Annotated in this window: 204 protein-coding genes, 3 tRNA genes and 6 pseudogenes (1 of these 213 only partly in view); 109 read left to right on the forward strand and 104 right to left on the reverse strand. The window is 59.4% G+C overall.

The genetic code is table 11. The features are described 5' to 3' along the window. A partial coding sequence (locus F7R06_RS10245; protein WP_151149668.1) for a retention module-containing protein occupies window positions 1-3046 on the reverse strand: 3046 nt, incomplete at its 3' end. Window positions 3047-3403: 357 nt separating this feature from the next. Between F7R06_RS10245 and F7R06_RS10250 the strand changes: the two genes are divergently transcribed. The 7 genes from F7R06_RS10250 to F7R06_RS10280 all read left to right on the forward strand — a co-directional run bounded on the left by F7R06_RS10250 (window position 3404) and on the right by F7R06_RS10280 (window position 12241). After that, entirely contained in the window at window positions 3404-4756 is a 1353-nt protein-coding gene (locus tag F7R06_RS10250; protein WP_090327679.1) for a TolC family outer membrane protein, read from the forward strand. Window positions 4757-4798: 42 nt separating this feature from the next. Further along, complete coding sequence (locus tag F7R06_RS10255) at window positions 4799-6955, forward strand: type I secretion system permease/ATPase (RefSeq protein WP_090327684.1); 2157 nt, start codon at window positions 4799-4801, stop codon at window positions 6953-6955. After that, window positions 6945-8309, forward strand: coding sequence for an HlyD family type I secretion periplasmic adaptor subunit (locus F7R06_RS10260; protein WP_090327686.1), 1365 nt, complete (start codon window positions 6945-6947; stop codon window positions 8307-8309). Before F7R06_RS10255 ends, F7R06_RS10260 begins: the two co-directional genes overlap by 11 nt. A 246-nt stretch (window positions 8310-8555) precedes the next feature. Beyond that, the gene (locus F7R06_RS10265; RefSeq protein WP_090327689.1) at window positions 8556-9443 is read left to right on the forward strand and encodes a TauD/TfdA dioxygenase family protein; all 888 of its coding nucleotides are present in this window, start codon (window positions 8556-8558) and stop codon (window positions 9441-9443) included. A gap of 18 nt (window positions 9444-9461) precedes the next feature. Beyond that, window positions 9462-10487: an ABC transporter substrate-binding protein gene (locus tag F7R06_RS10270; RefSeq protein ID WP_090327691.1), complete on the forward strand. Its 1026-nt coding sequence runs from the start codon at window positions 9462-9464 to the stop codon at window positions 10485-10487. A 5-nt stretch (window positions 10488-10492) separates the two neighbouring features. Continuing rightward, window positions 10493-11353: an ABC transporter ATP-binding protein gene (locus tag F7R06_RS10275; protein WP_090327694.1), complete on the forward strand. Its 861-nt coding sequence runs from the start codon at window positions 10493-10495 to the stop codon at window positions 11351-11353. Between the two features lie 21 nt (window positions 11354-11374). After that, the gene (locus tag F7R06_RS10280; protein ID WP_090327696.1) at window positions 11375-12241 is read left to right on the forward strand and encodes an ABC transporter permease; all 867 of its coding nucleotides are present in this window, start codon (window positions 11375-11377) and stop codon (window positions 12239-12241) included. Between the two features lie 24 nt (window positions 12242-12265). Here the strand turns inward: F7R06_RS10280 and F7R06_RS10285 are convergent, their stop codons facing one another. Then, a complete protein-coding gene (locus tag F7R06_RS10285) occupies window positions 12266-13258 on the reverse strand; it encodes an RHS repeat-associated core domain-containing protein (protein ID WP_090327699.1) in 993 nt (330 codons plus the stop codon). 372 nt (window positions 13259-13630) lie between these two features. Between F7R06_RS10285 and F7R06_RS10290 the strand changes: the two genes are divergently transcribed. Next, complete coding sequence (locus F7R06_RS10290; protein WP_090327702.1) at window positions 13631-15127, forward strand: glycosyltransferase family 39 protein; 1497 nt, start codon at window positions 13631-13633, stop codon at window positions 15125-15127. A gap of 6 nt (window positions 15128-15133) precedes the next feature. Here the strand turns inward: F7R06_RS10290 and F7R06_RS10295 are convergent, their stop codons facing one another. Both F7R06_RS10295 and F7R06_RS10300 read right to left on the reverse strand, forming a co-directional pair. Then, the gene (locus F7R06_RS10295; RefSeq protein WP_090327704.1) at window positions 15134-15892 is read right to left on the reverse strand and encodes a slipin family protein; all 759 of its coding nucleotides are present in this window, start codon (window positions 15890-15892) and stop codon (window positions 15134-15136) included. A 2-nt stretch (window positions 15893-15894) separates the two neighbouring features. Next, complete coding sequence (locus F7R06_RS10300) at window positions 15895-16428, reverse strand: NfeD family protein (protein ID WP_090327707.1); 534 nt, start codon at window positions 16426-16428, stop codon at window positions 15895-15897. 196 nt (window positions 16429-16624) lie between these two features. Here F7R06_RS10300 and F7R06_RS10305 point away from each other — a divergent pair, with 196 nt between their 5' ends. From F7R06_RS10305 to F7R06_RS31410, 15 genes and pseudogenes are all read left to right on the forward strand, one after another. Further along, entirely contained in the window at window positions 16625-17086 is a 462-nt protein-coding gene (locus F7R06_RS10305) for an aminoacyl-tRNA deacylase (RefSeq protein ID WP_090327709.1), read from the forward strand. A 163-nt stretch (window positions 17087-17249) separates the two neighbouring features. Continuing rightward, window positions 17250-17495: a DUF2789 domain-containing protein gene (locus F7R06_RS10310; protein ID WP_090327712.1), complete on the forward strand. Its 246-nt coding sequence runs from the start codon at window positions 17250-17252 to the stop codon at window positions 17493-17495. A gap of 82 nt (window positions 17496-17577) precedes the next feature. Then, on the forward strand, window positions 17578-17823 hold the full coding sequence (locus F7R06_RS10315) for a type II toxin-antitoxin system Phd/YefM family antitoxin (protein ID WP_090327715.1): 246 nt from the start codon (window positions 17578-17580) through the stop codon (window positions 17821-17823). Beyond that, window positions 17813-18094 carry a type II toxin-antitoxin system RelE family toxin gene (locus tag F7R06_RS10320; protein WP_090327718.1) on the forward strand — a complete coding sequence of 94 codons (282 nt, stop codon included), beginning with the start codon at window positions 17813-17815 and terminating at the stop codon, window positions 18092-18094. Before F7R06_RS10315 ends, F7R06_RS10320 begins: the two co-directional genes overlap by 11 nt. A 115-nt stretch (window positions 18095-18209) precedes the next feature. Next, window positions 18210-18638, forward strand: coding sequence for a MarR family winged helix-turn-helix transcriptional regulator (locus F7R06_RS10325; protein WP_090327720.1), 429 nt, complete (start codon window positions 18210-18212; stop codon window positions 18636-18638). Next, entirely contained in the window at window positions 18635-20707 is a 2073-nt protein-coding gene (locus F7R06_RS10330) for an FUSC family protein (RefSeq protein WP_090327723.1), read from the forward strand. The genes F7R06_RS10325 and F7R06_RS10330 overlap by 4 nt, the downstream gene beginning before the upstream one ends. Then, window positions 20704-20913: a DUF1656 domain-containing protein gene (locus F7R06_RS10335; protein ID WP_047536034.1), complete on the forward strand. Its 210-nt coding sequence runs from the start codon at window positions 20704-20706 to the stop codon at window positions 20911-20913. Before F7R06_RS10330 ends, F7R06_RS10335 begins: the two co-directional genes overlap by 4 nt. Beyond that, the gene (locus F7R06_RS10340; protein ID WP_090327727.1) at window positions 20910-21797 is read left to right on the forward strand and encodes an efflux RND transporter periplasmic adaptor subunit; all 888 of its coding nucleotides are present in this window, start codon (window positions 20910-20912) and stop codon (window positions 21795-21797) included. Before F7R06_RS10335 ends, F7R06_RS10340 begins: the two co-directional genes overlap by 4 nt. Next, window positions 21794-23242, forward strand: coding sequence for an efflux transporter outer membrane subunit (locus F7R06_RS10345; protein WP_090327730.1), 1449 nt, complete (start codon window positions 21794-21796; stop codon window positions 23240-23242). The genes F7R06_RS10340 and F7R06_RS10345 overlap by 4 nt, the downstream gene beginning before the upstream one ends. A gap of 92 nt (window positions 23243-23334) precedes the next feature. Then, window positions 23335-23970 carry an NADH:ubiquinone oxidoreductase subunit N gene (locus tag F7R06_RS10350; protein WP_090327733.1) on the forward strand — a complete coding sequence of 212 codons (636 nt, stop codon included), beginning with the start codon at window positions 23335-23337 and terminating at the stop codon, window positions 23968-23970. A gap of 295 nt (window positions 23971-24265) precedes the next feature. Next, window positions 24266-25771, forward strand: a complete 1506-nt coding sequence (locus F7R06_RS10355; RefSeq protein WP_090327735.1) for a YdgA family protein — start codon at window positions 24266-24268, stop codon at window positions 25769-25771. A gap of 259 nt (window positions 25772-26030) precedes the next feature. Then, window positions 26031-26603, forward strand: a complete 573-nt coding sequence (locus F7R06_RS10360) for a YbhB/YbcL family Raf kinase inhibitor-like protein (protein WP_090327738.1) — start codon at window positions 26031-26033, stop codon at window positions 26601-26603. Between the two features lie 56 nt (window positions 26604-26659). Then, window positions 26660-26929 carry a hypothetical protein gene (locus tag F7R06_RS30735; protein ID WP_245706758.1) on the forward strand — a complete coding sequence of 90 codons (270 nt, stop codon included), beginning with the start codon at window positions 26660-26662 and terminating at the stop codon, window positions 26927-26929. A 425-nt stretch (window positions 26930-27354) separates the two neighbouring features. Next, window positions 27355-28233, forward strand: a pseudogene (locus F7R06_RS31405) (HAMP domain-containing protein); the annotation flags it as partial. Window positions 28234-28326: 93 nt separating this feature from the next. After that, window positions 28327-29091, forward strand: coding sequence for a methyl-accepting chemotaxis protein (locus tag F7R06_RS31410; protein WP_425415243.1), 765 nt, complete (start codon window positions 28327-28329; stop codon window positions 29089-29091). 64 nt (window positions 29092-29155) lie between these two features. Here F7R06_RS31410 and F7R06_RS10375 read toward each other — a convergent pair. Continuing rightward, window positions 29156-29232, reverse strand: a tRNA-Arg gene (locus F7R06_RS10375). A 350-nt stretch (window positions 29233-29582) separates the two neighbouring features. On the opposite strand from F7R06_RS10375, the gene gabD reads away from it, so the two are divergent. The 3 genes from gabD (at window position 29583) to F7R06_RS10395 (ending at window position 33840) form a co-directional block, all read left to right on the forward strand. Then, window positions 29583-31025 carry an NADP-dependent succinate-semialdehyde dehydrogenase gene (gabD, locus tag F7R06_RS10385; protein WP_090327747.1) on the forward strand — a complete coding sequence of 481 codons (1443 nt, stop codon included), beginning with the start codon at window positions 29583-29585 and terminating at the stop codon, window positions 31023-31025. 183 nt (window positions 31026-31208) lie between these two features. Next, window positions 31209-32489, forward strand: coding sequence for a 4-aminobutyrate--2-oxoglutarate transaminase (gabT, locus tag F7R06_RS10390; protein ID WP_090327750.1), 1281 nt, complete (start codon window positions 31209-31211; stop codon window positions 32487-32489). Between the two features lie 136 nt (window positions 32490-32625). Then, complete coding sequence (locus F7R06_RS10395; protein WP_090327751.1) at window positions 32626-33840, forward strand: response regulator; 1215 nt, start codon at window positions 32626-32628, stop codon at window positions 33838-33840. Between the two features lie 33 nt (window positions 33841-33873). Here F7R06_RS10395 and F7R06_RS10400 read toward each other — a convergent pair whose 3' ends face one another. Further along, the gene (locus F7R06_RS10400) at window positions 33874-34863 is read right to left on the reverse strand and encodes a GGDEF domain-containing protein (RefSeq protein WP_090327753.1); all 990 of its coding nucleotides are present in this window, start codon (window positions 34861-34863) and stop codon (window positions 33874-33876) included. A gap of 235 nt (window positions 34864-35098) precedes the next feature. Continuing rightward, complete coding sequence (desA, locus tag F7R06_RS10405; protein WP_090327755.1) at window positions 35099-36283, reverse strand: delta-9 fatty acid desaturase DesA; 1185 nt, start codon at window positions 36281-36283, stop codon at window positions 35099-35101. A gap of 147 nt (window positions 36284-36430) precedes the next feature. Between desA and dibA the strand changes: the two genes are divergently transcribed. The 6 genes from dibA to F7R06_RS10435 all read left to right on the forward strand — a co-directional run bounded on the left by dibA (window position 36431) and on the right by F7R06_RS10435 (window position 42904). After that, on the forward strand, window positions 36431-38350 hold the full coding sequence (gene dibA / locus F7R06_RS10410) for a phosphodiesterase DibA (protein ID WP_090327758.1): 1920 nt from the start codon (window positions 36431-36433) through the stop codon (window positions 38348-38350). A 280-nt stretch (window positions 38351-38630) separates the two neighbouring features. Beyond that, window positions 38631-38813 carry a sulfur starvation response protein OscA gene (gene oscA, locus F7R06_RS10415; RefSeq protein ID WP_007975618.1) on the forward strand — a complete coding sequence of 61 codons (183 nt, stop codon included), beginning with the start codon at window positions 38631-38633 and terminating at the stop codon, window positions 38811-38813. Window positions 38814-38958: 145 nt separating this feature from the next. Then, window positions 38959-39972, forward strand: a complete 1014-nt coding sequence (locus F7R06_RS10420) for a sulfate ABC transporter substrate-binding protein (protein ID WP_090327762.1) — start codon at window positions 38959-38961, stop codon at window positions 39970-39972. A gap of 235 nt (window positions 39973-40207) precedes the next feature. After that, window positions 40208-41026: a sulfate ABC transporter permease subunit CysT gene (gene cysT, locus F7R06_RS10425; RefSeq protein WP_090327765.1), complete on the forward strand. Its 819-nt coding sequence runs from the start codon at window positions 40208-40210 to the stop codon at window positions 41024-41026. Between the two features lie 12 nt (window positions 41027-41038). After that, a complete protein-coding gene (cysW, locus tag F7R06_RS10430; RefSeq protein ID WP_090327768.1) occupies window positions 41039-41911 on the forward strand; it encodes a sulfate ABC transporter permease subunit CysW in 873 nt (290 codons plus the stop codon). Between the two features lie 3 nt (window positions 41912-41914). Continuing rightward, the gene (locus tag F7R06_RS10435) at window positions 41915-42904 is read left to right on the forward strand and encodes a sulfate/molybdate ABC transporter ATP-binding protein (RefSeq protein WP_090327770.1); all 990 of its coding nucleotides are present in this window, start codon (window positions 41915-41917) and stop codon (window positions 42902-42904) included. Between the two features lie 106 nt (window positions 42905-43010). On the opposite strand, the gene F7R06_RS10440 is transcribed toward F7R06_RS10435, so the two are convergent. After that, window positions 43011-43529 (reverse strand): Mpo1 family 2-hydroxy fatty acid dioxygenase, encoded by a 519-nt coding sequence (locus tag F7R06_RS10440; protein ID WP_090327773.1) that lies wholly within the window; start codon window positions 43527-43529, stop codon window positions 43011-43013. A gap of 84 nt (window positions 43530-43613) precedes the next feature. Between F7R06_RS10440 and F7R06_RS10445 the strand changes: the two genes are divergently transcribed. After that, window positions 43614-44300, forward strand: a complete 687-nt coding sequence (locus F7R06_RS10445; RefSeq protein WP_090327776.1) for a Crp/Fnr family transcriptional regulator — start codon at window positions 43614-43616, stop codon at window positions 44298-44300. A gap of 59 nt (window positions 44301-44359) precedes the next feature. Further along, window positions 44360-44725 carry a response regulator gene (locus F7R06_RS10450; protein ID WP_090327778.1) on the forward strand — a complete coding sequence of 122 codons (366 nt, stop codon included), beginning with the start codon at window positions 44360-44362 and terminating at the stop codon, window positions 44723-44725. Between the two features lie 148 nt (window positions 44726-44873). Here F7R06_RS10450 and F7R06_RS10455 read toward each other — a convergent pair whose 3' ends face one another. Further along, window positions 44874-45878: an AraC family transcriptional regulator gene (locus F7R06_RS10455; RefSeq protein WP_090327781.1), complete on the reverse strand. Its 1005-nt coding sequence runs from the start codon at window positions 45876-45878 to the stop codon at window positions 44874-44876. A 100-nt stretch (window positions 45879-45978) separates the two neighbouring features. Here F7R06_RS10455 and F7R06_RS10460 point away from each other — a divergent pair, with 100 nt between their 5' ends. The 3 genes from F7R06_RS10460 (at window position 45979) to F7R06_RS10470 (ending at window position 49093) form a co-directional block, all read left to right on the forward strand. After that, window positions 45979-47052 carry a fatty acid desaturase gene (locus F7R06_RS10460; RefSeq protein ID WP_090327784.1) on the forward strand — a complete coding sequence of 358 codons (1074 nt, stop codon included), beginning with the start codon at window positions 45979-45981 and terminating at the stop codon, window positions 47050-47052. A 468-nt stretch (window positions 47053-47520) separates the two neighbouring features. Continuing rightward, a complete protein-coding gene (locus F7R06_RS10465) occupies window positions 47521-48102 on the forward strand; it encodes an alpha/beta hydrolase (protein WP_047536146.1) in 582 nt (193 codons plus the stop codon). A gap of 67 nt (window positions 48103-48169) precedes the next feature. Then, on the forward strand, window positions 48170-49093 hold the full coding sequence (locus tag F7R06_RS10470; RefSeq protein ID WP_090327787.1) for a sigma 54-interacting transcriptional regulator: 924 nt from the start codon (window positions 48170-48172) through the stop codon (window positions 49091-49093). Here the strand turns inward: F7R06_RS10470 and F7R06_RS31060 are convergent. Beyond that, a pseudogene (locus tag F7R06_RS31060) lies at window positions 49089-49166 on the reverse strand (outer membrane lipoprotein carrier protein LolA); the annotation flags it as partial. The gene F7R06_RS10470 and the pseudogene F7R06_RS31060 overlap by 5 nt on opposite strands. A 199-nt stretch (window positions 49167-49365) precedes the next feature. Here F7R06_RS31060 and F7R06_RS10475 point away from each other — a divergent pair. The 5 genes from F7R06_RS10475 (at window position 49366) to F7R06_RS10495 (ending at window position 57152) form a co-directional block, all read left to right on the forward strand. Then, on the forward strand, window positions 49366-50148 hold the full coding sequence (locus F7R06_RS10475; protein WP_090327789.1) for a MetQ/NlpA family ABC transporter substrate-binding protein: 783 nt from the start codon (window positions 49366-49368) through the stop codon (window positions 50146-50148). A gap of 523 nt (window positions 50149-50671) precedes the next feature. After that, window positions 50672-51814 (forward strand): RHS repeat-associated core domain-containing protein, encoded by a 1143-nt coding sequence (locus F7R06_RS10480; protein WP_090327794.1) that lies wholly within the window; start codon window positions 50672-50674, stop codon window positions 51812-51814. A 120-nt stretch (window positions 51815-51934) separates the two neighbouring features. After that, window positions 51935-53038 (forward strand): efflux RND transporter periplasmic adaptor subunit, encoded by a 1104-nt coding sequence (locus F7R06_RS10485; protein WP_090327797.1) that lies wholly within the window; start codon window positions 51935-51937, stop codon window positions 53036-53038. Continuing rightward, a complete protein-coding gene (locus F7R06_RS10490) occupies window positions 53035-54102 on the forward strand; it encodes an efflux RND transporter periplasmic adaptor subunit (protein WP_090327800.1) in 1068 nt (355 codons plus the stop codon). The genes F7R06_RS10485 and F7R06_RS10490 overlap by 4 nt, the downstream gene beginning before the upstream one ends. After that, on the forward strand, window positions 54099-57152 hold the full coding sequence (locus F7R06_RS10495) for an efflux RND transporter permease subunit (RefSeq protein WP_090327802.1): 3054 nt from the start codon (window positions 54099-54101) through the stop codon (window positions 57150-57152). Before F7R06_RS10490 ends, F7R06_RS10495 begins: the two co-directional genes overlap by 4 nt. Window positions 57153-57265: 113 nt before the next feature. Here F7R06_RS10495 and F7R06_RS10500 read toward each other — a convergent pair whose 3' ends face one another. The 13 genes and pseudogenes from F7R06_RS10500 to F7R06_RS10560 form a co-directional block, all read right to left on the reverse strand. After that, the gene (locus F7R06_RS10500) at window positions 57266-57895 is read right to left on the reverse strand and encodes a class I SAM-dependent methyltransferase (protein ID WP_090327805.1); all 630 of its coding nucleotides are present in this window, start codon (window positions 57893-57895) and stop codon (window positions 57266-57268) included. A 145-nt stretch (window positions 57896-58040) separates the two neighbouring features. Then, entirely contained in the window at window positions 58041-58397 is a 357-nt protein-coding gene (locus tag F7R06_RS10505) for a DUF6124 family protein (RefSeq protein WP_090327807.1), read from the reverse strand. Window positions 58398-58861: 464 nt separating this feature from the next. Beyond that, complete coding sequence (locus F7R06_RS10510) at window positions 58862-59506, reverse strand: methionine ABC transporter permease (protein ID WP_090327810.1); 645 nt, start codon at window positions 59504-59506, stop codon at window positions 58862-58864. After that, complete coding sequence (locus F7R06_RS10515; RefSeq protein WP_090327812.1) at window positions 59496-60617, reverse strand: methionine ABC transporter ATP-binding protein; 1122 nt, start codon at window positions 60615-60617, stop codon at window positions 59496-59498. Before F7R06_RS10515 ends, F7R06_RS10510 begins: the two co-directional genes overlap by 11 nt. A gap of 2 nt (window positions 60618-60619) precedes the next feature. Beyond that, the gene (locus tag F7R06_RS10520) at window positions 60620-61429 is read right to left on the reverse strand and encodes a MetQ/NlpA family ABC transporter substrate-binding protein (protein WP_090327815.1); all 810 of its coding nucleotides are present in this window, start codon (window positions 61427-61429) and stop codon (window positions 60620-60622) included. A gap of 128 nt (window positions 61430-61557) precedes the next feature. Further along, complete coding sequence (locus tag F7R06_RS10525; protein ID WP_090327817.1) at window positions 61558-62910, reverse strand: LLM class flavin-dependent oxidoreductase; 1353 nt, start codon at window positions 62908-62910, stop codon at window positions 61558-61560. Continuing rightward, window positions 62910-64103, reverse strand: coding sequence for an SfnB family sulfur acquisition oxidoreductase (locus F7R06_RS10530; protein WP_090327820.1), 1194 nt, complete (start codon window positions 64101-64103; stop codon window positions 62910-62912). The genes F7R06_RS10525 and F7R06_RS10530 overlap by 1 nt, the downstream gene beginning before the upstream one ends. A gap of 38 nt (window positions 64104-64141) precedes the next feature. Further along, window positions 64142-65383 (reverse strand): SfnB family sulfur acquisition oxidoreductase, encoded by a 1242-nt coding sequence (locus F7R06_RS10535; RefSeq protein ID WP_090327823.1) that lies wholly within the window; start codon window positions 65381-65383, stop codon window positions 64142-64144. Between the two features lie 368 nt (window positions 65384-65751). Further along, window positions 65752-66516, reverse strand: a pseudogene (locus F7R06_RS10540) (hypothetical protein). Window positions 66517-66983: 467 nt separating this feature from the next. Continuing rightward, entirely contained in the window at window positions 66984-67739 is a 756-nt protein-coding gene (tcyN, locus tag F7R06_RS10545; RefSeq protein ID WP_090327826.1) for an L-cystine ABC transporter ATP-binding protein TcyN, read from the reverse strand. A gap of 4 nt (window positions 67740-67743) precedes the next feature. Further along, on the reverse strand, window positions 67744-68409 hold the full coding sequence (tcyL, locus tag F7R06_RS10550) for a cystine ABC transporter permease (RefSeq protein WP_090327828.1): 666 nt from the start codon (window positions 68407-68409) through the stop codon (window positions 67744-67746). After that, the gene (gene tcyJ / locus F7R06_RS10555) at window positions 68409-69203 is read right to left on the reverse strand and encodes a cystine ABC transporter substrate-binding protein (protein ID WP_090327831.1); all 795 of its coding nucleotides are present in this window, start codon (window positions 69201-69203) and stop codon (window positions 68409-68411) included. The genes tcyL and tcyJ overlap by 1 nt, the downstream gene beginning before the upstream one ends. 247 nt (window positions 69204-69450) lie before the next feature. Beyond that, window positions 69451-70458 carry a D-cysteine desulfhydrase gene (locus F7R06_RS10560; RefSeq protein ID WP_090327834.1) on the reverse strand — a complete coding sequence of 336 codons (1008 nt, stop codon included), beginning with the start codon at window positions 70456-70458 and terminating at the stop codon, window positions 69451-69453. 197 nt (window positions 70459-70655) lie between these two features. Between F7R06_RS10560 and epsC the strand changes: the two genes are divergently transcribed. Both epsC and betT read left to right on the forward strand, forming a co-directional pair. Then, window positions 70656-71582, forward strand: coding sequence for a serine O-acetyltransferase EpsC (epsC, locus tag F7R06_RS10565; RefSeq protein ID WP_090327837.1), 927 nt, complete (start codon window positions 70656-70658; stop codon window positions 71580-71582). A 403-nt stretch (window positions 71583-71985) separates the two neighbouring features. Beyond that, the gene (gene betT / locus F7R06_RS10570) at window positions 71986-73941 is read left to right on the forward strand and encodes a choline transporter BetT (RefSeq protein ID WP_162842405.1); all 1956 of its coding nucleotides are present in this window, start codon (window positions 71986-71988) and stop codon (window positions 73939-73941) included. Window positions 73942-73949: 8 nt separating this feature from the next. On the opposite strand, the gene F7R06_RS10575 is transcribed toward betT, so the two are convergent. Further along, window positions 73950-74210, reverse strand: a complete 261-nt coding sequence (locus tag F7R06_RS10575) for a hypothetical protein (protein ID WP_090327842.1) — start codon at window positions 74208-74210, stop codon at window positions 73950-73952. Window positions 74211-74646: 436 nt separating this feature from the next. On the opposite strand from F7R06_RS10575, the gene mgrA reads away from it, so the two are divergent. After that, window positions 74647-75684, forward strand: coding sequence for an L-glyceraldehyde 3-phosphate reductase (gene mgrA, locus F7R06_RS10580; RefSeq protein ID WP_090327844.1), 1038 nt, complete (start codon window positions 74647-74649; stop codon window positions 75682-75684). Window positions 75685-75843: 159 nt separating this feature from the next. On the opposite strand, the gene tauD is transcribed toward mgrA, so the two are convergent. From tauD to F7R06_RS10615, 7 genes are all read right to left on the reverse strand, one after another. Then, window positions 75844-76686 carry a taurine dioxygenase gene (gene tauD / locus F7R06_RS10585; RefSeq protein WP_090327846.1) on the reverse strand — a complete coding sequence of 281 codons (843 nt, stop codon included), beginning with the start codon at window positions 76684-76686 and terminating at the stop codon, window positions 75844-75846. Between the two features lie 72 nt (window positions 76687-76758). Further along, a complete protein-coding gene (gene tauC / locus F7R06_RS10590) occupies window positions 76759-77592 on the reverse strand; it encodes a taurine ABC transporter permease TauC (protein ID WP_090327849.1) in 834 nt (277 codons plus the stop codon). Then, window positions 77589-78383, reverse strand: coding sequence for a taurine ABC transporter ATP-binding subunit (tauB, locus tag F7R06_RS10595; RefSeq protein ID WP_090327851.1), 795 nt, complete (start codon window positions 78381-78383; stop codon window positions 77589-77591). The genes tauC and tauB overlap by 4 nt, the downstream gene beginning before the upstream one ends. Before the next feature lie 16 nt (window positions 78384-78399). Continuing rightward, window positions 78400-79377 (reverse strand): taurine ABC transporter substrate-binding protein, encoded by a 978-nt coding sequence (gene tauA / locus F7R06_RS10600; protein WP_090327854.1) that lies wholly within the window; start codon window positions 79375-79377, stop codon window positions 78400-78402. A gap of 242 nt (window positions 79378-79619) precedes the next feature. Further along, window positions 79620-81203: a glutamate--cysteine ligase gene (gene gshA, locus F7R06_RS10605; protein WP_090327856.1), complete on the reverse strand. Its 1584-nt coding sequence runs from the start codon at window positions 81201-81203 to the stop codon at window positions 79620-79622. A 207-nt stretch (window positions 81204-81410) separates the two neighbouring features. After that, on the reverse strand, window positions 81411-81794 hold the full coding sequence (locus F7R06_RS10610) for a PaaI family thioesterase (protein WP_090327859.1): 384 nt from the start codon (window positions 81792-81794) through the stop codon (window positions 81411-81413). Further along, the gene (locus F7R06_RS10615) at window positions 81794-84118 is read right to left on the reverse strand and encodes a Tex family protein (protein WP_090327862.1); all 2325 of its coding nucleotides are present in this window, start codon (window positions 84116-84118) and stop codon (window positions 81794-81796) included. The genes F7R06_RS10610 and F7R06_RS10615 overlap by 1 nt, the downstream gene beginning before the upstream one ends. 361 nt (window positions 84119-84479) lie before the next feature. On the opposite strand from F7R06_RS10615, the gene ompR reads away from it, so the two are divergent. Together ompR and F7R06_RS10625 are read left to right on the forward strand one after the other, a co-directional pair. Then, a complete protein-coding gene (ompR, locus tag F7R06_RS10620) occupies window positions 84480-85220 on the forward strand; it encodes an osmolarity response regulator transcription factor OmpR (RefSeq protein ID WP_020795794.1) in 741 nt (246 codons plus the stop codon). Window positions 85221-85335: 115 nt separating this feature from the next. Continuing rightward, on the forward strand, window positions 85336-86649 hold the full coding sequence (locus F7R06_RS10625) for an ATP-binding protein (RefSeq protein ID WP_090327864.1): 1314 nt from the start codon (window positions 85336-85338) through the stop codon (window positions 86647-86649). Window positions 86650-86771: 122 nt separating this feature from the next. On the opposite strand, the gene rimK is transcribed toward F7R06_RS10625, so the two are convergent. Continuing rightward, on the reverse strand, window positions 86772-87677 hold the full coding sequence (gene rimK, locus F7R06_RS10630) for a 30S ribosomal protein S6--L-glutamate ligase (protein WP_090327866.1): 906 nt from the start codon (window positions 87675-87677) through the stop codon (window positions 86772-86774). Further along, window positions 87674-88153 (reverse strand): retropepsin-like aspartic endopeptidase RimB, encoded by a 480-nt coding sequence (gene rimB, locus F7R06_RS10635; RefSeq protein WP_047536237.1) that lies wholly within the window; start codon window positions 88151-88153, stop codon window positions 87674-87676. The genes rimK and rimB overlap by 4 nt, the downstream gene beginning before the upstream one ends. 215 nt (window positions 88154-88368) lie before the next feature. Between rimB and F7R06_RS10640 the strand changes: the two genes are divergently transcribed. The 3 genes from F7R06_RS10640 to F7R06_RS10655 all read left to right on the forward strand — a co-directional run bounded on the left by F7R06_RS10640 (window position 88369) and on the right by F7R06_RS10655 (window position 91613). Then, the gene (locus F7R06_RS10640) at window positions 88369-88773 is read left to right on the forward strand and encodes an RNA-binding S4 domain-containing protein (RefSeq protein ID WP_090327868.1); all 405 of its coding nucleotides are present in this window, start codon (window positions 88369-88371) and stop codon (window positions 88771-88773) included. 216 nt (window positions 88774-88989) lie between these two features. Beyond that, window positions 88990-89892 (forward strand): Hsp33 family molecular chaperone HslO, encoded by a 903-nt coding sequence (gene hslO, locus F7R06_RS10645; RefSeq protein ID WP_090327871.1) that lies wholly within the window; start codon window positions 88990-88992, stop codon window positions 89890-89892. 179 nt (window positions 89893-90071) lie between these two features. Then, on the forward strand, window positions 90072-91613 hold the full coding sequence (locus F7R06_RS10655; protein WP_090327873.1) for a phosphoenolpyruvate carboxykinase: 1542 nt from the start codon (window positions 90072-90074) through the stop codon (window positions 91611-91613). A gap of 129 nt (window positions 91614-91742) precedes the next feature. Here the strand turns inward: F7R06_RS10655 and F7R06_RS10660 are convergent, their stop codons facing one another. The 4 genes from F7R06_RS10660 to F7R06_RS10675 all read right to left on the reverse strand — a co-directional run bounded on the left by F7R06_RS10660 (window position 91743) and on the right by F7R06_RS10675 (window position 93544). Beyond that, window positions 91743-92108 (reverse strand): DUF1493 family protein, encoded by a 366-nt coding sequence (locus tag F7R06_RS10660; RefSeq protein WP_090327876.1) that lies wholly within the window; start codon window positions 92106-92108, stop codon window positions 91743-91745. Window positions 92109-92115: 7 nt separating this feature from the next. Next, a complete protein-coding gene (locus F7R06_RS10665; RefSeq protein ID WP_090327879.1) occupies window positions 92116-92403 on the reverse strand; it encodes a helix-turn-helix domain-containing protein in 288 nt (95 codons plus the stop codon). Window positions 92404-92555: 152 nt separating this feature from the next. Next, window positions 92556-92855 carry a hypothetical protein gene (locus tag F7R06_RS10670; protein WP_090327881.1) on the reverse strand — a complete coding sequence of 100 codons (300 nt, stop codon included), beginning with the start codon at window positions 92853-92855 and terminating at the stop codon, window positions 92556-92558. A 329-nt stretch (window positions 92856-93184) separates the two neighbouring features. Next, window positions 93185-93544, reverse strand: a complete 360-nt coding sequence (locus F7R06_RS10675) for a hypothetical protein (RefSeq protein ID WP_090327884.1) — start codon at window positions 93542-93544, stop codon at window positions 93185-93187. Between the two features lie 545 nt (window positions 93545-94089). Between F7R06_RS10675 and F7R06_RS10680 the strand changes: the two genes are divergently transcribed. Both F7R06_RS10680 and F7R06_RS10685 read left to right on the forward strand, forming a co-directional pair. After that, window positions 94090-96048 carry a RecQ family ATP-dependent DNA helicase gene (locus F7R06_RS10680; RefSeq protein ID WP_090327887.1) on the forward strand — a complete coding sequence of 653 codons (1959 nt, stop codon included), beginning with the start codon at window positions 94090-94092 and terminating at the stop codon, window positions 96046-96048. A gap of 48 nt (window positions 96049-96096) precedes the next feature. Next, window positions 96097-96516, forward strand: a complete 420-nt coding sequence (locus tag F7R06_RS10685; protein ID WP_090327889.1) for an acyl-CoA thioesterase — start codon at window positions 96097-96099, stop codon at window positions 96514-96516. Window positions 96517-96586: 70 nt separating this feature from the next. Here F7R06_RS10685 and F7R06_RS10690 read toward each other — a convergent pair whose 3' ends face one another. The 4 genes from F7R06_RS10690 to F7R06_RS10705 all read right to left on the reverse strand — a co-directional run bounded on the left by F7R06_RS10690 (window position 96587) and on the right by F7R06_RS10705 (window position 101577). Next, complete coding sequence (locus F7R06_RS10690; protein ID WP_090327892.1) at window positions 96587-97078, reverse strand: glycine zipper domain-containing protein; 492 nt, start codon at window positions 97076-97078, stop codon at window positions 96587-96589. Window positions 97079-97412: 334 nt separating this feature from the next. Next, window positions 97413-99761: an FdhF/YdeP family oxidoreductase gene (locus F7R06_RS10695; protein WP_090327896.1), complete on the reverse strand. Its 2349-nt coding sequence runs from the start codon at window positions 99759-99761 to the stop codon at window positions 97413-97415. Continuing rightward, window positions 99758-100597 carry a formate dehydrogenase accessory sulfurtransferase FdhD gene (gene fdhD, locus F7R06_RS10700; protein ID WP_090327899.1) on the reverse strand — a complete coding sequence of 280 codons (840 nt, stop codon included), beginning with the start codon at window positions 100595-100597 and terminating at the stop codon, window positions 99758-99760. The genes F7R06_RS10695 and fdhD overlap by 4 nt, the downstream gene beginning before the upstream one ends. A 92-nt stretch (window positions 100598-100689) precedes the next feature. Beyond that, window positions 100690-101577: a LysR family transcriptional regulator gene (locus F7R06_RS10705; protein WP_090327903.1), complete on the reverse strand. Its 888-nt coding sequence runs from the start codon at window positions 101575-101577 to the stop codon at window positions 100690-100692. Window positions 101578-101725: 148 nt separating this feature from the next. Between F7R06_RS10705 and lysM the strand changes: the two genes are divergently transcribed. Beyond that, window positions 101726-102175: a peptidoglycan-binding protein LysM gene (gene lysM / locus F7R06_RS10710; protein WP_090327905.1), complete on the forward strand. Its 450-nt coding sequence runs from the start codon at window positions 101726-101728 to the stop codon at window positions 102173-102175. 157 nt (window positions 102176-102332) lie between these two features. Here the strand turns inward: lysM and yrfG are convergent, their stop codons facing one another. Beyond that, window positions 102333-102995, reverse strand: coding sequence for a GMP/IMP nucleotidase (gene yrfG, locus F7R06_RS10715; RefSeq protein WP_090327909.1), 663 nt, complete (start codon window positions 102993-102995; stop codon window positions 102333-102335). A gap of 88 nt (window positions 102996-103083) precedes the next feature. Between yrfG and nudE the strand changes: the two genes are divergently transcribed. Together nudE and cysQ are read left to right on the forward strand one after the other, a co-directional pair. Further along, a complete protein-coding gene (gene nudE, locus F7R06_RS10720) occupies window positions 103084-103650 on the forward strand; it encodes an ADP compounds hydrolase NudE (protein ID WP_090327911.1) in 567 nt (188 codons plus the stop codon). Then, entirely contained in the window at window positions 103647-104474 is an 828-nt protein-coding gene (gene cysQ / locus F7R06_RS10725; protein WP_090327915.1) for a 3'(2'),5'-bisphosphate nucleotidase CysQ, read from the forward strand. Before nudE ends, cysQ begins: the two co-directional genes overlap by 4 nt. Window positions 104475-104558: 84 nt before the next feature. Here the strand turns inward: cysQ and F7R06_RS10730 are convergent, their stop codons facing one another. From F7R06_RS10730 to rfbC, 4 genes are all read right to left on the reverse strand, one after another. Continuing rightward, complete coding sequence (locus F7R06_RS10730) at window positions 104559-105014, reverse strand: YiiD C-terminal domain-containing protein (protein WP_090327918.1); 456 nt, start codon at window positions 105012-105014, stop codon at window positions 104559-104561. 39 nt (window positions 105015-105053) lie between these two features. Beyond that, window positions 105054-106448, reverse strand: a complete 1395-nt coding sequence (locus F7R06_RS10735; protein WP_090327921.1) for a sigma-54-dependent transcriptional regulator — start codon at window positions 106446-106448, stop codon at window positions 105054-105056. Further along, window positions 106445-108253, reverse strand: coding sequence for a sensor histidine kinase (locus tag F7R06_RS10740; protein ID WP_090327924.1), 1809 nt, complete (start codon window positions 108251-108253; stop codon window positions 106445-106447). The genes F7R06_RS10735 and F7R06_RS10740 overlap by 4 nt, the downstream gene beginning before the upstream one ends. Before the next feature lie 106 nt (window positions 108254-108359). Beyond that, window positions 108360-108905 (reverse strand): dTDP-4-dehydrorhamnose 3,5-epimerase, encoded by a 546-nt coding sequence (rfbC, locus tag F7R06_RS10745; RefSeq protein ID WP_090327927.1) that lies wholly within the window; start codon window positions 108903-108905, stop codon window positions 108360-108362. Between the two features lie 189 nt (window positions 108906-109094). Here rfbC and F7R06_RS10750 point away from each other — a divergent pair, with 189 nt between their 5' ends. The 9 genes from F7R06_RS10750 to F7R06_RS10790 all read left to right on the forward strand — a co-directional run bounded on the left by F7R06_RS10750 (window position 109095) and on the right by F7R06_RS10790 (window position 119007). Continuing rightward, a complete protein-coding gene (locus F7R06_RS10750) occupies window positions 109095-112007 on the forward strand; it encodes an aminotransferase (protein WP_090327930.1) in 2913 nt (970 codons plus the stop codon). A 262-nt stretch (window positions 112008-112269) separates the two neighbouring features. Continuing rightward, window positions 112270-113148 carry an N-carbamoylputrescine amidase gene (aguB, locus tag F7R06_RS10755; RefSeq protein WP_090327934.1) on the forward strand — a complete coding sequence of 293 codons (879 nt, stop codon included), beginning with the start codon at window positions 112270-112272 and terminating at the stop codon, window positions 113146-113148. 5 nt (window positions 113149-113153) lie between these two features. Next, complete coding sequence (gene aguA / locus F7R06_RS10760; RefSeq protein WP_090327937.1) at window positions 113154-114260, forward strand: agmatine deiminase; 1107 nt, start codon at window positions 113154-113156, stop codon at window positions 114258-114260. Between the two features lie 247 nt (window positions 114261-114507). Beyond that, window positions 114508-114720 carry a hypothetical protein gene (locus tag F7R06_RS10765; protein WP_090327941.1) on the forward strand — a complete coding sequence of 71 codons (213 nt, stop codon included), beginning with the start codon at window positions 114508-114510 and terminating at the stop codon, window positions 114718-114720. Window positions 114721-114961: 241 nt separating this feature from the next. Next, on the forward strand, window positions 114962-115633 hold the full coding sequence (locus F7R06_RS10770) for a DsbA family protein (RefSeq protein ID WP_090327945.1): 672 nt from the start codon (window positions 114962-114964) through the stop codon (window positions 115631-115633). A gap of 256 nt (window positions 115634-115889) precedes the next feature. After that, entirely contained in the window at window positions 115890-117176 is a 1287-nt protein-coding gene (locus F7R06_RS10775) for an OprD family porin (RefSeq protein ID WP_090327948.1), read from the forward strand. A 205-nt stretch (window positions 117177-117381) separates the two neighbouring features. After that, entirely contained in the window at window positions 117382-117600 is a 219-nt protein-coding gene (locus tag F7R06_RS10780; protein ID WP_056852134.1) for a tautomerase family protein, read from the forward strand. Continuing rightward, a complete protein-coding gene (locus F7R06_RS10785) occupies window positions 117597-118253 on the forward strand; it encodes a DsbA family oxidoreductase (protein WP_090327950.1) in 657 nt (218 codons plus the stop codon). The genes F7R06_RS10780 and F7R06_RS10785 overlap by 4 nt, the downstream gene beginning before the upstream one ends. Window positions 118254-118296: 43 nt before the next feature. Next, complete coding sequence (locus F7R06_RS10790) at window positions 118297-119007, forward strand: SDR family NAD(P)-dependent oxidoreductase (RefSeq protein ID WP_090327953.1); 711 nt, start codon at window positions 118297-118299, stop codon at window positions 119005-119007. Between the two features lie 72 nt (window positions 119008-119079). Here the strand turns inward: F7R06_RS10790 and F7R06_RS10795 are convergent, their stop codons facing one another. The 8 genes from F7R06_RS10795 to F7R06_RS10830 form a co-directional block, all read right to left on the reverse strand. Further along, entirely contained in the window at window positions 119080-120069 is a 990-nt protein-coding gene (locus tag F7R06_RS10795) for an Abi family protein (RefSeq protein ID WP_090327955.1), read from the reverse strand. A 332-nt stretch (window positions 120070-120401) separates the two neighbouring features. Further along, window positions 120402-120477 (reverse strand) — tRNA-Thr (locus F7R06_RS10800). A gap of 130 nt (window positions 120478-120607) precedes the next feature. Beyond that, window positions 120608-121849, reverse strand: coding sequence for a cytidine/deoxycytidylate deaminase family protein (locus F7R06_RS10805; RefSeq protein ID WP_090327958.1), 1242 nt, complete (start codon window positions 121847-121849; stop codon window positions 120608-120610). Window positions 121850-122148: 299 nt separating this feature from the next. Then, window positions 122149-123378 (reverse strand): methyltransferase, encoded by a 1230-nt coding sequence (locus tag F7R06_RS10810; RefSeq protein WP_090327960.1) that lies wholly within the window; start codon window positions 123376-123378, stop codon window positions 122149-122151. Beyond that, complete coding sequence (locus F7R06_RS10815; protein WP_090327964.1) at window positions 123359-124048, reverse strand: ABC transporter permease; 690 nt, start codon at window positions 124046-124048, stop codon at window positions 123359-123361. The genes F7R06_RS10810 and F7R06_RS10815 overlap by 20 nt, the downstream gene beginning before the upstream one ends. Continuing rightward, the gene (locus tag F7R06_RS10820) at window positions 124045-124740 is read right to left on the reverse strand and encodes an ABC transporter permease (protein ID WP_047536288.1); all 696 of its coding nucleotides are present in this window, start codon (window positions 124738-124740) and stop codon (window positions 124045-124047) included. Before F7R06_RS10820 ends, F7R06_RS10815 begins: the two co-directional genes overlap by 4 nt. A 78-nt stretch (window positions 124741-124818) precedes the next feature. Next, window positions 124819-125565, reverse strand: coding sequence for an ABC transporter substrate-binding protein (locus tag F7R06_RS10825; RefSeq protein ID WP_090327967.1), 747 nt, complete (start codon window positions 125563-125565; stop codon window positions 124819-124821). A 13-nt stretch (window positions 125566-125578) separates the two neighbouring features. After that, window positions 125579-126352: an ABC transporter ATP-binding protein gene (locus tag F7R06_RS10830; RefSeq protein ID WP_007972784.1), complete on the reverse strand. Its 774-nt coding sequence runs from the start codon at window positions 126350-126352 to the stop codon at window positions 125579-125581. 565 nt (window positions 126353-126917) lie between these two features. Between F7R06_RS10830 and gabP the strand changes: the two genes are divergently transcribed. After that, entirely contained in the window at window positions 126918-128309 is a 1392-nt protein-coding gene (gene gabP, locus F7R06_RS10835; protein WP_090327969.1) for a GABA permease, read from the forward strand. A gap of 87 nt (window positions 128310-128396) precedes the next feature. Here gabP and F7R06_RS10840 read toward each other — a convergent pair whose 3' ends face one another. The 3 genes from F7R06_RS10840 to F7R06_RS10850 are packed head-to-tail and all read right to left on the reverse strand — an operon-like array spanning window position 128397 to window position 130272. Beyond that, window positions 128397-128849 (reverse strand): hypothetical protein, encoded by a 453-nt coding sequence (locus tag F7R06_RS10840; protein WP_090327972.1) that lies wholly within the window; start codon window positions 128847-128849, stop codon window positions 128397-128399. A 6-nt stretch (window positions 128850-128855) separates the two neighbouring features. Next, a complete protein-coding gene (locus F7R06_RS10845) occupies window positions 128856-129272 on the reverse strand; it encodes a hypothetical protein (protein WP_090327975.1) in 417 nt (138 codons plus the stop codon). Between the two features lie 37 nt (window positions 129273-129309). Continuing rightward, the gene (locus tag F7R06_RS10850; RefSeq protein WP_090327977.1) at window positions 129310-130272 is read right to left on the reverse strand and encodes an alpha/beta hydrolase family protein; all 963 of its coding nucleotides are present in this window, start codon (window positions 130270-130272) and stop codon (window positions 129310-129312) included. A 241-nt stretch (window positions 130273-130513) separates the two neighbouring features. On the opposite strand from F7R06_RS10850, the gene F7R06_RS10855 reads away from it, so the two are divergent. Next, the gene (locus F7R06_RS10855) at window positions 130514-130963 is read left to right on the forward strand and encodes a hypothetical protein (RefSeq protein ID WP_090327980.1); all 450 of its coding nucleotides are present in this window, start codon (window positions 130514-130516) and stop codon (window positions 130961-130963) included. A 107-nt stretch (window positions 130964-131070) separates the two neighbouring features. Here the strand turns inward: F7R06_RS10855 and F7R06_RS10860 are convergent. The 5 genes and pseudogenes from F7R06_RS10860 to F7R06_RS10880 all read right to left on the reverse strand — a co-directional run bounded on the left by F7R06_RS10860 (window position 131071) and on the right by F7R06_RS10880 (window position 135974). After that, window positions 131071-131822, reverse strand: a pseudogene (locus F7R06_RS10860) (TSUP family transporter). A 249-nt stretch (window positions 131823-132071) separates the two neighbouring features. Further along, window positions 132072-132509 (reverse strand): hypothetical protein, encoded by a 438-nt coding sequence (locus F7R06_RS10865; RefSeq protein ID WP_090327981.1) that lies wholly within the window; start codon window positions 132507-132509, stop codon window positions 132072-132074. Window positions 132510-133015: 506 nt separating this feature from the next. Further along, complete coding sequence (locus tag F7R06_RS10870) at window positions 133016-134014, reverse strand: hypothetical protein (RefSeq protein ID WP_090327984.1); 999 nt, start codon at window positions 134012-134014, stop codon at window positions 133016-133018. Between the two features lie 219 nt (window positions 134015-134233). Next, window positions 134234-135115, reverse strand: a complete 882-nt coding sequence (locus F7R06_RS10875; protein ID WP_245706759.1) for an HNH endonuclease — start codon at window positions 135113-135115, stop codon at window positions 134234-134236. A 253-nt stretch (window positions 135116-135368) separates the two neighbouring features. Next, complete coding sequence (locus tag F7R06_RS10880) at window positions 135369-135974, reverse strand: PH domain-containing protein (RefSeq protein ID WP_139204844.1); 606 nt, start codon at window positions 135972-135974, stop codon at window positions 135369-135371. A 1031-nt stretch (window positions 135975-137005) separates the two neighbouring features. On the opposite strand from F7R06_RS10880, the gene F7R06_RS10885 reads away from it, so the two are divergent. Beyond that, a complete protein-coding gene (locus F7R06_RS10885) occupies window positions 137006-138115 on the forward strand; it encodes a tyrosine-type recombinase/integrase (RefSeq protein ID WP_090327993.1) in 1110 nt (369 codons plus the stop codon). After that, window positions 138112-140313, forward strand: coding sequence for a DUF927 domain-containing protein (locus tag F7R06_RS10890; protein WP_090327996.1), 2202 nt, complete (start codon window positions 138112-138114; stop codon window positions 140311-140313). The genes F7R06_RS10885 and F7R06_RS10890 overlap by 4 nt, the downstream gene beginning before the upstream one ends. A 106-nt stretch (window positions 140314-140419) precedes the next feature. Here F7R06_RS10890 and F7R06_RS10895 read toward each other — a convergent pair whose 3' ends face one another. The 14 genes from F7R06_RS10895 to F7R06_RS10960 form a co-directional block, all read right to left on the reverse strand. Continuing rightward, a complete protein-coding gene (locus tag F7R06_RS10895; protein ID WP_090327999.1) occupies window positions 140420-141574 on the reverse strand; it encodes a tyrosine-type recombinase/integrase in 1155 nt (384 codons plus the stop codon). 250 nt (window positions 141575-141824) lie between these two features. After that, window positions 141825-142193 carry a hypothetical protein gene (locus F7R06_RS10900; protein ID WP_090328001.1) on the reverse strand — a complete coding sequence of 123 codons (369 nt, stop codon included), beginning with the start codon at window positions 142191-142193 and terminating at the stop codon, window positions 141825-141827. Then, window positions 142171-142725, reverse strand: a complete 555-nt coding sequence (locus F7R06_RS10905; RefSeq protein WP_090328004.1) for a hypothetical protein — start codon at window positions 142723-142725, stop codon at window positions 142171-142173. The genes F7R06_RS10900 and F7R06_RS10905 overlap by 23 nt, the downstream gene beginning before the upstream one ends. Before the next feature lie 683 nt (window positions 142726-143408). Next, complete coding sequence (locus F7R06_RS10910) at window positions 143409-143753, reverse strand: hypothetical protein (RefSeq protein WP_425415239.1); 345 nt, start codon at window positions 143751-143753, stop codon at window positions 143409-143411. Between the two features lie 131 nt (window positions 143754-143884). Continuing rightward, entirely contained in the window at window positions 143885-144625 is a 741-nt protein-coding gene (locus F7R06_RS10915; protein ID WP_090328009.1) for a tetratricopeptide repeat protein, read from the reverse strand. A 131-nt stretch (window positions 144626-144756) separates the two neighbouring features. Continuing rightward, entirely contained in the window at window positions 144757-145581 is an 825-nt protein-coding gene (locus F7R06_RS10920) for a hypothetical protein (RefSeq protein ID WP_139204845.1), read from the reverse strand. A gap of 235 nt (window positions 145582-145816) precedes the next feature. Next, window positions 145817-147877, reverse strand: a complete 2061-nt coding sequence (locus F7R06_RS10925; protein ID WP_090328015.1) for an AAA family ATPase — start codon at window positions 147875-147877, stop codon at window positions 145817-145819. Beyond that, window positions 147874-148404 (reverse strand): hypothetical protein, encoded by a 531-nt coding sequence (locus tag F7R06_RS10930; RefSeq protein WP_090328017.1) that lies wholly within the window; start codon window positions 148402-148404, stop codon window positions 147874-147876. The genes F7R06_RS10925 and F7R06_RS10930 overlap by 4 nt, the downstream gene beginning before the upstream one ends. Further along, window positions 148404-149723, reverse strand: coding sequence for an SIR2 family protein (locus F7R06_RS10935; protein ID WP_212613238.1), 1320 nt, complete (start codon window positions 149721-149723; stop codon window positions 148404-148406). The genes F7R06_RS10930 and F7R06_RS10935 overlap by 1 nt, the downstream gene beginning before the upstream one ends. Before the next feature lie 417 nt (window positions 149724-150140). Then, a tRNA-Phe gene (locus tag F7R06_RS10940) sits at window positions 150141-150216 on the reverse strand. Window positions 150217-150319: 103 nt separating this feature from the next. Continuing rightward, a complete protein-coding gene (locus F7R06_RS10945; RefSeq protein WP_003220737.1) occupies window positions 150320-150592 on the reverse strand; it encodes an oxidative damage protection protein in 273 nt (90 codons plus the stop codon). Continuing rightward, window positions 150589-151656 carry an A/G-specific adenine glycosylase gene (gene mutY / locus F7R06_RS10950; protein WP_090328021.1) on the reverse strand — a complete coding sequence of 356 codons (1068 nt, stop codon included), beginning with the start codon at window positions 151654-151656 and terminating at the stop codon, window positions 150589-150591. The genes F7R06_RS10945 and mutY overlap by 4 nt, the downstream gene beginning before the upstream one ends. Beyond that, window positions 151653-153878 carry an AsmA family protein gene (locus F7R06_RS10955; protein WP_090328024.1) on the reverse strand — a complete coding sequence of 742 codons (2226 nt, stop codon included), beginning with the start codon at window positions 153876-153878 and terminating at the stop codon, window positions 151653-151655. Before F7R06_RS10955 ends, mutY begins: the two co-directional genes overlap by 4 nt. A gap of 84 nt (window positions 153879-153962) precedes the next feature. Beyond that, window positions 153963-154361, reverse strand: coding sequence for an acetyl-CoA sensor PanZ family protein (locus F7R06_RS10960; RefSeq protein ID WP_090328027.1), 399 nt, complete (start codon window positions 154359-154361; stop codon window positions 153963-153965). 277 nt (window positions 154362-154638) lie between these two features. Between F7R06_RS10960 and F7R06_RS10965 the strand changes: the two genes are divergently transcribed. The 7 genes from F7R06_RS10965 to F7R06_RS10995 all read left to right on the forward strand — a co-directional run bounded on the left by F7R06_RS10965 (window position 154639) and on the right by F7R06_RS10995 (window position 160473). Beyond that, entirely contained in the window at window positions 154639-156303 is a 1665-nt protein-coding gene (locus F7R06_RS10965) for an OFA family MFS transporter (protein ID WP_090328029.1), read from the forward strand. A gap of 282 nt (window positions 156304-156585) precedes the next feature. Beyond that, window positions 156586-157179 carry an imidazoleglycerol-phosphate dehydratase HisB gene (gene hisB / locus F7R06_RS10970; protein WP_047536319.1) on the forward strand — a complete coding sequence of 198 codons (594 nt, stop codon included), beginning with the start codon at window positions 156586-156588 and terminating at the stop codon, window positions 157177-157179. Further along, the gene (gene hisH / locus F7R06_RS10975) at window positions 157179-157817 is read left to right on the forward strand and encodes an imidazole glycerol phosphate synthase subunit HisH (protein WP_090328031.1); all 639 of its coding nucleotides are present in this window, start codon (window positions 157179-157181) and stop codon (window positions 157815-157817) included. Before hisB ends, hisH begins: the two co-directional genes overlap by 1 nt. Next, window positions 157818-158078 (forward strand): DUF2164 domain-containing protein, encoded by a 261-nt coding sequence (locus F7R06_RS10980; protein WP_090328034.1) that lies wholly within the window; start codon window positions 157818-157820, stop codon window positions 158076-158078. Between the two features lie 42 nt (window positions 158079-158120). After that, on the forward strand, window positions 158121-158858 hold the full coding sequence (gene hisA, locus F7R06_RS10985; protein ID WP_090328037.1) for a 1-(5-phosphoribosyl)-5-[(5-phosphoribosylamino)methylideneamino]imidazole-4-carboxamide isomerase: 738 nt from the start codon (window positions 158121-158123) through the stop codon (window positions 158856-158858). A gap of 9 nt (window positions 158859-158867) precedes the next feature. Further along, on the forward strand, window positions 158868-159638 hold the full coding sequence (gene hisF / locus F7R06_RS10990) for an imidazole glycerol phosphate synthase subunit HisF (protein ID WP_007897430.1): 771 nt from the start codon (window positions 158868-158870) through the stop codon (window positions 159636-159638). Window positions 159639-159717: 79 nt separating this feature from the next. Then, window positions 159718-160473: a substrate-binding periplasmic protein gene (locus F7R06_RS10995; protein WP_090328039.1), complete on the forward strand. Its 756-nt coding sequence runs from the start codon at window positions 159718-159720 to the stop codon at window positions 160471-160473. Window positions 160474-160583: 110 nt separating this feature from the next. Here F7R06_RS10995 and F7R06_RS11000 read toward each other — a convergent pair whose 3' ends face one another. The 4 genes from F7R06_RS11000 to gpmI all read right to left on the reverse strand — a co-directional run bounded on the left by F7R06_RS11000 (window position 160584) and on the right by gpmI (window position 165794). Beyond that, on the reverse strand, window positions 160584-161360 hold the full coding sequence (locus tag F7R06_RS11000; protein WP_090328041.1) for a divergent polysaccharide deacetylase family protein: 777 nt from the start codon (window positions 161358-161360) through the stop codon (window positions 160584-160586). A 1-nt stretch (window position 161361) separates the two neighbouring features. Further along, entirely contained in the window at window positions 161362-162681 is a 1320-nt protein-coding gene (locus F7R06_RS11005) for a S41 family peptidase (protein WP_090328043.1), read from the reverse strand. 34 nt (window positions 162682-162715) lie between these two features. Next, complete coding sequence (locus F7R06_RS11010) at window positions 162716-164011, reverse strand: murein hydrolase activator EnvC family protein (RefSeq protein ID WP_090328046.1); 1296 nt, start codon at window positions 164009-164011, stop codon at window positions 162716-162718. A 253-nt stretch (window positions 164012-164264) separates the two neighbouring features. Beyond that, complete coding sequence (gpmI, locus tag F7R06_RS11015; protein WP_090328048.1) at window positions 164265-165794, reverse strand: 2,3-bisphosphoglycerate-independent phosphoglycerate mutase; 1530 nt, start codon at window positions 165792-165794, stop codon at window positions 164265-164267. Between the two features lie 153 nt (window positions 165795-165947). On the opposite strand from gpmI, the gene F7R06_RS11020 reads away from it, so the two are divergent. The 3 genes from F7R06_RS11020 to secB are packed head-to-tail and all read left to right on the forward strand — an operon-like array spanning window position 165948 to window position 167159. After that, on the forward strand, window positions 165948-166361 hold the full coding sequence (locus tag F7R06_RS11020; protein ID WP_090328051.1) for a rhodanese-like domain-containing protein: 414 nt from the start codon (window positions 165948-165950) through the stop codon (window positions 166359-166361). Between the two features lies 1 nt (window position 166362). Beyond that, window positions 166363-166617 (forward strand): glutaredoxin 3, encoded by a 255-nt coding sequence (grxC, locus tag F7R06_RS11025; protein ID WP_008149430.1) that lies wholly within the window; start codon window positions 166363-166365, stop codon window positions 166615-166617. Window positions 166618-166673: 56 nt separating this feature from the next. Next, on the forward strand, window positions 166674-167159 hold the full coding sequence (gene secB / locus F7R06_RS11030) for a protein-export chaperone SecB (RefSeq protein ID WP_090328053.1): 486 nt from the start codon (window positions 166674-166676) through the stop codon (window positions 167157-167159). Between the two features lie 108 nt (window positions 167160-167267). Here secB and F7R06_RS11035 read toward each other — a convergent pair whose 3' ends face one another. Continuing rightward, window positions 167268-167723, reverse strand: coding sequence for a tRNA (cytidine(34)-2'-O)-methyltransferase (locus tag F7R06_RS11035; protein WP_090328056.1), 456 nt, complete (start codon window positions 167721-167723; stop codon window positions 167268-167270). On the opposite strand from F7R06_RS11035, the gene F7R06_RS11040 reads away from it, so the two are divergent. Further along, window positions 167722-168162 carry a hypothetical protein gene (locus F7R06_RS11040; RefSeq protein WP_090328058.1) on the forward strand — a complete coding sequence of 147 codons (441 nt, stop codon included), beginning with the start codon at window positions 167722-167724 and terminating at the stop codon, window positions 168160-168162. The two genes, F7R06_RS11035 and F7R06_RS11040, sit on opposite strands and share 2 nt — an antisense overlap. A gap of 521 nt (window positions 168163-168683) precedes the next feature. Here the strand turns inward: F7R06_RS11040 and ntrC are convergent. The 5 genes from ntrC to glnA all read right to left on the reverse strand — a co-directional run bounded on the left by ntrC (window position 168684) and on the right by glnA (window position 174066). Then, on the reverse strand, window positions 168684-170120 hold the full coding sequence (gene ntrC / locus F7R06_RS11045; protein ID WP_090328062.1) for a nitrogen regulation protein NR(I): 1437 nt from the start codon (window positions 170118-170120) through the stop codon (window positions 168684-168686). Further along, window positions 170117-171202 (reverse strand): nitrogen regulation protein NR(II), encoded by a 1086-nt coding sequence (gene glnL / locus F7R06_RS11050; RefSeq protein WP_090328065.1) that lies wholly within the window; start codon window positions 171200-171202, stop codon window positions 170117-170119. The genes ntrC and glnL overlap by 4 nt, the downstream gene beginning before the upstream one ends. 316 nt (window positions 171203-171518) lie before the next feature. Then, on the reverse strand, window positions 171519-172034 hold the full coding sequence (locus F7R06_RS11055) for a DUF4124 domain-containing protein (RefSeq protein ID WP_090328067.1): 516 nt from the start codon (window positions 172032-172034) through the stop codon (window positions 171519-171521). Window positions 172035-172059: 25 nt separating this feature from the next. Continuing rightward, entirely contained in the window at window positions 172060-172479 is a 420-nt protein-coding gene (locus tag F7R06_RS11060) for a cupin domain-containing protein (RefSeq protein WP_090328070.1), read from the reverse strand. 180 nt (window positions 172480-172659) lie between these two features. After that, a complete protein-coding gene (gene glnA, locus F7R06_RS11065; protein ID WP_056852215.1) occupies window positions 172660-174066 on the reverse strand; it encodes a type I glutamate--ammonia ligase in 1407 nt (468 codons plus the stop codon). A gap of 328 nt (window positions 174067-174394) precedes the next feature. Here glnA and thiI point away from each other — a divergent pair, with 328 nt between their 5' ends. Together thiI and typA are read left to right on the forward strand one after the other, a co-directional pair. Continuing rightward, window positions 174395-175849: a tRNA uracil 4-sulfurtransferase ThiI gene (thiI, locus tag F7R06_RS11075; protein ID WP_090328072.1), complete on the forward strand. Its 1455-nt coding sequence runs from the start codon at window positions 174395-174397 to the stop codon at window positions 175847-175849. A gap of 139 nt (window positions 175850-175988) precedes the next feature. Then, window positions 175989-177809, forward strand: coding sequence for a translational GTPase TypA (gene typA / locus F7R06_RS11080; RefSeq protein WP_040063516.1), 1821 nt, complete (start codon window positions 175989-175991; stop codon window positions 177807-177809). 157 nt (window positions 177810-177966) lie between these two features. On the opposite strand, the gene F7R06_RS11085 is transcribed toward typA, so the two are convergent. Continuing rightward, complete coding sequence (locus F7R06_RS11085; RefSeq protein ID WP_090328075.1) at window positions 177967-178404, reverse strand: YkgJ family cysteine cluster protein; 438 nt, start codon at window positions 178402-178404, stop codon at window positions 177967-177969. A 256-nt stretch (window positions 178405-178660) separates the two neighbouring features. Here F7R06_RS11085 and F7R06_RS11090 point away from each other — a divergent pair, with 256 nt between their 5' ends. The 5 genes from F7R06_RS11090 (at window position 178661) to F7R06_RS11110 (ending at window position 187750) form a co-directional block, all read left to right on the forward strand. Continuing rightward, on the forward strand, window positions 178661-181111 hold the full coding sequence (locus tag F7R06_RS11090; protein WP_090328079.1) for a glycogen/starch/alpha-glucan phosphorylase: 2451 nt from the start codon (window positions 178661-178663) through the stop codon (window positions 181109-181111). A gap of 161 nt (window positions 181112-181272) precedes the next feature. Next, the gene (locus tag F7R06_RS11095; RefSeq protein WP_090328082.1) at window positions 181273-184494 is read left to right on the forward strand and encodes a DUF2339 domain-containing protein; all 3222 of its coding nucleotides are present in this window, start codon (window positions 181273-181275) and stop codon (window positions 184492-184494) included. Beyond that, the gene (locus F7R06_RS11100; protein ID WP_090328084.1) at window positions 184491-185861 is read left to right on the forward strand and encodes a DUF3999 domain-containing protein; all 1371 of its coding nucleotides are present in this window, start codon (window positions 184491-184493) and stop codon (window positions 185859-185861) included. The genes F7R06_RS11095 and F7R06_RS11100 overlap by 4 nt, the downstream gene beginning before the upstream one ends. Before the next feature lie 272 nt (window positions 185862-186133). Beyond that, entirely contained in the window at window positions 186134-187144 is a 1011-nt protein-coding gene (locus tag F7R06_RS11105; RefSeq protein ID WP_090328087.1) for a class 1 fructose-bisphosphatase, read from the forward strand. Window positions 187145-187147: 3 nt separating this feature from the next. Then, complete coding sequence (locus tag F7R06_RS11110) at window positions 187148-187750, forward strand: DUF924 family protein (RefSeq protein ID WP_090328090.1); 603 nt, start codon at window positions 187148-187150, stop codon at window positions 187748-187750. A gap of 132 nt (window positions 187751-187882) precedes the next feature. On the opposite strand, the gene F7R06_RS31415 is transcribed toward F7R06_RS11110, so the two are convergent. Further along, window positions 187883-188647 (reverse strand): methyl-accepting chemotaxis protein, encoded by a 765-nt coding sequence (locus F7R06_RS31415; protein ID WP_390959813.1) that lies wholly within the window; start codon window positions 188645-188647, stop codon window positions 187883-187885. Window positions 188648-188740: 93 nt separating this feature from the next. After that, window positions 188741-189775, reverse strand: a pseudogene (locus tag F7R06_RS31420) (HAMP domain-containing protein); the annotation flags it as partial. A gap of 280 nt (window positions 189776-190055) precedes the next feature. On the opposite strand from F7R06_RS31420, the gene F7R06_RS11120 reads away from it, so the two are divergent. Together F7R06_RS11120 and F7R06_RS11125 are read left to right on the forward strand one after the other, a co-directional pair. Continuing rightward, window positions 190056-190310, forward strand: coding sequence for a hypothetical protein (locus tag F7R06_RS11120; protein WP_090328096.1), 255 nt, complete (start codon window positions 190056-190058; stop codon window positions 190308-190310). Between the two features lie 31 nt (window positions 190311-190341). Beyond that, the gene (locus F7R06_RS11125; RefSeq protein ID WP_090328098.1) at window positions 190342-190911 is read left to right on the forward strand and encodes a lipocalin family protein; all 570 of its coding nucleotides are present in this window, start codon (window positions 190342-190344) and stop codon (window positions 190909-190911) included. Window positions 190912-190962: 51 nt separating this feature from the next. Here the strand turns inward: F7R06_RS11125 and F7R06_RS11130 are convergent, their stop codons facing one another. Further along, window positions 190963-192327, reverse strand: coding sequence for a formimidoylglutamate deiminase (locus F7R06_RS11130; protein ID WP_090328100.1), 1365 nt, complete (start codon window positions 192325-192327; stop codon window positions 190963-190965). Window positions 192328-192473: 146 nt separating this feature from the next. Here F7R06_RS11130 and hutC point away from each other — a divergent pair, with 146 nt between their 5' ends. Next, complete coding sequence (hutC, locus tag F7R06_RS11135) at window positions 192474-193184, forward strand: histidine utilization transcriptional repressor HutC (protein ID WP_162493950.1); 711 nt, start codon at window positions 192474-192476, stop codon at window positions 193182-193184. Next, window positions 193181-193753 carry a HutD/Ves family protein gene (locus F7R06_RS11140; protein WP_090328106.1) on the forward strand — a complete coding sequence of 191 codons (573 nt, stop codon included), beginning with the start codon at window positions 193181-193183 and terminating at the stop codon, window positions 193751-193753. The genes hutC and F7R06_RS11140 overlap by 4 nt, the downstream gene beginning before the upstream one ends. A gap of 6 nt (window positions 193754-193759) precedes the next feature. On the opposite strand, the gene F7R06_RS11145 is transcribed toward F7R06_RS11140, so the two are convergent. Beyond that, on the reverse strand, window positions 193760-195397 hold the full coding sequence (locus F7R06_RS11145; RefSeq protein WP_090328108.1) for a methyl-accepting chemotaxis protein: 1638 nt from the start codon (window positions 195395-195397) through the stop codon (window positions 193760-193762). A 449-nt stretch (window positions 195398-195846) separates the two neighbouring features. On the opposite strand from F7R06_RS11145, the gene hutU reads away from it, so the two are divergent. The 16 genes from hutU (at window position 195847) to mdoH (ending at window position 217276) form a co-directional block, all read left to right on the forward strand. Continuing rightward, window positions 195847-197535 carry a urocanate hydratase gene (gene hutU, locus F7R06_RS11150; protein ID WP_090328110.1) on the forward strand — a complete coding sequence of 563 codons (1689 nt, stop codon included), beginning with the start codon at window positions 195847-195849 and terminating at the stop codon, window positions 197533-197535. A gap of 101 nt (window positions 197536-197636) precedes the next feature. Continuing rightward, window positions 197637-199109 carry a purine-cytosine permease family protein gene (locus F7R06_RS11155; protein WP_090328113.1) on the forward strand — a complete coding sequence of 491 codons (1473 nt, stop codon included), beginning with the start codon at window positions 197637-197639 and terminating at the stop codon, window positions 199107-199109. A 69-nt stretch (window positions 199110-199178) separates the two neighbouring features. After that, on the forward strand, window positions 199179-200147 hold the full coding sequence (locus tag F7R06_RS11160; RefSeq protein ID WP_090328116.1) for an ABC transporter substrate-binding protein: 969 nt from the start codon (window positions 199179-199181) through the stop codon (window positions 200145-200147). Between the two features lie 70 nt (window positions 200148-200217). Next, entirely contained in the window at window positions 200218-201069 is an 852-nt protein-coding gene (locus tag F7R06_RS11165) for an ABC transporter permease (RefSeq protein ID WP_090328119.1), read from the forward strand. Continuing rightward, a complete protein-coding gene (locus F7R06_RS11170; protein WP_090328122.1) occupies window positions 201066-201896 on the forward strand; it encodes a quaternary amine ABC transporter ATP-binding protein in 831 nt (276 codons plus the stop codon). Before F7R06_RS11165 ends, F7R06_RS11170 begins: the two co-directional genes overlap by 4 nt. A 152-nt stretch (window positions 201897-202048) precedes the next feature. Then, on the forward strand, window positions 202049-203572 hold the full coding sequence (gene hutH, locus F7R06_RS11175; protein ID WP_090328125.1) for a histidine ammonia-lyase: 1524 nt from the start codon (window positions 202049-202051) through the stop codon (window positions 203570-203572). Between the two features lie 116 nt (window positions 203573-203688). Then, a complete protein-coding gene (hutH, locus tag F7R06_RS11180) occupies window positions 203689-205221 on the forward strand; it encodes a histidine ammonia-lyase (RefSeq protein WP_090328127.1) in 1533 nt (510 codons plus the stop codon). 110 nt (window positions 205222-205331) lie between these two features. Further along, the gene (locus tag F7R06_RS11185; RefSeq protein ID WP_090328130.1) at window positions 205332-206738 is read left to right on the forward strand and encodes an amino acid permease; all 1407 of its coding nucleotides are present in this window, start codon (window positions 205332-205334) and stop codon (window positions 206736-206738) included. A gap of 17 nt (window positions 206739-206755) precedes the next feature. Then, complete coding sequence (hutI, locus tag F7R06_RS11190; RefSeq protein ID WP_090328133.1) at window positions 206756-207961, forward strand: imidazolonepropionase; 1206 nt, start codon at window positions 206756-206758, stop codon at window positions 207959-207961. Window positions 207962-207971: 10 nt separating this feature from the next. Further along, window positions 207972-208775: an N-formylglutamate deformylase gene (gene hutG / locus F7R06_RS11195; RefSeq protein ID WP_090328136.1), complete on the forward strand. Its 804-nt coding sequence runs from the start codon at window positions 207972-207974 to the stop codon at window positions 208773-208775. 269 nt (window positions 208776-209044) lie between these two features. Further along, a complete protein-coding gene (locus tag F7R06_RS11205; RefSeq protein WP_090328139.1) occupies window positions 209045-210001 on the forward strand; it encodes a choline ABC transporter substrate-binding protein in 957 nt (318 codons plus the stop codon). Window positions 210002-210149: 148 nt separating this feature from the next. Further along, on the forward strand, window positions 210150-211067 hold the full coding sequence (locus F7R06_RS11215) for an alpha/beta hydrolase (RefSeq protein WP_090328147.1): 918 nt from the start codon (window positions 210150-210152) through the stop codon (window positions 211065-211067). Between the two features lie 104 nt (window positions 211068-211171). Beyond that, window positions 211172-212143: a prolyl aminopeptidase gene (gene pip / locus F7R06_RS11220; protein WP_090328150.1), complete on the forward strand. Its 972-nt coding sequence runs from the start codon at window positions 211172-211174 to the stop codon at window positions 212141-212143. After that, window positions 212140-212577 (forward strand): D-aminoacyl-tRNA deacylase, encoded by a 438-nt coding sequence (dtd, locus tag F7R06_RS11225; protein WP_034148582.1) that lies wholly within the window; start codon window positions 212140-212142, stop codon window positions 212575-212577. Before pip ends, dtd begins: the two co-directional genes overlap by 4 nt. Before the next feature lie 321 nt (window positions 212578-212898). Continuing rightward, the gene (locus F7R06_RS11230) at window positions 212899-214713 is read left to right on the forward strand and encodes a glucan biosynthesis protein G (protein ID WP_090328152.1); all 1815 of its coding nucleotides are present in this window, start codon (window positions 212899-212901) and stop codon (window positions 214711-214713) included. Next, window positions 214706-217276 carry a glucans biosynthesis glucosyltransferase MdoH gene (gene mdoH / locus F7R06_RS11235; protein WP_090328155.1) on the forward strand — a complete coding sequence of 857 codons (2571 nt, stop codon included), beginning with the start codon at window positions 214706-214708 and terminating at the stop codon, window positions 217274-217276. The genes F7R06_RS11230 and mdoH overlap by 8 nt, the downstream gene beginning before the upstream one ends. A gap of 249 nt (window positions 217277-217525) precedes the next feature. Here the strand turns inward: mdoH and F7R06_RS31425 are convergent, their stop codons facing one another. The 11 genes and pseudogenes from F7R06_RS31425 to ubiE form a co-directional block, all read right to left on the reverse strand. Next, a complete protein-coding gene (locus F7R06_RS31425) occupies window positions 217526-218398 on the reverse strand; it encodes a methyl-accepting chemotaxis protein (protein ID WP_425415244.1) in 873 nt (290 codons plus the stop codon). Further along, window positions 218381-219466 (reverse strand): annotated as a pseudogene (locus F7R06_RS31430) (methyl-accepting chemotaxis protein); the annotation flags it as partial. The gene F7R06_RS31425 and the pseudogene F7R06_RS31430, both read right to left, overlap by 18 nt. A gap of 112 nt (window positions 219467-219578) precedes the next feature. Next, the gene (locus F7R06_RS11245) at window positions 219579-220286 is read right to left on the reverse strand and encodes a 16S rRNA (uracil(1498)-N(3))-methyltransferase (protein ID WP_090328160.1); all 708 of its coding nucleotides are present in this window, start codon (window positions 220284-220286) and stop codon (window positions 219579-219581) included. Next, entirely contained in the window at window positions 220283-221077 is a 795-nt protein-coding gene (gene tatC, locus F7R06_RS11250) for a twin-arginine translocase subunit TatC (RefSeq protein WP_090328162.1), read from the reverse strand. The genes F7R06_RS11245 and tatC overlap by 4 nt, the downstream gene beginning before the upstream one ends. Continuing rightward, window positions 221074-221529: a Sec-independent protein translocase protein TatB gene (gene tatB, locus F7R06_RS11255; protein ID WP_090328165.1), complete on the reverse strand. Its 456-nt coding sequence runs from the start codon at window positions 221527-221529 to the stop codon at window positions 221074-221076. The genes tatC and tatB overlap by 4 nt, the downstream gene beginning before the upstream one ends. A 10-nt stretch (window positions 221530-221539) precedes the next feature. Continuing rightward, window positions 221540-221812, reverse strand: a complete 273-nt coding sequence (locus F7R06_RS11260) for a twin-arginine translocase TatA/TatE family subunit (protein ID WP_090328167.1) — start codon at window positions 221810-221812, stop codon at window positions 221540-221542. A gap of 25 nt (window positions 221813-221837) precedes the next feature. Next, the gene (locus tag F7R06_RS11265) at window positions 221838-222170 is read right to left on the reverse strand and encodes a phosphoribosyl-ATP diphosphatase (protein ID WP_090328169.1); all 333 of its coding nucleotides are present in this window, start codon (window positions 222168-222170) and stop codon (window positions 221838-221840) included. Continuing rightward, window positions 222163-222564 (reverse strand): phosphoribosyl-AMP cyclohydrolase, encoded by a 402-nt coding sequence (gene hisI / locus F7R06_RS11270; RefSeq protein WP_090328172.1) that lies wholly within the window; start codon window positions 222562-222564, stop codon window positions 222163-222165. The genes F7R06_RS11265 and hisI overlap by 8 nt, the downstream gene beginning before the upstream one ends. 81 nt (window positions 222565-222645) lie before the next feature. Beyond that, window positions 222646-224250 carry a ubiquinone biosynthesis regulatory protein kinase UbiB gene (gene ubiB, locus F7R06_RS11275; RefSeq protein ID WP_090328174.1) on the reverse strand — a complete coding sequence of 535 codons (1605 nt, stop codon included), beginning with the start codon at window positions 224248-224250 and terminating at the stop codon, window positions 222646-222648. Next, the gene (locus tag F7R06_RS11280; RefSeq protein ID WP_090328177.1) at window positions 224247-224870 is read right to left on the reverse strand and encodes a ubiquinone biosynthesis accessory factor UbiJ; all 624 of its coding nucleotides are present in this window, start codon (window positions 224868-224870) and stop codon (window positions 224247-224249) included. The genes ubiB and F7R06_RS11280 overlap by 4 nt, the downstream gene beginning before the upstream one ends. After that, entirely contained in the window at window positions 224870-225640 is a 771-nt protein-coding gene (gene ubiE / locus F7R06_RS11285) for a bifunctional demethylmenaquinone methyltransferase/2-methoxy-6-polyprenyl-1,4-benzoquinol methylase UbiE (protein ID WP_007989286.1), read from the reverse strand. The genes F7R06_RS11280 and ubiE overlap by 1 nt, the downstream gene beginning before the upstream one ends. Window positions 225641-225795: 155 nt before the next feature. Here ubiE and F7R06_RS11290 point away from each other — a divergent pair, with 155 nt between their 5' ends. The 3 genes from F7R06_RS11290 to F7R06_RS11300 all read left to right on the forward strand — a co-directional run bounded on the left by F7R06_RS11290 (window position 225796) and on the right by F7R06_RS11300 (window position 227598). Then, window positions 225796-226071: a polyhydroxyalkanoic acid system family protein gene (locus F7R06_RS11290; RefSeq protein WP_090328181.1), complete on the forward strand. Its 276-nt coding sequence runs from the start codon at window positions 225796-225798 to the stop codon at window positions 226069-226071. Window positions 226072-226301: 230 nt separating this feature from the next. Beyond that, window positions 226302-226724 carry a phasin family protein gene (locus tag F7R06_RS11295; RefSeq protein ID WP_090328183.1) on the forward strand — a complete coding sequence of 141 codons (423 nt, stop codon included), beginning with the start codon at window positions 226302-226304 and terminating at the stop codon, window positions 226722-226724. A gap of 10 nt (window positions 226725-226734) precedes the next feature. Continuing rightward, the gene (locus F7R06_RS11300) at window positions 226735-227598 is read left to right on the forward strand and encodes a phasin family protein (protein ID WP_090328186.1); all 864 of its coding nucleotides are present in this window, start codon (window positions 226735-226737) and stop codon (window positions 227596-227598) included. Between the two features lie 190 nt (window positions 227599-227788). Here the strand turns inward: F7R06_RS11300 and F7R06_RS11305 are convergent, their stop codons facing one another. Together F7R06_RS11305 and phaC are read right to left on the reverse strand one after the other, a co-directional pair. Then, window positions 227789-228409, reverse strand: coding sequence for a TetR/AcrR family transcriptional regulator (locus F7R06_RS11305; protein WP_090328189.1), 621 nt, complete (start codon window positions 228407-228409; stop codon window positions 227789-227791). Window positions 228410-228468: 59 nt separating this feature from the next. Next, window positions 228469-228966, reverse strand: the 3' portion of a protein-coding gene (phaC, locus tag F7R06_RS11310) for a class II poly(R)-hydroxyalkanoic acid synthase (protein WP_090328193.1). It continues 1185 nt past the right edge of the window; only the last 498 of its 1683 coding nucleotides appear in the window; the start codon falls outside the window, past its right edge — the gene reads right to left on this strand; its stop codon occupies window positions 228469-228471.

The following is a 228966-nucleotide window of genomic DNA, read 5'->3' on the forward strand; positions in this document are numbered from 1 at the left end:
AGCTGTCATCAACCGGCGTCACGCTGATGTTCAGGGTCGAAGTGACGTCCGCACCGGAACCGTCGGTGACGGTGTAGGTCACGGTCGGCACGCTGCCGTTGTAATTGGCGTCCGGGGTGAAGGTGTAAGCGCCGTTGGCGCCGATCACCAGGGTGCCGACGTTGGCGATGGTCGCTGTGCTGCCGGCCTGGTACTGGGTGCCGTCCACTGTGAAATTAACCACGCTGACGGGACCGTCAACGCTGTTGGTACCAGTGAGAACGCTACCGGTGACGGCCGACTCTTCAGCCGTGCTCACGTTTTCACTGAGATCGGTGAAGCTGTCATCAACCGGCGTCACGCTGATGTTCAGGGTCGAAGTGACGTCCGCACCGGAACCGTCGGTGACGGTGTAGGTCACGGTCGGCACGCTGCCGTTGTAATTGGCGTCCGGGGTGAAGGTGTAGGCGCCGTTGGCGCCGATCACCAGGGTGCCGACGTTGGCGATGGTGGCCGTGCTGCCGGCCTGGTACTGGGTGCCGTCCACTGTGAAATTAACCACGCTGACCGGGCCGTCGACGCTCGAAGTGCCGGTGAGGACGCTGCCGCTGACGGCGGAGTCTTCGGCCGTGGTTACGCTTTCGCTGAGGTCGGTGAAGCTGTCATCCACTGGGGTGACGCTGATGTTCAGGGTCGAAGTGACGTCCGCACCGGAACCGTCGGTGACGGTGTAGGTCACGGTCGGCACGCTGCCGTTGTAATTGGCGTCCGGGGTGAAGGTGTAGGCGCCGTTGGCGCCGATCACCAGGGTGCCGACGTTGGCGATGGTGGCCGTGCTGCCGGCCTGGTACTGGGTGCCGTCCACTGTGAAATTAACCACGCTGACCGGGCCGTCGACGCTCGAAGTGCCGGTGAGGACGCTGCCGCTGACGGCGGAGTCTTCGGCCGTGGTTACGCTTTCGCTGAGGTCGGTGAAGCTGTCATCAACCGGGGTCACGCTGATGTTCAGGGTCGAGGTGACGTCGGAGCCGGAACCGTCGGTGACGGTGTAGGTGACGGTCGGCACGCTGCCGTTGTAATTGGCGTCCGGGGTGAAGGTGTAGGCGCCGTTGGCGCCGATCACCAGGGTGCCGACGTTGGCGATGGTGGCGGTCTGGCCCGCAGTGAAAGTGCCATTGACGCCGTCGATGCTGAAGCTGAGCACGCTGACGGGACCGTCAACGCTCGACGTACCCGTCAACACGCTGCCGCTGATGGCTGAGTCTTCGGCCGTGGTTACGCTTTCGCTGAGGTCGGTGAAGCTGTCGTCCACCGGGGTCACGCTGATGTTCAGGGTCGAGGTGACGTCGGAGCCGGAACCGTCAGTGACGGTGTAGGTCACGGTCGGCACGCTGCCGTTGTAATTGGCGTCCGGGGTGAAGGTGTAGGCACCGTTGGCGCCGATCACCAGGGTGCCGACGTTGGCGATGGTGGCCGTGCTGCCAGCCTGGTATTGGGTGCCGTCCACTGTGAAATTAACCACGCTGACCGGGCCGTCAACGCTGCTGGTGCCGGTGAGAACGCTGCCGCTGATGGCGGTGTCTTCGGTTGTGCTTACGCTTTCGCTGAGGTCGGTGAAGCTGTCATCAACCGGGGTGACGCTGATATTCAACGTCGAAGTAACGTCTGCGCCGGAACCGTCGGTGACGGTGTAGGTGACGGTCGGCACTGCACCGTTGTAATTGGCGTCCGGAGTGAAGGTGTAAGCGCCGTTGGCACCGATCACCAGGGTGCCGACATTGGCGATGGTCGCTGTGCTGCCGGCCTGGTACTGGGTGCCGTCCACTGTGAAATTAACCACGCTGACGGGACCGTCAACGCTGTTGGTACCAGTGAGAACGCTACCGGTGACGGCCGACTCTTCAGCCGTGCTCACGTTTTCACTGAGATCGGTGAAGCTGTCATCAACCGGCGTCACGCTGATGTTCAGCGTCGAAGTTGTGCCGTCAGCGACGGTGTAGCTCACCGTCGGCACCGTGCCGTTGTAGTTCTCGGCCGGAGTAAAGGTGTAAGCCCCATTCGCCGCAATCACCAAGGTACCGACATTGGCGATGGTCGCGGTCTGACCCGCAGTGAAGGTGCCATTGACGCCGTCAATGGTGAAAGTGACCACGCTCAGCGGGTTGTCGATGTCGCTGTCATTGCTCAGTACGTTGCCGGTCGCAGGGGTGTCTTCGGCAATGGTTTGGGTGTCGGCAGTCAAGATGCTCGGATCATCGACCGCCGTCACGGTGAGGTCCAGGGTGCTGCTGGAGCCGGTGTTGGTGGTGTACGTAATTTGTGGCACAGCACCGTTGTAGTTGGCGTCCGGCGTGAAGGTGTAGTTGCCATTGGCACCAATGGTCAGCGAACCGACGCCGACGATCGTCGCAGTCTGGCCTGCGCTGAAGCTGCCGGCCACGCCGGTAATGGTGAAGCCGGTGATACTGAGCGGTGTGTTGGCATCGGTGTCGTTGTTCAGGAGATTGCCCGTGGCAATGCTGTCTTCAGCCAGAGTGCCAGTATCCGCGGTCAGTACGCTCGGAGCGTTGAGGGGCGTGACGTTCTGGTTGCCGGTATTGAGCGTAACGGGGGCCGCAGCGGCATCAGGACCGTTGGTTGGGAAACCGATGGTCGGGTCGACGCGCCCAGCCGTTGCATCGAGCATCACGAAGCTGTGACCACCACCGGCGGCACCACCTGAACCTGCGGCAGCCGGGCCGGCAGCAGTGGCTTCAAGGTCTTTGGTCGGGTCGGCGCCAGCGGCGATGGCTTGCTGCAGCTCTTCAACGGACGGCGCAGCCTGTGCGGTGGCGGCTGCAAGGTCAGTGCTGGAGTCCGGGGCATCAGCGTTCCACTGGGTGTCCCGGCCCAGATCGACGGTGCGGCCATCGGCCAGTTCCAGCGACACGGCACCGGAAAGGCCAGTGTCGATCTGGTCACCGGCAAACAGCTTGTCGCCTTCCACGAGAACACGGCGGACGCCCTCTGGGGACACCACGAAAACTTGACCGACAATGCTTTTGACGATGGCAACAACACTGCTCATTGAAGACTCTCCGGGGTGTCACGTTCAGTTGACTTCCATAGACCTGATGGCGTCTGCACCGATCAATCTGGACGTACATTGCAAATTAGATGCACAAATTTGACGCGGTTGATCGTCAATATTTTGGCTAGAATTTTTCGCTATTAACTTTATGCCAAACTATTGACCTTCTGGGGGGCATCCTAAACAATCGCCCCAGTAATGTCACATTGATATTTACGCTGTGACCTGTCCTCGGTATGTGATCCAGTTCCCGCTTTTGAGCTTTCCGACATACGGTCATTTCGCTTGCCATCTTCCGACACGGCGCGCTGTTCAGCCGTGATTCAAGACAAGAAGTTCTGGGAAATTCCTACAATGCGTTCGCCTTTGTTCATGGCTCTACCTTTCGCTCTCGCCGCGTCTTTCGCCCAGGCGCAATCCTTACAAGAAGCCATGCAACAAGCGCTGGATGTTCATCCGGAAGTCCAGGCAGGCGTCAACAGTCGATTGGCAGCGGATTATCAGCTAAAGGCAGCGCAAGGTGGATACCTGCCACGGGTCGACCTGCTGGGCGGTTATGGTCGTGAAGGCACCGATAGCGTGACTACACGCACGGGCGGCAGCAACAATCACTGGGAAACCTTGAATCGCAGTGAGTCAAGTTTGCGCCTGACCCAAATGGTCTTTGACGGTTTTGCGACGTCCAGCGAAGTGGGGCGTCAACAAGCCACCGTCAACTCCCGAGCCTACTCGCTGCTGAGTACTTCGGAGCGTACCGGGCTGACCGTGGCCCAGGTCTATCTCGACGTGCTGACTCGCCGCGAGTTCGTGCGTCTGGCCGAGGACAACCTAAAGAGCCACCAACGCATTTACGACCAGATTCAGCTGCGCACCCAGCGCGGCGTTGGCAGTGGCGCCGACCTCGATCAGGCCGAGGCCCGCATGGCCCAGGCGCGCAACAACCTGATCACCGAGCAGACCAATCTGGCTGACGCCGAAACCAACTACCTTGCCGCTGTTGGCCAGATGCCCGATCAACTGGAGCGCCCCGCGAGTTTCCTGGCGCTGATGCCGGCCAACCTGAATGAGGCACGTGCGCAGATGCTGGAAAACAGCCCGATCCTGCGCTCGGCCGAATCCGATATTGCCGCTGCCGAGAAACAGTACGACACGGCCAAGTCGACGTTCTACCCACGTTTCGATGCCGAGTTGGGTCGCACCGCCGATAACGATATTGATGGCCAGAACGGCCACAACAATGAATGGCAAGCCATGCTGCGCATGCGCTTCAACCTGTATTCGGGCGGCAGCAACAAGGCCGACCTGGAATCCAAGTCTTACCTGTCGAACCAGGCGCTGGACATTCGCAACAACGCCCTGCGCCAATTGAATGAAGAGCTGGGCCTGGCCTGGAACGCCCTCAACAATGCCAACGCGCAGGTCCCGATCGCCCAGCAATACGTCGACCACAGCGCCGCGGTGCGTACGGCTTACCAGCGTCAGTTCACCCTCGGCGAGCGTTCCTTGCTCGATTTGCTCGACAGTGAAAACGAATTGTTCACCTCTTCGCGCCGTCTGGTGGAGATCAAGAACATTCAGTTATTTACTCAGTACCGAATCAAGGCGACCATGGGCGAGTTGCTCAGGAGCCAGGGAGTGGTCGCACCTTTGGCATCCGTTGTGCAGAACGACGTGAAGCCCAAGGTCCAATTGCCCGGTTTGAATTGAGCACGACCTTCATTGTTCAATTGTTAGTCAAGAGTGCCGAGCGTGGAATCAGAAGTCAGTCGGGTTCAACTCATTCATGATCCGCGCGCGTTGCATGACGATCCGTTACTGGATGGTCTGCTCGCCCTTTGCATGCTGCATCAAAAGCCTGCCAGCGCGGCGATGCTGACCACTGGCCTGCCACTGCCCGAGCAGCGCTTGAGTGTCGACCTGTTGCCACGTGCGGCAGCTCGCGCCGGGCTACAAGGTCGGGTGCTGCAACGCAAGCTGGAGGATATTCCGGCGATTGCCATGCCGGCCTTGCTGCTGCTCAAGGGCGGTCGCAGTGCGGTCCTGCTCGGTTGGCAAGGCGAAGATCAGGTGCGGGTGCTGCTCAGTGAAAGCGATGGCGGTGAGTCCCTGGTCAGTCGTGAGCTGCTGGCCGATGACTACACCGGCAAAGTCTTTTTCGCCCAGCCGCAGCACAAGTTCGACGTCAATCACGGCACGCTGATACCGCGAGCGCGTTCATGGTTCCGCGACACTCTCAAGCGTTCACGCTGGTTGTACGCCGACGCCATCGCCGCGAGTTTCCTGATCAACATCATTGCCATGGCCGCGCCGTTGTTCGTGATGAACGTCTACGACCGCGTCGTGCCGAACCAGGCCGAGGCGACGCTGTGGGTGCTGGCACTTGGCATCACGGGCGCCTACCTCTTCGACCTGATCCTTAAAAGCCTGCGCAGTCTGTGCCTGGACCTGGCCGGCAAAAAAACCGACCTGATCATTTCGGCCACGCTGTTCGAGCGCATCGTCGGCATGGCCATGAAATACCGCCCAGCGCGGGTCGGCAGCTTTGCCCAGAACATCCACGAGTTTCAGAGCCTGCGCGACTTCCTGGCCTCGCTGACCCTCACCAGCCTGATCGACTTGCCGTTCACGATCCTGATTTTCGTCGTCATCGCGATCATCGGCGGGCACCTGGTGTGGATTCCGGTGCTGGCCTTCCCGATTGCCCTGGCCATCGGTTATGCCTTGCAAAAACCCCTGGTGGCGACCATGGAGCGGACCATGGCGCTGGGCGCCGAGCGTCAGTCGAGCCTGATCGAAACCCTGGCCGGCCTCGATGCGGTGAAGGTCAACAACGCCGAAAGCGAGCGCCAGTATCAGTGGGAGCAGACCATCGGTACCCTCAGCCGCCTTGAGCTGCGGGTGAAGATGCTATCCGGCCTGGCGATGAACATCACCTTGCTGATCCAGCAACTGGCTGGGGTGATCATGATCGTCTTCGGCGTCTACCAGATCATCGACGGTCACTTGAGCATGGGCGGCCTGATTGCCTGCTACATGCTCAGTGGCCGTGCGCTCAGCCCGCTGGCGTCGCTGTCCGGGCTGTTGACCCGTTACCAGCAGGCGCGGGTGACCATGACCTCGGTCGACCTGATGATGGAGCTGCCCCAGGAGCGCAACTTCGAAGAGCGCCCGCTCAGCCGCAAGGTGTTGCAGGGCGCTATTGAGTGCCGCCAGCTCAACTTCACCTATCCCGGGCAACAGAACCAGGCACTGAAGAACATCAACCTGGCGATTCGTCCCGGTGAGAAAATCGGCATCATTGGGCGAAGCGGCTCGGGCAAGAGTTCACTGGCGAAACTGTTGGTGGGGTTGTATCAGCCGGATGACGGCGCGTTACTGGTCGATGGTGTGGATATCCGTCAGATCGACGTCAGCGAACTGCGCTATAACATCGGCTACGTACCGCAGGACATTCAATTACTCGCCGGTACGTTACGCGACAACCTGGTGTCCGGCGCACGGTACGTCGAGGACGAACTGGTGCTGCAAGCCGCCGAGCTGGCTGGCGTCCACGAATATGCGCGCCTGCATCCCAAGGGCTATGAGCTGCAGGTCGGGGAGCGCGGGCAGAACCTCTCCGGCGGCCAACGACAAAACGTCGCCCTGGCCCGTGCCTTGTTGCTCAACCCGCCGATCCTGCTGCTCGACGAACCGACCAGCGCCATGGACAACACCGGCGAAGAGCGCCTCAAGCAGCGCATGGCCGCTGTGATCGAGAACAAGACCATGGTGCTGGTGACGCACCGGGCATCGCTGTTGTCGCTGGTGGATCGACTGATCGTGATCGATCGCGGGCAGATACTCGCAGACGGCCCGAAAGCCGCGGTGATGGAAGCGTTGAAGAAGGGGCAGATCAGTGTTGCTTAAGTCGGGTAAGGATTCGATCCGCCGCTACTTCAAAGGCTCCGCTTCGCTGCAGGGCCAGCCGCTGCCGGAGGTCAACAAGGCGCTGATCGAGGATGCGCCGCGGGTGGTGCGGCTGACGATCTGGGCGATCATCGCTTTCTTCGTGTTCCTGGTGTTTTGGGCCAACTTCGCGGTCATCGATGAAGTGACCAAGGGCGACGGCAAGGCGATTCCATCGTCGAAGATCCAGAAAATCCAGAACCTTGAGGGCGGTATCGTTTCCGAGCTGTTCGTCAAGGAAGGCCAGATTGTCGAGGCCGGCGCTCCGCTGATCCGCCTGGACGACACGCGATTTGCATCGAATGTCGGTGAAACCGAAGCCGATCGGTTGTCGATGTTGCTTCGGGTTGAACGCTTGAGCGCCGAGGTCGATGATCGCCCGCTGAACTTCCCGGAGGATGTGCTCAAGGCCGTGCCGGGTCAGGCCAAGAGCGAAGAATCGCTCTATATCAGCCGCCGCCAGCAGTTGCACGATGAGATTGGCGGCTTGCAGGAGCAGTTGATCCAGCGCCAGCAAGAGCTGCGCGAATTTACCTCCAAACAGGCGCAGTATCGCCAGCAGTTGGGCTTCCAGCGCCAAGAAATCAGCATGTCCGAGCCCTTGGTGGCTCAGGGGGCGGTATCGCCGGTGGAAGTCCTGCGTCTCAAGCGTGCCGAAGCCGAGACCCGTGGCCAGCTCGACGCCACAACACTGGCGATCCCGCGAGCCGAATCGGCGATCAAGGAAGTTCAGCGCAAGATCGACGAGACCCGCGGCAAGTTCCGCAGCGAAGCCCTGACCCAGCTCAATGAAGCGCGCACCGACCTGAACAAGGCCCAAGCCACCGGCAAGGCGCTGGAAGACCGGGTCAGCCGCACGCTGGTCACGTCGCCAGTACGGGGGATCGTCAACAAGTTGCTGGTCAACACCATTGGCGGGGTTATCCAGCCTGGCAGCGACCTGGTGGAAATCGTGCCGCTGGACGACACCTTGCTGGTCGAGGCGAAAATCCGCCCGCAGGACATCGCTTTCCTGCACCCGGGGCAGGAAGCGACAGTGAAGTTCACCGCCTATGACTACACAATCTACGGTGGTCTGAAGGCCAAGCTGGAACAGATTGGTGCCGACACAATCACGGATGAAGACAAGAAAACCACCTACTACATAATCAAGCTGCGCACAGAACGCAGTCACCTTGGCACCGACGAAAAACCTCTGCTGATCATTCCAGGGATGGTGGCTTCGGTGGACATCATCACCGGCAAGAAGACTATCCTCAGCTATCTGCTCAAGCCGATCATCCGGGCGCGCGCTGAGGCGTTGCACGAGCGCTAGTCCCTGGCTGGGGCTTGATGGCCGTCTTCGCTGGCTTGCCAGCGAAGACGGCGCCAAAACAGAGTACTGCAAAAGCCATATCGTTATTCTTTAACGGTATTTAAATTAGTCTTCTTATATCTATAAAGTCACTCCCCTGCGTACCTGCCGACCAATCGGCGCGCCGCACGACACGAACCAACACGACATCCGTGTGTTTCTGATCGACGCGCGCGCCCTTGAGCGTGCCGTGCGTGGGAGTGATTTATGTCTGCAACATCCGCATCGCCAAGCATCGCGCCACAATTTTTTGAAATCCGCCCGTTCAGCGGTGCGGTGGGTGCCGAAATCATCGGCCTCGATCTGTCCCGCCCGGTCAACGATCAGGACTTCGCCCGCATCCACCGCGCGCACCTGGATCATCACGTGGTGGTGTTCCGCGACCAGCGCATTACTCCCCGGCAGCAAATCGATTTCAGCCGCCGTTTTGGCGTGTTGCAGATCCATGTGCTCAAACAATTCCTGCTCGCTGGTCACCCGGAAATCCTCATCGTTTCCAACATCGTCGAGAACGGCCAGAACATCGGCCTCGGCGACGCCGGCAAGTTCTGGCACTCCGACCTGTCCTATAAAGACCTGCCAAGCCTGGGCTCGATGCTGCATGCCCAGGAGCTGCCGTCGGAAGGCGGCGACACGCTGTTCGCCGACATGCACAAAGCCTGGGACAACCTGCCCGAAGCGCTGCGCAAGGCGGTCGAAGGTCGCTCGGCCGCGCACTCCTATACGGCGCGCTACAGCGAGACCAAATTCGAAGGCAACTGGCGCCCGACCCTGACCCCGGAGCAACTGGCCCAGGTCGCCGAAGTGATTCACCCCGTCGTGCGTACCCATCCGGAAAACGGCCGCAAGGCGCTGTTCGTCAGTGAAGGCTTCACCACCCGCATCGTTGGTTTGCCCGAAGACGAGAGCAAGCAGCTGCTCGACGAGCTCTATGCCCATAGCGTGTTGCCGCAAAACATCTACCGCCATCAATGGCAGGCCCATGACCTGGTGTTCTGGGACAACCGTTCGCTGATCCACCTCGCCGCCGGATGCCCAAGCCATCTGCGCCGCAAGCTGTATCGCACCACCATCCAGGGCGACGCGCCCTTCTGATTTGTCGGAGATCTGATCATGTCCAAACGTCTTTCATTGGCCCCGCTGGCCGCAGCCATCGGCCTGGGTTTCAGCCTGATCGCCGGTAGCCTGGTGGCACCGACCGTGGCCCATGCCGAAGGTGAGATCCGCATCGCCGAACAGTTCGGCATCGTTTATCTGTTGCTCAACGTCGTGCGCGACCAGAACCTGATCGAGAAGTACGGCAAGCAGGAAGGCATCGACATCAAGGTCGACTGGACCCAGCTCTCCGGCGGTGCGGCGGTCAACGATGCGTTGCTCTCCGGTTCCATCGACATTGCCGGTGCCGGGGTCGGCCCATTGCTGACGATCTGGGACCGCACCCACGGCAAGCAAAACGTCAAGGCGGTGGCCTCGCTGGGCAACTTTCCGTACTACCTGGTGAGCAACAATCCGAAGGTCAAGACCATCGCCGACTTCACCGAGAAGGACCGCATCGCGGTGCCGGCCGTGGGCGTGTCGGTGCAGTCGCGCTTCCTGCAATACGCGGCCGCCAAGCAGTGGGGTGACAAGGAATTCAATCGCCTCGACAAGTACACCATCGCCGTGCCGCACCCCGACGCCACGGCAGCGCTGATCGCCGGTGGCACCGAATTGACCGGACACTTCTCCAACCCGCCGTTCCAGGATCAGGCGCTGGAAAACCCGAACGTCCACGTCGTGCTCAACTCCTATGACGTGCTCGGCCCGAACTCGCCGACGGTACTGTTCGCCACCGAGAAGTTCCGCAATGAGAACCCGAAAACCTACAAAGCCTTTGTTGAAGCGTTGACCGAAGCCGCGCAATTCGCGCAGAACGACAAAGGCGCGGCGGCGGACACTTACATCCGCGTCACCAAGGCCAAGATCGACCGTGCGGCATTGTTGAAAATCATCGACAACCCGCAGTTCGAATTCAGCGTCACGCCGAAAAATACCTACCCGCTGGCCGAGTTCCTCTACCGCGTGGGGGCGATCAAAAACAAACCGGATTCATGGAAGGATTACTTTTTCCAGGACGCCAAACCGCTGCAAGGGAGCTGACCGACATGAACGCCCCTTTGCAAGGCCACACGGTCAGCAAACCGGCCGCGGCAGCCCAGGCGCTGCTGTCGGTCGACAAGGTCAGCCTCGAATACCGCACGCCGCAACGGGTGGTGCGAGCGACCCACCAGGTGAGCTTCGAAATCGATCCGGCGGACCGCTTTGTCCTGCTCGGCCCGTCCGGTTGCGGCAAGTCGACCTTGCTCAAGGCCGCCGCCGGATTCATCCAGCCCGTCGAAGGCGAGATCCGGTTGCAAGGCCAGCGCGTCGATGCGCCGGGGCCGGACCGGATCGTGGTGTTCCAGGAATTCGATCAACTGCCGCCGTGGAAAACCGTCAAACAGAACGTGATGTTTCCGCTGCTGGCCTCCAAAACCCTCAAGCGCAAAGAGGCCGAAGAGCGGGCGCTGCACTACCTGGAGAAGGTCGGTCTGGCGGCGTTTGCCGATGCCTATCCGCATACCCTGTCGGGCGGCATGAAGGCGCGGGTCGCCATTGCCCGGGCGTTGGCCATGCAGCCGAAAATCCTCCTGATGGACGAACCCTTCGCCGCCCTCGACGCGCTGACCCGACGCAAGATGCAGGAAGAGTTGCTGCTGCTCTGGGAGGAGGTGCGCTTCACGCTGTTGTTCGTCACTCACTCCATCGAAGAGGCGCTGGTGGTGGGCAACCGGATCCTGCTGTTGTCGCCGCATCCGGGGCGGGTGCGCGCGGAAGTCCACAGCCATCAATACGATTTGCACAGCCTTGGCGGCGTTGCGTTCCAAGAGTCGGCGCGGCGTATCCATCGATTGTTGTTTGATGAAGGTCAGTCGCCGGAAACCGAGCGCGCGCTGGATTTCGCCGACATCCGCATCGCGTATTGAGCCAGTTGAGAGGAGGGCCCGATGAGCCATTTATCATCCCCGCGTGAAGAGTTCGAAATCGTCCTGCAACCGCTGACCAGTGTGCCGCTGGAGCGAGAGTTACCGCTGGGCCAGCGCCTGTGGCAACAGGGCTGGTTGCGCAAAAGCCTGATCCTGATTCTGCTCGCCGTCCTGTGGGAAGCCGTCGCCCGATATCAGAACAACGATTTGCTGTTGCCGGGTTTTCTGCAAACCAGCCATGCGCTGTATGACGGCCTGCTCAGTGGCGAGTTGTTGGGCAAGGTGTGGATTTCGCTGGTGGTGCTGGTCAAGGGGTACCTGATCGGCATCGTCCTGGCGTTCGCCCTGACCACCCTGGCGGTGTCGACCCAGTTCGGTCGTGACCTGCTCAGCACCCTGACCTCGATGTTCAACCCGCTGCCGGCGATTGCACTGCTGCCGCTGGCGCTGCTGTGGTTCGGGCTGGGGCAGAACAGCCTGATTTTCGTGCTGGTGCATTCGGTGCTCTGGGCCTTGGCGCTGAACACCTACGCCGGGTTTCTCGGCGTCTCGGAAACCCTGCGCATGGCCGGGCGCAATTACGGTCTCAAGGGCATGCGCTTCGTCCTGTTCATCCTCATTCCCGCCGCGCTGCCGTCGATCCTCGCCGGGCTGAAAATCGGCTGGGCGTTTGCCTGGCGCACGCTGATCGCCGCCGAACTGGTGTTTGGTGCCACCAGCGGCAAGGGCGGATTGGGCTGGTACATCTTTCAGAATCGCAATGAGCTGTACACCGACAAGGTGTTTGCCGGGTTGGCGGTGGTGATTTTGATTGGGCTGCTGGTGGAGAATTTGGTGTTTGATTCGCTGGAGCGGGTGACGGTGAAGCGGTGGGGGATGGTGCGGTAAGTGTATTAGTCACTATTTTGGCCCTTATCTCCGTTGTCGTATTGCCTGCGCAGGAGGGAGGCCGTCCATCCGATCCAAAGCTTCTCTGCGTACTCGAACCTGATGCCTGGGTGGTGGCGCCCCATTAACTCCTATTGGTTGGGGAAACGATGAAAGCATCCTGTGATTGTCGGTTTTCGGCGACGGCCTTTCGAACAAATTCGGGTCTTGCCTTGAGTAAACTGGTAATACATCACCTGCAGGTAGCAGAGTTGAGCGATTTAGGGGATAGACGGGGGGGCTTAGTGGCTTGACAGTTGAAGCGCCAGTCTGTGGATAAAGCTCGAAGTAAGCAGGAGGGCTGCCTGGCGGTCTGCTGAATGGAGCTTCGTACCACCCTAGGTGTGTGAAGTTTGCGCGCATGGACCGATAGCCAAGATAAGTCGAGGCCGCACCGGATACCAAACTTGTAGTGGCAAGTAATTGAGATGCCTGAGGAGCAATATCAAACATGCTTGAAAGTCCTGCAGCCACCCCCGTCACACCGGATAGTGTGCCTAAACCATTTGCGAGGGTAGCTCGTCCGCGATTGAACAATAAAGAACCAATATTCAATCCCGTTCCTACTGATGAAGCCAGGTAACCGATAGCCCCTAGCTCTCTAGTGGCGGAAAGTAAAGAAATCACTCCCCAGTGCCCCGTCGGATCCACCCGATTCACCGGATCCCCCACGCAATACATATACGCATTCAACCCACCCCCACCAAACGGACTCCAACTGTCCGGACTGTGAAAGCGCATCAATCGCGTGTTGTAGGCGCGGTAGCCGTTGCCCGGCAAGTACCAGCCGAATCTGGCTTCGCGCAATTGGCCGTTGAAACCCAGCGCCGTCGCGACTTCCTGCTGCGCAGACTGTTCGCCGTAGGCGGTATAGCCGATGGTGTTGATCTTGCCTTCGACGCTTTCGCCAATGATCGATTGGCTGCTGTTGGTCGCCAGCAGTATCACGCGTTGCCGAATGGTTTTTGCTTGAGTCATACAGCGAATTCCGCCAGGGACATCTTGGCGTTTAGTTCTACTCGCCGCGCTCACGATTGAGAACTATCAGAACTGCTAGGTCTTGGCGGCTCACACCCTGCTTGGCCGGAGCGAACCCGGTATCGACAGCCTGGCCGAAGCCGTTCGTCAGAATCAGATCGCCCTGCGGACGACGCGACAGCGGTATATGGAAGGGATGGCCGGTAGCGTCGGTGTATCCGCTGGCTGTGGCGACTGACATTAGCCTAAAGTGAGCGGAACGTTTCGGCAGTGCAGGTGAACAGAGTGGTAGTGGAGGCGCAAAGAAAAGAGCGGTTGGTCAAATCCCGGCCAGCGCCCGAGAATTTGGCAGTGTCCGACTCGAGGCAGCGAATGCTTTGGTATGGCGGCGGTTTGTTGATCCTGGTGCTGGCTATCGTGACCCGGTTATATGGCCTGACCGATGCCGCGATTTGGGGCGATGAAGGTTCCAGCCTGTTGATGAGCCGCTACACCCTGGACGGCATCTGGGCCCATGCCGCCCATGACGTCCATCCGCCGATGTATTTCATGATGCTGCACGGCTGGATCGGGCTGTTTGGCGATGGCATTTTTTCGATACGCAGTTTGAGTGCGCTGCCGGGTGTAGTGTCGGTCATGCTGGGCATGTGGCTGGTCCGCCTGATCGCCAATCCGCGCGCGGCATTGCTGGCCGGGTTGATGCTGGCGCTCCTGCCCACGGCGGTGCGCTACAGCCAGGAAGTGCGGATGTATTCGTGGCTGGGGGTGTGGCTGCTCGGCGCCACCATTGCGCTGGTGCATTGGGTCAAGCAGCCTCGCCACACCCATGCATTGGTGATCTACGCGTTGCTGATGGCCACCGCGTTCTACACCCACTATTTCACCGCGCTCTGTGTGCTCGTCCATTGGGCGTACTTGCTGGTGCTGCGCCTGAACCCGGACCAACCCTCCCATTACATCACTCGCCCGGCCTGGTGGCTGAGCAATGTGGCCATTGTGGTGCTGTTTGCTCCGTGGATCCCTGGCCTGGTCGATTTGACCCGGCACATGGAGGAGCTCAAGGCCAGCGGCGACGTGGGTTGGGAGTCGCCGGTCACCCTCAGCTCCCTGCCGTCGATGGTCTGGGATTTTCTGATCCAGGACGATGGGGATAACTTGCCCCGGCTCCTGTTCGTCGCGATGCCAGTGCTGTTGCTGAGCGTGATCCTGCTGACGGTCTGGCGTGATCGCAGCCGCTATCGCTGGAGTGCGCTGCTGGCGCTCTACACCGTGCTGCCGTTGTTGCTGGTTTATGGGGTTTCGTTTATTTCGCCGGTGTTCATCGAGCGTTATTTGAACGCCTATGCGTTGGGTCTGCCGCTGATCATGGCGCTGGCCATCGACCGCTTGCTGGGCGGCTTTCGGGTATTGGCGCTCGGGTTGCTGGTGCTCTTTGTCGGCGCCGAGCTGGTCGGGCTGAAAACCAATGCCACGGTGGATGTGAATGACCAGACCAGTGTAATGGTCGAGTTCGTCAACCAGCACTACGTGGCCGGTGACCGAATCGTTATCAGCGACATGCTCTGGTACATGAGCTACGTCTACTACAACCGCACCGACACGGAACCGCTGCTCTACACCCCGCCCCTGGCCAACGGAACATCCAGCCGCCCGAATGATTATGGCTTTGGCACGCTGGTCAACGGTGATGCGCCAAGGATCTACCTCGACCAGCTCAGTCAACTGCCCAGGGGAACCGGTCGCGTGTGGTTGATCAGCACGGCGGATCAACCCGACGAATTCGCCCCGCTGCCCGGCGGTTGGCAGAAAGTCGCCGAGACCGCTGCCGGGAACACTCGGGCACGGTTGTTTGTCATGGCGGGTGAGTGACGGTGCTCAAGATTTCGACGACAGGTCCGCCATGCCCTTGAGCAGCTCGATCGGCAGTGGGAAGACGATGGTCGAACTCTTGTCGCCGGCGATCGAGCTGAGCGTCTGCATGTAGCGCAGTTGCATGGCCCCCGGCTGGCGGCCGAGCATTTCAGCGGCCTGCATGAGTTTTTCCGAGGCCTGCAATTCGCCTTCGGCGTGGATCACCTTGGCCCGGCGCTCACGCTCCGCTTCGGCCTGTTTGGCAATGGCGCGAATCATCGATTCATTGAGGTCCACGTGCTTGATTTCGACATTGGCCACTTTGATGCCCCATGCATCGGTCTGGGCGTCGAGCACTTGCTGGATATCGAGATTCAGCCGTTCGCGCTCGGCCAGCAGCTCGTCGAGTTCGTGCTTGCCCAGCACCGCGCGCAAGGTGGTTTGCGCCAACTGGCTGGTGGCCATCAGGAAGTCCTCGACCTGGATAATCGCCTTCTGTGGGTCGAGCACGCGGAAGTACAGCACGGCATTGACCTTGACCGAGACGTTGTCGCGGGTGATCACGTCTTGCGGCGGGACGTCGAGCACCACGGTGCGCAAGTCGACGCGAACCATTTGCTGAACCACCGGAATCAACAGAATCAGGCCCGGGCCTTTGACCTGCCAGAAGCGTCCGAGCTGGAACACCACCCCGCGTTCGTATTCACGCAGGATGCGGAAGGTCGAACCGGCCAGCGCGATCAGCAGTAACAGCAGCGCGGCAAAACCCAATTGCAGACCCATGACTATTCTCCCGCCGGCACCGCGTCAGTCGCGGCCACTTTCAGCATTAATCCCTTGCGCGACACCACGCGTACCTTTTGCCCGATCTGCAGGGGCTTGGCGCTCGATACTTGCCAGCATTCGCCCTGTAAATGCACCCAGCCGTGGCAGGCATCGTCGGCCTGCAATGACGTGATCGGGGTCACACTGCCGACCAGCACGGCATCGCCGCTGATGGTGTGGCGCGGGCGGGTCTTCAGGGCGCGGATCAGCAGGAACGCCAGCAGCAGTGCACTGATCAGGCCCAACACAATCATCAACGGAGCGGGCAGTTCGGCATTGGTCAGGATCAGCGCACCGATCACGAACATCACGATTCCACCCAGGCCAATCACGCCGTAATTGGGCAGGGCCGCCTCGGCGATCAGGAACGCGAGGCCGAAGGTGATCAACCAGACGCCGGCGGGATTGGTCGCCGGTAGCCCGACAGTGTCTGCGGCGAAGGCCGATGCGCTCAACGCCAATAGCAGTGCAACGGTGCAACAGCGCGTGTTCACGTCACCCTCCGGGAGAGTCGTGGGCGGTTCTGTATACAGTTTAGTTGACCGTTTGGTTGTATGAATTTTGTTCAGATGTCGACGTGTCCAATGGGCGGATTTCCCACCGGATTGGCCCGGCGGGCCTAGACTTTCACTACGTGGAAAAGCGTCAACCATCGTCCGCCAGACGTTGTTGCGGACACCGAGGTGCATCATGCGTATGGCAAGAACCGTGCAGAGAAGCCTGGAAAAGGCGCAATGCGAATATGAGATCGTCACCCACCCTCACTCGGCCAGTAGCCTGGAAACGGCGCGAGTCGCGGGCATTCCTGCCGAGCGGGTGGCCAAGTCGGTCATCCTCGACGACCACCACGGCCATTACCTGATGGCCGTGTTGCCCGCCAGTCGCCACCTGGACCTGAGCAAAGTCCGCAGCAGCGGCGAATGGCAGGTCTCCCGGGAAAGCAATCTGCCGCACCTGTTCGATGACTGCGAACGCGGCGCCGTGCCTGCTCTGGGTGAGGCTTATGGGCTGGACGTGGTCATCGATCCGCTGCTGACCCGGCAAAAAGACATCTATCTGGAAGCCGGCAATCACATCAACCTGCTGCACATGGACATGCCGCAGTTCCTGAAAATGGTGCCGCATGCCGAGGTGCGGGAGTTGAGTCATTGAGTTTCGCGACGCCAGTGCCGCCGTCAATCGCGGGCAAGCCTCGCTCCCACAGTGATTGATTTGAGCCGCAGATTTGTGATCAACACTGAACCTGTGGGAGCGGGCTTGCCCGCGATTGACCGCGCAGCGGTCACCCATTCAAGCCTTCCCCAAGGAGCCAGCCATGGAAAACCCGACCCACAGCCTCCCATCGCTATTCAAACAACTCGGCCTGCCCGACGACGCCGAAAGCATCGATAAATTCATCGCCACCCATTCGCCGCTCAAACCGGAACTGCACCTGGCGGATGCGTTCTTCTGGACCCAGAGCCAGGCGGATTTTCTGCGCGACGATATTCTGGAGGATGCCGATTGGGCGGAGGTGGTGGATCAGCTGGATGTGATGTTGAGGAAGGGGCGGGGAGCATAGGAAATCTGATGGGAGGCAGTTTGCCAGATTGCTCACTTGGAAAAAACAGACCAGAATTACGACCTTATTTGAGGTCTTAATTATGCAAAGTGTTCTGGCCGACATGGCTGTCAGTGTGTCCGAATTAAAGAAAAACCCGACTGCCGTTTTAAATGGCGCCCACGGCGGGCCTGTCGCGGTGCTCAATCACAATCGAGTCATGGGCTATATGGTCCCTGCCGATGTGTTCGAGGCCATGATGGAGCGCCTTGATGACCTTTCGCTGGCGGAAATCGTTCGTTCTCGTCGTCATGAAACACCGGTCCCGGTAAGCCTGGATGACTTATAAGCTCGAATTCCTGCCATCTGCACGCAAGGAATGGGACAAGCTTGGACATACGTTGCGCGAGCAATTCAAAAAGAAGCTGGCAGAGCGACTCGAATTGCCTCGAATTCCGGCTGACGCACTTCATGGCATGCCTGATTGCTACAAAATCAAACTTAAGTCTTCGGGTTACCGATTGGTCTACGAGGTTATCGATGATCGCGTAGTCGTTTCTGTCGTAGCGGTCGGGAAACGTGAACGTAGTGAAGTCTATGAGCGAGCCAAAAAACGCTAACAGGCATGAATTTGTTTCAAAACTTGACGGAAAAACCTCTCCAATGCCATATTGATAGTTAGCAAACTAACAGTGTGTATTCTCTCCCGTGCCGAATAACCTCGACGCTCTCCAGATGAACATCAGCAGCTCCATGGTGGTGGCCGCCAGGCATTGGCGGAAGATCTGCCAGAGCACACTGGTCAACTATGGAATTTCCGAAGCCTGTGCCGTGCCGTTGCTGATGATCGGGCGCCTGGGTGAGGGTGTGCGTCAGGTGACGGTGGCGCAGGCGGCAGGGATGGAGAGTCCGTCCCTGGTGCGTTTGCTCGATCAGCTGTGTCATGCCGGCTACGTCTGTCGCACCGAGGATGCCCAGGATCGCCGCGCCAAATGCCTGAGCCTTACCGACAGCGGCCGGACACTGGTGCAAGCCGTCGAAGTTGAACTGGTGCGCCTGCGCAATGAGGTGCTCGAGGGCATTGATCAGCGCGATCTGGAAGCCACGTTGCGTGTCTTGAAGGCCTTTGAGTTGGCCGTTCCGTTTCCGGTGGTCAACCCTTGAACGGCTTTTTTACCGGCATGCCCCCGGCGCGGGACTGGTTCTTTGGCGTGCGCACGTTCGCCGCCTCGATGATTGCGCTCTACATCGCCTTGCTCATGCAAATGCCGCGTCCTTACTGGGCGATGGCCACGGTGTATATCGTTTCCAGCCCGTTTGTCGGCCCCACCAGTTCCAAGGCGCTGTACCGCGCAGTGGGCACTTTTCTCGGCGCTGCGGCGGCGGTTTTTTTCGTGCCGATGTTTGTCCAGAGCCCCTATGTGCTGGTGCTGGTCATTGCGCTGTGGACCGGGATTCTGCTGTTTCTGTCCCTGCACCTGCGCACCGCCAACAACTACGCCTTGATGCTCGCCGGTTACACCTTGCCGCTGATCGCCCTGCCGGTGGTGAATAACCCGTTGGCGGTTTGGGACGTGGCCGAGGCGCGCACGGAGGAGATCTTCCTCGGTATCGCCGTGGCGGCGGTCGTCGGCGCGATGTTCTGGCCGCGGCGGCTGGCCCCGGTGTTCAACGATTCGGTGAGCAAATGGTTTGCCGATGCCTCGACCTACAGCCTGCAATTCCTCAGTCGCCAGGTGCAGCCCGGCGAAATCAGTGCGTTGCGTGCGGCGATGGTGACGACTTTCAACAGCCTGGAACTGATGATCGGCCAGTTGCCCCACGAAGGCGCGCGGCCGCAAACGGTGCGCAATACCAAGGAACTGCGCGGGCGGATGATTCATCTGCTGACCGTAGTCGACGCCCTTGACGATGCGCTCTACGCCCTGGAACGGCGCACCCCCGAACTTGTGGATAAATTCGCGCCACTCCTCGGCGCCGCCAGCGAATGGCTGCAACACAAGGACGCGGACATCCATCGTTGGCAGGCGCTGAAAGACCAGCTCGAAGCCCTGCAACCCAGTGCCGAGGCGCTGCAGGATCGCAAGCAGCTGCTGTTCTCCAACGCGCTGTACCGCCTCGGCGAGTGGATTGATCTGTGGCAGGACTGCCGCAGTCTGCAAATCGCCATCCAATGCGAAAACCTGGACAGTTGGCGCGCGGTGTATCGGCATTGGCGCCTCGGGCGGCTGTCGCCCTTTCTGGATCGCGGCCTGATGCTTTATTCAGCGGCGTCCACCGTCACCGCGATCATCGTCGCCTCCGTGCTGTGGATTCTGCTGGGCTGGACCGACGGCGGCGCCGCGGTGATTCTGGCGGCGGTGGCGTGCAGCTTCTTCGCCTCGATGGACGACCCCGCACCGCAGATATACCGGTTCTTTTTCTGGACGGCGATGTCGGTGTTGTTCGCCAGCCTTTACCTGTTTCTGGTGCTGCCCAACCTGCACGATTTCCCGATGCTGGTGCTGGCGTTCGCCGTGCCGTTCATCGTCGTCGGTACCCTGACGGTCAAGCCGCAGTTTTACCTGGGCATGTTGCTGACGCTGGTCAACACCTCGTCCTTCATCAGTATTCAGGGCGCGTATGACGCGGACTTCCTCAGCTTTGCCAACTCCAATCTGGCCGGCCCCGTGGGTTTGCTGTTTGCATTCGTCTGGACCCTGATCGCCCGGCCCTTCGGCGCCGAGCTGGCGGCCAAGCGTCTGACCCGTTTCAGCTGGCGCGACATTGTCGGCCTGTCCGAGCCCGCCACGCTGGCCGAGCACCGGCACCTGGGTGTGCAGATGCTCGACCGCTTGATGCAGCATTTGCCGCGTCTGGCCATGACCGGCCAGGACACCGGCATCGCCCTGCGGGAAGTCCGCGTGGCGTTGAACATGCTCGACCTGCTCGCCTACGCGCCGCGTATCGACGGGACGCCGAACGCGCTGCTGCGTCAGGTGGTGGCCGAGGTTGGCGAATACTTCAAGGCGTGTCTCAAGGCTGGCGAGCGCTTGCCCGCGCCGAGCCCGTTGCTGATGACCATGGACCGTACCCGTCGCGCGCTTGGCGGTGCGGGCGATGACGAAACCCGCCTGCATCTGTTGCACGCCTTGAGTGGCTTGCGCCTGGCGTTGTTGCCCGGCGTCGAATTTGTCGGGTCCGCCGAGCTCGAAGAACCGCTTCCCCATGGGATCGATGGAGCGCCCTTATGATTGGTGATCTGGATCTGAGCGGGGTGTTCCTGCCCACGCTGCTGGTGCTGATGGGCATTACGTATGTGTTGTTTCTGTTGGTGCACGGGGTGCTCACGCGCCTGCACTTTTACCGTCTGGTCTGGCACCGGGCATTGTTTAACGTGGCTCTCTACGCCTTGCTGCTTGGCGTCGTGGACTCACTCAGTCGATACCTGATGACATGAAAAAACCTTTATTGACCATCGGCCGCGTGGTCCTGACCCTGTTGATCGTGAGCTTCGCCGTGGTCGTGGTCTGGCGCATGGTGATGTATTACATGTTTGCCCCCTGGACCCGCGACGGCCACATCCGCGCCGACATCGTGCAGATCGCCCCGGACGTCTCCGGGTTGATCCAGCAAGTGGACGTGCGCGACAACCAGCCGGTCAAGCGCGGCCAGGTGCTGTTCAGCATCGATCAGGACCGGTTCAAACTGGCCCTGCGCCAGGCGAAAGCCGCAGTCGCCGACCGCGAGGAAACCCTGGCCCAGGCCCAGCGTGAAGCCAAGCGCAACAAGGGCCTGGGTAATCTGGTGCCCGCCGAACAGCTGGAAGAAAGCCAGTCCAAAGTCGCCCGCGCCCAAGTGGCGTTGATGGAAGCCCAGGTGGCAGTGGACAGTGCCCAGCTCAACCTCGACCGCTCGGTGATTCGCAGCCCGGTGGACGGTTACGTCAACGATCGTGCGCCGCGCACCCAGGAGTTTGTCAGTGCTGGGCGGCCGGTACTGTCCATCGTCGACAGCAATTCGTTTCACATCGACGGCTATTTCGAAGAAACCAAACTGGACGGCATCCATGTCGGTCAGAGCGTCGACATCCGGGTGATCGGTGACCGCGCGCGCCTGCGTGGCCACGTGGAAAGCATCGTCGCCGGTATCGAAGACCGCGACCGCACCAGTGGCAACAACCTGTTACCCAACGTCAACCCGGCGTTCAGTTGGGTGCGCCTGGCGCAGCGGATTCCGGTGCGAATTGCCTTCGATGACGTTCCGGCGGATTTCCGCATGATCGCCGGGCGCACCGCGACCGTATCGATCATCGACGACCAGGTCCGGGAGCCGGCGCAATGAGCAAAGCCTCGGGTTTGGCGGTCGCCGGGTTAGGCCTGTTGCTGTCGGCGTGTCAGGTGGTCGGGCCGGACTATCACCTGCCGGAGGCGGCGGCCATCCACCGTGAGGACTTGCAGGGCGAGCTGGCGGTGGAGGGCAAGCCGGTGGTCTCGGCGCCGGTGCCTGCCGATTGGTGGCGCCTGTATCGGGACCCGCGCCTGGATCAACTGGTGCAGCAGGCCATGGCCTCCAACACTGATCTGCGCGTGGCGGCGGCCAGTCTGTTGCGCGCGCGTGCGCAAGTCGACGAGGCCGAGGCGGCCGGTGGCTGGAGCGGCGGCGTGAAAATGGGCGCCGAACGTTTGCAGGAGTCCGGCCAGGCCTTCCTGTTGCCGGAAAAGGTGCCGGTGGCCAACATCGGCGATATCGGTATTTCCGCGTCGTACCAGTTCGACCTGTTCGGTACGCTGCAGCGCGGCATCGAAGCGGCCAAGGCCAATGCCGATGCCACCCAGGCCGCCGCCGATACCGCACGCATCACCTTGGTAGCCGATGTCGTGCGCGCTTACACCCAAGTCTGCGCGGCCAACGAAGAGCGGGAGATTGCCCAGCACTCGCTCGACCTGCAATCCCAGAGCACTACACTGATCCAGCGCTTGCGCGATGCCGGACGCGGCGACGAAACCCAGGTCACGCGTTCGCAAACCCAATTCAAGTCATTGCGTGCCGACATGCCACGTTATGAGGCGGCGCGTCAGGCCGGGCTGTTCCGTTTATCGATGCTGCTGGCCAAACCGGTGGATCAATTACCGGCGGGCACCGCGACCTGCGCCGAACTGCCGAAAATCGCGCAACTGGTGCCCGTGGGCGATGGCGCAGCGTTGCTCAAGCGTCGTCCCGACGTGCGGCAGGCCGAGCGCCGACTGGCCGCCGCAACCGCTGGCATCGGCATCGCCACGGGCGAGCTGTACCCGAACATCAGCATCGGCGCGACCATCGGCACCGTCGGCATCCTCGGTGATCTCGGCGAGCCCTCCACCAATCGCTGGGGCTTCGGACCGTCGCTGACCTGGACCGTACCGTCCAACGGCACCCGCGCACGCATCCGTGAGGCCGAAGCCACGACCCAGGGCGTGTTGGCGCACTTCGACGGCGTTGTACTCAACGCCATTCGCGAAACCCAGACCGCCCTGACCCAGTACTCAGCGCTGCTGCAACGCCGCGATGCCCTGGCCGATGCCGAGCAATCGGCGAAACTGGCGGCCGACCAGACCCACCGCTTCTTCCAGGCTGGCCGCGCGTCGTTCCTGGCGGACCTGCAAGCGACGCGCACCTACACCGACGTCACGGCGCAACTGGCGACGGCGAACACGCAAGTTGCCATGAGCCAGATCGATTTGTTCCTCGCCCTGGGCGGTGGTTGGGAAAGCGGACGAACGCAAGCGTCGAACTCCAGCAAACCCTGAGGCCGTTGCTATGCTTTGAAGTGTTGGAGGGGCGTTGGAGCAAAGCGCCCTTGCTTCGCACAAGGCTCGCGCAGGTCATGGGGAAACCAATAATGAAAAACCCTTATGCTCTCGGTTTCTGGTGCGCCGTCGTGGCGTTGGTGCTGCTTTCGGCCACCTATTTCTACGGCATCATGCTGACCCTCCAGATCGACAAGGCTCTGGTGTTTCTCGACAGCGCCACCGCGCTGATTGCCGTGATGTCCATCGCGGTAGTGGCCTGGGCTTCGGTCCAGAACCAGCGAACCAAAAAAAGACAACTCGAACAAGGCAAGACCCTGGTGCTGATCTGGGACACCAAGGTCGCGCTGCGTCGTGTCGAAACGGTGTTCGATCGCTATTTCTGGGGCAGCTACTGGCAACCGGGGCGCACGTTTCAGGAAGTCATGGGCGAACTGACCGGCACGCCGCTGGAAAAGAGCCTGGAGACCTTGAAAAAGCAATGCCTGGAGCTCGACAAGCAAGTGGCCGACGACGGCTGGCACTGGCTCAACAATGCGCGAGAACTGGCCGATGTCGCCACCGCCATGGCCCGCGAACGCTATCAGCTGGATTTCTGCGACCCGCGGGGGGAAGTGATGGGCGGGGCGGTGATCAATCGCGACTTTGAAGTGTTGGTGTACACCTGGACTGCGCGGCTCAAGACCTTTGATCACCAGCTCGATGAGATCGAGGTTCAGTATTCCTGATTCTGTGTCGTCAGGTCTGACGCCATCGTCGGAACGCCATCGCGAGCAAGCTCGCTCCCACAGGAGTTCGCATTCCAATGTGGGAGCGAGCCTGCTCGCGATGGCAATCGCATGGACATCGAATACTTACCTGCATACGCAGCCCCATAGACACTCTTTCACCTTTAATCCTTGGGCCGTCCATCGCGCCTGATGCTACTCTGCATCCCACTTTCAGCGCTGTCGCGACCGCAACCCGCCATGGGTTCAGGGAAGACGACTACACCTTAAACAACGGACATTGATTGGGTCATTCATGAATAAATCTGCAGGCGTGCTTCTGGGAATCGTCGTTGCCATCGGTGCTATCAGCGCTGGCGGTGCCTGGTACACCGGCACCAAGATTGAAGGGGTGGTGAACGCCTCCCTGGCTGACGCCAACCAGCAACTGCAAGCCGCGCTGGTCGGTCATAAAGGTACGGCGTCACTGGAACTGGTATCGCTGGAGCGCCACGTGTTCAGCAGCACCGCGCACTATCGCCTCAAGGGCGAGGGTGAAATGTTCGGCGAGGAGCCGGTCGAGCTGCTGTTTGTCGACCATATCGAACACGGTCCGCTGCCATTCTCGCGCCTGGTATCGCTGAAATGGTTGCCGGTCATGGCCACCAGTCACTACGAACTGGAAAAGACACCGCTCACCGAAAAATGGTTTGCCGCCGCCAAGGATGTCTCTCCGCTCAAAGGCGTGGTCAACATCGGCTACGACAATTCCACCAATGGCACGCTGGAAATGCTGCCGTTGGAAACGGCACTGGATGACAAGTCCAGCCTGAAGTTTTCCGGCCTGAAGCTCGATGTCGCTGCCAGCGCCCAGGCGCAGAAGGTCAAGGCCGACGGCTACATGGACAGCCTGAAGCTGATCACCGTTTCCGAAGATCAGGCACCGGTGCAGGTTGAATTGAACGGCCTGACCCTGGCCAGCAACCTGACCAAAAGCACCTACGGCTATTACACCGGCGAGAACACCGTCTCGCTGAGCAACAGCCAGACCACGTTCGGTCCCAAACAGTCAGTGCTGGGGCTCAAGAGTTTCGAAATGAAGAACCAGACCGAAGAATCGGGCACCAGCGCCTCCGGACGTGCCGATTACAAGGTGGGTGAAGTGTCCTTGAACGGCAAGGCGGTCGGTTCGGCACAGATGGCGATGAGCCTGAAGAACCTCGACATTCCGGCAACGATGTCGCTGATGCAGATTTACCAGAGCAAGCTGCAACCTTACGAGCAGCTCGCCGCCGAGGCCGCCGAGGCGGGTCAGCCGGTGCCGGAACTGAAGCTGACCGACGCCGAAGAGACGCAACTGAAAACCGGTCTGGAGCAATTGCTGGCGGCGGGCCCGCAGGTGGCCCTGGAAAATCTCTCGTTCAAGACCACCAACGGCGAAAGCCGCGCCAACCTGGTGCTGGATCTGACCAAGCCGCAATCGATCGAATTGCCGACCGACCAACTGATCAGGCAGTTGATTGCGCTGTTGGACATCAATGTCCAAGTGTCCAAGCCAATGCTGGTTGATGTGTTCACCGTGCAATCGCAAATCGACGGCCAGACCGATGCCAAGCTGATCGCCGATCAGGCCACCGCCACTGCAGACATGTTTGGCAGCATGGCCGTCGGCTCGCAACTGGCGAAACTGGATGGAAGCAACATTGTCAGCAAACTGCACTACGCCAACAATCAGGTCGAGTTCAACGGCCAGAAAATGACCGTCGAAGAATTTGTCGGTTTCGTCATGAGCAAATTTGCTGGCGCAGGCGAGGTTCAATAAAACCGCAATCCTTCAGGAAACGCCCGGCCTCTGCGCAATGCAGGCGCCGGGCGTTTTGCTTTCTGTGGTTGATGCGGTCGATCCTATCCTCATCACCGTGTTCAGATACGGCTGTAGGACGGCATTTGAGATGCACTGCTTCATTTAAAAAAAACGGCGCAATTGTTCAAGGTTGCGCCAAATCCTGGTGCCACCCTATGAAAGCTCCAGCTATAGTTTGCACGCCGACGACGGCCCCACCCGCACAAGGTACTCCGGCATGACCCGATTGACCTCTCTGAACCCTTGGCTAGTGGCCATAGCAGTCGCCCTTTGCGTGCAATTGCCGGCGCAAGCGGCACAGGCGACCCAGGAGCGTTTTACCCTGAACATCCCAGGCGTGTCGGATGACCGTTTGTTCACGTCTGCCGCTGCCAGCGATGCCCCGGGCTGCGGCGGGCACAATATCTCACCCGCCCTGAGCTGGAATGCCGGCCCGACCGGTACGCTCAGTTACGCCATCGTCATGCACGATCCGGATGGCCAGAAAGGGCAGGGTGTCGATCACTGGGTGCATTACGGCATCAAAGCCACGACCCGCCAGATTGCATCCGGCGTCGGCGCAAAAGCCACGCTTGAAGGTGTGGCCGGCATCAACAGCAAAGGCACGGCCGGTTACGTCGGCCCTTGCCCGCCAGCTGGCGACAGCGCGCACCACTACATCATCCAGATCTACGCCCTGGACCTCGCCCCGGACGCATTGCCGGCAGGCCTGACCCGTGCGCAGCTGCTGGAAAGAATCAACGGTCATGTGCTGAAAAACAGCAGCGTGGTCCGGCGTTACCACCGCTGAAGCCTGATCATCTCGGCGGCTTTGCAGAAAGCTGAAGTGCGCGGCCTTCCGGGGATTTGGCATCCCTCCCCGAAAGCGCGCACTATCAGCCTGTAGTCGATGCGTTGGAGGATGCCGTGACAAAAAAAATCGACCGCATCGCCCAAATGCTCAACTGCCCGGAAAAGGGCGAGGAACTACGGCGAGCGATTACCGAGAGTCGCAAGGATTTTCTGCTGAATCAGCCGGACGAAGACATTGTTGAAGACGACATGCTCGAAGATGAAGTATTCGAGGATGACGAGGACGATGATGAATACGACGAGTTTGATTGGACGACGGAATGAGAAAACCGCTTAGGCGGTTTTTTTGTGCCCGCAAAAAAGCCCCAGACCCCTAAGGCCTGAGGCTTTCTTGTTTCTACGTATGGTGTCCAGGCGGGATTCGAACCCACGCCCCTGCCTTCGTAGTCCCGAAAGCCAATATTCAGAATCAAAGTCGAAATTGCCGGTAATCCTTCGGCGTATAGAAAAACGAACAAAGCTGTTCAGTATTTTATTCAAGCGGTCGATACAGCTCGTGTCAATCAACAATAACGCCTTCGTGGACACGACCCGTTATGAATAAAAACCTCCGATTCAGCCACAAGATCCTCATTGTGGCGTCGCTGATCGTGGTAGCCGCCTTCGCGCTATTCACGCTGTACAACGACTACCTCCAGCGCAACGCCATTCGCAAGGATCTGGAAAACAACCTCCATGAAATGGGCGACATGACGGCGGCCAACATCAAGAACTGGTTTGACGGTCGCACGTTGCTGGTTGAAAACCTGGCGCAAAACGCGGCCTTGAACCCACAGATGGCCAGCATCACCACGTTGATGGCACAGAAAACCCTGGTGTCGAGCTTCCCCAGTACCTACGTCGGTACCGCAGCAGGCGAGTTCGCCATCCTGCCTGATGCGAAGATGCCGGATGGGTACGATGCTCGCACACGCCCCTGGTACAAGCTTGCCGAGGCCAGCAATACCGTCGCCATGACCGAGCCTTACGTCGAGATGGCCACTAACACGCTGGTGGTCTCCATGGTGGCGGCCATTCGCAAGTCAGGGCAGACCGTCGGCGTGGTCGGCGGTGATGTGAGCTTCGGTGCGCTGGTCGACATCATCGACAAACTGGATCTGAGCGGCGTGGGTTACGCCTTCATGGTCAGCTCCGATGGCAAGGTGTTGGTCCACCCCGACAAAAACATGCAGATGAAGACCCTGAGCGACCTCTTCCCGCAGGGCACGCCACGGATCAACGGCGAGTTGACCGAAGTCCAGGCCAATGGCCAGACCCGCATCGTCACTTTCGCCCCGATCAAGGGCTTGCCTTCGGTGAACTGGTACATCGGCTTGTCCATCGACAAGGACAAGGCCTTTTCCAGGCTCAGTGAATTCCGCGCCTCGGCTGTGATTGCCACCGTGATCGCCGTAGTCTTCATCATTGCCCTGCTGGGCATGCTGATTCGTCTGCTGCTGCAACCTCTGCAGGCCATGAGCAAGGCTATGGAAGATATCGCCGAAGGTGAAGGCGACCTGACCAAGCGCCTGGTCATTCACACCCAGGACGAGTTCGGCATTCTCGGGAACGCCTTCAACCGCTTCGTGGAACGGATTCACACCTCGATCCGCGAAGTGTCGTCGGCCACCGAGCAGGTCAACGAAGTGGCCCTGCGTGTCGTGAGTGCATCGAACGCTTCGATGGCCAACTCCGACGAGCAGGTCAACCGTACCAGCAGCGTTGCCGCCGCGATCAATCAACTGGGGGCTGCCGCCCAGGAAATCGCACATAACGCCGCGCAAGCTTCGCAACACGCAAGCTCCGCTCGCCACTTGGCCGAAGAAGGCCAGCAAGTGGTCAATCGCAACATTGAGGCCATGAGCCGCCTCTCGGACCTGATCGTCACCTCCAGTTCGCACATCGAAACGCTGAACAGCAAGACCGTGAACATCGGTCAGATCCTCGAAGTGATCACCAGCATCTCTCAGCAAACCAACCTGCTGGCGCTCAACGCGGCAATCGAAGCGGCGCGTGCAGGCGAGGCGGGACGTGGCTTTGCTGTGGTAGCTGACGAAGTTCGCAATCTGGCCCATCGCACCCAGGAATCGGCGCAGCAAGTGCAGAACATGATCGAGGAGCTGCAAATCGGCGCCCGTGAATCGGTCAATACGATGGGCGAAAGCCAACGCCATAGCCAGGACAGCGTGTCGATTGCCAATCAGGCGGGCGAGCGTCTGGGCAGCGTGACCCAGCGCATCGGAGAAATCGACGGGATGAACCAGTCGGTGGCCACTGCCACTGAAGAGCAGACGGCCGTGGTTGACTCGATCAACATGGACATCAATGAGATCAACACGCTGAACCAGGAAGGCATGGAGAACCTGCAATTCACCTTGCGCGCCTGCTCGGACCTGGAACAGCAGGCCAGCCGCTTGAAGCATTTGGTGGGCAGCTTCCGGATCTGATGAGTTCCAAGGACAACAAAAAAGCCCCAGACCTCGCGGTCTGGGGCTTTCTCGTTCTTGCGTATGGTGCACCAGGCGGGATTCGAACCCACGACCCCTGCCTTCGGAGGGCAGTACTCTATCCAGCTGAGCTACTGGTGCAATGCGGGCGCCATGATACTCATATGCACCGCAGGCGTCCATGCTGCTGAATCGTCTGCGTTTTTCCAAAGCGTAACCTGTGTTTGCTACGTTGATCAGAAAAACGCAGCAAAAAAGTCGATTTCGTTCTTTTTTTCGAACGCCCTATTGTCCTTTACCCCCTTTGATCCTAGGATTCGTTTGAGATTTCAAACGCTCTTGTCTGGGTGCTGAACCGCACGAATCCAATACGTGCGCTATTTATGTGCTTCAGCCCGGTGAATGATTTCCCTGACGGCAGCCTACTGAGGCGCCTTTCTACAATCATAATTTGCTCCGCATCCATTGCGGTGCTGTTAAGGAAAGCCGACATGCAGCTTAAAGACACCCAGTTGTTCCGCCAGCAAGCCTTCATCGATGGCGCTTGGGTTGATGCGGACAATGGTCAGACGATCAAGGTCAACAACCCGGCAACGGGCGAAATTCTGGGTACTGTGCCGAAGATGGGCGCTGCCGAAACCCGTCGTGCCATCGAAGCCGCTGACAAAGCGCTGCCGGCCTGGCGTGCACTGACCGCCAAAGAGCGTGCGGGCAAACTGCGTCGCTGGTTCGAACTGATGATCGAGAACCAGGACGACCTGGCTCGCCTGATGACTATGGAACAAGGCAAGCCATTGGCCGAAGCCAAGGGCGAAATCGTTTACGCCGCTTCCTTCATCGAGTGGTTCGCCGAAGAAGCCAAGCGCATCTACGGTGACGTGATTCCGGGCCACCAGCCAGACAAGCGCCTGATCGTGATCAAGCAGCCAATCGGCGTGACCGCTGCCATCACCCCGTGGAACTTCCCGGCCGCGATGATCACCCGTAAGGCCGGCCCGGCTCTGGCCGCCGGTTGCACCATGGTGCTCAAGCCTGCTTCGCAAACGCCGTTCTCCGCCTTCGCCCTGGCTGAACTGGCCCAGCGTGCCGGTATCCCGGCTGGCGTGTTCAGCGTGGTTTCCGGCAGCGCCGGCGACATCGGCACCGAGCTGACCAGCAACCCGATCGTGCGCAAATTGTCCTTCACCGGTTCGACCGAAATCGGTCGTCAACTGATGGCCGAATGCGCCAAGGACATCAAGAAAGTGTCCCTGGAACTGGGCGGCAACGCTCCGTTCATCGTGTTCGACGATGCGGACCTGGATAAGGCCGTCGAAGGCGCGATCATTTCCAAGTACCGCAACAACGGCCAGACCTGCGTCTGCGCCAACCGTCTGTACATCCAGGATGCGGTCTACGACGCCTTCGCCGAGAAGCTGAAAGTGGCTGTGGCCAAGCTGAAGATCGGCAACGGTCTGGAAGCCGGCACCACCACTGGCCCGCTGATCGACGAAAAAGCCGTGGCCAAGGTGCAGGAGCACATCGCTGACGCCGTTGCCAAAGGTGCCACCGTACTGTCCGGCGGCAAGCCGATGGAAGGTAACTTCTTCGAGCCGACCATCCTGACCAACGTCCCGAACAACGCGGCCGTGGCCAAGGAAGAAACCTTCGGCCCATTGGCACCGCTGTTCCGCTTCAAAGACGAAGCCGATGTGATCGCGATGTCCAACGACACCGAGTTCGGCCTGGCCTCGTACTTCTATGCGCGTGACCTGGGTCGAGTGTTCCGTGTGGCTGAAGCCCTGGAATACGGCATGGTCGGCGTCAACACCGGGCTGATCTCCAACGAAGTCGCGCCGTTCGGCGGCATCAAGGCCTCGGGCCTGGGCCGTGAAGGCTCCAAGTACGGCATCGAAGATTACCTGGAAATCAAATACCTCTGCCTGGGCATCTAAGCCCGGCAAGGCATTGCTTCAAACGCAAAGGGCACGAGAGCGCTGACCCTTTGCGTGCTTCAAACGGAATTTTCTCTGTGGCGGGGAACGCTGTGGCAGTCGATCATCGCATGCTGCCCTGGTTGCCTCCTCGCTGCTTAATCCTTGAATCACGCCGACCGATGAGCGGCGAATGAGGAATGTATGAGCAAGACTAACGCTTCTTTGATGGCCCGCCGTACCGCTGCAGTTCCACGTGGCGTAGGCCAGATTCACCCGATCTTCGCCGAGTCCGCGAAGAACGCTACCGTGACCGACGTTGAAGGTCGCGAGTTCATCGACTTCGCCGGCGGTATCGCCGTGCTGAACACCGGCCACGTGCACCCGAAAATCATCGCTGCCGTGACCGAGCAACTGAACAAGCTGACCCACACCTGCTTCCAGGTACTGGCCTACGAGCCGTACGTGGAACTGTGCGAAAAAATCAACGCCAAGGTGCCGGGTGATTTCGCCAAGAAAACCCTGCTGGTCACCACCGGTTCCGAAGCCGTGGAAAACGCCGTGAAAATCGCTCGCGCCGCCACTGGCCGTGCCGGCGTGATCGCCTTCACCGGCGCTTACCACGGTCGCACCATGATGACCCTGGGCCTGACCGGTAAAGTCGTGCCTTACTCGGCCGGCATGGGCCTGATGCCAGGCGGCATCTTCCGCGCGCTGTACCCGAACGAACTGCATGGTGTGAGCATCGACGATTCGATCGCTTCCATCGAGCGCATCTTCAAGAACGACGCCGAGCCGAAAGACATCGCGGCCATCATCATCGAGCCTGTACAGGGTGAAGGTGGTTTCTACGTCGCGCCGAAAGAATTCATGAAGCGTCTGCGTGCCCTGTGCGACCACCACGGTATCCTGCTGATCGCGGACGAAGTACAGACTGGCGCTGGCCGTACCGGTACGTTCTTCGCCATGGAACAGATGGGCGTTGCTGCCGACCTGACCACCTTCGCCAAATCCATCGCCGGCGGTTTCCCGTTGGCCGGTGTGTGCGGCAAGGCCGAATACATGGACGCCATCGCTCCAGGCGGCCTGGGCGGCACCTACGCCGGTAGCCCGATCGCTTGCGCCGCGGCCCTGGCCGTGATGGAAGTGTTCGAAGAAGAGCACCTGCTGGACCGCTGCAAGGCAGTTGGCGAGCGTCTGGTCACTGGCCTCAAGGCCATCCAGGCCAAGTACCCGTCGGTAATCGGCGAAGTCCGTGCCCTGGGCGCGATGATCGCTGTCGAGCTGTTCGAAAACGGCGACAGCCACAAGCCGAACGCTGCCGCTGTGGCATCCGTTGTGGCCAAGGCTCGCGACAAAGGTCTGATCCTGCTGTCCTGCGGCACCTACGGCAACGTTTTGCGCGTCCTGGTACCGCTGACTGCGCCGGACGAGCAACTGGACAAAGGTCTGGCAATCATCGAAGAATGCTTCGCTGAACTCTGATCGCCAGGTGTGACCTGATCGACAAAAAACCCGCTTCGGCGGGTTTTTTCATACCTGCCAGAACAGATACGACGTATTGCTACTATTTCGAAGGAGCGGCATTGGATAAGGTTCGAGCATTGCCAGGGAGAGCTGTATGACAACTGTCATTTTACCCGCGGTTCCGAGAGTGCTGATTGCCGAGGCCGATCCCTGGTCCCGTGATCTGCTCAAGGAAGTGTTGTTGAACGTACGCTGTGACGCACGACTGGATCTGTGTGCCGACGGCCAGCAGGCGCTGGAGCTGCTGGCGGCCAATCCGTACGACCTGGTGATCGCCGACTGGGAACTGCCCGGTGTCGATGGCCTCAATGTGTTGCGCAGTATTCGCCAGCGCAAACGCAATCCTCCATTGCCATTCATCCTGATGAGCAGTCGCAACGACAGCGCCAGCGTACGCGAGGCTTTGCCGCTGGCGCCCACCGCCTACCTGACCAAACCCCTGAACATGGAGAGCCTGACCCAGCGCTTGCAGGGGTTGCTGCTCAACGCCGGGGAAGAGGTGTCGTGCGAAGTGCCGGCGCTGGCACCGGGCATGACCTTGTCCGTATTCCTGGAGCGCCGTCGCGAACTGGCCGAGGGCGCGCCGCTCATGACCGACGTGCAGCTGGCGGTCAAGCGAAGCCTCAATCCTGATGGTCTGGATCTGACGGCGCTGGAAGACGAGATCCGCACGGACCCGCAGGTCACCGCCGTGCTGATCGCCGCCGCCAATAGCGCGGCCCAGCACCATGGTGCGGGCGTGCAAACCTTGGCTCAGGCGTTGCACCGACTGGGCACCGGACAAAGCATGAACCTGATTCTCGGGCTGGCCCTCAAGCGCAGTGCACGGCTCAGTGACCCGTCTCTGGCGGACTATGCCGAGCGTTATTGGGACTTGTCATTGCACACCGCCGAATACGCGCGAACACTGGCGCGCCTGCTCGATCTGGATCAGGCGCGGTGTTATTGCGCCGGTATGTTGCATCGACTCGGCGATCTGGCGTTGTTGCGCTGTTTGCAGGAGTGGAAGCAGGGCGGTGGCGAACTGGACGACCAGGAGGCGGTCGGGGAGGCGCTGGCCGAATTCAGTGCGGCCTACGGATCGGCGCTGCGCACCCGCTGGCGGCTGCCGCTGGAGCTGCGAGAGCTGATTGCGGCGACCTACCAGCTCGGTGGTGGGGTCTACTCCCGCGAAGCACTGGTGATGAATATGGCGGCACAGCTGGCGCGCCTGAGCGAGCATGAGGGGCTTGAGGACCTGGCCAGGAGCCGGACGGCGCGCTTGCTCAAGATCGGCTTGCCGGAGTTGGTGCGTCTGCGCAAGAAATAAGGCTTTACCCACCGAGGGTTTGCGTTGGGGCGTTCAGGCCGGCACTATCCGGTTCTTGCCCTCACGCTTGGCCTGATACATCGCCGCGTCCGCGCGGGCAAACAGGCTGTCCACGTTTTCGTCCCCGGCGATCAGGCTGGTCAGCCCCTGGCTGACGGTGATGCCAAAGGTCTGGCCGTCATGCTTGAAGCTCAAACGCTGGATCTCCCGTTGCAGTCGCTCGGCCACTTGCAGGGCCATGTCTGGCGTGCAGCCCGGGAACACTGCGGCAAATTCCTCACCGCCAATGCGCCCGAACAGGTCGCCACGGCGTAACGCCGCACGTCCGCTCTCGGCGATGCGTTGCAGTACGGTGTCGCCTTCCTGGTGACCGTAGGTGTCGTTGATCACTTTGAAGTCATCGATATCTAGCATCAGGAACGACAGCGGCGTGCCCTGTTGCAGCGCCTTTTCGAATTCCTGATGAGCGCTTTCGAAGAAGTGCCGACGATTGCTGCTTTGGGTCAGGGCGTCGGTGGTCGCCAGGCGTTGAAGCTCGGTTTCCATCTGCTTCTTGTCGGTGATGTCTTCAGCGATGCCGACAATGATCACTGGCTGTCCCGGCTCGGCCTGGCGATTGATGAAGCATTTGTCGCTGAGCCAGCGAACCTGGCCGTCGGCGGCGATGATCCGGTATTCGCGGTTTTCGATCGCGCCTTTTTCCAGCACGTCCGCCAGGCTGCGCTCGGCATATTCCAGATCGTCGGGGTAGATACTGTCGCGCCACTGGTTGTAATCGGACAGCAGCAGGTCGGCGGAGCGCCCGAAAATCCGCTCATAGGCCGGGCTGACGTACAGCACCTGGCGGGTTTCCCAGTTGAATGCCCAGAGCACGGCATTGACGCTCACCAGCAGGGTGCGGAACAACTGTTCGCGTTCGCTCAGTCGCGCCACTTCACCTTGAGCGTGCATCAGTGCCAGCAGGGTTTGCGCAGTCTCGGGCCACTGCGAAGGGGATGAGTCTTGTTGGTTTTTAATGACCATGGGAACAAATCTCAAAGGGTGTGCACCGCTCTGGATTCGAAAGCGGCCACAACGAAGCCCGCCTGGGTGGCGAAGTGTCTTTGAGAGGGAGGATTTGAAGCGAAGTTCCCGCATTTTGTGGCGAGGGAGCTTGCTCCCGCTGGGCGGTATCGGCGACGCGTTTTATTCGATTAAAACGCGTCGCCGATTATGCGTCTGCTGCGCAGCCGCGCGGGAGCGAGCTCCCTCGCCACAGTCAGGCAGCGGTCGGACGCAGGGAGTAGGTTTTGAGCTGGTTGGCGAAGTCACGCAGGGATTGAATCCCGCTGGCTTCGGCTTCGTGTACCCAATCCTTGATGGCGGCCAGCATGTCGTGACCATTTGAGCTGGTCTTGACCCAGATCTGCTGCAAGGCCAGGCGTTTCTCGTAAATTACCTTCAGTGCCTGGCTGTGCTCGAGCATGGTCTGGATGCGGACATGGTGTTTGTCGTCCAGCAGGCTGGTTTCACGCGAGAGCAACCGCTTGGCGCGGTGGAACTGGTGACGGACCGAGTGATCGACCTTTTCCAGCTCCTGCTTGACCAGCGGCCCGATCACCAATTTGCGGTACTGGGCCATGATCTGGAAGCGGTTGTTGAGGATCGCCATGGCGGTGTCCATGTCCAGGTTGCCTTTGCCTTCGACACGATGGGCAATCGGCGCAACCCGCTGGACCTTGGCCAGGCGCAGGAAGCTGAACACTTGAATCCAGGCCCAGCCCAGATCGAATTCCCACTTCTTCACCGACAGTTTTGCCGAGTTAGGGTAGGTGTGATGGTTGTTATGCAGTTCTTCACCGCCGATCAGGATGCCCCAGGGCACCAGATTGGTCGCCGCGTCACGGCATTCGAAGTTGCGGTAGCCGATGGCATGGCCCAGGCCATTGACCACACCGGCGGCCCACACCGGGATCCACATCATCTGGATGGCCCAGATGGTGATGCCGATGGTGCCGAACAGCAGCAGGTCGATGACGGCCATGATCGCCACACCCAGCAGCGGGAAGGGGGTATAGAGGTGGCGTTCGATCCAGTCTTCAGGGCAGTTCTTGCCGTAGATGCGCAGGGTCTCGGGGTTTTCCGCTTCGGCGCGGTACAGCTCGGCGCCCTTGCGCAGAACGGTGGACAGACCCTTGATGACCGGGCTGTGCGGGTCATCCTCGGTTTCGCATTTGGCGTGGTGCTTGCGGTGGATGGCGGTCCACTCGCGGGTGTTCTGCGCGGTGGTCAGCCACAGCCAGAAACGGAAAAAGTGCTTCAGGCCGGCATTCAACTCAAGCGAGCGATGGGCTGAGTAACGGTGCAGATAGACCGTGACGCCGACGATTGTCACGTGGGTCATCAGCAGGGTGACTGCCACCAGTGACCAGGGCGACAAGCCGAGAAAACCTTCGTACCACATAGGCTATAGGGCCCTCGATAAAGAAAAAAACAGCCGGTGCATTATCACTAAGCCCACAGAGAAAACCAGTCGCCCTTTCAGATATGAGTGGCTGGATGTGTCTTTAACCTATAATCCCGTTTTTTGTATAGGGACATGGACAGCCTTATGTCTGCCAGCTATCGCGAAGCCTCGCGCGCAGCGCTGCTTTACCTCTTGCTTTCCTTGATATGGCTGCAGCTCAGTGGCTATTTATTGAACAGCTTCTTCGATAGTTCTGCCGAGCTTTCGCGATGGCAACTGATCAACGGTTATGTCTGGGTGGTGATCAGTGCCGGGTTGGTCTTCATTGCCCGGGCGCGATTGCTCCGTTGTCTCGGTATCGGCGCCAAACTGCGTGAGCGCCGTGAAGACCGAGAGCGACTGCGTCAGGCCGCCGCCGTGTTTGATTGCACCCGTGAAGGCGTGTTGGTCACTAATCACGATGGGTTGATCGTCCATGTGAACCGGGCCTTCATCCAGATCACCGGTTATCAAAGCCAGGAAGTGCTGGGCCAGCGGCCCAGTTTGTTCAAGTCCGGCCGTCATCCGGCCGCCTTCTATCAGGCGATGTTCGCGACACTCGACAGTAACGGCGAGTGGAGCGGAGAAATCTGGAACCGTCGAAAAAGCGGCGAAATCTATCCGCAATGGCAGACCATCCGCATCGTTCACGACGAGCGGGGACGGCGTAGTCATTACGTGGCAGTGTTTTCCGACATCAGCGCGATGAAGAACTCCGAACACGAACTGATGCACCTGGCGCATCACGATCCGTTGACCGATCTGCCCAACCGCCTGCTGTTCACCGATCGCGCCGAACAGGCGCTGGCTTCGGCACAGACTCACAAGCGTGGCTGTGCACTGCTGATGGTCGATCTGGATCACTTCAAGATGATCAACGACAGCCTCGGACACACCATCGGCGACCAATTGCTCAAGGCGGTGGCGGAGCGTCTAGACGCGATGTTCGGGCCGGGCATTACCCTGGCACGCCTCGGGGGCGATGAGTTTGCCGTGTTGGCCGAGAGCTGCCCGCAACTGGTCCAGGCCGCGGCGCTGGCCCAGCGGATCATCGATGGCCTCAAAGAACCGTTCTTTATCGACGGGCATCAGCTGTTCATGAACACCAGCATCGGCATCAGCCTGTTCCCCGGCGATGCTTTGAGCACTGAGCAATTATTGCGCAACGCCGACTCGGCGCTGTTCAAGGCCAAGAGCGCCGGTCGCAATGGCTATGCCCTCTACACCGAAGAATTGACGGCCCACGCCCAGCAACGGGTCGAGCTTGCATTCGAATTGCGTCGCGCGCTGGAGCAGCAGCAATTGCGGGTTTACTACCAACCGGTCCATGACTTGCCCACCAGCCGCCTGATCGGTGTCGAGGCGCTGGTGCGCTGGGAGCATCCCGAGCGGGGATTGGTGTCGCCGGCTGAATTCATTCCCGTCGCCGAACGCACCGGCCTGATTGCCGAAATCGACGCCTGGGTCATGCAGCAAGCGTGTCAGCAGATGTGCCAGTGGCATCAGGCCGGCGTGGTGTTGTCGTTCGTCGCGGTGAATGTTTCATCGCGCCTGTTCGCCGGTCGTGAGCTGTACCAGCAAGTGGCCCAGGTGCTGCGCGAAACCGGACTGGACCCGGCTTATCTTGAGCTGGAGGTCACCGAGAGCGCGGTGATGGAAGATCCCGAGGTCGCGCTTGAGCAAATGCACAGACTGCGCGAGTTGGGTGTGCGGCTGGCCATCGATGATTTCGGCACCGGTTATTCGTCGCTGCTGCGGCTCAAGCGCCTGCCGGTACAGAAACTCAAGATCGATCAGGGTTTTGTCGCCGGGCTGCCGGGGGACGAAGACGACGCGGCCATTGTGCGGGTGATCATTGCCCTGGCGCACAGCATGGGAATGCAGGTGCAGGCCGAGGGGATCGAGCAGGTCGAACAGGCGTCGTTCCTGCTTGAACATGGCAGCCATCTAGGCCAGGGATACTGGTTCGGGCGGCCGGTGCCTCCCGGACAACTGAATTGGGTGCATGCACCGTCAATCCATTAAGAATCTGTTGCGCAAAACCTGTAGGAGCGAGCTTGCTCGCGATGGTGGCAAAAGCGCCGCGTTCATCCAGGCAGCCCTGGTTTTCGTTCGCGTCCATCGCAAGCAAGCTCGCTCCTCCAGAATTCCCCTCGCAAACCCTTGCCCATCAAATAATGTCTTCTGGTTATATAAACATTCTTAAATAGTCTTTTTAAGAATATCTGCGCCTCTCTACTATTGGTCTCACGCCGTAAGCAGTGCCGCCACTGCCAGGCAACCTCTCAGTCGAAGGAGCAGCACCATGAGCGCATCTCTACGTAGCGTTGACGGCCAGGACGAAGCAACCATCCTGCGTGAAATCCAGAGCGCCCTGCGCGATCTGCGTTTTGGCGCAGTGGAAATCACCGTCCACAACGCCCAGGTGGTTCAGATCGAACGCAAGGAAAAATTCCGCTTGCAGCAACCGGGCAACAAACCGGGCTGAAGCGAAACCAATCAAAAGATCACAGCCTGCGGCAGTTTCTGCGGGGGATTGTGTGGGAGCTGCCGCAGGCTGCGATCTTTGAGCAAGCATCCGATTCCAGATCATAAAAAAAAGCCAATACCCAAGAATTCCAGGAGCTTTCACCATGTCGTCGATTCGTCAGTTCGCTTTGGCCGCCCTGGCCAGTGCCCTTTTTGCCGGTTCCGCGGTTGCCAAGGATTACGAGTTGCTCAACGTGTCGTACGACCCGACCCGTGAGCTGTATCAGGACTACAACGCTGAATTCATCAAGTTCTGGCAGAAGGACCATGCCGGCGACACCGTGAAGATCCAGCAGTCCCACGGTGGTTCGGGCAAGCAGGGGCGGGCGGTGATCGACGGTCTGCGTGCCGACGTCGTGACCCTGGCCCTGGCCGGCGACATCGATGAAATCGCCAAACTCGGCAAGACCCTCCCGGCCGACTGGCAAAAACGCCTGCCGGAGGCGAGCACGCCTTACACCTCGACCATCGTGTTCCTGGTGCGCAAGGGCAACCCCAAAGGCATCAAGGACTGGGGCGACCTGGTCAAGAATGACGTGTCGGTGATCACCCCGAACCCGAAAACCTCCGGCGGTGCACGCTGGAACTTCCTCGCCGCCTGGGCCTATGGCCTGAAAGCCAATGGCGGTGACGAAGCCAAGGCCAAGGAATACGTACAAACCCTGTTCAAACACGTGCCAGTGCTGGACACCGGTGCTCGCGGTTCGACCATCACCTTCGTCAACAACGGTCAGGGTGACGTGTTGCTGGCCTGGGAAAACGAAGCCTTCCTGGCGCTGAAAGAAGACGGCGGCGCTGACAAGTTCGACATCGTTGTGCCTTCGCTGTCGATCCTTGCCGAGCCGCCGGTGGCCGTGGTCGACAAGAATGCCGAGAAAAAGGGCAACGAGCAGATCGCCGAAGCCTACCTCAAACACCTGTACAGCCCGGCTGGCCAGGAAATCGCGGCGAAAAACTTCTATCGTCCACGTGACAAGGAGGTGGCCGCCAAGTACGCCAACCAGTTCCCGAAACTGGAGCTGGTCACCATCGATAAAGACTTCGGCGGCTGGAAAACCGCGCAACCGAAATTCTTCAACGACGGTGGCGTGTTCGACCAGATCTACCAGGCGCAATAACCTGAAGTAGACCTGACAACCGGCCGGATGCCTGTCAGTTAAGGGCGCAACGTGTGGGAGCGAGCCTGCTCGCGATGATGGCGGTACATACAACAGGGATGTTGGCTGGCCCACCGGTATCGCGAGCAGGCGCTCCCACAGAAGTTGCGGTGTTCAAGCCCTTAGCCGACCGGCTTTGGCCAACGGGCCCCGATCTTGGCGACGGGGCTTTGCGCATTCTCAACCAAGGACTTTTATGTCGCGTCGTATCTCCCCCGTCATACCCGGCTTCGGGCTGACGCTGGGCTACACCTTGGTGTACCTCAGCCTGATTGTGCTCATACCGCTGGCGGCAATGTTCGTGCATGCCGCTCAACTCACCTGGGATCAGTTCTGGGCAATCATCTCCGCGCCACGGGTGCTGGCGGCGTTGAAGCTCAGCTTCGGCACAGCGCTCTATGCGGCGATCATCAACGGCATCATCGGCACGCTGCTGGCCTGGGTGCTGGTGCGCTATACCTTCCCCGGGCGCAAAGTCATCGATGCGATGATCGACTTGCCCTTCGCATTACCCACCGCAGTGGCCGGTATTGCCCTGACCGCTTTGTACACCCCCACCGGTTTGGTCGGTCAGTTCGCAGCCGATCTGGGGTTCAAGATCGCCTACACCCCCCTGGGCATCACCCTTGCCCTTACTTTTGTAACACTTCCATTCGTGGTACGTACCGTACAACCTGTACTGGCCGATATTCCTGGTGAGGTGGAAGAAGCGGCGGCGTGCCTGGGGGCAAAACCGTTGCAGGTTTTCCGCCATATTCTGGTGCCGGCATTGTTGCCAGCCTGGCTGACCGGTTTCGCCCTGGCCTTTGCCCGTGGGGTCGGCGAGTACGGTTCGGTGATTTTCATCGCCGGCAACATGCCGATGAAAACCGAGATCCTGCCGCTGCTGATCATGGTCAAGCTCGACCAGTACGATTACACCGGCGCTACCTCCATTGGTGTACTGATGCTGGTGGTTTCCTTTGTCCTGCTGCTGCTGATCAACTTGCTGCAGCGCCGTATCGAAACCCCATAAGGAGGCGCACACATGTCCCAATCGTCCATTGCTGCCGCCTCTTCGGCCAACGCTGCCCGTCGTGGCAGTGCGACTTCGCGGCGCGTCCTGATCGGCCTCGGCTGGCTGATTTTTGCGCTGTTTTTGTTGCTGCCGCTGTTCATCGTGGTGTCCCAGGGCCTGAAGAATGGCCTGGGTGCGTTCTTCACCGCGATTTTTGAACCGGACGCGCTGTCCGCGTTGAAACTCACGGTGATCGCCGTGCTGATTTCGGTGCCGCTGAACCTGGTGTTCGGTGTCAGCGCGGCATGGTGCGTGAGCAAATACTCGTTCCGTGGCAAGAGCATGCTGGTCACGTTGATCGACCTGCCATTCTCGGTGTCGCCGGTGATTGCCGGTCTGGTCTACGTGCTGATGTTCGGCGCCCAAGGGCTGTTCGGCCCATGGTTGCAGGACCACGACATCCAGATCGTCTTCGCCTTGCCGGGTATCGTGCTGGCGACGATTTTTGTCACCGTGCCGTTCGTGGCCCGTGAACTGATCCCGCTGATGCAGGAGCAGGGCACCCAGGAGGAAGAGGCCGCGCGTTTGCTCGGGGCCAATGGCTGGCAGATGTTCTGGCACGTCACGGTGCCCAACATCAAATGGGGCCTGATCTACGGCGTGGTGCTGTGTACCGCGCGGGCCATGGGTGAATTCGGTGCGGTGTCGGTGGTTTCCGGGCACATTCGCGGGGTGACCAACACCTTGCCGCTGCACGTCGAGATTCTCTACAACGAATACAACCACGTGGCCGCGTTCGCCGTGGCGAGCCTGTTGCTGATCCTGGCGCTCTTCATCCTGCTGCTCAAGCAGTGGAGCGAAAACCGTATTAACCGCCTGCGCACCAGCGCCGCGGAGGAATAATTCATGTCGATCGAAGTGCGTAACGTCAGCAAGAATTTCAATGCGTTCAAGGCGCTGGACAACATCAGCCTGGACATCCAGAGCGGTGAACTGGTGGCGCTGCTCGGCCCGTCCGGTTGCGGCAAGACCACGCTGCTGCGGATCATCGCCGGTCTGGAAACCCCGGACCAGGGCAATATCGTGTTCCACGGTGAGGACGTTTCCGGCCACGACGTGCGTGATCGCAACGTCGGTTTCGTGTTCCAGCATTACGCCTTGTTCCGCCACATGACGGTATTCGACAACGTCGCGTTCGGCCTGCGCATGAAGCCCAAGAACCAGCGCCCGAGCGAAAGCCAGATTGCGACCAAAGTCCACGAACTGTTGAACATGGTGCAACTGGATTGGCTGTCGGATCGCTACCCGGAGCAACTGTCCGGTGGCCAGCGTCAGCGGATCGCCCTGGCCCGTGCCCTCGCGGTGGAGCCAAAGGTACTGCTGCTCGACGAGCCGTTCGGCGCCCTCGACGCCAAGGTCCGCAAAGAACTGCGCCGCTGGCTGGCGCGCCTGCACGAAGACATCAACCTGACCTCGGTGTTCGTGACCCACGACCAGGAAGAAGCGATGGAAGTCGCCGACCGCATCGTGGTGATGAACAAGGGCGTGATCGAGCAGATCGGCTCACCGGGCGACGTCTACGAAAACCCGGCCAGCGATTTCGTTTATCACTTCCTCGGCGATTCGAACCGTCTGCATCTGGGCGAGGACAATCACGTGCTGTTCCGTCCGCATGAAGTGTCGCTGTCACGGCATGAACTGGAAGATCACCATGCGGCCGAAGTGCGCGATATCCGTCCATTGGGCGCGACCACGCGGGTGACCCTGAAGGTCGAAGGGCAGAGCGATTTGATCGAGGCCGAAGTGGTGAAGGACCACGACAGCCTGATCGGGCTGGCCAAGGGCGAGACGCTGTTCTTCAAGCCGAAGGTCTGGCAGAAGGTCGCCAACCTCTAAAGCAAGAGCATCGCGAGCAGGCTCGCTCCCACAGGGTTCGGTGTCGGTCACAGATTTTGTGCTCAACACCGATCCATTGTGGGGGCGAGCCTCTCGCGATTGCGATCTAAACAGCCGCACGCTTCGGATTGACCCGAACACCCCCCGCCCGCGCCTCGATCTGCTCTTTCAACTCATGGCGCATCCCCAGCAAAAACGCCAGTTCAGCCACCACAAACAACGGCCCGACAATCAACCCCGTCACGTCATCGACGAACGCCGGTTTGCGCCCTTCGTAGTGATGGCCGACAAACTGAATCGCCCAACCCACCACAAACATTCCAATGCCGCTGGCCAGCCAGATGCCAGTGCTTTGCTGCGCCAGCGCATGACCGGCCCAGACACACAGCCCCAGCAACACCGTCATCAGCACGCCAAGGCGTAACTCCAGGCGCAGGTAAAACCACGCCGAAGCCAACGACACCAGCACCGCCGGTGAAAGCCAGCCCCCGGCCCATTGCGGACGAGACAGCAGCACAGCCACCGCCAGCACAATCAGCGGAATGCCGATGAAGTGGGTGGCGATGTTGCGCGGGTCACGGTGGTACGCGGCGTATTGACTGAGATGGTCAACGAGGCTTTTCATTGTTATTCCTCCTGTAGGGTGATTGATCATGCCTCGGGGCCATTGCTCACTCTGTCAGCCAGGCGACAATCTCTAGGAGTTTTCATGGATATGCAGGTCTGGCGTCCACGCCTGATGCACGGTCAGTGGTTCAGTCATTTGCCTGTTTCCTTTCAGGATAGTCTGCTGGCCGCCTCCAGGGTCCGGCGCCTGTCGCCGGGCCAGCGCTTGTTCAAGCGGGGTGATACGCCCTGTGGTCTGTACGCGGTGCTCGAAGGTGCCGTGCGCATTGGCACGGTCAGCGAGCAAGGCAAGGAAGCGTTGCTCAGCCTGGTGGAGGCGCCGCACTGGTTCGGCGAGATTTGTCTGTTCGATGGCCAGGCGCGCACCCACGATGCGTTCGGCCTGGGCAACTGCACCCTGTTGCACATCCCGCAAATGGCGCTGCAAAAGTTGCTCGGCGAACAACCGGAGTATTGGCGGCAACTGGCCTTGCTCATGAGCCAGAAACTGCGCCTGACCTTCATCCACCTCGAACAGCTGAGCCTGATGCCGGCCTCGACGCGGCTGGCCCATCGCTTGTTGATGATCGCCCACGGCTACGGCGAAATCGACCCGCCACGCCTGCGCCTGCAACTGCCCCAGGAGCAACTGGCTTCAATGTTGTCGTTGTCGCGCCAGACCACCAATCAAATGCTCAAGGATCTGCAGGGGCAGGGGATCTTGAGTCTGGGCTATGGCGAGATCGAAATCCTCGATATCGAACGGTTGCGGGTGCTGGCGATCTTTTAAAGGTGGGCTTTATCCCCGAACACGCCTAGCCTGTGCTGACGACAATCGAGGTGTGCCAAATGCGTGTCCTGTTAGTGGAAGACGAACCCGAGACTGCCAAGCGCCTGGCCGATGGCTTGAGCGAAGCGAGTTATGCGGTGGATGTGGCGGTCAACGGGATGGACGGCCGGCGCTTCATTGAGTCCGGCGAATACGAGCTGATCATCCTCGACGTCATGCTGCCGGGGCTCAATGGCTGGCAGCTGCTGCAACAGATCCGCAAGCTCGGTGAAACGCCGGTGCTGTTCCTCACCACCAGGGACGGCATCGAGGATCGCCTGCGCGGGCTGGAGCTGCATGAAGATGACTACCTGCTCAAGCCGTTCGCCGTCAGTGAGCTGGTGGCACGGGTGCGCAAGTTGTTGCGGCGGGGTCAGGGGCGGTAGTGATTTCTGTGGTGCCTGAACAATCGCTATCGCTGGCAAGCCAGCTCAGTGGCTTGTGTGAATCCTAAATGTCTGGTCAACCGAAAAGCCTGTGGGAGCTGGCTTGCCAGCGAAGAGGCCGGCAAAACCAGCGAAGATTTCAACGTCCTTAACGCAACCCATCCCGAAACTGCCCCGGCGTCATCCCGGTCCAGCGCTTGAATGCGCGGCTGAAACTGCTGGTATCGGCAAACCCCAATAAATAACTGATCTCGCTCAGCGAAACCTGGGGATCACGCAGGTGCAGCAGCGCCAGGTTCTCGCGGCTTTCATTGAGCAGCGTATCGAACCGACAACCCTCATCCGCCAGGTGCCGTTGCAAGCTGCGCAAGCTCAGGTGCAGGGCCTTGGCGATGTGCTCGGCGCTGGGTTCACCTTCCGGCAATTGCTCTTCTATGGCATCGCGGACCTTGCGCTCCCAGGTCAACGGCTTGAGTTGCGCCAAAGCGCGCTTGAGCACGGTTTCGTTGTGTTCGGCCAGTTCCGGGTTGGCGTCGTCCAGGTGACTGTCGAAGTCAACGAGGGCGAATTCCAGTCGGTCTTCGTCGGTGCCGAAGTGCACGGGCGAGCGGAAGACTTTATGCCAATGGTGCGGGTCTTCAGGTTCCGGCCGACGCAGGTAAACCGCCAACGGGGCATAGTCGCGGCCCAGGCGATTGCGGCAAGTGCGCACATAAATCGCCATGAACGCATCGATGGCCTCGTAGGCCGGGGCCGGATTGCCGATCGGAACTTTCAGACGGAAGCGGTAACGATCCTCGCCGCGGGTCAGTTCCAGTTCCAGGGCATCGCTGACCACCTGGTGATAGCGCACGATGCGCTCGAACACTTCGCGCAAACTGCCGCTGGCCACCAGTGCATAACCGAGGGCGTGAAAGGTGGTGGGGCTGACGAAACGTGAGACACGCAGGCCAATCGCCGGGTCGCCACTGGCTTGCACCGCAAGTTCCCACAGGCGCGTGGTACCGGATAACGGGTATCGGGCGTTCGGGTCGTCCATCAATTGCGGATCGAGCCCGGCCTGGCGACACAGGGCGGTGCTGTCGAGGCCCAGGGCGTCGAGTTGCTTGCGCAGGGCGCGGGTCCAGCTGGCGAGGGAGGTCGGTTCAGTCATGCTGATTGGCGCTTCCGGTCAACAGGTTGGCGTTCACGGCTACCGCTTCGGGAGTGTGAAGCGGGCAGGATGCGAACATCAATAACCAGAGGATGGAAGCATGCACGGTACTTCTGCAAGTCCCCAACGACTGAATGCAGCGCAGCGATCAGCGCATATTCGTGAAGTGGTGTTGGCCAAGGGCGTCGAACTGCGTCAGCGCTACCCGATACTCAAGCATCAGGACGCGCTGGGCGCGGGCATCCTGGCTTTCGCCTTGGCCGGGATGATCGGCTGCGCGGCGCTCTACATCAGCGGGCACATGGCCTGGTGGGCGTGCCTGCTGCTCAATGCGTTCTTCGCTTCGTTGACCCACGAACTTGAGCACGACCTGATCCATAGCATGTACTTCCGCAAACAGCGGGTGCCGCACAACCTGATGATGGGTCTGGTCTGGCTGGCGCGACCCAGCACCATCAACCCCTGGATTCGCCGTCACCTGCACCTCAACCACCACAAGGTCTCCGGCTCCGAGACCGACATGGAAGAGCGTGCGATCACCAATGGCGAGCCTTGGGGTTTTGCGCGGTTGCTGATGGTCGGCGACAACGTCATGTCGGCGTTTATTCGCATGTTGCGGGCCAAGACCTGGGCCCACAAATTCAGCATCATCAAACGTACGCTGAAGGTCTATGCGCCGTTGGCGCTGGTGCACTGGGGCGCGTGGTACGCGTTTCTCGGCTTCCACGCCGCAAACGGCATCGCGCATCTGCTGGGCACCCCGATTGAATGGTCGGCGACCACGCTGTCGGTAATGAGCGTGATCGACATCGCGGCGGTGGTGATCATCGGCCCGAACGTGCTGCGCACGTTCTGCCTGCACTTCATCAGCTCGAACATGCACTACTACGGCGACATCGAGCCGGGGAACGTGATGCAGCAATGCCAGGTGCTGAACGCCTGGTGGCTCTGGCCGTTGCAGGCGTTCTGCTTCAACTTCGGCAGCAGTCATGGCATCCATCACTTTGTGGTGAAGGAACCGTTCTACATTCGCCAGCTGACCGTGCCGGTGGGGCATAAGGTGATGCGGGAAATGGGGGTTCGGTTTAATGATTTCGGCACGTTTGCGCGGGCGAACCGGTTTGTGCGCAAGGCGGGAACGCAAGCGCAGCAGACGCGTGCTGCCGAGGCTTGAGAGCGGGAAACCGGATTGCCAAATGTTCGTCATCAATCTGACCCATAGGGACGCTACGGTGTGAGTCGGACAGGGAAGTCTGATGGCTGAACCATATATTTCTTTATGATCTAATAAAGTAATTAAATATTCCTTTATTAGATAAACGCTTCAGCCAATGATTGCTTCACCGCTGATGATCAGCACTGACAAATCCGATTTTCCGGGGCCGTCTCCTTGGCAGGGTGCGGCCCCTTTTTTATTGCGCAAAAACACCAGTCCCTGTGGGCGCGGGGGCCTGCTCGGGATGGCTGAGTGTCAGTCGACATCGCTGTGTTTGAAGTACCGCTATCGCGAGCAGGCTCGCTCCCACAAGGATTGGTTGCATATTCGATATGGGCCTTAATAAATAGCTTCTTATTCCTTAACGAATATAAATCCCGTCCCTATACTCGATCAGGAACAGACACGCAGCAGGAGAGCTCCCCCATGCGCAACGAATCCATTCGCTATCTGATTGTGCCGGGCTGGCAAGGATCGCCAGAAGATCATTGGCAAAGCCATTGGCAGAACAGCCTGCCGAACAGCGCACGGGTGGAGCAGGCTGACTGGCTGACGCCGCGTCGTGAAGACTGGGTTGCCGCGCTGGCCGAAGCGATTGCCGCCGACAGCACGCCGGTGATCCTGATCGCCCACAGCCTGGGTTGCATCACCGTCGCGCATTGGGCGGCGACCGCGCCCGTGCAGTTTCTGCGGCAGGTTCGCGGTGCCTTGCTGGTCGCGCCGGCGGACGTCGAGCGTCCCGCCTGTGCGCCGGCCCTGCGTAATTTCGCACCGATTCCTGGTGATCTGCTGCCCTTTCCCAGCCAGGTCGTCAGCTCCGATAACGACGCCGCCGTCAGTGCCCCACGCGCCCTGGAACTGGCGCGCAACTGGGGTGCTGAAGCGGGGATTCTGGCGGGTGCCGGGCACATCAATGTGAAGTCGGGTCACCAACGCTGGGAGCAGGGTTTTGCCTATCTCTACCGTCTGCAAAACCGCATGGAACATCACGCCCTGCGTCGCGCCTGAGTCTTTGGTTTTTTTCATTTTTAAATAACGCCCCCGTCTCCCGGCGGTTTTTGGGCGGGAGTCTGCCATGAGTTTTGAAACCTTCGGCCAGCCGCTGCTGACCTTTCCCGATGCTGAAAAAAGTCCCTTGAGCATCCGCGCCAAGGCGCTGGTGTTCGTCGATCCGCGTTCCCGGCAACTGCGCCAGGATCTCGAACAACTGGCGCCGCGTTCGATCTCGGTGCTGATCCGAGGCGAAACCGGCAGCGGCAAGGAGTTGCTGGCCCGGCACATTCATCGCGCCAGCGATCGCGGCGGGTTGTTTGTCTCGGTCAATTGCGGCGCCATCAGCCCGACCTACGCTGACGCGGAATTGTTCGGTTATGCCGCAGGCAGTTACAGCGGCTCGGCCAGCAGCCGCGCCGGCTGGTTCGGCTCGGCCAATGGCGGCACCTTGTACCTCGACGAGATTGGTGATCTACCGCTGCCGATTCAGATCAAATTGCTCGCTGCCCTGGAAAACCACGAAGTGACCCGTGTCGGCGCGCACCAGCCAAGCCCGGTGGACGTGCGCCTGGTGGCCGCCACCAGCATCGACCTGGCCCAGGCTGTCGCTGCCGGCAAATTCCATGAGCGGCTCTATCACTACCTCAGCGAAGGCCAGCTCGAACTGCCGGCCTTGCGCGAGCGGGTGGGCGATATTCTGTCGCTGGCCGAATACTTCCTCGGCATCTACAGCCAACGCCTGGACCTGCCCGTACCGCTGATCAGCGAGGCCGCGCAAGCGGTGCTGGAACGCCACTCCTGGCCGGGCAACACCCGAGAGCTGGAAAACGTCATCCACTTTGCATTGCTGGTGAGCACCGGCGACGAGATTTTGCCCGAGCATTTGAATTTGCCGGACGAAGGACTGGCGCAAATTGAACGGCAACTCCAACAGATTCTCGCCAAGGGTTCTGCCGCCGAAAAAGACGCCCTGAAACAAATACTTAAGCAAACCGGCCTCCTGTAGGAGCGAGCCTGCTCGCGATGAACCTGAGAGCGCCGCGGGGTGTCAGGTGCCCAACGTTATCGTTGACGACCATCGCGAGCCGGCTCGCTCCTGCAAGGGAATGCACGGGCTAGAGCTGTATGAACAAAATGGAATATGAAAGTGAATAAAAGATATTGTTCGGGAATAAAAAATCCCGGTATTGTCCGCTTCACGCCAGCGATAGCACTTCACTGGCACCACAATATTTAGCCGTCGCCACAAGCGACTGTGATTTTCGATAAGGACACTGCATGAAAAAGGTTCTGTTGTTCACCGCACTGGCGGCTGCCCTGACTGCGGGCCTGGCCCAGGCGGGCGAGAAACTGGTGGTAGCGGCGACCCCGATTCCACACGCCGAGATTCTTGAGCTGATCAAACCCACCCTCGCCAAAGAAGGCGTGGACCTGGAAATCAAAGTCTTCACCGACTACGTTCAGCCGAACGTGCAGGTCGACCAGAAGCGTCTGGACGCCAACTACTTCCAGACCCTGCCGTACCTGAAAAGCTTCAACGAAGGTAAAGGGACTCACCTGGAAACCGTGATCGGCGTGCACGTCGAACCGTTCGGTGGCTACTCGAAGAAAGTCAAAACCCTGGCTGAGCTGAAGGACGGCGCGACCATCGCCATCCCGAACGAAGGCAGCAACAGCGGCCGTGCCCTGATCCTGCTGCAGAAGGCAGGCCTGATCGAGTTGAAAGACCCGAAAAACGCCCTGGCTACCCCGAAAGACATCGCCAAGAACCCGCACAACTTCAAGTTCAAGGAGCTTGAGTCGGCCATGCTGCCGCGCGTGCTGGATCAGGTCGACCTGGACATGATCAACACCAACTACGCGCTGGAAGCGGGTCTGAACCCGGCTAAAGACGCACTGGTGATCGAAGGTGCCGATTCGCCTTACGTGAACTTCCTGGTCGCTCGTCCGGACAACAAGGACAGCGTGGCCATGCAGAAACTGGCCAAAGCCCTGACCAGCCCGGAAGTGAAAGCGTTCATCGAGAAGAAGTACAACGGCGCGGTACTGCCGGCGTTCTGATTGACGCGGTAAACCCCTTCAAGGTTTGGAACGCCGACGGCTGATACAGCGTCGGCGTTTTTTTGCGTGCGCACATTTCATGTGGGAGCGAGCTGCCTCGCTCCCACTGATTCGCCCAAAACCCCTCAGGCCTCCTTTGCCTTTAATGCCCTGCGCAACGCCACCAATAACTTCACGACGTCCTGTGGATTCATCGGCTTAGGCACTTTTGCGTCTGCCATTTTCTCTTCCTTGTGAGTCGTTGGCCGGGGAGTCTGGCCAAAAGCGGTCCGTCCTTGGAGGGGCATCTTGAAAAATAGATCGTTCCTACGGCGCAAGGGAAAATAGACGTCTTCCGTTGCCTCGGCAACGTTCCTCATCACGCTCATTGACCATCGCGAGCTTGATCGCGATTCGATATTTCAGGCATCGCCCAATCCGGCCTGCGAGGATAGCGCCGTCCCTGCCAAATGGACGACCTATCAGTTCTGATAGGTATTTAGGGCGACTTCGTTAGGGCAAGCTAATGCTTTACGAGGTTCCGATGATGACCGCGTTTAAAAAATCCCGGTATCGGTATGACGCGCTGGACCTGCTGGTCGGGGTCGAACCGGCCGATGCCCAGGCGCTGCAAAGGTTTTACTGCCGCGAGCATCTGGCGACCGAACTTCAGGGGACGTCCAGCCAGCATGTTTTCCAGCACGACAAACACCTGCTGGCGCTGCAGTCGCGCCAAGGTGACGCCTTCAACAGCGGCTTGCTGGCCAGCGATCAACAACGCTCTGTCTTGCAGGTTACCGGGCCTGGCGGGCCTGTGCGCCAGGCTTATGCACCCCACGGCCATCGTCGGGTCGACAGTGGCTCAGGCAGCCTCCTGGGGTTTACCGGTGAAGCGGTGGACCCGGTCACCGGGCATCATTTTCTGGGCAATGGGCGCCGGGTGTTCAACCCGGTGCTGATGCGCTTCAACAGCCCCGACAGCTGGAGCCCGTTCGGTCGGGGTGGGCTGAATCCTTATGCGTATTGCCTGGGGGATCCGGTGAATTTCACTGATCCGACCGGACAGTTTGCCCGGCTGGTCACCAGCCTGCTCGGCGTGGCAAACGCGCGTTTTGGCATGTCCCCTTCTATCCCCTACCAACTGGGAAGAGAAGCTCTGCTATGGGGCGCGGCAAGGAAGTTGCCGTTCAAGCAATCACTCGGTGCCGCGGGGTCGACCATTGCCGGAATCACGACGATGGTTTCGGCGGTGACCGCGGTGGGCAGTGCGGTCGCGGGCATTACCGGGGACACTGAGGCTGCAAAAACCCTGGGGTTCATCGCGTTGGGCCTGGCCGCGCTGACTGTTACGGCAAGATTGGGATCAGGCTGGGCCGCCAGAGATCCCCGTACCATTCCCGCGCTGAAGAATTTTGTCGGTAACGAAGGTCGGGTTGAGGTCCCCAGCACCAGATATTCAGCGTCTGCACCGCCTCTGACTCCAGACCCTTTTGAGGGAGCAAGCGCTCCTCCCCTGACGGGTGGTTTGACCAATGAACAGTTCACATATCCGGGTAGGGGTCGGACTTTTGATTTCTTGCTGGAGGAATTGTTTAGGCCAGCTGGGAATGCCCTGAACAAAAATTTTCGTCGCCACTCTGACGTAACAACGACGGCCAACAATATCCGCCAGCGTCCTTCCCTGTAGCCCCGGAAGTCGCGGTGAGAACCCTATAGCCCAGACTTTTTTGACTTCACCGGGCGCAGCTTTGTAACCCTGTTCTAAGCTGACAGACGAATTGCGCCCGTTAAACGCAAAGGAGTCTGCATGGCTGGTCCCGGAATGAAAATGGCGCTGGGCTTGAGCCTGTTGGCCTTGCTAAGTGCCTGTGGCGACAAAACACCGGTGGAGAAGAACCGGCCAAGGGTTTTCGTACAAGAAGTCAAACCGGCTCATTACGCCGCCAGCGTCACCCTGACCGGCGATGTGCAGGCGCGGGTGCAGACCGAGTTGTCGTTCCGCGTCGGCGGCAAGATCATCCAGCGCACGGTCGATGTCGGTGACCGGATTTCCGCCAAACAAGTCCTCGCCCGGCTCGACCCCAAAGACCTGCAAACCAACGTCGACTCGGCCCAGGCCCAGGTCGTTGCCGAACAGGCCAAGGTCAAGCAGAACGCCGCGGCCTTCGTGCGTCAGCAAAAACTCCTGCCCAAGGGCTACACCAGCCAAAGCGAATACGATTCCGCCCAAGCCGCATTGCGCAGCAGCCAGAGCTCCCTGGCGGCGGCCCAGGCGCAATTGGCCAATGCCCGCGAACAACTGAGCTACACCGCATTGATCGCCGAGGCGCCGGGTGTGATTACGGCGCGCCAGGCCGAAGTCGGTCAGGTGGTGCAGGCCACGGTGCCGATTTTCAGCCTGGCCCGGGACGGTGAGCGCGATGCGGTGTTCAACGTCTACGAATCATTGCTGGCCGGGTCGCCTGCGGACAAAACGGTGGTGGTCAGCCTGCTGGACAATCCGGCGATCAAAACCACCGGTACCCTCCGCGAAATCACACCGGCGGTCTCCGAGCAGACCGGCACCGTGCAGGTCAAAGTCAGCCTGGACAGCTTGCCGGACGGCATGCAGTTGGGCTCGGTGGTGAGTGCCACGGCCAGTGCTCGAGGCAAAACCGCCGTGGAACTGCCGTGGTCGGCGCTGACCAAAAACCTCAGCGAACCGGCAGTGTGGCTGGTGGATGGGGAAGGCCGGGCGCAGTTGCATAACGTCGTGGTCGGCCGCTACCTGACGGGCAAAGTCATCATCAGCGCCGGCCTGGAGGGCGGCGAAAAAGTGGTGATTGCCGGCGGCCAGTTGCTGCACCCCGGTGTGAAGGTGGAAATCGCCGAAAACACCTACAAGGACCTGACCGTGGGGGCTCAGCCATGAGGCGTCTGTTACTGGTTTTAGCCGGTGTGATGCTGGTGGCCTGCTCGAAAAAAGAACCACCGCCAGAGCCCGTGCGCCCGGTGCTGTCGATCAAGGTCCAGGCACTCGACGAGGAAAACCTCGGGCGCTTTGCCGGCAGCATCCAGGCCCGTTACGAAAGCAATATCGGTTTCCGGGTGCCGGGGCGCATCGCCAGTCGCAGCGTCGATGTCGGTGCCGAAGTCGACAAGGGCAGCTTGCTCGCCACGCTCGACCCCACCGACCAGCAGAACCAGCTGCGCACCGCCGAGGGCAATCTGGCGAGCATCCAGGCGCAGTTCATCAACGCCCAGGCCAATGCCCGGCGCCAGCAGGAATTGTTCGATCGCGGCGTGGGTTCCCAGGCGCAGCTCGATGGGGCGCAGACTGACCTGAAAACCACCCAGGCCTCCCTCGACCAGGCCAAGGCTTCGCTCAGCCAGGCCAGGGATCAGCTCAACTACGTTGAATTGCGCGCCGACCACAAGGCCGTGGTCACCGCGTGGAATGCCGAAGCCGGGCAAGTCGTCACAGCAGGTCAGCAGGTGGTGACCCTGGCGCAACCGGACATCAAGGAAGCGGTGATCGACCTGCCCGACACCCTGGTCGACCAGTTGCCCGAGGGCGTGGTGTTTCAGGTCGCCTCGCAACTCAATCCAAACATCTCCACCACCGCCACCGTGCGCGAAATCGAACCCCAGGCCGAAAGCACCACCCGCACCCGGCGTGCGCGCCTGACCCTGGCCGAAACACCGACCGCTTTTCGCCTGGGCACGGCGATCAGCGTGACCCTGAGCTCAACGATCAAGCCGCGCATTGAACTGCCCCTGAGCGCACTGCAGGAGGTCGCTGGCAAACCGCGTATCTGGGTGGTCGATGTGCAAGCGCAAACCGTGGCGCCCCGGGATGTCAGCATCATCAGTCGCTCGGACAGCACAGTGGTGGTGGCCAGTGGCGTGAAATCCGGCGAGCGGATTGTCACGGCCGGCGTGAACAGCCTCAAACCGGGGCAGAAAGTGAAAGTCGACGAGGACAGCCCGCAATGAAAGGGAGTTTCAACTTATCGGAATGGGCCCTCAAGCATCAGTCGTTTGTCTGGTACTTGATGTTCGTCGCGCTGCTGATGGGCGTGTTTTCCTACATGAACCTGGGCCGCGAGGAAGACCCCTCGTTCACCATCAAAACCATGGTGATCCAGACCCGCTGGCCCGGCGCGACCCAGGAAGAAACCCTCAAGCAGGTCACCGACCGCATCGAGAAAAAACTCGAAGAACTCGACTCGCTCGACTACGTGAAAAGCTACACCCGTCCCGGTGAGTCCACGGTCTACGTGTACTTGCGCGACACCACCAGCGCCAAGGACATCCCGGAAATCTGGTACCAGGTGCGCAAGAAGATCAACGATATTCGCGGCTCGTTCCCTCAGGGGATTCAGGGCCCCGCGTTCAACGATGAGTTCGGTGATGTGTTCGGTTCGGTCTATGCCTTTACCGCCGACGGACTGTCGATGCGTCAGTTGCGCGATTACGTCGAACAGGCCCGCGCCGAGATCCACGATGTACCGGGGCTGGGCAAAATCGAGATGGTCGGCCAGCAGGACGAAGTCTTCTACCTGAATTTCTCGACACGCAAACTGGCGGCGCTGGGCATCGACGAGCAGCAAGTGGTGCAAAGCCTGCAAACCCAGAACGCCGTGACCCCGGCCGGGGTGATCGAGGCCGGTCCCGAGCGGATTTCCGTGCGCACCTCCGGGCAGTTCGTTTCCGAAAAGGATCTGGCCAACGTCAACCTGCGTCTCAACGACCGCTTCTATCGCCTGGCCGACATCGCCGATATCAGCCGCGGCTACGTCGACCCGGCGTCGCCGGAGTTTCGCTACAACGGCCAACCCGCCATCGGCCTGGCCATCGCCATGCAAAAGGGCGGCAACATCCAGGTGTTCGGCAAGGCGCTGCATCAGCGCATCAATGAGCTGACCGCCGACCTGCCCGTGGGCGTCGGCGTGCACAACGTGTCCGACCAGGCGGTGGTGGTGGAAGAAGCCGTCGGCGGTTTCACCAGTGCGCTGTTCGAAGCGGTGGTGATCGTGCTGGTGGTCAGCTTCATCAGCCTGGGCGTGCGCGCCGGGCTGGTGGTGGCGTGCTCGATCCCGCTGGTGCTGGCGATGGTCTTCGTGTTCATGGAATACAGCGGCATCACCATGCAACGGATTTCCCTGGGTGCATTGATCATTGCCCTGGGCTTGCTGGTGGATGACGCGATGATCACCGTCGAGATGATGGTCTCGCGCCTGGAGTTGGGTGACACCAAGGAGCAGGCCGCCACCTTCGCCTACACCTCCACGGCCTTCCCGATGCTCACGGGGACGCTGGTGACCGTCGCCGGTTTCGTGCCGATCGGCCTGAACGCCAGTTCCGCCGGCGAATACACCTTCACCCTGTTTGCGGTGATTGCCGTGGCCATGCTGGTGTCGTGGATCGTCGCCGTGCTGTTCGCCCCGGTGATCGGCGTGCACATTCTCAGCACCAACGTGAAGCCGCATTCGGCCGAACCGGGGCGTGTCGGGCGGGCATTCAATGCTGGCCTGCTGTGGTGCATGCGCAATCGATGGTGGGCGATTGGCATCACCGTGCTGTTGTTCGGGTTGTCGGTGTTCGGCATGCGGTTCGTGCAGAACCAGTTCTTCCCGTCCTCGGATCGCCCGGAAATCCTGGTGGACTTGAACCTGCCGCAAAACGCCTCCATCGACGAAACCCGCAAAGCGGTGGACAAGCTCGAAGCGACGCTCAAGGGCGACCCGGACATCGTGCGCTGGAGCACCTACATCGGCCAGGGTGCGATTCGTTTCTACCTGCCCCTCGACCAGCAATTGCAGAACCCCTATTACGCGCAACTGGTGATCGTCAGCAAAAACTTCGAAGCCCGCAAAGCCCTCAGCGATCGCCTGCGTGAGCGCCTGCGCAAAGACTTCGTCGGCATCGGCAGTTACGTGCAAGCGCTGGAAATGGGGCCGCCAGTCGGGCGGCCGATGCAGTATCGGGTCAGCGGCAAGGACATCGACCAGGTGCGCAAGCACGCCATCGACCTGGCCAGCGAACTGGACAAGAGCCCATACATCGGCGAGATCATTTTCGACTGGAACGAGCCCGGCAAGGTGCTGCGCATCGACATCGCCCAAGACAAGGCGCGCCAACTCGGCCTGTCGTCCCAAGACGTGGCGAACCTGATGAACAGCATTGTCAGCGGTTCGACCGTGACCCAGGTTGACGATGACATCTACCTGATCAACGTGGTCGGTCGTGCGGTGGACGCCGAACGGGGTTCGCCGGAAACCCTGCAAAACCTGCAGATCGTCACGCCGGGCGGCACCTCGATTCCGCTGCTGGCCTTTGCCACTGTGCGTTACGAACTGGAGCAGCCGCTGGTATGGCGTCGCGACCGCAGGCCGACCATCACCATCAAGGCGGCGGTCGTCGGCGATATACAGCCCACCGACCTGGTGGCCCGACTCAAACCGGACATCGACAAATTCGCCGCCGGTTTGCCGGTGGGCTATAAGGTCGCCACCGGCGGTACGGTGGAGGAGAGTGGCAAGGCCCAGGGGCCGATTGCCAAAGTGGTGCCGTTGATGTTGTTCCTGATGGCCACCTTCCTGATGATCCAGTTGCACAGCGTGCAGAAGCTGTTCCTGGTGGCCAGCGTCGCGCCGCTGGGCCTGATCGGCGTGGTGCTGGCGCTGGTGCCGACGGGAACGCCGATGGGCTTTGTGGCGATCCTTGGGATCCTGGCGCTGATCGGTATCATCATCCGCAACTCGGTGATTCTGGTGACCCAGATCGATGAGATGGAGAGGGCAGGCCTTTCACCCTGGGATGCGGTGATGCAAGCCACCGAGCACCGGCGTCGGCCGATTCTGTTGACCGCTGCGGCGGCGAGCCTGGGGATGATCCCGATCGCCCGGGAAGTGTTCTGGGGGCCGATGGCCTACGCGATGATCGGCGGGATCATTGTCGCAACCTTGCTGACGCTGCTGTTTCTGCCGGCGCTGTACGTGGCCTGGTACAAGATTCGCGAGCCACAGAAGGACGGACAGTAAGGCGAGCGCTTCGCGCTCATCGCTGGCAAGCCAGCTCCCACAGTTGACCATGGTCTTCAGACAAACCCGGTTCCCTGTGGGAGCGAGCCTGCTCGCGATGGCGTCCGGATGGGCTACGCAGGCTTGCGCCAGACACTCGCCAACCATGGCTGTTGCTCACGCGGCAGCCCTGCGGGCCGGTAGTAATGCTCCAGCTCCACGAACCCCGCTTCGGTCAGCAACTGCTGCCACGCCTGAAGATCGTGATAGGCGCCATAGCGTGGCCCGTTCCAGCCTTCCTGATTCTCGCCACGGGGATTGGAGCTGAACAGCACGCCACCCGGTTTCAAGGTTTCGCGCAATTGCTTGAGCACCCGAGGCAATTCCTGGCGCGGGATGTGAAACAGCACGGCGTTGGCGAAGATCCCGTCAAAGCGCTCGGCCGGCAGATCGAGCTTTAAAAAGTCCTGCTGCCAGACCTCGCAACCGCTGTCCTCGCGCGCCATCTGGGCGAATTTTTCTGATCCGTCGAGGCCGACCGCCTTGTGCCCCAGGCGCGTGAACGTCTGCAAATCACGACCCGGCCCACAACCAAAATCGAGAATGTCGAACGGCGCCTCGCCCTGGATATGGCGCAGCAGGGCATCGATGTTCTGGCTGACATCGTGATCGCGGGTGCCTTCACGAAAACCTTCGGCCACCGAGTTGTAATGGGCCAGGGTGGTGGCGGTGATTTGCTGGAGATCGTCGGGGGTCTGTTTCATGGTGGGCTGCGCAGGCAATTGGAATGGGTCGAATATACGCCATCAGGTAGGGGGCTGCTGTGCAGCCCATCGCGAGCAGGCTCGCACACATTGGGTGGCGTTTCCCTGTGTGAGCGAGCCTGCTCGCGATGGCGGTTTTAATGGCTCAACCGTGTTTCATCCCCAAGCACTCAATCGATCGATCAACCATCGCCTTGGCGATCTCCAGCAAATGCCAGACCGAGAACACCATGGCCCGGTCGGCGCCCTTGAGGTGGTCGCCGCACTGATAGGCGGTCACCGAGGCACAGCGCAGCAGATCGGCGATGTAGAGCTGGGTGTCTTCGAAGCTCACGTCTTTGCTGACGTTGTAGAAACGCAGTTCGTCGGGCGGTGAGGGTTGATCGCCGGTGAGGTAGAAATCGATGGCGCGGTAGAGCGCCGAGCGATCTCTGAGCAGGTCGTCGGTGATGTCTTCGTTGGAGGGTGTTTCGGGGGGTGGATCGGGAACGGATCTGTCCATGAGTGTTGCTCCTATTGCTTCATGGGAGCCGTCACTTCTCGCCTACTAAACGATTGGGTGGCGGCTGTACGCAGGTTAGTAGGCCGGTCAATAGGAAAACCGTGCATCCGAAGATGCCCCGCGCACAGCCACCATATTCTGCATGCGGCAAAAAGTGCCGAACATGAGCATGGAATTGCTATGCGCCTATTGTTCCGGGCTACTAAACCCGGTCACTGATGAGCAGTGACGGGCCGAGACTAGTCACCCAAATTGGCAGGCGCAAGCGAGCGAAATAATCTAGGAAATGTCCTGCAAAGGAAAGGGAACAGGGCTGTAGGAGACCTATTTTTCCTGTAGGAAAAATCCGCTTTTTGTAGGAGCGAGCCTGCTCGCGATGGACGCAAGAGCGCCGCGTTCATCCAGGCAGCCCTCGTTATCGTTGACGTCCATCGCGAGCGGGCTCGCTCCCACAAAGGGCCCCCTTAGCGTTTGTTAAGACCCCGCGCCAAGCGATCCCCGCCCAGCTGAATCACCGCCACCAACGCCACCAGCAACACGATCACCGTGAGCATGATCTGGCTGTCAAAGCGCTGATACCCGTATCGATAGGCGATGTCCCCCAACCCGCCCGCGCCAATCGCCCCGGCCATGGCCGAGGAGTTGATCATGGTCACCAGGGTAATGGTGAAACCCCCGACGATGCCGGGCAGCGCCTCAGGCAACAGCACATGCCAAACGATGTGCCCGCGCCGGCAGCCCATGGCTTGCGCCGCTTCGATCAAGCCGTGATCGACCTCGCGCAAACTGACTTCGGCGATGCGCGCAAAGAACGGCGTCGCGGCGATGGTCAGCGGCACCACGGCCGCCCAGACGCCGTAGGTGGTGCCGACGATCAAGCGGGTGAACGGGATGAGCGCGACCATCAGAATCAGGAACGGAATCGAGCGAAACAGGTTCACGAACGCGCCCAGCGCGCGGTTGATGGTCGGTGCCTCGTAGATGCCGCCCTTGGAGCTGGTGACCAGGATCACCGCCAGCGGAATCCCCGCCAACAGTGCGATCAAGGACGACACGCCGACCATCAAGAACGTGTCGATGAAGCCTTGCAGCAATCGATCAAACCACATAGCCCAATACCTCGACCTGTTGCGCCCATTGGCTGGCACGTTGGCGCAGTGCTTCGGCGCCCAGGGGCGAGCCGGTCACGGCCAGCAGCAGTTGCCCGAGGGCGTGGCCCTGAATCCGTTCCACGCCACCCTGTAACAAACGCACGCGACCGCCGAGGGCACCGAACAGGGCGGCGATGTCCGGTTCGTCCTGGGCCGAGCCGGTGAATTGCAGGCGCAGAACGACGGCGTCATCCGAAGTCTGCGGCTGCGCTTGCAAGCGACTTTGCAGTTCTGTCGGCAGCGCATGTTGCAGCGGCGCGAGCAACGTTTTGCTGACCTCATGCTGCGGGTTGCCGAACACTTCCCACACCGGCCCCTGCTCAACGATGCGCCCGTGTTCAAGCACGACCACGCGATCACAGATCTCGCGGATCACCGCCATTTCGTGGGTGATCAAAATGATGGTCAGGCCCAGGCGCTGATTGATCTCGCGCAGCAGGCCGAGGATCGATTGGGTGGTCTCCGGGTCGAGCGCCGAGGTGGCTTCGTCGCACAGCAGAATGGCCGGGTCGTGGACCAGGGCGCGGGCGATGCCGATGCGCTGCTTCTGGCCGCCGGACAGCTGCGCCGGGTACGCCTTGTGTTTGGCTTGCAGGCCCACCAGTTCCAGCAGTTCGCGGACCTTTTGATCGCGTTTTTCCTTGGGCACCCCGGCGACTTTCAGCGGCAGTTCGACGTTCTGCCAAACGGTCTTGGCCGACATCAGGTTGAAGTGCTGGAAGATCATGCCAATGCGCCGACGCAGGGCCACCAGGCGCTCTTCATCGAACTCGCCGATGTCCACTTGATCGATCAACACACGCCCCGACGTCGGGTGCTCAAGGCGGTTGATGGTACGGATCAGCGACGACTTGCCGGCGCCGCTGCGGCCGATGATGCCGAACACTTCACCACGCTGGATCGCCAGGTCGATGCCTTGCAGGGCGGCCACCGGGCCTTGCTTGCCGTCGTAGGTTTTGCCCAGGCCGACAAAGCGCACGTGGGCGCGATTGAGCTCCGGGTGCAGCTCGGTCTGTTGTGCATGGCGGGGCTCTGGAATCTCCAGTCGCCGTTGGGTCGCGGCCGTCATGCTCAGCTCTCCCAACCGGCTTGATAGAGCTTGCCGTGGGCTTTATCCAGGGCAGCGCGCACGGCGGGCGAGTGCTGGTAGATATCGACGAACTTGATCAGGCGCGGGTCGGTTTTGCTTTTGGGCTGGATCACGAACTGGATCACGTATTCCTTGTGATCGAGGCCGTCGAACAGCAGGGCGGAGCCGGCATCGAAGGTCTTCGACAGGCGAATGTAGGCCGGGTAACCCTGGACCAGATCGGCGTCGTCATAGGCACGCACCAGCTGCACGGCTTCGACTTGAAGAATCCTGATTTTCTTCGGGTTGGCGATGATGTCTTCTTCGGTGGCCTTGTAGCCGACGCCTGGCTTGAGGGTGATCAAGCCGGCCTTGGCCAGCAGCTGCAAGCCACGACCGCTGTTGATCGGGTCGTTGGCGATGGCCACGCTGGCGCCTTCTGGCAGTTCATCGAAGCTTTTGTATTTTTTCGAGTAGAGGCCGACGTTGTTGATGATCCCCGGCGCGAACGGCACCAGGTCAAAACCGGAGGCGGCCTTGGCGTTTTCCAGGAACGGGATGTGCTGGAAGTAGTTCACGTCGATGTCGCCGGCCGCGAGGCTGACGTTGGGGGCGATCCAGTCGGTGAACTCCACCAGCTCGACTTTCAGGCCTTGTTTGCCGGCTTCTTCGACCGCCGCTTCCAGGGGAATGGCGAAGGCGGCGGTGGTGCCGATTTTCAACGGTGCGTCGGCGGCGAACACCGCAGAGCTGAACAGGCCGAGGGCCAGGGCCAGTGCTTTGACTGGGTTAGAGAGGTGGTTTTTGGTCATGTTGGTTTTTTCCAGTCAGTGCATGAATTTTGGGTGTTTATCAGGGCCTCATCGCTGGCAAGCCAGCTCCCACAGTGGGTCTGTGGTGTTCACAAAACCTTGTAGGAGCTGGCTTGCCAGCGAAGCTTTTAGCGTCGGTAGGCTGAGCCCGTATGTTTCTCAGGCAAATACGCCTCACCGTGAAACAGCTTTTCGCGCAGGCTGCCGTTGTCGTAGGCGGTCTTGTACGAGCCTCGCCGTTGCAGCTCGGGGATCACCAGATCGATGAAGTCCACATAGCTTTCCGGCGTGACGATCCGCGTCAGGTTGAAGCCGTCCAGCCCGGTTTCGGCGATCCACGATTCCAGCTCATCCGCCACTTGCTGCGGTGAACCGACCAGGGTGATGTAGCGTCCGCCCAGGGCGTGTTGTTCGAGCAATTTGCGTCGGGTCCAGTCGTTGTTTTGCAGGTTTTTAGTGGCCGACTGGATCGCGTTGCTTTTCACGTACTGGATCGGTTCGTCGATGGCGTACTCGGAAAAATCGATGCCGGTGGACGCGGAAAAATGCGCCACGCCGGCTTCGGTGCTGGCGCAGCTCAGGTACTCGGCGTGCTTCTTCCAGGCCAGTTCTTCGGTTTCGCCGACGATCACGTTCAGCCCCATGAACACCTTGATGTCTTCAGGGTTGCGCCCGGCTTCGACGGCGCTGGCGCGGACCTTGTCCACCTGCACTTTGGTCGACGGTTTGTTCTGGCCGCTGATGAACACGCATTCGGCATGGCGCCCGGCGAACAGCAAGCCGCGATCGGAGCTGCCGGCCTGGAACAGCACCGGCGTGCGTTGCGGCGACGGCTCGCAGAGGTGATACCCCTCGACCTGATAGAACTCGCCCTTGTGCTCGACCTTGTGCACTTTGTCGGGCTGCGCATAGATCCGTTGTTGCGGATCGTTGAGTACGGCCCCGTTTTCCCAGCTGCCTTCCCAGAGTTTGTAGAGCACCTCCAGGTATTCGTCGGCCTGGTCGTAGCGGCGGTCATGCTCGACCTGTTCGCTCAGGCCCATGGCCTTGGCGGCGCTGTCGAGGTAGCCGGTGACGATGTTCCAGCCCACCCGGCCACGGCTCAGGTGATCCAGGGTCGACATGCGCCGGGCGAACAGGTACGGCGGTTCGTAGGTGAGGTTGGCGGTGAGGCCGAAGCCGAGGTTTCTGGTCACGGCGGCCATGGCCGAGACCAGCAGCAGCGGGTCGTTGACCGGCAGCTGGATCGACTCTTTCAGCGGTACGTCCACGGACTGCTGGTAGACGTCGTAGACGCCGACTATGTCGGCGATGAACAAGCCGTCGAACAGCCCGCGTTCCAGCAACTGCGCCAGTTCGGTCCAGTATTCGATGGTTTTGTATTGGGTCGAGGTGTCCCGGGGATGGGTCCACAAACCATGGTTGATGTGCCCGATGCAGTTCATGTTGAACGCGTTGAGCAGGATCTTTTTCCTGGCCATCAGATAGTCCCCCGCAGTGGCGGGTTTTCATCATTGAGGTAGTAGTTGCCCACTGCGTGGTACTTCCAGCGCACCGGGTCGTGCAGGGTGTGCACGCGCGCGTTGCGCCAGTGGCGATCCAGACCGTGTTCGGCCAGGGTGGCCTGGCTGCCGGCCAGTTCGAACAGGGTGCTGCCAGCGGCCAGGGAAATTTCGGTGCTGAGGGCGCGGGCTTCGGCGACGGCAATCGATGCGGCGGCGACGGTCTCGGCGTTAGTGTCGGCCTGGGCCTGGTCGAGGCGTTCACCGGCACGTTCCAGCAGGGCCTCGGCAGCGTGCAGGCGAATGCTCAAGTGGCCGAAGCTCTTGATCGTCAGCGGGTCATCGGTGGCTTTTTCGTGGGTGGCGTCGATCCACGGCCGGGTTTTGGTGCGCACGAAATGCAGCGCATCTTCATAGGCGGCGCGGGCGATGCCGGTGTCGATGGCGGCGTGGAGAATCTGCGCCAGCGGGCCGACCGGCGTCGGGCGCTCGAAGGCACTCTGGAACGGGATCACGTCTTCGGCGGCGACAAACACGTCTTCGAACACCACCGAGCCGCTGCCGGTGGTGCGCTGGCCAAAGCCGCTCCAGTCGTCGATCACGGTCAGGCCCTGGCTGTTGCGCGGGACGAACGCCAGTTGCTGCACGCCGTTTTCGTCCACAACGGAGGTCGGAATGCGTTGGGCGTAAATGGCCCCGGTTGAGTAGAACTTGCGGCCGTTGATGCGATAACCGTCGCCATCGCGGGTCAGGCGGGTGACGCGGTCGTGGGCGGTTTTGGTGCCCAGTTCGGCGAGGGCATTGCCGAAGCGCTGACCGGCCAGCACTTCGGCGTACAGGCGTTTTTTCTGCTCGGGGCTGCCGTTCACGCGCAGCACTTCGAGGGCATAGAAATGGTTCTGCGGGATCTGCCCCAGCGAGCCGTCCGCCTGGGCGATCAGGGCGATGACGTTGGCCAGGGTGACGTTGGAAACCCCGGCGCCGCCGTACTCTTTGGGCACGCTGATGCCCCACAGGCCCGAGCGGGAAAACACTTCCAGCTCCGGGTGTGGCAAACGGCGTTCACGGTCGCGCAGGGCGCTGTCGCGTTTGAAATCTTCGGCCAGGTCGCTGGCGACAATCAGGGCTTGCTCATCGCTGGTGATGACCGCGACGTGTTGAGAAAGGGTCATGTGGTTCTCCAGAGCTCTGGTGAAAAGTGTTCTGGTCGTTAAATCCAGGAATGGCGAGCGGGCAATGTGCCGTTCAGGTGATAGCTGCCGACGGCGTGATATTTCCAGCGCACCGGGTCGTGCAGGGTGTGCACCCGGGCGTTGCGCCAGTGGCGGTCGAGGTTGAACTCGGCGAGGGTGGCGCGGCTGCCGGCCAGTTCGAACAGCTTCTCGCTGGCCAGCAGCGAAATCTCGGTGGTCAGCACTTTGGCTTCGGCCACGGCAATCGAGGCGCGGGCGGCGGACTCGGCGGTGAGCGGCGCGGCGCTGACCTGATCGAGCACCTGCCCGGCCTTGCGCAGCAGGGCTTCGGCGGCGTGCAATTCGATTTTCAGTCTGCCGATGTCGGCGATCACGTACAGGTCATCGCTGGCCCGGTCGACCTTGGCGTCGATCCATGGCCGGGCACGGGTTTTCACGAATTCGATGGCGTCGTCGATGGCGCCACGGGCGATACCGGCGTCGATGGCGGCCTGGATCAGTTGCGAGACGGCGCCCTGGGTATTGGGCTTTTCATTGATCTTCCAGTTGTCCACCACCAGTTCGGCATCGACCCGCACGTTGTTGAGCAAAATGGTGCCGCTGGCGGTGGTGCGCTGGCCGAAACCGGACCAGTCGTCGACGATGCGCAAGCCCGGCGTGCCGCGACGCACGAAGGCCAGCACTTGCTTGCCGTCGTCATTGAGCGCCTTGACCGCGACCCAGTGCGCGAACAGCGCGCCCGTGGAGTAGAACTTCTGCCCGTTGAGGACATAGCCATCGCCGTCGGCGGTGATGCGTGCCTTGAGTTCCAGGGTGTTTTTGTTGCCGCGTTCAGGGCCGGCATTGCCGATGCGCCAGCCTTCGAGCACGCTTTTGAAGAGCAGTTTTTTCTGCACTTCGGTGGCGCTGCCGGACACCAGGTTGAGGATGCCGAACTGGTTCTGCGGGATTTGTCCGAGCGCCGGGTCTGCCGCGGAAATGATCGCGAACACCTCGGCTAACGTGACGAACGAAACCTGCGGGCCACCGTACTCGCGCGGGATGGCGATGCTGCCCAGGCCGCTGCGGGTGAACTGTTCGATTTCCGACCACGGCAGCTTGCGCTGCTGGTCGCGTTTGGCCGCTTGCAGGCGGGCGACTTGCGCCAGCTCATGGGCCGCCTTGATCGCTTGTGCGTCGTTGCGCAACACCTGCGCGGGCAACAACAGCGGGGCGACGTCCAGATCACTCTGGACAATTGCTTCTGCCAGACTGGACATCAACGCCACTCCTTGGCTGCACGCAATGCCCTGGCGATCTGCACTGGGGTGATTGTGTTCCGGACCATACCTACCTCACATCTCATGGAAGCGCCGCGGGGTGCGGCGAACGAAAACAAGAATGTCCGGTGGTCCGGTCTATATACCCTAAGCGTTTATAAATAAGTTATGAACTAACTTTTAGGAATATATATAGAAGTGTGTCATCGCCCACTGTTCATGGGGCAACAGTTGTTTCTGGGGCAACAGTTCAAGGCTGGATTTGGCTTTTTGCAGGAGCAAGGCGTGCCCGCGATAGCGCCCATTGGATCGCCATCGCGGACACGCCTTGCTCCTGCAGAAAAAGCGCCGCGCAAGGCGCAAATGTCTCATCGCCTGCGGGCTTCGGCTGCTTTGAGGGAGGCTTTCTTCGGGACTTTGAGGTAAGGGTTGGCGCAACCAATCTTCAGCGTTCGCGCCGGCGCCCAGCGCGAGTTGTTGCCCACGCGGTCGAGGATGCAGTACGTCACTTCCAGGCGCAGGTCTTCGCCGCCTTCGAGGATGATCGCTGGCGGCACCCAGACCTGGATCGGTTGACCAACATCGCTGGTCTTGACCCGGGGCAGGTCCATGCGCACGTCACCTCAGCGCAGGGTGATTTCATCGTCGACGGCCATGTTCAGGTACGGCTCGATGGTTAACGGCACACCCCGCTTGACCTGGTTCGGATTGACCCCCTGGCGGCGGATCGTCTCGGGGATGCTGACCGGTGCCAGGCTCTGGTTTTCGTCGCCACACAGGGCCGAGGGCTGGCCACCGGGGCAATCGAGTTTGATCTGTACGGATCTGGCGGCAGACAGCGCCGGGCCCCGGCCGACCTGCATGACCCGGTAGTGGATGCGCGAGGTGCCATTGTCGATGAAGCTCTCGGGCACGCGCAGTTGAACGGGATGGCCGACGTCAGTGGCGGTCAGCACGCGGGAGGCGACGTAGCAGTGGTTCCAGAACAGTTCGATCAGGTCGCCTTCGTCCATTGTGGCGTAGGCGGGCACCTCGATCAGCAGGTGCGCGGCGGAAGTGATGTTGATGCCGGTTTTGTGGGATTGCGCCAGGGTCGGGGCCGCCAGTCCGGTTTTGTTCGAGGTGCTTGTCATAGAGTCTCCTTGAAGTCTTGCAACGAGGTCGGTTTCTGGAAAACCGGAAACTTTAATATCGAGCAGCAAGACCGTTCATTACTTTGAGTGGAAATAATGAGTGCGCGTGATGATTGACGTCGGTGGGAGACTAGATACGAGTTCGATTGAATAAGTGTCAATAGCGTTAGTTGCTCGAATACAAAATCCGCTGTTATTCAGAAAGTTCCTACGTAATGAAGTTAATAAACGCTATAGGTGCGTCGACATTGACCATGAAGGCCAGCAATGCTTGGTTTTTTGGCGGTGGTGTGGGGTGGCGGCGAGCGGCCTGGAGACGTTATGTGTTTGTTGCAGGATATAAATATGTACCGCGTGCTCTGACAAAAAGTTGCTTATTGTCTGTGTTGCTTAATTATGTTTGAAAGGGGTTTTGATAGGAGGGTGAAACTTCCATCCATGGAAGTTTGCAATTGTTGCGAGGGGATTTAGTTGTGAGCGTTATTCAGGAACTTGCTGAGAAACTGTTTGGTGCGCTCTTCCTTCGGATTGGCAAACAGCGCCTTCGCTTCGCCTTGCTCGACGATCACGCCCTTGTCGAAAAACACCACACGATTGGCCACGTCGCGGGCGAAGCCCATTTCGTGGGTGACGATGACCATGGTGCGTTTTTCCTCGGCCAGGCTGCGAATAGTCGAAAGCACCTCGCCGACCAGCTCCGGGTCCAGCGCTGAGGTCGGTTCGTCGAACAGGATCACTTCAGGTTCCATCGCTAGCGCACGGGCAATCGCCACACGCTGTTGCTGACCGCCCGAGAGGCGGCGCGGGTAGGCGTCTTCCTTGCCCGCCAGGCCGACCCTGGCCAACAGCTTTTTACCCAGGGCAACGGCGTCGGCGTGCGGGATCTTCTTGACGATGATCGGGCCTTCGATGACGTTTTCCAGGGCGGTGCGATGGGGGAACAGGTTGAAGTTCTGGAACACGAAGCCCACGTGCTGGCGCAAGCGGCGCACCAGGCTCTGCTGCTGGTTCAACGGGCGGCTGGTATCGATCTCGATGTCGCCGACCTTGATCCGGCCGCTGGTGGGTTCTTCCAGGAAGTTCAGGCAGCGCAGGAACGTGGTCTTGCCCGAGCCGCTCGGCCCGATGATCGCCACGACCTCACCTTCCTTCACTTGCAGATCGATGCCGTTGAGCACGACTTGACCCTTGAACTGCTTTGTCAGTTTTTCCACGACAATCATGGGGTCAGGACTCCTGGTCGTGCCGATTGACCCGGGCTTCCAACTGGTTCTGCAGGTGCGACAGCACCGTGGCCAGAATCCAGTAGATCAGCGCGGCGGCCAGATACATGGTGAACACTTCGAAGGTACGGGCGGTGATCAGCTGAGCCTGACGGAACAGCTCCGGCACCTGGATGGTGGCTGCCAGGGCGGTGTCCTTGACCAGCGAAATGAAACTGTTGCCCAGCGGCGGCAATGCGGTGCGCATCGCCTGCGGCAGGATGGCCCGGCGCAGGGTCTGCGCACGGGTCATGCCGATACTGGCAGCCGCTTCCCACTGGCCGCGCTCGATGGAGCTGATCGCGGCACGCAGGATTTCACAGGCGTAGGCGGCCATGTTCAGCGAGAAGCCGATCAGGGCTGCCGGCAGCGGATCAAGTTCCATGCCCAATTGCGGCAAGCCGTAATAGATCACGAACAGTTGCACCAGCAACGGCGTGCCGCGAAAGAACGACACGTAGATGCGGGCGATCCAGCTCACCAGTTTGAAGCGCGACAAGCGCATCAGGGCCAGGCCGAAGCCCATCACCAGGCCGAAGAACATCCCGCCCAGGCTCAAGATGACCGTGTAGTAGGCCCCCTTGAGCAGGAAGGGCAGGGAGTCCAGTGCGAGTTGAAAAGCTTCTTCCATTATTGAGTGACGTCAGCGCTGAAGTATTTTTCCGAAAGCTTTTTCAGCGTGCCGTCGGCGCGCAGCTTGTCGATGGCTTTGTTCACAGCGGCCAACAGTTCAGGCTCGCCTTTGCGCAGGGCAATGCCGGCTTCCTGACGGGAGAACGCTTCGCCGGCGGCAGAAGTGTCCTTGGCTTTCTTGGCGTATTCCAGCGCGGCGAGGCGGTCGATCAGGATGGCGTCGATACGGCCGACACGCAGGTCCTGGAACTTGGTTGGGTCATCTTCGTAGGTGCGGACGTCAGCCTTGGGCACATTCTCTTTCACCCACGCTTCGTAGTTGGTGCCCAGGCCTACGCCGACTTTCTTGCCGGCCAGGTCGGCGGCGGTCTTGATGGTGTCCTTGTTCTTGGTCAGCGTCAGCGCCTGAATCCCGGAAACGGTGTAAGGCTCGGAGAAGTCATACTTCTTCTTGCGCTCTTCGGAGATGGTCACCTGGTTGATCACCGCGTCCAGACGCTTGGATTCCAGCGCCGCGAGGATGCCGTCCCATTTGGTCGGTTGCAGTTTGACCTTCACGCCCAGCTCTTTGGCCAGGGCTTCGGAGAACTCGACTTCGAAGCCGGTCAGTTTGCCGTCGGCGTCGACGAAACTGAACGGCGGGTAGGTGCCTTCCAGACCGACGTTGATCACGCCAGCGTCCTTGATTTTTTGCAGTTGCTCACCGGCAACCGCTTGGCCCAGCAGACCGACGCCCAGCGCCAGGCCCAGCGAACCTACCAGCAGATTTCGACGTAGTGCGGAAAAATTCATGACAAGCCCCTGTGTTTTCTTATGGAAGACGCTTTAGGAAAGTTGGCAAATTCGGGATTTGAACGACTGCGATATCCTGCCCTAAAGCAGCGTATGCGTCTTGCAGCAAATTTGCCTAAGGTATGACTATATGATGGCGTTATTAGATTAGAAAATAATAAATTCTATTTTTGTTATGCAATAAAGGAATATGTGAGCATTGTGGAAAAGATCGCAGCCTGCGACTGCAATCTTTTGATCTTCACGGTTACAGAAAGTCCTTGTAGGCAAACAACGCCGGCGCCCCACCGGTGTGCAGGAAGATGATCGGGCCTTCATCGAAGCGTTGACGACCGATGCCATCAAGCAACCCGGCCATCGCCTTGCCGGTGTAGACCGGGTCCAGCAGCAGGCCTTCCTGACTCGCCACCAGCTTCACCGCCGCCAGAGTCCCGGCATTGGGTTCGCCGTAGCGTGGCGCGAAATACTCGTCCCACAACTCGACCTTGAAACTCTTCGGCAGGCTCACACCCAGCAACTCGGCGGTGCGCTCGGCCAGGCCCTGTACCTTCGGTCGCTGGTCCTCATCGCTACGGGACACCGTGACGCCAATGACTGGCAAATCCGGCAGTGCTTCGCTCAAGGCCAATGCCAGGCCGCTGTGGGTTCCGGCGCTGCCCGAGGCCAACACCACGGCGGCGAAATTCAGGCCGGTGTCCTTGATCTGTTCCGCCAGTTCCAACCCGGCATGCACATACCCCAGGGCGCCCAGCGCATTGGAGCCGCCAATCGGCACCAGATACGGCTTTTTGCCGTTGCTGCGCAAGCGAGCGGCGAGGGCATGCAATTGCTCGTCGGCATTGTCGAGGTTTTCCACCAGCTCGACCTTGGCATCGAACAGGTCCAGCAACAGCCGATTGCCATTGCCGAGATAGTTGGCGTCGTCGGTGCCGAGGGGGTTTTCCAGCAGCGCTACACAGCCCAGGCCCAGTTTGGCGGCAATGGCGGCCGTCTGGCGCACATGGTTGGACTGAATCGCGCCAGCGGTGATCAAGGTGTCGGCACCTTGCGCCAGGGCATCGGCGGCCAGGTACTCGAGTTTGCGCAGCTTGTTGCCGCCCATGGCCAGCGGTGTCAGGTCATCGCGTTTGACGTACACGTCGCGGCCCAGCCAGGTCGACAGGCGTTCGAGCTTTTCCAGGGCGGTGGGCTGACCGAGCAGGTCGAGACGGTTAAAGCGGGCAAGCTGTTGTTTGATCGGCTCTTGATTGAACATGGTTCCGTACTGGCGGTGGGAGATGTGTGGACTATAGGCACGCCTATTTGAAGCGGCAACCGCCAACCACCAATCGCTTATAGCCAACAGTGCTTAACACAGCACAATTGGTTCTTAATTTGGCTCACGGCCCTTGCCGTAAAGTATTTGCCTTTGACGCGGCCAGACTGTCCGGCCGCCCGTGAGGAGTTTTTACCGTGAGTGAGCGTTCCAGCCATTGGCAATTGCAGAGCATCGTCAGCCAGCTGCGCACGGCACGTGACCAGTGGCGCGCGCAAAACGGCCGTGCCAGCACCGAGCAGGGAGGGCGCGAATTGCCGTCCCGCGCGGCCATGGCGGAGATTCTCGAAGCCTTGTGCGGTGCGCTGTTTCCCATGCGCCTGGGACCGGTGGACCTGCGCGAGGAAAGTGAAGACTTCTACGTCGGCCATACCCTCGACGTCGCACTGAATGCCTTGCTGGCTCAGGCGCGGCTCGAATTGCGCTACGCCGCGCGCCACAGCGCCAAGGTCGACACCGAGGTCGAGGCCAGGACCATCCAGATCATCCAGGACTTCGCCCTCGCGTTGCCGGGGTTGCGCAGCCTGCTCGATACCGATGTTCTGGCGGCCTATCACGGTGACCCGGCGGCACGCAGCGTCGATGAAGTATTGCTGTGCTATCCGGGGATTCTGGCGGTGATTCACCATCGCCTGGCTCACCATTTGTATCGCGCCGGTTTGCCGTTGCTGGCGCGGATCAGCGCGGAAATCGCCCACTCGGCCACCGGCATCGACATTCACCCCGGCGCGCAGATTGGCCGCAGTTTTTTCATCGACCACGGGACAGGCGTGGTGATCGGCGAGACCGCCATCATCGGCGAGCGCGTGCGGATCTATCAGGCCGTGACCCTGGGCGCCAAGCGCTTCCCGGCGGACGAAGACGGTCAGTTGCAGAAGGGCCAGCCGCGTCACCCGATTGTCGAGGATGACGTGGTGATCTATGCCGGCGCGACGATTCTGGGACGGATCACCATTGGCAAGGGTTCGACCATTGGCGGCAACGTCTGGCTGACCCGCAGCGTGCCGGCGGGCAGCAACCTGACCCAGGCGAATCTGCAGCATGATGATGGGGCGCAGAAGTAATTCCAGAAATCCTGGCTGACTGACAGGCCCTCATCGCGAGCAAGCTCGCTCCCACAGGATTTTCGGGTGTTCACAGTCATGGTGTTCACTGAAGATCCGCGGTGGGAGCGAGCTTGCTCGCGATTGGATTTCATGCCGAATCGAGCTAACGGCTTTGATTTAATCCTGCCTCATACCCTCCCTTGAACTGGCACAAGAAAACGACCGCCGAGCCCTGCGATTAGTCCTTAGCACCCTATCCATGTTTAAATTGAACGTTCATTCAAGTTAAACCGGTGGTTCGCCGCCCGCTCACAACAGGAGGCTTGCCTTTGCTGAGTCTGATTTCTACAGCCACGTTTTACCCCTTCGAGGTGCACCGTTCATGAGTGCATCGTCCCTCCCTCCAAGCGGCCTGGTCCGCATGAATCCGCCAGTGTTCTACTTTGCGGCGAGTTTCATTCTGCTGTTCGGCGTCGTGGTCATCGCCTTGCCCGAACAGGCCGGTGCCTGGTTGCTGGCGGCGCAAAACTGGGCGGCCAACACGGTCGGCTGGTACTACATGCTGGCGATGACGCTGTATCTGGTCTTCGTGGTGGTCACCGCCTTGTCCGGCTACGGCAAGATCAAGCTCGGTGCCGACCACGACGAGCCCGAGTTCAGCTACCTGTCCTGGGCCGGCATGTTGTTCGCCGCCGGCATCAGCATCACCCTGTTTTTCTTCTGTGTGTCCGAACCGCTGACCCACATGCTGCAACCGCCCCAAGGCGAGGCCGGCACGGCGGATGCAGCGCGTCAGGCGATGCAGATTCTGTTTCTGCACTGGGGGCTGCACGGCTGGGGTGTGTTCGCTTTCGTCGGCATGGCGCTGGCGTATTTCGCCTACCGCCATAACCTGCCGCTGGCCTTGCGTTCGGCGCTGTATCCGCTGATTGGCAAGCGCATCAACGGGCCGATCGGCTACGCGGTGGATGGCTTCGGCATCATCGCCACGGTGTTCGGTCTCGGTGCGGACATGGGCTTTGGTGTGCTGCACCTCAACTCGGGCCTGGACTACCTGTTCGGCATCGCCCACACCCAGTGGATTCAGGTCGGCCTGATCACCCTGATGATGGGGGCGGCGATCATCGTTGCCGTGTCCGGCGTCGATAAGGGTGTGCGGGTCATGTCCGACATCAACATGCTGCTGGCCTGCGCGTTGCTGCTGTTCGTGTTGTTCGCCGGCCCGACGCAGCACCTGCTCAATACCCTGATCCAGAACCTCGGTGACTACCTCGGCGCCTTGCCGATGAAAAGTTTCGACCTTTACGCTTATGACAAACCCAGCGACTGGCTCGGCGGCTGGACGGTGTTCTACTGGGCCTGGTGGATTGCCTGGTCGCCGTTCGTGGGCCTGTTCATCGCGCGGATTTCCCGCGGCCGCACCATCCGCGAATTCGTCTTCGGTGTGCTGCTGATCCCGCTCGGTTTCACCCTGGCGTGGATGTCGATTTTCGGCAACAGCGCCATCGACCAAGTGCTCAACCATGGCATGAGTGCGCTGGGCATGTCGGCCATCGATAACCCGTCGATGACCCTGTACCTGCTGCTGGAAACCTACCCGTGGAGCAAAACCGTGATTGCGGTCACGGTGTTCATCAGCTTCGTGTTCTTCGTGACTTCGGCCGACTCCGGCACGGTGGTGTTGTCGACGCTGTCCGCCAAGGGCGGAAACCCGGACGAAGACGGGCCGAAATGGCTGCGGGTGTTCTGGGGCGCGATGACGGCGCTGGTGACCAGTGCGCTGCTGTTCTCCGGCAGCATCGATGCGCTGAAGTCGGCGGTGGTGCTGACTTCGCTGCCGTTCTCGCTGATTTTGCTGTTGATGATGTGGGGGCTGCACAAAGCGTTTTACCTGGAGTCGCAAAAGCAGATCGCGCAGTTGCATTCCCTGGCGCCGGTGTCCGGCTCGCGGCGCGGCGGCTGGCGTCAGCGCTTGAGTCAGGCGGTGCATTTCCCGTCGCGGGACGAGGTCTATCGCTTCCTCGATTCGACGGTGCGCCCGGCCATTGAAGAAGTCTCGGCGGTGTTCGTCGAAAAGGGCCTGAAGGTCATCACGCAGCCGGACCCGGCCAATGACAACGTCAGCCTGGAAATTGGTCACGGTGACGAGCATCCGTTTATCTATCAGGTGCAGATGCGTGGCTACTTCACGCCGTCATTTGCCCGCGGCGGCATGGGCTCCAAGGAGCTCAACAACCGTCGTTATTACCGGGCCGAAGTGCATTTGAGCGAGGGCAGTCAGAACTACGATCTGGTGGGGTACACCAAGGAACAGATCATCAACGACATCCTTGATCAGTACGAGCGGCACATGCAGTTCCTGCATCTGGTGCGTTGATCGGGGGATCAGGTTTCGCTGGTCAGCACCATGAACAACACCAGCGCCGCCACCGGAACGCTGAACACCACGGTCCCGACCACCACTTCGGTGCTCAATGGCTGACCGGCGTGAACCATGCCGACCGCGGAATTGATCAATGTGAGCGCCAGCCACAGCGCGACAAAGCCATAGGCCAGGGTCTGGCGGGTGAAGCCGATTTTCTCGCCGATGAACAGCATCAGCGCCAGGAGGATCAGGCCGAAGGTGATGATGATGGTGGTGTGCATGGTCTGTGTTCCGTCCGATAGATGAGCAATGCCCGACAAACCGCGATCGCGAGCAAGCTCGCGCCCACAAAGATCACTGCGATCCCTGTGGGAGCGAGCTTGCTCGCGATTGGGGTCACGACGGTGTCAGTGCAAGCCAAGTCATCAATACCACTACTGAGCATAGGTCAGGCGGGCCCGGCCTTAAACCAACCCACCCTTGACCCGCAGGATCTGCCCATTCGCCCGGGATGAAATTCCTCAATGACACACCACCGTCACCGATGCCGGTGTTTGGGGGATGTGTTTGCGCGGGCCGGATGAGATCAAACGATGAATTCTGTGAAACGTTTCAGCAATTGGTCGACGTCGGGCTTTTCTGGCGTTTGTCTAAGCGTATGCTGGGCGACTGGCGAAGCAGTCGATACCAGATTCAAGACAGACAAGAGAGGATTCGATGACTTACACCGCTGCCGAAAACCGCTACGACTCCATTCCTTACCGCCGCGTGGGCCGCAGCGGGCTGGTGCTGCCGGCGCTGTCCCTGGGTCTGTGGCACAACTTCGGCGACAGCACGCCGATCGATACCCAGCGTGCGTTGTTGCGCACTGCGTTTGACCTGGGCATCAACCATTTCGACCTGGCCAACAACTACGGCCCGCCCTACGGCAGCGCCGAGATCAACTTCGGGCGTTTGCTGCGCGAGGACTTCAAGCAATACCGCGATGAGCTGATCATCTCCAGCAAGGCCGGTTGGGACATGTGGCCCGGCCCTTACGGTCAGGGCGGCGGTTCACGCAAGTACGTGCTGGCCAGCCTCGACCAGAGCCTGCAGCGCCTGGGCGTGGATTACGTGGACATTTTCTATTCCCACCGTTTCGACCCGGACACCCCGCTGGAAGAAACCGCCAGCGCACTGGCCACCGCGGTGCAACAGGGCAAGGCGCTGTACATCGGCATTTCGTCCTATTCCGGGGTGAAGACCCGCGAAATGGCGGCGCTGCTCAAAGAGTGGAAAGTCCCGCTGCTGATCCATCAACCGGCCTACAACCTGCTCAATCGCTGGGTGGAAAAAGACCTGCTCGATACCACCGACGAACTTGGCACGGGTGTGATTGCGTTCACGCCACTGGCCCAGGGTTTGCTGACCGACAAGTACCTCAATGGCGTGCCGGCGGATGCACGGGTCAATCGTCCTGGCGGCGCTTCGTTGCAGGCTTCGCACCTGTCCGAGGCCAACATTGCCCACGTGCGTGCGCTTAACGAGATCGCCAAGCGTCGCGGTCAAAGTCTGGCGCAACTGGCCCTGGCCTGGACCTTGCGCGACCCACGCGTAACCTCGGCGCTGATCGGTGCGAGCCGGCCGGAGCAGATTATCGAGAACGTCGGGGCGTTGAAGAATTTGAGTTTCAGTGAGCAGGAGCTGGCGGAGATCGACCGGTTTGCTCAGGAGGGTGGGATCAATCTTTGGGAGAAGCCTTCGACGGCTGAGTAACCGTCAGCCAGGTCTTCTGGCGTCTGCTCCGTCCTTATCGCGAGCAGGCTCGCTCCCACAGGGATGGCGGTTGACCGCAAAATTTTGGTCAACACAGAACCAGTGTGGGAGCGAGCCTGCTCGCGATGGGGCCGGGACAATCAATACTGCACTTGGAGTTCAGCGAAAAAACGGCACATCCCCCAACACCGTCGCCCGCTGCATCACCCGCCGCGCCGGCCGGTAATCATCCACCGCGTAATGTTGTGTCACGCGGTTATCCCAGAAGGCGATGTCGTCTTTCTGCCAGCGCCAGCGAATGGTGAATTCCGGCCGGGTGGCGTGGGCGAACAGGAACTTCAGAATCGCCTCGCTTTCGGTTTCCGACAGCTCGTTGATCTTCGACGTGAACCCTTCATTGACGAACAACGAGCGACGCCCGCTCACCGGATGGGTACGGATCACCGGGTGCGACAGCGGTGGATTCTTGCGCCGTGCTTCTTCCCATTGGGCCAACGCTTCTGGCGTATTGCCGTAGCGCTCCAGCGGGAACGAACGGGTGAAGTCGTGGGTGGCGGTCAGCCCTTCGAGCAAGGCTTTCACCGGCGCCGACAAGGCTTCGTACGCCGCAATCCCGCTGGCCCACAGGGTGTCGCCGCCGAACTCCGGCAGCAGCTTGGCGCTGAGCACCGCGCCCATCGCCGGGGTGGGCAGGAAGGTCACGTCGGTGTGCCAGATTGCGTTGTCGCGCACGTCGGTGACGGCGGTGTCGAGAATCAGTACTTCCGGTTGTTCCGGCACGTTCGGGTAGATCGGGTGAATGTGCAGATCACCGAAATTGGCCGCGAAACGCGCTTGCTGCTGGGGCGTGATCGGTTGGTCGCGGAAGAACAGTACCTGATGCTTGAGCAACGCTTGCTCGATGGCGTCGCGCTGTTCCAGGTTCAGTGGCTGGCTGATGTCGACGCCGCTGATCTGCGCGCCGAGGGCGGAGCTTAGTGGGGTGATGGTCAGGTGGCTCATGGTGGTTCTCTTCAAATCTGAGTGTTGACTCCTGTGGGAGCTTGCTCCCACAGGTTTTTCACATGGCAATTTTTAGTGAGCCTGGCCGTGCCATGGCACGAGTTTGCGTTGCAGGGCGCGCAAGCCCATCTCCATGGCAAAGGCGATCAGCGCGATCACCAGAATCCCCAGGACCACCACATCGGTGACCAGGAACTGCGCGGCCGACTGCACCATGAAACCCAGGCCGCTGGTGGCGGCGATCAATTCGGCGGCGACCAGTGTCGACCAGCCCACACCCAGACCAATGCGCACACCGGTCAAAATATCCGGCAGCGCGCTGGGCAGAATCACATGGCGAATCAACTGCGCACGGGTCGCGCCCAACGACTGCGCGGCGCGCAACTTCGCCGGGTCGACCGTGCGTACACCGGTCGCGGTGGCAATGGCGATCGGGGCGAAAATGGCCAGGTAGATCAACAGCACTTTCGACAGCTCGCCGATGCCGCACCAGATCACGATCAGCGGCAGATAGGCCAGCGGTGGAATCGGGCGGTAGAACTCGATCAGCGGATCGAGAACGCCGCGAGCGATGCGGTTGTGGCCGATGGCGATGCCAACCGGTACGGCGCTCAGCACCGCGAAGCCCAGGCCCAGGCCGATGCGGCTGAGGCTCGCGCCCAGGTGCTGCCACAGGGTCGAATCCATGTAGCCGCTGGTGGCCAGCAACCAGCCTTTTTGCAGGACGGCGGACGGTGGTGGCAGGAACAAGGGTTCAATCAAACCGGTCGCGGTAACGGCCCACCAGAGGACCACGAGGGCGATCAGCGTCAGCACGCTGATCCAGCGAGTGCTCAAAGTGCGACGAACCGGAATCACCGAAGCGCCGGGTTTTACCGCAACGGCCGGAATTTCATAGCTGCTCATGCGCGCTCCTGCCGCTGGGCGGCGCTGCGTTGGGAGAAGACTCTGGCGAGCACGTGTTCGCGGGTTTCGATAAAGCGCGGGTCGGATTTGATCGCCCGTGCCGACTCGCCGGCCGCGTAACGCTGGCCGAAGTCCAGGCTCAGGCGTTCGACGATTTGCCCTGGATTGGGCGCCAGCAGAATCAGGTCGGTGGCGAGGAACACGGCTTCTTCGATGTCGTGGGTAATCAGGAACACCGGTTTGGCCGTGCGCCGCCAGACTTGCAGCAGCAGTTCCTGCATCTGCTCGCGGGTGAACGCATCGAGGGCACCAAAGGGTTCGTCCATCAATAAAACCCGTGGGTCGGCAGCGAGGGCGCGGGCCAGGCCGACGCGCTGCTTCTGCCCACCGGACAGTTGCCAGATGCGGCGGTGTTCAAATCCGGAAAGGTCTACCAGCGCGAGCATTTCCCGGGCGCGGATTTCGCGTTTGTCCCGAGGAATGCCGGCCAGTTCCAGGCCGAAGCCGACGTTGGCCAGCACGTCCTGCCAGGGCAGCAGGGCGTCGTCCTGGAACACCACGCCGCGTTCGGCACTCGGGCCTTTGACGGGCACGCCGTCGAGGGTGATGCGTCCGGCGCTGGGTTCGACGAAACCGGCAATCAGGTTCAACAGCGAAGTCTTGCCACTGCCGGACGGGCCGAGGGCAACCAGCAATTGCCGGGGCCCCAGGCTCAGGGAAATATCCGCCAGCACCGGTTCCGGGCTGCCAGGGTACTGTGCGCTGATGCGCTCCAGCTGTAGCAAGGCCATGGCGATGAACTCCCGATCAGTTGGTGATGAACTTGGCGCTGACGTAGGGTGCGTAGTCCGGCAGCACAGCCTCGACCTTGCCTTGTTCCTTGAGGAACGCGGCGGTGTCGGTGATGGCCTTGGTGGTCGGCGCCCCCAGGGTGATGACCTGATCAGCCGCCAGCGGATAGACGTTGCCTTGCAGCAGCAGCGGAATATCGCTGGCCTTGGCGCCAGACAGTTTTACAAGCTTGTCGACATTGCCTTGATTGGCCAGCCAGGCTTTCGGGTCTTTGCGGTAGTCGGCGTAGGCGTCCAGGGTCACTTTGGCGAACGCAGTGACGATTTCCGGGTGCTTCTCGGCGAAGTCCTTGCGCACGATCCAGGCATCGAAGGTCGGCGCGCCGAACTTGGCCAGTTCGCCGGAGGTGATCAGCACTTTGCCGTTTTCCTTGGCGACGCCCAGGGCCGGGTCCCACACGTAGGTGGCATCGATGTCGCCGCGTTTCCATGCAGCGATGATGGCGGGCGGGGCGAGGTTGAGGACGGTGACTTTCGACGGGTCGATGTTCCAGTGCTTCAGCGCGGCCAGCAGGCTGTAGTGGCCGGTGGAAACGAATGGCACGGCGATTTTCTTGCCGCTCAGGTCTTGCGGGGTCTTGATCCCGGAACCGTCACGGGCCACCAGCGCTTCGGCGGCGCCGATCTGGGTGGCGATGAGGAAGGTTTCCACCGGGACTTTGCGGGTAATGGCCGCCGTCAGGGGGCTGGAACCGAGGTAGCCGATCTGCACGTCACCGGAGGCGATGGCGGCGATGATGTCGGCACCGTTATCGAATTTGCGCCAGCTGATGTCGGCCTTGGTGGCTTTTTCATAGGCGCCATCGGCCTGGGCGACTTTCGCCGGGTCAACGGTGGTCTGGTAGGCGACGGTCACGTCAGCCGCCTGGGCAAAGAAGCTCGCTGCCGCTAGAGAGGCGGCCGCCAGCAGGCGAAGAGGGAAATGCAGTTTCATCGGGAAGCTCCTTGTCAGGCGACCGAGAGTCGGCGTGAAAGGAGACTAAATGATATAAGAATTCGAAAATAAATAACTTTTTAGAATGAGCTTATGAGCGGAAAAATCTAAGGAGTCGCTTGGATCGTCTTTCTGTGGGAGCGGGCTTGCTCGCGAAAAGGGCGTGTCAGTCGACGATCATGTTGACTGATACGGCGCCTTCGCGGGCAAGCCCGCTCCCACAAGGAGGCTACGGCTGCAGGTTAGTTGCTGATCGCCAGAATGCTCGCCTGATACGACCCGACAAACACGTCGAAATCGCCGACTTCGTTCTGTTCCAGCTCCGCCTGTTGAGCCAGCGACGAGCGCGCCAGTTCTTCAAACCGGGCCTGTTCCTCAGCCGGCAATGGCTGGCTGCGGAAAAACTCGGCGTGGGCGCGGCTCTGGCGCAGGGAGAACTGGGCAAAGCTTTCCTTGTGCTCGGCCATGGCCGCCAGGACTTGGGCCGATGGCGTCAGGGATGGGTCCTTGACCTTGGCCAGTTGCGCATCCAGCGCCTTGCTGTGGGCATCGCCGCCGTGGCTCTGATCCAGCATCGCCGCCAGGGGCGCGATGTTTTCCAGCAATTGTGCGGCCCACTCTTTCAGGTCAACGGGGTGACCATCGCGTTGCAGTTGCAGGCCCGGACGGCGACCTTCCTTGACCACGCTGAGGAAGTTCGAGGTCGCATTGCCGCAGCTGGTGTTGGTCAGCAACGGGCTGTCGTTCAGGGCGCAGTACAGCAGGAAGGCGTCGAGGAAGCGCGATTCGGTGAGATCGATGCCCGTCGGCAGGAACGGGTTGATGTCCAGGCAGCGAACTTCAACGTACTGGATGCCACGGGCCATCAGCGCCTGGATCGGCCGCTCGCCGGTGTAGGTCACGCGTTTGGGGCGAATGTTGGAGTAGTACTCGTTTTCGATCTGCAGGATGTTGGTGTTGAGTTGAACCCACTCACCGTCCTTGTGGGTGCCGACTTCGACGTACGGCGCATAGGGCGTGGCCACCGCTTTGCGCAGGCTGTCGATGTAGCTGCCCAGATCGTTGTAGCACGGCGTCAGGCCGGCCTGTGCGTTGCTCTGGTAACCCAGGTCACTCATGCGCAGGCTGGTGGCGTACGGCAGGTACAAGGTGTCCGGATCCAGCTGTTCCAACTGATGCGAACGGCCGCGCAGGAAGCCGGCGTCCAGTGCCGGCGATGCGCCGAACAGGTACATCAGCAGCCAGCTGTAGCGGCGGAAGTTGCGGATCAGGGCGATGTAGGCCGACGACTGATAGTCGCGGTCGGTGCCGACGAAGCCTTCGGCCTGCTTGAGCAGAGGCCAGAGTTTCTCCGGCAGGGAGAAGTTGTAGTGAATCCCGGCGATGCACTGCATGGTCTTGCCGTAACGCAGGGCCAGTCCCTTGCGGTAGACGTACTTGAGCTGACCGATGTTGGACGTGCCGTAATAGGCGATCGGGATATCTTCCTCGGCCGGCAGCGGGCACGGCATCGATGGACTCCACAGGTACTCGTTGCCGAGCTTGCTGTAGGCAAAGCGATGAATCTTGTCCAGGCTCGCCAGCGTGTCCGCCGGATCGGGCAGGGCCGGGGTGATGAACTCCAGCAGCGATTCGGAATAGTCGGTGGTGATCTGTTCGTTGGTCAGCGCGGAACCCAATGCTTCCGGGTGCGGCGTTTGCGCCAGCCGACCTTCATCGGTCACGCGCAGGCATTCACGTTCGATGCCGTGAAGGCACTGTTCGAGCAGAGAGAGGTTAGCGCGCTCGCCGAGCAGAGCCAGGCGGCGGTTGAGAAGTTCGCTCAAGTTGGATTCCTTCACGCGTCAGTCGCCCCAATATGGGGGTGGGCAAGACGGTCTACAAGGGTGAAGTTAAAACTGGCGTTTTCGCCTGGTTTTTGGAGCCGCTCAGGCCATATGCCGGTCAGTCAATAACCGCACAATCCCTGTGGGAGCAAGCTCGCTCCCACAGGTTTGATTGCGTTGAAATTAACTCAAATCGATGACGTCTAGCTACAGGACAGCGAACGTGCCTTGTGCTTTTGCGACGAGTTTGTCGCCTTGCATCACGTCAGCTTCGACCACCAGCGTGCGCCGGCCCGGGTGGATCACCCGGGCGGTGCACATCACTTCACCGTCAGCGACGGCGCGGATGTAGTTGATCTTGCATTCGATGGTCGCGCTCTGCTGATCAAAGCCGTGGGTGCTGGAGCAGGCCAGCCCCATGGCAATGTCCACCAGACTGAACAAGGCCCCGCCGTGCAGCTTGCCGCCGCGATTGCGCAGCTCGGGTTCCAGCGCCAGGGCGACTTGCGCCACCCCGGTTTCCAGGCTGTGCAGACGACAGCCCAGATGCTTGAAAAACGCGCTTTCGGTCAGCCCGGCCGGGATCTCCATCAGCGTTTCTTCAACTGCTTGGCATTGGCGAACAGCGAAGCCATGGCGTTGTTGGCCGGAGCCGCCGCCGTGGTTTCCTTGCGCGGCGCGGTGTTCTGGGATTGGCGCGGAGCCGATCCTGGACGCGCACCGCGAGCACCGTCGATTTTCTCGCCGGGAGTGTCGCTCATGCGCATCGACAGGCCCACGCGTTTACGCGGGATGTCGACTTCCATGACCTTCACTTTCACCACATCGCCGGCCTTCACCGCTTCCCGTGGATCCTTGATGAACTTCTCCGATAGTGCAGAGATATGCACCAAACCGTCCTGATGCACGCCAATGTCGACGAACGCGCCGAAGTTGGTCACGTTGGTCACCACGCCTTCGAGGATCATGCCCGGTTGCAAGTCCTTGAGGTCTTCGACGCCTTCCTGGAACTCGGCGGTCTTGAACTCGGGACGCGGGTCGCGACCGGGCTTTTCCAGCTCCTGGAGAATGTCGGTCACGGTCGGTAGACCGAAGGTTTCATCGGTGTATTTCTTCGGATCGAGGCGCTTGAGGAACGCGGCATCGCCAATCAGCGAGCGGATGTCACGGTCGGTTTCAGCCGCGATTCGCTGAACCAGCGGATAGGCTTCCGGGTGCACGGCGGACGAATCCAGCGGATTCTCGCCATTCATGACGCGCAGGAAGCCGGCGGCCTGTTCGAAGGTTTTCTCGCCAAGGCGCGCGACTTTCTTCAGCGCGGCGCGGGTTTTGAACGCACCGTGCTCGTCGCGATGGCTGACGATGTTCTGCGCCAGGGTTGCATTGAGGCCGGAGATGCGCGCCAGCAGCGCCACGGAAGCGGTGTTCACGTCCACGCCTACGGCGTTCACGCAGTCTTCGACCACCGCATCCAGGCCGCGCGCCAGTTTCAGCTGCGACACGTCGTGCTGGTACTGGCCGACACCGATGGATTTCGGATCGATCTTCACCAGCTCGGCCAGCGGGTCTTGCAGGCGGCGAGCAATCGACACGGCACCACGGATCGACACGTCGAGGTCCGGAAACTCCTTGGATGCCAGTTCCGAGGCCGAGTAAACCGACGCGCCGGCTTCGGAGACCATGACTTTGGTCATCTTCATGGCTGGATATTTTTTGATCAGCTCAGCGGCCAGCTTGTCGGTTTCACGGCTGGCGGTGCCGTTGCCGATGGCGATCAGATCGACCGAATGCTTGGCGCACAGGGCGGCGAGCACGGCGATGGTCTGGTCCCATTTGTTGTGCGGCACGTGCGGATAAACCGTGGCGTGATCCAGCAGCTTGCCGGTGGAATCAACCACGGCGACCTTGCAACCGGTGCGCAGGCCCGGGTCGAGGCCCAGGGTGGCACGCGGGCCGGCCGGGGCGGACAGCAGCAGGTCGTGCAGGTTGTGGGCGAACACGTTGATCGCCTCGGTTTCCGCGCTATCGCGCAGTTCACCCAGCAGGTCGGTTTCCAGGTGGGTGTAGAGCTTGACCTTCCAGGTCCAGCGCACCACTTCGCCCAGCCATTTGTCGGCGGCGCGGTTCTGGTTCTGGATGCCGACGTGCTGGCCGATCATGCCTTCGCACGGGTGCATGGTGCCGGGCAGTTCATCACCGACTTTCAGCGCGGAGCTGAGAATGCCTTCGTTGCGGCCACGGAAAATCGCCAGTGCGCGGTGCGACGGCATGCTTTTCAACGGTTCGTCGTGTTCGAAGTAGTCGCGGAACTTGGCGCCTTCCTCTTCCTTGCCGGCGATCACGCGGGCACTGAGGGTGGCTTCCTGTTTGAGGTAATTGCGCAGCTTGTCCAGCAGGCCGGCGTCTTCGGCGAAGCGCTCCATGAGGATGTACTTGGCGCCTTCGAGAGCAGCCTTCACGTCGGCCACGCCTTTTTCGGCATCGACGAAGCGCGCGGCTTCGACATCCGGCGTCAGTGTCGGGTCGTTGAACAGGCCGTCGGCCAGGTCGCCGAGGCCGGCTTCGAGGGCAATCTGGCCCTTGGTGCGGCGCTTCTGCTTGTACGGCAGGTACAAGTCTTCGAGGCGGGTCTTGGTGTCGGCGAGCTTGATGTCACGCTCGAGTTGCGGGGTCAGCTTGCCTTGCTCCTGGATGCTGGCAAGGATGCTGATGCGCCGTTCGTCGAGTTCTCGCAGGTAGCGCAGACGTTCTTCCAGATGACGCAACTGGGTGTCATCGAGGCTGCCGGTCACTTCTTTCCGGTAACGGGCGATGAAGGGAACCGTAGAGCCTTCATCGAGTAGCGCGACGGCCGCTTCGACCTGTTGTGGGCGTACGCCGAGTTCCTCGGCGATGCGGCTGTTGATGCTGTCCATAAAACCACCTGACAAATTGTGAAAGCAGGCTCGCAGGCGCAGAAATAGGGGCTTGGCGAGTCTGGTTGAGCGGCCTGGCCTGCGCCGCTACCTGAGTCAACAGGCACACCGTTGACCCGTGAAATCGAACAAATACTGCCAACGCTACGAAAATAAATAGCGTGTGTCTGTAGTACCTGTCTGATGTTGCCTGACACAAAAGGCCGCGCATTATAACCAGCGTTCTGCCGTTAGGGGGCATCGCGGGATACGGGTGTAACGGCCGGTTTTCTGGCGGTAAAGGAAAAATCTGCTAACAATGCACACGGTGCGTATAACGGCAGCTACGCCATAATGCGCGCCGAGATCAAAGGAGCATCCAATGAGCAGCACTGCAAACATTGCTGAAGGCGAGAAAATTCTTATTGTTGACGACGATCCGGGCCTCAGCAGCCTGTTGGAGCGTTTTTTCGTCAGCAAGGGCTACCGCGCCCGTGCCGTCCCGAATACCGAGCAAATGGATCGCCTGCTGGCGCGCGAAGTGTTCAATCTGGTCGTTCTCGACCTGATGCTGCCCGGCGAAGACGGCCTGACCGCCTGCCGTCGCCTGCGTGGCGCGAACAACCAGATTCCAATCATCATGCTGACCGCCAAGGGCGATGAGCTGAGCCGCATCAAGGGCCTGGAGCTGGGCGCTGACGATTACCTGGCCAAGCCGTTCAACCCGGACGAGCTGATGGCGCGCGTCAAGGCTGTGTTGCGTCGTCAATCGGCCCCGGTGCCGGGCGCACCGGGCAGCGAAGACGAAAGCGTGACTTTCGGCGACTACGAACTGTCCCTGGCCACCCGCGAGCTCAAACGCGGTGAAGAAGTGCACATGCTCACCACCGGTGAGTTTGCGGTACTCAAGGCGCTGGTGATGAATGCCCGTCAGCCATTGACCCGTGACAAGCTGATGAACCTGGCCCGTGGTCGCGAGTGGGATGCCCTGGAGCGCTCCATTGACGTGCAGATTTCCCGTCTGCGTCGGATGATCGAGCCTGATCCGTCCAAGCCGCGTTACATCCAGACGGTTTGGGGTGTGGGTTACGTGTTCGTTCCGGATGGCGCCGCCACCAAGTGATCGGCGCTTTGTAGGAGCGGGTCGTGCGGGCCAGGGGTCATATGATCATGCCCGCAGACTCGCGATCCGCAATGTGCGAGCATTCCTCGCTCCTGCAAGTGTGTAGCGGTTATCCATGAAAACCCCGGTTTGGTTCCCCCAGAGCTTTTTCTCCCGCACCCTTTGGCTGGTGCTCATCGTTGTCCTGTTCTCCAAGGCACTGACCCTTGTTTATCTGTTGATGAACGAGGACGTGCTGGTGGACCGTCAGTACAGCCACGGTGTCGCCCTGACGTTGCGCGCGTACTGGGCGGCCGATGAAAAAAACCGCGACAAGATCGCCGATGCCGTACCCCTGATACGGGTGGTAGGTGCCGGCGTGCCGGAAGGTGAACAACACTGGCCCTACAGCGAGATCTACCAGCGGCAGATGCAGGCCGAACTGGGGGCGGACACCGAGGTGCGATTGCGCATGCATGCGCCGCCGGCGTTGTGGGTCCGGGCGCCAAGCCTGGGTGAAGGCTGGCTGAAAGTACCGCTGTACCCGCATCCGCTACGCGGCCAGAAAATCTGGAACGTCCTGGGCTGGTTCCTCGCCATTGGCCTGCTGTCCACCGCAGCGGCGTGGATTTTTGTCAGCCAGCTCAATCAACCTCTGAAGCGTCTGGTCTATGCCGCACGTCAACTTGGCCAGGGTCGCAGCGTGCGTTTGCCGATCAGCGATACGCCGAGCGAAATGACCGAGGTTTACCGCGCTTTCAACCAGATGGCCGAAGATGTCGAGCAGGCCGGTCGCGAGCGCGAACTGATGCTGGCCGGGGTGTCTCATGACCTGCGTACGCCGTTGACCCGATTGCGCTTGTCCCTGGAGTTGATGGGCGACCGCAGCGACCTGACCGACGACATGGTTCGCGACATCGAGGACATGGATGCGATTCTCGACCAGTTCCTGGCGTTCATCCGCGACGGCCGCGACGAGTCGGTGGAGGAGGTGGACCTGAGCGATCTGGTCCGCGAAGTCGCCGCGCCGTACAACCAGACCGAAGAGAAAGTGCGCTTGCGTCTGGAGCCCATCCAGCCATTCCCGTTGCGGCGGGTGTCGATGAAGCGACTGCTGAACAACCTGATTGGCAACGCGCTGCACCACGCCGGAAGTGGTGTGGAAGTGGCGGCCTATGTGTCTGGGGACACCGCCGCCCCTTATGTGGTGCTGAGCGTCATGGATCGTGGTGCCGGTATCGACCCCGCGGAACTGGAAGCGATCTTCAACCCGTTCACCCGTGGCGACCGTGCACGGGGCGGAAAGGGAACCGGTTTGGGGTTGGCAATCGTGAAGCGGATTGCTTCGATGCATGGCGGCAATGTTGAACTGCGTAACCGTTCCGGCGGAGGGCTGGAAGCGCGGGTGCGCTTGCCGCTGGGGTTGATGCTGCCGCGGGATGCGGTTTAAGCGCTGACTTCTTCGGTGGGGTTGATGGCCCCACCGCGAGCAGGCACCCACATTGGAATGTAATCCCCTGTAGGCGAGCCTGTTCGCGAAGGCGGCCTTCCAGCCGCCACAAGCCTCCAGGATCAGCCCTTCCCTTTGGTCCGCGTCATGTTCGGCCCGCCATTCTTTTCCAGATGCTCGATGATGATCCCCGCCACGTTCTTGCCGGTGGTGGTCTCGATACCCTCCAGGCCCGGCGACGAATTCACCTCCATCACCAGCGGTCCGTGATTGGAGCGCAGGATATCCACACCCGCCACCGCCAGTCCCATGACCTTCGCTGCCCGCAACGCCGTCATGCGTTCTTCCGGCGTGATCTTGATCAGGCTGGCACTGCCACCGCGATGCAGGTTGGAACGAAACTCTCCAGGCCTGGCCTGGCGCTTCATGGCCGCAATCACCTTGTCACCCACCACGAAGCAGCGAATGTCGGCGCCGCCGGCCTCCTTGATGTACTCCTGAACCATGATGTTTTGCTTGAGGCCCATGAACGCCTCGATCACCGACTCTGCCGCCGTAGCGGTTTCGCACAGCACCACACCGATGCCCTGGGTGCCTTCGAGCACCTTGATCACCAGTGGTGCGCCGTTGACCATCGCAATCAGGTCGGGAATGTCGTCCGGCGAGTGGGCAAACCCGGTTACCGGCAAACCGATGCCCCGGCGTGACAGCAATTGCAATGAGCGCAGTTTGTCCCGCGAGCGGGCGATGGCCACCGATTCGTTAAGCGGAAAAACCCCCATCATTTCGAACTGGCGCAATACCGCACAACCATAGAACGTGACCGATGCACCAATGCGCGGGATCACCGCATCGAAACCTTCGAGCGGCTTGCCGCGGTAGTGGATCTGAGGTTTGTGGCTGGCGATGTTCATGTAGGCGCGCAGGGTGTCGACCACCACCATTTCATGGCCGCGTTCAGTACCGGCTTCGACCAGGCGGCGGGTGGAATACAGACGCGGGTTCCGCGACAGCACAGCGATCTTCATGCAACACCTGTGGAGGAGGTAGATACCGGGAACACCGGCTTGTCTTGTACATATTTAATGCCCGGATTGACCACCAACTGGCCATCGATCAGGGCTTTGGAACCGAGTAACAGGCGATATCGCATGGATTTGCGGCAAGCGAGTGTGAACTGGACTCGCCAGACCCGATCACCCAGGGCCAGGGTGGTGCTGATCACGTATCGCACCTGCGCGTGACCGTTAGAGCTTTTAATGGTTTTCATCGTCACCAACGGTGCTTCGCAGCGGCGATGACGCAATTGCACCACCGTGCCCAGGTGCGCGGTGAAGCGCACCCACTGCTCACCGTCGCGCTCGAATGTCTCGATGTCGGTGGCATGCAGGCTGGAGGTGCTGGCGCCGGTGTCGATTTTTGCCCGAAGGCCTGCCACTCCCAAATCCGGGAGCGCCACCCACTCGCGCAGACCGACGACGGTCAAATGGTCAAATGTCTTCAAAGGTGCTCAACCGGTAGTAACCGCTCGGCCGCACGCGGCCGGATTCGCGGTATTCACGCAGAATAATGATTAAAAGGCGACAGATATCTACGGCCCGGATTTCCAGCCCGTCAGGGAGGTTCTGGAATGCCTGCATTGTAATCCGAGACGAGGTAATTCTTGGTACGACAGAAACGGTAGTACAGTTCACCAATATTTCAGAATGAGGAAATCCCATGGCACAAAAAAACGAAGAGGACGACAAAGTCCGCCTCGATAAATGGTTGTGGGCCGCGCGTTTTTACAAAACCCGAGCCCTGGCCAAGGCAGCGATTGAAAGCGGCAAGGTGCATTGCCGGGGTGAGCGTTGCAAACCGGGCAAGGAACCGCGCATTGGCGATGAGTTTGTGATTCGCACCGGTTTCGAGGAGCGCACGGTGGTGGTCCAGGCACTGTCGATTGTTCGCCGTGGCGCGCCGGAAGCACAGACGCTGTACGCCGAAACCGAAGCCAGTATTGCCAAGCGCGAAAATGCCGCGGCCCAGCGCAAGGCTGGCGCCCTGGGTGTGAGTACTGACGGCAAGCCAAGCAAGAAACAGCGGCGGGATCTGTTCAAGTTTCGTGGGAGCAGCAACGAATGATTGACCGAACCCACCGATCAACTGAGTCAGGCCAAGACTTGTAATTGCGCCTGCGCGTAGCCATATGAGGTAATTGGCCTGACTAGCCTGTGCCATTCGTCGTAAAACGCACACCGCCATCGGCCTCTAACCCAAAACCAGGCAGCAATACGCTATAGCCAAGGCGTAACCTCGAATTCTGTCACTACTTTTGTCACCACTTCAGATACCAGACTTATGACCGACTTACCGGATAACGACTTCACCCAACGCTTCATCTTCGATGACAGCGACACCCGTGGCGAGATGGTTTCGCTGGAGCTCAGCTACGCTGAAGTCCTGGCCAAACACGCCTATCCGGAGCCGGTCGCGCAACTGCTCGGCGAGTTGATGGCTGCTGCGGCGTTGCTGGTCGGAACATTGAAGTTCGACGGTTTGCTGATCCTTCAAGCCCGTTCCGAAGGCCCGATCCCGCTGTTGATGATCGAATGTTCCAGTGAGCGCGACATTCGTGGCCTGGCGCGATACGAGGCGGACCGGATCGCCGCCGACGCAACCCTGGCCGACTTGATGCCCGATGGCTCGCTGACCCTGACCATTGACCCGAACCAGGGCCAACGCTATCAGGGCGTCGTCGATCTGGATGGCGAAACGTTGTCCGACTGCTTCACCAACTACTTCGTCATGTCGCAGCAGATTGGCACTCGCATCAAGCTCTGCGCCGATGGCCGTCGCGCCCGTGGCCTGTTGCTGCAACAACTGCCCGCCGACCGTTTGAAGGACGAAGAAGAACGCGCTGCCAGCTGGCAGCACCTCACCGCGCTGGCCACCACCCTGACCTCCGATGAATTGCTGAGCCTGGACAACGAAACCGTGCTGCATCGCCTCTATCATGAAGAGCAGGTGCGTATGTTCGACGTGCAGAAACTGCGTTTCCGTTGCAGTTGTTCGCGAGAGCGTTCGGCCAATGCCCTGGTCAGTCTGGGTATGGAAGACGCGCAGAACCTGGTGATTGAGCACGGTGGAAAAATCGAGATCGACTGCCAGTTCTGCAACCATCAGTACTTGTTTGACGCCGCCGATGTCACTCAATTGTTCGCTGGTGCGGGTGTCGAGACGCCGTCAGATACCCGTCACTAAAACGGTTCAGCGCAGGTAAATTCACTGGTTTGTGCCGGAATAACGCCGTTACGACGGGAGGGCCCTACTATTTTTGGGCTTTTCTGGCATAATCCGGCCCACTTTTTTCGCGGTAGTAGTGCACGACTTTCTACTACAAAACGTTTGGAGCACTCGGCCACTGGCCGACGGGGAACCTCATGACGCAAGCCAATAACGCCGTGTACACCGATCTGAGTGTTGATGATCTGGTCAAAGAAGCCCTCAACCGCGGTGAAGGCGAGCTTGCCGATACCGGCGCACTGGTTGTTCGCACCGGTCACCGTACCGGCCGTTCGCCAGTCGATCGTTTCATTGTTGATGAGCCGACCACCACGGGCGCCATCGCCTGGGGCCCGATCAACCGCAAGTTCCCGGCCGACAAGTTCGATGCCCTGTGGAACCGCGTTGAGGCGTTCAACAACGCGCAAGAGCATTTCGTTTCCCACGTGCATGTAGGTGCGGCTTCCGAGCACTACCTGGCCGTGAAGATGACCACCCAGACTGCCTGGCAGAACCTGTTCGGTCGCTGCCTGTTCATCAACCCGGCCCAGTACAACCCGGCTGGTCGTGATGAGTGGCAAGTGCTCAACGTCGCCAACTTCGAATGCGTTCCAGAGCGTGACGGCACCAACTCCGATGGTTGCGTGATCATCAACTTCGCTCAGAAGAAAGTGCTGATCGCTGGCATGCGCTACGCCGGTGAAATGAAGAAAGCCATGTTCTCGGTGCAGAACTTCCTGCTGCCGGCCGCCGACGTGCTGCCAATGCACTGCGCCGCCAACATCGGCGAAGAGGGCGACGTGACCCTGTTCTTCGGTCTGTCGGGCACCGGTAAAACCACCCTGTCCGCCGACGAAAGCCGTTACCTGATCGGTGACGACGAGCACGGTTGGGGCGAGGGCGTGGTGTTCAACATCGAAGGCGGTTGCTATGCCAAGTGCATCGACCTGTCCGAGAAGAACGAGCCGGTTATCTGGAAAGCCATCAAGCACGGCGCCGTCCTGGAAAACGTCGTGATCGATGACGCCAAGCACGCCGACTACACCGATGTCAGCCTGACCCAGAACAGCCGCGCTGCCTACCCGCTGGAGCACGTTGCCAAGCGTTCCGAGAAGAACCTCGGTGGCGAGCCGAACGCTGTGATCTTCCTGACCTGCGACCTGACCGGCGTGCTGCCGCCAGTGTCGATCCTCAACGAAGAGCAAGCGGCCTACCACTTCCTGTCCGGCTACACCGCTCTGGTGGGTTCGACTGAAATGGGTTCGGGCAGCGGCATCAAGTCGACCTTCTCCACCTGCTTCGGCGCACCGTTCTTCCCGCGTCCGGCTGGCGAATACGCAGAGCTGCTGATCAAGCGTATCCGCGGCTTCGGCTCCAAGGTCTACCTGGTCAACACCGGCTGGACTGGCGGCGGCTACGGCGTCGGCAAGCGCTTCAACATCCCGACCACCCGTGCGGTGATCGCAGCGATCCAGAGTGGCGCGCTGATCGGTACCGAGACCGAGCACCTGGACACCATCAACCTCGACGTGCCACTGGCCGTACCGGGCGTTGAGACTGGCCTGCTGAACCCACGCAACACCTGGGCTGACAAAGCCGCCTACGACGAAGCCGCCAAAGCGCTGGCCGGCCTGTTCATCGAGAACTTCAAGAAGTTCGACGTGAGCGACGCGATCAAGGCTGCCGGTCCTCAGTTGTAAGCGTTGGTTTGATGCAATGAAAAAACCGCCCTTCGGGGCGGTTTTTTTGTGGGCCTGATTCAGTTCGGCAGAAAACATAACTGCCATTATTCCAGCCGAATCGGCGCTAAACGACCAGAATAATGGCACTTATGCGTTTAGCTCCATGCCCTCCAATTCTGATGTATCCCACCGCTGGGCCTTGATCGCTCTGTAGAGCATTCCGATAGTCAGTGGGACTTTGTCGCCACGTCCCTTTGCCCTGCGCTTGAGGAAGACATCAAACCCTTCCGGCTGAAAGTAGCGATAGGCGTCGTAGTCGATGAAGTCGATGGCGAATTGTTCTTCCAGGCTTTCGATCAAGTGCTGGGCATCCGCGCCGTTGCAACCCAGATCGAAGTTGATCGAGGTGTCGAGGCAGATGGTTTTGCGTTCGGGCAGGCCAATTTCTTCGTGTAGCAGCTGGATGAGCTGGTGGAGGGTGGGATCGTCGGGGAGATCGGAGGCGAGGTTCATGATTGTCTCAGGTGGCTAATGCGTTCAACACATGAACGGTATCATTATGAATCGATTTGAGCAGGGCTTTAGCCGGCCCTGTTGGCTCGCGGCGGCCCTGCTCACAGTTGCGCAAAGTGCCGAGCTGGACGTCGATCAACGCTGCGAACTTGGCCTGAGTCAGGCCGGTAGCCTTACGAATTTCTTTGACCTGTAATGCGTCGACCCGGAATTCGCGGGAAGGCCGACGTTCGCCCCGAACGATCTCGTCCATCTGTTGCACGCTTTCCATCAGCTCATCAAAAAACTTGCTCATGGTTATCTCCAGTGTTCGATGACAGCTTTCAATGCTTTGCGCTTATCCGCAGTCAGAATATCGATCAGACTGAATGGACTTTCATCTATGCAGTTGTGCCAGGTGTTTGATCGTTCTCACGTAGAAAGTGGGAACGATCTGTTCACTCGACTTCAGGCTGGCGCTTTCCAGTTGAGCATGCGTTGCTGGGCGACCTTGAGCAGGTCGCAGCCGTCCTGGGTCAGCAGGTACAGCGCGTGGGTGATGTGGGGGATGTCTTCGACATCGCCGTCGTGGAAGTTTTGGCAGTGCAGGGTTCGGAGCAGGTCGCTGGAGGCTCGGATGCGCTGGAGGGCGGCTTCGAGGATGTCCTGGGGATTGGCTTCGGTGTCGATGATCAGGGGTGGGGTGTTGGTGAGGTTGGTGTGGAGCGGGAGGTAGCGTTCGTTGGTGAATGGATTCCATTTTTTCATTTTATGTATTCTCAAATGCATCGGATGAACCGCTGTCATCGTGACCAAGCGATGGAGGCGGACTGTGTTCGGGTTGGTCAACCGGAAGAACACATAAGACCGGCACGCCCGAAGGCGTCCCAAACACAGCCACCATAAAGCTTGCAGACACTTGAGGTGCCGGCAGCATACAACGGACGTGTTTATGTGTTCCATCGGGTGACCAAGCCCGAGTCGCTGATTTGGCAGCGACAGTCCGGACTATAGGTTTGCGTCCCCCGCCGGCGACAGCCGACAAGTTGTCTTCTGTAGGACCGTTCCGAAGCTTGCATAGGGCGTTGCTGACGCACTTACCCACAGTGCACTGCGTGATCGTTCATCGCTGGCAAGCCAGCTCCCACAGGGGGACATGGTGGGGCTTGGCCTGTGAGTTTCGGCAGACGTTGCCGGGCGATGTCGAGCAGGGCATTGCCGTCCTGGGTCAGCAGGTACAGTGCGCCAACGATATTGGGGATGTCGCTGGCGTTGGCCTCTTTGAAGCACAGGCAGTACAGGGTTTCCAACAGGTCACTGGCGGCGCGGATGCGCTGCTGGGCGGCGTCGAGGATCTCGACGGGATCGGCTTCGGTGTCGATCACCAGCACCGGGGTTTCGCTGCAGCGGGTGTTGAGCGGGCGATAGCGGTCGTTGAGTGATTCGGGGTTGATCATCAAGGTGAGTCCTGTGCGAAAACGGCAGGTGTGCCCGGCAGGCCGATTCACTGATTTCAGCCGCGTCGGAAACTATAGAAGGGCGTGAGCCGGTGCCACAAGACGGCTGAGATGGACAGGTTTTGTAGGGTTTTTACTGACGTTTGAGGAAGAAGCCTACGAGTGGGTGGCGGTTTTTTAACCTGAAACTGGCAGTGGTAAAAATACCTACGGCTTTATCAGTCAACGCGTCGAAAAGCTCGGTAAAGGGCGCTTCAGAAACGGTAGGGTGTTTCGAGTTTTGTAGTGAATGGGCCGGCCTCTTCGCGGGCAAGCCCGCTCCCACAGGCTTTGCATCATCCTCAAGTTCGTGAACGACGGGGGATCCTTGTGTGCGAGCTTACTCGCGATGGCGCCCTGACAGTCGCGACATTCCATAAGCCTTGCGATGCTGCCGAACCATCCGCTGTATCATCCCGTATCTTTTTCCGCCCCGACCTTTTCTCGACCCGCTGCAATCGCCGGCTAGGCTTTGCTCTTCGCAGCGGTCAACGGAGTGACAGCTTATGCACAACACCCTGGAACAGGTTTTCGGTTATCCACAGTTTCGGCCCGGCCAGGAGGCGGCGGTCAGCGCGGTGCTGGCGGGGCGCTCGGCGGCGGCGATTTTCCCCACGGGCTCCGGCAAGTCCCTGTGTTATCAGCTTCCGGCGGTCTTGTTGCCGCACCTGACGCTGGTGGTCTCGCCGTTGCTGGCATTGATGCAGGATCAACTGGCGTTCCTGCAGCGCCACGGCATAGCCGCGGGCAGTATCGATTCGGCCCAGAGCCGCGATGACGCTAGCGATGTCATGGCCCGGGCCAAGTCCGGTGAATTGAAGATTTTGATGATCTCGGTGGAGCGCCTGAAAAACGAGCGCTTTCGCAACTTCTTGCAGCAAGTGCCGATCTCGCTGCTGGTGGTGGACGAGGCGCATTGCATCTCGGAGTGGGGCCACAACTTCCGCCCCGACTACCTCAAGCTTCCCGACTATCAGCGCCAGTTCAACATCCCTCAGGTATTGCTGCTGACGGCGACTGCGACGCCCAAAGTGATCGTCGACATGCAGGGCAAATTCGCCATCGCCCCCGAGGATGTGGTGACCACCGGTTTCTATCGGTCGAACCTCAATCTGTTGGTGGAACCGGTGCGCGGGCAGGACAAGCGCCAACGTCTTGTCGAGTGGATGAGCCAGCGTCCCGACCAGCCGGGCATCGTCTACGTCACTCTGCAGAAAACCGCCGAACAGATCGCCGAGCACCTGGGCCGCCACGGCATTCCGGCCGAGGCCTATCACGCCGGGTTGCCCCATGAGCAACGCGAAGCGATCCAGAAGCGTTTCATGGGCGGGCAGTCCAATTGCATCGTCGCCACCATCGCGTTCGGCATGGGCATCGACAAGAGCGACATCCGCAACGTGGTGCATTTCGACCTGCCCAAATCCATCGAAAACTACAGCCAGGAAATCGGCCGTGCCGGGCGTGACGGACAGCCCTCCGACTGCCTGGTCCTGGCCAACCGCGACAGCCTCAACGTGCTGGAAAACTTTGTCTATGGCGACACCCCGGAGCTGGACGGCATTCGCTGCGTACTCGACGAAATGCAGGCCGCCGCGCCCGAGGGGCAATGGGAGTTTTTGCTGGGGCCTTTGGCGGATCAGAGCAACATTCGTCAACTGCCGCTCAAGACCTTGCTGGTGCAGCTGGAACTGCGGGGCCTGATCGCCCCGCGTTACGCCTACTACGCCGAATACCGTTTCAAGTATTTGCTGGAGCCCGATGCGTTGCTGGCACGTTTCGAGGGCGAGCGCAGGGCGTTCGTCGCGGCGATCATCCAGACCTCCAGCCGCGCGCGGACCTGGGCTACGGTGAATTTCGAGGCGTTGTATCAGCAGCACCAGGCCGAGCGCAGCCGGGTGGTCAAGGCGCTGGATTACTTTCAGGAGAAGGGTTGGGTCGAACTGGAAAGCAAGCTGATGACCGAGGTCTATAGCCTGCTGCAAACCGGCTTCGATAGCGTCGCGTTGAGTGAAGAACTGCATGGGTATTTCACCCGGCATGAACAAACCGAGATCGCGCGGATTCACGCCATGCTGGATCTGTTCGCTACCGAGCAATGCCTGGGTTATCGCCTGGCCGAGTATTTCGGCGACGCCAATGCCCCAACGCAATGCGGACATTGCTCGGTGTGTCACGGGCAGGTGGCGCGATTGCCGGAGCCACCGCCATTGCCGGCGCTTGTGGATAAAAACTTTGAGCGCTTGTGCGGGGATTTTATCCACAGGCACGAACAGTACACAGGCGGTGTGCCATCAGCCGAGCGGGTGACACGGTTTCTCTGCGGGATCAGCGTGCCGCTGTTCACCAAACTCAAGGCGCGGGCGATCTCGGGGTTTGCAGTGCTTGAGGATTATCCGTACGCCGAGGTACGTGGGTGGGCTGAACAGCATCTGGCAAGCGCGGTGTCCCCTGACGATGCTTCGTAACATGGTTTTCGACGTAGACTGGCAGCCCGACTTCAGGAACCCACGCTGATGCCTCAACGCTCCGATTACCCACATTTTCAACCCATCACCACGCGCTGGCACGACAACGATGCCTATGGTCACGTGAATAACGTGACCTACTACAGCTTCTTCGATACGGCGGTGAACACCTACCTGATCGAGGTTGGGGGGCTGGATATCCACGGTGGCGAGGTGGTGGGATTCGTAGTGAGTTCGGCCTGTGATTACTTCGCTTCCATCGCCTTCCCGGAACGGATCGAAATCGGCTTGCGGGTGGGCAAGTTGGGCAACAGTTCGGTGCAGTATGAGCTGGCAGTGTTCAAGGCCGGGGAAGACGAAGCCTGTGCGGCGGGGCGCTTCGTGCATGTGTTTGTGGATCGTGCGTCAAATCAGCCGGTGGCGATTCCTGCCCGGTTGCGTGCAGCGCTGGAGCGCCTGGTGGTTTAGACGGACAAAAAAAATCGCAGCCCTTGGGCTGCGATTTTTTGAAGTACCGGCTGACGAGGCGATCGAGGCCTCAGTCGCGGTCGTGATAGTACCTGTGGTGTTTGCGATGCCCATAGGCATGGCCGCGCCCTGGGTGCCCGTGACGGTAGTAACCACGATCATCATGGCCACGATAGGAGCGACGATCGTCGTCATCGTCGTTACTCAGGTTACCCATGTGGTTACCCAGCGCGCCACCCAGGCCGCCGCCTGCCGCGGAGCCGATCAGGCTGCCGGAGGTGCCGCCCATGCTGCGGCCGACCACGTTACCGCCTGCTGCGCCCAGCGCACCACCAATGGCTGCTTCGCCACGGCTGTGTTTGTTTGCGCCGACTGCGCTACCACCCGCGCCGCCCAGGGCCGCGCCAATGGTGGAACCTGTATTGCCGCCTAACGACTGACCGACGACTGAGCCCAGAACCCCGCCCAATGCGCCGCCCACACCTGCTTCGGTGGTGCCGCCAGCGGAGGCGAAGCCACTGACCAGGCCAAGGGACAACAAGAGAATCGAGGAGAACTTCATAAAGGAACCTCAAGGGGATGACGGCGCGATCCTGAGGCTGTGTCAGGAGTGTGACAATCGAAATCCGACGAGTAACACGACTTGCGCACATTTCGATAAGTTACTGTTTTTGGGGCGGAACTTAACGGTTTTAGGCCGGTCTGTAGCTACTTGGCAAAGGCCGTTTTTGAGAAAAAACGGCCTTTTTTGTGGGCGATGGGAAAGTGATTGCCCCGCAATATTTGTTGTCTGTGATGGCGCCATCGCGAGCAAGCTCGCTCCCACAATGGATCTGTGTTGACACAAAAATCGGTGGGGGCGAGCTTGCTCGCGATAGTGCTGGATCAGTCGCCGCTTAAGCCGACCTGGCCATGATCAATCCGGTCTCGCTCGCCGCTTCCAGGCGGATGGCGACGAACTTCGAGGTGGGCGTATGGCTGCCATCCCCAGTGCTTTCCAGCGGTACCAAGGGGTTCACTTCCGGATAGTAGGCCGCCGCTTGCCCGGCCGGGATATCAAACGCCAGCAGCGTAAAGCCTTTCACCCGACGCTCCAGGCCATCATCCCAGATTGATACGATGTCAGCCTTCTGCCCCGGCTTGAAGCCCAGGCGAATGATGTCGGCTTCGTTGACGAACAACACGTCACGTTGGCCTTTCACCCCGCGATAGCGGTCATTGAGCCCATAGATCGTGGTGTTGTACTGATCGTGGGAGCGCATCGATTGCAGGATCAGGTCCGGCAGTACGCCGGTGGCGCGGGTGCGCTCGTGCACCAGGTTCTCCGGCAGCGCATTCGGGCGGAAATTGGCTCGGCCTGACGCGGTGTTCCACTTGCGCGCACCGGCGCTGTTGCCGAGGTAGAAGCCACCCGGATTCTTGATTTTCTCGTTGAAGTCCTTGAAGCCAGGGATGGTGTCGGCAATCAGGTCGCGGATGCGCCTGTAGTCCGCGACCAACCAGTTCCAGTCCACCGGGTGGCTGCCCAGCGTGGCTGCCGCAATGCCGGCCAGAATCGCCGGCTCCGAACGCATCTGGTTCGACAGCGGTTCCAATTGGCCATTGGAGGCGTGGACCATGCTGAACGAGTCCTCGACGGTGACCGCTTGGGGGCCTTCGGTTTGTCGGTCGATATCGGTGCGACCCAGGCACGGCAGAATCAATGCGTCCTTACCGTGGGCCAGATGGCTGCGGTTGAGCTTGGTGCTGATCTGCACGGTCAGGTCGCAATTGCTCAGGGCCTGGAAGGTCCGTGGGCTGTCGGGAGTGGCTTGGGCAAAGTTACCGCCCAGGGCAATGAACACTTTTGCCCGACCCTCGGCCATGGCGTGAATCGCTTCAACCACGTTGTGGCCGTTTTCGCGCGGCACTTTGAACTGGAAACGACGCTCCAGCGCATCAAGGAACGCCACCGGCGGGCGCTCGTTGATGCCCATGGTCCGATCTCCCTGCACGTTACTGTGGCCACGCACCGGGCACAGGCCCGCGCCCGGCCGCCCGATGTTGCCGCGCAGCAGCATCAGATTGGCAATTTCCTGGATGGTCGCCACCGAGTGACGATGCTGGGTGATGCCCATCGCCCAGCACATGATGACGTTCTTGCCCTTGGCGTACATGCGCGCCGCCTGCTCGATTTCCACCAGAGGCAGGCCGGATTGCTCGACGATCTGCTCCCACGGGGTGTCGTCGATGACCGCGAGGTAATCCAGCACGTTGACGCAGTGCTCATTGAGGAAGTCGTGATCGAACACCGCAGGCTCCCCCGCCTTCTGCGCGTCGCGCTCCCACTGCAACAGGAACTTGGCCATGCCGCGCATGATCGCCATGTCGCCGCCCAGTGCCGGGCGGAAGTATGCGGTGTTGGTCGGCTTGTCGCGGTTGGTGAGCATTTCGATCGGGTGTTGCGGGTGCTGGAAGCGTTCCAGGCCACGTTCCTTGAGCGGGTTGATGCACACCACTTGTGCGCCGCGTTTCACCGCTTCACGCAGCGGCTCAAGCATCCGCGGGTGGTTGGTGCCGGGGTTCTGGCCCCAGACGAAAATGGCATCGGCGTGTTCAAAGTCATCGAAAGTCAGGGTGCCTTTGCCGACGCCAACGCTTTGCGCCAACGCGACACCACTGGCTTCATGGCACATGTTCGAGCAGTCGGGGAAGTTGTTGGTGCCATAGGCGCGCACGAACAATTGATAGAGAAAAGCCGCTTCGTTGCTGGCACGCCCAGAGGTGTAGAACTCGGCTTGATCCGGGCTCGACAAACCGCGCAGATGTTTGGCGATCAGGGCAAAGGCATCGTCCCAGCTGATGGGTTGGTAGCGATCGGTCTCGGCGTTGTAGCGCAAAGGCTCGGTCAGGCGGCCCTGGTATTCAAGCCAGTAGTCGCTCTGCTCCAGCAACGAAGTGACGCTGTGTCTGGCGAAAAATTTGCCATCGACACGCCGTTTGGTCGCTTCCCAGTTCACCGCTTTGGCGCCGTTCTCGCAGAACGCCACCATGCCGCCTTCCAGCGAGTCGCCCCAGGCGCAACCAGGGCAGTCGAAACCGCCGTTCTTGTTGGTCTTGAGCATCATGCGCAGGTTTTTCAGCGCGTTGTCGCTGGTCAACCAGGCCTGGGCGACGCTGATCAGTGCGCCCCAACCACCGGCCGGACCTTTGTAGGGTTTGTAGCGAGGAACGGGTGTCTGGTCGGCTTGACGGTGTTGACTCACGCTTGATTCTCCAAAGCCGGGCTGTAAACCCGTGGCGCATTCTTTTGTGGCAGATGGATGAGATTGAGGTTGTGACGACGGGCCCATTGCACGGCAAGGCCGGTGGGCGAGGACAGGCTGACCAGGGTCTGGATGCCGGCGCGCAGCACTTTCTGGATCAATTCGAGGCTGCAGCGACTGGTGACAATCGCCAGCCCGCCGGTGGTCGATATGTTGCGACGGATCAGGCCACCAATCAGTTTGTCGAGGGCGTTGTGCCGGCCGATGTCTTCACGACCCAGCAACAATTGGCCCTGATCGTTCATGAACACCGCAGCGTGTACCGCACCGCAATACTGGCCAAGCGGCTGGAACTCACTGATGCGCTGGCGCAGGCCGTCGAGCCATTCGGCGGGCGGCAACGGTGCGCCGGGCAGCACTTGAAGGTCCGGCAATGCCTGTTCGACCGCTTCCACGCCGCAGAGCCCGCAACCGCTGGTGCCGGCCAGTTGCCGACGCTGTTGCTTGAGGTTCCAGAACGCGCGGTTGGCAATGGTCACTTGCGCGTACTGCGCCGAACCCGAGCCACTGAGTTGCAGGTCATAAATCTCGGACGCGTCCTGGATGATGCCGCTTCCAAGGCTGAAGCCGACGACGAAGTCTTCGAGATCGGTCGGTGTCACCAGCATGACCGCCTGGCTGATGCCGTTGTAGGCAATCGCCAACGCGACTTCCTCGGCCAACGCGGTGCTGGCTGATTCGGTGTATTGAAGGTTGCTGTAGCTGTAAGTCTGGCTGGCAGCGGGCTCGGGCGTTGTGGAGGCGGGCGCCGAGCAGTCAGGGCGCTTGGCGTTCATGGCATCACCTACGGTTTGATCAGCTTTAAGACTAGGCGCGACAACGTGTCGCGTCTAATTGCTATTACTGATCCACCGATAGATAGCGTCGATCAAGCCTTCGGTAGCGATTGCTGCAAAATCGCAAAACAGGCTTCCGCCAACGCTGAGCGTGGGGCGCTGCGCCGCATGATCAGCCCCAGCCGGGCCAGGGTCTGGGCATTGTCGATGGGGTGCAGGCGCAGTTGGTCGGTGAGCTGTTCAAAACCGCCGTCAAGCGGCATCACGGCACAGCACAGACCGCCGTGCACCGCTTGTAGCAATTGATGCACTGCGTCGGTTTGCAGCAACGGTTGCGGCGTCAGGCCACGGATGTGGAAGTTGTGGTCAATGGACTGGCGAAAGTGCATGCCACTGGTGAGCATGCCCAGCGGTAGTTCGATCAACGATTCCCAAGTCAGAGGCGACTCGCCGAAGTTGAAGAAACGCTGATCGTACAGCAGGCCCATGCGCGCTTCGCTGAACGTCAGCGACTCGAAGCGTTCACCGTCCAGGCGCTCCAGATATGAAACGCCGATATCCAGCCGGTTATTCGCCAGTTGTTCGAGGATTTGCTCGGAGCTCAACGCCGACAGTTCGAAGCGCAGGTTCGGGTGTTGCGCGTGCAGGTGTTGCAGCAGCGGCAGTGGATCGAAACTCGACAACGGCACCACGCCCAGGCGCAAAGTACCGACCAGGTTGCCACGACAGGCGGCGGCCTCGGCGTATAAGCCGTCGTAGGCGGCCAACACCGTGCGCGCCCAGGCTAGCACCCGCTCGCCCGGCGCGGTGAAGCCTTCGAAGCGCTGACCGCGATTGACCAGCGGCAAGTCGAGTTCTTCTTCAAGGTTGCGCAGGCGCATGGACAGGGTCGGCTGGGTGATGTGGCAGCGCGCGGCGGCTTGGCCGAAATGACGGGTTTCGTCGAGAGCGATGAGGAATTTCAGCTGCTTGATGTCCATCTTCGCTCCAGGGCGGCTCCAGGGGGTTGAGCAGGTGCCGATTCTATCTCCCGGGGGCAGCGGCGTCATTGGTCGGGTTGGATCCACAAGTCACAGGGGTGGTCTAGGCTTTTGCGTCTGAACACTTAATTCCCATGGAGAGCGCCCGATGAGTCTGTTCAGTTTTCTAAAAGAAGCCGGTGAAAAAATCCTCGATGCACTGACGCCGGACAAGGCCGAAGCCAACAGTGAAGCGTTGACCCGACATGTGCAAAGCGCGCTGACGGGGATCGACACGTCGAAGATTCAGGTGAAGGTCGAGGGCGATAAGGTCATTGCCAGCGGCGAAGCGAATACGCAGGAAGAGAAGGAAAAAATCCTCCTGGCACTGGGCAACGTGGCGGGTGTCAGCGGCGTTGAAGACCAGATCACCGTGATCGGGCCTGTGGTCGTGGCGGCGAAGTTTGTCGTGGTCGAGAAGGGCGACACGCTGAGCGCCATTTCCCTGCGTGTGTACGGCAATGCCAACCTGTACAACAAAATTTTCGAAGCCAACAAACCGATGCTCAAGGATGTGAACAAGATCTATCCGGGGCAGTCGTTGCGAATTCCCGAGTAAAAACAAAACCCGTGGCGAGGGAGCTTGCTCCCGCTGGAGGGCGAAGCACTCCCAATCCGGCTAATGTGTTCTTTCTGATAGATCATGTCAGCTGAAGTGCGCCTGCTGCGCAGCCGAGCGGGAGCAAGCTCCCTCGCCACAATGACGGTGTCAGGTCTCAAAGCCCGGCAATCAAATCTCGATAATCCTCCACCGCCGCAAACTCTGCCGTGTCCTTCGGCCCTTTTCGGCTGTCCGGCTCTTTCACGGCCAGCAAATGCGTCACGCCAAATTCCCGGGCACTGCGCAGGATCGGCAGGGTGTCGTCGATAAACAGGCTGCGCGCCGGATCGAAGTCGATGTCCGCCTGCAACGCCTCCCAGAACTGCGGGTTTTCCTTGGGGAAACCGTAGTCGTGGGAGCTGATCAAGCGTTCGAAGTAGGGCGCCAGTTCGATTTTTTCCAGCTTCAATGACAGAGAGTCACGGTGGGCATTGGTGATCAGCACCACGCGTTTGCCGGCCCGTTTGATCGCCGCCAGGAAGGTGTCCGCATCGGGGCGCAGGGCGATCAGGTGCGCGGTTTCCAGCTTCAGTTCGCGTACCGGCAGCTTGAGTTCGGCACTCCAGAAATCCAGGCAATACCACTGCAACTGACCGGCATTGCGCTCGAACAGCGGCTGCAGTTCCAGCTCGGCCATGGCCCGGCTTATCCCGTGCAAGTCGGCATAACGCTGGGGCAGGTGCTCCAGCCAGAAATGGTTGTCGAAGTGCAGGTCCAGCAGCGTGCCGTCCATGTCCAGCAGAACGGTGTCGATGTCGTGCCAGGGCAGCAGGGACATAAAAACTTCTCCAGCGTAAAAAAGGTATCCGAAGACAACAATCAGGATAGGCCGGGTATAGTAACCCGCTATTGCCCAGGAGCCGCTCATGCGCCAGAAACCCACCGTCCTCGCCCGCGAGATCGTCGCCACCAGCCGTTTGTTCTGTGTCGAAGAACTGAAGTTGCGCTTTTCCAATGGCGTAGAGCGCACTTATGAGCGATTGGTCGGCAAGGGTGCCGGGTATGGCGCGGTGATGGTTGTGGCGATGCTCGACGCCGATCATGCAGTGCTGGTCGAAGAGTATTGCGGCGGCACCGATGCATACGAACTGTCGCTGCCCAAAGGCTTGATCGAGCCGGGTGAAGACGTGCTGGCGGCGGCCGAGCGGGAGCTCAAGGAAGAGGCTGGTTTCGGTGCGCGGCAATTGGAGCATCTGACCGAGTTGTCGTTGTCGCCCGGCTACATGAGCCAGAAGATCCAGGTGGTACTGGCCACCGACCTCTATGAGGAACGTCTGGAGGGCGACGAGCCGGAGCCGATGGGTCAGAGCAAGGTCAACCTGCGCGAGCTGTCCGCTCTGGCGCAAAACCCGCAGTTCACTGAGGGGCGAGCCTTGGCGGCGCTGTACCTGGCCCGTGACCTGCTGACTCAACGTGGAGTGTTCCTGCCATGAATTTTCCTCATCCATTGATGGCGCCGGTGGTTGAACTGGCCTTGCAGGCGGGCGACGCGATCCTGCCGTTCTGGCGCACAGGCACGGCGGTGACGGCCAAGGCCGACGACTCTCCGGTGACCGCCGCCGACCTGGCTGCCCATCATCTGATTCTGGCCGGGCTGACGGCACTCGATCCGAGCATTCCGGTGCTGTCCGAAGAGGACGCCAACATCCCCCGGAGCGTGCGCGCCGGGTGGCAGCGCTGGTGGCTGGTCGATCCGCTGGACGGGACCAAGGAATTCATTTCCGGCAGTGAAGAGTTCACCGTCAACATCGCCCTGATCGAGCAGGGGCGTGTGGTGTTTGGTGTGGTGTCGATGCCGACCAGCGGGCGCTTCTACGTGGGCGGTGCCGGGCTGGGCGCCTGGCGTGGCGACAGGGGTGAAGCGCCGCTGCCGATCCAGGTTCGCGAAGTACCGCCGGCGGGTGTGGCGTTCACCGTAGTCGCCAGCCGTCGCCATTCCAGCCCTGAACAGGAACGTTTGCTGGCCGGGTTGAGCGCCAGCCTGGGCGAGCTGGAACTGGCCAATATCGGCAGCTCACTGAAGTTTTGCCTGTTGGCCGAAGGGGCGGCGGATTGTTATCCGCGCCTGGCACCGACTTCGCAGTGGGACACGGCGGCCGCGCAAGGGGTGCTGGAAGGGGCGGGTGGCGAGGTGCTGGAGTTGAGTGGCGCGCCATTCAGCTATCCGGCGCGGGAATCGCTATTGAATGAGTTCTTTTTGGCGCTGCCGGCGAAGGCGGCGTGGCGGGATAAATTGTTGGCGCTGGCTAACCTGTAGCTGGCTTGCCAGCGATGCGGTGTGTCTGACACACCGCGTTGCATGAATCGCCAACAAGCCGGCTCCTACGATGGTCATCGCGCTTCAGCGGTGCAGTACGTACTGCCCGGTGAACGTCACGGCGTCTTCCTCGCTTCCCGCATTCACGACCCGCGTATGCAGGGTCAAACGCGCCCGGCCGTAACGCTGGTACATGGTCAGGAATTTCTTCCACACCGCAACACTCGGCGCCTGGCAAATGGCGTTCGCATCGCCGGTCACCGGAAGCGGGTAGCTGATCTGCCCTTCCTGAATCACGATGTGCCCGTCTTCAATGCCTTCTTCTTTCATTCGCAAATGCAGCCAGCCCCAGCCGGCCAACACCGCGCCGCAATACAGGCTGCCGCCGAACATGGTGCTCTTGTGGTTGACGTTGGCGTCCAGCGGCAAATACAGGCGCAGCTGCTGATCGTGCCAGTCGAGCACTTTGAGGCCCATGTCCCGCGTGAGGGGGATGTCGTGATGGAGAACGTTTTCCAGGTAACGACTGTCGCGGTTCATGCAGGGCCTCTTGTTTTAAATGGATGATTTGACCGTGGCTCAATCGAGTTCGTCGGTGTGGCTGGAGGCGCCACTGTCGGCGAAGCTCAAGCCGTGCTTGCGCAGCTTGTCGTGCAAGGTCTTGCGTGGAATGCCCAAGGCTTCGGCGACGCTGCGCAGCGAACTGTGCGAGCGCGCCAGTTCGGCGGCGATCAGGGTTTTTTCGAAGTTTTCCACTTGCTCGCTCAGGCCACCGCTGACCACCGTCAGCGGTGCTCCCGCAGTGTCTTGCAGCTCTGCATTGTCCAGTGCCAGCTCCAGGCCGAGGGCGAAACGTTCGGCGGCGTTTTGCAGTTCGCGCACGTTGCCCGGCCAGGTATGGCGCAGCAGCTGCGCCCGTTGCCCCGGTTGCAGCTCGTTGGGCGGCAAGCCGTGGCGGGCGCTGGCTTCATCGGCGAAATGCTGGAACAGCATCAAGGTATCTTCGCCGCGCTCGCGCAGGGGGGGAATACGCAGCGGTGCGACATTCAGACGGTAATACAGGTCGGCGCGAAAGCGTCCCTGATCGGCGGACTGGCGCAGGTCTTCCTTGGTGGCGGCGATGATGCGGATGTCCAGCGGTATCAGCTGATTGCCGCCCAAGCGTTCGACCACCCGTTCTTGCAGCAACCGCAGCAATTTCACCTGCACATCCAGGCTCATGCTTTCGATTTCATCGAGAAACAGCGTGCCGCCGTTGGCGAATTCGAACTTGCCGATACGGCGTTTCTGCGCGCCCGTGAAGGCGCCTGGCTCGTGACCGAACAGCTCGCTTTCAACCACCGACTCGGCCAGTGCGCCGGCATTGATCGCCACGAATGGACCGCTGCGTCTGTTCGACAGGTCATGCAGCGCCCGCGCGACCACTTCTTTGCCGGCCCCGGTTTCGCCAAGGATCAGCACGTCGGCCTTGGTCGCCGCCAAGGCCCCGATTTGTTGGCGCAGCCGTAGCATCGAGGGCGATTGCCCGACCAGGCGGGCGCTCAATTCATTGCGATCGCTCAGGGCCAGACGCAGGCTGCGGTTGTCCAGCACCAGTCGGCGCAAGGCCAGGGCGCGACGTACGCTGTCGAGCAGGGCGTCGCTGGCGAAAGGTTTTTCGAGGAAGTCGTAGGCCCCGGCGCGCATGGCCTGCACCGCCAGGGGCACGTCACCGTGACCGGTAATCAGCAGCACCGGCAACTCCGGGTCCTGGGCGTGGAGTTCCGTCAGCAGTTCCAGGCCGTCCATGCCTGGCATGCGGATATCGCTCACCACCACGCCCGGCCAGTCGCGTTCCAGTTGTGCGGCCAGGCCTTTGGCTTCGGCCAGTGGCAGGATTTTCAGGCCGGCCAGATCCAGCGTCTGGCTCAGGGCCTGGCGCAGGTGGGGATCGTCGTCGATCAACACGACCTGGATGCGGTTGTCGATGGTCATGCACTTCGGTCCTCGGACGGTTGCAGGCTCACACCCGGTGCGCCTGCGCGCAGCTTCAGGGTAATCAACGCGCCACCTTCCTTGTGGTTGGCGAACGACAGTTCACCACCGAAGGCGCGCATCAGGGTTTCGCAGATCGCCAGCCCCAGCCCAAGGCCCTGGGTGCGGGTCTTGGTGGTGTAGAAGGGCTCGCTGGCGCGGCCAAGGGCTTCCATGCAAAAGCCGGGGCCATTGTCGCGAATGTACAGGTTGACGCCATCGGCGGTGGATTGGGCACTGAGCCAGAGTTTTCGCGGCGGGCCTTTTTCTGTCAGGGCATCCAGGGCGTTAGCCAGCAGATTGCCAAGCACCTGACGCAGGCGGGTTTCTCCGGCCTCGACCCACAGGGTGGCGGCAGGCAGGTCGCGGATCAGTTCGACCTCCATGCTGCGCCGACGCTTGGCCAGCAATGCCAGGGCATCGTCCAGCGCCGGTTGCAGGGCGACGCTTTCCGGGGCGTGCCGATCACGGCGGGCAAAGGCGCGCAGATGGGCGATGATCGAGGCCATGCGCCCGGTCAGTTCGCTGATCAGCTTGAGGTTGCCCCGCGCATCGTCGGTACGCTGGTGATCGAGCAGCACTTCAGCGTTTTCCGCGTAGCTGCGAATCGCCGCCAGCGGTTGGTTGAGTTCGTGGCTGATGCTCGCCGACATCGTGCCCAGCGCCGACAGTTTGCCGGCCTGCACCAGATCGTCCTGGGCGCGCACCAGTTCTTGCTGGGCCTGCTCGCGCTCCAGCACTTCCTGTTTCAATCGACGGTTGAGGCCTTCCAGATCGCTGGTGCGTTCGGCAACCCGGGCTTCCAGTTCGCGTCGGGCCTTGGCTTCGAAAGCGATTCGTTCAAGGTAATGGCGGCGGCGCTGCATCATCAGGCCGAGCAGCAGCATCAATACCAACAACGTGGCGCCACCGATGGCGACCACCGTGCGCACCGGGCGGTCAATCAGGGTGCGCGGTGCGAGGATGCTGACGTCCCAGCCGGTTTCCGCGATCGACTGGGTCTGGGTCAGCCAGGCGTTGGGATTGAGATTCAAGGGCTGGGGCTCCCGCGTCGGGTAAGGCTGGATCGCGGTGATGGCCTTGCTCTCTTCATCGTTCAGCGGACGGGTCGCGCGAAAGCGCCATTCCGGCCGCGAGGTGATGATGACCACGCCGTTATGGTCGGTCAGCAGCAGTTGTTCGGGGGTTTTGCCCCACAGGCTTTCGGTGTGGTCGAGGTCAACCTTCACCACCAGTACGCCGATGATTTTCTCGCCGTCGCGCACCGCCGCGGCGAAGAAGTAGCCGCGTTTGGCGGAAGTGGTGCCCAGCCCGAAAAAGCGCCCCAGCCGCCCGGCCATGGCCTCGCTGAAGTAGGGGCGGAAGGCAAAGTTACGGCCAACGAAACTGTCGTGCTTGTCCCAATTGGACGCCGCCAGAGTCTTGCCCGTGGTGTCCATCAGATACATGACTTCGGCGCCGGTCTGGGCGCTGATGTTTTTCAGCAGGCGGTTGGCATTGCCCTGGGTAACGCCGTCGTCCGGCGCACCGAGTACGGCGCGCAAGGCCGGCAGATCGCCGAGGATCTGCGGCAGTACTTCATAGCGATGCAGGGTGCCCAGCAGGTTGGCGACATAGAGGTCCAGGGTCTGCCGGTTCTGGCTGGCCAGTTCGCTGCGGTAATAGCGCTCGGCCAGATGCTCCAGCGGCCACAACAACGGCGCCAGGCACAAGGCGAGCAGCGCCAGGCTGCGCCAGCGAGGTCTGCGGGGGAGGGTCGGGGTCATAAGCATCGAGCGCCTGTGGGTACAGGCGCATTATGCCTAGGCTTGCGGGCGCAGTCTGCGCACCTTGGGGCGGGTGTGCCTGCGCGATGAAGCTTAGGTCCGGGTTTCAGGCAAATACCTGGGCGTCCTTGAGGAAGGCCCCGACCTTATCCTTGGCCGACAGTTGCGGCTCGGCGTCCAGTTGCCAGTCGATGGCCAGGTCCGGGTCATCCCAACGAATGCTGCGCTCGGACGACGGGTTGTAGTAGTCAGTGGTTTTGTAGAGGAACTCGGCGAACTCGCTCAACACCACGAAGCCATGGGCAAAACCTTCAGGAATCCACAGTTGGCGATTATTGGCGGCGGACAGGCGCACCGCGACCCATTTTCCGAAATGCGGCGAGCTGCGGCGGATGTCGACGGCGACGTCGAGCACTTCACCGGCCGTGACACGAACCAGTTTGCCCTGGGTGTTTTGCAGTTGGTAATGCAAGCCACGAAGCACGCCTTTTTGCGAGCGCGAGTGGTTGTCCTGAACGAATTGTGTGTTCAGGCCAGTCGCTTCTTCGAAAGCCTTCGCGTTGAAGCTTTCGTAAAAGAAGCCCCGCTCGTCACCAAATACCTTGGGTTCAATGATCAGAACACCGGGCAGGTCGGTGGTGACTACATTCATGGTGTTTCTCCAGTGATAGGCATGGGTGGACGACATTCTTGCGTAGAGTCTTGTTCAAGACGAGTGGCGCGTCATTTTTTCTTTATCCGTTTACCGAGCCTGTCGATCGTCTGGCGGATGACAGGGGGGTTGCGTATCGCCCCGAGCAGTGGCGATATAGGCGCCTAATAAAATTTCAGGGGTTGTTGTATGCCGCTCGCCACGTTGATTCATCGCGCCAGTTTGCCCAGTCCGCAAGTCTCTGCGGAGCAAGCGCTTGAGCTGTTGCAAGAGCATTACGGGCTGGGCGGAAGGTTGCAGGCCCTCGGCAGCCAGCAGGATCTGAACTACCGCGTCGACAGCGATCAGGGCCGTTTTGTACTGAAAATCTGTCGGGGCGACTATTCGGCGCTGGAGCTGCAAGCCCAGCACGCCGGGCTCAAACATCTGGGCGAACACCCGGACGTGCACGTGCCACGGGTGATCCCCGCGAAGAATGGTGCGGACCTGCTGACGCTGAAAGTCGGTGGCCAGGCGGTACACGTGCGCTTGCTGGACTACATCGAAGGCCAGTCCCTGACCCATCTGGATCATTTCAATCGTACGGTGGTGGCCGGCTTCGGTCGCTTGTGCGGCGAGATGGACCTGGCGCTGGCGGATTTCGATCATCCGGGGCTGGAGCGCACCCTGCAGTGGGACGCTCGTCATGCTCAGGCGTTGATCGCGCATTTGTTGCCGGTGATCCAGGACGACGCGCAGCGCACATTGATCGCTGAAGCAGCCGAGCAGGCCGAGTGTCATTTGCAGCCACTGGTGGACAAGCTGCCGGTGCAGGCCATCCACATGGACATCACCGACGATAACGTGGTGTGGCAGCGCGATGCGCAACGCCACTGGCAATTGCAGGGCGTGATCGATTTCGGTGATTTGATCCGCACCTGGCGCATCACTGACCTGTCGGTGACCTGTGCGGCGTTGCTGCATCACGCCGACGGCGACCCGTTCTGCATTTTGCCGGCGGTGCAGGCCTATCACGCGGTCAATCCGCTGACCCATGAAGAGTTGCTGGCATTGTGGCCGCTGATCGTCGCTCGCGCGGCGGTGCTGGTGCTCAGTGGTGAGCAGCAGGTCAGCATCGATCCGGGCAACGACTACAGTCGCGACAACCTCACCCACGAGTGGGAAATCTTCCGCGTGGCCACCTCGGTGCCCCTGGCCTTGATGGAGGCGGCGATCCTGACGTCGGTCGGCCAGAACCTGTCGGAGATTGGCGGCGAAGGCTTTGCACCGCTGCTGCCAAGCCTGGTCGGTCGCGAGTTTGCCTTGATCGATCTGGGCGTGCTCAGCCCGCATTTCGAAGCCGGAAACTGGGAGCAGGAGGGCATCGATCAGCGGTTGTTGAACGAAGCGGCCGCCGCCCATGGTCTGGCGGCCAGTCGTTACGGGCAATACCGTTTGTCCCGCACCCGACCGGACAGCGCGATCGAACCGGACACCTGCCCGTTGCATGTCGAGCTGCGGGTGCCCCACGGCACGGCGGTCGAGTCGCCGTTTGCAGGCGTGATCCATCAGCCGTCGCCTGGCGTGTTGCAACTCGACGGCCCGCAACTGAGCGTGCGGCTCTGGGGCGTCACGCCGTCGCTGCATACCGGGGCCGCGCTGGTCAAAGGTCAGGTGCTGGGTGCGGTCAGCGGGCCGCTGATCGTGCAACTGACTCGTGGTGCGTCGTTGACGGCACCGTTGTTCTGCACCCCTTCACGTGCGGCCGCCTGGCAAGCCTTGTGCCCGTCACCGGCAGCCCTGCTGGGCCTGGCCTGCGATGCTGAAGCCGAACTCGACGCGCACACCTTGCTGGCCCGCCGCGATGCCAGTTTCGCGCGCACGCAAAAACACTATTACGTCGACCCGCCGCGCATCGAACGCGGCTGGCGCAACCACCTGATCGACATGCAGGGTCGTTCCTACCTCGACATGCTCAACAACGTCGCGGTACTAGGGCACGGCCATCCGCGCATGGCCGCGGTCGCCAGTCGCCAGTGGTCGCTGCTCAACACCAACTCGCGGTTCAACTACGCGGCAGTCGCCGAGTTTTCTGAGCGTTTGTTGAAGCTGGCGCCGGACTCCATGGACCGCGTGTTCCTGGTCAACAGCGGCAGCGAGGCCAATGACCTGGCGATCCGCCTGGCGTGGGCCTACAGCGGCGGTCGCGACATGATCAGCGTGCTGGAGGCCTATCACGGCTGGACGGTGGGCGCCGATGCGGTCTCGACCTCGATTGCCGACAACCCGAAAGCCTTGAGCAGTCGTCCGGACTGGGTGCACCCGGTGACGGCACCGAACACCTATCGCGGCGAGTTCCGTGGCCCGGACAGTGCGCCGGACTATGTGCGCAGCGTCGAACACAACCTGGCGAAAATCGCCGAGCAAAAACGCCAACTGGCCGGCTTCATCTGCGAGCCGGTGTACGGCAATGCCGGTGGTATTTCGCTGCCGCCGGGTTACCTGAAGCAGGTCTATGCCATGGTGCGTGCCCAGGGCGGCGTGTGCATCGCCGACGAAGTGCAAGTCGGCTACGGGCGCATGGGCCATTTCTTCTGGGGCTTCGAAGAGCAGGGCGTGGTGCCGGACATCATCACCATGGCCAAAGGCATGGGCAACGGGCAGCCACTGGGCGCGGTGATCACCCGCCGGGAAATCGCCGAAGCACTGGAAGCCGAGGGGTATTTCTTCTCGTCCGCCGGCGGCAGTCCGGTGAGTTGCCAGGTCGGCATGGCGGTGCTGGATGTGATGGAAGAGGAGAAGCTCTGGGAAAACGCGCAGGTCGTTGGCGGATATTTCAAGGAGCGCCTGGAAGCGCTGATCGATATTCATCCGTTGGTGGGCGCGGTGCACGGTTCCGGGTTCTACCTGGGCGTGGAATTGATCCGCAACCGCGAAACCCTGGAGCCTGCGACCGAGGAAACCACCGCGCTGTGCGATCGCTTGCGCGAATTGGGGATCTTCATGCAACCGACGGGCGATTTCCTGAACGTCCTCAAGATCAAACCGCCAATGGTCACCACGCGCCGCAGCGTGGATTTCTTTGTCGACATGCTCTCGAAGGTGCTCTCGGAAGACCTGTAAACACCGCCCTGCAGGAGCGAGCCTGTTCGCGATGAGGTCGTGTCAGTCACGGATGTTTTGATTGATAGACCGCTATCGCGAGCAAGCTCGCTCCCACAGGAGTCGTGGCGTTAATTCGATTGTTATCTGGTTTAAGTGCGTATTTTTAGACGTAAGGCATATTTGTCGCTTTTAAAGCCGATTTTTATCGGCTATAAAGTCGCCAATGCCAGGGCGTGGATGAACCATGCCCGACCGTCACGCACTTGCCCGGAGATGATTCATGAGCCGTAACGTTACCGTCGCCGCCACTCAGATGGCCTGTTCCTGGGACCTTGAAGGCAATATCGAAGTCGCTGAACGGCTGGTCCGTGAAGCCGCCGCCAAAGGCGCGCAGATCATCCTGATCCAGGAACTGTTCGAGGCGCCGTACTTCTGTCAGAAGCCGAATCCGGATTATCTGCAACTGGCCACGACGGTCGAAGACAACGTCGCCATCAAGCATTTCCAGAAAGTCGCCAAGGAACTGCAAGTGGTGCTGCCGATCAGCTTCTACGAATTGGCCGGCCGCGCTCGTTTCAACAGCATCGCGATCATCGATGCCGACGGCAGCAACCTCGGGATTTATCGTAAAAGCCACATTCCGGACGGTCCTGGTTACCACGAGAAGTACTACTTCAACCCGGGCGATACCGGCTTCAAAGTCTGGAACACCCGGTACGCGAAAATCGGTGTGGGCATCTGCTGGGACCAGTGGTTCCCCGAGGCGGCGCGCAGCATGGCGCTGCAAGGCGCGGAAATTCTGTTCTACCCGACCGCCATCGGCAGCGAGCCCCACGACAAGACCATCTCGTCCCGCGATCACTGGCAACGCGTGCAACAGGGCCATGCCGGCGCTAACCTGATGCCGCTGATCGCCAGTAACCGCATCGGCAACGAAGAACAAGACGGCTACGACATTACCTTCTATGGTTCGTCGTTCATCGCCAACCAGTTCGGCGAGAAGGTGCAGGAACTCAACGAAACCGAAGAAGGCATTCTGGTTCACACCTTCGACCTCGACCAACTGGAACACATCCGCAGCGCGTGGGGCTCGTTCCGTGACCGTCGTCCGAACCTGTACGGCGCGCTAAAAACCCTCGACGGTTCCCTGGAGTCCTGATCGACATGACCACATTGAATAGCACCCCTCGCGCCGACGGCTTTTACATGCCGGCCGAGTGGGCACCACAAACCCAGACCTGGATGGTATGGCCCGAGCGTCCGGACAACTGGCGCCTGGGCGGCAAACCGGCGCAAGCCGCGCACGTGGCGGTGGCCAAGGCCATTGCCCGTTTTGAACCGGTCACAGTGGCCGTTTCCGCCGGCCAGTACGAGAACGCCCGTGCCCGCCTGGACGTGCCGAATATCCGCGTGGTGGAGATGTCCAGCGACGACGCCTGGGTCCGGGATACCGGCCCGACGTTCGTCATCAATAACAATGGCGAAGTCCGTGGCGTGAACTGGGATTTCAATGCCTGGGGCGGTTTCGACGGCGGTCTGTATTCGCCGTGGAACCGTGACTCGCAAGTGGGCGGCAAGATCCTCGAGATCGAGCGCAGCCCGCGCTATCGCACTGAAGGCTTCGTGCTTGAAGGCGGTTCGATCCACGTCGATGGCGAAGGCACGCTGATCACCACCGAAGAATGCCTGCTCAATCGCAATCGCAATCCGCACATGAACCGTGCGGAAATTGAAGCGGTACTCAGCGCACACCTGGCTGTGGATAAAATCATCTGGCTGCCGGACGGTCTGTTCAACGACGAAACCGACGGCCATGTGGATAACTTCTGCTGCTACGTGCGTCCGGGTGAAGTGCTGCTGGCCTGGACCGATGATCCGCAGGACCCGAACTACCCGCGTTGCCAGGCCGCGATGAAAGTGCTGCAAAGTAGCACCGACGCCAAAGGCCGCCCGTTCACGGTGCACAAAATGCCGATTCCGGGACCGCTGTACGCCACGGAAGAAGAATGCGCCGGTGTCGATCCGGTGGATGGCACACAGGAGCGTAACCCGAGCGTTCGTCTGGCCGGTTCCTACGTAAACTTCCTGATCGTCAACGGCGGCATCATTGCCCCAAGCTTCGACGACCCGCTGGATGCGCCAGCAAAGGAAATCCTGCAGAACCTGTTCCCGCAACACGAAGTGGTGATGGTGCCTGGCCGTGAACTGTTACTGGGCGGCGGTAACATCCACTGCCTTACCCAACAACAGCCAGCGCCGCACAAAGAGTGAGTGCAGTTGTAACAGCTTGAGTTGATTGCGAATTCATTCTGGCAAACGTTTTCGCGCCCAGCTTCACGGCAAGCCCGCAGTCCTTCAGGACTGCGGGCTTTTTTGTATCCGCCTGTCGACTGTTCGCATACCTTGGCATAGCTCTTGTATCTGTGACGGTGTAATGCAGGGAGGGGGAGAACTTAGTTGTTCTGTCATAAACCTTGGATAAAGTCAGGCCGCTCACAAACCAGGAGAGAGCGCAGAAATGAACGCCGAAGTGAATGTGGTGAGCGAGCGCACGTTGCATCCCCTGGCGGTAAACGGCGAATCGCTCCAGATCCTGGCGCACTGGTTCAAGTCCAATGGAACGCGTCAGATCGCAGAAAGTGATCCGCGCCGGATGATGATCGAGCGCTACCCCGCTGGCTTGTTCAGCGAAGCGGAGCTGGATGCGTTGTGGGATGTGATGGAAGGATAAGAAGAAAAACAACGGATTGATAAACGAAAAACGCTGCCGGGATGGCAGCGTTTTTTTATGGACGAAGTTTTTGTCATCGCTGCTGACGCTTGGGGGAGCAAGCTTGCCCGCGAAGTTGTCCTTCACATGATTCGACCGATTCAAGAAACAGTCTGAAAGCCATTCCGGCGTTTTTCCGAAACAGGTGGGGCGCTAGTCTGCCGGCATTGAAATTCCCCGATTGTTTGCCGGAGCCTTGCCCATGATTCTTCATTACATTTACGACCCGCTTTGCGGCTGGTGTTACGGCGCCGAACCGCTGGTTCAGGCTGCCCGGAGCGTGCTACCGGTGATCGCCCATGGTGGCGGCATGATGACCGGCGCCAATCGCCAGAGCGTTTCGCCGCAACTGCGCAACTACGTCATGCCCCATGACCGGCGTATCGCCGAGTACACCGGGCAGCCATTCGGCGAGGCGTACTTTGAAGGTCTGCTGCGAGATCACACCGCCGTGTTCGACTCTGCCCCACCGATCGCCGCGGTGCTGGCCGCCGAACAAGTGGCGGGGCGCGGCCTGGAGTTGTTGGCGCGTTTGCAGCGCGCTCATTATGTGGAAGGACGAAGGATCGCCGACCACGCGGTGTTGTCAGAACTGGCGCAAGACATCGGCCTCGATCCCCAAGCCTTCGAAATGGCATTCGCTGGGGCGCCCACGGAGCGTCACATCAAGGACAGCCGTGCACTGTTGGCAACCGTGGGAGGGCAGGGCTTTCCAACGTTTGCCCTGGAGCAGGATGGCCGAATCACCCTCATCGATATCGGCCCATGGCTTGGCAAGCCGCAGGACTTTGCGAACTGGTTGCGTCAGGCGCTTCCCGCACCAGTGTCGTCCGTATCCATGCAAGCCTGCGGAATCGACGGCTGCGCCATTTGATGTTTTCTGCCAGGTAAAGCCATTTTTCAGACAATTTTCGCCTGATGACAGACGATTCATGAAATTGACACATCGTTGAGGCCGCAGCTACGATTCAGCCCAACGCCTGTGGCTGACCGCCACGATCCCAAATAATAAAAAGGCCTGCCGCGAGTCATCGTGGGCGGGCCTTTTTTTTCGGGATGAAAAAAGAGCGCAAAAGTGCCATTTCAGCCGTTCGACACAGCGCGTACCCACTGGTAATAAGGAAAACAACATGTTGAACAAGCGAATCAGCCTGATCGCTCTGGGGATTTTGAGCGCTTCACAGGCCATGGCTAACGACCAGGCCGAATCCAAGGGATTTGTTGAAGACAGCAGCCTCAAGGTGCTGTTGCGCAATGCCTACATGAACCGTGACTACAAAGACGGCAACCCGGATAAATCCGAGTGGGGCCAAGCGGCCATCGGCACGTTCTCGTCCGGCTTCACCCAAGGCACCGTGGGTGTGGGTGTGGATGCTTTCGGCCTTTACGCACTCAACCTGGAGCGCAGCGAAAGCCGTAGTGGCGCCCAAGGTATCGACTTTTTCAAAAAGGGTGACAGCGGCCAACCGGCTGACGACCTGTCCAAAGGCGGCGCAGCGGTCAAATTCCGTCTGTCCAGCACCACGCTGACCTACGGCGACCAGATGCCGGCCCTGCCGGTGTTGAGCTACGACAACTCGCGCCTGCTGCCAGAAAGCTACACCGGCACATTGATCACCTCCAAGGAGATCAAAGGCCTGGAACTGAACGCCGGTCGTTTCACCGCCGAATCGCGTAAAAGCGCTGAAGGCCGTGACAGCGGCGGCCTGAAGTCGATCAACGTGTTGGGCGGTAGCTACCAGTTCACCGAACAATTCAAAGGCGCGCTGTACGCGTCCGACGTCGAAGACGTGCTGAAGAAGCAATACGTGAACGCCAACTACGTGTTCCCGATCGACAAGGATCAATCCCTGACCCTGGACTTCAACGGCTACCGCACCAAGCTGGACGACGCCTACGTCCGTGAAAACGGTATCACTGGCGACGACAACAAGATCTGGAGCCTGGCCGCCACCTTCGTCACCGGCCCGCACTCCTTCACCATCGCCCATCAACGCAGCACCGGCGACAGCAACCTGGGCTACGCCTACGGCGGCTATCAGAAAGACCAGGGTCGCGTCGGCGACGGCGGCAACACCATCTACCTGGCCAACTCCTACTGGTCCGACTTCAACGCTGAAGACGAACGCAGCTGGCAACTGGGCTACGGCCTGGACTTCAGCGCCTTCGGCGTTCCCGGCCTGAGCTACAACGTCGCCTACGTGCGCGGTGACAACATCACCACCTCCACCAGCACAGACGGCACCGAGCGCGAAATCTTCAACCAGTTCAAGTACGTCGTCCAAAGCGGCCCGGCCAAAGACCTGAGCGTGAAGCTGCGCAGCTCTGTCCTGCGTGTTTCGCAGAAGTCGAGCGAGTACAACGTCAGCGGTAACGAAGTGCGTGTGTTCGTGGATTACCCGATCAACATTTTCTGATGATCGATTGCGGTATCGAGGCCTGATTGGAGGCTGAGCGCAAAGAGAAGCCCCGACTGGTTCGGGGCTTTTTCACGTCAAAATAGTTACATCAAGTAATTAATGATGTTCCCGTTCCCACCTTTATCCCCTCCAGCGAACTCCATACATTGAGCTCCAACGCCTCTCCCATCATCCCGACGGGAAGGTCACTGGAGATTCCTCAATGCCTTTCGTAAGCGTGCGCATCACCCGCGATGGCGTGACCACTGAGCAGAAAGCTCAGGTGATCGCGGAAATCACTGAAACACTGGAACGTGTCCTCAACAAGCGTCCAGACCTGACCCACATCGTGATCGAAGAAGTCGACACCGATAACTGGGGTTACGCCGGGATCACCACCACTCAATACCGCAAGCAACTGGCGGAAGAGGGGCAGTCATGACGCCGTCGGTGACCATCGATTTCGTCTCCGACGTGGTGTGCCCATGGTGCGCACTGGGGGCGACGGCGCTGGAGCAGGCCATCGAGAACGTGGCGGGCGAGGTTTCGGTCGAGCTGACCTACAAGCCTTTCGAGCTGAACCCGAACATGCCAGCCGAAGGCGAGAAAGCCGTCGAGCACCTGATGCGCAAATACGGTCGTACCGCCCAGGACGTCGCCAATGGCAAAGCGATGCAGATCGAACGCGGCAATGCCATCGGCTTCAAGTTCGACCTGGAAAAGCGCACCCACTTCTACAACACCTTCGACGCTCACCGCTTGCTGTTTTGGGCATCGGAGCAAGGGCGTCAGGTGGCGCTGAAGAAGATCCTGCTTCGCGCTTACTTCAGCGAAGGCCAGAACCCGAGTGATCAGCAGACGCTGGCGCGGTTGGCGGCAGAAGCCGGGCTGGACCAGGAACAGGCACGCGAGGTGTTGGCGTCTGGCGCGTACGCCGCCGAGGTGCGTGAACTTGAAGCGTTTTACCAGCAGCGCGGCATCAATTCAGTCCCGGCGATGGTGCTGAACGGCCGTCACCTGGTGTCCGGTTCGCAATCGGTCGAGTACTACGAGCAGATGTTGCGACAAATGGCGTCGGCCTCCGCCGAAGCCTGATTACTTACTTTTTCAAATCATCATTTATCAGTAGAGGTTCATCATGAGCAATTCGAAAAAAGTCGTTGTCATCACTGGCGCATCCCAAGGTCTCGGCGACGGAATGGTCAAGGCCTTCCGTGAACTCGGTTACCAGATCGTCGCCACTTCGCGCTCGATCAAGCCATCGACCGATCCTGACATTCTCACCGTGGCCGGCGACATCGGCGAACCAGCCACTGCACAGCGCGTCATCCGTGAAGCGATCGCACGTTTTGGTCGTATTGATACGCTGGTCAACAATGCCGGGATTTTCATCGCCAAGCCGTTCACCGCGTACACCGCTGAAGACTACGCCAACGTGTTGTCGGTAAACCTCAACGGCTTCTTCTACATCACCCAGTTGGCCATCGCCGAGATGGAGAAAAACGGCAGCGGCCACGTCGTCAACATCACCACCAGCCTGGTGGACCACGCCATCGACGGCGTGCCATCGGTACTGGCCTCGCTGACCAAAGGCGGCCTGAACGCGGCCACCAAATCCCTGGCCATCGAGTACGCCAAACGCGGCATTCGGGTCAACGCAGTGTCGCCAGGCATCATCAAGACCCCGATGCACGGCGAAGAAACCCACGCCGCACTGGGCGCCTTGCACCCGGTCGGGCATATGGGCGAGATCGATGACATTGCACAGGCGGTCGTGTACCTGGACGGCGCCAAGTTTGTCACCGGCGAAATCCTGCACGTCGATGGTGGTCAGAGCGCGGGTCACTAAGGCTCGGGTTTTAACGTGGTAGAAACAACAAAGCCCTCGTAACTGCTGCGAGGGCTTTTTTTTATGTTGGCTTTAAACCAGACGCCACTGCTGTTGACGCTTCCAATCATTTGGAAATCCCATAAATCTCCGATAGTCCGGTTTCTGCTGATCCATGAGTTTGGCCATGCGAAGCTTCCATTGACTGTCCGGGCTGATCAGGTCTGTCAGGTAGGCCAGCATCGTCAAAATGATGTACAGGCGTTGCTTTGATTGAGGCCAGCCGTCCGGTGTATTCGGAATGACCCATTCTCTCGGCAGGGATGGTCGAATGGAGAGCTCTCGGTTCCATAACCGCGAATGGTGAGCGCAACAGTTTCGGATGAAGGTCAGGGTGTGGAGCCAGGAGGCCAATACGTCGAACGGCAATTTGAATCGACTCGCGATCGCCTTCTTGTCGGCACTTTTACCGATGGCATTGAAGAGTGTAGATACCGTTCCAAGGCTGAGCTCCTCCAGCACAGCCCAGGCGGGCGGTAACTCTGGATGATCATAAGTGGACCCGTAGAATCGGAAATAATTATCGCGGATGCGATTTTCAATCCGCTGTTGCTGAACGCCACCAGTCTGGTTGCTCATCTTTATGCGAGCAATCTCACGTGCCAGTTTGTGTTTCTCTCTGCTCAGTTGATCTCGTAGAGGGCGCAGCAAATCGGAATGCGCGTATGACGATGCAAAAACTGACGCGTCAGCTATCCAGTCTGGTCCGTATTTTGGGCACATGTGATTGCTGATGGTCGCTCGAACGGCAACTTCGACGCGCTCGATGGCATCCATTGTTATGCGTCGCAATGAACCATCGAAACGGTAGATGTCGACGACTGCTTTCAGACTACTGCCGGGCTTGAAGGTGTGTTCAGAGCCCGGTTCCTGGAAAGGGCGCATGTAAGGACTCAGGCGAAACAGCGTGACCACTTCGAGAAAACGCATGGCCCGATCGTCATTGGCGACATACAGGCCTCGCTGCTTTAGCAGTTCCAGTTGCTGTTCTACGCTGAGGGCCGGCTTGTCGAAGGGCCTCATGTAGTTTTCTCCAGGCAAAAAAAACCCGCACGATTTGAGCTTGCTGACTGAGTCAGCCTAGGCTTGGCGGGTGTGTTGGGTGCATTATAGGTAGCTGCGGCAGGTCGTCAACGTGATGCTGAAGCGAATTTGTAACGTGCGGGGGGGGGCGGTAGGTTTTGGTGCGGGGCAGGAATTTTGGGTAAGGGGGTCATTCGAGAGAGGCTGAAAGCTTAAGCCTTTTACGTTGACTCGCGGTCCAGGCATCTCTTCTCAAGGAGGTGTACCAGTTGTATTTTTTAGTGGGTAGAAACAACAAAGCCCCTGCATTTCTGCAGGGGCTTTGTTTTATATGGTGCCGGCACCAGGAATCGAACCCGGGACCTACTGATTACAAGTCAGTTGCTCTACCATCTGAGCTATACCGGCGTGTCAGGGCGACGATTATAGCGATTGGGTTGGTTCTGTAAACCCCTGAATTCTGACTATTTTTGCGCAGGTGTCAGTCCGACCCTGCGGATTCTTCCACAGGGTCGGGCGGCGGGATTGCCTGGCGGCGTCAAACGCTGTTCTTGACGGCGTTGATCAGGTCTTGGCTCAGCACTTGAGCGGGCGCTACTTGCACGCTTTGGGTATAGAACGGCGGCAGGTTCTGGGCCAGTGTCGACAACGCTTGAGCCGTGGTGTTGCCCGGCAACACCACGTATTGCAGGTTGGACGGATAGCTCTGCGGCACGGGGCCTTCCATGGTCGAGCCGTATGCACCGAAGGTCATCACTGCCTGTGGGGTGGTGGGGTCGGGAGCATAAAGAAAGACGAAGGTGCCGTACTTCGGATGGGTCAGGTATTGCTCGGCTTGAGCGCGAACGGCCGGATCCGGGTCATTCATCAGGGTCCAGCGCATGACCGCGTAGTTGCGGGTCGTTTCCATGAACGCTGTACGAATCGGCGACTGGTTCTCGAGGCCTCCCAGGCACACCAGCAAATTGCCGAACGGGTCGATGAGCGCCACCGAATTGAACACCGGACTTTGCTGCGCGGTTTTGACCAGTGCAGGGGCGAGTTCTGCGCCGGGGTCGCGCGGGTTCGCTGATTGCACGGTCAGGGCAAAGGGGCTGAGTGCAGTGAGGGCCTGGCGCACTTTGCTGTTGGCCGGAAGCGTGGACGGATCTTTCAGCTGGTCTGGCGGTAATCCACTGTTGTTGCTGGCCTCCCGCACTGTGTTGACGCTGGCAGAGAAGATCGAGCTGGTGAGGAAATACGCTGCCGAGTCGATGGACTGGCCACCGAACACGGGGCTGGTTGACCCCTGATAGGCCCGGCTGACAGGCGCTGTAATCGCGTAGTAACCCCAGGTGTTCTGCGCTTGCTGGCGAATTTGCGGTGGTAGCGACGGAAAAGTGAATTGGCTGTTGTAGTTGATGCCCGCGTAGTCATCGATCGCACTGACGGCAACATTGAATCCTGCGGTCAGGAGCGAGCCGGCGCACATGGCGCAGGGGTCCAGCGTAGTTACGACGGTCAGTTGGTTGGGCGGTGGCAGCTTCAGTGGCGAAGCGTTTTCGTAATACCAGTCCACCAGTTGTCGTTCGCCGTGGGCGGTAGGGTCGTGGGGCAGGAAGTAAGTCGTGCCACCGCCGGGGAACGGCATCAATACGTTGTTGTGCAGCGCGGCAATCACTTGTCCTGTTGCGTTGTTGATGAGGGCGCCACCCACCGCGAAGGTTTGCTGCAATGCAGCTTCAATGGCTTGGTTGGCAACGGCATCGACGGCTTCCTGCGCATTGTTCAGTGTGCTCATGGTTTCTCAGCTCCTTGCTTCCTGATCGCCAGACAATTCTGACGCTGGGCAAAGATAGTTTAGGTTTTCAGCGTCGTTTATGTTCTTTTGGTTTAACGCTTATGCACAACGTGGTTGTCGGCGCACGCAATCGTGCGTGAATTTGTGGACTCGTTCTCATCTGGTACGCAAATCACTGTTTTTCAGGTTTTTTATTCAAGTGTACGAAATCTGAACAGTATCGTTTCACCCCTGAAACAGCTGTAAATGTTGGATCCACGATATTTTCATCAACAGAGTTATCCACAGGCTGCGCATCATTAGAGGCGTTCTGCCAATAGCAGGAAATTGCGTGGCGTCAGCGGGGTTTCGCAGAAGGTGCCGAGGCGAACGGTGTAGCCCTGTTCGAACAGGAAAAGCGCCCGATCGAGTACCAGCCAAAGCTCCAGTGGGCGTCGGAAAAGGCCACGCAACAGCTCCAGATTGCGCACTTGCGCCAGGCGCTGCCAACCGCTGGCCTCCAGTGCTGCCCAGTCTTGCGGGCCAATTGTGGATAAGTCCTTGAGTCGGCCCAGATGCTGGCAGTACTCGGCGAAGGTTTTGTCCAGCCAAGCACTGGGGAGGGAGGGGGTTGGCAAGTACTCATCCACGCCACGCAGCTGGCGTTGCAGCAGGTCGAAGGCCAGTCGCCGGGCCATGGAAGTGTCGCGCTGACGGCGGACGCGCGCACCCGCGGTCACGGTTTCGCTCATCGGCAGTGCGAGATCGTCGATAGACAGCTGTAGATCGGAGTTCCTGGCGGCCGAAGATATCGGTGAGTACTGGGGAAGACTGATTCGGTTATAGCAGCAAGGTGCGATGGTGAGTTGTTTGCAGCCCGCTGCGCTGGCCAGATGGATCAGTTGCACGTGCAGATCACCACAGGCGTGCAGGGCTACCGGTGTGTGGTCAGCGGTCAATAGCGTAGCGGTATCCGCCGTGAGCACATCTTGCTCGATATGCAGCGCATGCAGTCCATGGCGTTGGCTGAGGGCCTGGCCGCTGGCAACCAGCGCCGGGTCGTATTCCAGGCAGGTCAGTTGTTGACCGGCATGCAGCAACCGACGCCCCAGGTGCCCCTTGCCCGAGCACCAGTCCAGCCAATGCGTCGGCACATGGGCAAACTGCAATCGACTGGCGAAGGCTTCAATCTGCTGCCACTTGCGACCCGGCACATCCACATTCAGACGATGACCCGCAGCCTCCAGTGCATGCGCCGGCAATTCACCCACGGCCGCCAATTCAAGAGACATCGCCGCCAAGCAAGCAAAAGGTTCCGGCGCGTCCAGCAGGGCAGGTTGATTGTGGGCGTTTTCTGCGTCTTCCAGTGATCGGCCACGTAGCCAGGCGGACAATTCGGGGTAGGCCGTTTCCCATGGAAGCTGCAGATGGGTGAACGGTCGAGGCTTCCACAGCGCCTGGTGCCGTGTCAGAAAAGCATCCAGCGCGGTGAAGCGGGCGAGCAGGGACTCGCCCGTCAACACGTGGGAATCAACGCCCTTGGCAGGCATCGACGCGCAACCAGCGCTCCAGCAGCTTGAAGCCGCGCACCAGCACATACGCCATTACCAGGTAGAACATGCCGGCGGCGAAGAAGATCTCCACCGGCAGGTAGGTCCGGGCAATGATGGTGCGGGCCATGCCGGTCAGCTCCAGCAGGGTCACGGTGCTGGCCAGGGCGCTGGCCTTGAGCATCAGGATCACTTCGTTGCTATAGGCCGGCAGGCCGATGCGCGCGGCGCGGGGCAGCATGATGTAGATAAGCGCCTTGGCCTTGGACATGCCCAGGGCTCGCGCCGCTTCGATCTCGCCCGGCGGAATCGCTTGAATCGCGCCGCGCAGGATCTCGGCGATGTAGGCGGCGGTGTGCAGGGTCATGGTCGCGGTGGCGCACCAGAACGGATCGCGCAGGTACGGCCACATCGAGCTGTTACGGATGACGTCGAACTGCGCCAGGCCGTAGTAGACGAGGAACAGTTGAACCAGCAACGGCGTGCCACGGAAAAAGAAGATGTAGCCGTAGGGAAATGCCCGCACCCACCACAGGCGTGACGAGCGAGCGATGCCCAGGGGAATCGCCAGCAGCAGGCCGGCGATCACGGCGATGGCCACCAGCTCCAGGGTCAGGGTTGCGCCCTGGGCCAGTTTCGGCAGCCACTTGATGATGATTTCCCAGTTCATTGGGCGCTCCTCGCGAAGCCGCGAGCGGCACGTTTTTCCAGGAAGTGCATGCCGGTCATGGCCAGGATCGTCAGGCTCAGGTACATGAATGCCGCGACCATATAGAAGGTGAACGGTTGCTTGGACACGGTCACACCGATTTGCGCGTGACGCATGATTTCTTCCAGGCCGATCACCGACACCAGTGCGGTGTCCTTCATCAGGATCATGAACAGGTTGCCCAGTCCGGGCAGGGCGATGCGCCACATCTGCGGCATGATCAACTTAGTGAAGATGCGCCATTTCGACAGGCCCAGCGCCACACCGGCTTCACGATGGCCTTTTGGGATGGCGAGGATCGCGCCGCGAAACACTTCCGTGGCGTAGGCGCCGAAGCACAGGCCCAGGGCGATGACGCCGGCGGCGAAGGCATTGAGTTCCAGGTCGGGGTTGCCGAAGAACTCGCCCAGGGCGCGCATCAGGTTGACGGTGCCGAAGTAGATCAGCAGGACCCAGAGCAGTTCCGGGATACCGCGAACCAGGGTCGAATAGGTGCCGCCAAGCCATTGCAACGGCTTGTACGGGGAAGTCTTGGCCAAGGCGCCGAGCAGACCGAGTACCAGTCCCAGGCACAGGGCCGAGAGCGCCAGTTTCACAGTCATCAGCGCGCCAGCGGCGAGCGCCGGGCCGAATCCGTAGAGGTCGATAATCATGGATTTCTTTTCAAATCGCGGCAGGCAAGGCCGGGGACCGGCGCCGTCAGCAGGCGGCACCGGTCTGGCAGGTCAGGATCAATAGATGCTGAACGGGAAGTACTTGTCGTTGATTTTCTTGTAGGTACCGTCAGCAACGATTTCTTTGAGCGCGGCGTTCAGCTTTTCGCGGATCGGATCGTTCTTGCGCACGGCGATACCGATCTTGTCGCTTTCTTCCACTGGGTCGCCCTTGAATTCGTAGGCGCGGCCAGCGTCGCTTTTGAGCCACTCGTAGTTGACGTATTTGTCCGCCAGGATGCCGTCCAGGCGACCGGAAGTCAGGTCGAGGTAGGCGTTTTCCTGGGTGTCGTAGAGTTTGACTTCAACGCCCGGCATGTTGTCTTCCAGCCAGGTGCCGGCGAGGGTCGCACGTTGTGCGCCGATCACTTTGCCTTGCAGGGAAGCCTTATCGGTCTTGAACTCTTTATCTTTCGGCGCGATGAATTGCAGCTTGTTGGAGTAGTACGGGTCGGTGAAGTCCACCGCTTGCTTGCGCTCGTTGGTGATCGACATCGAAGAGATCAGGAAGTCGAACTTCTTGGCGTTCAGGGCCGGAATGATGCCGTCCCAGTCGGAAGTCACGACGGTGCATTCGACTTTCATCTTGGCGCACAGGGCGTCGCCGATTTCCTTGTCGAAGCCGACCACGTTGCCACTGGCATCTTTATTGTTGAACGGCGGGTAGGCCGCTTCGATGCCCATCTTCAGGGTTTCGGCCATGGCACCGGCGCTGAAGGCCAGGGTGACGGCGGCAGCCAGGAAGATTTTTTTGAAGTTCTGCATGCGGGTAGCTCCGTTAGCGGTTGCTGGACATGAATTGTTTGCAGCGTGCCGAAAGCGGGTTTTCAAACACCTGCTGTGGCGATCCTTGCTCTTCTACCAGGCCCTGGTGCAGAAACACCACTTCGCTGGAAACCTGACGGGCGAAGCCCATTTCATGGGTCACCAGCAGCATGGTGCGGCCTTCTTCGGCCAGTGCGCGGATGACATTAAGTACTTCCTGGACCATTTCCGGGTCAAGGGCGGAGGTGGGCTCGTCGAACAGGATGACCTTGGGCTGCATGGCCAGGGTGCGGGCGATGGCCGCGCGCTGTTGTTGACCGCCGGACAGTTGTGCGGGGTAGGCATGGCGCTTGTCGGCGATACCGACCTTGGCCAGCAAGGCTTCGGCCACTTCAATGGCTTCGGCCTTGCTCTGGCCGAGCACGCGGCGCGGCGCTTCGATGATGTTGTCGAGCACGCTCATGTGCGGCCACAGATTAAAGTTTTGAAATACAAAACCAATTTCGCTGCGCAGGCGATTGATCTGCTTGCCGTCGGCAGCGACCAGTTCACCATTTTTGGCGGCTTTGAGCTTGAGCTCCTCGCCGGCGACCAGGATCTGGCCCTGATGCGGGTTTTCCAGCAGGTTGATGCAGCGCAGGAACGTGGACTTGCCGGAGCCGGAAGAACCCAGGATCGAGATCACATCGCCGTCGCGGGCGGTCAGCGAGATGCCTTTGAGCACCTCCAGCGAGCCGTAGCGTTTGTGCAGGTTGCGGATTTCAAGCGCGGGCGTGGCCTCAGCCATGTGCGTTCCTCATTGTGTTTTGCGCTCCTGCTGTTGGCGGCCTTACTGGCGAGGCGGCCAAGCTAGCATAGCGTTTCCAAGGCAGCCAACAGCGCTACGGGCAGTAAACGGGTGGCATGTGGCAGGTTGTCGCATCGGCGCAGCAGACTGTCGCCCCGTCAACAACCGAACAGTCGTTTGAACCCTGCTTCCGGATAAAAAGCCAGGCGGCCGTTCTAAAAAAGGGCGCGATGTTGCCAGCTTTGGCGGGGGGTTGGAAGCGTAAACAGGCCAAAGGTTGCCGAACTGCACTTTTATCGTGCGTCGAGGCATTTTTGGGTGTGTTTCCGGTGCGCGGGATCGTCACTTGAAGTGAGTCGCAGGGTAACGTTCTGGCAAAGTGCCATTAATATCAATGGCTTGCGATGACTGTCCGGTCAGGTTGAAATCGCCGGGGTAGACGGTTTTGAAACATTTTGGCGCAATTATTGCGTGCAGATTCCGGAACGCCCCCGTTTGTTTCTTTTTACAAAGAGGAACACCAGACGGGTGAACGTATTCGCTTCTCCTTACAAAGGTAGTTTCAATGAGCAGTACCCAAAGCTCTAATGGCCTCGAACAGGGGCTCAAACCGCGTCATGTGACCATGCTGTCGATTGCCGGGGTTATCGGTGCCGGCCTGTTCGTCGGCTCGGGTCACGCAATCGCCGCCGCAGGCCCGGCTGTACTGTTGGCTTACGCCGCCGCCGGTATGCTGGTGGTGTTGGTCATGCGCATGCTCGGCGAGATGGCCGTTGCTTCGCCGGACACAGGTTCCTTCTCGACGTATGCCGATCGCGCGATCGGTCACTGGGCCGGTTTCACCATCGGCTGGTTGTACTGGTGGTTCTGGGTGCTCGTCATCCCGCTGGAGGCCAACGCCGCCGCGACCATCCTGCATGCCTGGTTCCCTAACGTGGCTATCTGGGCCTTTGCCTTGGTGATCACGATGTTGCTGACGGTAACCAACCTGTTCAGCGTGAAGAACTATGGCGAGTTCGAATTCTGGTTCGCCCTGGTCAAGGTCCTGGCGATCATCGGTTTCATCGTGCTCGGCGTGCTGGCGATCTTCGGCTTCCTGCCAGGCAGCCAGGTCAGCGGCGTTTCGCACCTGTTCGACACTCAGGGCTTCCTGCCAAACGGCATGGGCGCGGTGTTGGGCGCGATCCTGACCACCATGTTCTCCTTCATGGGTACCGAAATCGTGACCATCGCGGCCGCGGAATCGAAGAACCCTGGCAAGCAAATCTCCAAGGCCACCAACTCGGTGATCTGGCGGATCGGCTTGTTCTACCTTGTATCGATCTTCATCGTTGTGGCCCTGGTGCCATGGAACGATCCGGTACTGGCCAGCCTCGGTTCCTACCAGACCGTGCTTGAGCGCATGGGCATTCCGAATGCCAAAATGATTGTTGATATCGTGGTACTGGTCGCCGTGACCAGCTGCCTGAACTCGGCGCTCTACACCTCGTCGCGCATGTTGTTCTCCCTGGGCAAGCGCGGTGATGCACCGGCCATGTCCACCCGTACCAACAGCAGCGGCACGCCATACTGGGCGGTGATGTTGTCCACAGGCGCTGCGTTCCTGGCGACATTCGCCAACTACGTGGCCCCGGCGGCGGTATTTGAATTCCTGCTGGCCAGCTCCGGTGCCATTGCACTGCTCGTGTACCTGGTGATTGCGGTCTCGCAACTGCGCATGCGCAAACAGCGTATGGCTCGCGGCGAGAAAATCGTCTTCAGCATGTGGCTGTTCCCGGGCCTGACCTACGCGGTGATCGTGTTCATCGTCGGCGCCCTGACCATCATGCTGTTCCAGGAGGCCCATCGTGTGGAAATCCTCGCGACCGGTCTGCTCGGTATCATGGTGGTAGCGGCCGGCTTGCTGGTTGCTCGCCGTCGTCGTAACGAGAAGATGATCGGGGCGGTTGCGCGCTGAGTCCCTGACTCACGCCAGACGTTGTTGAAATGAAAAACGGCCGCTGTCAGCGATGACAAGCGGCCGTTTTTGTTTGCGTTGAAATCGTTACTCGCTTTTGTCTTCCTGCGCTTCCAGCGTCTGGCGATAGCTGTCGAGTGCATCGCCGAAGTCGGTGATGAACTGCGGGTCGGTCAGCCAGGCCTGGGCGGTGTCGCGGTCCATGCCGTCAGCCCACATGCGATAGTCGATCAGCATGTCGGCGGCCAGGTGGGTGGCGGCCATGGCTTCGTTGTCGGCGTTTTCCATGTCCAGCAGCTCTGGACGGTCGTTGATGATCCCGGCGAGGTCGGTCAGCAGGGTCAGCAGCATGTCATTGCGACCGATGGCTTCCGCGTCGCGCATCTTGCTGAACATCGCCAGGGTGTATTCCGGGATCGGCTCGCCCATTTCGCCCAGGTCATCGTCCGGCGCGGCAGGTTTTCTGCCGTGGATGTTGATCTGTCTGGCTTTGGCTTTTGCGCGTTTGGCGCGTTTCTGTTGCTTGTTCAGGGAGGCCATGGGAACTCAGTTCGGTTTCTGTTGGGTTTGGGCCGCGATGGCGTCGGACGCCGCCACGTAGTCAGCCTGGAAGGCCGGGGATTCGATCCATGCCAGGGCACCGGCTTCGTCGGTGTCGGCGGACCATTGGCGATACTCGATCAGCGCCGCGAGGATGAAATCCATCGCGCCTTCCTCGCCTTCCTGCTCGTATACCAGCTCCAGCAGCGGGTCTTCGAGGAAGGCCGCGCACATGGCTTGCTGGCTGATCTTTTGTGCGTCGATCATTTTCTTGAACAGTTCGGTCAGGTCCACCGATTCGAAGTCGATGCGGTCGTCGTTCGGGTCCAGCTCGACAGGCGCGGCGGCCCGTTGAGTGCGGTTCTGCTTGGCCTTGGCCTTGGCGCGGGAGGCGCGTTTTTGCTGCTTGTTGGCGGAGGCCATGGGCGTCGTTCCGTAATTCGTTGAAAGGGCGGCTGGTTCAGCTGCGCGGCACCGTCCGCCCGGGTGTGCCGGGGGCCAGCTCGCCGTTTTGCAGCCAGGACAATGCAATGGGCCATAGTGTGGCTTGGTATGCGCTGCGAAAAAAGGCGAAATGGCCAACTTCTTTTTCGCCGATGTCTTCGGGCGCAATGCGCAGGTGAGTGTTGTTGCTGTGGGTGAAGTAGTTGAGCAGGCGTTCGATGGCGGGAATCGTGCCATAGGGATCGTCGCTGATACTGATGGCCAGGGCTTTTGCGGTGACGGCGGCGAAGTGTCTTGTGTGGTGGTCCCGGCCGCTGGGGCGCTTCTCGTAACGAGCGGTGGGCGTACTCCAGTCACGGACCACTCCGGCGGGGGTGTCTTCCAGCCAGCCAAGGCGCTTGCCGGGAAAGTAACCGTAAATCATCGTGAGCAACGGCATCACCACATGCCATTTGCCAAGCATCCGCCAGCGATGAGAGGGCGCATAGTCGCGCCAGTACGCGAATTGCGCGCCAACCGTCACCATGCGGCGGATAAGCCGTCCCGACGCTCCCAGGCCCGCTGCACAGCCTCCAAAGCTGTGGCCCACCACATCGATCGGCTGATCGGGAAACTCACGCTGTGCGCGCTTGAGCATCGCTTCGAAATCCAGGGCGCCCCAGTCGGACCAAGAGGCCTTCAATCCTTTCAGTGACGTCGGGCGCGATTCACCGATGCCGCGGTAGTCGTAGGTGATCACGTCAAAGTCATTGGCAAACAGGTAGTCCGCGAAGCGTGAGTAGTGACGGCAGCGCACCGAGGTGGCGGCATTGATGATGACGACCGGGCGCTGAGTGTCCTTGGCAGCATGCCGCCAGCTGAAACCTCCGAGTGCGAAGCCATCTGCGGCGAGCTCCCTGAAGGGTTCGCCAAGGGCGTCACACGCCAGCGGCAGTTCGATCTGAGTGGGGGCGAGAGGTGGGGTTTCCTGCAAGTTCATCGGTGCCCGTCCTTTGCGGATAGTTGCCAACGATAGTCTTCACACGGCGGATGAACAATCCATCGGGGCTACAGTTGTTTCTGCTTCAGCCGCTCTTCAGGCACCGCGCGTTGTCGATGCTTAGCAGTCCGGGGTCGTTCCGCGCTCACCCCAAGTCTGAATCAATCTAAAACTCCTGCCTCCGCGCGCAAATCAAAAGAAGGGTAACGATTGGGTTCTGAAGAGCCCGGGAGTCGACATCATGAAAACCTTTCATTCACTGCTGTTGCCCATCGCCACAGTCGGCGTATTCATGTTTCCAGCCATATCGCCTGCCGCCAGCCTGGAGCCTGTTGACGGTTCGGGCGTGCAGATTCAGCGGCAAGAGGAAAACGGAATTGCCTATCTGTCTGGCGGCATTGGCGATGATGAAGCGCACGCTATCCAGCAGACCACGGGCTACAACCTGCACATGATCTTCTCTGTTGGCCCGCTAAACGAGTACATCCCTGATGTGAACGTGGTCATACAGAAGGACCACGGACAAACCGTGTTGACACTGAGCAAAGCCGGCCCGCTGGTTTACGTCCAGTTGCCCGCTGGCAAATACACTGTCGTCGCCTCGCGCAACGGCGAAGAGCGGCGGGATACGGCGGATATCGGCAGCGGAGCGGCCCGCAACCTGGTCTTTCACTGGAATAGTAAAAGTTAGCGAATGGCCAGAAAACCGGGAGGCAAATAGGACCCTGAATCTTGCGACTCAGGGTTTTTTGTACGTGTGGTGGGTGATTGGTTGGGAGATCTGGTTGATTGAAATGCTCATAACCAAGCCAATGACTGGATCACCGCAACGCGCAAGGGATTGGTTTCTACGCTCAGCAGCTTGATGGCCAAGGCGCAGCAGACCACGATCAACATGGGCTTGATCAATCGTGGCCCAACCCTGACAGCGGCTCTGGCACCCAGTTGCGCGCCGACGAAGGCCGCCAATGCCATGGCTATGGCTACGGGCCAGATAATCACACCTTTGGTTATGAACCCGTGAAGACCGAAAGGGAGCCGAGATTGCATGAAGCGTTGGCCAGTTTGGTAAAGCTCATGGCTCGCATCATGCCCAGGCCGCACAGAAGGACAAAACCGACAATGAAGAAGCAGCCCACGCCGGGGCCAAATATACCGTCGTAGAAGCCCAGGACCGGCGCCAAGGTAAACGAAAACAACAGAATGCCGATCCTTTTGCGTCGATCTTCATTGGCCAGCTTTGGAGATAACGCAAAATAGATGGCCACCAGAATCAGCATGATGGGCACGCATACTTCCAGATAGCGCTTATCAATTGAGCTGACCAGCAAGGCGCCACTGGCGCTGCCAATAAATCCGCAGACAACCAGGAAACGGCCTTCGCGCCATTCGATCAGTCCTTTGCGAGCAAAGGTCACCGTGGCAGAAACAGTTGCCGACGCGGCCTGGAACTTGTTCGTTGCAATCGCGCTGATCGGATCTACACCTGCCAGAAACAAAGCTGGCAGGGTGATCAAGCCGTCCCCGCCGGCGATCACATGACTGTTCATGCAGCAGCCTGAATACTCAAGCAATCAGCCCTGCAGCAGTAATGGATCCTCAGAAATAACGATGGGGGTGGAAAATTTTGAAAGTCCGAAAGTGCGAACCAAGACCGGTGATGAGCGGGCGACCCGGGCCCTTCTCAAGTCCGCAAACAGCCGTCTTTCAATGGCTGTTTACGGAATGCATTGCACTAGGCTTTTCGGTTTGCCAAAACGCAATGGATGGAGTGCTGAACAAACACCTGGGGGGATGTGTTAGCGGATGCTGCGGATGTTGCCTTTGTTGCCTTTTACCGTGACGGAAACTTTTTTGAAGATGAAGTAGTTTTCTTCGTTCACTTCATAGCGAGGGGCGACGATCAGGTCGGCACCGGAAGATTTTACCGCTTTGTAGGCCGCGGCCGATTTGACGGCGCTGACGGGATCCAGGCCAAGACCGCTCAGGCCGCCGCTCTCACCGCCGTAGCTGACGCCGTCGGCAAATTGGGAATCGCCACCAAACTTCAGGACGCCGAACAGGACGTTGACCGAAGACTGGCCGGAGATGGCGTCACCGACGGCGATGTCTGCCTTCAGGTCTGCTTTGACGGTGCTGTCGATGGGCGAAGAAGGTTGGCTGGTGTTGTAGCTGACACAGCCGCTTGCTGTCGCGATGATGGTCGACAGGGCGAGGAACTTCAAAAGCGTATTCAAGAAATGCTTCCTTACTTTGAAACGTTGAATGCAGGCAGATTTGCTGCTGCAAAAGTTTCACTGTGCAAGGGGGGCATGCTCAATGAGACGTATCTCAAAGTCGTGTGTGAGGGTGAGGGCGCGACTGAAAGGAAAAGGGCGCCGCTCGTGTAAGAAATTTCGGCGGCGTCAGGATTGGACAAATCCCGGGCATAAAAAAACCCTGAATCTTGCGATTCAGGGTTTTCGGTATTTGGTGCCAGAGACGGAATCGAACCGCCGACACGGGGATTTTCAAAACCTGTGAAAGCCCGGCTGCATGTGAAAAACGGCTGGATTTCCTGGCCCGATCTAAAATACCGCGCGATCATTTCCGACCAGAAACCGGCCAGATGGCTTCAAAACCCTCCGGACGTTCCGGAGGAGCACCGGAGCGTGGTGGGCGATTGAGGCTAGCTTTTGACGCACCGCGCGTACCGCGTGACAAAGAGAGAGTATTTTATTCGTCAGTCAAATTTTCGAGAAGGCTAGTCCAATCCGTAGTAAACCGATTGGAGCTTAATGCTGAGCTCTGGCAGGAGCTGTTTTAGATCTCCGTACGGGTTTTCGTCAAAGAAAAAAATGATCACTTCGCTTTCTCTGACGCCCTTGTTAGAAAGCTTGCCGGGTTTCAAATCGTAATTCGTACTGATATCGGCTGCTAACTGGCGCAACGCTTGTAGGCGTCGCTTTTTATGGGCAACGGTGTCAGGTCGATCCATGGGAATGGCCGCGTACTGGTTGACTCGCAGATAAGTTCTCCCCGCGCGTGAATCGACTCTCCAAAATAATGTCTCGTTTTTGCCTTCGTAGTAACCCTCACGCCGACAAATATCTAGCTGAGTCCACGGTGTGCCATTCATGTTGACGCCTTTCTTGAATTTCAAAAAAGGGTCACTGTTCTTGAGCTGGTCGTAGAGCTCACCGATGAGGTGCCGTTGACCTATAGCGCTTTGAAACGCGGTTGGGCAGGAGATGGCTAAACTCTCGAATACCTTTTCTTCCTGAGAAATCCAGGCGTCTTTCAGGAACGCGCAGTACTGATCGATGATTGGGTGGTATGGCGCTAAAAAGCCAATCGCTTGATGGAAATCATGGGCAGATATCAGCTGATAGCCCTGTAGGTTCTGCCGCTCCCAGATGTCGATATAGCCGATTTTAAAGTAGATGTACTTGTCGCAATCCGGGAAGCGCTCCCGATAACGATTGAGTTGATCAGAATGAAAGGTAGATGAGGTTTTGTTCTCGAACAGAATGCTACGGGCTGTGTTGTTGACTTCAAATCTCAAGATTAAATCGACGTTGCCAGATTGGAGCACCGGTTCAATTTTTACGGGCGTTTCGCCTTCGGCAATGAGCCCCAGAGCGTGAAATACCTGGGAACGGTAACCGGCGATGTCTTGGTTGACTTCCAATTCCTTGAAAAACCAAGCTAGAAAAGCATCCGTGCTGAGTTCCTTCGCGGCGTACATGAACAGATTATTCAACGTTTCCTCCTTGTCTTCCTGAGCCATGATTTGAACAGATGTGGAGTTTTGAGGCCAGGTGAGGGCCTAGTATGTCGCGTGACTTTCACTCAGCGACATTTTCACAGGGAGAGAAGGTGGCAGGTCGGCCCCAGGAACACGCTGGTGAGATGAGGGGTGAGATCTGGGGTGAGCGTATTGGCAACGCGCTATCCATCCCCCTCTCGGGTTCCTACAAGCTTACTTCTTGAATTTATAGTCACGGTGCCAGGCAAGGTAAACACGATGGCGCGGTTCTATTTGGCGCAAGCGTAGATGTGGCCACACATTAAGCGCACTGCAACTTTGCTCGTCTAGTTGGTTGCTGATGAGAATTTGGCCGTCGTCGTTGAAGCTGATCAGCCCTTGGTCGAAGGCTAGATCGAGGTTTGGGGTTAACAGCAGCCCGTTAAATGGATCGAGTCGCTCATATGATGTGGCTGCAAACCAAGGCTTGGCATGGGAGGCACGGAGCATATTCAGATTTGCGCAACCTGTAACTGAGCAACTGCCCCAATAATCAATCAGGGCAGCGCGGTATATGCCTTGGCCAATACGCGCCTTGATTATGGCTTCACGCTCTGTTTCGGTTAGCGGCAGCAGTGAGTCCTGCGTGGGGGCCGTATGCCTACCAGCCACCGACGTTGCGTCACTTGCTGAATCAAACGGCCGTTGCGCCGTAAGCCAGTCCACAAACTCATCAAGCGCTGCTTCATGCTCAAAACCTAGCTCGATACCATGGGGTTCGGGCACTTGGCCTGGCTTTCGGCCATTCCGAGGTTGATCATTTATTTTTTTAGGAAACGCCTCCATGTTGCTACTGAAGGCCAGAGGGTATTTACCAAAAAAAACGCCGGTAATTGTTTTTAGCTCTGCAAGCTGTTCAGAAAAACTTGGGTGGATGATCAAAGGGACTTTTTGAATTGGATTCAGACTAGCACTCTGCTTCAAATAAACCGGATAAGTTGCTAGCACATGATCGAAACGCATGACCTTGCCATCAGAGACGCTCTGCTTTACGTGGAAAAATCCGCGTCTTTCAAGGGAAATCTTTACATCTCGGATACTCAATAATTTACCCATAAAGCTCGCTCTCCAATTCATGCACACCTTAGCGATAACATCGTGCCGAGGATACCGGAGGAGTAACAGTACGGGGAGGGCTGATTGCTGCTGAGTTTCGACACGCCGCGCGTACCGCGTGACATTTGAGTAGATAAGAAATGCTTTCCAGTAGTCGTACCACGCTAGGCACTTGCGAAGGACGCATTCTCATCAGCGTCCCCCACCGAGTCCGATTACTTTTGCTACATGCCTTCGCGGCGGCCGAGTTCGACTAAAACTGAGCGATGATTTTGGCCTTCACCGTATTAAATTCTTCGTCGGTGAGGGCTCCCATCGCCCGTAGGTTTGCGAGCTTGGTGAGCTTATCTAGCGGGGACTCTTGCTGAGCTTCTACCCGAGGGGATGATGATTGGCGTCGTGTGTTGAGTTCCTGTAACCACCGGTTAGCAAGCGTGGCCATTACAGAAACAGTTGCTTTCTGGCAATTGTCGATTGTGAGAACCCTACTACCTAAGTCAACCATAATCTTTCCTAGCAGAAATCCTTGGGATGAGGAAACAGCCTGAACACGATCGTGGCGGATGCTTTGAGTATCTACTGAGCTCGTTAGCATAGCGCAATCCAAGAATAGAAACCGCTGATCGGTGAGGACAGCCAGCCAAGTATTGCTGCCAAAGTCAGAGGAGTTAGAGCTATCTGAGTGCTTGACGATTCCAGATGTTAGTGCAAACACAACCTCTTCCGCTTCAAGATGGTTGGTTAGAACCTTTATTTCTTTTTTTGTTCCAAACGAATCCAGTCTTACGTCGTTTAGTTCGCAAATGGCTTCCCAGTCTGCTTTACGTGTTAGTTCTGCGTACTTCTCTAGATTTTCCAATTCAATTTCCTTAACTGTAGATTTATTCCTGGGCGGAAAATCGCTAATGAACCATAGCAGGCTGTGTGAAAACGCATGCACTGTTTTGTAGTCTGCGTTGCTACGTAAAATCTGTCGGCGTTTGGTTAGTCAACAGACCTGAAATTTACGTAGGAACGCGATTTTTGTTCCGATTCTGACTGCCAAACGCGCTCTAAAATGTTTTCACAATGCCTGATAGGGAGGTATTTTCCCAGACTCCCCCCTCCGCCTGGTGTGACGATAGCCTAGTGCCATCTTGTCGTCTATGGCGGCCAATACTCGATTGATCGTGATCCCCACAAAACATAAAGCCAAGAGCTCCACGTGGGTACGCCAGATTCATGCGTCGGGCATCGAGTTGAGTCCGGATCTTGGGAAAAGGAAAATAGCGGTCGATGTTGTTATGATTTTTTAGAATTTTAATTACGATTTTTATTCTATTTTGGAATTATAAAACGAGGATGCGTACCGTCTTTCCGCCTATAACTCCTGGGCAGAATGAGTCAATTCCGATTTGCGAAGGAGTTATAGGGGGGTTCGATAGAAAATGGTTTTTAGCCTAGATGTCCTGGAGATAACGGATTTTTTAAGTCGTAAATAATACGGGCGAAAAAATTAGTGAGATTTTGATGTGTGAATAGGCATCTTGCTTAACTTTTTTTAGTTGATAGCATGAGTCTCACGAGATCACACAGGTCGTTAGCCGCGATCTGAAATGTGGCGTATGAAGCTTGGTTGAATGTCATTTTGTTACAGGTTTTGGCCGAACGGCCAGGGCAAGCTGCATCTTGAATTCAACAAAATTATCGCTCTTTAACAATTTGGTGGCGTTGATATAGCCTTAACAAGGTTCCATGTATCAACGTCTTGCTTTTAATGGCGCTCTCAGCGCTAGATTTTCGCGTCGCTCTTTATTCTAAGTTAATTTTGAATGCAAGAGTCTAATCCGCTTACTTACAGGTGTAAAAATATGAAGAAAAAAATATCGCATAGTTATCTAAGGAATTTTAATGTCTATTTCAAAGTCCGTAAAACAGATCGAAGTCAGAGATTCAGTTGTTGAAGAACTGATTATCGTTAATTACCCTGCAACGGGAAACACGACCTACTATACGCGTGAAACGACCAAAGAGCGTCGGCGTGTAAAGTTGGGGACCTCTAAGGACCTGACCCTCAAGCAGGCGCGAAAAAAGGCAGCCGAGACATTAAGTGCCGACTTCCGCCCTTGCTCGTTGACGCTTGCTCAGGCTTTCGAGGCGTATGCGAAATCGGGGGAGTACAGCGGAAAACGCTCTACGGGTCGTGAACGAAAGCGCTTCGAGAAGGTTGTTGAGCCGATCCTGGGCAGCAAACGTATTAAAGCTATTGGTTTAACGGACGTGCAAGCAGTCATGGCTGACTTGAACTCATCCTTGAGCAACGCGACCCGGAATCGATACTTGGCCATGTTGCGGTCAATTTTCAGATTTTCTGTTGACCAAGGGTATTGCGACAAAGACCCGACCCGCAGTCTGAAACTGCTGAGGGAAGTTCCGGTGAAACTCTATGAAGTCAACGATGAGTTTATCGGTCGTCTCCGTCTGGCAGTGGATTGGTTGGACGATGCTAATCCGCGTACCGCCTGCCTCGTGGAATTGCTACTGCTCACTGGAATGCGTATCGGAGAGGCGCTAACGCTACAGTGGGACGATGTAAACCTTCCCACACGGCATATCACCCTCAGGTTTACCAAAAGCGGAAAAGTTAGGCATGTACCCATCAGTGACGAGTGCGTAAAGTTACTGAGTCGGCTGGTCGAGGGGACAGTTGAATCCCCACCGAATGGCTGGTTATTTCCGTCCTCGCGTGGTTATTCGCACATGTCGAGGCCCGTTCGAACCTGGAAGCGAGCCTGCCACGCTGTGGGCCTACCGTTATCGTTACGATTTCATGATCTTCGTCATATTTTCGCCTCGGCGTGTGTCAAGGAGGGGATCCCTCTTTATACCGTACAAGGATTGCTGGGCCACTCGTCAATCAGGATGAGTGAGAGGTACTGTGCGCTCGCTGCAGCAGACTTGCTCAAGGCTAGCTGTCGGGTATCAAGTGTCCTCGGCCTCAATAAAAGGGGCGAGAAATGAAGCGGTTTTATTCTAGGGAGACGTTATCAGCCGATATTATTGATGCTGCATTACTGTCAGGCGGGAAAGCTCTTGATGGGGACATGGACTCACTTACAGAAGTGAAGAGCCTACAGTTCAATGAGCATACAGTTATCTTCTCCATTCTAAAGACTCATTCTGAATACGGCCATGTTGTTCCGGTTTTGTTGAAACATTTTCTGGTCTTCCAAACAAGTCTAGGTGTGTTTCTTCCATTTTCGAAGACCTCAATTCAGGACAGTAAATTACTGGAATTCTTGCAGTGGGCGTTAGGCAGTATTAAATTGCATCTAGACGTGGGGGCAAGCCAAGAGGAGGCGGAGTTTGGCCAGTGGTCAACTCCAGACAGTGGGAACCAACCCAAGTCACTTCCGTTCGAGTTCATGGAAGTGGTTGCAGCATGCGAGATCGGCTTAATCGAGGCAATGTACGGGCGTCGGGTATTTAAAAATTTTGAGTTTTCACTCGATGTAGTGCGCCGTCGTAAAAAAGATGATGTAGAAGAAATCGCGCCTTGTATCTGGATTGATAAGATATTGCAGGATCCGGATACCGGTCACATCTCTACCCGTATTAATATTTTGAGCCGTTCGGGGATGAAGTATCGAGTGATATCTTCAGTCGTTGCGAATGGCACCATGCAAGATACCAAAAAGCTAACGGAATGGATCGTTTCTGTGGTACCCAGCGTCGTGGATCGGAAAGGGTTAGGGGAGCTGGTCAAAGAGTTGCTCCGAGATGCCTTTCCCAGAATCGACACCCAGCTTTGGATAAAAGGTGAAGGATGGCTTCGAAGTGACGATTCAGTAATCGATGCCTGTGTTTGTGGTCAGGAGTTATTAACTGCTCCAGGCACTGACCTCAAACGATTTTACGTCGATGTATCCGCGCCGAGACTGTCACAATCCGGCACGCTTGAAGACTGGAATCGTGACGTATTAAATCCAGTAAGTAAAAATTACGTTCTTACGGGGGCAATACAGCTGGGATTAGCTGCTTCCATGATCGACTTTTTACCTGGCTTGTCTTCTTGCATATTTAACTTCTTCGGGGGGGCGGGTCGAGGGAAAACGTTGCTTCTGTCGACCGTTGCGAGCTTATACGGAAACACTACTGCACCAGGGCAAAGCAGTGTGGGGAGGGGCGGGAGATCAATTATCGAGACCTTCGGCTCGACACAACGTGCTCTCCAGGCAAAAAGCCAGCAAGCCTCGCTAGGCCCGATGTTGATTGATGAGATCGGAAGCAACAGTTTCGGTGATCTCGACAGGTACGTTTACGAGACAGGAAATGGTGCCAGTCGCACTAGGTTGAGTAGTAACGGAGATGTCCAAGAATCCCCGCCGAAGACCTTGTTCGTTATGACGACAGGCGAGGAGCCTATCATGTCACTAGTGAGTCGAAATGCACGACAGGGTGTGTTCGATCGAGGTGTTGATATCAATATCGGCGGCGGCGATGTGAGCTTTGAAGGTCAAAGTGCTGACGAATACGTCTTCCTGCCTGACGACATAAAAAAAGCAGTATCGGCTGGTATTCCGAGCCAGTATGGGACGGTGGCACCAGCGTTCATCCAAGCGCTTCTCTCTGAGATGAGCGGTCAAAGCTGGGAAGCTGAGCTTCATGATATAAAACAGGATCTTGTCGGAAGCTACCCAAGCTACGTGAGCAATGGTGGTGCGGAGCGCGTTTTGACTCGGTTTGCGCTAGCCGTGTTGGCGGGGAGGGTAGCTCTCAGGAACAAAGTATTCAGCGAGCAATACGTTGATGAAATCGATCTGTTTAATGGTGTGATTGTTTGTGCCAATCTTTGGGTCACCACTCGATGGAATCACCTGTATCGGTTATCTGAAGCTCTAATAAGCCAGAAACGTATCCTTCAAAGTTCTCCGAGGTCAGGTTTAAAACTCTACCGCCATCAGGAGTGGAGAGGAAACATGCCGACGCTCATGATTTCTAAAGAGTATCTTGAGGAGGTATTTCCGGGTGTGGGGCAGATGGAGAAAATCGGTAAGCAGTTTAAAGAAGATGAGTTGATTGTTCGAACAGATGTGGGGCGCAATACGGTAGGGAAGGTACCTTACTACCACCTGCAAACAGCATGGCTTAAGGACCTTCAGATTGAATGGTCGGAAGACCGAGAAGCTTTCATAAACGTAGAGCCAGATGGTAATTGAAACGGCTCAGTTTCAAACCGCAAAGATGCTGTTTCGGGTGGGGCTTGATCTGACAGTCAATACCGGAAACCCGGTCAATGTCAGATCAAGTCGAAACTTCACCCGCTTAGTCGACTGGCACAACAAGCGCTCCAACGCGTGCGGTCGCCTTTCTCAGGTTGTCGGATGCCAAGTGGGCGTACCGTTGGGTGGTTGTATTACTGGCATGACCTAACAAATGCTGAACCTCATACAGCGTTGCGCCGTTGTTTATTGCCAAGGAGGCAAATGTATGGCGTAAATCATGGATCCTAAGATGAGCAAGCCCCGCCGCTTTAAGTGCTCGCTGGAAGCATTTACGAGCGTTGCTCAGCGGCTTGCCTGGCTTACTCCCAGGGAAGAGATAATTAGCGCCTCCTTTATTTGATAGTTCGTTCAGTACTGATAGCGCCGTTTCGCTGAGCATGACGAAGCGCTGGCGACCACTTTTAGTCATAGGCAGACTCCAGAGTAGTCTTTCGTGATCAATATCCTCCCAGCGTGCTTGCAGCGCTTCTTCGCGACGGACTCCGGTCAGTAGCATCAATTTGATAGCGCTTGCAGCTATTTGGTTTTGCTCAGTGCTAAGTACCTTCCATAGTCGCTTAGCCTCATCAATGCTTAAGAAACGCTGGGATTGGTTGTTCTCCGTGTGCATACGAATGCCGGTCGCCGGGTTGCTATCCATGTAGCCCCATAAAATGGCGAGGTTGAAGCACCGCTTCAGAAGGGCGAGATGTCGGTTAGCAGTTGCAGGAGCCCGCCTGCTGATTAATTCGTCATGGTAGCGCTGGATCTCCTGTCTGGTGATAGAGGCTAAAAGTCGTATGCCAAACATATCAAATAGGTGAGTTTTGAATTTTGAATCATCGCTGTTTGCACTGCGTTTACTTGCATACGCATGCGGCAGGTAGTGGTCATCAATGAAGCGGCGAAACGTCATGCCTGACTCGGTTACGATTTCTTGCGGATCAATACCACTCGAAAGCTGGGTCCGGTGCTTCAGGGCGAGTAAACGGGCCTCGCTAACGTCTAACTCACCATAATTTCCGAGCTTCATGCTTCGCTGACGCCCAGCATGTCGGTAGCGCAGATAGAAGAACTTTCGACCCTGTCGATTGATCAGGAGTTTGAGGCCCGAGACTTCTGTATCTGAATATTCGCACTCTCTCGCTTTGGCAGTTGCTGGTTGCGGTGGCAGCGCATCAATCACACGCTTGGAAAAGCGAATGAGCTTGCTCATAGGGCACCTTTTAGCGACACGAGTTTGGACTATCCCTGAGTCAGCTCAGAAAGCTGAGCCAGGGTAGTCATCAGAGGTCGTGGTTGTTGGGTTGATGGGTTGGTGAACTTGAGGCTGTGGATTACGTCCGTCGCTCCGGTTCATTTCCGGTGCTTTCGGTGTCAATGCCGGAAATGCCAACAGCAGCGGAAGCTGTTGTTACCTGCGACGGTCGTCCGTTGATAAACGGATGGGAAATAGCAGCGCTAAATCAAGGTGAAATCCACTGCGCGAGTATCCTGTTCATTTCCGGTTGAAGGGTTAGGCCTTTTGGAATGAGCACGGCCACCGAGAGCAGGTCGGAAAGCAGGATCACGACCTCATAGAAGTGACCGTGATCTTCGACAATCTCAAATGAAATATTTGGATCATAGGGGCTTTGTAAAAGGTTTCTGACTCCGAGGAAAAGCCCTTTGTCGTAGGGATCATCGCCTTCGCCCCAGACTGCAAACCACCCGAGCTCATCAGGTAACCACTGAGAGCCATACTCCCGCAGCATCTGATACTGGTCCTCTACCCACTGCCGAATGCCGCTGTCCTGGATTTGAACGGTAGCTTCACTCTGGCGAATCAGCAGCATGGTCTGCCTCCTCGATTTGCCGTTGCTCGTTGCTTGGCTCGGATGGTGGGCTAGTTACCTGGGTGGTAGACACGATTGGCTTTCCATCAAGCCGAACACGAATTGACTTACCTTTAAGCGTCAGAACACCTTTTCTCCATGTGGCACCATCGTCAGTTACCCGTAGTTTGGATTCATGCTTCCCATCTCGCCCCAGTAATTTTTCAGCCAGCAAGGCGGCGGCAAGGAACGGGGCATTATTGCTAGAGCGTCCCACAAAGACGGGTTGTAGTACCTTGCTGGGGAATGCCTCTGCTCGTTGACCCAGACCTTCCAAGATTTTGAGAATGGCATCGGCGTTAATCCACTCCCGACTGAAGTAGCCCTGGCTTCCACTGTCGACCAAAGCGATGAAGATCTGCTTTTTGTCAATTGATAGTGCTAGTTGGTAGGTGATCTTCCCTTCGGCTCCAAGACTTAGCTTTGGCGCATGCCCTTCCTTTACAGATAGTAGCTCCATGTAACTTGGTTCAGCGGCTTTGATTCTGCTCATGGTTTTTCCATAGTAATAATTTTGTGATGGCCATTGCCCTAGCTCAAACGGAACGAGCACTTGTGTTCACCGAAGTGAGGCGCTTTTTACAATTGTCTAGGGGGGAGGTTAAAGAACTTTTAACTTCGAGGTATAAGTAACTGGATCCGATGTTGACACAGTTGGTTGCTTACTTTTCATGACATAGCGTGCAGAACAAATCATAAACGCTGATTGCAGCTTGAATACGCGGATCAGGAATATGTCTGCCAGAGTCAATAGCACTGGAAATCCAAGGGTTTTTACATGCACACATAGATATCTCCTAAGTATTCGCCCGACACATTGTTGGGGTCATAGAAATATATCTGCCTGATTTTGATTTTGATGCGGTTTTCATTTTAAGATTAAAAGATGCTTTTGTTTTTGGTGATGCTATATCGTCGTTGCTGAGTGTTGTTGGTGGTGGTGAGCAGAATTTAGTTGGCTGGGGTATTTTGGTGAGTCTTCTTTGAATGCTTTTATTGTAGATGACAAGCTTGCGCCGTCGATACGCTATTAGAACTTAATTATTATTGAAGGCAAGCAAAAAAACGATCCGCGTCCAGAGACTAGTAGCTCAGACGCGGACCAAGGAAGGCTTTCTATTTGTTTAAGGTTTCGAAGTGATTAAAGATTAGCTGAGTTTTTGCGTTTTTGGTTTATCAAAATTGGTCGATAAGCCTTGAAACTGGCGTTGGCCAATTATTTTTTAGACATTCATAAATTTTGGAAACCCACTCATCATGAATTGCAGCTTTTTGCCCTACATAGTCAGTCCCTTCGTCCCAGGTTTCTAGCCTGAAACAGAGATTGTCTATTTCTTCGGATCCAGTTGTATCCGAAAGGTATGCTAACCCATCTTTTGTTACTCGGAGTTGACGATCTGCTGAATCATCCTTTGATGCAATCAGTCTGCGGACATCGTCTAGAGTAAAATTGTGGCCGTTTAGATCGAGGTTCACTATTGTCCTTAATTGATTTTCTTGGTTGATGTAAGTGCTTGGCATAGTGAGTGACTTTACACGGCATCTCACCGCTGCCGCTGAATCTGGGTGAGTATTGCACCATGAAAAAAGCATCGCAGCAAAAATTTTAGACTGGCTACCTTAATCAGGAGACGGTAGATATATCGGTTTTGTCATGGTTGTGCTATTTCATCTAAGATTTCTTGTGCGCCGGCATGGCCCCGCGCAGCGGCCTTCTGGAGCCAAAAGATGGCCTGCGTTTTGTTTTGTGGCACGCCTTGGCCGTTTAAGTAGCTAATTGCTAGGTTGTACTGAGCTTTGGAAAAACCCTGCTTGGCAGCCTTGTCGTACCATATAGCTGCTTGCTGTTGGTCCTGTGTTAAGCCAATCCCATTATCATAGTGAACTCCAAGGTTATACTGGGCTTCGACCTGTCCCTGTTCGGCGGCCTTTCGGAACCAGAAGATGGCTTGCTGTTGATCTTGTGGAACGCCGGTCCCGTTGTCGTAATGAGCGCCGAGATAGAATTGGGCACCGGCTTGACCTTGTTCGGCGGCCTTTTGGTACCAGGCAACTGCTTGTTGGTGATCCTGCGGTACACCAACACCGTTTTCATAGCTGAACCCCAGCGCGTATTGTGCGCTTGCCTGTCCTTGTTCGCCGGCTTTGCGGAGCCAGAAAACACCTTGCTGATGGTTCTGTGACACGCCATCGCCATTTAAATAACGGAGTCCGAGATTGAGTTGTGCATCGGCTTTGCCTTGCTCGGCACTTTGTTGAATCGCCGTTATTTCAGGTGAAGCATATGCCTGGCTGAGCGGTTGGAGTAAGCAAGTTCCGATGACTAACGATAGTGCATACAAAAAGCGGATATGTGTTCTGCGGGTTTCTATTTTTTTATTGATCGTTTCCATGTGGCAGTTCCTCCTTTATAAATTTAAAGACCAAAATTTTATATTTGTCTAGATTGTTTTTATAGCCTTGATTGTTTCTTTTGATGTTGGCTGGTAATCAATTTAAAGTCAGGGTAAATATTTCAAGGCCATCAAGAGATCTGGTTCGCTTCGAAACCATACAAATGAACCTCTAGGTCGAGTATCTCCTGCACGTCCTCAGGTGCTTTGAGTCCGCACGAACGCGCTGGTGCCGTGTTCCATGAGCGAACATCTGTAAAGTAGGGATATTTGCTCTGCAGTTCGTGGGCAGTACAGTTCGTGGTCTCGCGCTTAGTCCCTTGCTGGAAAGCCCACCAACTAAGGCGGGACAGTTTTTTTGTTTCAGTCAATGGGTCAGGACGCCTACTAACGTAGTTTTTGACTTTGTTTATTAGCATGGGCAGGTCGTCATCTGATCTATTACCAGAGTTGTCTCTAGCCGCATGAAATCCTAGCTCAATCTTGTCATCGTACAAAATCCTATCCTTACCAGCGAGAATCATCCAAGTACATGACGACTGGCATAAACCATCTACGGATAAATGCCGATCTTCGCTCAGTTCATAACGAGAGGCAAGGCATGTATTTAGTCCATTGGCATAGATGGCGTCCGCTATCATTATTGCATCAGAGACCTCTCCCCCTTGGGATGAAATACAAATCGTCTTAATTTCAGGATGCTGCGTAGTCATATATTTAATGCCTACTAAAACCAATGGCCATGATCCGCTTTTTACCTCGCCGTGGAGTAGGAAAACATTTTCGTGGCACGCGTCCTTATTGCAAGCTACTGCCAGATTAATTTTTATCTTCGAGTAGTATGAAATAGCGCAAAACGCAATTACTAAGAGGGCGATTGCTCCACCAATTATAATGTATTTTCTAGTGGCGCTATTTGGCGTGCTATGTTCTGTTTTTATGTATTTTTTTTGCAATTCATTGAATCCTTAACGTGACGTATTCCAAACTCAAAGGGAAATGTGATCTTTGCTCACAGCGTGGTCTTCTCTACCTCGCAGGCGCCGGCAATAGCTTCTCTGATCAGGGATTATGCCCTCCATCACGCGCATCACATTCTTTTTCTCAAATGCTAGAGCGATCACAGAAGCCTCACTTTGGCTTGTTGTGTTGGCGCTACTGAAAAACTGACTCACCCTGCCGATTGCAAAGCTAACCAACCACTTGAAGGCCGGAGCTACGGCGCAGCACACCTACAGGAAGGGGAGGGACTTCAACCTTAGACACTACAATTGCCGAGCCTTCAGGGCCAATGTCAATGTCATAACACAGCCCCACTTGTTCAGGGGTGCTCAGTAACCGCCGACACATCAGCTCTGCGAGTGCAGAATCTTCCACCGCACAAATAACTTGGCGCCCTTCTAGTCGAATAGCGGCGAGCACTTCCACAAGCTGAAGAGCCCGAAAATCATCAATGTGCTGCACCGGGTCATCAAGGAGCAATGTGCGCCAAGAAGTCCAGGCACGGGCAAGATGAACTGAGAGGAGAAATGCAAGGCCTGCTGCGCGGCGTTGACCGCTACTGAATACGAACTGCGGATTGAGACCGTCGCCGACCTTGAGGCTCAGAAAGCGGCGGACATCACCACGGATACTGTAGTCGATTGTTCGCCAGTCGGCATGAGGTCGTAGTCGTTGATACAGTTCATTTAACAAGGGGCTAATTTGTGCAAGGCGCTCATCAATGATTTCGGCGCTGACGCGTTTTATTGCGCGCTCGATGTCCTTCGCAGCCACGACGGACGCTTGGGACCGCGCCATAACATCTGCGGCCTCATCGGCATCATTACGCAGGTAGTTGATTCTATCTTCTAGGATTGTAACCATGGAGATAGCCTGAGACGCTTCGAGAGTCAGCAATGCCCGCTCTAAGTCGATCAATCGATCATGCTCTGAGGATATCTCAAGCTCGAGGCCGGCTGGGTCCTGGACAAAGCGATAATCCAGACCGTATTGCTCAAACAACTCGACGTGCTTCTGTTCGTACGCAGAGAGGCGAGTCTCTTCTTGATTGATCGCAGCCCATTCTGATTGAGCTGAAGCAAATTCAATCGATGTGCGTTCAGCATTCTCCTTGGCAGTCGATAGTGCCTGACGGGCAGCGACAACCCCAGATTCAAGTGTAGAAATTCGTGCTCGAGCAATCGCAAGGCCAGACTCAAACTCCTGAGACGTTCTCATGGCCCCGCAGAGGGGGCAATGCTCGTCATGGAGTCCATGCTGCTCGCCAAATTCGACTAGCGCCGCCAATGACGCGGCAATAGCGTCTGCCTGCTCTTCACGGACGAGGTTCTCTTTGGCCTGGGCGACGATTCGCTCTGCCTCGGATTTGGCTGCTTCCGTACTCTTCAGCTCAAGATGCACAGCCTCACGACGAAGTCGCATCTCCGGGGCATCTAATTTCTGGCGCAACAATGCTATTTCGCGCCCCTGTTGGACGGCCTCACCAGATGGTCCTAGTTTGGCTCGCCTAGCGGCTAGTGCAGCACGACCGGCAACAAGACGAGCAAGCAGCTCAGTGGGTGCGTCCGGCACCGCCATCGCGACAAGCTTCATTGCGATCGCTACGTCTCCAGAGCGAGATACGGTGTCTCGAAGCACCGTTAGCTCGGAAAGCTTTTCGGATATCTGGTTCCGTAAAGCGTTGTACGTCTCCTCATGCCGAGCAAAGGTCGCTTCTGCACCTGCCACAACCTCCTTGGCTTTTGCCCCAAGCTCGGCGCCCTCGACTGCTCCGAGGGCTGCACGGACAAGTTCGAATCGTTCTGTTTCAGTCAGATCGACACTGAGTGCTGCTATCCATTCATCGCGAATGATTGAGGTTTTGCAAAGCTGACGAAGCGCACCTTCAGGGCTTTGATCTGAACATAGGGCAGCCTCTATCTCTTCGGAGCTACGATCCGAACCCGATTCGCGCGTGCGTGTAACTGTGAATTTATCCCCGTTCGCTTTGATGAAAGCCAGGGTTACGTAGTGAGACTGCGGGGTGCCATCACCTCGCCACCATAGATAGTCACTAAGTGTCTCCTTCGCGGACTTTTCGACAGTGTATTTATCGATCGAACCTGTGAGAGCGAATTCAACAGCATCGAATAATGTGCTTTTACCTACGCCATTTCGGCCGCTGATCACCGTAAAGCCTGCTCCAAAATCAATGCGTACTTTGTCGCGGAAACCGCGAAAGCCACACACTTCGACAAAGTCCAATTTCATGACGAGCTTCCCAATATTCGCGCGACTTCAGCTGCGCTTGCCTCTCCCAAAAAGGCCGTAACGGCTTCCGGTGAAACCTCTTTCAGGCGTGATCGCAGGCGAATCTCAAAATCAGATTTGCTTAGCATTGGCTGGGCTCTAACAGCCGTGAGTGGGAGCAAGGCCCTTTCAACATCTTCAGGAGTTCGGATCGCAGCACGAGCAATTTTGCGCGTCAATGTAAAATCCTCTTCTATCCGCTGGATAGCTCGTTGATGAGTTGGTGCCTGCTCGTCCGTAAGAAAAATGGAATAAACGTTCCACGCTTTGCCCCCGGCCAAACGAAGGGCGGCAGCGTGTCGCGATAGAATCGTCTGTTGGCGTCCTCTCCAACCATTGAGCAGCGCTTCGGCAGATTCAAATAAATGAATAAAGCCTATTGTCATCGCATTCTCGAAGCAGATAACGGCCGGGGAGGTAGCTGTCCAAGGCCAGGTTTCGTAACCTGCCCTCCGCAGAATGATTTCTGCTTGTAATGTTATGTCCATCAGATATTTAGCTCCTCTCGTGCGCTGGCTAAATCGAACCAAGTTCCGCCGACTTCGGGGCGAACAACATCATTCTCGCGGCCGCGACGGACGACATTGTCAGGAAGCCCAAGGTCCGTGGCGCCCACCGCGACGACAATATCAGCGGTCTGGACTGAGGGAGCTTCAATAAACCTAGAACGCAGAGTGCTGAGGACCATTCCAGCGCCATTGATGACCCGAACACGTCTCCCACTCAATACATATCCGTCTGATTGCTGTTCGGCGCCGGACTGACGAAGCAGGAGGTGAAAGAATCCAAGGGCTTCACAGTTTCCTGGAGAAGTCTTTGTCGCAGGTTTCCCCCAGGGAACACCTTCGGCGTCCCGACGCAAGCCATATAGTGTTTCACTATCAAAATCCGGCATCTTGAGCCAGTCTGGATCGCAAGGTTCGCCCGTACTCTGTTCAAACGTCGTTTTTCCTGCCGCGATCACTTGTCTAAGGTAGTTGGTCGAAAAGGCGCGGCGTAGCTCATCGAGGACTTCAGCGCCGGACTCCTGTACATGGTGAAACGCGACGTTCTCGGCATGAGCCAACGCCCATAAGTCTGGTGCTTTTTCTTGCAACTGTTCAGCGCTGGATGGGTCAACGACGGTGACTGAAAGCGGCCCCACATTGGTAAGGGCCGAACCTACTAGCTGATTCAGATATGCCCAATCGGACCAGAATCCGATTATTAGTAGATCCTTTTGTCGGAGATTCGCCTCGATCCAGGTTTTACTCTTTTCGATTCGGGCAGAAATCGTAGGGTCATTGAGCTGGGAGAGCGCCCAAACCGTCGAGGGGCGATCTCTGGTCGAGCAACCATGAAATTTAAGTAGGGGGCCTTGAGTTCTGTTAGATACTACCGCCTCATCGCCATCCAACGAACCACGAAAATCGAAGCCATAACTCACCGCGTGTTGTTCGATGAGCGTGTCATAGTTGGCCGACAAACTGGCAAATGCTGAACGGGTAACTAGAAAATCTGCAATTGCAGCATGGCCTGCGTTGGGAAGTCTGACGAAATCAGTCCAGGGAACAAGTCGTTCGATAAAGACTGTTTTTAGGTTGTTTGTGGGGACAAAATGCTCCGCAAAAGCCTCTAGGTTGCCGCGGAGTGCCGGATCACAAGTCGGGTCTACCGTTAGCTGATATTCATCAAAACACTTCTCAGCAACCCGCCACGCAGAAGGCAAGCTGCTGGGTGGGGCCATAGAAAGCCCCGCCCCGCAAACGATAACGAGGCGACCTGCGGCCATTGAAGCAAGCAACTGCACTTTGATGCCGGGTTCCATCGGGTCCCTCCGCAGTTTTGACCATACTATAGCCATGCATGAATAGCGTCGCGCGATTTCATTAGATCACTACAGGGTTCTCTCGGACGCCGCGTGAGCCGCGTGACTTTCGTACGGCACGAAATCAAAAATGCGAAGGAGGCGGGGTTGCCGCTGTGAGGGGTGTAGGCGATGTGAAGGTGGGTTTCTGGGGCGGGCTGTATTGCGACTCGCTGGATGTGGCTTAGGCGAGCTCTCAGCGATAGCTTCAAGAGTTTCGAAAGCTATTTATTTTTGAGAGGGGGGTGTGGGAAAGGCTGGGATGGTGAGTCAAAGAAAAGTGTTAAGGGCCTGGTCCAGAAATGGTCCAGCGGCCATTAAATCGCAGGCAATAAAAAACCCCAAGGACACATTGTTCCTTGGGGTTTCTCGGTATTTTGGTGCCCAGAGACGGAATCGAACCGCCGACACGGGGATTTTCAATCCCCTGCTCTACCGACTGAGCTATCTGGGCAACGGGGCGCATTAAAAGGGTTTTTCGGATTTACGTCAACGACTTTTTTAAAATTTCTTAAATTAATTCCGTCGCTTACGATCCGCCCCCCGATTTTGCAGGGTTACTCTGCAGGCGGAACGTAGCCTTCGGCCTTGGCGTAATCCTCGCCGGAGAAGTACTTGTCCATCTCGCCCTGCAGATATTTACGGTCTTCGGCGTTCATCATGTTCAGGCGTTTTTCGTTGATCAGCAGGGTCTGGTGCTTTTGCCAGTCGGCCCAGGCCTTGGCCGAGACGTGGTCAAAAATGTCCTGGCCCTTGGCACCCGGGAATGGAGCGCGCTCCAGGGCTGGCAATTCTTCTTTGTACTTGCGGCACATGATGGTGCGGGTCATGACGATTCTCCTGCGTTCAATACGGCGGCCGCGCGTTCGAGCAAGGTTTTGACCGGGGCGGCGAGGCCCAGGCGCGGCGGGGTGGCGAGGTTATACCAGAGCCAGTCGGCCTCGGCCACGTGGTGGCCGTCCTCCTGGACCTGTACCAGCCAGGGTTCGATGGATAACTGAAAATGGCTGAAGGTATGCACCAGGTTCGGCAGGGCCTGTTGGTTGCCCAGCGCCAGTGAGTGCTGCGAAGCCAGGTGCTGCAGGTCGTCGAGGTCATCGAGTTCCGGCAGGCTCCACAAACCGCCCCACAAGCCCGTGGAAGGGCGACGGTAAAGCAGAATCGCGCCGTCGCCGTTGGCGAGCAACGGCATCAGCGTGCGCTTCTGAGGCACGGCCTTGCGCGGTTTGGGGATCGGGTAGCGCGTTTCCAGACCGAGCATGTGCGCCTCGCAGCCCTTTTGCAGCGGACAGAGCAGGCAGCTCGGCTTGCTGCGGGTGCAGAGCGTGGCGCCCAGATCCATCATCGCCTGGGTGTAGGCGTTGACCCGATCATGGGGGGTAAAGCGCTCAGCATTGGCCCAGAGCTGTTTGGCGACCTTTGGCTCGCCCGGGTAACCCTCCTGCGCGGTAAATCGAGCCAGCACGCGTTTGACGTTGCCGTCGAGGATCGGCGCGCGCAGGCCCATGCTGATGCTGGCAATGGCCCCGGCCGTAGACAGGCCGATGCCCGGCAGGTCGGTGAGTTTTTCCACGTCCCGGGGAAATTCGCCGCCGTATTGTTCGACGACGATCTTCGCGGTCTTCTGCAGATTGCGCGCACGGGTGTAGTAACCCAGGCCTGTCCACAGGTGCAGCACTTCGTCCTCCGGCGCAGCGGCCAGGGCTTCGACCGTCGGCAGCGAGGCCATGAAGCGATCGAAGTAATTGAGCACGGTGCTGACCTGGGTCTGCTGCAACATGATTTCCGAAACCCACACCCGATAAGGGTTGATGTCCTGTTGCCAGGGCAGGTCATGCCGGCCGTGGCGGTCGTACCAGTCCAGCACCGCCGTTGAAAACTGCTCGGCTTTCATCGCTTGAACAGCCCCTTGAGTGCATCTTTCAGTTCAGGACTGACCTTGTCGCCCAGCTTCTCGTCGATTTTTTCGCTGATCTTGTCTCCGGCCAGTTTGCTTGCGACCTGACCCATGCGCTCGTTGTCGAGACGGCATGCCTTGGCACCCAGTTCCAGCGGACCGCGGCAACGCAGTGGCCATTCGATACCGACAAACTTGTCGCCCACCTGGCAAGCGGGGTCCGGCATGGCGCTGGTGTCGCCTTCGACGATGATGCCCACGCGGTAATCCATGCCCAGCACTCGCAGGTCGACATCACCGTCACCCTTGACGGTCATGCCCGGGATGCGCACTTTCAGGTCCGGGTTGCTGGCTACGCCGTTGCGCAAGGTCAGGTTGCCCTTGAGTTCCTGGAACGGTGTGTCCTTGCCCCGAGGCTCGCCGCTGAGGGTTTTGCGGTTGAGCGTGGCGATGCCCTTGCACAGTTGTTGTTCAAGGTTGGCGTTGAGCAGCACACCATTGTTGATGACGAAACCGGCGTTGCCGTTGAGGGTTTCGATCAGCGCTTTCTGGCTGTTGCCGTTGCCGGTCAGGTTGCTGTTGAGGGTCACCAGGCCTTTGACCGGTGGGTTTTTACCCTGGCTTTCAAGGATTTTCTCCACCGGCACCCGGTTGATCTTCGTCTGCAAGTTCAGCGCGGGTACCTGCTGGCGTACGTCGAGGGTGCCCGTGGCTTCGAAGTTGCCGCCATACAGATCGCCGCGCAGGTTTGTCAGGGTCAGCAGTCCGCCCTGGCCGTTGGCCTTGAGTGCCGCGTTCTGAATCGGCAGTTTTTCCAGGGTCAGCTGGCCAAAGGTCAGGTCGGCATCCACATCGAGTTTGCTCAGGCGTTCCACCGGCAACAGGCGCTCGTTGCTCCATGCGTCTTTGGTCGGTGCCTGTGGCAGCGGTGTGCTGCCGGCGCCGGCCAGGGCATCCGCTTCGGTGCTGGCGACTTCGGCCTGACGCACTTGCGTCGCGCTGTTGGCCTCAGCCGACTTCGGCCGCATATAACGGTCGACGTTGAAAGTGTCGGCCTTGAGCACCGCTCGCAGCGATTGCTTGGCGAAGTCTTCGACGGCGATGCGGCCGCTGAAGGTGCTGTCGTCGACTTTCAGGTTGATTTCGTCCAGTACAAGGCTGGTCGGCGTGCCCGCCAGGCGACTGACCAGTTCGACCTTGCTCAGGCTGCCTTCGGCCATCGCCGGGAGCGTCTGACCGATGCTGTCGACGAACTTCGCCAGATCAAACTGGGCAATCGACAGGCCACCGCTGATCTGTGGCGTCTTGTCGAGGTCGTTGACCTTCAGCTCGCCCAGCGCACGCAGTTGGTTGGCGGAGATCTTGATGCCGGTCCACTCGGCGACATTGGCCGCCTTGTCCAGTAACAACTGGCCCTGGGCGGCGAAGGTCATGGTCTTGCCTTGCAGCGGGTCGCCGGCAACTTCGCCGGACAATCTCATGTCTTCGAGTTTGTAGCGCTGCAATGCGCGCTCGAAACGCAGCTCACCGTTGAGCTCGGTGCGCACCCGCAGAACCGGTTGGTTGGTACCGAGGAACGCGGTGAGTTTGATCGGAGTGTTGGTGGAGTCGTGCACCGGGCCGGTACTGAGCTGAATGCTTTCGGCGCTGAATTGCTTGCCGGTCTTCTCGTCGTTGTATTCAACGCGGGCGTTGTTGACGGTCAGGCTGTCGATGTCGAGGCGCACCGGCTGGGACGGTTTTTCAACCTGGGCCGTGGTTTGTGGCGCCGGTTCACCGGAGGCGGCGGCAGGCGTGCCGGTCGTGGTCGGCGCCGGGACCTTGCCGATGTCTTCCCAATTGCCATGGCCATCCTTGTCACGGGTCAGGCGCAGGTTCAGGCCTTCGACGCGGACATCGCTCATTTGCACTTCACGACGCAGCAGCGGCAGCACGCGGACCGACAGGCCGAGCATCTGCAGATCGGCAAACGGTTCGGTGGGCTTGGCCAGGGTCGCAACACCGGCGTCGTGTAATTCCAGGCCCAGCCATGGGAACAGGCTCCAGCCGATATCGCCATTGAGCGTCAGCTCGATGTGGGCCTTGTCGCGGGCTATCTGGCGAATCTCGTCTTTGTAGTTGTTGGGATCGAAGAAGTGGGTCAGGGCAAAGCCCAGCGCCACAATGATCAGCAACAACCCGAGAAGTACCAGACCCAGGATTTTGCCGAACGCTTTCATGGGCGAGTCCTTGTATTTAGTCGAATTCGAAATTTAGCCGAGGAGTATAGCGCTCAGTAACGGACGACCGGTCAGCGATCATTTCTACATAACATCCAGTAGCACATTCAGCTTTGCGGCCAGCGCCCGGGATTCCAGGTGCCCGGCCGGGGACAGCAGGCGCAATGTGGCACCGGATTGCGCGGCCATCTTCTGTGCTTCGCGCACCAGACGTTCAGCGACGCCACGGCGACGAGTGATTTTTCGCACGCATAGATGAGACAAATGCCAGACGTCAGGGTGCCGTTGCAGTCGTGCCGCACCCAGCAGCCGGTCATTGAAGCGCCCGGCAATCAGCGACCCGTCCTGCAGGCAGGCTTCGATCAGCGGTGAGTCCCCGGCGAACGGTGCGAACAGCCAGTCCGGAGCGTCGCGATAAATCTTCTGCAGGTCTTGCTGATCCTGGCCGGTGGCTTCGTTCAACGGCTCGACAATGATTGGCATAGTGATTCCTGTGGGTTGTAAGCGATTCGCGCACTGATGGAGCGACCGTTGCCGGGGCCTGTCGCTCAAGAGGTCAGATAACGTACAAAACGTGATGTCAGTTTGGTATTTCTGTCACTTGCAAATGGTAACCTTCGTCCGTTCGTCGGTCCTTCTGCGGCGAGATGTCGCAGCGAAAGGAAGTTTCACCCGGAAAAAACGGTCATGCCTGTGTGCACTCAAGGCTGGAGGGGTGAAGAGTGGCTGAGGAACGATACTAATAATTGGGGGATACACAATGACCACGAGCATTACGGCGGACGGCGTGACGGCCGATCGATCCGCGTTCCTGTCCAAGGAACGCATTATCGCCAAGCCCGGTTTCAACCGTTGGCTGGTACCACCGGCCGCGCTGGCCATCCACTTGTGCATCGGCATGGCCTACGGCTTCTCGGTGTTCTGGTTGCCACTGTCCAAGGCATTGGGAATCACCGCTGCGGTGGCTTGCGCGCCGGACATGAGCTTTATCGCTCAAGTCTTTTCTTCGCAATGCGACTGGCCGATCTCGATGCTCGGCTGGATCTATACCCTGTTCTTCATCTTCCTGGGTTGCTCGGCCGCGATCTGGGGTGGCTGGCTGGAACATGCCGGGCCACGCAAGGCCGGCGTCGTATCGGCGCTGTGCTGGTGCGGTGGTCTGCTGATTTCGGCGCTGGGTGTGTACACGCACCAGATCTGGCTGATGTGGATCGGCTCCGGCGTGATTGGTGGTATCGGCCTGGGCCTGGGTTACATCTCGCCGGTGTCGACCTTGATCAAATGGTTCCCGGACAAGCGCGGCATGGCCACCGGCATGGCAATCATGGGTTTTGGCGGCGGCGCGATGGTCGGTGCACCGCTGGCTGCAGCGCTGATGGGGCATTTCGCCTCGCCTACCAGTGTCGGCGTGTGGCAGAGCTTCCTGGTGATGGCCGCGATCTATTTCGTGTTCATGATTGGTGGCGCCTTGTCTTACCGCGTGCCGCCAACCGGCTGGAAGCCTGAAGGCTGGACCGCTCCGGTGAAGAAAGCCTCGAACTCGATGATCACTCATCGTCACGTCCACGTGAATGTGGCGTGGAAGACCCCGCAATTCCGTCTGGTGTGGCTGGTGCTGTGCCTGAACGTTTCCGCCGGTATCGGCATCCTGGGCATGGCTTCGCCTCTGTTGCAGGAAGTGTTCGCCGGCAAATTGCTGGGTAACGGGCTGACGTTTGGTCAGCTGGACGCTGCGCAATTGGCTTCGATCGCCGCGATCGCTGCTGGCTTCACCGGTCTGCTGAGCCTGTTCAACATCGGTGGGCGCTTCTTCTGGGCTTCGTTCTCGGACTATCTGGGGCGCAAAAATACCTACTTCGTGTTCTTCGCCCTGGGCTTTGCCCTGTATGCGCTGATCCCGAACCTCGGTCACTTGGGCAACGTTGCACTGTTCGTGGCGGCGTTCTGCATCATTTTGTCGATGTACGGCGGTGGTTTCGCGACGGTGCCGGCTTACCTGGCTGACCTGTTCGGTACGCAAATGGTCGGCGCGATCCACGGTCGCCTGCTGACCGCGTGGGCGGCGGCGGGCGTGTTGGGGCCGGTATTGGTGAACTACCTGCGTGAATATCAGCTGAGCATCGGCGTCGAGCGTGCGGCGGCCTATGACATCACCTTGTACATCCTCGCCGGCCTTCTGGTGCTGGGCTTCCTGTGCAACCTGCTGGTGCGCCCGGTGGCCGACAAGTACTTCATGACCGACGCCGAACTGGCCGCCGAACAGGCACTGGGCCACGACAAGGGCGCTGACAGCAGCACCGTACTGGAGTGGAAAGCTGCGGCGGGCTCCAAGCCGTTGGCGGTGGCGGCGTGGCTGGTGGTGGGGATTCCGTTGGCGTGGGGTGTGTGGGTGACCCTGCAGAAGACGGCAGTGTTGTTTCACTAAGGAACTGGCCCGAGCATTTTCAGGCCGATACCGATCCTGTGGGAGCGAGCTTGCTCGCGATAGCGGTCTGACAGTCAACAAAAATGTTGAATGTGAGAACCTCATCGCGAGCAAGCTCGCTCCCACAGTTGTTTCACGCCGCCCAGAATGGCTTGTACTGACATGTACATGGCTACGGCTCCTGAATTCACTCGTCAGCGATATCACCTCCCGTGTTTCTGTTTCCGGCCCGCGCCCCTATAATGGTTGCCTTTTTCGCCCAATGATTTTGCGGAGCTGGTGATGGCCGAACGTAAGGCGTCTGTCGAGCGCGACACTCTGGAAACCCAGATCAAAGCCTCGATCAACCTGGATGGCACCGGAAAGGCCCGATTTGAGATCGGTGTCCCTTTTCTTGAGCACATGCTCGACCAGATCGCCCGTCACGGGCTGATCGACCTGGATATCGTCAGTAAAGGCGACCTGCATATCGATGATCACCACACCGTGGAAGATGTCGGTATCACCCTGGGTCAGGCATTCACCAAAGCCATCGGCGACAAGAAAGGTATCCGTCGCTACGGTCACGCCTACGTGCCGCTCGATGAAGCGCTGTCGCGCGTGGTGATCGACTTCTCCGGCCGTCCTGGCCTGCAGATGCATGTTCCCTATACCCGCGCGACTGTCGGCGGCTTCGACGTTGACCTGTTCCAGGAATTCTTCCAGGGCTTCGTCAATCATGCCAACGTCACCCTGCACATCGACAACCTGCGTGGCCACAACACCCACCACCAGATCGAAACCGTGTTCAAGGCCTTCGGCCGTGCCCTGCGCATGGCCGTCGAGCTCGATGACCGCATGGCCGGTCAAATGCCATCGACCAAGGGCGTCCTGTAATGCAGACAGTCGCGGTTATCGATTACGGCATGGGCAACCTGCACTCGGTGGCCAAGGCCCTCGAGCATGTCGGTGCCGGCAAGGTCCTGATCACCAGCGATGCGAATGTGATTCGCGAAGCCGACCGGGTGGTTTTCCCCGGCGTCGGCGCAATTCGCGATTGCATGGCGGAGATCCGTCGCCTGGGCTTCGACTCGCTGGTGCGTGAAGTCAGCCAGGACCGTCCGTTCCTCGGCATCTGTGTCGGCATGCAAGCCTTGCTCGACACCAGCGAAGAGAACGACGGCGTCGACTGCATCGGCCTGTTCCCGGGCGCGGTGAAGTTCTTCGGCAAAGACCTGCATGAAGACGGCGAACACCTGAAAGTCCCGCACATGGGCTGGAACGAAGTGAAGCAGACGGTGAGTCACCCGCTGTGGCACAACATTCCGGATCTGGCGCGGTTCTACTTCGTGCACAGCTACTACATCGCTGCCGCCAACCCGCGGCAGGTGGTGGGCGGTGGTCATTACGGTGTCGATTTCGCCGCGGCGCTGGCCGATGGCTCGCGTTTCGCCGTGCAGTTCCACCCGGAGAAGAGCCATACCCATGGCCTGCAGTTGCTGCAGAACTTCGCTGCGTGGGACGGTCGCTGGTAAATGGCCGTCAAGAAATCCAGGCCGCCGATCCTCACGCTCACCCCCGAGCAGGAGAATGAGGCCAACAGCAAGATCAAGCGTTTCATGGAAGACCGCTTCGAACTGGACCTCGGCACATTCGAGGCGGCTGAGATTCTTGAGCTGTTTACCCGTGAAATTGCTCCGCACTATTACAACAGGGCGATTTTCGATGTGCAGACGCACCTCAAAGAGAGGTTCGAAAGCATCGAAAGCGACCTGTGGGCGCTCGAGAAAAACTGATTTCCGAGCCAAGCTGAACATTCAATTCTGAAGGTTTGCCAGATGCTGATTATTCCCGCTATCGATCTTAAAGACGGTGCCTGTGTTCGTCTGCGCCAGGGCCGCATGGAAGATTCCACGGTGTTCTCCGATGACCCGGTGAGCATGGCTGCCAAGTGGGTGGAGGGCGGTTGCCGTCGTCTGCATCTGGTCGACTTGAACGGCGCCTTCGAAGGCCAGCCGGTCAACGGCGAAGTGGTTACCGCCATCGCCAAGCGCTACCCGAACCTGCCGATCCAGATCGGCGGCGGTATCCGTTCCCTGGAAACCATCGAGCACTACGTGAAAGCGGGCGTGAGCTACGTGATCATCGGCACCAAGGCCGTGAAAGATCCGGCGTTCGTGGCCGAAGCCTGCCGTGCGTTCCCGGGCAAGGTGATCGTCGGCCTGGACGCCAAGGATGGTTTCGTCGCCACCGACGGCTGGGCGGAAATCAGCACCATTCAGGTCATCGACCTGGCCAAGCAGTTTGAAGCTGACGGCGTGTCCGCCATCGTTTATACCGACATCGCCAAAGACGGCATGATGCAGGGCTGCAACGTACCGTTTACCGCCGCGCTGGCCGCTGCGACCAGGATCCCGGTGATCGCGTCCGGTGGCATCCACAACCTGGGCGACATCAAGACGCTGCTCGACGCCAAGGCGCCAGGCATCATCGGTGCCATCACTGGCCGGGCGATCTACGAAGGCACTCTCGACGTCGCTGAAGCGCAAGCTTTCTGCGATTCGTACAAAGGCTGAGGACTGACCATGGCGCTGGCCAAACGCATCATCCCTTGCCTGGACGTGGACAACGGCCGGGTGGTCAAGGGTGTGAAATTCGAAAACATCCGCGACGCCGGTGACCCGGTGGAAATCGCCCGTCGTTACGACGAGCAGGGCGCGGACGAGATTACCTTTCTCGACATCACCGCCAGCGTCGATGGTCGCGACACCACGCTGCATACCGTCGAGCGCATGGCCAGCCAGGTGTTCATCCCGCTGACCGTGGGCGGTGGCGTGCGCACCGTGCAGGACATTCGCAACCTGCTCAATGCCGGTGCGGACAAGGTGTCGATCAACACTGCGGCGGTGTTCAACCCGGAATTCGTCGGTGAAGCGGCGCAGCATTTCGGCTCGCAGTGCATCGTCGTCGCAATCGATGCGAAGAAGGTTTCCGGTCCGGGCGAAACCCCGCGCTGGGAAATCTTCACCCACGGCGGGCGCAAGCCGACCGGTCTCGACGCGGTTGAATGGGCGAAGAAAATGGAAGGCCTGGGGGCCGGCGAGATCCTGCTGACCAGCATGGATCAGGATGGCATGAAAAACGGCTTCGACCTGGGCGTCACCCGCGCCATCAGCGATGCGCTGGGGATTCCCGTGATCGCTTCCGGCGGCGTCGGCAATCTGCAACACCTGGCCGACGGAATCCTCGAAGGCCACGCCAGTGCGGTGTTGGCGGCGAGTATCTTCCACTTCGGCGAATACACCGTGCAGGAAGCCAAGGCTTATATGGCCCATCGCGGAATTGTGATGCGCTAAACAAACCGATGCAGGCCAGTGGACATCATGGCGGGCTCAAGGCACTCTTGGGTACGCCATGGATTTCGGTAGCCAGACAATGTTTAAACGCCTTCTTCTTGTCCTCGCCAGCGCTAGCCTGTTGTTCGTCAGTGGAGTGCAGGCGGCGGACAATCCCGGCACCGACATGGTGTTGCTGACGGAAAACTTCCCTCCGTACAACATGGCGAAGAACGGCAAGAACTTCGCGCAGGACGAAAACATCAATGGCATCGCCACGGACATCGTCCGCGAAATCTTCAAGCGCGCCGAGATCACCTACAGCCTGACGCTGCGCTTCCCCTGGGAGCGAATCTACAAACTCACCCTGGAAAAACCCGGCTACGGCGTGTTCGTCATGGCGCGGCTGCCCGATCGCGAAAAGCTCTTCAAGTGGGTTGGCCCTATCGGTCCGGACGACTGGATCATGCTGGCCAAGGCTGACAGCCCAATCACCCTCGAAACCCTGGATGACGCCCGCAAGTACAGGATTGGCGCCTACAAGGGCGACGCCATCGCCGAGACACTGGCCAAGCAGGGGCTCAACCCCGTCGTGGTGCTGCGCGATCAGGACAACGCCAGGAAGCTGGTCAACGGCCAGATCGATCTGTGGGCTACGGGCGATCCGGCCGGGCGCTACCTGGCGCGTCAGGAAGGTGTGAACGGGCTCAAGACCGTGTTGCGGTTCAACAGCGCCGAGTTGTACCTGGCGTTGAACAAGGACGTGTCGGACGAAATGGTGGCCAAGCTTCAGGCGGCACTGGATCAGCTGCGCAAGGAAGGCAAGGTCGACGAGATCATGGCGCGGTATCTGTAGCGACAGCCAATACATCCTTGTAAGAGCTGGCTTGCCAGCGATGGCGGCCGAAAGGGCAATGCAAGGCTCAAGGCCGATTCGCCAGCGAGCCGGCTACAGGGTGCGGTCCATCAGCGGTACACCCCATCCTTGCCATGCGCAGCCGTCGCCCGATTGCTGCGCACACTGATCATCTGCTTGATATCGATCCAATCGATGCCCTGCGCCTTGAGCTTGGGCAGCTCACGCTCAAGCACCGCCAGCGTCTGCGGATACGGATGCCCGATCATGACCGCCGAACCCTGTTTGTGCGCCAGGCTGATCGCTGTCTGGAGCTGCGTGAGGATTGCTGACTCAGTGCGTTCATCGTCCAGGAACACATCCCGGGAAACACTCGCCAGGCCGATCTTTTGCGCTTCGGCGGCCGCCACGGTCTGTGCGCTGGTGCGGCTGTCGACGAAGAATTTGTGCCGACCCTGCAAGTTCGCCATCAACCACGTCATCGCCGGTTGCTGGGCCGTCATGCGGCTGCCCATGTGGTTGTTGATTCCGGCGGTGTAGGGCACCGCTTTGAAGGCGGCGTCGAGGCGTTTCTCAAGCTCTTCGATGGGCAGCTCGGGGTGCCAGGCGAACGGGCCGGTGGCCGGGTCCATGGGCATGTGCAAGATGACGATTTTGCCGGCGCGGTGGGCCTCGCGGGCGAATTCGCTGGCGTGAGGGGTGTCGGGCATGATCGCCGTGGTCACCGGGCCGGGCAGTGCCAGCACACGGCGATCCCGGGGCAGGTTCTGCCCCAGGTCATCGATGATCAGGCTGAGATAGGCCTTTTGCGGCGTTGTCGTCCCGGGCGCTGCATGGGCAGCGCCCGCCAGACAACACATCAGGCCGAGAATGAACCGCAGACGCATCTCAACGGCCGGACGTAATGCTCAGCCCTTTGAGCAGGCTCAGGGCCTGGGCCAGTTGGTAGTCGTCGTCCTGCGGCATCGGCTTGGCCTTGCCGCTGGAACCGGTCGGTTTGTCGGCACCGCCGTTGCCATTGCCCAGGTGGCCTTGCAGATCGGCTTCCTTGAAGTAGTCGCTGTCCTGCTCGTTGGTGATCTTGGCCTTGCGCACTTCGATGTCCGGCACGATGCCTTGAGCCTGGATCGAGCGGCCGTTCGGCGTGTAATACAGCGCCGTGGTGATCTTCAATGCGCGGTCGTTATTCAGCGGCAATACGGTCTGTACCGAGCCTTTGCCGAAACTGGTGGTGCCCATCAGTACGGCGCGTTTTTGATCCTGCAGGGCGCCGGCGACGATTTCCGAAGCCGAGGCGCTGCCGCCGTTGATCAGCACGACCATTGGCACGGCTTCGCTTTCGTCTTTGCCGGTGGCCGAGAAGCGCAGTTCGGAGTTGGCGATACGGCCCTTGGTGTAGACGATCAGGCCTTTGGTGATGAAGTGGTCGACCACTTCCACCGCCGCTTGCAGCACGCCGCCAGGGTTGTTGCGCAGGTCGAGAATGATGCCGTTGAGCTTCTTGCCGTTGTCTTTGCGCAGCTTGGCCAGGGCCTTGGAGACCTCTTCGCCGGTCTTGACCTGGAATTGGGTGATGCGGATGTAGCCGTAGCCGGACTCCAGCAACTGGCTCTTCACGCTTTTCACTTGAATGATGGCGCGGGCCAGGGTCACGTCGAACGGCGTACCGCCATCACGGACCAGGGTCAGGGTGATTTTCTGGCCGATCTTGCCGCGCATCTTGTCCACGGCTTCGGTCATGCTCTGGCCGCGAGTCGGTTGGCCGTTGATCTTGACGATGAAGTCGCCCGCCTGAATGCCAGCCTTGGATGCCGGGGTGTCATCAATAGGCGATACCACCTTGATGAAACCGTCTTCGGCGCCGACTTCGATGCCCAGGCCACCGAATTCGCCGCTGGTGCTTTCCTGCAGTTCAGCGAAGTCTTCCGGGCCCAGATAGGCGGAGTGCGGGTCAAGATTGCTGAGCATGCCCTTGATGGCGTTTTCCAACAGGGTCTTGTCGTCTACCGGCTCGACATAAGCGGCTTTGATCCGATCCATGACCTCGGCAAAGGTGCGCAACTCTTCCAGGGGCAACGGTGCCTTGGTGGTCGCGGCAGTGCCAGCGGGCGCGACGGCCGGGGCCGGTTGAGCGGCGAACGCCAATGGCGCGCCGATCACCAGGGCGATCGTCAGGGCCAGCGAGGTAAGGCGGGACAAATGCAGCATGTCGAACGAACTCCTAATGTAGGTGACTCAACGCCTATCCTTGCGCGCGGCACCATTGCGCCGGATCACTCGGGTGACCCTGCTGACGAATAGCAAAATACAGCGCTGGTGTGTCCTGCCCGCCACTGTTACCGACAGTGGAGATGGACTCACCGGCTTTTACCACGTCACCCGCAGACTTGAGCAGCGTCTGGTTGTGACCGTAAAGACTCAAAAAACCGTTGCCGTGGTCGAGAATCACCAGCAGCCCGGCACCGCGCAGCCAGTCAGCGAACACCACACGGCCGCCATGCACTGCATGCACCGCACTGCCGGCTGCGGCGCCGATCATCACGCCGTCCCACTTGGTCCGGGCATCGTCGCCACGGCTTTCACCGAAGCGTGCCAACAGTCGACCGTCGACAGGCCATGGAAGTTTGCCTCGGGTTGACGCAAATGGGCCGCCAAAGGTCTCGCCTGAGCTTGAAACCAGAGCGCCGGGTGTCGATTTAACGGGTTTGCGTGGGGCGTCGTCGGTGGCTTCTGCCTGCGCCTGGGCCTCACGTAAACGCTTTTTTTCGGCTTCCTGCTGGGCTATCAGCGCTTTTTGCCGCGCTTCTTCAGCCTCACGAGCCTGGCGAGCCAGGGTTTCCTCGATGGTTTTAAGGACTTTAGACAGGTCTGCCTGATCCTGCTCGCGGGCGGCCAGTTTCTGGTCGCGCGCCTTGACGTCGTCATTGAGCTTGGCCAGGACTTGCTGGCGCTCCTGGCGAACCTTCTCGAGTTCGCCGCGCTGGGTTTCCAGGCTGCTTTGTTGCACCAGCAATTGCGCTTGCTGGGCGGCAATGTCTTTTTCGACATTGGCCAGCTGGCGCAGGGTTTCATTGAAGTTCTTCAGCTGTTCCAGGCGGGCCTGGCTCAGGTAGTCGTAATAGGTGAGGGTACGGGCGAATTTCTCGGGGTTCTGCTGGTTGAGCAGCAGCTTGAGGTATTCCTGACGGCCATTCTGGTAGGCCGCGCGGGCCTGGATGGCGATCAGTCGTTGCTGTTCAGTGCGCGCGCTCTGGAGTTTTTTTTTCTCTGCATCGAGCCGCTGCAGCTCGGATTCGCTCTTCTTCAGCTCTTTTTGCAGGGTTTCAACCTGCTTCTCGAGCTTGCCCATTTCGGTCTCGGTGCCCTTGAGGTCTTTCTGCACACCGGATTTTTCTTCCTGCAGCTTGCCCAGCATTTTTTTCAGCTCGGCAATGTCCTGGCGCGTGGCGTCCAGCTGCTGTTGGGTTTGCGCGCGCTCGTCAGCAAAGGCCGGTTGGAGCAGGCAAGTCAGAGCGAGGGCTATCAGGACGCGAAGCATAGAGGCGGGCGACACCAGGGAAAGGGACAGCCTAGTATGCCCGCCCCACGCTGCAAAAAAAACGCCCAATTGGGGCTGTGTGATAACTGGAGAGAGATGTGGGGGGTATTAGTCTTCAAAACCACCACAAACCACTGTGGGAGCTGGCTTGCCAGCGATGGCGGCCTGGCATTCAACATAGATGCTGGATGTCAGATTGCTATCGCCGGCAAGCCAGCTCCCACAAGGTTTAGGTTGTGTTTGAGAGCCCGCGTTACACCAAAATCGAAGTCCCGGTCATTTCCGCCGGTTTTTCCAGGCCCAGCAGTTTCAGCATGGTCGGCGCCACATCCGCCAGCACACCGCCTTCGCGGACCTTCAGGTCGCGCTTGCCGACATAAATGAACGGTACCGGCTCGGTGGTGTGCGCGGTGTGCGCCTGACCGGTGGATTCATCGGACATTTGTTCTACATTGCCGTGGTCGGCGGTGATCAGCGCTTCGCCACCGACTTTTTCCAGGGCTTCGACGATGCGGCCGACGCACTGGTCCAGGCATTCAACGGCTTTTACCGCGGCTTCGAACACGCCACTGTGGCCAACCATGTCGCCGTTGGCGTAATTGACGACGATCACGTCATAACGCTGGTGTTCGATGGCATCGACGATGCGATCCGTCACTTCCGGCGCGCTCATCTCGGGTTGCAAGTCGTAGGTGGCGACTTTTGGCGACGGGATCAGGATGCGTTCTTCGCCCGGAAACGGTTCTTCGCGACCGCCGGAGAAGAAGAAAGTCACGTGGGCGTACTTCTCGGTTTCAGCGATGCGCAGCTGAGTCTTGCCGTTTTTCGCCAGGTAGTCGCCCAGCACGTTTTCCAGGCTGCCGGCGGCGAAGGCGGCTGGTGCAGGAATGCTGGCGGCGTATTGGGTCAGCATCACGAAGCCGGCCAGTTTTGGCTGGCGCGCGCGCTCGAACTCCTTGAAATCGTCTTCAACGAATACCCGGGTCAGCTCGCGGGCGCGGTCGGCGCGGAAGTTCATGAACACCACGGCGTCGCCGTCTTCGACTTTGACCGGCTCACCGATGGAGGTGGCTTTGACGAATTCGTCGCTCTCGCCCCGCTCGTAGGCGGCCTGCAGGCCTTCCTGGGCAGTAGCGGAGTTGAATTCGCCCTGGCCGTCGACAATCAGGTTGTAGGCCTGGGATACGCGGTCCCAGCGATTGTCACGGTCCATGGCGAAATAACGACCGATGAGGCTGGCGATGCGGCCCTTGCCCAATGCCTGGAAAGTCGCGTCCAGCAGTTCGATAGACGATTGCGCGCTTTTCGGTGGGGTATCGCGGCCGTCGAGGAAAGCGTGCAGATAGATTTTTTCCGCACCGCGCTTGGCGGCCAGCTCAGCCATGGCAACCAGGTGATCCTGGTGGCTGTGCACGCCGCCATCGGACAGCAGGCCCATGAAATGCACGGCTTTACCGGCGGCAACGGCTTTGTCCACTGCGGCACAGATGGTCGGGTTCTCGAAGAACTCACCGTCGCGGATCGATTTGGTCACGCGAGTGAAGTCCTGATACACCACGCGGCCGGCGCCGAGGTTCATGTGGCCAACTTCGGAGTTGCCCATCTGACCATCCGGCAGGCCGACGTCCATGCCGCTACCCGAGATCAGGCCGTTCGGCACGGTGGCCCACAGGCGGTCGAGTACGGGCTTCCTGGCGGCATAGATGGCATTGCCTTCCTGGCTTTCACTGTGACCGAAGCCGTCGAGAATCATCAGGACCAAAGGTTTAGGCGTGGTAGTCATGGAATCCACTCGTGGCTGAGATAAAAAGGGGTGTTGGAAAAGGGAGTGGCAGTTTAAAGCGAAGTTCCTGCGGCGTCACCGCCGGACGGGGTTTGGCCCACCTTGGTGGCTGTGTATACTGGCCGACATTTTAACGCCCTGGAACCTCCTTCGATGGTTGCTCACCTGATTGAATTTGCCACTAACCACTACATTCTCGTCGGTATTTTCGTCGTACTGGCGGCCCTGCTGTTGGCCTATCAAATGCAAGGCGGCGGCCGTAGCCTGAGCACCGGCGAACTGACCGCACTGGTCAACAAAGACGCTGGCGTGGTGGTCGACATCCGTCCGAGCAAGGATTTCGCTGCGGGTCACATTGTTGGCGCGGTGAACATTCCCCAGGACAAACTGGCCGCCCGCATCGGCGAGCTGGAAAAACACAAGGCCAAGACCATCATTCTGGTCGATGCCCTGGGCCAGACCGCCGGCACTCACGCTCGCGAGCTGATGAAATCCGGCTTCACCGCTGCCAAATTGTCCGGTGGCGTTTCCAGCTGGAAAGCTGACAATCTGCCGCTGGTGAAGTGATATGAGCAACGTCGTCGTCTATTCCAGCGATTACTGCCCTTATTGCTCGCGAGCCAAGTACCTGCTCGAGAACAAAGGCGTAGCCTTCGAAGAGATCAAGGTCGATGGCAAGCCGCAGGTGCGTGCCGCAATGGCTCAGAAAGCCGGACGTACGTCCGTGCCGCAGATCTGGATCGGCAGCACCCACGTTGGCGGTTGTGATGATTTGTTCGCCCTGGAGCGCGCCGGCAAGCTCGATGCGATGCTCAAGGCCTGACTGCCGTATTCAAAACAAGCAAACCTAAAAGACCCATGGATCAAGAAGGATCTGCGATGACTGACCAACAGAACACTGCTGCGAACGAAGAAGAAACTGCACCGCAATTCTCCTTGCAGCGCATTTATGTGCGTGACCTGTCCTTCGAAGCCCCGAAAAGCCCGGCAATCTTCCGCCAGCAGTGGGAGCCGAGCGTCGGTCTGGATCTGAACACCCGTCAAAAGGCTCTGGAAAACGATTTCCATGAAGTCGTGCTGACCCTGTCGGTCACCGTGAAGAACGGTGACGAAGTGGCGTTCATCGCTGAAGTGCAACAGGCTGGGATCTTCCTGATCAAGAACCTGGACGACGCCTCGATGAGCCACACCCTCGGCGCATTCTGCCCGAACATCCTGTTCCCGTACGCTCGCGAAACCCTGGACAGCCTGGTGACCCGTGGATCGTTCCCGGCGCTGATGCTGGCCCCGGTGAACTTCGACGCGCTGTACGCACAAGAACTGCATCGCATGCAGGCGGCTGGCGAGACTCCAACCGTTCAATAAGTTGCCTTGCTGAAAATCGCGGGCAAGCCCGCTCCCACAGGTTTTGCACAATCCTGTGGGAGCGGGCTTGCCCGCGATTGTTTCTGTCAGGCGAAAACGATGCTCAGGTTACTTGAAGCCGTTCTGGCGCCACGCTTCGTACACGGCCACGGCCACGGTGTTGGACAGGTTCAGGCTACGACAGCCTTCGCGCATCGGCAGGCGCAGGCGTTGTTCGGCGGGCAGGGCCTCCAGTACTTCGGCGGGCAAACCGCGGCTTTCCGGACCGAACAGGAACGCATCGCCCTCGACGAAACTGGCATCGTGGAACGGTCGCGAACCTTTGGTGGTGAACGCGAACACCCGTGGATGGCCGAGGCTTTCCAGGCAACTGGCCAGGTCCGGGTGGCGTTGCAGGGTGGCATACTCGTGATAGTCGAGGCCGGCCCGGCGTAGGCGCTTGTCGTCCATCTCAAAGCCCAGCGGTTCGATCAAATGCAGGTGGCAGCCGCTGTTGGCGCATAGCCTGATAACGTTGCCGGTATTCGGCGGAATTTCCGGTTGGAAGAGGATGACGTGAAACATGCACGGCTCCGAAGGTAAAGATGAGCGGCATTCTACGCCGCAACCCGACCCTCGTTCGAAACTATTCCCGCGTGTGATGGCTTCTCTGGCAATTGTCGGGGTGATGGTCGGGATGATGATCGGTCGCCTGACCACGCCTGACCCCAGCGAATTGCAGCAGATCGAAGTGGTGGATAACGGGCTGGTGGTCTGGTTCAACAACGAACCCAAGACCCATGGCGAGATCGTCGATGGCAGTATCGCGTTGTTGTTCGAAGCCGAAGGCAAGGTGCAAAAGGGTCAGCTCAAGCTCAACGGCAAGGACGTGAACTGGCGAACGCGTTTGAGTGATGGGGGGTTATTGCTGACGCTAGTGGCGGCCCGGCCCCTTCAGGGTGACTGGGCCGGTAGCGAGGTTGATGACCGCTGGCGGCTGGAGATCCATCTCCGAGAGCAATAAAAGAGGGAATCCCCGGCCTGCCTGTACCAAGGTTCCCGAAACGGGAGGGTTCGCGCATTGCGACGTGAACCCGGTGTAAAGAGGGAATCCCCGGCCTGCCTGTACCAAGGACCCCAAAACGGCGGCTCGTCGCTAGTGCGGTGTGAGCCCGGTGTAAAGAGGGGAATCCCCGGCCTGCCTGTACCAAGGTCCCCGAAACTGGGTAGTGAACTGAATCACTGAATGGACTATTGCAGGGGGCGTGCCAGCTTTTAACAAAATGAAACAGATATCCGTCAGATAGCGCCGAAAGCCCCGTATTTCGGGGCTTTCGTGTTTTTTCGATAGGGGTTCGATTGCGAAAACAGGCGGGATTTCAGATCAGTTGCCGTGCGCGATTGCGGGTCACGGTGCATTGCGGCGGTGCACTCTCGTCCTAAAAGCATCGCGGGCAAGCCCACTCCGACAGGATCTGCGCAAACCCTGTGGGAGCGGGCTTGCCCGCGATTGGATCTGACGATCAGCGAAGAGCTAAAGGCTGTTTAGCCCTCATCCCCCTCATCATCATCCCCACCATCGACCTTCATCCCCAGCTCCTTGATCTTGCGAGTCAGGGTATTGCGACCCCAGCCCAACAGCACAGCGGCATCGCGACGACGGCCGGCGGTGTGCTTGAGGGCGGTCTCGATCATGATCCGTTCGAACGCCGGCACCGCGCTGTCAAGCAGGCTCGACTGGCCACGTGCCAGCGCCTGATCAGCCCATTGGCGCAACGCCTGCTCCCAATTGGTCACCGGCGCCGAATCCTGAGGCAGGCTCAGCAGTTCCGGCGGCAAGTCACCGATGTGCACTTCGCGGCCAGAAGCCATGACGGTGATCCAGCGGCAAGTGTTCTCCAGCTGACGCACGTTGCCCGGCCATGGCAGGTTTTTCAGGTATTCCTCGGTTTCGTTTTTCAGCAGCTTCGGCTCGACGGCCAGCTCCTGCGCGGCACGGCTGAGGAAGTGCTTGGCCAGGGTCGGGATGTCTTCGCGACGATCCGACAGGCGTGGAATGTGAATGCGGATCACATTGAGGCGGTGGAACAAGTCCTCACGGAATTTCCCGGCGTGCACCAGGGTTTCCAGATTCTGGTGTGTTGCGGCGATGATTCGCACATCGACCTTCACCGGCACGTGGCCACCGACGCGATAGAACTCGCCATCGGCCAGTACCCGCAGGAGACGGGTCTGGGTGTCCGCCGGCATATCGCCGATCTCGTCGAGGAACAGCGTGCCGCCGTCCGCTTGCTCGAAGCGTCCGCGCCGCAGGTTGGCCGCGCCGGTGAAGGCGCCTTTCTCGTGGCCGAACAGCTCGGATTCCATCAGGTCTTTGGGAATCGCCGCCATGTTCAGCGCAATGAACGGCGACGCCGCGCGCGGGCTGTGCCGATGCAGGGCGTGGGCCACCAGTTCTTTACCGGTACCCGATTCGCCATTGATCAGCACGGTGATGTTGGAGTGGCTCAAGCGCCCGATGGCGCGAAACACTTCCTGCATCGCCGGCGCTTCGCCAATGATTTCCGGGGTGCGGGTCAGGGTCGGGGCGACTTCGAAACCTTGCTGTTCCTGGGCGTGCTGGTTGGCGCGCTTGACCAGGGACACCGCCTCGTCGACATCGAACGGCTTGGGCAGGTATTCGAATGCACCGCCCTGATAAGACGCGACAGCGCTGTCCAGATCGGAATGCGCCGTCATGATGATCACTGGCAGCCGTGGGTGCTGTTCGCGAATCCGTGCCAGAAGGTCCAGGCCACTGGCGCCCGGCATGCGGATGTCGGAGATGATCACATCCGGCTGCTGGCGAGCCAGGCGGCTCATCACGCCATCGGCGCTGTCGAAGCTTTGCGTGGTCATGCCTTCTTGCTGCAAGGCTTTTTCCAGGACCCAACGGATAGAACGGTCGTCATCGACGATCCACACGGTTTCACTACGGCTCATGTCGATGTGGCTCCTTGTTCCAGTGGCAGAAAGATCGAGAAAGTGGTGTGGCCTGGGTGGCTGTCACACTCGATCAGGCCCTGGTGCTGGCTGATGATGTTCTGGGTAATGGCGAGGCCCAGCCCGGTACCGTCCGGACGGCCGCTGACCATGGGAAAGAAAATGGTTTCCTGTAGTTCCGCAGGAATGCCCGGACCGTTGTCGATGATTTCGATCTTGGTCACCAGGCGATGGCGCACATGGCCGATGGTGAATTGGCGCATGGCGCGGGTGCGCAGGGTGATGCGGCCCAGGCGCAGCTCGTTCTGGCTGCTGATGGCTTGCATCGCGTTACGCACGATGTTCAGAACGGCCTGAATCATTTGTTCGCGGTCGATCAGGACGTCTGGAATGCTTGGGTCGTAGTCGCGCACCAAAGTGATGCAGCCCTGGCTTTCGGCCTCGACCAGATGGCAGACACGTTCCAGCACTTCATGGACGTTGCACATGGCCAGCGATGGCAGCTTGTTGGAGCCGAGCATGCGGTCCACGAGGTTACGCAGGCGGTCGGCTTCTTCAATGATCACGTTGGTGTAGTCGCGCAGGCTTTCTTCCGGCAGTTCGCGAGCCAGCAATTGAGCGGCACCGCGAATCCCGCCCAGCGGATTCTTGATTTCGTGGGCGAGGCCACGCACCAGCATTTTGCTGGTTTCCTGTTTCGACAGCTGCGCTTCTTCCTTGGTGATCCGCAGCAAGCGATCACGGGGATGGACTTCGAGCAGCAGCAAGGTATCGCCATTGCTCAGGATCGGCGTGACCGCGTAATCGACCGTCAAGGTCTGGCCGGTGAGGGCGGTGAGCATCGCTTCGCGCTTGGTGAACGGATGCGCCTGCTGCACCGCCTGGCGCAAGGAGTTCAGGGCCTCGGTGGACTCGGTGAACAGCTCGCTGATGAACTGCCCATGGCTGCGCTGGCCGCTGATGGCCAGGAGCATTTCCGCGGCCGGGTTCATGTACTCGAGGCGCAGTTCGGCATCGAGCAGGATGGTCGCGGTGGTCAGATTGTCGAGTAGCAAGCGGTGTAGTGCGTCACTGATGGTCATTCAGGACCTCTTTTGGCGCATGAATAAAAAGCCGATGCGAGGAAACTGCAAAAACCAAACCAAGGCTCCGAAAAGAAGCGCCGAACCCCTGAAACAGGCGTTTGACGCTCGATTGCGTGGCGTTCTGCCAGCTTTCGCGGGTACTTTCGAACCAAAATGGGTTGGATTTCAACGTAAGTGCAACCATTCGCACCAATATAGTGCGCAAACCTGAACAAGGTTAAAAAAGCTTAGGGGGCGCGCTTCTTGGTGACGTCTAGTCCGCTGAAGACTCGATAACGGGGGCGTGAACCGGCAAGCGATCAGCATCAGGCCTTCAACGCTTGTGCACCCGTTGCACAGTGAATGTCACGGTCGGGCTTTGCTGCACGACCTCATCGCCGTCGATCACTTGTACGGCGAGACGATGCTGGCCGCGATCAATGTTCACCAGCTGCAGGACCGGTACGTTGCCTGATTGGCCGTACGGTTGATCGTCCAGCCAGAGTCTGAGCCGATGCGCTCCCTGCAGACGGGGCTTGATCAGCACGTTGACGGTGAAGGTGCCGTCGTTGGCGCGCAGGGCTTCGGTGGTGGGAAGGCCGGTGATTTTCAGTACTTCATAAGTGGTGCGAGGTTGTTCGGGGCTGCTGGCTCTGGCAGACGGTTGTGGTTCTCCCGACAGCTGGCTTTCGGCACGGTTGAGTTGTGGCAGCTCGATCGGATGAGCTTCAACGCCATCAGGTGGTTGGTTGCTGTATCCGGTGTTGCCATCGGCATCGACGTATCTGTAAATCTGAGCCATCACAGGAAAAACCAACGACAGCAGCAAAAGCATGAAAAACGGCCGCATTCAGACTCCCGGTGGACAGCGAGGATTACTCCGACAATGGAATACCTTGGCTGCCAGCATAGAACACAATAAGTTCTACCGGCTTGTCACCGGTTATTCCACGATGCGTGATGTTGACCATTTCAGCCAGCGCGTCGCCCTGTTTGAAGTGCTGGATCTGGCCATTGTCCTTGCTCTCGATCGTCAATTCGCCTGCGAGAATGTAAGCCGCGTTGGGTATCGGATGGGTATGCCAGTCGAGTGCGGTGTTGGCCGGTATCTTGAGTTTGAGCAATGACAGTTCAGGCGCGGAATCGGGGTAGCGAATGTAAGGCGTGTTGTCCCAGGAGGTGCTGGTTTGCAGCAGGATTTTACGTTCGACACCGGCCGGAGTTGATGCGGGGCTGCAGCCCTGCAACGCTATGGTCAACGTGGCGATCAGGGGTGTGAACAGGCAGGTCTTCATTCTTCCATCCATTGAGTTCAGCAAGTCGATACAGGCTACGAGCAACTCGAATGGATTGATGCCGGACGATGCTGTGAATGTCCGAGGAGAATGAGAAAACAGTTGTCGGAAACTGCCCACAAAAAAGGCCTTCCGAAGAAGGCCTCTTTTTGTCACGCCGCTTGCGCGAGCGCTACCGGATTAGCAGCTGTAGTACAGCTCGTATTCCAGTGGGTGTACGAAGGTACGAACCTTGATTTCTTCTTCGCTTTTCAGGGCGATGTAAGCGTCGATGAAGTCGTCGCTGAAAACGCCGCCTTTGGTCAGGAACGCACGACCTTTGTCCAGCTCTTCCAGGGCTTCTTTCAGGCTGCCGCAAACTTGTGGGATCTCTTTCGCCTCTTCAGGCGGCAGGTCGTAAAGGTTTTTGTCAGCTGCATCGCCAGGGTGGATCTTGTTCTGGATGCCGTCCAGGCCAGCCATCAGCAGTGCGGCGAAAGCCAGGTACGGGTTGGCAGCCGGATCCGGGAAGCGCGCTTCGATACGGCGGGCTTTCGGGCTCGACACGTAAGGAATACGGATCGAAGCGGAACGGTTGCGAGCCGAGTAGGCCAGCATTACTGGAGCTTCGAAACCTGGCACCAGACGCTTGTAGGAGTTGGTGGCCGGGTTGGTGAAGCCGTTCAGGGCCTTACCGTGCTTGATGATGCCGCCGATGAAGTACAGGGCGGTATCGGACAGGCCGGCATAGCCTTCGCCTGCGAAGGTGTTCTTGCCATCTTTCCAGATGGACATGTGTACGTGCATACCCGAGCCGTTGTCGCCGTACAGAGGCTTAGGCATGAAGGTAGCGGTACGGCCGTAGGCATCGGCAACGTTGTGCACGACGTACTTCAGGGTTTGGGTTTCGTCGGCTTTCTTCACCAGGGTGTTGAACTTGACGCCGATTTCGTTCTGGCCGGCAGTTGCCACTTCGTGGTGGTGAACTTCGACGGTCAGGCCCATTTCTTCCAGTGCGTTGCACATGGAGGTACGGATTTCGTGGTCGTGGTCGAACGGTGGAACCGGGAAGTAGCCGCCTTTGACGCCTGGACGGTGGCCCTTGTTGCCGCCTTCGATGTCCTGGTCGGACATCCAGGAACCTTGTTCGGAGTAGATCTTGAACATGGAACCGGAAATGTCGGACTTGAACTTGACCTGGTCGAAGATGAAGAACTCTGGCTCCGGGCCGGCGAATACGGTGTCACCGATACCGGTGGCTTTCAGGTGCTCTTCGGCGCGCTTGGCGATCGCACGTGGGTCGCGATCGTAGCCTTGCATGCTCGAAGGTTCGATGATGTCGCAGACCAGGATCAGGGTCGGCTCTTCGGTGAACGGGTCGAGAACGGCGGTGGAATCGTCCGGCATCAGGATCATGTCGGAGGCTTCGATGCCTTTCCAGCCAGAGATGGAAGAACCGTCGAACATCTTGCCGACTTCGAAGAAGTCTTCATCCAGCGCGTCGCGAGCCGGCATGGTCACGTGGTGCTGAGTGCCTTTGGTGTCCGTGAACCGCAGATCAATCCACTTGACGTCATGATCTTTGATGAGTTGAACCGACTTCGACATAGTGTCCTCCGGGTGGCTTAGGGCTGGTAGTGGATGCCCTTAAATGTTTGTGATGCCGGCGCGAATACTCTGCCAAGGCAACCTGCCTCACAAGGGAGCAAATTGCATGCCAGTGCCCCAGCATGGGTTTTTCGCCCCAATTTCACGCTTATAGAGGTGCAGGGCCTATAAAAGCTTGAATTCACGCCCCTTAATGTGGCGTCGAAGACGCAAAGTGACCTGTTTTGGTGCGTGCAAAACCTTCTGCACATTAACTGGTTAAACCTTGAGCAATTTCCGCTATAATCCGCGCCCCCCTTTTTCGGCTGGCCCAGCGCGCGCTGTTTTCATGAAACTAATCGTAAAAGTCTTTCCCGAGATCACCATCAAGAGCCGCCCGGTACGGATGCGTTTCATCCGCCAATTGGCCAAGAACATCCGTGCCGTGCTCCGCGATCTGGACCCGGCTGTGGTGGTGAACGGTGTGTGGGACAACCTCGAGCTGGAAACCCGTGTCAGCGACCCCAGGGTCCTGAAGGAGATGGGCGAGCGCCTGAGCTGCATGCCGGGCATCGCGCACTTCCTGCAGATCGACGAGTACCCGCTGGGCGATTTCGACGACATCGTCGAAAAGTGCAAGCAGCACTACGGTGATGCACTGGCCGGGAAGATCTTCTCGGTGCGTTGCAAGCGCGCCGGCAAGCACCCGTTCAGCTCGATCGACATCGAAAAATATGTCGGCAGCCAGTTGCGCCGTCAGTGCGGTGCCGCCGGGATCGACCTGAAAAAGCCGGAAATCGAAGTCCGCATCGAAGTTCGCGACCAACGGTTGTTCGTGATCCACAGCCAGCACAATGGCATCGGCGGTTATCCGCTGGGCGCACTGGAGCAGACGCTGGTCCTGATGTCCGGCGGTTTCGACTCCACGGTCGCTGCCTACCAGATCATGCGCCGTGGCCTGATGGCCCATTTCTGCTTCTTCAACCTTGGCGGCAGGGCCCATGAATTGGGCGTTATGGAAGTCGCGCATTTCATCTGGAAGAAGTACGGCAGCTCCCAACGCGTGTTATTTGTCAGTGTGCCGTTCGAGGAAGTGCTCGGAGAAATTCTCGGCAAAGTCGATAACAGTCATATGGGCGTAGTATTGAAGCGTATGATGTTGCGCGCTGCGTCCCGAATCGCCGATCGCCTGCACATTGATGCGCTGGTCACCGGTGAGGCGATTTCCCAGGTTTCGAGCCAGACACTGCCGAACCTGTCCGTGATCGACTGCGTGACCGACAAGCTGGTGCTGCGCCCGCTGATCGCCAGCCACAAACAGGACATCATCGACCTGGCCAACGAAATCGGCACCGCCGACTTCGCCCGGCACATGCCGGAGTACTGCGGGGTCATTTCGGTGAACCCCAAGACGGCGGCCAAGCGTCATCGCGTGGAGCACGAAGAGAAAGAATTCGACATGGCGGTGCTTGAGCGTGCGCTCGAGAACGCCAAGCTGGTGCCGATCGATCGCGTGATCGATGAATTGGGCCAGGACATACAGATTGAAGAAGTCAGCGAAGCGCTGGCCGGTCAGATCGTGATCGACATCCGCCACCCGGATGCGGCCGAGGATGACCCGCTGGAACTCGCTGGTATCGAGGTACAAACGATGCCGTTTTATGCTCTGAACGCTCGTTTCAAGGAACTGGACCCTACTCGCCAGTACCTGTTGTATTGCGACAAAGGCGTGATGAGTCGCCTGCATGCCCACCATTTGCTCAGTGAGGGGCATGCCAATGTGCGCGTTTATCGACCGAGCTAAGTGCCCGGGGCTGTTTGCCTGTGGCTTGCGTCACCGGCCCCCCGACGCCGCCGTCAAGCTGTAACGGCTTTCACGGACGCTACTGTTAATCGCTGCCACGACCTGTCAGCACACCGAATCCTCTGATCGAGATACACAAGTGATCGAAAATCTACGCAACATCGCCATCATCGCCCACGTTGACCATGGTAAAACCACCCTGGTAGACAAACTCCTGCGTCAATCCGGCACCCTGGAGCGCAACGAGCTCAACGACGAGCGCGTGATGGACTCCAACGACCAGGAAAAAGAGCGCGGTATTACCATTCTGGCGAAAAACACCGCCATCAACTGGAACGGCTACCACATCAACATCGTGGACACCCCGGGCCACGCCGACTTCGGCGGCGAAGTTGAACGCGTAATGTCGATGGTCGACTCCGTTCTGCTGCTGGTTGACGCTCAAGACGGCCCTATGCCGCAAACCCGTTTCGTGACCAAGAAGGCTTTCGAAGCCGGCCTGCGTCCAATCGTGTGCATCAACAAGGTTGACCGTCCAGGCGCGCGTCCGGACTGGGTTCTGGACCAGATCTTCGACCTGTTCGACAACCTGGGTGCCACCGAAGAACAGCTGGACTTCAAAGTCGTCTACGCCTCGGCCCTGAACGGTATTGCCGGTCTGGACCACAACGAAATGGCCGACGACATGACCCCGCTGTACCAGTCGATCGTCGACAACGTACCTGCGCCGGCCGTTGACCGTGACGGTCCGTTCCAGATGCAAATCTCCGCACTGGACTACAACAGCTTCCTGGGTGTTATCGGTGTTGGCCGTATCGCTCGTGGTCGCGTCAAGCCGAACACTCCGGTCGTGGCGATCAGCGCCGACGGCAAGAAGCGTAACGGTCGTATCCTGAAGCTGATGGGTCACCACGGTCTGCACCGTGTCGACGTTGAAGAAGCAGCTGCCGGCGACATCGTGTGCATCAGCGGTATGGACGAGTTGTTCATCTCCGACACCCTATGCCAGCTCGACACCCCGGAAGCGATGAAGCCTCTGACCGTTGACGAGCCAACCGTTTCCATGACCTTCCAGGTAAACGACTCGCCTTTCTGCGGTAAAGAAGGCAAGTTCGTGACTTCCCGTAACATCAAGGAACGTCTGGACAAAGAGCTGCTGTACAACGTTGCACTGCGCGTTGAAGAAGGCGACTCGGCTGACAAGTTCAAGGTGTCCGGCCGTGGTGAGCTGCACCTCTCGGTACTGATCGAAACCATGCGTCGCGAAGGCTTCGAAATGGCTGTAGGTCGTCCGGAAGTGATCATCCGTCTGGTTGACGGCGTGAAGCACGAACCGTACGAAAACGTGACCATCGACCTGCCGGAAGAATCCCAGGGCAAGGTGATGGAAGAGATGGGCCTGCGTAAGGGCGACCTGACCAACATGGTGCCGGATGGCAAGGGCCGTGTACGTCTGGAATACAACATCCCTGCTCGTGGTCTGATCGGTTTCCGTAACCAGTTCCTGACCCTGACCAACGGTGCTGGCATCCTGACTTCGATCTTCGACCGTTACGACGTGATGAAGTCCGGCGACATGTCCGGCCGTCAGAACGGCGTTCTGGTTTCGGTTGAAACCGGCAAGGCGCTGACCTACTCCCTGGAAACCCTGCAGGCGCGTGGCAAGCTGTTCGTTGAACACGGTCAGGAAATCTACAACGGTCAGATCGTTGGTCTGAACAGCCGTGACAACGACCTGGGCGTTAACCCTACCAAGGGCAAGAAGCTCGACAACATGCGTGCTTCGGGTAAAGACGAAACCATCGCTCTGGTTCCACCTGTTCGCTTCACCCTGGAACAGGCTCTGGAATTCATCCAGGACGACGAGCTGTGTGAAGTGACGCCTAAGTCCATCCGTCTTCGCAAGAAGATCCTGGACGAAAGCGAGCGTACCCGCGCTGCCAAGAAAGCCAAGGCATAACATTTAGCCTGGCTCAACGAAAACGCCCCCGGTCGAAAGGCCGGGGGCGTTTTTGTTTGTCTGCGGTTTGTCTGGAGCTTGTGCAGTGTTGGTGCCGCCCTCTTCGCTGGCTTGCCAGCGAAGGCGGCCGATCAGCCACCGCCAATGTCAGGCGCAATCAGAACCGCTCGATATTCCGCGAATTCCGCTCGCGCTCCACTTCCTTGGGCTTGTACGCGCAATACCCGGGCCGCGGGCCGATTTTCGGGTGATTGCGGCAGGTGTCCGGGCGCTTTTCATAAATAGTGCACAGACGGCTCTTACGATCCAGGTACAGGCAATCGTTGTTGCTCATGCGCTGAAGGGTGAAAATCTCGGACTTCTGGTTGTAGCGCTCGACGATCCCTTCCTTCTGCAGGCGCTTGGCGATGTTCTTCGGCGGGTCGCCGCGCTCGAACTCGTCGACGATGCCGATACGGATCAGATCCTTGATCTTGACCTCGACAGGCAGCGTGCAGCAGCTGGATATGCAGGAACCGCACATCGGAGCAGAGTACTTGGCCCAGGTATCGAGTCGGTCGATCTCCGCGGCGGCGATCAGGTTCGGCTTCATCATTGGTTGTTACCAGCATGCATCAGGGCGCGCGATCATACCGGGACTGGTGGATTTTTGAACAACCTTTCGCCAGATTTTTTGCGTTGGGTGGCCGATTGGCCATAAATTCGGCACGGCCCCTGCATTGATTCCGGTACACCGACAACGTATTACCGACCTAAGTCGCACTAACAGGAAAAACTGCCGAACCAGAGCCTCTACCGCCTGTCAGACCGTCTAGGCTCAGACAACTCAAAGCTCGCTCGAGGTCTTATCGATGACTCAAGAACCACTTGTTCGCGAAGCAGAGGTGGCCGCATTCCGCGACGCCGTCTTGACCAAACTCACCTACGCGGTGGGCAAAGACCCGGATCACGCTTTCGACCATGACTGGTTCGAAGCCATTGCGCTGGCGGCGCGTGATCACATGGTCGAGCACTGGATGGACCATACGCGCCAGATCTACCGCAAGGGTCAGAAGCGCGTTTACTACCTGTCCCTGGAATTCCTCATCGGCCGCTTGCTCTATGACAGCCTGAGCAACCTCGGTTTGCTGGACGTGGCGCGTGAAGCGCTGACCGAGCTGGGCGTGGACCTTGAACGCATCCGCTTGCTGGAGCCCGACGCGGCGCTCGGCAATGGCGGCCTCGGACGTTTGGCGGCGTGCTTCATGGAAAGTATGTCGACCCTGGGCATCGCCGGTCATGGCTATGGCATTCGGTACGAGCATGGCTTGTTCCGTCAGGCCATTGTCGACGGCTGGCAGCAGGAACAGACCGAACACTGGCTGGATTTCGGCAACCCCTGGGAGTTTGAGCGGCCGGAAGTGGTGTATCCGATAGGCTTCGGCGGTAGCGTCGAGACGGTCACCGATGAAAGCGGAAAATCCAGGCAAGTCTGGCACCCGGCGGAAACCGTGCGGGCCATTGCCTACGACACGCCGGTGGTCGGCTGGCGCGGGGCGAGCGTGAACACGCTGCGACTGTGGCGTGCCCGGGCCATGGAAGATCTGCACCTGGAACGTTTCAACGCCGGTGACCACCTGGGTGCAGTCGCCGAAGTGGCCCGGGCCGAAAGTATCTCCCGCGTGCTCTACCCGGCGGACAGCACCGAAGCGGGCCAGGAACTGCGCCTGCGCCAGGAATACTTCTTCGTTGCCGCGTCCCTGCAGGATTTGCTGCGCCGCCATCGCAACATGCATACCTCGGTGCTGACCCTGGGCGATCACGCGGCGATCCAGCTCAATGACACCCACCCGTCGATTGCCGTGGCCGAGCTGATGCGTCAATTGGTCGACGTCTACGACGTGGCGTGGGACGCCGCCTGGCAGGTCACGGTCGACACGCTTTCCTACACCAACCACACACTGCTGCCCGAAGCGCTGGAAACCTGGCCGGTCGGCTTGATGGAACGCATGCTGCCGCGGCACATGCAGATCATTTACCTGATCAACGCCCAACACATCGATTCGTTGCGCGCCAAAGGCATTCACGACTTCGACGTGTTGCGTGCGGTATCGCTGATCGAAGAAGACAACGGCCGCCGTGTGCGCATGGGTAACCTGGCGTTCCTCGGTTCCCACAGCGTCAATGGCGTGTCCGGGCTGCACACGCAGCTGATGCGCAAAACCGTGTTCTCCGAACTGCACAAGCTCTACCCGGACCGGATCAACAACAAGACCAATGGCATCACCTTCCGCCGCTGGCTCTATCAGGCCAACTCCGAACTGACGTCGATGCTGGTCGATGCCCTTGGCCCGGAGCTGCTGGACAACCCTGAAGATCGCTTGCTCGGTCTGGAGTCGTTCGCCGACAAGACCGCGTTCCGCAAGGCGTTTGCCGAGCAACGCCTGCACAGCAAAAAAGCCCTGGCCTACATCATTCACGAACGGCTGGGGGTGGCGGTCAACCCGGCGGCCATGTTCGACGTGCAGGTCAAACGTATCCACGAATACAAGCGGCAACTGCTCAACCTGATGCACACCGTGGCGCTCTACCAGGCGATTCGCGCCGAGCCGGAGGTCGATTGGGTACCTCGGGTGAAAATCTTTGCCGGCAAGGCGGCGGCGAGTTATCACCAGGCCAAGCTAATCATCAAACTGACCAACGACATCGCCCGGGTGGTGAACAACGACCCGACCGTGCGCGGGTTACTGAAAGTGGTGTTCCTGCCCAATTACAACGTCAGCCTGGCGGAGAGCATTATCCCGGCGGCGGATTTGTCCGAGCAGATCTCCACCGCCGGCTTCGAAGCCTCGGGCACCAGCAACATGAAATTCGGCCTGAATGGCGCATTGACCATCGGTACGCTGGACGGCGCCAACGTTGAGATGTGCGAACGCATCGGTGCCGAACACATGTTTATCTTCGGCCTCAGTGCCCAGCAGGTCGAAGCGCGCAAGCAGAACCACGAGTTCAGCGCAGTGCCGGACATCGCCGCCTCCCATCGGCTCAGCGACGTGCTGCAAGCCATTCGTGGCGGGGTGTTCTCGCCGGATGATCCGTCCCGTTACACCGGACTGATCGATTCGCTCGTGGATTACGACCGCTTCCTGGTCTGCGCCGATTTCGACTCCTACTGGAATGCGCAAATGCGTGTCGAAGCCCATTGGCATGACTCGAACGAGTGGTGGCGCTCCGCGGTGCTGAACACGGCGCGGATGGGCTGGTTTTCGTCCGACCGGACCATCCGTGAGTACGCGACGGATATCTGGAAAGCACTGGAGTAACTGTTCGTCCGGCTCGATATACTGGCGCTTCGGAAAAGATCGCAGCCTTCGGCGGCTCCTGCAGATGAATACATCGTCCTGTAGGCGCCGCCGAAGGCTGCGATTTTTTGGGGCTGGCCAGTAGGCTAGTCTTTCAGGGATCGGGCTCAAGGATATGGACCATGCAATGGATGTTCATGCTGATCGGACTGGTACTCGGCTGGCTACTCGATGAGTCATTCAGCGAGGCGCTGCTGGGCGCATTACTCGGACTGGGTATCGGCCAGGCCATTCGCGTCGCCCATCTGAGCTCCGAGGCGCAAGAGCACAAGCGCCTGCTGGAGCAGGCACGGACGGCCCTGCAAGCAGTCGAACAACGGTTGGCGGTGCTGGAGGTGTCTGGTGTCAAAGCGCCCGAAGCCAGCCAGACGATGGCCAGTGAACCCGTTATTGCCCCTGAGACCCTGCTGGATCAGAGTCCTGCCGCCACCCCGGAGCTGATCTGGGAACTCCCGCCTGAACTCGAACCGATCCCTGCTGCGGCCAGTGAAATCGGCCATGCGCAACCCGTAGATGCCTGGAAGCCCGAAACGCTTGCACGTGAACCACGGCAGCCCGTCACCCCGCGTGGCCCGAACTTCATCGACAGCGCTATTGCCCGCGCCCGCGCGTGGCTGTTGGGTGGCAACACTGTGTTGCGGGTCGGGGTGGTGTTGTTGTTCCTTGGCCTGGCCTTTTTGCTGCGTTACGCCACCGAAGGCGTGGTGGTGCCGATCGAGTTGCGCTACGCCGGCGTTGCAGCGGCGGCACTGGGGCTGCTCGGGCTGGGTTGGTGGCTGAGAAAGCGCAACACCGGTTACGCCTTGATCGTGCAGGGTACCGGGGTCGCGGTGTTGTACCTGACGGTGTTTGCCGCGATGCGCCTGCATCCATTGCTCGATCCCTCGGCAGCGTTTGGCATTCTGGTGGCAATCACCGTGTTCTCGGCCATTCTCGCCATCACCCAGGATGCCCTCGGGCTGGCTGCCGTTGCGGCACTGGGCGGGTTCGCCGCGCCGATCCTGGCCTCCACCGGCACCGGTAGTCATGTCGCGCTGTTCAGCTACTTCGCCTTGCTCAATGCCGGCATTTTCGCCATCGCCTGGTTCAAGGCCTGGCGCCTGCTGAACGTCATTGGCTTTGTCGGCACCTTCGGCATCGGTTTCGCCTGGGGCCTGCGTTCTTACACGCCGGAACTGCTGTGGAGCACCGAGCCGTTCTTGATCCTGTTTTTCCTCATGTACCTGGCCATCGGGCTGCTGTTCGCCCGACGCAAACTGCTGCAGATGAACGATGCGCCGCAGGATGGCGATCGCGATGCGCTGTTGCACTGGTCGTCGCGCAAGGGTGACTACGTTGACGGCACCTTGCTGTTCGGCCCGCCGCTGGTGGGTTTTGGTTTGCAGTTCGCGCTGGTGCAGCATCTGGAGTTCGCCGCCGCTTACAGCGCCTTGGCGCTGGGCATCCTCTACATGGGGTTGGCGCGTCTGCTGATGGGCGGACGCGCCATGTTGCTGGGAGAAACCTGCCTGGCCCTGGGGGTGATCTTTACCAGTCTGGCGATACCGCTGGGGCTGGATGCGCGCTGGACGACCGCCGCATGGGCCGTGGAAGGCGCGGGGATTTTCTGGCTTGGCTTGCGTCAGCAACGGCCGCTGGCCCGGGCCTTTGCCCTGTTGCTGCAGCTGGGGTCGGCGCTGGCTTTCCTCAGCGAGTTGCGTGACGGCGAGCGCAGTCTGCTTGACGGCGCACCGTTGGGCGCACTGCTGCTGGGCGTGGCATTGCTGTTCAGTTTCAATCAATTGCGCAAAGCCATGCCGGCGCAAACCAGGGCTTGGGAGCGCCAGGGCATGCCCGTGCTGGGCTGCCTTGGGCTGGCGTTTCTCTTTCTGCTGGCACCGCTGTTTTTCTTTGCCCATGGCACCGTAATCAGTTGGGCCCTGGCCGGGTTGCTGACGTTGTTGGTCGGCCTGCATGTGTCATCGCGGACAATGTTGTTCACTGCACTGGCCGTGCAATTGTTGGCGGGTGCGATGTTTCTCACCGCGTGGCCGTTGACCGCTGAAACGCTGCGACCCCTGGCCCATGGTGGATTCTGGGCGCCATTGTTGCTGGGGGTGGCGGCGTTGGTCGGGGCCTGGCGCATGCAAGTGGGCAATCCTGCCATGGCGCTTGATGGGCTGATCCGGCAGCGATTGTCTCCAGCGTGGCTGGCGTGGGGCGCGGCCTGGTGGGCGCTGGCTTGGGCCTGTGAAGTGCTGCGCTTTGCACCGCTGAATCTGCAAGCGACCTTGCTGCTGGCTGTCGCGGCCGTGAGCGTGGCGCTGTGGACGGTGCTGGCGCTGCGCTTGAAATGGCCATCGCTCGGGGTGCTCTGTACCTTGCTGATTCCGGCGGCCGGGCTGGTGTTGCTCGCCGCCTGGCACGCGCGTTATCACCCGGCGGCCAACTTCGGATGGCTGGTGTGGGCGGCGGTGTTCGCCGTGCATTTCATCTCCCTGCGACGTTTGGCGGCCCTGCTGCCAGCGCAGGCTGCAAGTGCCGCCCATGTGCTCGGCTGCTGGCTGTTGATCGGCGTGCTGGCCCTGGAGCTGCGTTACGGTCTGCTGCTGATGTCCGAGCAGTACAACGCCTGGCGTTGGCTGGGCTGGGCGATGCTGCCGAGCCTGTATCTGGTCTTGATGGCGTCCCCGCGCCCATGGCCGTGGCCGGTGTCGGCTTACCCTCGCGAGTACCGCGTGTACGCCGCCGCGCCGCTGGCAGGGCTGATGCTGGTCTGGTTCTGGCTGGCCAATATCATCAGCGACGGCAGCGCCGAGCCGCTGCCCTATGTGCCGCTGATCAACCCGCTGGAGCTGGGGCTGTTGTTTGCGTTGTTCGGCGTCTACGTCTGGTCGCGCAGCGCGGTGGCACAACTGGCGCTCCACCAGGGTTACGCGACCCTTGTTTCGCAACGGGTCGTCGGGGTTTCGCTGTTTGCGTTCTTCACGGCGTTGGTGATGCGCGCGGCGCACCATTGGGGCGGCGTGCCATTCGAGCTGGATGCATTGCTCGAATCCATGTTGGTGCAGGCCGGGCTGTCGATCGTCTGGACCCTGATGGCTCTGGGTCTGATGATCGGCGGCCATTTGCGCGGTCGCCGCGAAGTCTGGCTGATCGGTGCAGCGCTGATCGGTGTGGTGGTGGCCAAGCTGTTCTTTGTTGAGTTGAGTAACCGCGGCGGGCTGGCGCGGATCGTCTCGTTCATCGGCGTTGGCGTTTTGCTGCTGGTGGTGGGCTATTTCGCCCCGTTGCCACCCAAGCGCGCCGAGCCTGTGGCGGGTCCTGAAAAACCGGTCCCGGAATCCGAAGGAGTGTCGTCTTGAGGCAAAAGTTGAACCTGGGTTGGTTGGGCGCAATGGCGATGGGCGTGGCGATGATGGCTGGCGCCCAGGACAAACCGGCGGATTTCGCGACGCAGGTGCCGTTGTCCGTCAGTGGCAACGGTCCGTGGTATCGCCTTGAGCTGCCCTTGGCTGTGCAACTGAATGCCCGGCAGGCTGACTTGAGCGATGTGCGCGTGTTCAATGCCGCAGGCGATGTGCAGGCCTACGCGCTGGCTCGGGAAACCGCACAAACCGCGCAAGACCGCGTGCTCACCGAGGTGAAATGGTTCCCGCTGTATAACCGGATGGACGCCACCGAACATGCGCCGAGCGTGCGGGTGCAGTCGAGCGCCAATGGCACGCTGGTCCAGGTGCAGCCCTCCAGTCAGCTGGAGGCCGGCGAAGAAGAATTGCGTGGCTGGCTGCTCGACGCCAGCGCCATCAAGGCGCCGTTGCAGCGGTTGATCCTTGACTGGACCAGCGAGCGTGACGGTTTTCAGCGATTCAGTATCGAGGCCAGCGACGATTTGCAGCATTGGCAGCCCTGGGGCGAAGGGCAGGTCGCGCGGCTGACGTTTGCGGACGAGCAGGTCGAACAGCATGAAGTCAGCCTGCCGGGACAGCCTGCGCGCTACTTGCGCCTGTTGTGGGATACCCCGCATTCGGCTCCGACCCTCACCTCGGCGCAACTGGAGAGCGCCAGTACTCGCAGCCTGCCGCTGCCGTTGGTCTGGTCGCAAGTGTTGGCCGGCAGCAGCGTCAAGCCTGGCGAATACACCTGGCAATTGCCGATGGGGCTCAATGTCGAGCGGATACAGGTCGAGTTGAGCCAGCCCAACAGTCTGGCGCCGGTGACCTTGTCTGGCCGGCGGGACAGCAGCCTGCCGTGGCAGCCGTTGAGCAATGGTTTGCTTTATCGTCTGACGCAGAATGGTCAGGACGTGGTGCAGAACGAATTACAGCTGCCACGGCAAGTCGTGCAGCAATTGAAGCTGACCGTTGATGAGCGCGGCGGAGGTTTGGGCGCACAAGCGCCTGGCTTGAAATTCGCCGTGCGCGCCACGCAATTGGTGTTCCTGGCCCGTGGGCCCGGTCCTTACACGCTGGCGCTGGGAAATTCGGCGGTGAAGGCAGCGAATCTGCCGTTGGCCACGCTGATTCCGGATTACAGCGCAGCGAAACTGGCGACGCTGGGCAAGGCCTCGGTCGATGGCGCGGCGACCATTGCGCCGGTGGCTTCGTCCGTGCAGGCCACGTCGGGCACTGACTGGAAAAAATTTGGCCTGTGGGCGGTGTTGTTGCTGAGCGTTGTATTCCTGGCGGCGATGGCGTTCAGTCTGCTGCGCAAACCGCCCGCCAACCCATGAAGTCGGGTGCTTCGGATCCAATCGCGAGCAGGCTCGCTCCCACAAGGAAAACGCGGTACCTGTGGGAGCGGGCTTGCCCGCGATAGCGGTCGATCAGTCGACAGAAAGGCTGGGATAACCGCTACTTTTCGGCTCACACCCGGACCATTTCCATCTACGCTGAACCCCGCGCATGAACTCTCTTCGGTCGATCACGTCTGATAGGAGGAAATGCGCCCCGACTCGCGTTAAACTGCGCGGGTTTTTAGCCCCCCATTCCTCCGGAGCCTTCCATGTCCCGCGTTACCTTGAGTCGCTATTTGATTGAGCAGACCCGCAGCAACAACACTCCTGCCGATCTGCGCTTCCTGATCGAAGTGGTGGCGCGTGCCTGCAAGGAGATCAGCCACGCCGTTTCCAAAGGCGCCCTGGGTGGCGTACTGGGCAGCATGGGCACCGAAAACGTCCAGGGCGAAGTGCAGAAGAAGCTCGACGTTCTGTCCAACGAGATCCTGCTCGAAGCCAACGAATGGGGCGGTCACCTGGCCGGCATGGCGTCCGAAGAAATGGACAACGCCTACCAGATCCCGGGCAAATACCCGAAAGGCGCCTACCTGCTGGTATTCGACCCGCTGGACGGTTCGTCGAACATCGACATCAACGCGCCGGTCGGTACCATCTTCTCGGTGCTGCGTTGCCCGAGCGAATACCTGAGCCAGAACGAAGCCTTGAATGAAAAGGCCTTCCTGCAGCCAGGCACCCAGCAAGTGGCCGCCGGTTATGCCATCTACGGTCCGCAGACCATGCTGGTCCTGACCCTGGGCGACGGCGTCAAAGGCTTCACCCTGGACCGCGAAATGGGCAGCTTCGTGCTGACCCACGAAGACATCACCATTCCTGAAACCACCCAGGAATTCGCCATCAACATGTCCAATCAGCGTCACTGGGAAGCCCCGGTGCAACGCTACGTCAGCGAGTTGCTGGCAGGCGAAGAAGGTCCGCTGAAAAAGAACTACAACATGCGCTGGGTCGCGGCGATGGTGGCGGACGTGCACCGCATCCTGACACGTGGCGGTCTGTTCATGTACCCGCGCGACAGCCGCGAGCCATCGAAGCCGGGCAAACTGCGCCTGATGTACGAAGCCAACCCGATGTCGTTCCTGGTGGAACAGGCGGGCGGCGCGTCCACCGACGGCCACCAGCGCATCCTCGACATCAAGCCTGACGGCCTGCACCAGCGTGTTGCGGTGTTCCTCGGCTCGAAAGAAGAAGTTGCACGCGTCACGGCTTACCACAAGGAATAAACCATGAACGCGCCCTGGCAGCCGTTGCTCGAATGGTGGTTCGGTAAAGCCGAATCTTCCAGGGAAGTCGCGGCTGACAAGGGCAAGTTATGGTTCGGCAAGCGTGACAGCCAGGACCTCGAAGCGCGCACGCGTTTCGGGGGCCAGGTCGAGCAGGCACTGACCGGCGGTTTGACCGATTGGGCGCAATGCCCCGAAGGTTGGCTGGCGCTGGTGCTGCTACTCGATCAACTCCCGCGAATGATCTTTCGCGACTCCCCCAAGGCTTTTTCCGGTGACATCAGGGCTCAGGCGCTGGTCGCGCAGGGCATTGCTGCGGATTTCGATCGACAGTTAAGACCCATCCAGCGTGTGTTTATCTACCTGGTGTTCGAACACAGCGAGCATCTGGCGGCACAGAACGAAGGTGTTTCGCGCTACATTGATCTGTTGGCGCAGCAACCGGAAGCCGACCGCGCACTGTTTACCGATTACCTGGATTTCGCCGAGCGGCATCAGAAAGTGATTGCGCGGTTTGGACGGTTTCCGCATCGCAATGCGGTGTTGGGGCGGGAGTCTACGGCTGAGGAGTTGGCGTTTCTGTCGAAACCGGGGTCACGGTTTTAAATCTTCATTTCGGCTGATGCCTTCATCGCGGGCAAGCCCGCTCTCACAGTGATCTGGTCGGACACAGCATAGGTGTTCGCCGAAGATTCCTGTGGGAGCTGGCTTGCCAGCGATGAGGCCGGTAAGACCGGCTTAGATCCTGAAACTACCCACCAGATGCTTCAACCGCGCCGCCTGCTGCTCGAGGTCGGCACAGGCACGCAAGGTTGCCTGCAGGTTCTCCACGCCTTCCTGGTTCAGCGTGTTGATCTCGGTGATGTCGACGTTAATCGACTCGACCACTGCGGTCTGTTCTTCGGTGGCCGTGGCGACCGACTGGTTCATTCCGTCGATTTCGCCGATGCGCTGGGTCACGCTGCCCAGGCGCTCACCGGCCTGGTTGGCGATGCCGACGCTGCTTTCACTCTGGCGCTGGCTATCGGTCATGATGGTGACCGCTTCCCGCGCACCGACCTGCAGTTCTTCGATCATTTTCTGCACTTGTTGCGCCGAGTCCTGAGTGCGGTGGGCGAGGTTGCGCACTTCATCGGCCACCACCGCAAACCCGCGTCCGGCTTCACCGGCACGCGCCGCTTCGATGGCAGCGTTCAGTGCCAGCAGGTTGGTCTGCTGGGAGATGCTGGTGATCACTTCCAGAATCTGCCCGATGTTGACAGTGTTGCTGTTGAGCGTCTCGATGTTGCCGCATGAATCGCTGATCTTCGCCGAGAGCTGGTGCATCGCGCTGATGGTTTTGTCCACCACCTGCTGACCGTCTTCGGCCAGGCTACGGGCGTCGCTCGAGTGCTGGGAGGCGAGGGCGGCGTTCTGGGCGATTTCCTGGGCGGCGGCACCGAGCTGGTTGATCGCTGCGGCGACGCTGCTGGTGCGCGAGGCCTGCTGGTCGGAGTTGAACATCGACGAGTTCGAGGCGGCCACCACACGCAGCGCCACTTCGTTGACCTGGCCGGTGGCCGAGGACACTTCGATGATCGAGGTGTGAATGCGCTCGACGAAACGGTTGAATGAAAGCCCCAGTGCGCCGAATTCGTCGTGACCGTGAATGGTCAGGCGCTTGGTCAGATCCCCTTCGCCTTCGGCGATGTCGTGCATGGCGCGACCCATGGCCAGCAACGGCTGCATCAGGAAACGGATCAGCATGCCCAGCAACGCGATGATGATCACCACGGCAATCACCATGGCGATAAGCGCCGAAGTGCGGAATTCACTGAGCATCGAGAACGCGGTGTCCTGGTCGAGCACCAGTGCCACATACCAATCCGCCGAAGGCACGCCGTTGACGTGGGTGAACGAGATGAATTGTTTCTCCCCGTCTACCTCGACTTCCTTTAGGCCCGGGCTGATTTTCGGCGCCCCGTTGGGGTAGGCATCGGTCAGGTTCTTGAGCACCAGTTTGCTGTCCGGGTGGATCAGGATCTTGCCGTCGGCACTGACAATGAAGGCATGGCCATGACCACCGAAGTTCAGCGAGTTGATGATTGCGCTGACGCTGGACAGGTCGATGTCGGCGCCGGCGACGCCGATCATCTGGCCCTGGCGTTGTACCGGAGTCGCGACGGTGATTACCAGTTTTCCCGACGAGGCGGCGATGTAGGGTTCGGTGACGATGGTCTGTTGTGCGCTGTTGGCCGCCTTGTACCAGCCACGGGCGCGCGGGTCGTAGTCCGCCGCACGGTTACCGGCCGGGACCGAGAACATGACGCCGTCGGCACCGCCGAAGTAGCTCAGCTGGAAATTGCCGGTGTAGGCGGGCAGGTCAATGATCCGCTTCAGGCTGGCGGGGGCGTTGCCATCGGCGCTGACCTGTTGGGCCATCGATTGCAGCAGCTGCATGCGGCTTTCCAGCCAGGTCTGGATGTTGCTGGTGGTCAGGCTGCCGAGCTCCTGCATCGAGGCTTCGGTGTTGTTATGCAGCGTCTGACGCTGACGATAGTCGTTGAACAGGATGAAACAAGCGAATGCAACGGCCACCACGAGGGCGGCAGCCAACAAAATCTTGTGGCTGAATTTCATGTTTCTGGTCATTAAATGAGCTACCGCGGAAAGACAGATCAACAAAGGAGGCAATCCCTACGGACGTGGGTTTGCGCTGTCATGTATGTCGACTGGACGGCGCCAAAGATTAGGCGCTTTTTTGTGAAAACCGATGAAATACCCGCCTGGCAAACAACGTGGCTGTTTTTTCGCAAAAAGGCGGACGAGCGGCCCGATAAATAGGCGATTGGCCAGGGAACCAGAAAGGGGTTTTCTCTTCTAAGGTTCAGTTTGGCAGCCATGCCAATCCCTTCACCCCTGGAGTTACACCATGTCGCTGCGATCCATTGCCCTGCTTTCGTTCTGCGTGTTGCTGGCTGCCTGCAGCAAGGTCAATCAGGAAAACTATTCGAAGCTCTCGGCCGGCATGGCCAAGGCCGATGTAGAAACCTTGCTGGGCAAGCCTGCCGACTGCTCGGGCGCGCTGGGCATGTCCAGTTGCACCTGGGGTGACAAGAACAGCTTTATCAGCGTGCAGTATGCCGGTGACAAAGTGCTGATGTTTTCCGGCCAAGGCCTGAAATAAACCGGGGCTACGCGCCCACGGGAGAAAAACAATGAAGCGGTTATTGATGATGCTTTTTGCCGGCCTGGTATTGGCCGGCTGTGCCACTTCTGGCCAGGATCCGTTGGCGCCCAAGACAGCCGACAGTGTCAACCTCAAGCGTTACCAGGGCACCTGGTACGAGTTGGCGCGTATGCCGATGTATTTCCAGCGCGACTGTGCGCAATCCGAAGCCCACTACACGCTCAAACCGGATGGCAACATGGCGGTGTTGAACCGCTGCCTGACGGCGCAATGGCAATGGGAAGAGGTCAAGGGCACGGCTTATCCACAGGTGCCGGGCAAGACCGACAAATTGTGGGTCGAGTTCGATACCTGGTTTTCGAGGTTGATTCCGGGTGTTTCGAAGGGCGAGTACTGGGTGTTGTACGTCAGCGACGACTACAAGACCGCGATCGTCGGCGACCCGAGCCGTCGATACCTGTGGCTGCTATCGCGCACGCCGACCGTTGACGGTGTGGTGCGTGAAGACCTGCTGAGCAAGGCGCGTCAGCAGGGCTATGACACGACGCGGCTGATCTGGCGAGCGTCGGACACGCAGATGGCCAAGACCTCGAACTGATAGCACATGACCTTGTGGGAGCGAGCAAGCTCGCTCCCACAGGTTTTTGCGTCAGCCTAAAAGTTCGCGCAGGACCTGGGTAAAGGCGCGGTTGCTGTCTTCCTCATCGGCATGACGCCCGTCGCGCACGACCCACTGGCCGTTCACCAGCACGTCCCGCACCTGACGGTCGCCACCGGCAAACAACCAGCGGTTCAGAATCCCGTCGCCACTGGCCGTTGCCAGGTACGGGTCGTTGCCGTCCAGTACCAGCCAATCCGCACGCTTGCCGACTTCCAGCGCGCCGATCGGTTGCCCCAGCGCCTGGGCACCACCGTCGAGCGCCGCGTCGAACAGGGTGCGGCCAACCATGGGCTGATCCGCGCCATACAGGCGATTACGCCGTTGATCGCGCAGTCGCTGGCCGTATTCCAGCCAACGCAATTCTTCCACCACGCTCAATGACACATGGCTGTCGGAACCGATGCCCATGCGGCCGCCTTGTGCCAGGAAATCCACCGCCGGGAAAATCCCGTCGCCCAGGTTGGCTTCGGTGGTCAGGCACAGGCCGGCAATGGCGCGGCTCCTGGCCATCAGCGTGACTTCTTCCGGATTCGCGTGGGTGGCGTGGATCAGGCACCAGCGCTGATCGACTTCGGTATTTTCGTACAGCCATTGCAAGGGACGACGGCCGCTCCAGGTCAGGCAGTCGTCGACTTCTTTTTGCTGTTCGGCAATGTGGATATGCACAGGGCACTGTTTGTCGCTGGCGGCCAGCACTTCGCTGATCTGCTGCGGCGTCACCGCGCGTAACGAGTGGAAGCACAGACCCAGCGACTGCGCCGGTTGCTGCGCCAGAACCGGCTGCAGGCGCGATTGCAGCTTGAGGTAGTTCTCGGTGCTGTTGATGAAGCGGCGCTGGCCCTCGTTCGGCGTCTGGCCGCCGAAGCCGGAATGGCTGTACAGCACCGGCAGCAGGGTCAAGCCAATACCGGCGGAACGCGCGGCCTGGCTGATACGCAGGGCCAGTTCGGCCGGGTCTGCATAGGGCTGGCCGTTGTTGTCGTGGTGGACGTAATGGAATTCGGCCACCGAGGTGTAACCGGCCTTGAGCATTTCGATGTACAGCTGACGAGCGATGACACCGAGTTGTTCGGGGCTGATTTTTCCGACGAGGCGATACATCAGATCGCGCCACGTCCAGAAACTGTCATTCGGATTCCCCGCCACTTCCGCCAGTCCGGCCATGGCCCGCTGGAAGGCGTGAGAATGCAGGTTCGGCATGCCGGGCAAGAGCGGGCCGCTCAGCCGTTCGGCGCCTTCTGCATGGGAATCGGCCTGGATATGGGTCAAAACGCCATCGGCGCTGACCTCAAGACGTACATTGTTGGCCCATCCACTAGGCAGCAGCGCGCGTTCGGCAAAGAAGGCGGTCATGGTTCAGAACCCCATCGTGTGTTATTTGTATATACATATACAGACGTTTGCCTGCCCGGTAAACTCCGGCAAGCTAGCAATCTCTACTAAACCATCAAGGATTAACCGTGCCGACTCCGCCTCCAGTCTCTCCGTTGGCCGCGAACATGGGCGACAGTCCGGCGCCCTTGTATGCTCGCGTCAAACAAATGATCACCCAGCAAATCGACAGTGGAAACTGGCCGCCGCACTACCGCGTTCCGTCGGAAAGCGAGCTGGTCAATCAGCTGGGTTTCAGCCGCATGACCATCAACCGCGCCCTGCGCGAGATGACCGCTGACGGCCTGCTGGTGCGCATGCAAGGCGTCGGCACCTTCGTCGCCGAGCCGAAAAGCCAGTCCGCGCTGTTTGAAGTGCACAACATCGCCGACGAAATCGCTTCCCGCGGTCATCGCCACACTTGCAAGGTCATCACCCTTGAAGAAGAGGCCGCCGGCTCGGAACGCGCCCTGGCCCTCGACATGCGTGAAGGGCAGAAAGTCTTCCACTCGCTGATCGTGCATTTCGAAAACGATATTCCGGTGCAAATCGAAGACCGTTTCGTCAATGCGCTGGTGGCGCCGGATTACCTCAAGCAGGACTTCACCCTGCAAACGCCTTACGCCTACCTCAACCAGGTCGCGCCGCTGACCGAAGGCGAGCACGTGGTCGAAGCCATTCTGGCCGAGTCATCCGAATGCAAATTGCTGCAGATTGAAAAAGGCGAGCCGTGCCTGCTGATTCGCCGCCGTACCTGGTCTGGCCGTCAGCCGGTGACGGCCGCCCGTTTGATCCACCCTGGTTCCCGTCATCGTCTGGAAGGCCGGTTTCATAAATGAACGAGTTGAAAGTTTTACGCGCCAAAGACTACCCGCGCATGCCCTGGAAGAACGGCGGCGGCAGCACTGAAGAAATCAGCCGCGATGCCGGCACTGGCCTGGACGGCTTCGGCTGGCGCCTGTCGATTGCCGACATCGGTGAGTCGGGCGGTTTTTCCACCTTCGCCGGTTATGAGCGGATCATCACCGTGCTGCAGGGCGACGGCATGACGTTGTCGGTGGACGGTCAAAGCACGCGGCCATTGTTACCCCTCGACCCGTTCGCCTTCAGTGGCGAAAGCCAGGTGTCCTGCACGCTGCTCGGTGGAGCGATCCGCGATTTCAACCTGATCTATGCGCCGCAGCGCTACCGTGCGCGGTTGCAGTGGCTGGCCGGCGAGCAGCGGTTTTTCAGCGAGGCCAGCACACTGCTGGTGTTCAGCGTGAGCGAGCAAACTGACGTCTGCGTCGATAACCGCGTCCAGGCATTGGGCCTCCATGATTGCCTGCAGTTGGAGGCGAATGCCGGGTTGCTGGACGTCGCCATCAAGGGGCTGTGCTGCGTGATCGAACTCACGTCTCGCGGCTGATCCCGGTTACTCCCGTTCGAGGGTAAAACCTCGAACGGTTGCCTCCAGTTCACTCGACATCCCTTTCAACGCCTGGATGGTTTTCACCACGTCCTGTTGCGCCGCGACATTTTTCTCGACCCGCTGCGCCACGGTTTCCACATTGCGCGCCACGTCCTCGCTGGCTTCGCGCTGTTCCTGCAAGGCATGGGAGATCTGGCTGACGGCATTGAGTGACGCGTCGAGCACGGCCTTGACGTCATTCATCGATGCGCCGGCACTGTCGATCAGCTGTTGACCCTGAAGAACCCGCTCGCGGCCGGAATTCATGCTGCTGCTGGCTTTTCGCATGCCGCTTTGAATGGTACTCACCAGCACCACGATCTCGGCGGTGGAGCGGGTCGTGCGGGTCGCCAGCTCCCGCACTTCATCGGCCACCACGGCAAAACCGCGACCTTGCTTGCCGGCCCGCGCCGCCTCGATGGCGGCATTGAGGGCGAGCAGGTTGGTCTGTTCGGCAATGCTGTGGATCACGTCGACAATTTTCCCGATGGCGTTGGAGTGCTGGGTCAATTGGTCGATTTCACTCGACGTCTGGGTCACCAGTTGGGCGATCTGCTGCATCTCGATGATAGAGCGGTCCATGCTGGCAATGCCCAGGGCGGTGATCTGCTCGGCCTTTTGTGTGGTGTCGTGCGCCTGCGCGGCGTTCTCGGCGATGTGCGTAATGTTGGCTGACATCTGTTCCGCCGCGGCGGCTATGGAAGAGGCCGCGCCATTTTGCTCGGCCGCCTGTTTGAGGCCTTGCTCGGACGAAATGCTCAGGCTCAGGGTCGAGGACTCGATGTGCTGCGAGGCCTCGCGCACCTTGCCGATCATGCTGGCCAGGCTGCGCCGCATGGCCTCGACCGATTGCATGACGCCTGTGGATTTCGCGTTGCCAATCGCCGGATCGCCGAGCATGCCCTGGGCAATCCGTGTGCTGATACTGGCCAGCTCGTGTGGCTCGGCGCCCAGGTATCGCGTCAGCCTGGCGCCGAACAGCAGGGCGTAAAGGCTGCCAGACAACAGCGCGAAGCCCAGGACCAGGGCCATCAGCCATATATTGTCCTCGTAGAGTGCCTGACTGAGTTCGAACTGATGGCGAGCCTCTTTCAGTTGAGCGTCGGTCAGTTGCGAAAACAGTGAGGTCAGCGGGTCGATCAAGGGGTAAAGCTGATGTGCGGCGAACTGCTCCAGGCTCTGGCTGGCGGTGTTGCTGCGGTTCAGGATTGCCTGCAACCGCTGGAGCGGTACTTCGGTCGCCTGCATCAGTGGCGTGATCTCGTTGATCAGTCGAACCTCTTCATCAACCAGTTGGGTCGACAGGTAGGTGCGCCATAGCGGCTCGATTTCAAGCATCGCTTGCCGTATCTGTTGCGCCGCGTCGACGCCACTGTAAATGCCATCGCGGGCCTTGTGGATGGCGTCGACGATAGTGACGGAATACAGCTCGGAAATTTTCTTCAGGTCCTGTTGCGGGATGACCCGGTCGAGGTAAACCGTTTCCAGCCCCTGGACCGTAGCGCGCATGCCGTAAAGGCCGAGTGCGCCGATGCCGGTCAGGCTGCCCAGCAGAATGACGGCCATCAGCAAGAGGTGGGTTTTGACTTTCCATTGTTTCATTGCGCGTTCCTCGCAGGAATGACTTCAGGGGGGGTGGTCATGGAGTCGGCGAAGATCAGTGGCGGTGGAGTCGGACACTTCTGATGAGGTTGTAGGGTGTTTCTGGAATGCGCTTAATTGGGCATCACGTGTTACCGAACGCCCCAACGTGGCGCAAAACCGCGTTGCAGTAACAACGAGCACGCACTCGAAAAATCCCCGCGAAAAAAATCATCAACGCCAGAAACCCTTGATTCGTGGGCTCTCCAGCCATTTCAGAGTTTTTCTTGAATGCCCGTTCGGCAAGTTGGCCGCTTGATTGCATATGCTTGTATGTACAAGTAAAGACGTATGCGTATGAGTCGATCGAGACTCCCCGCAGCGTCCACTGATTCGCTTGTCGCGCAACGATGCGCACAGGCTGCTGCCCACCAGGGTTGGTTTGAATTGATCGCTGAGGAGTCTTTTTCGTGACTGACAATACCCAGAAACCTACTAAGTTTCGTGACGTAGAAATTCGTGCCGCGCGCGGCAACAAGCTGACCGCCAAAAGCTGGCTGACCGAAGCGCCGCTGCGCATGCTGATGAACAACCTCGACCCGGAAGTGGCCGAGAACCCGAAGGAACTGGTGGTTTACGGTGGCATCGGTCGTGCGGCGCGTAACTGGGAGTGCTACGACAAGATCGTCGAAAGCCTGACCAACCTGAACGACGACGAGACCCTGCTGGTGCAATCCGGCAAGCCGGTCGGCGTGTTCAAGACCCACGCCAACGCCCCGCGCGTACTGATCGCCAACTCCAACCTGGTGCCGCACTGGGCGAACTGGGAACACTTCAACGAACTGGACGCCAAAGGCCTGGCCATGTACGGCCAGATGACCGCCGGCAGCTGGATCTACATCGGCAGCCAGGGCATCGTCCAGGGCACCTACGAAACCTTCGTCGAAGCCGGTCGCCAGCACTACAACGACAACCTCAAAGGCAAGTGGGTCCTGACCGCCGGCCTCGGTGGCATGGGCGGCGCCCAGCCTCTGGCCGCCACCCTGGCCGGTGCCTGCTCGCTGAACATCGAATGCCAACAGGTGAGCATCGATTTCCGCCTGAAAAGCCGTTACGTCGACGAGCAAGCCAAAGACCTCGACGACGCACTGGCGCGTATCGCCAAGTACACCGCCGAAGGCAAGGCGATCTCCGTCGCGCTGCTGGGCAACGCGGCTGAAATCCTGCCGGAACTGGTCCGTCGCGGTGTGCGCCCGGACATGGTCACCGACCAGACCAGTGCCCACGATCCACTGAACGGTTACCTGCCAGCCGGCTGGACCTGGGAGCAATACCGCGCCCGCGCCAAGACCGAGCCGGCCGCCGTGATCAAAGCCGCCAAGCAGTCGATGGCCGTGCACGTCAAAGCGATGCTCGACTTCCAGAAGCAAGGCATCCCGACCTTCGACTACGGCAACAACATCCGTCAGATGGCCCAGGAAGAAGGCGTGGAAAACGCGTTCGATTTCCCAGGCTTCGTGCCGGCCTACATCCGCCCGCTGTTCTGCCGTGGCATCGGCCCGTTCCGTTGGGCGGCCCTGTCGGGCGACCCGCAAGACATCTACAAGACCGACGCCAAGGTCAAGGAACTGATCCCGGACGACGCGCACCTGCACAACTGGCTGGACATGGCGCGCGAGCGCATCAGCTTCCAGGGTCTGCCGGCCCGTATCTGCTGGGTCGGCCTGGGCCTTCGCGCCAAGCTGGGCCTGGCGTTCAACGAAATGGTGCGCAGCGGTGAATTGTCCGCGCCAATCGTCATCGGTCGCGACCACCTGGACTCCGGTTCGGTGGCCAGCCCGAACCGCGAAACCGAATCGATGCAGGACGGCTCCGACGCCGTGTCCGACTGGCCACTGCTCAACGCCCTGCTCAACACCGCAAGCGGCGCAACCTGGGTGTCCTTGCACCACGGCGGCGGCGTCGGCATGGGCTTCTCCCAGCACTCGGGCATGGTGATTGTCTGCGACGGTACCGACGAAGCGGCCGAGCGTATCGCTCGCGTGCTGCACAACGACCCGGCCACCGGTGTCATGCGTCACGCCGATGCCGGTTACCAGATCGCCATCGACTGCGCCAAGGAGCAGGGCCTGAACCTACCGATGATTACCGGTAAATAACGCAAAACCGCTTTATGTGGGAGCGAGCGGGCTCGCTCCTACAGAAAAGCAGCCTTACAGACACTCAGTGAACTACTAGAACAATCCACAGAGGTTGAACCATGGCTGTCAGCAGCGAACGTGCTGGTAACAAACCGTTGATCGAAAAGCGTTCGATCGACTACATCCCGGAGGCGGAAAGACACGGTCGTCTGTTGAGCCAGTTCACCCTGTGGATGGGTGCCAACCTGCAAATCACCGCGATTGTCACCGGGGCCCTGGCCGTGGTGTTGGGCGGTGATGTGTTCTGGTCGTTGATCGGTCTGTTGATCGGTCAACTGCTCGGCGGCGCCGTCATGGCGCTGCATGCTGCGCAAGGGCCCAAGCTTGGCCTGCCGCAGATGATTTCCAGCCGTGTGCAATTCGGCGTTTATGGCGCGGCCATCCCGATCGTGCTGGTCTGTTTGATGTACCTCGGTTTCACTGCAACGGGAACCGTGCTTTCCGGCCAGGCGCTGGGCCAGTTGTTTGGCGTCAGCGACAGTGTCGGCATTCTTCTTTTCGCCAGTGTCATCGTGCTGGTCACGGTGCTCGGATATCGAGTGATCCATTGGATCGGCCGTGTCGCCAGTGTCATTGGCGTGATCGCCTTTGTTTATCTGTTCAGCCGTCTGATGAGCCAGGTTGACGTTGGCGCGCTGTTACAAATCCGCCACTTCAGCTGGAGCAGCTTCTTGCTGGCGGTGTCGCTCGCGGCGTCCTGGCAGATCGCTTTCGGCCCATACGTGGCTGACTATTCCCGCTACTTGCCGAGCAAGATTTCCTCGGTCAAAACCTTTTTTGCCGCCGGCGCAGGTTCGGTCATTGGCGCACAGGTGGCGATGGTCCTCGGCGTGTTCGCCGCCGCCTCGGCCAACGGGCAATTCGCCGGTCACGAAGTGGCCTATATCGTGGGTCTGGGCGGTACCGGTGCCACCGCTGCGCTGCTGTACTTCAGCATCGCGTTCGGCAAGGTCACCATCTCCACGCTGAACTCCTACGGCAGCTTCATGTGCATTGCGACCATCATCAGCGGTTTCCGTGGTGATCTGAAGGTCACGCGCTTGCAGCGTCTGGTCTTCGTGCTGGTCATCGTCGGTGCTGCGACCCTGATGGCGCTGCTCGGCCAGCACTCGTTCCTCGGTGCGTTCAAGTCCTTCATCCTGTTCCTGCTGGCGTTCTTTACGCCATGGAGCGCGATCAACCTGGTGGACTACTACTGCATCACCCGCGAGCGCTATGACGTGCCGGCGCTGGCCGATCCAAATGGTCGCTACGGTCGTTGGAACGTCCTCGGAATCAGCGTTTATGTCTTCGGTGTGCTGGTGCAGTTGCCGTTCATCTCTACCAAGTTCTACACCGGTCCGCTGGTCGCAGCCCTGGGTGACGTGGATATTTCCTGGATCATCGGTCTGGCGCTGCCCGCAGCCCTGTATTACGTCTGTGCGAAAAAATGGCACGGCACCGTGCCCGATCACCTGATTCTGCCGGTCGAGCAGAACAACGTTGTACAACCTAAAACAAGTGGGGCCGGTCGCGCTGCGGCGCAGGCCTGATTGGACGTTGCCAGGGCTGGATGCCTCTTGACTGCCGTAAGCCAATTCATGATTAGGAGCGTCACAACAATGAAATCGAACAAGACCCTGCTGACTACTTTGCTTTCCATGGGCCTGCTGGCCAGCGCCGGCGCCACTCAAGCGGCGGGTTGGTGTGAGTCGGGCAAACCGGTGAAATTCGCCGGCCTGAACTGGGAAAGCGCAATGCTGCTGACCGACGTGCTGCAAGTCGTGTTGGAGAAAGGCTACGACTGCAAGACCGACAGCCTGCCGGGCAACTCCATCACCATGGAAAACGCCCTGAGCAGCAACGACATCCAGGTGTTTGCCGAAGAGTGGGTCGGCCGCAGCGAGGTCTGGAACAAGGCTGAGAAGGCCGGCAAAGTCGTCGGTGTCGGCGCTCCGATTGTCGGCGCCGTCGAAGGCTGGTACGTGCCGCGCTACGTGATCGAAGGCGACGCCAAGCGCAAGCTGGAAGCCAAGGCGCCAGACCTGAAAGCCATTGCCGACCTGGGCAAATACTCGGCGCTGTTCAAAGATGCCGAAGAGCCTTCCAAGGGCCGTTTCTACAACTGCCCGGCCGGCTGGACCTGTGAACTCGACAACAGCGAAATGCTGAAAAGCTATGGCCTGGAAAGCAGCTACACCAACTTCCGCCCTGGCACCGGCCCGGCGCTGGATGCCGCCGTGTTGTCGAGCTACAAGCGTGGCGAGCCGATCCTGTTCTACTACTGGTCGCCAACGCCGCTGATGGGCCAGGTCGACGTGGTGAAACTCGAAGAGAAGCCAGGCGTGGATAAGACGGTGAACATCAAGGTTGGCCTGTCCAAGACGTTCCACGACGAAGCCCCGGAACTGGTGACCGTGATGGAAAAGGTCAACGTGCCGATCGACCTGCTGAACCAGAACCTGGGTCGCATGACCAAGGAGCGGATCGAGTCGCCAAAACTGGCCAAGATCTTCCTGAAGGAACATCCTGAAGTCTGGCACGCATGGGTAAGCGAAGACGCTGCCAAAAAGATCGACGCGGCCTTGTAGTTTGAGCCTTTCCGACTGTCGGTAGCGGCAGTCGGATGCTTGATCGCAACCCCTTGATTGAGAGTCTCTTATGTTTCCCGAAAGCTTTACCTTTTCCATCGCCGACTGGGTCAACGGTTGGGTCGATTCGCTGGTTACCAACTACGGCGACGTGTTCCGGCACATCTCGGACACCCTGTTGTGGGCCATCGTCAATCTCGAAGGCCTGCTGCGCGCGGCGCCTTGGTGGCTGATGCTGGCCATCGTGGCGGGCGTGGCCTGGCACGCCACCCGTAAAGTCGTGACCACGGTCGTGATCGTCGGCTTGCTGTTCCTGGTGGGTGCGGTCGGCCTCTGGGACAAGTTGATGCAAACCCTGGCGCTGATGATGGTGGCGACCATCATCTCGGTGTTGATCGGCATTCCGCTGGGCATTCTCTCGGCGCGCAGCAATCGCCTGCGTTCGGTGCTGATGCCGTTGCTCGACATCATGCAGACCATGCCGAGCTTCGTGTACCTGATTCCGGTGCTGATGCTGTTCGGCCTGGGCAAGGTCCCGGCGATTTTCGCTACCGTGATCTACGCCGCGCCACCGCTGATCCGCCTGACCGACCTGGGCATTCGCCAGGTTGACGGCGAAGTGATGGAAGCGATCAACGCCTTCGGTGCCAACCGCTGGCAGCAACTGTTCGGCGTGCAACTGCCGCTGGCCCTCCCGAGCATCATGGCCGGGATCAACCAGACCACCATGATGGCCCTGTCGATGGTGGTGATTGCCTCGATGATCGGCGCCCGTGGCCTGGGTGAGGACGTGTTGGTGGGGATTCAGACCCTCAACGTCGGACGTGGCCTGGAAGCCGGTCTGGCGATCGTGATTCTGGCAGTGGTGATCGACCGCATTACACAAGCATACGGTCGCGCACGGCATGAGGTGAGCAAATGAACAAGGCAACCGTGAGCAAGATCGAAGTCAAAAACGTCTTCAAGATTTTCGGCAACCGTTCCAGGGAAGCGCTGGCCATGGTTGGCCAGGGCAAGACCAAGGATCAGGTGCTGGCGGAAACCGGCTGCGTGGTCGGCGTGAACGACCTGTCGTTGAGCATCGGCAGTGGCGAGATTTTCGTGATCATGGGCCTGTCGGGTTCCGGCAAATCCACGCTGGTACGCCACTTCAACCGCCTGATCGACCCGACCAGCGGCGCGATCCTGGTGGACGGCGTGGACATCCTGCAATACGACATGGAAGCCCTGCGCGAATTTCGCCGTCGCAAGATCAGCATGGTGTTCCAGAGCTTCGGCCTGTTGCCGCACAAGACCGTGCTGGACAACGTCGCCTACGGCCTGAAAATCCGTGGCGAGAGCAAGCAGATGTGCGCCGAGCGCGCGCTGCACTGGATCAACACCGTGGGCCTCAAGGGCTACGAAAATAAATTCCCGCATCAGCTCTCCGGCGGTATGCGTCAGCGTGTGGGCCTGGCCCGTGCCTTGGCGGCGGACACCGACATCATCTTGATGGACGAAGCCTTCAGTGCGCTTGACCCGCTGATTCGCGCCGAGATGCAGGACCAGTTGCTGGAACTGCAAAAGACCCTGCACAAGACCATCGTCTTCATCACCCACGACCTCGACGAGGCCGTGCGCATCGGCAACCGCATCGCGATCCTCAAGGACGGCCGCCTGATCCAGGTCGGCACACCGAAAGAGATCCTGCATTCGCCGGCCGATGAGTATGTCGATCGGTTCGTGCAGCGGCGGGCGGCGGTGGTTTAAGAGGTTTGTGGCGGGACCGCTTTTGTGGCGAGGGAGCTTGCTCCCGCCCAAGCGCAGCGGTCGCAAAATTATGGGGCCGCTACGCAGCCCAGCGGGAGCAAGCTCCCTCGCCACAGGTGTTATATGTCCATGGATTTTGTATGAGGCTCCAGATGTCCCAGGCTGAAAAAATCGTTATCACCGAGGCGCAGGTCCGTTGGCAGGATGTGGTCGCCGTAGCCCGTCATGGCGCACAGCTGGAGCTGTCGGCGCCGGTCTGGGCCCGGATTGAAAATGCGCAGGCCATTGTCCAGCGCATTGTCACCAGCGGCGAGCGCGCCTATGGCATCAACACCGGCCTGGGCGCGTTGTGCAACGTTTCGCTGCAGGACGAACAACTCAGCCAGTTGTCGCGTAACACCCTGCTGAGCCACGCCTGCGGTGTAGGCGCACCGCTGACCAACGAACAGACCCGCGCCATCATGTGCGCCGCGGTCGTCAACTACAGCCATGGCAAATCCGGCCTGCACCGGCAGGTGGTCGAAGCGCTGCTGGCGCTGCTCAACCGTGGTATCACCCCGCAAGTGCCTTCCCAAGGCTCGGTGGGCTACCTGACCCACATGGCCCACATCGGTATCGCCTTGCTGGGCGTCGGTAACGTGAGCTATCGCGGGCAGATCGTTTCCGCGCAGCAGGCCCTGGCTGAAGAAGGGCTGCAACCGGTCAAACTGGGTGCCAAGGATGGTCTGTGCCTGGTCAACGGCACCCCCTGCATGACAGGCCTGAGCTGCCTGGCGATTGCCGACGCCGCGCATCTGTTGCACTGGGCCGACGTGATCGGTGCGATGAGTTTTGAAGCCCAGCGTGGGCAGATCGATGCGTTCGACGCCGAGATCATCGCGCTCAAGCCGCATCCGGGCATGCAGCAGGTCGGCATCAACCTGCGGGCCTTGCTCGACGGCAGCGAAGTGATCGCCCGCAGCAAAGGCATCCGTACCCAGGACGCCCTGAGCATTCGCTCGATCCCGCAGGTGCATGGCGCGGCCCGTGACCAGCTGGTGCACGCGACCCGACAGATCGAAACCGAGCTCAACAGCGCCACCGACAACCCGCTGGTGCTGGGCACTGCGGATAACTATCGCGTCGTTTCCCAAGCCAACCCGCACGGCCAGTCCGTAGCGCTGGCGGCGGACCTGCTGGCCATCGCCATGGCGGAAATCGGCTCCATTGCCGAGCGTCGTCTGGACCGTTTGATCAACCCGCATGTCAGCGGTCTGCCAGCCTTCCTGGTGGCCAACCCGGGCGTCAACTCCGGGATGATGATCGTGCAATACGTCGCCGCGTCCTTGTGCGCGGAAAACCGCCAATTGGCGCAACCGGCAGTGCTCGACAACTACGTCACCTCGGGCCTGCAGGAAGACCACCTGAGCCTGGGCACCAACGCCGCGCTGAAGCTGCACCGCGCCCTGGAGAACTGCACGCAGATCCTTGCCATCGAGTACTTGCTGGCGGCCCAGGCCTTCGAATTCCTGAAAGAACAACGCTTCGGCGCGGGCACCGATACCGCGTGGCGCCTGCTGCGCGAACGTGTCCCGGCCTATGACCAGGACCGCTGGCTGGCGCCGGACATTGCTGCGGCAGCGGCTGTCTTGAAAGAACCGGGGTTGCTGCACAAGGCTTTGCCGAGCCTGAACTGATTTCCACATAAAACCAGCGTGCCAAGGCGCGGCTCCCCAAAAGGGAGACGCGACGGACAACGGACATCTCCGGAGCGTCTGGTTAGTTAGTAAATAACTCTCAAAAGGAGCACAAAATGACTGCGCTAAACCTGATTCCCGGTCAACTGAGCCTGGCCCAACTGCGTGATGTCTATCAGCAGCCAGTGAAACTGACCCTCGACCACAGCGCTTCGGCCCAGATCGAAGCCAGTGTCGCTTGCGTGGAACAGATCCTCGCCGAGAACCGTACCGCGTACGGCATCAACACCGGTTTCGGCCTGCTGGCCTCGACCCGCATCGCCAGCGAAGACCTGGAAAACCTTCAGCGCTCGCTGGTGCTGTCCCACGCTGCCGGTGTCGGCCAGCCGATCAGCGACGATCTGGTGCGCCTGATCATGGTGCTCAAGGTCAACAGCCTGAGCCGTGGTTTCTCCGGCATTCGCCGGGTGGTGATCGATGCGCTGATCGCCCTGATCAACGCCGAGGTTTACCCGCACATTCCGCTGAAAGGCTCGGTTGGCGCATCGGGCGACCTGGCACCTTTGGCGCACATGTCGCTGGTGCTGCTGGGTGAAGGCAAGGCGCGTTACAAAGGCGAGTGGATGGAAGCGACCGAAGCGCTGAAAGTCGCCGGTCTGACTCCGCTGACCCTGGCCGCAAAAGAAGGCCTGGCGCTGCTCAACGGCACCCAGGTGTCCACCGCGTTTGCCCTGCGCGGCCTGTTCGAAGGCGAAGACCTGTTCGCCGGTGCCCTGGCCCTGGGTGGCCTGACCGTTGAAGCGGTACTGGGCTCGCGCTCGCCGTTCGATGCGCGCATCCACGCCGCCCGTGGCCAGAAAGGCCAGATCGACGCTGCCGCTGCGTATCGCGACCTGCTGGGCCAGCGCAGCGAAGTCTCCGACTCCCACGAGAACTGCGAGAAGGTCCAGGACCCGTACTCCCTGCGCTGCCAGCCGCAAGTCATGGGCGCGTGCCTGACCCAGTTCCGCCAGGCGGCCGAAGTGCTGGCCATCGAAGCCAACGCCGTCTCGGACAACCCGCTGGTGTTCGCCGCTGAAGGCGATGTGATCTCCGGCGGTAACTTCCACGCCGAACCGGTGGCCATGGCTGCCGACAACATGGCCCTGGCCATCGCGGAAATCGGTTCCCTGAGCGAGCGTCGCATCTCGCTGATGATGGACAAGCACATGTCGCAACTGCCGCCGTTCCTGGTGGCCAACGGTGGCGTGAACTCCGGCTTCATGATCGCCCAGGTGACCGCGGCGGCACTGGCCAGCGAAAACAAGGCGCTGTCCCATCCGCATTCGGTGGACAGCCTGCCGACGTCCGCCAACCAGGAAGACCACGTTTCGATGGCCCCGGCGGCGGGCAAGCGTCTGTGGGAAATGGCCGAGAACACCCGCGGGATTCTCGCCGTGGAATGGCTGGCGGCGGTGCAGGGCCTGGACCTGCGCAACGGTCTGAAGACCTCGCCGAAACTGGAACAGGCCCGGGCGATTTTGCGTAAAGAAGTGCCGTTCTATGAGAAAGACCGTTTCTTCGCACCGGACATCAATGCAGCCACTGAATTGCTGGCGTCGCGTTGCCTGAACGAGCTGGTGTCGGCCAAGTTGCTGCCGAGCCTGTAATGGTCTTATCGCGAGCAGGCTCGCTCCCACATGGAAGGTTTATCACCTGTGGGAGGGAGCCTGCTCGCGATTCGATTTTTACGTCGAATAAAAATAATTAAGGACGAGCAATGCAGCCGCAAAGCAAAAGTTTGAAACGCGGGCTCTCTGCCCGACATATTCGCTTCATGGCGCTGGGGTCGGCTATCGGCACCGGGCTGTTTTATGGTTCTGCCTCGGCCATCCAGATGGCCGGTCCTGCGGTGCTGCTGGCCTATCTGATTGGTGGCGCGGCGGTGTTCATGGTCATGCGCGCCCTCGGTGAGATGGCGGTGCACAATCCGGTGGCCGGCTCTTTCGGTCAGTACGCCAGCACCTATTTGGGACCCATGGCGGGTTTCATCCTGGGTTGGACCTACGCGTTCGAAATGGTCATCGTCGGAATGGCCGACGTTACGGCGTTCGGCATTTACATGGGTTTCTGGTTTCCGGAAGTCGCTCGCTGGATCTGGGTACTGGGTGTCGTTTCCATCGTGGGCGGCTTGAATCTGTGCAACGTCAAAGTCTTCGGTGAAATGGAGTTCTGGCTGTCGCTGCTCAAGGTGGCGGCCATTGTTGCAATGATCCTTGGCGGTTTCGGCATCATGTTGTTCGGCATCAGCTCGGCGCCCGGCCAAGTCACCGACATCAGCAACCTCTGGAGCCAGGGTGGCTTCATGCCCAACGGTGTGGGTGGCCTGATCGCTTCATTCGCGGTGGTGATGTTTGCGTTCGGCGGTATTGAAATCATCGGTGTAACGGCCGGTGAAGCCAAAGACCCGCAGCATGTGCTGCCTCGGGCGATCAATGCCGTGCCATTGCGCATTTTGCTGTTCTACGTACTGACCATGCTCGTATTGATGTCAATCTTTCCGTGGCAGCAGATCGGCAGCCAAGGCAGCCCGTTCGTGCAGATTTTCGACAATCTGGGGATCGGCTCGGCGGCGACCATTCTCAATATTGTGGTGATCACGGCGGCGATTTCGGCCATCAACAGCGACATCTTCGGCGCCGGCCGCATGATGTTCGGTTTGGCCCAGCAAGGGCATGCCCCCAAGGGCTTCGCGAAGTTGTCGCGCAATGGCGTGCCATGGATGACAGTAGTGGTGATGAGTGGCGCGCTGCTGTTGGGCGTGTTGCTGAACTACCTGATCCCGGAAAACGTCTTTCTGTTGATTGCCTCCATCGCAACCTTTGCCACGGTGTGGGTGTGGCTGATGATCCTGGTCACCCAGGTAGCCATGCGTCGCTCCATGAGCAGCGATCAGGTCGCACAACTGAAATTCCCGGTACCGTTCTGGCCTTATGCGCCCATGGCGGCGATTGCCTTCATGCTCTTCGTCTTTGGCGTACTGGGCTATTTCCCGGACACCCAGGCGGCCCTGATCGTCGGCGCGGTCTGGATTGTTTTGCTGGTGCTGGCCTACCTGACATGGGTCAAGCCTGCGGCAGGACGGCCCGCCCTGGTCGATCAGGAACCTTCTTTTTCACATCAATAACCTAATGGAGGCCACGGATGAAAACGCTCTGGCAACACTGCCACGTCGCAACCATGGCGCAAGGCGTCTACTCGATCATCGAGGATGCGGCCATCGTGACGTCCGGTGCGCACATTGAGTGGGTTGGCCCGCGTGCTGAACTGCCGGCGGGCGAGTACCCGACGGTCAATGATTTGAACGGGGCCTGGGTGACGCCGGGCTTGATCGACTGCCACACCCACACGGTGTTCGGCGGGAACCGCAGCGGTGAGTTCGAGAAGCGTCTGCAAGGCGTCAGCTACGCGGAAATCGCCGCCAGCGGTGGTGGCATCGCCAGCACCGTGCGCGCCACCCGCGCGGCCAGCGAAGATGAGCTGTTCGCCAGCGCCGCCAAGCGTCTGAAAAGCCTGATGCGCGATGGCGTCACCAGCATCGAAATCAAATCCGGTTACGGCCTCGACCTGGCCAACGAACGCAAGATGCTGCGGGTGGCCCGCCGCCTTGGCACCGAGCTGCCGGTCAGCGTGCGCAGCACTTGCCTGGCGGCCCATGCATTGCCGCCTGAGTACGTGGATCGCGCCGACGACTACATCGATCACATCTGCGCCGAGATGCTCCCGGCCCTGGCCGCCGAAGGGCTGGTGGATGCGGTGGATGCGTTCTGCGAATACCTGGCGTTTTCCCCGGCGCAAGTCGAGCGGGTGTTCATCACCGCTCAGGAACTGGGGCTGCCGGTGAAACTGCATGCCGAGCAATTGTCGTCCCTGCACGGTTCGACCCTGGCGGCGCGTTACCACGCACTGTCCGCCGATCATCTGGAATTCATGACCGAAGACGATGCCATCGCCATGGCCAAGTCCGGTACGGTCGCGGTGCTGCTGCCCGGCGCTTTTTACTTCCTGCGCGAAACCCAATTGCCGCCGATGGACGCCCTGCGCAAGCACGGGGTGAAAATCGCCATCGCCAGCGACCTGAATCCCGGCACTTCACCGGGCCTGTCGTTGCGCCTGATGCTGAACATGGCGTGCACCTGTTTCCGCATGACCCCGGAAGAAGCGCTGGCCGGCGCCACGATTCACGCCGCCACTGCCTTGGGCATGGCCGATACCCATGGTTCGCTGGAGGTGGGCAAGGTCGCGGATTTCGTTGCCTGGCAAATCGATCGTCCGGCTGACCTGTCGTACTGGCTGGGCGGTGATCTGGAAAAACGCGTCGTGCGTCACGGCGTCGAAACAAGTCTGTAGGAGAGCAGTTGTGGATAAGGTTCTGAACTTCAAACAAGGCCGCGTGCCGCTGCTGATCAGCATGCCCCACGCTGGCGTGCGTCTGACTCCGGTGGTCGAGGCCGGGTTGATCCCGGCCGCGAAAAGCCTGCCGGACACTGACTGGCACATCCCGCAGCTCTACGATTTCGCCGCCGAACTGGGCGCCAGCACCCTGGCCGCCGAGTACTCGCGTTTCGTCATCGACCTGAACCGGCCGTCCGACGACAAGCCGTTGTACGTGGGCGCGACCACCGGTCTGTACCCGGCGACGCTGTTTGACGGTGTGCCGCTGTTCCGCGAAGGGCTGGAGCCTTCGAAAGAAGAGCGCGCGACCTACCTGGAGCAGATCTGGACGCCATACCACAGCACCTTGCAGCAGGAGCTGGCGCGTCTCAAAGCCGAGTTCGGCTATGCGCTGCTGTTCGATGCGCACTCGATTCGCTCGATCATCCCGCACCTGTTCGACGGCAAACTGCCGGACTTCAACCTCGGCACCTTCAATGGCGCCAGTTGCGATCCGCAGCTGGCGACCCGGCTGGAATCGATCTGCGCCGGACACCCGGACTACAGCCATGTGCTGAATGGTCGCTTCAAGGGCGGCCACATCACCCGGCACTACGGCAACCCGGCCGAGAACATCCATGCCGTGCAACTGGAGTTGGGCCAGTGCACGTATATGGAAGAGTTCGAGCCGTTCCGTTACCGGCCGGATCTGGCCGAGCCGACGCAGGTGGTGTTGAAGGAATTGCTGCAAGGGCTGTTGGCGTGGGGTGAAACCCACTACAAGCGCTAAAACCCTAAACAAACCTTGTGGGAGCGAGCTTGCTCGCGATAGCGGACTGACCGGCAACAGAAATGTTGAATGTCATGGCCTCATCGCGAGCAGGCTCGCTCCCACATTGGTTTGGCGTTCTTTTCAATACCTGGCAGGAACAGTCGCCGCTGTGCAAAACTCGGTCGCCACAGGTCGCTTTTACAGCTCGACTGCTGCGTAATGTTCCGGGCACGGTGCACGAAGACACCGAACCCATAACAATCCGCTGCCGCTCGAGAACGCCCTCTATGACAAGCACCAAAGGTTTGTTCACTCGCTGTCTCTCAATCCTCTGCGGTACCGCTCTCCTGAGCACCAGCGTCCTGGCCGCTGACGACGCCTCCTGCAAAGCCGTGCGCATGGGCGTGGTCAACTGGACCGACGTGATCGCCACCAGCGGCATGGCCGATGTATTGCTCAATGGCCTTGGCTATGAAAGCAAGCAAACCAGCGCCGTGCAGCAAATCATCTTCGCCGGCATTCGCGACAAGCGCCTGGACATTTTCCTCGGTTACTGGAAGCCGGCGATGGACAAGAACATCGCGCCGTTCCTGGCCGCCAATCAAGTGAAGGTCCTGGACAAGCCTAGCCTGGCCGACGCCCAGGCAACGCTCGCGGTGCCTGACTATGTCGCGGCCGCCGGTTTGAAAACCTTTGGCGATATCGCCAGGTTCAAGGATCAGCTTGGCGGCAAGATCTATGGCATCGAACCGGGCAGCGGCGCCAACACTACGATCAAGACCATGATCGAAACCAATCACTTTGGCCTCAAGGACTTCAAGCTGATCGAATCCGGCGAGGCCGGCATGCTCGCAGCCGTGCAGCGGGCAGTGAACCGCAAGGAGTTTGTGGTGTTCGTCGGCTGGACGCCGCACCCGATGAACATCAACATGAAGATCGCCTACCTGACCGGCAGCGAAGATGTCTACGGGCCGAACGAAGGGGCGGCGACCGTTTCTACCGTGACCGCTCCCGATTACGCCCAGCGCTGCCCGAACGTCAATCGGCTGTTGGAGAACCTGACCTTCACCGCCGCCCAGGAAAGTCAGTTGATGGTGCCGATCATGGAGCGCCAGACGGCGCAGGACGTTGCCAAAAAATGGCTGCGTGAACACCCGCAAGATCTTCAGCGCTGGCTGGCGGGCGTCAGCAGTTTTGATGGCAAGGATGGTGTGGCAGCGGTGCAGGCCAGTCTGAAGAACTGACAGCAGAACCTGTAGGAGCGAGCTCGCTCGCGATAAACCCGAGAACACCGCGGGGTATCAGGCTTACCGCGTTATCGTTGGCCATTATCGCGAGCAGGCTCGCTCCTACAGGGGTATACATTCCCCCCCCTGAACGGGCAGCAGACTCATGGCGCCTTATCCGCTTTCCGAACAGATGACGGCTTTCGTCGAGAAAACCGTCAGTTTCAACAGTACCGACAGCAGCCTGGCCGGCTTGCGCCAGGCCTACAGCGAGATGTGCCGGGCGTTCACCCCGGCACGTCCCGCCGGGCTCTACGTGGTGGACTTTGAATTGTCCGGTGTCCCGGTGCGGTCCTATCAACCCCCGGCTACGTCGTCGACCGGTGGTGCGCCCTGCATCCTCTATCTGCATGGTGGCGGTTGGGTAGTAGGGGACCTGGACTCCCACGACTTCATCTGTGCCGAGTTGGCATCGACACTGGGCGTGCTGGTGATTGCCGTCGACTACCGGCTGGCACCGGAGCACCCCTTTCCAGCGGCATTCGATGATTGCCTGAACGTCTGGCGCGCGTTGCGAACCGGACCCTTTCAGCTCGACCCCCAACGCACACTGGTGGCCGGCGACAGCGCCGGTGGCAATCTGGCCGCTGCACTGTGTCTGGCATTGCGTGACGTGGGCGAGCCCGTGCCGGCCGCGCAAGTGCTGATCTATCCGGGCCTCGGTGGTGATCAGGGGCTGGCTTCACGCAGCGAATGCATCGATGCCCCGTTGCTGAGCAGCAGTGATGTGGATTGCTACCACGCGCTGTATCTGCGCGGCACCCGAAACCCGGGAGCCTATGCGATGCCGTTGCTCGCCACGGATCTTCACCGATTGCCCCCAACCTTCATCGCCGTGGCGCAATTCGACCCGCTGCGCGATGACGGCGTGCGGTATGCCGAACGACTGATGGCTGCTGGCGTAGCGACGACGTTGTATTACGGCGAAGGATTGGTGCACGGTTGTTTGCGGGCGCGGGGGCAGGTTGCCGAGGTGAATAGGCTGTATGAAGCGCTGCTCGGATATCTGACGCCCAGACTCTGACTCTGCAAGGACATGCTCATTGGCGTAATTCGGGTTTATGATGCCCAACGGCAGAATAATAGAAGTCCCCCCAGGGATGACCCAGACCCCTTACGGAGCGCGCAATGCAGACTTTGTACCCGCAGATCAAACCCTACGCCCGGCATGATCTGGCTGTCGATGAAACCCATACGCTGTACGTCGACGAAAGCGGTTCACCGGAAGGATTGCCGGTCGTGTTCATCCATGGCGGCCCCGGCGCCGGGTGCGACGCCCAGAGTCGCTGCTACTTCGATCCAAATCTGTATCGCATTGTTACCTTCGACCAGCGCGGTTGCGGCCGTTCCACGCCCCACGCCAGCCTGGAAAACAACACCACCTGGGATCTGGTCGCCGACCTCGAGCGGATCCGCAAACACCTGGGCATCGAAAAATGGGTGCTGTTTGGCGGTTCCTGGGGGTCGACCCTGGCGCTGGCCTACGCGCAAACCCATCCGGAACGCGTGCATGGTCTGATCCTGCGCGGGATTTTTCTCTGCCGTCCGCAGGAAATCGAGTGGTTCTACCAGGCCGGTGCCAGCCGTCTGTTCCCCGATTACTGGCAGGACTACATCGCGCCGATCCCGCTGGACGAGCGCGACGATTTGCTCACGGCTTTCCACAAGCGCCTGACCGGCAACGATCAAATTGCCCAGATGCATGCGGCCAAGGCCTGGTCCACCTGGGAAGGCCGGACCGCGACCCTGCGTCCGAACCCGCAGGTGGTCGATCGTTTCTCCGAGCCTCAGCGCGCGCTGTCGATCGCCCGTATCGAGTGCCACTACTTCACCAACAATGCCTTCCTCGAGCCGAACCAGTTGATTCGCGACATGGGCAAAATCGCTCACTTGCCGGGGGTGATCGTCCACGGTCGTTATGACGTGATCTGCCCGCTGGACAACGCCTGGGAACTGCACCAGGCCTGGCCGAACAGCGAGCTGCAAATTATCCGTGACGCCGGTCATGCCGCCGCTGAGCCGGGGATTACCGATGCCTTGGTGCGTGCCGCCGATCAGATGGCCCGGCGCTTGCTCGACCTGACACCTGAAGAAGCATGAAGGGCCTGCTGCAGCGCGTGCGTGGGGCGCGGGTCGAGGTAGCGGGCGAGGTGGTTGGCGCAGTCGACCAGGGTTTATTGGTGCTGGTCGCCGTCGAGCCCGAGGACACTCGGGCCAGCGCCGACAAACTTCTCAATAAGCTGCTTAACTATCGAGTGTTCAGTGACGCCGAGGGCAAGATGAACCTGTCCCTGGCGGACGTGGGTGGCGGGTTGCTGCTGGTCTCGCAGTTCACCCTGGCCGCCGACACCAAGAGCGGGTTGCGCCCGAGTTTTTCGACCGCGGCCCCTCCGGCGCTGGGCGAGGAGCTTTTCGACTATCTATTAGGCAAAGCGAAACAGGTGCATGGCACTGTGGCATCAGGTAGATTCGGCGCGGATATGCAGGTGCACCTGGTCAATGATGGCCCGGTAACCTTCCTGTTACAGACGTAAAAGCGCTTGAAACACCTTTTTGCGCGGTTTTCGACTGAAAACAGGGGTGTTTCCCGATAAATACTTTGTTACCCCTGATGCGTTGTAACGCGGCCTACTAGATAATCGCGCGCTACGGGGATCAGCGTTCGTTGGTCCATTTTGACTTAGGTAGAGACTTGTCCTGAACCGTTTGGGGAATCATTTAGCCCCATCGGAGTCGGAACAATGCTCGCCAACTTGGCAAGAGTGGTTTGTATGGCCGGTTTTTTCGTATCGGAAACCGTACAGACCCTTTAACTGGCCGTTGGTTTTTTGATCTGTTTTCGGCGAGGGTTGCTCGTGATTGTTAGTCCCTGTAACGCACCAAAATTGTCTGCCAAACGGTTACGTAGCGCTCTGGTAGCGGGCTCTGCTCTGCTCACCCTGCTCAGCGCCGGCCAGCTTTGGGCCTTCAATCTGGATGATGTATCGGCCAAGGCAAAAGAACTGGCCGGGCAAAAATACGAAGCGCCTCGCAGTAACCTGCCAAACGAATTCCGCGAGATGAAATTCGCGGACTATCAGAAAATTCGTTTTCTGACGGAAAAAGCCGAATGGGCGGACCAGAAAACTCCGTTCAAGCTGTCGTTCTATCACCAGGGCATGCATTTTGATACGCCGGTGAAAATCAACGAAATCACGGCGAACGACGTCGAGGAGATCAAATACGACCCAAGTCGTTTCGACTTCGGCGACTTGAAATTCGATCCAAAAGCCACCGAGCAACTGGGTTACGCCGGTTTCCGTGTGCTGTACCCGATCAACAAGGCTGACAAGCAAGACGAAATCATGACCATGCTCGGCGCGAGTTACTTCCGCGTTGTCGGCAAAGGCCACGTCTATGGTTTGTCCGCTCGCGGCATGGCGATCGATACCGCCTTGCCATCCGGTGAGGAATTCCCGCGTTTTCGCGAATTCTGGATTCAACAGCCCAAGCCGGGCGACAAGCACCTGGTGATCTTCGCGTTGCTGGATTCGCCACGGGCGACCGGCGCCTATCGACTGATCCTTCGTCCAGGCAGCGACACCATTGTCGACGTCAAGGCGCAGATGTTCCTGCGTGACAAAGTTTCCAAGCTCGGCATTGCACCGCTGACCAGCATGTACCTGTTCGGTGCCAACCAGCCATCGAAAGTGCTGAACTACCGTCGCGAACTGCATGATTCCAGCGGTCTGTCGATCCGCGCCGGTAACGGCGAGTGGATCTGGCGTCCGCTGAACAACCCGAAACACCTGGCCGTGAGCAACTTCTCCGTCGAGAATCCGCGCGGTTTCGGTCTGCTGCAACGTGGTCGTGACTTCAGCCACTATGAAGACCTCGACGACCGCTACGACAAGCGTCCAAGCGCCTGGATCGAACCGAAAGGCGATTGGGGCAAGGGCTCCGTCGATCTGGTAGAGATTCCGACCGCCGACGAAACCAACGACAATATCGTGGCTTTCTGGAGCCCGGAAAAACTGCCGGAACCTGGCCAGCCGCTCGATGTCGCTTATCGTATGCACTGGACCATGGATGAAGCTTCGATCCACGCTCCGGACAGCGCCTGGGTCAAGCAGACCCTGCGTTCCACCGGCGATGTCAAACAGTCCAACCTGATTCGTCAGCCAGACGGTAGCGTCGCCTATCTGGTGGACTTCGAAGGCCCATCCCTGGCGGCACTGCCAGAGAATGCGGACGTTCGCAGCCAGGTGAGCGTCGGCGACAACGCCGAGCTCGTGGAAAACAGCGTGCGCTACAACCCCGAGACCAAGGGCTGGCGCCTGACCCTGCGCATGAAGATCAAGGACCCGAGCAAGTCCACCGAGATGCGTGCGGCGCTGGTTCAGAACGTCACGCCTGCCGACCTGGCCAAGACTTCGATTCCGGCCTCCAACTCCTCCGTGGCCAAGGCCGACAAGGTCGCCGCCAAGCAACAGGAGAAAACGGACAAGGAAGCCAAGCAGGCCGAGGCTACTCAGGGTGACGCCAAGCCGGTTGCAGATGCCAAGGACAAGGCCAATAAAGACGCCAAGCAGCCTGTCGCTGCCGACGCGGCCCCAGCCACACCGGAATCGGCATCGACTGAAGAAGTCCTGACCGAGACCTGGAGCTATCAGTTGCCTGCCGATGAGTAATTCACACGTACAGCCAGAGACTCTGTCCGAGTACCTGGCGCACCTGCCGATGACCGACCAGCAGCGCGCGGAACTCGCGGGCTGCCAGTCCTTCAGCGAACTGCACGAACGTCTTTCGTCCCAGGCGTTCGACGCCCCGACCGATGCCGCCCAGGCTTCGGTCGGCAAGCGCCTGACCCTGAGTACCGCCGAAGAGCTGCAAGACGCCGAAATGCTGGTGCTCGACGCCAACGGTCGGGTCTGCCTCAAGGCGACCCCGCCGATCCGTCGGACCAAGGTCGTGCCGGAACCGTGGCGCACCAATATCCTGGTGCGTGGCTGGCGCCGCCTGACCGGTCGTACCAACCCGCCCAAGCCGCCGAAGGACGAACGTGTCCTGCCGGCTGCGCGCTGGCGCACCGTCGGTTCGATCCGTCGCTACATTCTGTTGCTGCTGATGCTCGGCCAGACCATCGTCGCTGGCTGGTACATGAAAGGCATCATGCCGTACCAGGGCTGGTCGTTCGTCGACCTCAACGAAGTGTTGCATCAACCGCTGCTGCAAACCGCCACGCAAGTGCTGCCGTATGCATTGCAGACCAGCATCCTGATCCTGTTCGGCATCCTGTTCTGCTGGGTATCGGCCGGTTTCTGGACGGCACTGATGGGCTTCCTGGAGTTGCTCACCGGTCACGACAAGTACCGCATTTCCGGCGCCAGTGCCGGCAACGAGCCGATTCCGAAAGACGCGCGCACCGCACTGGTGATGCCGATCTGTAACGAAGACGTGCCCCGGGTATTCGCCGGTCTGCGCGCGACCTTCGAGTCGGTCGCGGCCACGGGTGATCTGGACCGCTTCGACTTCTTCGTCCTCAGCGACAGTAACGACGCCGATATCTGCGTCGCCGAGCAACAGGCCTGGCTGGACGTCTGCCGCGAGGCAGGGGGCTTCGGCAAGATTTTCTATCGCCGCCGCCGCCGTCGCGTCAAGCGCAAGAGCGGTAACCTCGACGACTTCTGCCGCCGTTGGGGCGGTGACTACAAGTACATGGTCGTGCTCGACGCCGACTCGGTGATGAGCGGTGAGTGCCTGACCAGTCTCGTGCGCTTGATGGAAGCCACGCCGGACGCCGGGATCATCCAGACCGCGCCTCGTGCGTCGGGCATGGACACGCTGTATGCGCGCATGCAGCAGTTCGCCACCCGCGTGTACGGTCCGCTGTTCACCGCCGGCCTGCACTTCTGGCAGTTGGGCGAATCCCACTACTGGGGCCACAACGCAATCATCCGCATGAAGCCGTTTATCGACCACTGCGCGCTGGCGCCGTTGCCCGGTAAAGGCGCGTTTTCCGGTGCGATTCTGTCCCACGACTTCGTCGAAGCCGCGCTGATGCGCCGTGCCGGTTGGGGCGTGTGGATTGCCTACGACTTGCCTGGCAGTTACGAAGAGCTGCCGCCGAACCTGCTGGACGAACTCAAGCGTGACCGTCGCTGGTGCCACGGCAACCTGATGAACTTCCGACTGTTCCTGGTCAAGGGCATGCACCCGGTGCACCGTGCGGTGTTCCTCACGGGTGTGATGTCTTACCTGTCGGCGCCGTTGTGGTTCTTCTTCCTCGTGCTGTCGACGGCGCTGCTGGCGGTCAACACGCTGATGGAGCCGCAGTACTTCCTCGAACCGCGCCAGCTTTATCCGCTGTGGCCTCAATGGCACCCGGACAAGGCCATTGCGCTGTTCTCGACCACCATCGTGCTGCTGTTCCTGCCGAAGCTGTTGAGCATCATCCTGATCTGGGCCAAGGGCGCGAAAGAGTTCGGTGGCAAGTTCAAGGTGACCCTGTCCATGTTGCTGGAGATGCTGTTCTCCATGCTGCTGGCACCGGTGCGGATGATTTTCCACACCCGTTTCGTCCTTGCCGCGTTCCTCGGCTGGGCCGCGACCTGGAACTCGCCGCAACGTGACGACGATTCCACGCCGTGGAGCGAGGCGGTAAAACGCCATGGTCCGCAAACCTTGCTCGGCTTCTTCTGGGCTTTGCTGGTGATCTGGCTGAACCCGAGCTTCCTCTGGTGGCTGGTGCCGATCGTCGGTTCGTTGATGCTGTCCATCCCGGTATCGGTGATTTCCAGCCGTGTCGGCCTGGGCCTCAAGTCCCGTGACGAGAGCCTGTTCCTGATCCCTGAGGAATACAATCCGCCGCAGGCGTTGCTGGCCACCGACCAGTACACCCACGAAAACCGCTGGCATGCACTGAATGACGGCTTTGTCCGTTCAGTGGTCGACCCGCAGCAGAACGCCCTGGCGTGCTCGCTGGCGACCTCCCGTCACCGTCAGGCGGAACCGATCGAGTGGCTGCGCGTCGAGCGGGTACGCCACGCGATGAAGGTCGGGCCTGATGGGCTGACCAACAATGAACGTGTGCAACTGTTGAGCGACCCAGTGGCATTGGCTCGCCTGCATGAGCAGGTCTGGAGCGAAGGTCACCAGGAGTGGCTGGGCGCGTGGCGCAAGTCGGTGAAGGCCGACCCTCATGCACCGCTGCTTCCGCTCAAGCCAGTGAGCATTCAGCCGCAGTTGGCCTGATGAAAAAACCCGCGAAAGCGGGTTTTTTTATGATCGTGCGCAAGCGGTGGGAACGATCAGCCGAAGGATCTTCGGGCGTAGGGCTTCCTGCGTCAGGTCCTGTACGTGCAGCGTCCTGTCGGGCGCCATCGCGGGCAAGCCTCCACACAGTGATTGGGTTGATCACACTCGACGCAAAAACTGTGGAAGCGTGACTTGCCCGCGCTGACATCACCTCGGTTCAGATCGAACCGAGGCAGATGAATCACCTCAAACCCTGAACCGCCCCACCAGCATCTGCAAATGCGTCCCCAACCGCGCCAGCTCAACACTGGACGCCGCCGTCTCCTCGCTGGCCGCCGAGGTCTGATCTGACACATCCCGCACATTCAGCACGCTACGGTTGATCTCTTCCGCCACGGCGCTTTGCTGCTCGGCAGCGGCGGCGATCTGCTGGTTCATCGCCTGGATCGCCGACACGGTGCGGGTGATGCTTTCCAGTGAGCCGCCGGCGCGGCGGGTCAGTTCGACGCTGCTGTCGGTCAGGGCGCGGCTGTTGTCCATGATGGCCGATACTTGCTGGGTACCGTTTTGCAGGCCGACGATCAGCTCTTCGATCTCTTCGGTGGACTTCTGGGTGCGTTGCGCCAGGCTGCGGACTTCGTCGGCGACCACGGCAAAACCCCGTCCGGCCTCACCCGCGCGCGCCGCTTCGATCGCTGCGTTGAGCGCCAGCAGGTTGGTTTGCTGGGCCACGGACTTGATTACATCGAGGACGCTGCCGATTTTGTCGCTTTCACGCTTGAGCTCGCCCATGGCTTCGGTGGAGTGACCCACTTCCAGGGCCAGGCGCTCGATCTGCGCGATCGCTTCACCCACTACCTTGTCACCTTCACGGGCCTGCTGATCGGCGGCGACGGCGGCCTCGGAGGCTTCTTCGGCGTTGCGCGCGACTTCCTGCACCGTGGCGGTCATTTCGTTCATGGCGGTCGCCACCTGATCGGTCTCGACCTTCTGGCTGTTGACCCCGGCGCTGGTCTGCTCGGTGACGGCGGACAGCTCTTCGGCGGCGCTGGCGATTTGCGTGACGCCATCACTGATGCCGCCGATCAGTTCGCGCAGGCCTTGGGTCATGCTCTGCATGGCGCGTTGCAGTTGGCCGAGTTCATCCTGGCGTGGGGAGTTCAGGTCGTGGGTCAAGTCGCCGCCGGCCACACGTTGGGCCACGAGCAGGGTCTGGTTCAGAGGAATGATGATCTGCCGGGTAATCGCCCAGGCGGCCAGCAGGCCGAAGGCCATGGCCAAGACGGTGGCGAGGGCCAGCATGTTCTTGGCATGGGCGACGTCGGTGTCACGGACAACGGTTTGCGAGGCGGTGAGTTTTTTACTGACGTCCAGCAGGATCTCGCCTTGGGCGGCCATGCGCTCAAGGGCTTTGGCGCTGGCGACCTGGGAATCGCGGAACTGGCTGACGGCGGCACGGTAAGCCTTCAGTGAGTCGGTCGCCTGCTTCAGGTTGGCGATGTGTTCCTCGGGCAGTTTGGCCGGCAGGCTTTCGAGGTTTTTCAGGGCGTTGTCGATGGCGTCCAGGGCTGGCTGCTCGGCCTCGCTCTTGGCGCTGTAGGTGTAGCCGCGCACCTGGAAGCGGGCCTGCTGGATCAATTTGCTCAGGTCGATGACGCTGTTGAAGGCGGTCACGCTATCGCCTTGCAGCATGAATTTTTCCACTTCGGCGACATGGGCCACGGCGTTGTCGGCGGTGGCACCGAGTTTGCTGCGGGCGTCTTCACGCTGAGCGCCGGCCTGGGTCATATCACTGAACGCGCGACGGTACTCGGCGACGGCGGCCAGTTGTTGATCGACCAGTGCCACGTCAGCGGGTTGCTCGATCAGGCTACGGGCGGTTTTCAGGTCGCTTTCGAGTTTGCTCAATTGCTCGTTGACGGCACCAGGGCCTTGTTCGCCGCGACGCATTTCGTAATCCAGGCGTGCTATGCGCAGGTCTTTGGTCACCCCGTTGATATCGGAAATGAAACCCAGCTTATCGCCACGACTGGTCACGTTGCCCAGACCGCTCCAGCCCGTGAAGGTGATCAGCAGGGTCAGCAATAACACCAGACCAAAACCGATTCCGAGTTTGCGTTTGACGCTGACGTTTCCCAGCTTATCGGCTAGCCATTGGTACATGCTGCAACTCCCCGGACCACACATTGGTTTTATGGGGGATGTATCGGCAGGCGAGTGCGATTCTGTAGGTGCGTCCGATGTATGGGGGGATGATGAACTGTAGGAGCGAGCAAGCTCCCTCCTACAGGGGCGGAATCTAGAAGAGGCGGGCCAAAAGGGCGGTGACGGCGGTTTCGACCCGCAGGATGCGCTCGCCCAGTTGCACTGGCTGCAACCCGGCCTTGCCCAGCAGGTCGATCTCGTAAGGAATCCAGCCACCCTCCGGACCAATGGCCAGGGTCACCGGTTCGCTCAGGGCGCGAGGGCAGGGCGGGTATTGGCCGGGATGGCCTACCAGGCCGAGGGTGCCTTCGACGATGGCCGGCAGGCGATCTTCGACGAACGGCTTGAAGCGCTTCTCGATCACCACTTCCGGCAGCACGCTGTCCCGGGCCTGTTCGAGGCCGAGGATCAACTGCTCGCGAATCGCTTCAGGCTCCAGGAACGGGGTCTGCCAGAAGCTCTTCTCGACGCGATAGCTGTTGACCAGCACGATCCGTGGCACACCCATGGCCGCCACGGTCTGGAACACCCTGCGCAGCATTTTGGGCCGTGGCAGGGCCAGTACCAGGGTCAATGGCAGCTTGGCGGGGGGAGGCTGGTCGAGGTTGACGCGCAATTCCGCTTCAGTGGCGTCCAGGCGCAGCACCTCGGCGGAACCCATCAGCCCGTCGATACGGCCGACACGCATGCTGTCACCGACTTCACAGCGGTGAACTTCCTGCATGTGGGTCAACCGGCGATCACGCAGGATCACCCGGTCGGCCGCAATGAAGTCGGCCGATTCGAGGAGCAGCAGGTTCACGCTTGGGTCGCTGGCGGCTGGTCGTTGTGATCGTCAGCCGGTTGGTCGTCCGGATGTTCGCCGCGCTTGCTGACCAGGCTGCCAAACAGGATGCCGATCTCGAACAGCAGCCACATCGGTACGGCCAGCAGGGTCTGCGAGAAGATGTCCGGTGGCGTCAGGATCATGCCGACCACGAAGCAGCCGATGATCACGTACGGGCGGATTTTCTTCAGGTATTTGACGTCGACCACGCCGATCCACACCAACAGCACCACGGCCACCGGAATCTCGAACGCCACGCCGAACGCGAAGAACAGCGTCATGACGAAGTCGAGGTAGCTGGTGATGTCGGTCATCATTTCCACGCCGGCCGGAGTAGCGGAGGCGAAGAATTTGAAGATCAGCGGGAACACCAGGTAATAGGCGAACGCCATGCCGGTGTAGAACAGCATGATGCTGGAGATCAGCAAGGGTACTGCAATGCGCTTTTCATGCTTGTACAGGCCTGGGGCAATGAAGCCCCAGATCTGGTGCAGAATCACCGGGATCGCCAGGAACAGCGACACCATCATCGTCAGCTTCAGCGGCGTCAGGAACGGCGACGACACGTCGGTGGCGATCATCGTCGCGCCGGCTGGCAAGTAGGCGCGCAGCGGTGTCGAGACGAAGGTGTAGATCTGCTGGGTGAAGGCGAATAACCCGGCGAAGATGATGAAAATCGCCGCTACGCAGCGCAGCAGGCGGGTACGCAACTCGGTGAGGTGCGAAACCAGCGGCATGTGCTGGTCGTTTTCAGGAAGATCGCTCATGGGGCTCGCGGCGGCAGTGTTGGGTCATGAGGAGCCGGCGCGACAGGTGCGGCGGCTGGAGCAACAGGTTCAACCGCAGGTGTCGCCACAACGGGCGCCGCTTCGGTTGTCGCGACAACGGCAGCCGGCGCAGGCGTTGGCGTCGGTGCGGCGGGTGTGTGAATCGACTGCTCACCCACGTGCTCCACCGGCGTCGGCTCCTGCTGGGTCGGCGTGAAGATCTTCCGTGCCTCCTGCTCAAGCGACAGGATGTGCTCGTTGTGCAGTTGCCGACGGATCTCGTCGGCACCGATTTCACGTTCAACTTCCTGTTTGATCGCGTTGAAGCTGCGCTTCAGACGCCCGACCCACAGGCCGGCGGTGCGCGCAGCGCCCGGCAGACGCTCGGGGCCCAGTACCAGCAGGGCGACGAGGCCGACGAGCAGCAGTTCAGAGAAGCTGATACCAAACATTAGTCTGTGCTCACGAGTCTTTGCGGATCGGCTCTTCGACTTTTTGCGCCTGCACATCGATGGTGTGCGGCTGGTTCACAGAGGCCTGTGGCTGAACGGGCGGAACCGGTTGGGCCGGAGTCGCGCTCGGGTCGGCCGGTTTTTCGTCATCGTTCATGGCTTTGCGGAAGCCCTTGATCGATTCGCCAACGTCCGTGCCGAGATTCTTCAGTTTCTTGGTGCCGAATACGAGTACCACGACAACCAGGATGACGATCCAGTGTTTCCAGTCAAAAATGCCCATGCTGCTGCTCCTCTCTAATAGTTATTCAGGCGGACGGGCGCGAGGCTTTCTCGGCGTGTCCGGACAGACCGAAGCGACGGTCCAGTTCATCGAGTACAGCCTGTGGATGCTGCCCTAGTTGGGCGAGCATGACCATGCTGTGGAACCACAAATCGGCGGTTTCGTAGATCACATCGCTGCAGTCGCCGCTGACGGCGGCATCCTTGGCGGCAATGATGGTTTCGACCGACTCTTCGCCGACTTTTTCCAGAATCTTGTTCAAGCCCTTGTGATACAGGCTGGCGACATACGAGCTATCGGCGGCGGCGCCTTTGCGCTCTTCCAGTACGGCAGCCAGGCGGGTCAGAGTGTCACTCATGTTTGTGTCCTGAGGAATAGATGGCATTGGGATCTTTCAGGACCGGGTCGACGGTTGTCCAGTCGCCGTTCTCGAAGACACGATAGAAGCAGCTCTGGCGGCCGGTATGGCAGGCGATGTCGCCGATCTGCTCGACCATCAGGATGATCACGTCAGCATCGCAGTCCAGGCGCATCTCGTGCAGGGTCTGCACGTGGCCGGACTCTTCGCCCTTGCGCCACAGCTTGCCACGGGAGCGCGACCAGTAAATGGCGCGGTTCTCGGAAGCGGTCAGCTCCAGTGCCTCACGGTTCATCCAGGCCATCATCAGGACACGCCCGGTCTTGTGATCCTGGGCAATTGCCGGCACCAGGCCATCGGCGTCCCACTTGATCTCGTCCAGCCAGTTTTTCATCTTCGACTCCGACAGCGGGCCCGACACTTCATTAGTCGAACCCAAGCGTTCAAACAGTGTGCCAGTCGTTCACGCAACTGGCTATCGGCGAACGACCAGATACAAGCCCACGGCCATCATGATGCCTGCCGGCCAATACGCCAACTGGTTCAACGGCCCGCCGGCGGCGAGAAGGGCGCCACCGGCCAGATGCGCGGTACCTAGCAGGCGCAGGAACCAGTCGTCGCGAGCTCGATGCCACGGCGGTGGCGGGTCATTGGCGTGGGGCTGGGACATGCGTTCGAGCAGGTCGCGGGCCATGTTGGCCAGGTGGGGGATCTGCTCGAACTGGCTCTGCACGTTGCCGAGCAAGGCCTTGGGACTGACCCGCTCGCGCATCCAGCGTTCCAGGAACGGCTGGGCGGTGTTCCACAGATCAAGCTCCGGGTACAACTGACGGCCCAGGCCTTCGATGTTCAGCAGGGTTTTTTGCAGTAGTACGAGTTGCGGCTGCACTTCCATGTTGAAGCGCCGCGCGGTCTGGAACAGGCGCATCAGCACCTGGCCGAAGGAAATATCCTTTAACGGTTTTTCGAAAATCGGCTCGCACACGGTACGGATCGCCGCTTCGAACTCGTTGAGCTTGGTTTCCGCCGGCACCCAGCCCGAATCGATGTGCAGTTGCGCCACGCGACGGTAATCACGCTTGAAGAACGCGAACAGGTTGCGGGCCAGGTAATCCTGGTCTTCCGGAGTCAGGCTGCCGACGATGCCGCAGTCGATCGCGATGTACTGCGGGCTCCACGGATTCACCGTGCTGACGAAGATGTTGCCGGGGTGCATGTCGGCGTGGAAGAAGCTGTCGCGGAACACTTGGGTGAAGAAAATTTCCACGCCGCGCTCGGCCAGCATTTTCATGTCGGTGCGCTGGTCGGCCAGGGTCGCCAGGTCGGTGACCTGAATGCCGTAGATGCGCTCCATCACCAGGACTTTCGGGCGGCACCAGTCCCAATAGACTTGCGGCACGTACAACAGCGGCGAACCTTCAAAGTTGCGCTTCAACTGACTGGCGTTGGCGGCTTCACGCAGCAGGTCGAGTTCGTCATAGATGGTTTTTTCATAGTCGCTGACCACGTCCACCGGGTGCAGCAGGCGCGCATCGGCCGACACTTTTTCGGCGGCGCGGGCGAGGATGAACAGCCACGCCAGGTCCTGGGCGATCACCGGTTTCAGGCCGGGACGAATCACCTTGACCACGACTTCTTCGCCGGTTTTGAGCTGTGCGGCGTGCACCTGCGCGACCGAGGCCGAGGCTAGCGGTTCGACGTCGAAACGGCTGAAGACTTCGCTGATTTTCTTGCCCAGCTGCTCTTCGATCAGCTTGACCGACAGCTGTGAATCGAACGGCGGAACGCGGTCCTGCAGCTTCATCAGCTCATCGGCGATGTCTTCGGGCAGCAAGTCACGGCGGGTGGACAAAATCTGGCCGAACTTGATGAAAATCGGCCCCAGGTCCTGCAACGCCAGGCGCAGTCGCGCGCCTCGGCTCAGGTCTAGTGTCTTGCGCGGGAACCAGCGCCATGGCAGGGCGTAGCGCAGCACCAGCAGGAACCAGGGCAGCGGCAGGGCGAACAGCAGGTCATCAAGGCGGTAGCGGATCACGACGCGCTGGATGCGCAACAAACGGCGGACGGCAAGCAGCTTCATGCGTTATCGCTTGGGTCGAGGGATCGGGAAAGGCGCTCGAAACGCGCCTCGAGACGTTCCAGATCAAGCTTGATCTGGTCCAGTTCACTGAATCGGGCTTCGGCTTCGCGCTGACCGACGAGGGTGCGCGATTCTTCGGCCAGGTATTCGCCCAGGTTCTGACCCAGGCTGGCGAACCCTTGCTGATACCAGCGGGCGCGGCTGCGCAGGTGACCACCGACCAGTTGCGTGGCGACAGGGCCGAGCCAGCGCGAGAGTTCGTACTCCCAGTCCAGCTCCAGGTCCTGAAGGATGGCCGCCAGCTCCAGCAGTACGCCGCTGTCACCCTCGAGCTCGACTTCAGGCCCATGCAGGACCGACGTCTTGTCCTTGCTCATCGCCAGTTTCAACAGGCTTGATGCCGGGGCCCGCAAGGTGCAGTCGGCGCCGGTTTCCCACTGGGAAGCCAGCATCAGGCCTTCATCGCTGGGCAGGATGAACAATTGCAATGCCGGGCTGCGGCAATCGACGGCAATTACCCTGCCGCTTAAATGCGCCAGCCGCGGCAGCGCCGTGCTGTCGAGGCGCAGCACCCGGTTCAGACCGAGTTCAACGCTGGCGAGCAGGCCGGCGAGCAGCATCAGGGCTTGATGCCGCGGTGCAGGGCGACGATGCCTGCGGTCATGTTGTGATAGGTCACGCGGTCGAAACCGGCCTCGACCATCATCGACTTCAGGGTTTCCTGATTCGGGTGCATGCGGATCGATTCGGCCAGGTAGCGATAGCTTTCCGAATCGTTGGTGATCAGCTTGCCCATCAACGGCATGAAAGCGAACGAGTAGGCATCGTAGGCTTTGGACATCAGCGCGTTGGTCGGCTTGGAGAACTCCAGCACCAGCAGGCGGCCGCCTGGCTTGAGTACACGCAGCATCGAGCGCAGGGCGTCTTCCTTGTGCGTGACGTTGCGCAGGCCGAAGGCGATGGTCACGCAGTCGAAGTGGTTGTCCGGGAACGGCAGTTTTTCCGCATCGGCCTGGACGAATTCGACGTTACCGGCCACACCCAGGTCCAGCAGGCGGTCACGACCGACCTTGAGCATGGATTCGTTGATGTCGGCCAACACCACCTGGCCGGTCGGGCCTACCAGGTGCGAGAACTTGCGGGTCAGGTCGCCGGTGCCGCCGGCGATGTCCAGCACGCGATTGCCTGTGCGTACACCCGACAGCTCGATCGCAAAACGCTTCCACAGGCGGTGCATGCCGCCCGACAGGAGGTCGTTCATCAAGTCGTACTTGGCGGCTACCGAGTGGAAAACCTCAGCGACTTTTTCCGCTTTCTGGCTTTCCGGAACGTTTTTGAAGCCGAAGTGAGTGGTGGGTTCGGCATCGCTGCCTTTGCGCTGATCAGTCATATCGCTGTCACCAAAATAGAATGCGCGACATTCTAATCCCCAAGGGATGCTTTGTCTTGGCAAGGCTGAAGGTAAGATGGATCACCCTCGGGACGTTTTGCCGCATCAGTGGTCAAGATTCACCGAACAAGCATTCATAAAGCAGGAGTCATTCGATGGCCCATATTAGTGTTGAGCGTGCCCACGGCCTGGGTAAGGAAGCGGCTCGCGAGAAGGCCGACAAGCTGGCGCAGAAACTCTCCGATCATTATGGCCTGGAGCCGCAGTGGTCTGGCGACACCCTGAACCTCAAGCGCTCGGGCGTGAAAGGTGCCGTGCACGTCAGTGAAGATTCGATCAGGGTCGATGTGGAGTTGGGCCTGATGATGTCGGCCATGAGTGGCATGATCAAATCGGAAATCGAAAAGGCGCTGGATAAAGCTCTGGTCTGATCAGGTGCTTTCCATGAAATGAGGTCCCTGTGGGAGCGGGCTTGCCCGCGATGAGGCCTGGATGACCCACCGCCATCGCGGGCAAGCCCGTTCCCACAGGTTTCGTGTTTGCTCTGCTTGCTGTTTATGTCAGTTGTTAGGGTGCCGTTTCTAATTTTTCTCCCTACTTTGTGCCAGAGCCCGACACTTTCGCGGGCAGTTCCTCAAACCTTCTGCGCGTGAGGTGCACCATGGCCAAAGTTATTTTGAAGAAAAAAATCGACGCATCGACCACCGCCCTCGGCGACGTCAAATCCTATGCCCGCAAGATCTGGCTGGCAGGCCTGGGTGCCTACACCAAGGTTGGCCAAGAGGGTAGCGATTACTTTCAAGAGTTGATCAAGGCTGGTCAAATTGTTGAAAAGAAAGGCAAAAAGGTGGTCGCTGAGAAGCTTGAAGCGGCGAATGCCGAGATCGACGAAGCCAAGAGTGAAGTGCGCACTTTCAAAGGCAGGGTCGAAGATCAACTCGACAAGGTAGAGAAGGCGTTCGACACGCGTGTCGCAAGTGCCTTGAATCGTATCGGCATTCCGTCTAAACATGACGTTGAGACACTCTCTGCTAAGCTCGATGAGCTGACGGCATTGCTCGAACGCGTCGCGCGTAAATCTTAAGGAGAACGGGATGGCTGGCAAAAAGAACACTGAAAAAGAAGGCAGCTCGTGGATCGGGAAAGTCGAAGACTACTCCCGAAAAATCTGGCTGGCGGGTTTAGGCGTGTACTCGAAGATCGACACTGACGGCAGCAAACTCTTCGATGCATTGGTTAAGGACGGCGAGAAAGCCGAGAAGCTGACCAAAAGCGCCGTTGGCAAAACTGTCGACGCCGCCAAGGACTCCGCTTCTTCGGCCAAGTCGCGCATCAGCGGCGTGAAAGACCGTGCACTGGGCAAGTGGGACGAACTGGAAGGCGCTTTCGACAAGCGTCTGAACAGCGCCATCTCGCGTCTGGGCGTACCGAGCCGCAACGAAGTCAAGGCACTGCACAGCAAGGTTGATACCTTGACCAAGCAGATCGAAAAACTCACCGGTGCCAAGGTTGCGCCTGTTGCGGCGAAAACTGCAGCAGCCAAGCCAGCAGCCAAAACCGCTGCCAAGCCACTGGCCAAAGCGGCGGCTAAACCTGCTGCCAAGCCAGCGGCGAAAACGGCCGCAGCCAAACCTGCTGCAGCCAAACCAGCAGCCAAACCGGTTGCCGCAAAAGCCGCCGCCAAGCCTGCTTCCAAACCAGCCGCCGCCAAGCCTGCGGCGAAAACCGCAGCGGCCAAGCCAGCAGCCAAACCAGCCGCAAAACCTGCCGCTGCGAAGAAGCCCGCAGTGAAAAAGCCGGCCGCTCCAAAGGCTGCCGCAGCAAAACCAGCAGTGGCTGCCGCCAAGCCAGCAACGCCGGCTGCACCGGTCAGCGCGACGAACTCCGCTACCGCACCGACCCCTGCTGTAACCCCGACTGCCGCGCCAGCACCATCGACGCCAACCAGTCAGTCCTGATTTTTTCAGGGCTCAAAAAAACGCCCGGCCTGCCAAGGTCGGGCGTTTTTGTTTGTGCATCCTTTTGAAAGGACCACAAACCCGATGTGGGAGCTTGCTCGCGATGAGGCCATCACATTCAAAAATACTGCCTACTGACACACCGCCATCGCGAGCAGGCTCGCTCCCTCAGGGATAGGTGTGATCAGCATTAATCGTGCTCTTCCAGGTACTGCATCGCGAGTTGCTCCGTCGCCACCTTGATCGGTGGCAGCAGATGCGGCGCCACCAGCATCATGATCTGGTAGACCACCAGTCGCACTTCCCCTTCGCGATCGAGAATCCGCTGGTAGTCCAGCGAAAACAGCAACGTCAGGGTGATCTGCTCCACCAGTTGCCCCAGTGCCTGGGTGTCACTGACCAATTGCCCCTGAGCTTTCAATCGCGCCAGTAACGACGCCAGCGTGCGCTTGAGTGCATTGAGCAGGTTGCGGATGCCCTTGGCCAACTTCGGCAGGCGGCCGGCCAGGTTCGACAGGTCCTGGAACAGAAACCGGTAGTGGGCCAGGCGTTCGACGATCAGGTGCAGGAACAGCCAGTAATCGTCCGGTGCCAGTTCAACATCCGATGGCGGGTCGAGCAGCGGGGTCAGCTCATTCTGGAAGCGTTCGAACAGCCCGAGAATCAGCGGCTCCTTGCCGTGGAAGTGGTAGTAGAGGTTGCCGGGGCTGATGCCCATTTCGTTGGCAACTTCCATGGTGGAAACGTTCGGTTCGCCCTTCTGATTGAACAACTGCAGGGCACATTCGAGGATGCGGTCGCGGGTTTTCATCCAGTCTTCTTAGTAATCGGGTCATGCCACGGCCGGTCGCGGCCGTGGGTCGTTGGGCGTCAGCGTACGCGCACATAAGTACCGGGCGCCGCCTCCATCGGTGGATAGTTCTGGTTGCCGAGAGCCATGTGGGTTTCCTTCAGTGCCCCCGAGCGTTCCTGAATCCAGCTCAGCCATGGGGTCCACCAGCTGCCATCGACGTGCTTGGCGTCGTAGTACCAGGCCCGTGGATCACTGCTCAGTTTGCCGTTCTCGACGTAGTTGGCTTTCGGGTTGCTCGGCGGGTTGAGGATGCTTTGCACGTGACCGCTGTTGGAAAGCACGAAGCGGCGATCGCCACCGAGCAGCAGCGTCGAGCGATACACCGCGTCCCACGGCGTGATGTGGTCATTGATACCGGCCACGCTGAAGCTGTCGACGGTGACCTTCTGCAAGTCGATTGGCGTGCCGCACACTTCCAGGCCGCCCGGGTGGGTGAGCGGGTTGTGCTTGAAGAAATCCAGCAAGTCGCCATGCAGGGCCGCCGGCAAGCGCGTGTTGTCGTTGTTCCAGTAGAG

The sequence above is a fragment of the Pseudomonas moorei genome, assembly GCF_008801475.1.
Classification (GTDB): domain Bacteria; phylum Pseudomonadota; class Gammaproteobacteria; order Pseudomonadales; family Pseudomonadaceae; genus Aquipseudomonas; species Aquipseudomonas moorei.

What these genes read in the sequence shown, in the direction of transcription:
- F7R06_RS10250 (WP_090327679.1), top strand. Translation starts at nt 3,404, where the DNA reads ATGCGTTCGCCTTTGTTCATGGCTCTACCTTTCGCTCTCGCCGCGTCT.
- F7R06_RS10265 (WP_090327689.1), top strand. Translation starts at nt 8,556, where the DNA reads ATGTCTGCAACATCCGCATCGCCAAGCATCGCGCCACAATTTTTTGAA.
- F7R06_RS10270 (WP_090327691.1), top strand. Translation starts at nt 9,462, where the DNA reads ATGTCCAAACGTCTTTCATTGGCCCCGCTGGCCGCAGCCATCGGCCTG.
- F7R06_RS10275 (WP_090327694.1), top strand. Translation starts at nt 10,493, where the DNA reads ATGAACGCCCCTTTGCAAGGCCACACGGTCAGCAAACCGGCCGCGGCA.
- F7R06_RS10280 (WP_090327696.1), top strand. Translation starts at nt 11,375, where the DNA reads ATGAGCCATTTATCATCCCCGCGTGAAGAGTTCGAAATCGTCCTGCAA.
- F7R06_RS10285 (WP_090327699.1), bottom strand. Translation starts at nt 13,258, where the DNA reads ATGACTCAAGCAAAAACCATTCGGCAACGCGTGATACTGCTGGCGACC.
- F7R06_RS10290 (WP_090327702.1), top strand. Translation starts at nt 13,631, where the DNA reads ATGCTTTGGTATGGCGGCGGTTTGTTGATCCTGGTGCTGGCTATCGTG.
- F7R06_RS10295 (WP_090327704.1), bottom strand. Translation starts at nt 15,892, where the DNA reads ATGGGTCTGCAATTGGGTTTTGCCGCGCTGCTGTTACTGCTGATCGCG.
- F7R06_RS10305 (WP_090327709.1), top strand. Translation starts at nt 16,625, where the DNA reads ATGCGTATGGCAAGAACCGTGCAGAGAAGCCTGGAAAAGGCGCAATGC.
- F7R06_RS10310 (WP_090327712.1), top strand. Translation starts at nt 17,250, where the DNA reads ATGGAAAACCCGACCCACAGCCTCCCATCGCTATTCAAACAACTCGGC.
- F7R06_RS10315 (WP_090327715.1), top strand. Translation starts at nt 17,578, where the DNA reads ATGCAAAGTGTTCTGGCCGACATGGCTGTCAGTGTGTCCGAATTAAAG.
- F7R06_RS10320 (WP_090327718.1), top strand. Translation starts at nt 17,813, where the DNA reads ATGACTTATAAGCTCGAATTCCTGCCATCTGCACGCAAGGAATGGGAC.
- F7R06_RS10325 (WP_090327720.1), top strand. Translation starts at nt 18,210, where the DNA reads ATGAACATCAGCAGCTCCATGGTGGTGGCCGCCAGGCATTGGCGGAAG.
- F7R06_RS10335 (WP_047536034.1), top strand. Translation starts at nt 20,704, where the DNA reads ATGATTGGTGATCTGGATCTGAGCGGGGTGTTCCTGCCCACGCTGCTG.
- F7R06_RS10340 (WP_090327727.1), top strand. Translation starts at nt 20,910, where the DNA reads ATGAAAAAACCTTTATTGACCATCGGCCGCGTGGTCCTGACCCTGTTG.
- F7R06_RS10345 (WP_090327730.1), top strand. Translation starts at nt 21,794, where the DNA reads ATGAGCAAAGCCTCGGGTTTGGCGGTCGCCGGGTTAGGCCTGTTGCTG.
- F7R06_RS10350 (WP_090327733.1), top strand. Translation starts at nt 23,335, where the DNA reads ATGAAAAACCCTTATGCTCTCGGTTTCTGGTGCGCCGTCGTGGCGTTG.
- F7R06_RS10355 (WP_090327735.1), top strand. Translation starts at nt 24,266, where the DNA reads ATGAATAAATCTGCAGGCGTGCTTCTGGGAATCGTCGTTGCCATCGGT.
- F7R06_RS10360 (WP_090327738.1), top strand. Translation starts at nt 26,031, where the DNA reads ATGACCCGATTGACCTCTCTGAACCCTTGGCTAGTGGCCATAGCAGTC.
- F7R06_RS31410 (WP_425415243.1), top strand. Translation starts at nt 28,327, where the DNA reads ATGGCCAACTCCGACGAGCAGGTCAACCGTACCAGCAGCGTTGCCGCC.
- gabD (WP_090327747.1), top strand. Translation starts at nt 29,583, where the DNA reads ATGCAGCTTAAAGACACCCAGTTGTTCCGCCAGCAAGCCTTCATCGAT.
- gabT (WP_090327750.1), top strand. Translation starts at nt 31,209, where the DNA reads ATGAGCAAGACTAACGCTTCTTTGATGGCCCGCCGTACCGCTGCAGTT.
- F7R06_RS10395 (WP_090327751.1), top strand. Translation starts at nt 32,626, where the DNA reads ATGACAACTGTCATTTTACCCGCGGTTCCGAGAGTGCTGATTGCCGAG.
- F7R06_RS10400 (WP_090327753.1), bottom strand. Translation starts at nt 34,863, where the DNA reads ATGGTCATTAAAAACCAACAAGACTCATCCCCTTCGCAGTGGCCCGAG.
- desA (WP_090327755.1), bottom strand. Translation starts at nt 36,283, where the DNA reads ATGTGGTACGAAGGTTTTCTCGGCTTGTCGCCCTGGTCACTGGTGGCA.
- dibA (WP_090327758.1), top strand. Translation starts at nt 36,431, where the DNA reads ATGTCTGCCAGCTATCGCGAAGCCTCGCGCGCAGCGCTGCTTTACCTC.
- oscA (WP_007975618.1), top strand. Translation starts at nt 38,631, where the DNA reads ATGAGCGCATCTCTACGTAGCGTTGACGGCCAGGACGAAGCAACCATC.
- F7R06_RS10420 (WP_090327762.1), top strand. Translation starts at nt 38,959, where the DNA reads ATGTCGTCGATTCGTCAGTTCGCTTTGGCCGCCCTGGCCAGTGCCCTT.
- cysT (WP_090327765.1), top strand. Translation starts at nt 40,208, where the DNA reads ATGTCGCGTCGTATCTCCCCCGTCATACCCGGCTTCGGGCTGACGCTG.
- cysW (WP_090327768.1), top strand. Translation starts at nt 41,039, where the DNA reads ATGTCCCAATCGTCCATTGCTGCCGCCTCTTCGGCCAACGCTGCCCGT.
- F7R06_RS10435 (WP_090327770.1), top strand. Translation starts at nt 41,915, where the DNA reads ATGTCGATCGAAGTGCGTAACGTCAGCAAGAATTTCAATGCGTTCAAG.
- F7R06_RS10440 (WP_090327773.1), bottom strand. Translation starts at nt 43,529, where the DNA reads ATGAAAAGCCTCGTTGACCATCTCAGTCAATACGCCGCGTACCACCGT.
- F7R06_RS10445 (WP_090327776.1), top strand. Translation starts at nt 43,614, where the DNA reads ATGGATATGCAGGTCTGGCGTCCACGCCTGATGCACGGTCAGTGGTTC.
- F7R06_RS10450 (WP_090327778.1), top strand. Translation starts at nt 44,360, where the DNA reads ATGCGTGTCCTGTTAGTGGAAGACGAACCCGAGACTGCCAAGCGCCTG.
- F7R06_RS10455 (WP_090327781.1), bottom strand. Translation starts at nt 45,878, where the DNA reads ATGACTGAACCGACCTCCCTCGCCAGCTGGACCCGCGCCCTGCGCAAG.
- F7R06_RS10460 (WP_090327784.1), top strand. Translation starts at nt 45,979, where the DNA reads ATGCACGGTACTTCTGCAAGTCCCCAACGACTGAATGCAGCGCAGCGA.
- F7R06_RS10465 (WP_047536146.1), top strand. Translation starts at nt 47,521, where the DNA reads ATGCGCAACGAATCCATTCGCTATCTGATTGTGCCGGGCTGGCAAGGA.
- F7R06_RS10470 (WP_090327787.1), top strand. Translation starts at nt 48,170, where the DNA reads ATGAGTTTTGAAACCTTCGGCCAGCCGCTGCTGACCTTTCCCGATGCT.
- F7R06_RS10475 (WP_090327789.1), top strand. Translation starts at nt 49,366, where the DNA reads ATGAAAAAGGTTCTGTTGTTCACCGCACTGGCGGCTGCCCTGACTGCG.
- F7R06_RS10480 (WP_090327794.1), top strand. Translation starts at nt 50,672, where the DNA reads ATGATGACCGCGTTTAAAAAATCCCGGTATCGGTATGACGCGCTGGAC.
- F7R06_RS10485 (WP_090327797.1), top strand. Translation starts at nt 51,935, where the DNA reads ATGGCTGGTCCCGGAATGAAAATGGCGCTGGGCTTGAGCCTGTTGGCC.
- F7R06_RS10490 (WP_090327800.1), top strand. Translation starts at nt 53,035, where the DNA reads ATGAGGCGTCTGTTACTGGTTTTAGCCGGTGTGATGCTGGTGGCCTGC.
- F7R06_RS10495 (WP_090327802.1), top strand. Translation starts at nt 54,099, where the DNA reads ATGAAAGGGAGTTTCAACTTATCGGAATGGGCCCTCAAGCATCAGTCG.
- F7R06_RS10500 (WP_090327805.1), bottom strand. Translation starts at nt 57,895, where the DNA reads ATGAAACAGACCCCCGACGATCTCCAGCAAATCACCGCCACCACCCTG.
- F7R06_RS10505 (WP_090327807.1), bottom strand. Translation starts at nt 58,397, where the DNA reads ATGGACAGATCCGTTCCCGATCCACCCCCCGAAACACCCTCCAACGAA.
- F7R06_RS10510 (WP_090327810.1), bottom strand. Translation starts at nt 59,506, where the DNA reads ATGTGGTTTGATCGATTGCTGCAAGGCTTCATCGACACGTTCTTGATG.
- F7R06_RS10515 (WP_090327812.1), bottom strand. Translation starts at nt 60,617, where the DNA reads ATGACGGCCGCGACCCAACGGCGACTGGAGATTCCAGAGCCCCGCCAT.
- F7R06_RS10520 (WP_090327815.1), bottom strand. Translation starts at nt 61,429, where the DNA reads ATGACCAAAAACCACCTCTCTAACCCAGTCAAAGCACTGGCCCTGGCC.
- F7R06_RS10525 (WP_090327817.1), bottom strand. Translation starts at nt 62,910, where the DNA reads ATGGCCAGGAAAAAGATCCTGCTCAACGCGTTCAACATGAACTGCATC.
- F7R06_RS10530 (WP_090327820.1), bottom strand. Translation starts at nt 64,103, where the DNA reads ATGACCCTTTCTCAACACGTCGCGGTCATCACCAGCGATGAGCAAGCC.
- F7R06_RS10535 (WP_090327823.1), bottom strand. Translation starts at nt 65,383, where the DNA reads ATGTCCAGTCTGGCAGAAGCAATTGTCCAGAGTGATCTGGACGTCGCC.
- tcyN (WP_090327826.1), bottom strand. Translation starts at nt 67,739, where the DNA reads ATGATTGTCGTGGAAAAACTGACAAAGCAGTTCAAGGGTCAAGTCGTG.
- tcyL (WP_090327828.1), bottom strand. Translation starts at nt 68,409, where the DNA reads ATGGAAGAAGCTTTTCAACTCGCACTGGACTCCCTGCCCTTCCTGCTC.
- tcyJ (WP_090327831.1), bottom strand. Translation starts at nt 69,203, where the DNA reads ATGAATTTTTCCGCACTACGTCGAAATCTGCTGGTAGGTTCGCTGGGC.
- F7R06_RS10560 (WP_090327834.1), bottom strand. Translation starts at nt 70,458, where the DNA reads ATGTTCAATCAAGAGCCGATCAAACAACAGCTTGCCCGCTTTAACCGT.
- betT (WP_162842405.1), top strand. Translation starts at nt 71,986, where the DNA reads ATGAATCCGCCAGTGTTCTACTTTGCGGCGAGTTTCATTCTGCTGTTC.
- F7R06_RS10575 (WP_090327842.1), bottom strand. Translation starts at nt 74,210, where the DNA reads ATGCACACCACCATCATCATCACCTTCGGCCTGATCCTCCTGGCGCTG.
- mgrA (WP_090327844.1), top strand. Translation starts at nt 74,647, where the DNA reads ATGACTTACACCGCTGCCGAAAACCGCTACGACTCCATTCCTTACCGC.
- tauD (WP_090327846.1), bottom strand. Translation starts at nt 76,686, where the DNA reads ATGAGCCACCTGACCATCACCCCACTAAGCTCCGCCCTCGGCGCGCAG.
- tauC (WP_090327849.1), bottom strand. Translation starts at nt 77,592, where the DNA reads ATGAGCAGCTATGAAATTCCGGCCGTTGCGGTAAAACCCGGCGCTTCG.
- tauB (WP_090327851.1), bottom strand. Translation starts at nt 78,383, where the DNA reads ATGGCCTTGCTACAGCTGGAGCGCATCAGCGCACAGTACCCTGGCAGC.
- tauA (WP_090327854.1), bottom strand. Translation starts at nt 79,377, where the DNA reads ATGAAACTGCATTTCCCTCTTCGCCTGCTGGCGGCCGCCTCTCTAGCG.
- F7R06_RS10610 (WP_090327859.1), bottom strand. Translation starts at nt 81,794, where the DNA reads ATGGAGATCCCGGCCGGGCTGACCGAAAGCGCGTTTTTCAAGCATCTG.
- F7R06_RS10615 (WP_090327862.1), bottom strand. Translation starts at nt 84,118, where the DNA reads ATGGACAGCATCAACAGCCGCATCGCCGAGGAACTCGGCGTACGCCCA.
- ompR (WP_020795794.1), top strand. Translation starts at nt 84,480, where the DNA reads ATGAGCAGCACTGCAAACATTGCTGAAGGCGAGAAAATTCTTATTGTT.
- F7R06_RS10625 (WP_090327864.1), top strand. Translation starts at nt 85,336, where the DNA reads ATGAAAACCCCGGTTTGGTTCCCCCAGAGCTTTTTCTCCCGCACCCTT.
- rimK (WP_090327866.1), bottom strand. Translation starts at nt 87,677, where the DNA reads ATGAAGATCGCTGTGCTGTCGCGGAACCCGCGTCTGTATTCCACCCGC.
- F7R06_RS10640 (WP_090327868.1), top strand. Translation starts at nt 88,369, where the DNA reads ATGGCACAAAAAAACGAAGAGGACGACAAAGTCCGCCTCGATAAATGG.
- hslO (WP_090327871.1), top strand. Translation starts at nt 88,990, where the DNA reads ATGACCGACTTACCGGATAACGACTTCACCCAACGCTTCATCTTCGAT.
- F7R06_RS10655 (WP_090327873.1), top strand. Translation starts at nt 90,072, where the DNA reads ATGACGCAAGCCAATAACGCCGTGTACACCGATCTGAGTGTTGATGAT.
- F7R06_RS10660 (WP_090327876.1), bottom strand. Translation starts at nt 92,108, where the DNA reads ATGAACCTCGCCTCCGATCTCCCCGACGATCCCACCCTCCACCAGCTC.
- F7R06_RS10665 (WP_090327879.1), bottom strand. Translation starts at nt 92,403, where the DNA reads ATGAGCAAGTTTTTTGATGAGCTGATGGAAAGCGTGCAACAGATGGAC.
- F7R06_RS10670 (WP_090327881.1), bottom strand. Translation starts at nt 92,855, where the DNA reads ATGAAAAAATGGAATCCATTCACCAACGAACGCTACCTCCCGCTCCAC.
- F7R06_RS10675 (WP_090327884.1), bottom strand. Translation starts at nt 93,544, where the DNA reads ATGATCAACCCCGAATCACTCAACGACCGCTATCGCCCGCTCAACACC.
- F7R06_RS10680 (WP_090327887.1), top strand. Translation starts at nt 94,090, where the DNA reads ATGCACAACACCCTGGAACAGGTTTTCGGTTATCCACAGTTTCGGCCC.
- F7R06_RS10685 (WP_090327889.1), top strand. Translation starts at nt 96,097, where the DNA reads ATGCCTCAACGCTCCGATTACCCACATTTTCAACCCATCACCACGCGC.
- F7R06_RS10690 (WP_090327892.1), bottom strand. Translation starts at nt 97,078, where the DNA reads ATGAAGTTCTCCTCGATTCTCTTGTTGTCCCTTGGCCTGGTCAGTGGC.
- fdhD (WP_090327899.1), bottom strand. Translation starts at nt 100,597, where the DNA reads ATGAACGCCAAGCGCCCTGACTGCTCGGCGCCCGCCTCCACAACGCCC.
- F7R06_RS10705 (WP_090327903.1), bottom strand. Translation starts at nt 101,577, where the DNA reads ATGGACATCAAGCAGCTGAAATTCCTCATCGCTCTCGACGAAACCCGT.
- lysM (WP_090327905.1), top strand. Translation starts at nt 101,726, where the DNA reads ATGAGTCTGTTCAGTTTTCTAAAAGAAGCCGGTGAAAAAATCCTCGAT.
- yrfG (WP_090327909.1), bottom strand. Translation starts at nt 102,995, where the DNA reads ATGTCCCTGCTGCCCTGGCACGACATCGACACCGTTCTGCTGGACATG.
- nudE (WP_090327911.1), top strand. Translation starts at nt 103,084, where the DNA reads ATGCGCCAGAAACCCACCGTCCTCGCCCGCGAGATCGTCGCCACCAGC.
- cysQ (WP_090327915.1), top strand. Translation starts at nt 103,647, where the DNA reads ATGAATTTTCCTCATCCATTGATGGCGCCGGTGGTTGAACTGGCCTTG.
- F7R06_RS10730 (WP_090327918.1), bottom strand. Translation starts at nt 105,014, where the DNA reads ATGAACCGCGACAGTCGTTACCTGGAAAACGTTCTCCATCACGACATC.
- F7R06_RS10735 (WP_090327921.1), bottom strand. Translation starts at nt 106,448, where the DNA reads ATGACCATCGACAACCGCATCCAGGTCGTGTTGATCGACGACGATCCC.
- F7R06_RS10740 (WP_090327924.1), bottom strand. Translation starts at nt 108,253, where the DNA reads ATGACCCCGACCCTCCCCCGCAGACCTCGCTGGCGCAGCCTGGCGCTG.
- rfbC (WP_090327927.1), bottom strand. Translation starts at nt 108,905, where the DNA reads ATGAATGTAGTCACCACCGACCTGCCCGGTGTTCTGATCATTGAACCC.
- F7R06_RS10750 (WP_090327930.1), top strand. Translation starts at nt 109,095, where the DNA reads ATGCCGCTCGCCACGTTGATTCATCGCGCCAGTTTGCCCAGTCCGCAA.
- aguB (WP_090327934.1), top strand. Translation starts at nt 112,270, where the DNA reads ATGAGCCGTAACGTTACCGTCGCCGCCACTCAGATGGCCTGTTCCTGG.
- aguA (WP_090327937.1), top strand. Translation starts at nt 113,154, where the DNA reads ATGACCACATTGAATAGCACCCCTCGCGCCGACGGCTTTTACATGCCG.
- F7R06_RS10765 (WP_090327941.1), top strand. Translation starts at nt 114,508, where the DNA reads ATGAACGCCGAAGTGAATGTGGTGAGCGAGCGCACGTTGCATCCCCTG.
- F7R06_RS10770 (WP_090327945.1), top strand. Translation starts at nt 114,962, where the DNA reads ATGATTCTTCATTACATTTACGACCCGCTTTGCGGCTGGTGTTACGGC.
- F7R06_RS10775 (WP_090327948.1), top strand. Translation starts at nt 115,890, where the DNA reads ATGTTGAACAAGCGAATCAGCCTGATCGCTCTGGGGATTTTGAGCGCT.
- F7R06_RS10780 (WP_056852134.1), top strand. Translation starts at nt 117,382, where the DNA reads ATGCCTTTCGTAAGCGTGCGCATCACCCGCGATGGCGTGACCACTGAG.
- F7R06_RS10785 (WP_090327950.1), top strand. Translation starts at nt 117,597, where the DNA reads ATGACGCCGTCGGTGACCATCGATTTCGTCTCCGACGTGGTGTGCCCA.
- F7R06_RS10790 (WP_090327953.1), top strand. Translation starts at nt 118,297, where the DNA reads ATGAGCAATTCGAAAAAAGTCGTTGTCATCACTGGCGCATCCCAAGGT.
- F7R06_RS10795 (WP_090327955.1), bottom strand. Translation starts at nt 120,069, where the DNA reads ATGAGGCCCTTCGACAAGCCGGCCCTCAGCGTAGAACAGCAACTGGAA.
- F7R06_RS10805 (WP_090327958.1), bottom strand. Translation starts at nt 121,849, where the DNA reads ATGAGCACACTGAACAATGCGCAGGAAGCCGTCGATGCCGTTGCCAAC.
- F7R06_RS10810 (WP_090327960.1), bottom strand. Translation starts at nt 123,378, where the DNA reads ATGCCTGCCAAGGGCGTTGATTCCCACGTGTTGACGGGCGAGTCCCTG.
- F7R06_RS10815 (WP_090327964.1), bottom strand. Translation starts at nt 124,048, where the DNA reads ATGAACTGGGAAATCATCATCAAGTGGCTGCCGAAACTGGCCCAGGGC.
- F7R06_RS10820 (WP_047536288.1), bottom strand. Translation starts at nt 124,740, where the DNA reads ATGATTATCGACCTCTACGGATTCGGCCCGGCGCTCGCCGCTGGCGCG.
- F7R06_RS10825 (WP_090327967.1), bottom strand. Translation starts at nt 125,565, where the DNA reads ATGCAGAACTTCAAAAAAATCTTCCTGGCTGCCGCCGTCACCCTGGCC.
- F7R06_RS10830 (WP_007972784.1), bottom strand. Translation starts at nt 126,352, where the DNA reads ATGGCTGAGGCCACGCCCGCGCTTGAAATCCGCAACCTGCACAAACGC.
- gabP (WP_090327969.1), top strand. Translation starts at nt 126,918, where the DNA reads ATGAGCAGTACCCAAAGCTCTAATGGCCTCGAACAGGGGCTCAAACCG.
- F7R06_RS10840 (WP_090327972.1), bottom strand. Translation starts at nt 128,849, where the DNA reads ATGGCCTCCCTGAACAAGCAACAGAAACGCGCCAAACGCGCAAAAGCC.
- F7R06_RS10845 (WP_090327975.1), bottom strand. Translation starts at nt 129,272, where the DNA reads ATGGCCTCCGCCAACAAGCAGCAAAAACGCGCCTCCCGCGCCAAGGCC.
- F7R06_RS10850 (WP_090327977.1), bottom strand. Translation starts at nt 130,272, where the DNA reads ATGAACTTGCAGGAAACCCCACCTCTCGCCCCCACTCAGATCGAACTG.
- F7R06_RS10855 (WP_090327980.1), top strand. Translation starts at nt 130,514, where the DNA reads ATGAAAACCTTTCATTCACTGCTGTTGCCCATCGCCACAGTCGGCGTA.
- F7R06_RS10875 (WP_245706759.1), bottom strand. Translation starts at nt 135,115, where the DNA reads ATGGGTAAATTATTGAGTATCCGAGATGTAAAGATTTCCCTTGAAAGA.
- F7R06_RS10885 (WP_090327993.1), top strand. Translation starts at nt 137,006, where the DNA reads ATGTCTATTTCAAAGTCCGTAAAACAGATCGAAGTCAGAGATTCAGTT.
- F7R06_RS10890 (WP_090327996.1), top strand. Translation starts at nt 138,112, where the DNA reads ATGAAGCGGTTTTATTCTAGGGAGACGTTATCAGCCGATATTATTGAT.
- F7R06_RS10895 (WP_090327999.1), bottom strand. Translation starts at nt 141,574, where the DNA reads ATGAGCAAGCTCATTCGCTTTTCCAAGCGTGTGATTGATGCGCTGCCA.
- F7R06_RS10900 (WP_090328001.1), bottom strand. Translation starts at nt 142,193, where the DNA reads ATGCTGCTGATTCGCCAGAGTGAAGCTACCGTTCAAATCCAGGACAGC.
- F7R06_RS10905 (WP_090328004.1), bottom strand. Translation starts at nt 142,725, where the DNA reads ATGAGCAGAATCAAAGCCGCTGAACCAAGTTACATGGAGCTACTATCT.
- F7R06_RS10910 (WP_425415239.1), bottom strand. Translation starts at nt 143,753, where the DNA reads ATGCCAAGCACTTACATCAACCAAGAAAATCAATTAAGGACAATAGTG.
- F7R06_RS10915 (WP_090328009.1), bottom strand. Translation starts at nt 144,625, where the DNA reads ATGGAAACGATCAATAAAAAAATAGAAACCCGCAGAACACATATCCGC.
- F7R06_RS10925 (WP_090328015.1), bottom strand. Translation starts at nt 147,877, where the DNA reads ATGAAATTGGACTTTGTCGAAGTGTGTGGCTTTCGCGGTTTCCGCGAC.
- F7R06_RS10930 (WP_090328017.1), bottom strand. Translation starts at nt 148,404, where the DNA reads ATGGACATAACATTACAAGCAGAAATCATTCTGCGGAGGGCAGGTTAC.
- F7R06_RS10935 (WP_212613238.1), bottom strand. Translation starts at nt 149,723, where the DNA reads ATGGAACCCGGCATCAAAGTGCAGTTGCTTGCTTCAATGGCCGCAGGT.
- F7R06_RS10945 (WP_003220737.1), bottom strand. Translation starts at nt 150,592, where the DNA reads ATGACCCGCACCATCATGTGCCGCAAGTACAAAGAAGAATTGCCAGCC.
- mutY (WP_090328021.1), bottom strand. Translation starts at nt 151,656, where the DNA reads ATGAAAGCCGAGCAGTTTTCAACGGCGGTGCTGGACTGGTACGACCGC.
- F7R06_RS10955 (WP_090328024.1), bottom strand. Translation starts at nt 153,878, where the DNA reads ATGAAAGCGTTCGGCAAAATCCTGGGTCTGGTACTTCTCGGGTTGTTG.
- F7R06_RS10960 (WP_090328027.1), bottom strand. Translation starts at nt 154,361, where the DNA reads ATGCCAATCATTGTCGAGCCGTTGAACGAAGCCACCGGCCAGGATCAG.
- F7R06_RS10965 (WP_090328029.1), top strand. Translation starts at nt 154,639, where the DNA reads ATGACCACGAGCATTACGGCGGACGGCGTGACGGCCGATCGATCCGCG.
- hisB (WP_047536319.1), top strand. Translation starts at nt 156,586, where the DNA reads ATGGCCGAACGTAAGGCGTCTGTCGAGCGCGACACTCTGGAAACCCAG.
- hisH (WP_090328031.1), top strand. Translation starts at nt 157,179, where the DNA reads ATGCAGACAGTCGCGGTTATCGATTACGGCATGGGCAACCTGCACTCG.
- F7R06_RS10980 (WP_090328034.1), top strand. Translation starts at nt 157,818, where the DNA reads ATGGCCGTCAAGAAATCCAGGCCGCCGATCCTCACGCTCACCCCCGAG.
- hisA (WP_090328037.1), top strand. Translation starts at nt 158,121, where the DNA reads ATGCTGATTATTCCCGCTATCGATCTTAAAGACGGTGCCTGTGTTCGT.
- hisF (WP_007897430.1), top strand. Translation starts at nt 158,868, where the DNA reads ATGGCGCTGGCCAAACGCATCATCCCTTGCCTGGACGTGGACAACGGC.
- F7R06_RS10995 (WP_090328039.1), top strand. Translation starts at nt 159,718, where the DNA reads ATGTTTAAACGCCTTCTTCTTGTCCTCGCCAGCGCTAGCCTGTTGTTC.
- F7R06_RS11000 (WP_090328041.1), bottom strand. Translation starts at nt 161,360, where the DNA reads ATGCGTCTGCGGTTCATTCTCGGCCTGATGTGTTGTCTGGCGGGCGCT.
- F7R06_RS11005 (WP_090328043.1), bottom strand. Translation starts at nt 162,681, where the DNA reads ATGCTGCATTTGTCCCGCCTTACCTCGCTGGCCCTGACGATCGCCCTG.
- F7R06_RS11010 (WP_090328046.1), bottom strand. Translation starts at nt 164,011, where the DNA reads ATGCTTCGCGTCCTGATAGCCCTCGCTCTGACTTGCCTGCTCCAACCG.
- gpmI (WP_090328048.1), bottom strand. Translation starts at nt 165,794, where the DNA reads ATGACTACCACGCCTAAACCTTTGGTCCTGATGATTCTCGACGGCTTC.
- F7R06_RS11020 (WP_090328051.1), top strand. Translation starts at nt 165,948, where the DNA reads ATGGTTGCTCACCTGATTGAATTTGCCACTAACCACTACATTCTCGTC.
- grxC (WP_008149430.1), top strand. Translation starts at nt 166,363, where the DNA reads ATGAGCAACGTCGTCGTCTATTCCAGCGATTACTGCCCTTATTGCTCG.
- secB (WP_090328053.1), top strand. Translation starts at nt 166,674, where the DNA reads ATGACTGACCAACAGAACACTGCTGCGAACGAAGAAGAAACTGCACCG.
- F7R06_RS11040 (WP_090328058.1), top strand. Translation starts at nt 167,722, where the DNA reads ATGCACGGCTCCGAAGGTAAAGATGAGCGGCATTCTACGCCGCAACCC.
- F7R06_RS11035 (WP_090328056.1), bottom strand. Translation starts at nt 167,723, where the DNA reads ATGTTTCACGTCATCCTCTTCCAACCGGAAATTCCGCCGAATACCGGC.
- ntrC (WP_090328062.1), bottom strand. Translation starts at nt 170,120, where the DNA reads ATGAGCCGTAGTGAAACCGTGTGGATCGTCGATGACGACCGTTCTATC.
- glnL (WP_090328065.1), bottom strand. Translation starts at nt 171,202, where the DNA reads ATGACCATCAGTGACGCACTACACCGCTTGCTACTCGACAATCTGACC.
- F7R06_RS11055 (WP_090328067.1), bottom strand. Translation starts at nt 172,034, where the DNA reads ATGCGGCCGTTTTTCATGCTTTTGCTGCTGTCGTTGGTTTTTCCTGTG.
- F7R06_RS11060 (WP_090328070.1), bottom strand. Translation starts at nt 172,479, where the DNA reads ATGAAGACCTGCCTGTTCACACCCCTGATCGCCACGTTGACCATAGCG.
- glnA (WP_056852215.1), bottom strand. Translation starts at nt 174,066, where the DNA reads ATGTCGAAGTCGGTTCAACTCATCAAAGATCATGACGTCAAGTGGATT.
- thiI (WP_090328072.1), top strand. Translation starts at nt 174,395, where the DNA reads ATGAAACTAATCGTAAAAGTCTTTCCCGAGATCACCATCAAGAGCCGC.
- F7R06_RS11085 (WP_090328075.1), bottom strand. Translation starts at nt 178,404, where the DNA reads ATGATGAAGCCGAACCTGATCGCCGCCGCGGAGATCGACCGACTCGAT.
- F7R06_RS11090 (WP_090328079.1), top strand. Translation starts at nt 178,661, where the DNA reads ATGACTCAAGAACCACTTGTTCGCGAAGCAGAGGTGGCCGCATTCCGC.
- F7R06_RS11095 (WP_090328082.1), top strand. Translation starts at nt 181,273, where the DNA reads ATGCAATGGATGTTCATGCTGATCGGACTGGTACTCGGCTGGCTACTC.
- F7R06_RS11105 (WP_090328087.1), top strand. Translation starts at nt 186,134, where the DNA reads ATGTCCCGCGTTACCTTGAGTCGCTATTTGATTGAGCAGACCCGCAGC.
- F7R06_RS11110 (WP_090328090.1), top strand. Translation starts at nt 187,148, where the DNA reads ATGAACGCGCCCTGGCAGCCGTTGCTCGAATGGTGGTTCGGTAAAGCC.
- F7R06_RS31415 (WP_390959813.1), bottom strand. Translation starts at nt 188,647, where the DNA reads ATGTTCAACTCCGACCAGCAGGCCTCGCGCACCAGCAGCGTCGCCGCA.
- F7R06_RS11120 (WP_090328096.1), top strand. Translation starts at nt 190,056, where the DNA reads ATGTCGCTGCGATCCATTGCCCTGCTTTCGTTCTGCGTGTTGCTGGCT.
- F7R06_RS11125 (WP_090328098.1), top strand. Translation starts at nt 190,342, where the DNA reads ATGAAGCGGTTATTGATGATGCTTTTTGCCGGCCTGGTATTGGCCGGC.
- F7R06_RS11130 (WP_090328100.1), bottom strand. Translation starts at nt 192,327, where the DNA reads ATGACCGCCTTCTTTGCCGAACGCGCGCTGCTGCCTAGTGGATGGGCC.
- hutC (WP_162493950.1), top strand. Translation starts at nt 192,474, where the DNA reads ATGGGCGACAGTCCGGCGCCCTTGTATGCTCGCGTCAAACAAATGATC.
- F7R06_RS11140 (WP_090328106.1), top strand. Translation starts at nt 193,181, where the DNA reads ATGAACGAGTTGAAAGTTTTACGCGCCAAAGACTACCCGCGCATGCCC.
- F7R06_RS11145 (WP_090328108.1), bottom strand. Translation starts at nt 195,397, where the DNA reads ATGAAACAATGGAAAGTCAAAACCCACCTCTTGCTGATGGCCGTCATT.
- F7R06_RS11155 (WP_090328113.1), top strand. Translation starts at nt 197,637, where the DNA reads ATGGCTGTCAGCAGCGAACGTGCTGGTAACAAACCGTTGATCGAAAAG.
- F7R06_RS11160 (WP_090328116.1), top strand. Translation starts at nt 199,179, where the DNA reads ATGAAATCGAACAAGACCCTGCTGACTACTTTGCTTTCCATGGGCCTG.
- F7R06_RS11165 (WP_090328119.1), top strand. Translation starts at nt 200,218, where the DNA reads ATGTTTCCCGAAAGCTTTACCTTTTCCATCGCCGACTGGGTCAACGGT.
- F7R06_RS11170 (WP_090328122.1), top strand. Translation starts at nt 201,066, where the DNA reads ATGAACAAGGCAACCGTGAGCAAGATCGAAGTCAAAAACGTCTTCAAG.
- hutH (WP_090328125.1), top strand. Translation starts at nt 202,049, where the DNA reads ATGTCCCAGGCTGAAAAAATCGTTATCACCGAGGCGCAGGTCCGTTGG.
- hutH (WP_090328127.1), top strand. Translation starts at nt 203,689, where the DNA reads ATGACTGCGCTAAACCTGATTCCCGGTCAACTGAGCCTGGCCCAACTG.
- F7R06_RS11185 (WP_090328130.1), top strand. Translation starts at nt 205,332, where the DNA reads ATGCAGCCGCAAAGCAAAAGTTTGAAACGCGGGCTCTCTGCCCGACAT.
- hutI (WP_090328133.1), top strand. Translation starts at nt 206,756, where the DNA reads ATGAAAACGCTCTGGCAACACTGCCACGTCGCAACCATGGCGCAAGGC.
- F7R06_RS11205 (WP_090328139.1), top strand. Translation starts at nt 209,045, where the DNA reads ATGACAAGCACCAAAGGTTTGTTCACTCGCTGTCTCTCAATCCTCTGC.
- F7R06_RS11215 (WP_090328147.1), top strand. Translation starts at nt 210,150, where the DNA reads ATGGCGCCTTATCCGCTTTCCGAACAGATGACGGCTTTCGTCGAGAAA.
- pip (WP_090328150.1), top strand. Translation starts at nt 211,172, where the DNA reads ATGCAGACTTTGTACCCGCAGATCAAACCCTACGCCCGGCATGATCTG.
- dtd (WP_034148582.1), top strand. Translation starts at nt 212,140, where the DNA reads ATGAAGGGCCTGCTGCAGCGCGTGCGTGGGGCGCGGGTCGAGGTAGCG.
- mdoH (WP_090328155.1), top strand. Translation starts at nt 214,706, where the DNA reads ATGAGTAATTCACACGTACAGCCAGAGACTCTGTCCGAGTACCTGGCG.
- F7R06_RS31425 (WP_425415244.1), bottom strand. Translation starts at nt 218,398, where the DNA reads ATGCAGAGCATGACCCAAGGCCTGCGCGAACTGATCGGCGGCATCAGT.
- tatC (WP_090328162.1), bottom strand. Translation starts at nt 221,077, where the DNA reads ATGAGCGATCTTCCTGAAAACGACCAGCACATGCCGCTGGTTTCGCAC.
- tatB (WP_090328165.1), bottom strand. Translation starts at nt 221,529, where the DNA reads ATGTTTGGTATCAGCTTCTCTGAACTGCTGCTCGTCGGCCTCGTCGCC.
- F7R06_RS11260 (WP_090328167.1), bottom strand. Translation starts at nt 221,812, where the DNA reads ATGGGCATTTTTGACTGGAAACACTGGATCGTCATCCTGGTTGTCGTG.
- F7R06_RS11265 (WP_090328169.1), bottom strand. Translation starts at nt 222,170, where the DNA reads ATGAGTGACACTCTGACCCGCCTGGCTGCCGTACTGGAAGAGCGCAAA.
- hisI (WP_090328172.1), bottom strand. Translation starts at nt 222,564, where the DNA reads ATGAAAAACTGGCTGGACGAGATCAAGTGGGACGCCGATGGCCTGGTG.
- ubiB (WP_090328174.1), bottom strand. Translation starts at nt 224,250, where the DNA reads ATGAAGCTGCTTGCCGTCCGCCGTTTGTTGCGCATCCAGCGCGTCGTG.
- F7R06_RS11280 (WP_090328177.1), bottom strand. Translation starts at nt 224,870, where the DNA reads ATGCTGCTCGCCGGCCTGCTCGCCAGCGTTGAACTCGGTCTGAACCGG.
- ubiE (WP_007989286.1), bottom strand. Translation starts at nt 225,640, where the DNA reads ATGACTGATCAGCGCAAAGGCAGCGATGCCGAACCCACCACTCACTTC.
- F7R06_RS11290 (WP_090328181.1), top strand. Translation starts at nt 225,796, where the DNA reads ATGGCCCATATTAGTGTTGAGCGTGCCCACGGCCTGGGTAAGGAAGCG.
- F7R06_RS11295 (WP_090328183.1), top strand. Translation starts at nt 226,302, where the DNA reads ATGGCCAAAGTTATTTTGAAGAAAAAAATCGACGCATCGACCACCGCC.
- F7R06_RS11300 (WP_090328186.1), top strand. Translation starts at nt 226,735, where the DNA reads ATGGCTGGCAAAAAGAACACTGAAAAAGAAGGCAGCTCGTGGATCGGG.
- F7R06_RS11305 (WP_090328189.1), bottom strand. Translation starts at nt 228,409, where the DNA reads ATGAAAACCCGCGACCGCATCCTCGAATGTGCCCTGCAGTTGTTCAAT.